The sequence below is a fragment of the Cellvibrio sp. ATLC23 genome, assembly GCF_057196725.1.
Genome location: NZ_JBXUOS010000002.1, coordinates 288,358 through 519,043 on the forward strand (window position 1 = coordinate 288,358; position 230,686 = coordinate 519,043).

The following is a 230,686-nucleotide window of genomic DNA, read 5'->3' on the forward strand; positions in this document are numbered from 1 at the left end:
ACTTAAACATTGTCGTCGTTACTGCGCTTTCGAAATTGCGCTGCTTTATAACGATTGCCGCATAAAGCCATGCTGCACCAACGCCGCCTATGCGCTTTTGTACGGTCATAAAACCACAAGACACAGTCAGGGTGCTCACATTGTTTAACCAGATCAAAGTTGCCCTCCACCAACAACTGCGCAACCGCCTCAGCAACCTCACCCAACAAAGATGCCGTGGCAGTACAACTTGAGGTGCGGGTCAATACCCACTTTTCCTCACTGTCGCGCACCAAATGAGGTGCACTTTGGTAAGCGTGTAGATATTTATTCAAACCACTAATATCAAGCTCCCCTCCTTTCTTCCGTTGAGTTATCAGTTGATGCGCCAGAGCGCGCAATGCCTGCGCTTGGGATTGCAAATCAGCAGGCGCGATATTGCACTGCAGATCATTAGTACAACGCCTAAGCCATTCCAAAACCTGATTATTACTATTCCAGAAGTCAACTTCCCTGCCATCAACCCGCGCTTCAGTATTCAACATATCCAGCGCCAGATGATCGCCCACTAAAGGCGCAGCAATAAAGTTGTCATCATCGTGCTTGCCAATATCCAACATAAAATAACCCCTAAAAAATACGTTGACAGGTTACCAAACATCAATCAAGCTAACAACAAGTAACCGCTTAATACAGACTTTAAAGGTTACCATGAGATTGCCATCAGACCTCACCTACGGAGCTACCATGAACATTAAAGTCCTATTTATCGCAGTGTTTGTTCTCTTTTGCACCCTGCCTGCCACTGCTGGGGCACCTACACAAGTCCGCTATCACTCGCTTGAAGTTCAAGGCGTTAAGGTTTTTTACCGCGAGGCCGGTTCGCGGGAAGCACCAACAGTTTTACTGCTACACGGGTTTGGCACCTCCTCCTATATGTTTCGCGATTTGATGCCGCAACTAGCACAGCAATATCACGTAATAGCCCCTGACTTGCCCGGCTTCGGCCAGACTGACGTTCTACCTGGAGTTAAATTCAATTACACATTCGATAATCTTGCTCGAGTCATGGACGCGTTTACTCAAGCAAAAAAAATGGATCGCTACGCCCTATATGTATTTGATTACGGTGCTCCCGTTGGCTGGCGCCTCGCGGTAAAAAGCCCACAGAAAATTACCGCTATCATTAGTCAGAATGGCAATGCTTACGAGGAAGGATTAAGTGCAGGTTGGGCGGATATGCGCAAAGCATGGGCGGAACCAACGCCTGCAAACCGTGAAGCTCTGCGTAAATTTAATACAGCAGAGATGATTAAGTGGCAATACATTGAAGGCGTCAAAGATACTTCAGTGATTGCTCCGGAAAGTTACCAATTAGCTTATGCGGCGATCGAGCGCATCGGCGTGGAAGTGCAAATAGACTTGTTGCAAGACTACGGTCAGAACATTAAACAATATACACAGCTGCATAAATTCTTTCGCAAACACCAACCACCTTTATTAGCGATATGGGGGGAAAACGATCCATTCTTTATACCCGCAGGCGCAAACGCATTCAAACGTGACAATTCAAAAGCGGAAGTGCATTTTCTCAATACCGGTCACTTCGCAATAGAAACCCACGGCAAGGAAATTGCGACAGAAATACTGGCGTTTTTAAGCCGTAGTATCAAACCTTAAAAAATTCCCGGCGAGCCTAGAGAACATCAGCTCAGGCTCGCGTATTCCTATCTTGTTTCAACATCAATAACAGCATGACCATCACTAAAGGCACTTATGCCTTTATCCTCATCTCAGGTACAAATAGCCCAGCAATAAACCACGCTGTTACAAAAACCCAAAACCATTTCGTCGTAAACTTAATTTGCTCTTCGGTTGTTTCATGAAAATATCCAAACCAATTCCAGGCAGAATTCCATCGTTCCAATACACACGCGCCGCCCCAACTAACAACCCATTTGGTATAAATACTCAAACCAAAATAAATCAGCACCCATAAGCCGGTAGACAAATAAAGTGACTCAGGCACGGCGGACTTCCCCTTTAATTAATTATTAAGAGTGCAGTGTTTGTAGGATAAACTTCGCTAAGCAACCTGCAGTCACCGACTTTCGCAATTAAGTAGTCCTCCTTATCCCATCAACTTGCACAACTGTTTTCGCCTCAGAGCGCTCAATCATTTTTACCAGTGCCGATTGAATGGTTTCATCTTCACGCGCGTCGAGCTTACTGGCGAATCGTTCCAGCTGAACCTCCGCCCCCTCCTCCAGCAAAAACTCCACTAACACTTCATCGGCATGAGCGGCGGTTTTACCCGAGTAACTTATGGAAATTTGGGGATAGCCCTGAAAACCCATTTTGGCGCGCTTGGCGATACGTTTTTTTGATTTATCCAAATTCATAGAAAGTCTCGGCAATAAAGTACGAACGGACGGGTGATACACCCTATAACCACCCTCCAAACAAGTACGGGGTATCGCCAGCTTAGCGGATTTGCTGTTAGAGAAGGAAGTTTTTGCAAGCGGTAAGGTATAGGAGTAGAGACCGTCGACTAGGGTGGGTACATAGCTAACCTAATATTCCCTTACGAATCCAATTACTCTGGTTTTTTATACTTCGGCATTGCGATTGGAATCACGGCTTCCTTTTTAAGCTTTTTCTTAAACGGATTATCTGGATCATTGATGCTTATGTCATCCGTCATATCACCGCCCTCCATACGACATTTGGGACCGTTTCCACGCTCATTCGCATGTTGGTAATCTTGTTGAGTAATCGAAGTCATCATCAAGCCTCTCTTTTAAAGACGGGTCTGCAGTCTATAAAACAGGCCTGATGTATTCCGTTAGCTACCGAACAATGAAATAACTTTAGAACTGGGTAGCGTAAGTTTTTAAGTGGCTCCACGCACATATTTCCTCGGGGTTTTATGCTACAAACACCCATGTCTTGCACGCGCTAGGATCTTCCCACTGTATTCAATACGAACCTGTTACCCGCCACTCCATAGAGAATCCAATAAATGAAAATCGCTATTATCGTTTTATTATGCTTATGCGTCTTGCCTTATGTGTTCGCTGTGATATCGCATTACTATCGAAAACAGCAATTAGGTAAATTTGACAATCAATACCCGCGCGAACAAATCACTCACTTACAAGGGGCCGGCGCTCGCGCAGTGGCGGCTCAACAAAATTCGTGGGAGGCGCTTGCAATATACAGCGCAGCGTTATTGGCCGTAGTTGCATCAGGGCTGGACGTTAAATATTTGGCAGAAGCCGCCATTGTTGTGCTTATTGGTCGCTTACTACACGGATTTTTTTATCTTACCAATTTAGATAAGCTACGCTCACTGGCATTTCTGGTTGCCATAACACCGTGTTTTTATTTGTTTTACGTTGTGCTGGTAGTTTTTTAGAAATAAGGATTTATTTTAGCGTGATACCCTCAAAAGTTGCGCGATTATATTTTCGCAAGGACGACCGGGCGGCTTTATCCACTAATGCAAACACGCGATCCAGATCATCTTTTAAATTCTTTGGCTTGTGCCCCGCCAATTTAATGATCTGGCAGTTGCATTGATCTAACACCATAAAAAATTGCTGATAGAGACTCGCATTATTTAAACGCTTACCACTGTTCGCACAATAATCCTGCTGTTCTAACTTATTACGCCTCGCCAACAGCCCTACAATATTTTGTGAATCGGTATAAATTACAAACTGCACGGCAGTTTCTGAATGTAACAGTAAGACATCATTAATAGCCCACAACAAGGTCTGTAATTCCAGCGTTGTGGATGACGTATTGTCAAACCGCTTGACGGCCACCTTTGCGTTTAAGTCGTTAAGAGACAACCCGGTTTCGTCAACCGCAAGATAAGCCCCAAAACCGATGCGCGTTTTTGTATCCACGCTGCCGTCGATAAATAATTTTAAGTTAAACACTTAACAACGCTTTAAAATTTTCCCGATAGCGGCGCGAGAGTGTAAGTTTTATTTGATTGTGCAAGGTTACTTCATAGTCGCCGGTATCCAACGCCTGTATTTCCTGAATCTGTTCCAGGTTAACAATGGTGGAGCGATGAATGCGGGTGAAATTATCTGGCAATAGTTTTTCCATGGTGATGCGCATAGGGTAGACACTGCCTTTGATATGCAAATTCGCGTAATTGCCCGCCGCTTCGATCCATTCAATATCGCTGGTCTGAATTAAGAATTCCCGCCCCAATTTTTTAATCAGTAAGCGCTCGGGCGGAGCATCCGGCTCTGTCACCAACACCACCGCATTGAGAAAAAACCAGCTCACCAGCAGCGCCACACTCCACAAGCGCTGACAGCATTAAAAGTGTGGGTCAGTCATAAAATTTAGTCACAGCGGGCTGTCCGCATATGTTTGTGTAATCTCACTTAAATCAATTAAACGAATACCAATCGTGTCAATCCTGTTTGTGGGGGAAGTTTAAAAGTTGCACAATAAAAATTCTCTAAGCCGAAGCAAGGAATATAAGGCTACGAACAATCGCTTATGCGATGTAACGCACTGAATCGCCATGGCGACATTGTTATAAAAATTGTTTAGACATTGCAGAGAGGTCACCATGCAAAACAGTCAAGAGATTCGCGAATTAGCTTATTACCTTTGGATTTCAGAAGGAAAACCTGACGGACAAGCCAACAAACATTGGCAGATGGCCATTAAATTAGCAGCGGAACAAAGACGTGGCAGGGCTGAAGACAAAACCTCAACAGACCCCTCTGAGGCGAAGGGTCTATACGAACCTGCGCAACCCGATCAAACCTAGCGATTACACGCGCTCCTTATTTATGAGATTCAGTAGAAGCGTTACATCTAATGGCTTCACAAAATAATGGTCGATACCTGCCGCGTGTGCCGCTTTACGGTCACTCGCTTGTCCGTAACCTGATACTGCGATAAGTTCAGGCGCCCTTTCGCCCAACAGATTGCGAATACGTCCAGCTAACTCATAACCATCCATTCCAGGTAGGCCAATATCGAGTACTACTGTATCAAAAGACACAGCCGCTAATTCTCGCAGGGCGTCGCGCGGGTCATAAACTACCTCAGTCTCATATCCCATAACCTGAAGGTATACCGCCAAAGTATTTGCCGCATCTTTATTGTCGTCGACCACCAGGATTTTTCGCGTTCTTTGCTGACTTTCAACAGGTATTATTTCACCAACCTGATTAATTGTTTCAGGTGTCGTGAGAAGTGGTAACCGCACGATGAACTCAGCTCCATTCCCCGCGCCACCACTGCGAGCAACTACCGTCCCGTTATGGAGCGTAATTAAGGTTTTTACGATTGCCAGACCTAGACCGAGACCGCCTTGACTTCGGTCAGCAGAGCGCGTTCCTTGTACAAACAAATCGAAAGCACTAACGATCAAATTCGGTTCCATTCCTATACCGTTATCGCGCACTCGTATTTCGATCTCGCTTGCAACGCACCTCACTGTCAGCTCAATCAAACCTTGCTCGGGGGTAAATTTACAGGCGTTAGCAAGGAGATTGACTACGACCTGAACAAGCCGCTCTTCATCGCCCTCCACTCGCGCAGTTTCATCTTCAAACTGTACGATTAACCGCTGTTTTTTCATCTCAACCTGCGGGCGGATTTGCTCCAGGGCGGTACTAATGACGTGTTTAAACGCAAACGGTTTTTTGTCCACACGAATGTGACCCCGGGTTACGCGGGATGCATCCAGTAAATCATCGACTAGACCCGTCATATGATTTACTTGGCGAGTAATTATTTCGCTGGTCTTTCTAATCCGTTCGGGTGACAGCGGTAAATTAAGTAAATCGGCCGCCGATTTAATCGGCGCGAGAGGATTGCGCAGCTCATGCGCAAGCATGGCAAGGAAATCGTCTTTGCGCCGATCGGCTTCTTTCAGCGCGGCCAGAAAATTAGCATTTTCAATGGCGATTGCCGCACGCTGTCCTATGTCGATCGCGAGCGACACATCGCGCGGCCCATAAATTCGCCCGCTCTCGGCTGAAATAAATGTGAGCACGCCTAAGGTTTTACCTCTTACCGATAATGGCACGCCTATGTACGAACGTAAGCCCAGTTCTCTGATGCTGTTTAAGTGATCTAAATCTTTGATAGTCTTTTGCAGCAGGGCGTCATCAATTTCAGCCACCAACTCCGGTTGCCCTGAACGCACAATTTGCCAAAGCCCGAGCGGGGCGGATTTATCGGGCGGAAACTTTTCATGAAGTTGATGAGCCAATTGCACTTTCGTCGGCTCAACGTGACTTACTGCCACTCGTTTTAACTCACCTTCTTGATCCAAGAGGTCTACAGTGCACCAATCGGCAAAGCTTGGCACCGCAAGCTGGGCGACTTTTGCGAGGGTTTTTTCATAATCTATTACATCCGCAAACTCGGCACTGGCTTCGGCAATAAATTGCAACTTTTGCTCATTGAGCTTGCGTTCAGTAATGTCGAGACAAACCCCCGCGATGAGCACCGGCGTTCCCTCCTGATCGAGTATTTTTTCACGCCGACTTTCAATCCAACGCAAGCTCCCATCCGGCCAGAAAATTCGATACTCTATCGTCAAAAAAGCATTATGTGTGAGTAAATCCGAGCGTGCTGTGTCTAGCCGGGGGACATCATCGGGATGCACAAAGCGTAAATACTCACTTGCTTTCGTAATCCCATCACCCTCAGGCAAGCCGTGGATCGCTGCCATACCAGGCCACCAGTGAACCACGTCGGTAGTGAGATCCCACTGCCAAGCACCCATTCCGCCAGCACTTAACGCGAGTTGGAAGCGCTTTTCAGTGGCGTGCTGCACTATATCCCGCTGATGACGCACCTCAGTGACATCCCGCCCAACAGCATAGAGAAGGTCATTCTCTGCGACGAGCGTCCAGCAAATCCACCGATAGCATCCATTTTTATGCCGGGTGTTTATTTCGACGTTATCGAGCTGCTTCTTAGCGGCCAAGTCAGACAAAATTTGAAGCGCCTCTGGGATTTGGTCTGGATGACAAATATCGAGGAACGGAAACGACAAAGCCTCTTGCGCGGTCCACCCCAGAGTTTTAGTAAATGCTGGATTTACCGCGACCAAATAACCCGAAAATGATGCAACGGCCAATATATCGTGAGAGATAGCCCAAATCCGGTCACGCTCAGAAACACTGGATGCGACCTTTTTCCGCAGTTGCTGATTGAGGTCCTGAAGCGAGAACTGCGCATTCTTTTGCTCCGTGATATCAACCGTCGACCCCACCAGACACACTGATTGCCCAGAGCTATCGCGCTCAATGTAGGAAGATGTCCGCAACCACCGCACCGAATGATCGGGCCGAACAATTCGAAACTCGTCGGACAATGTTTCGTCGCTGACGAGCGAACGATTAATTTTTTCAAACACCCGGCTACGGTCGTCGGCATGAACAAGACTACCAAAATCCTCCACCGTGCCGCCAAACTCACCAGGCGCAAGACCATGCAGTTCGTAGACTTGCTTGGACCAAGTGACTTTGTTATTGAGAATATCCCACTCCCAGATCCCTATTTTTCCCGCTGCTGTAGCAAAACGCAGACGTTGTTCGCTGTCCTTAAGCGCCGACTGCGCCAGTCGCTCGCGATGAAGTAAACGGGCATTAACAACAATAGGGGCAGCCAGTGCTGCAATCTCCATCGCCAGACTCAGATGCCCTCGATCATGCTTGCGTCCTGAATCTGCCATAAACAGCGTGAGCGAGCCCAACAACTCATTGCCAAAACGCAATGGCACACTGAGCATGGAACTAAACGCCAAGCCACGGGGGGCGTTAAAGGCGGCCTCATACCAAGCATCATCAGTGTTGTCATGTAACACCGGTTCGCCCGTGGACAAGGCGCACAGATTGATATCGTTACGTTCATTGCGCTGCCACTGGGTTGATTGCAAGAGTGTTTCAAGTTCTGGATTTTGATGCGCGCGGGCAGTGCGCCGCACTCCTTCATCCACAATGACATCAAAAAAACCGAAATCGGAAAGGTGGGGCTGGCAAACGGCGATGGTATTGGCGAGTGCTTGATCCAATTCGAGGGAAGACGCGAGAACCCTTGCCGCTTGGCGGAATAGTTCGTAGTGTTCCGCTATTGCAGAGCTAGTTAAACCATCTTGCGAATCTGCTCGCGTCTTGTCGATGATTGGAGAGTCTGGCATCGCGCTTGAATTACCTGCAGTGAGTGTGAAATAAGCTGACCATAAAAGGTTATGCAAAAAACAAGAAAACTTTCAAATAAACATCAGATGCTGACTGCAAAATGATCATGACCTTGCTCCCGCTTTAACTTCCGCCAGCGCGGTGAATAACAGCTGACTGTTAACCGGTTTTACAAAATGCTGTGTGAAACCAGCCGCGATGGATAACTGCTGATCTTGCGGTTGCGCGTATCCGGTTAGTGCGAAACACGGCTTAGCCGCAATATCAGGGCGCCTATGCAAGGCTTTGATCAGATCGTATCCATTCATATCGGGCAAGCCAATATCGAGGATAAAAGCATCGATCTGCTCGCTCTCGACGATGGTCAATGCATCACCGGCCGTGTGAGCGGTCCACACTTTGTGCCCGATGAGCTCCAGTAACATGGACAAGGACTCAGCGGCATCTACATTATCATCTACTAATAAAATGGTTAATTGGGCATCGCCCCTACCGGCGCCCGTTAACGCAGGGGGTTGTTTTACTTCGGCAGCCACTCGAGGGAGCGATACCACGAATGAACTACCCTTACCGTGGCCCGCGCTAAATGCTTTAACCTCACCCCTATGCAAAGTAACAATAGCCTTGACCAACGCCAGACCAATTCCCAACCCTCCTTGAGCGCGATCAAGGCGCTGTGCGCCTTGAGTAAACAGATCAAAAACCTGCGGTAATAAGGCAGAGTCCATGCCATGACCGTTATCAGAAACTACAATACTGGCATGGGTGCTATCTGCGTCTATAGACAACTGTAAATCGCCATGGGGGGGCGTGTACTTGGCGGCGTTGGTCAGCAAATTAGCAACTACTTGGACTAGCCTGATCCGATCGCCTTCTACCCAGAGCGGCTGCGCATCCATCTGGATAGTCAGATTGTGACATTTGGCATCTATCATCGGCCGCACTTGTTCAACCGCGGTAGTCATTATCGTTTTGATATCCAAGCGTTCAGTTTCGAGCTGGATCAACCCCCGAGTGACGCGCGACACATCCATCAAATCATCAATCAGACGGGTGAAATGCGCAATTTGGCGCGAAAGGATTTCCCCCACTTGGCGTACACGCTGAGGGTCATCGCCCGCCTGACACAGAATACCTGCGGCCGCACTCACAGGCGCAAGAGGGTTGCGAAGTTCGTGCGCCAACATGGCAAGAAACTCGTCTTTGGAGCGACTTAAGCGCTCCGCTTCAGCCCGCGCTGATCGCTCGCTTGATAACAATAACTGCCGCTCTTCAGCTGCCTTTTGTGCTAAATCGTAGAGCCTCGCATTGTCGATGACCATCGCAGCTTGGGCAGCCAAGCCGACCACTAAACGTTCGCTTCGGGCGGTAAAAACGGCCGCTTCTGGATGACCAAAAAATAGCCCGCCTATTACCTCACCAGAGCGCGAGATGACCGGTGCAGCGAGATAACTTTTGACCGGAAGATGACCTTGCGGCATTCCGTAATGAGGTGCCATCTTCCCGTAACGAGGATCTTGGGTAATGTCGTCGCTACGTAATGCTGCTTGTCCCAGAAATGTCGGTTTAAATACGTCGGTCGCACGCGGGTGCCCAAATCTTTCAAAAGCGGAGCGTGGTGCGCCCGATAGCGCGTAAAGCAAAAGGCTATCCCCCTGCTCGTTTTTCGAGTTGTAAAAAAATGCCCCAAATTCCGCCCCTGTCAGCGCTCGCCCCGAATCAGTGACTATCTGGAGTAGGCTGTCGAGCTCCAAAGTGGAGGCAAGAGATTGCCACGAATTGTTGAATAGCTCGAGAATTCGGGTTTCATCCTGTAATGCTTCTTCCGTTTGCTTGCGCTCCGAAATATCCAATACTACCGCCAGAACAGAATCGGGAAACTCACGCTCAATCTTATGAACCAAACTAACGGTGGCGCTTACCCATATAGGTGATCCATCTGGCTTGAGATAACGTTTTTCGATCTCAAATGGCTGCCCATCCACGAGCAGCTGGTTAAAAGCGACTTCACTTGCATTGAGGTCATCCGCAAAGGTCAGATCATGGATATCTTTGCCCAGCAGTTCCTCACGGGAGCGCCCTAATATTTCACAAAAGCGATCGTTAATACGAATCAAACGCCCTTGCAGATCACGCTCTGCGATACCAGCCGCCGTCTGATCAAACAGCGAAATTAAATGTTGCTGGCTTAACCGTAGTGCAACTTCCGCCTGCTTCTGTTTAGTAATATCGCGAAAAAATACGGCCAGGTTTTTATTTGGTAAAGGATTGACTCTTATTTCCAGCCAACTTTCGTGCGGTTCTCCAGGATTAAGATTTAATTCAATCAATGCCGCTTCGCGTTTATCGAAAGCCTGCTGATAAACACGGCTGACTCTAGTTTTAGCATCAGCACCCCATAACTCTTCATCGCTTTTTCCAATCACATCAACAGGCGGGCGACCCAGAATACGTAGGCCTTCTGCGTTAACTTTGGCAACCCGCCCGTTCGCTCCGACCAACATAAATCCCTCACCCATTTGATTGAGGATTTGATTGCTCCAGTCGCGTTCAACCTGTAACCGCTGTTGCGCAATCGCATTCTCCATCGCCACCCAGGCGCGATTCACAACGTCTTTCGCGGCTTGAACCTCTTGCTGCGTCCAAGAGTAAGCGTGCGGTTTAATCGCATTGATATTAAAAAGTAAGTGACCATTTTTGAGGATGGGAACCATTAGGATAGATCGAATATTCAACGCCTGAAATGGCGCTGTAAATTCCTGCGTGCGCGGATCTGTTAACAGATCCTTGCAAACAAATTCCTGCCCGCTTCGTAAAATAGGTAGTAATGAAGGACTAAAATCATCGATTCTTCCAGACAGCGGGAGGGGTGGCATACTTGGCGCAAACCAACCACTTTTGGTATGAAACACACCAGCGACATCATCGATCTCGGCATACCAACAACCTGCTGCGCCTAAATGCTCGGCCAACATTGCAACCGCATTATTTATAATGTCATCGGGAACCGTCAGAGGGTGGAGCCGATCCGCCAACTTCAACTGAAACTCACGCAAGCGCTGGTCACGTACACCTTTCGTTGTTTCCACTACAGTGCAATACAATCCCGCAATGGTGCCTTTATCATCATAAAGAGGCGAATAAGAAAAAGTAAACCAAGCGTTTTCAGGCTGCCCACTGCGCTCCACTGTGAGCGGTAAATCCTCAAAATAGCTGCCTTGACCCGCAAGTGCAGAGTCGACAATAGGGCTGATATCAGGCCATATTTCACTCCACACATCCTGAAACTTTGCTCCCAACGCTCTGGGATGTTTACTGCCTAGCATCTCTGCATAAGCATCGTTGTAAAGAAAACCGAGGTCAGACCCCCAAGCAATAAACATGGGAAATTTGGAATTAAGAATTAAACTAACGACAGCTTGCAGCGACAATGGCCAACGATTGGGATCATCAAATACTGAACAGGACCAATTCTGCGCGCGCAGTAGCGCACCTACATTGCTACTCTCTGGAAACAAAAGATTTAAATCCACGAATTATCCCTTCCAAAACAGGCATAAGGCAAAAGGAGCGGCTCGTATATTGAGCACGCATGGCTCGTATTATTGAATGCGACTTTTAGTGATTTTTTACGCTTAAATCGCCTTAACTAACACCCAAACTTTTTAATCGACAAGCTTATACATGCAGGGTCGTAACGGCAATAAAATGATCGGACACTTTGGTCACCCGAGACAATTTAGTGCTTTAAGACACATTGTGTGGTGATTTACAAAGCTGTTAGGATCTCGAAGAAGTAAACAGCTAGCAAAACAATTAAAGGATAGAAATTGTTAGGCTGTAAATAGCTAACTCAGTTTATGTATAAATCAAATCGAACAAAAAAATCTCACTTTTTAAAGAACGACGATTTATGTTCTAACACTTTTATATATTTTGTACGCGACGGTGCAGGAGTTTTAATCTAAATCACTCGCATTGTGACGCTCATGCAGTTGCAATGCCTCGTCCCCCCAAGCGCGATTCACGCGCTGGCCGCGTTTTACTGCCGGGCGCTCGCTGATTTCTTGGCTCCAACGCAAAACGTGCGAATAGGAAGTAACATCCAAAAATTCTGCCGCTTCATACAACTTGCCCAACACTAACGCGCCGTACCAGGAAAAATTCGCCATATCGGCAATGGTGTATTCATCACCGCAAAGATAGCGATGCTCTGCCAAGTGGCGATCCAATACATCCAATTGTCGTTTTACTTCCATCGCATAGCGATTAATGGGGTATTCTAATTTTTCGGGGGCGTAAGTATAAAAGTGCCCAAAGCCGCCGCCTAAAAACGGAGCGCTGCCAATTTGCCAAAATAACCAGCAGAGACATTCCGCTTTCGCTGCAGCATCCCGTGGTAAAAAAGCAGAAAACTTTTCCGCGAGATATAACAAAATTGCGCCCGACTCGAATACTCGTGTAGGCGGTGTGGTGGAAGTATCTAACAAGGCGGGGATTTTAGAGTTCGGGTTTAGCGCAACAAAGCCGCTACCAAATTGATCGCCTTTACCAATTTCTATTAACCATGCATCGTATTCCGCACCGGTTATGCCCAACGCTAAAAGCTCCTCCAACAGTATGGTAACTTTCACTCCATTCGGTGTAGCGAGCGAATAGAGCTGTAACGGATGCTTACCCACAGCTAGCGCCTTTTCATGGGTTGCACCTGCGATGGGGCGATTAGTGCTGGCGAAAGCACCACCATTATCTTTGTCCCAGGTCCAGACTTTAGGAGGCGTATAGGATTGTTTGCTGCTCATAGGGTTTTTATCTCCGTATTAGTAAATATCGCGACCGTTTACGCGCTCTAGTACAAATTAGTTCAGCGCAATATAGCACTATAAAATACTGGCTATCAGCAGAATTATTTGGCCAATAAGTTCAATTCATCGCGCGCGAGCTGCACACCTTCTTGCGCCGCCTCCTCCAGCAATTTTAACCCGCGTGCCTTGTCTTGCTTTACATCACCGGAGCCGTAATACAAATTAAATCCATAAGTAAATTTTGAATGCGAATGCCCTTGTGCGATGGCGCGCTCAAAATAATCGCTTGAGCTTTTGGAATTGTTATCGGCAAAATCGCCATACAGATAAATCACTCCCAAGCGATAAGACGCCTCTGCAACACCACCCTCAGACGCACTTTCCAACAACTTCATACTGCGAACCTCAAACTCATCATCTGTTTCACCGCTACTTTCAAGGCTAAAACTGGAATACAGAAATTGTGCGTAGGCATCGTTTTGTTCTAGATAAGGTGACAGCAATTCATACAACGCCTCAACCTCACCATTTTCCAAAAGGTCTTCGGCTTGTTGTTTTATTTCGTTTTCCATATTGATTCACTTATAAATGTTTTATTGATTGATTCGTAGCTCGTATGGAGCCTAGCGAAATACGGGAGTTTTTAGATTTTGGTTCTGTATTAATTGAATCGCTTCGTGTGCCTTAAAAAAACCGCATTTCGTTAGACTCCATGCGGGCTACTTGCTATGCGATCTCAGGCGTAACCTCAAATCCAATATCTTTTAGACTTAAATTTATTAAATTTATACCTGCCTCCGCCGCACTTACTTTTATCTTTTTCCACCGTTCACTGCCAGTACTAACTTCCGTATTTGTCACAACAACTAAGTTGAATATTGGTTTTTTACCCGTAATTGAGCAATACGAATTAACTTGCTCACTAGAATTTCGTACGAAGTGATTCATAAGCATAAAGAGGTGATCAGGGTTTCGGATCCATTTAACCTCAAAAATTATATCTTCGTTATCTCGCCCATTTGTAACAACTCCATCGAACTCGACTGACTCATTGCCCTTTCTGAAACGTACGCCCCTTTCAATAAGAGCGTATTCCTTAGACAAATAACTAAGAGCTCGATCCTCCACCTCAAAGGACAGCTTCATTCTTGACGCACTCGAAAGACCCGGTAGCGTTGACAGGTCGACTTTTGCAACTGTAAAGCCTTCCGCTTCTACTGGTTGCTCTGACCTGTATTCCTCCTCTATTGCCTCTTCAGCTTTCCGGCGAATATTCTCAGCCGTACTGAGAGCCTCTTTCTTATATTTGAAGTAATTTTCATCTTTTCTTATTATTGCTGCTAAGTTCTGCAAAAATTCCAACTCAGTAACTGCTGTTGCAACTATAAAAATAGCAGCAAAATACGTAGCCCAATGAGAAGAAAAAAAGGACAGCGAAGCCACAAGCATAATCGAGAACAATTTAGTGGCGTGATTTCTTTGCTTTTCCCAAAATGTAATGAACAAACATATAATTGACGCAAAAAGCGCAACAGTACCGATAAGGCTTATATAACTATCTGGTGGCACGATATATTCCATTTTTTCGCCTAACGATTTATTTAACAGCAAAAGCCGTAACTATTAAAATAGCCATCAAAAAAATCTTCAATGGGTGACAATTTGTTGTGATTCACAAGCTTCGTCTACGCAACCCTCCCCAACCTGTGTTGCAATTTTCGGCGGCGGTGCTTGCCCTTCTATTGAATCTATATTTGCATCAAAGCATGCCCATGTGGGGGCGCTTTTTGTCCAGATATTTATGGTGGGAGAAACCGACGAGGGTTCATCCAAGGTGCCGATGCGCACGCCAGTGTATTGCGGCCTTGCGGATGAATTGGCGAATAAGTGCGAACCGCAGGTTGGGCAAAAACGGCGGCGAACTTGGTTGCCGCTTTCGGCAACGCTGGTGAATTCACTCAGTTCGCCATTAATGGTGAGTGAATCGGCATTCACTATTGCGTTCACCGTGCCGTTGGAGGCGATATGTTGGCAGTCTTTACACCAGCAGACGCGTGCCGCAATAGGTTCGCCAGAAAAGTGATAGCTCACTGCACCGCAAAGACATCTCCCACTGCGCTCAGTCATATAGTCCTCCGCCTTTTTTCATCAGAATAGTAAAGCGCAATTAAAAAACTATTGCACCTAATTGCGCCAATCGGAATTACTGGATATTACACAATTAACGCTTACGCGTAGCCTGCCCTTCAAAATCTTTATGCAATTGCTCAAGCGTGCAAAATATTCCAACACCTGCCTGATGAGGAATATTGGCGTTGGTAAATGTTGTCTGCCAGTTTTTTAATGCATCCAAGGTTTGATCGATATAGTCATTGGGCTTCAAGAATTTATAGTCACTACATAATTCGTTGATTATTTTTCGAGTGGGCTTGCCGTGACCACTGAAAGCAGTGCTGTGTTCGCCGCGCGCTTGGGAAAATGTAATGTCGTAAGCGGGGGCGAAAACCCAGTGGGCTGACCCACCTTTTTGTACCGGCTCATTACAGAGGAATGCGAAATTTTTTGTGTGGTCATCAAAATTATGCGAGAGCGCATTAAAGATCATAAGGCGCGCCATTTTTTCTACTTCGGCTGCGCTTTTTGTTAACACAAACGTTAGTTTTAGCAGGTCGCTGTAATCCATGGTCGGCGCTCTGAAATCAGCGTACATGAGCGCAGCCACGGTCATCATGTGCCGTTTCTTATCGCCTTCGCGGTCAAAACGTTTGGTCGCAAAAAAACGTTCGGCCTGCCCATTAGGCATAGACTGTTTGAGCAGAATGGATTCCGCCATTTGAACACCTGCCGCGCGCGCCATTTGCGCGTAAGCATATTCAATGGCTCCCGTTTCAATTGGCTCATCAGTTGCTCTGAATTTAATTATCCAGTGATCGTGACCTGCAGGAATATCACCAAATGCGGAAATGGCTTCTTGTTTATCCAATGAAAGCGCAATTACCGCTTTTGGTCGCGCACCACCCGGTGAGCCACCCGCAATGCGTAATTGTTTTAACACCTCCTTAGTTTCACCGGTATAAACCTGCTGCGATGCCGTAAATAATTCGGCAATACTGAGCGCACCACTTAACTCCGAGTGTTCGGCTTTGGGGTGATAGTCAAACGCACCCATGCCGCGATCACCTATGTAGGCCAAACGATCCAACATGGTTGCAGTGCGCGCGGTGCCGTCACCAAATGTTGCGTTAAAAAAACGATCCATTAGCAATAACCCCCAACCATCAGGCAGCGAATCCGCAAAAGGGCCGTGCAAGCCGTTGAAGGTTTGCAGGTTCGCGGCAAGCTGGGGTTTATCGTCAAATTTCATGGTGATAGGCGATAAATTAAAACCCTGTGCAAGCCAGGTTTTGTCGTAGACAAAATAAATACCCTTGCCATCAACTTTATACAATTCGCCTACTATTGCTCCAGCAATTGATACCACCAGATTTTCCGTCGGTTTAAATTTTTGTCGCTTTCCTTGTGTTGTCATTTTGTCCCTCTCTTGCGCCTGGCATTTTTTAATTCAGCAATTGAGCTTGGTCGTTCTGGTTTAAAAAGTGCGGAAATAGGAGCGAGCTGGTCGAGCGCAGCGGCAAGCAGAATCAGAGACTCCAAGGTAATTGAACCACTCACTTCAAAGCGCTTGATGGAGGATTCAGAAACGCCCGACAGCTCTGCCAGCGTCTTGCGCGACAAGTTCCTGGCCAGCCGCAACTGCCTAGCATTTTGCCCCAGGGAGCGTGCAAGCTCAGCAGGTGAATAAAGCATATGCGTTAGAGACACGATACTATCCCAGCGATATCAATTGGTCATATTTGACCAACTATAGCACATAATATCAAATAATTGGTCTTTTATGACCAATAAAAAATCCCCCGCTAACGCCAGTTAACGGGGGATTTTCGGGCTTATGCGGGTGCGCCGCTTGTTACTTCGCCAAGGCTTCCAGCGCTTTTTTGGTTTCTGCATTCACGCTGTGGTTCAGATTCATCACAATTTCCGCCAGTTGTTTTTCCGCTTCGGTTGTGGGTTCTGCTTCACTGACGATTTTCAACTCGGCAATATCATCGGCCTTGGCATTATGTGCAACGTTGTGAATGGCCTCAGCAATTGCACGAGAGGCAGTGCTATTGCTCTCATCTTTACTGATCGCTGCAAGTGTTGTTTTCTGCTCGGCAGAGGGGTAGTGATTCAATTCGGTAAGAATTTTTGCCATAGAGGCAATCGCGTTGGATTCGGCAAACGACAGTGGGGCGATGACTAATAACGTAAATAGCGCGATAACAGCGGATAAGGTAGAGGTTTTGCGTTTCATCTTTATTAGCTCCTGTGTTGTTATGTTTGGAAAAGCATGATTAAAAGCTAGAATATAAGCACGGCGCCGATTATGACACGGCCTGAATGAACTTATATGTGATGTGAGCCGCTGTACAGAACAGAATTTCGTTTTTTGTAAGCTGGGCCGCCATGCCTAACAAATTTATTCAATAATCAAAAATCCCCGCCAGCACTTCTGGTAGGGAAATTAATTAACGACCATTACACATTCAAAAGACGAAAAACAATAACTCAATTATTTTTTTCTGGCGTAGCGTCTACAGCGGAAGCAGTTTGATTTACGGGAGAATCAAGACCATTACCATTAAGTTCTTTTAGTGCTTCCTGGCTGCTGTTGATTATCGTTTGAATATGTTCTTTTTCTTCTGCTGTCGCATTTTCAAGATCTGTTTTGGCAGTTTGTATTTTATGTTGCAGCTTTTGCTTTTGTTTTTCCAATCGCTCAGCTTTTTCGGCTTTATCAAACACTAAGGTTTCAGCTGGAATTCGGCTGCTCACTAGCTGCTGCCCCTTGCCTAATGGAATCATTTTAGAATCTTCTGCAATAGGGCGCTGATTCATAATGATGGGCGACATAATTTCTATACCGTCACCGTGCAGTGAATCCAAAATATTGCAACGCAACATGGAGCGCGCAGTCAATAAACTTTTAACATCCGACAACATGCCACTCACTTTATAGGTGATGGCATAGTTGCCCAACTCCAAGACTTGTACAAAAGGGTCTTCAAGTTCGCTGTGCTTGGCAGCGGCGAGCAGTAAAGACTCCACACGCGTGTGATGGATATCGTAACCCAAAGACAAAGTGGTCGAGACAATACAGCCAGAGCTACGCGTAACTGAGATAGGATTAGTAATTAAAAAGGTATTGGGTAATGCAACCAGCTCACGATTTTCAGTTTGTATTTCTGTATCTAACAAACCGCGTTCAACAACACGCCCGAAAAAATCGCCCACTTCAATAAAATCACCGGTGCGAAACGGTTTGGTTACGCGCAACATAGTGCCCGCCATGATGTTGATAAAAATCGTGCTGGACGAAAATGCAAGCACACCCGAAATAACCAAACCGATCAACGCAATAACTTGATTGCGTGAACTTTCACTGACCGGCAATGCCAATGCTATCGCTATTATTCCCGCAAGAGTAAGCCCCAGCATCATCAGCTGGCGCGGAAAGAGTCGCTCATTGCCCAGTTCTTGATGCCGCTTGATGAGTAGCAAATGCGCAAGCCAAAGCGTTACACCAACAACCAGCGTAGCGCCAATCAACGGTGCAAATGTGTTAACAGCTTCAACCATAGAATTGACGAGTGACATGTTTAATCCTTGTTATAGCGAATAACCACCGATAGCGACTAATCTCTGAATACAGCAGTAATGTGCAAGAGTTTGTACTTGATTGCAAAGCCTGCGGATCAATATAGCCTATATCAACAACCCCTTATCACGTTGAATACTATTTCTAACCCAAAAAAAATCCCCCACAATTGTGAACGGAGGGGGATTTTTTAGCGATACGCGAGTTAGCGCTTGTGGTGAATTTTTACGGAGCCAATGCTTCCAGCGCTTTTTTAGTTTCTGCACTCACGCTGTGATTCAGAGTCATGACAATTTCGGCCAGCTGCTTTTCCGCATCTGTTGCAGATTCAGCTGCAGCGATAGTTTTCAACACCGCGACATCATCCGCCTTGGGCGAATGCTCCACATTGTGGATTGCCTGAGCAATGGCGCGAGTGGCTTCGCTGTTGGCTTCGTCTTTACTAATCGCTGCCAAGGCTGCTTTATGGTCGGCAGAAGGATAGTGATTCAGTTCGTTAAGAATTTTTGCCATGGTGGCAATCGCGTTGGATTCTGCAAACGACAGTGGGGAAATAACCAGCAGCATAAACAACGCGATAGCACTGGCCGATAAGGTAAAGGTTTTATTTTTCATCTTTTCTGACTCCTATGTAGTTATGTTTGGAAGACTTGCCTTTACAACGGCACGGATTATGACACGGCTAACATAAACTAGTTCGTGATACGAGCCGCTGTTCGGGGTATTAGAAGTAACGGGCAATTTAGGCCAATCCCTCTCCGCCGATGCAAGCATATTGGTCATGACATTCCAGCACACGGGCAACGTCTGGATGAGTTGCATCACTTCCTAAAACTGCAATCTCTTTAACCGTGCGATAAGTTTTTGCGACCACTTCATAATCTGCTAACCATTCGGAAAAACCGTCTAGCTCATATTGTTCATGGCGAGGGAATCTGAATAAAGGCCGATCCACACCGATACGCCATGGCTTAGGTGTTAAGCGAGCGCGATAGCAGGACTGTACTTTGCACAGAGTGACATAAAGAGGATCAACACCCAGCGACGTAAACAGTGAATTCACTGCCGCATAATCCTGCTCAAATATACGATTAACAATAACAACACGCAGCCCCGCAAAGGTTTCATAGACTTTGATGGTGTAGTGGGGATTTTGCTTTTGAAACTGTTCGATATTCGCAAGGTGATAAGCTTTATCTTTTTTTGGCTTGCCAAACAATTGAAGCAACTTTGAGAAGAAAGTTTCTGCGGTTACATCTATATCTCCAAAGAAAACAGAAGGTGCATTGAGAACAATCGCACCATAATTATTTCGGGTAAGAACACCTAACAAACGGCCATCTGCAGCTTTAATTTCATCAAGTACTTCTTCGCGGATATAACCATTCCAATATTCATATTCGCGCAGTGCATCGAACCCACGGCTAACAAGCTGCGCAAGTTTAGCGGCTCTTTCCATCGCGTTAACGCCTGCTTGCTGCTGGCTTTCATTGGACGCACCCCATGTAGATAAAGTGCTAGTACCAAATATTTTTTCGTCCGCAGGCACAGATGCTTCCGACCAATATTTTGCGAATTTCATGAACATGCTCCTAACAATAATTATTCTATTTATGAAAGATTAACTGTTCGTTGAAACACGAAAAACGTCGCCCGAGGTAATCGTGACCTGCGCAGAGCTGTGTAATTGCATCAGATTATCCAATATCAATTCTCGCAGCTGTGCGCTCACTACAGTGAAACCTAGTTTCTTCGCTACCGCCGACGGGATTTCGTCTTTTTTCCCTCCCAGATTTTCGATAAGCACCTGTTTGATGGCTTGTTGGAGCTCTTGCGGAGGTAAATATTCCGGTTTGCGTAAGTTGGCGGACGATATATCAGATCTATCGCGGACACGAACACTTCTATCGGGTATATCCAGAAATTCGCCACTGGCAATTATTGCGCCGTCACTTAGCGATATTTTCCTGGCTTCCTCTAACACATCACGAATTCGATTTCCCGCACGTTGAAGCCCCCACAGGCTTCTAATTCGCGTCACGACTTCGTCACTGCGTATTGGACCCTCAATTTCAACTACTCTTCGAACGATATTGGCTAACTGTGTTAAAGGAACCTCATGCAATTCCATTTGCTTGGGAACGGCAAAATCAGCTTCCTGATATTTGTTGGCCTCGTTTTGTAGTGTCGTGAGATCGATGATGGAATGGTTTTCACGGTCAACAATATTGACCTGAACCTTACCGGCATCTTTTTGAATATCTCTTTCCTGACGAGCAGTTAACTCCACTTTTGCTGCTTCAAGTGCACTAAGAATTTTTTTGATTTCTTTTGCCGGTTGTCGAAACCAATCCGTACTCCAAACGCGATGCAGTATCCAACCGTGATCCTCAAGAACTGACTGGCGCAGACGATCCCTATCACGGGCAGATCGCGATGAATGATAACTCGCACCGTCACATTCAATGCCTAACAAATAACGCCCAGAGTTTTCCTGGTCTAAAACGGCCAGATCAATAAAGAACCCTGCAATCCCAATTTGCGGATGAACCGTTACTCCAGCAGCTTCAAGCGCTCTTTTGACTTCCTCTTCGAAAGGCGAATCCATTTCACGAGTTTCACGACTCGCTAAAGATAACCTGCCAGTTTCTGCGTAACTCAGAAAAACCTTTAACGCAGCAACACCTTTTCCTTTGCCTCTATCGAGATCAATATCCTCAGCTTTTATTGAAGAGAATACTTCACACCGCAACTTCGCCCGCGAAATGAGTACGTTTAATCGGCGCTCACCACCATCCATGCTGACGGGGCCAAACTTCATCGGCAAATATCCAGACGAGTTTCGTGCATAGGCTACCGAAATAAAAATAACATCCCGCTCATCGCCCTGCACATTTTCCAGATTTTTTATAAAGAATGGTTCATTAGGGTGATCATTAAAATAGGGTTCCACCTCTAAATGTTGCCTTCGAAGTAATTCTAGCTCGTCTTGAATCGCTATTTTTTGCTGCAGCGAGAATGCAGCAACACCTAAACTTTGATGCGGATTATTTTTAGCATGCTCGATGATTTTGCTCGCAATCACTTTTGCTTCTTCTCGATTAACGCGTGTTCCGCCAGTATCAAACACACCATTTTGAACGTAGTTGAACTTTAAGCCCATGCCGGCTGCCGCCGTGTACGGGCTTGGAACAATAAATAATTCGCTTTTGTAGAACTGTTGATTGGAGACTGCAATTAACGATTGATGGCGACTGCGGTAATGCCACCGCAACATCATTTGCGGCATACCTCTCGCCATACAAAGACTCAGAATGCTTTCAACATCACCGGCGCCCGCCACGAAAGATTCATCATCATCTTCCGACGTTTCAACTTCCGTGGTCATACGAGAAAAGAATCGCGTTGGTGGCAGCTGCCGATCATCACCCACTACAACAATTTGCTTACATCGTGCTACCGCACCCAAGGCATCAATGGGTTCGATCTGACTGGCCTCATCAATCACAAGAATGTCAAATTCAATACAACCCGGTTCTAAAAATTGCGCCACTGATAGCGGGCTCATCATAAACACGGGCTTGATAGATTGAATTGCCTCTCCTGCTAATTTGAAAAGTTTTCGCAAAGGCATATGGCCGCGCTTGCGCGCAATTTCCCCGTTTAAAATGCCCATTGGTCCGATACCACCAAGGGTTCTCGGGATTTGATCAAAATGCTTGAGCGCAGTTTCAGCACGCGCAAGTTCGATGCGCTGCTTATCAAGCGCTCTAAACCGCTCTACTTTATTCGTGTGCTGATCACCGTCAAACGTAGCTATCTCCGGCAGGTTTTGACTCAGGCCTTTTAACAGACGCTCATAGTAGGCACGTTCAAAATAGGCAATCATTTGTTCAAGAGGAATGGTACTTTTTTCCGTTTGCGCGATGAGTTCACTCAAGCCTAATTCCCTAGCCTGGTTTCGTATTGCTTGATATTGCATCCAATCGAATAAACGCTCCTGCTCGTCAAGCCAGGATGCTAATCGCGATTGCAATTCCAGAAGCGCCACCGAGTTAGCGGTATCAACGCCGAATGCTTCAGTGAGATCAAGTTTGTAGTCCGCAACCAAGGAGCCAAATAACTGCTGGAACAATATCAATTGTTGCGCGACGACCACGCCCTGTTGTGCGCATTTCGCTGGCTCAGGCAAACTCGAATACAGCGTTCGAAAACTTTCGGATAGACCATTACCATCTTGACCTTTCATCCAGCGAAGAACGTTTGCCAGTTTGGGCCAATCACTTGTCTCGCCACTCCAAAGCGAACCGAATGCCGAACGCCCAAGGTTCTGTTTTTCAGCAAGCGATTTACGGAGTTGCTGGGACTCCATCAAGCTGTCCACTAACGCCAATCGCTCTTGCTTTGATCTTGGCAGCGCGTCTTTACTGAGCGATTTGATTGTTGCTAATGCCTTTCTATAATCGCCCATAAGGAAGCGGAATAGTGAATCACCATTTGCAGCTATTTGTCGCCGAGCTGAGTCCAGATCCTCTTTCCACGCTGATTCAACGAATAATGATTGAAGTCGCCCGTAACTCGATTGAAATTTAGTTCCCGTTTCTATTAATTGCTCAAGCTCCCTTATGCCATTATTCCAAATAGCATTAGCAACAGCGACACGGTCAAGCGAAGGGGCGGAGCCAATCAATTTACTGGTATGAATATGCTCTTCAATTTCTGCCGCTGTTTGTGCAGATGCGAACCCCAATACCTGGGACAACACTGCGCTCGCGGCAAGTAAGTCGTCCAAGTGTTTTTGTACTGCGGGAATTTTTTCCAGCAGATGATCAGCATCAAGCTTCAGTAACGCCGTGTGGCCACAACCGCGCCAGGGATGAGTAACTGCGGCACCGACTTTCTGCGCCTTTTGCTGGTAATCATTTAAAAGCGTTTTGCGCTGCCGAAAGTCTTCAAAACTCCATACCTCTGGTTTTTCAAGTAGTGTGGGCAAGCCCGTCAGACGGGTATTCTGCAGACGAACCAACTGTCCAATGACATTAAACGGCGTAATACCGGTCGGTTTAACACGGGCGTGAAGAATCGCAACGTGACGATTTAATTCATCGCGCGTTTTGCCAAGCTCCTGAATTAATTCTTCGCGACGTTCAATTTTCGGGCGACCAAGATCGCGCGCTGCTTTCAGTTCATCCAGTACACGACGTTTATTGGTTCGGTTACTGTGCAGCTCAATACACGCTGGCCCCAAACCAATTGCATTTAGTCGGCGATACACCACTTCAAGTGCGGCCATCTTTTCAGATACAAAAAGTACTTTTTTCCCATCCGCTACAGCAGCGGCAATCACATTCGTAATGGTTTGTGATTTACCGGTGCCGGGCGGCCCTTGAATAACCAGGTTTTCACCTTTGCGCACTGCCTCTATCGCCAGAGACTGTGAGCTATCTGCATCAACAACATGGCGCTGTTCCGCTACGGGAATAATCTTGTCTACATGAACGCCATCAGGAAAAATTGCATCCTTCGCCGGAAAGCCCTCTTGTAGCGTCGCCAAAATAAGTGGTTGTTGATCTATGCGCTTATCGGAAGGCCAGGTCTCTGGATCCAGATCGCGGTACATCAGAAATTTTGCAAAGCTGAAAAATCCGAGGACCATTGCATTGGGTTGTACTGACCAGCTTTCTTGAGAGGTTATGGATTTAGCGACTTCGTCTAAATACAGTACCGGGTCAAAGTCATCCCCCGCTTTAAATTCTGGAAGAAGCAGCCCGAAGTCCGCCTTTAATTTTGCGGCGAGCGATAAATTTTCAGAAGCATCATCTTGCAACCAAATCAATTGAAATCGTTCAGCCGCACTTTTACGCTCAAGTGCTACAGGTACTAGTATCAGTGGAGCTGAACGCTCTTTATCGGGAACATTGCGGTCAAACCATTTCAGTTGGCCCAAGCCAAGATACAAAATATTAACGCCCTGCTCTTCGATAAACGTTCGCGCATCAAAATACATCTCCAATAAACGATGCTGGAGTTTATCGGAGGCGAGCTTGGTTTGGAGCTTGGTATCTTTATGCCGGGAAGCAAGGCCACTCTCGTCTACCTCATCATCCGGTTGCGGCAGCGACACTCCACTCTCGTCATCTGGAGCCACTTCATTGGGGTCTTGTTCCACTATGCGCCCCGGCAAAAAGGTCATGTGCTTACCCTCAAGGACCAGTCTTTTATAGACCTCAGAGGTTAGCTCGTCATGGATATTCAAGATCTTACCGGTCGCTCGCGTAGGTAAGCTGAGAAGGCGGTTTCGGGTGGATAGATCAAGCAGTGACTGGCGACTTTTTTCCAACTTGACTGCAACAGACTCGGCCATTCGGATTCCCTTTGATTCGCTATTTTAGATTTGCCCGATATTAACAACTATATGAACTAAATCAAATTTCATAAGATTACTTTGCAACAACCTAAAATGAAGGGAATCAATTTTGCTCTAGATGCAAAAATCCCCCGCCAGTTGTGTGAACTGACGGGGGATTTTTGCATTTAGAGCAAAGGGCTACAACGGAGGCTTAATACACATCCCGCAAATAACGTTTATCCATATTTAATTTGCGGATGTAGTTTACGGTTTCGGCTTCGTCGAATTTTCCGTAGTGCTGGATGATATCGCGCAATGCTTGGTCTACGTCTTTGGCCATGCGGCTCGCGTCGCCGCAGACGCAGAAGTAGGCGCCCTGCTCTAACCAATCCCACAATTCTGCGCCGCGTTCACGCATGCGATCTTGCACGTAGATTTTTTGTGTTTGATCGCGTGAGAAAGCGAGACTCAATTCATTGAGCACACCGTCTTTTTGAAATTGCTGAAGTTCATCTTGATAATAAAAATCGCTCGCCGCGTGTTGCTCGCCGAAGAACAACCAGTTTTTACCCTGATCGCCACGCGCCTGGCGCTCTTGTAAAAAGCCGCGGAAAGGTGCAACGCCGGTGCCTGGGCCAACCATAATTAAGGGTGTATCGCCTTTTTCCGGTACGTGGAAATGTTTGCTCGGCTGCACAAAAATAGGAACCTCCACGCCTTCAGCGCGATCGGCCAAGAAGGTAGATGCCACCCCCTTGCGGATTTTTTTGCTATCGCGGAAACGGGAGTAGCGCACCGCAGATACAGTGAGATCAATGCGATTGGGTTGCGCTTTACTGCTGGAGGCGATGGAGTACAAACGCGGTTGTAATCGTTTTAGCAGCGGAATTAATTCATCGATACTGGCGCGAATCGGGAATTCTTGCAGTATGTCTACCAACTGGCGACCGTAAAGCCATTCTTGCAATTCAGCTTTCTGTTCGGCATCGAGCAGTTTTTGTAAATCTTTGCTGTTACTGCGCTGCGCAATAAAATTTAGCGCTTCCAAACTGGGGCGGCAAATTTCATAATTTTCCAGCAGCGCTTGGTGCAAGGGTTTTTCATGAGTATCCACCACTACCGGTGCAGCCGAATTTAAATTCAGTGATTGCTCTAATTCAAATACATACTCAGGGCAATTTTTTGGCCAGATGCCAAGTGCATCGCCCGCTTCATAGCTGATGCCGGAATCGCCCAAATCAAAACCGAATTGACGCACATCTTTACTGGAACCTTCCGCATTTAAGCGCTGGTTGATAATCAAACGCGAAGCGTAAGGATTGGCTTTGCCATAAGCAGCAGATGCAGACGAATTGGTGGAAGTCACAGTCATGGTAGATGGCTGGTTCGCAGCAGCGGCGTTGTTCGTCGAGTTTAAAGGAGCTAATTGCTCACTGAGCTTAGCAAACCATTGCGCCGCTGGCGATTCAAAATCTGTATCGCAATCCACGCGTTCCACTAAGGCTTTAGCACCCAACGCTTGCAAACGGGCAAATAATTTTTTGCCATGACCGCAGAACTGATCGTAATTGGAATCACCCAATGCCAGAAGCGCAAATTGCAAATCGTTTAAGGCGGGCGCTGCATCGCTATTTAGTTGACTCCAGAAATCGCCGCCGCTGTCGGGTGCATCGCCATCGCCAAAGGTGCTGGTAACAAATACAGCGAGTTTATTGGCCGCTAATTTTTCTAGTGAATAATCATTCATGCATTTAACATTCACCGCCCAGCCCTGCGCCGATAATTGTTGCGCAAAATTTTCGGCCAGAGTTTCCGCATTGCCCGTTTGTGATGCCCAGAGCAACAACAATTCGGGTTTTGCTTGCGCGGCGGCGGCACTCACCCCCATTGCCCCAACACCTATGGGCAGCACCCTGCTAAACATACCGGCGAGCAAACCATTTACCCAGGTGCGATACTGAGGGTTAATCGGTGCATCGGCAGGTAGTGCCGGCACTGCAGAAATTAATTTTGCTGAGGCTTGCAAGCCGCTGATATAACCGCCCAGATAAGTGCGCTCGGCCTCGGAAAAATTCGGCGCTATTGCCTCTACTACACCGATTTTTTCGGCGAAGGTTTTAATCAAGGTCATGCTGGTTTCCTCACCTATGGGCGCATAGGCCATAGGGATTTCGTAATCGTAATCATGGCTATCGGAATGCTCAGCAGATTCAGACTCCTCTACAAAGACTTCGACACGCTTAAGCGCAACTGCAGCGATTTTTAATTCTGGCTGCTGGGAAATCGCATCAATTTTATCGCTGGTGACTGCATTGATGCAGAGGTTATCGCCATAGATATCGTTCCAGTGAATCGGCGCAAAACAACAACCGGGTTGCACGCGGTCAGTCACCACTGCAGGCAAAATGGCGTAGCCACGACGCGAGCGAATTTCCACCTTGTCTTTATTGTTGATGCCCAACTCAGCGGCATCTTGCGGATGAATCTCTACAAACGTGCCGGGGTTTAATTTATTGAGCGTGGCAATTTTTCCGGTTTTGGTGAGCGTGTGCCATTGATGCTGAACGCGGCCAGTATTGAGAACCATGGGAAATTCGGCGCTGGGCATTTCCGCCGGATCTACATGGGGGCGGGGGTGAAATGTTGCTTTGCCGGAATCGGTCGCAAATTGCAGTTGCGGCTTGCTGCCATCTTCCTCAATTTTTAACGGCTGATGAATGCCGTTATTTAAATAACGGATTGGATTGCGATTGGAGTTTTCATCGGCGCAGGGCCACTGCAAAGGATCAACGCGCAAACGCTCATAACTAACGCCGCGCAGATCGTAACCGGTTTTGGGGTTGTAGCTTTGTTTGATTTCATCAAACACGTCGGCAGCAGAAGTAAAATTAAATCCTTCACTAAAACCCATCTCCCGCGCTACACGGGCAATAATTTCCCAATCGGCCATGGCCTCACCGGGCGGCTGCACCGCTTCTTGCATGAGGGTGATATTGCGCTCGGAGTTGATCATCACGCCTTCGGCTTCCGCCCACAACGCGCCAGGCAATAAAATATCGGCGTACCGATTTGTTTCGGTATCGAGGAAGGCATCCTGCGCTATAACCAATTCTGCTTTTTGCAAACCGTCAATCACGATGCTGCGATTGGGCACTGAGGCCACCGGGTTAGTGCAAATAATCCAGCAGGCTTTGATATCACCCGCCACCATGCGCTCGAACATATCGACTGTGCCTTTGCCGAGTTTGGTGCTAATACTGCCCTGCTCAAGGCCCCACATCTGCTCGATAAATTCGCGATCTTTTTCCACCAACAAACTGCGCTGACCGGGCAAACCCGGCCCCATATAACCCATCTCGCGCCCGCCCATGGCATTGGGTTGGCCGGTGAGCGAAAAAGGGCCGCTGCCGAGGCGACAAATTTTTCCCGTCGCCAAATGCAGGTTACAAATCGCGTTGGTATTCCAGGTGCCGTGGGTGCTTTGATTTAAACCCATAGTCCAGCAAGTCATAAACTCGGGGGCATTGCCGATCATCTCGGCCGTGTTAATTAATGACTCGATGGAGAGGCCGGTAATCGCGCTGACTTTTTCTGGCGTGTAGTCCGCCAAAAATTCGGGAAAACTTTCCCAGCCTTGGGTGTGCTGGGCGATAAAATCGGCATCGGTTTTGCCATTTTTATGGAGCAAAAATAACAGGCCGTTTAAAAAGGCGAGATCGGTGCCGGGTTTAATCGGCAAATAAAGATCGGCTTTATCGGCCGTGGTAGTGCGGCGCGGATCAACCACGATTAACTTGGCACCGGCTTTGACGCGATCCATCATGCGCAAATACAAAATCGGGTGGCAGTCGGCCATGTTGGCGCCTATCACCAAAAACAGATCGCTGTGGTCAAAATCCTGATAGGAACCGGGTGGCGCATCGGAGCCGAGCGAGAGCTTGTAACCCGCGCCCGCGCTCGCCATACACAGGCGCGAGTTGGATTCGATATTGTTGGTGCGAATAAAGCCTTTGGCGAGTTTGTTGGCGAGGTATTGGGATTCGATCGACATCTGCCCGGATACGTAAAAACTGATCGCCTCTGGGCCGTGTTGGTCGAGAATATCGCGCAAGCGTTGGGCGGTGGTGCTGATCGCCTGCGCCATAGGGGTTTTCACCGGGTCACGGCGGCGCTCACCGCGCACAAAGGCGGATTCCATGCGACCGGAGTTAGTGAGCGCTTGGGCGCTGGTCTGGCCTTTGGTGCACAGGCGGCCAAAATTGGACGGATGGTTTTTATCGCCAGTGACTTTAACGACCTTGGTGCCGTCGGTTTCCAGCACCATACCGCAGCCCACACCGCAGTATGGGCACACGGAACGCACGGACTTTTTCACAGCAGAATCAGACATAAGCTAGCAACTCCTCATTGGGAGGGGTTTAGCAAGCGTTATGCCAGTGGCTAAGCAGATTAGCCAATTTCGCACAAGATGTTGATTTTATTAGAGTATTTTAATTTCAAATCGCTAAAAACTATTTCCCAACAGACCGTATTAATCCCCTGCTCATTTTTTTGCCTCATCTAAATGCAATTTTCGATTGATCGGGCACAATTTTGTTTTTTATTGGTGCACCAAGAGCAGCGAGCTGTCGCCATCATCCTCCACCAATCGAATCCCAATGCACCAAAAAAACTCATTCTCACGTTTTAAATTGACCCACCAATTGCTGTAATTCCGCCCCTACGGTAGCCAGCTCATCACCCGATTGATGGGAGCGCTCGGCGTAACGACCCGCAGATTCAGTGGCATCGGCGATTGCATGTATGCTTTGGTTGATCGACTCAATCACCTGGGTTTGCTCCTCGGCAGCAGTGGCGATTTGTAAGCCGCGCTGACTGATAGTGCTGACCTGCTGGTCAATAGCACCAAGCGCCTCCGAGGTGGCACTGACCATTTGCACCGAGACATCACCTTTAACCAAACTGCGCTTGATCGACTCGCTTGCGCCAGCGGTACTGGCTTGTAGGCGCCGGATCATCTCTTGGATCTCTTCGGTTGAGGCTTGTGTACGCGCTGCCAATGCTCTGACTTCATCGGCCACTACTGCAAATCCGCGCCCCTGTTCGCCCGCACGGGCAGCTTCTATCGAAGCATTGAGCGCGAGCAAATTAGTCTGCTCGGCAATACCGCGAATAGTATCGGACACCGCACCAATGCCATTTACGTCCTCCTGCAATTTCTGCAAACCTTCGGTATTAAGCCTCACCTCTGATGACAGCACTTGAATATTATCGATGGACTTGGCAGACGTGGATTGCGCATCTTTTGTGGTAGATTCGGCAAGATTAGCGGCCGCGGCGGCGTCTTGGGTGCTACGCGCGACTTCAACTGCGGAAGCTGCCATTTCGTTCATTGCGCTGGCAACTTGCAGAGTTTGCTCGCGCTGCTGCTCGAGGGTTTGATAGGTTTCATGGGTATCTTGAGACACCTGTTGGCTAATAGTGGCGACCTGCAAGGTGAGCTGTTGAATACGCTGGATCATGCCATGAATGGAATCCACAAAACGGTTAAAGGCAGCGATTACTGCACCGATTTCGTCATCGCTGGTACGCTGTAGGCGGCGGGTTAAATCGCCACCGCCACGGGCTATATCTTCCAAGCTAAGCAATAATCCATTGAGTGGTGCCAGTGTTTTATTGGCGATGTAGACCGCTACCAACGCCATCAACCCCAACAGAATCAGAGCGGCGGCAAATACCCAGAGCAAGGTTGCGCGGATGTGTTTATCTGCCAGCGCTCGCGCTGAATTCACCGCATCGTCAATGTTATCTATGTAAAAACCGGTGCCTAACATCAGGTTCCATTTATCAAACCAGATGGCGTAACTGAGCTTTGGGTAGGCTATATCGCCCTGCCCCAAACGGGGAAAATGGTAGGTGACCAAACCGCCCCCTGCTTGCCCCTGCTTAACTAGCTCATTGATGAGAAAAACACCGTTAACATCTTTATAGTCGCGGAAACTATCGCCGATACGCGCGCCATCACTGCCAGAAAACACCCGCACTGAACCACCATCGTAACCAAAGAAGTAGCCATCTTTGCCGTACCTCAGCTGCTTCAGTAGCGCGATGGCCTGTTCTTTTTCAGGGGAATCGCCTGTAGGTGCTGCATCGTACAGTGCTTTGATAAGAGAACTGGCAATATCCAATGAATTGCGCAATTCGGTTTTGTGCGCGCTGAGCAACGCGTCGCGCAATATACCCATATCTTTATCGACAACATCCTGCATGCGAGCACTGACCAAGGTTAGCAACACCACCAAAATCGCGATGCCGGGCACTAAACCGAGCAAGATCAGTTTGTACTTCATCGATACAGAACCCATAAGCGGCTCTCCTGTCAGTCTTTATTGTGATTTGTGCAATAGGCATATATAACATATTGTTATTTTGACCAATTGTAACCACTACCAATAGAAGAGCCAGTTATTCAGACGAAAAGATCTAAAATCGTCTATATTCAAATACATAGTTATAACCAGCAACTCGTTGACGGCGTGCGCATGACCCCAGATCCGGAAATCAGACTACTACTTAAAAAGCTTAACGTGCCGACTGAGGGGCTGGCGCAGTTGAGTTTTTGCGGTGGCAATAAACTCGCGCAGGTCAAACTCTGGTTGCAAAGCTTGCCGTTGACTCAAGCCCAGCAAGTCAGCGCCCAGCTTTATACCGCCGTGCATGAGCTCAGCCGTTTGCGCACCAGCAGCGACAACCGGCTCGCCATTCTGGAGCTGCTGCGCGCACCGGTTCATCAAACCCTGAGCGGCCTTGCACTCAAATACTTAAATCAACCCTTGATCCTGCCCGAAGCTGCACTTAAAACCGCGACCGTTGCCCAGGCGATTCAAAAGCACTTTCTGAACAGCTATCTCGCCGTGGTAAAGGAGATTTGCACTCCCCACGCCACCAAGACGCCTCCTGAGCAACAAGCGCTGACCATTCATCGCTCACTGACTGCATTGAGCCTGTTATTGCTGCGCGCTTATCAGCTCTACCTGCCGGTCTCCAGCCAAGTGTGGACCGAAATACATGCACTCTATCAATTAGCCTGCGCGCTGGAGCTGGAACACCTGCCGGTGGAGGACAAATTCCCCCATCAACACGGGATGAGAACAGCTCACCATGTGTATCTGCGCATACTTCTATTGGCGACCGCGCGCCCCAATCAATTGCGTCAGGATGAGATCGAAAGTACCTATAACGTATTGGAACTGTTGGCACCCAGCGCTGAATTAAGCCCATACAACCCCGGCGGAAAAGAAAACCTGTTTGTGGTGTTAACCGATAGCAATCGCCCGCCGTTTTATAAATCCCACTGGCGCCCGGCCAGCAACCCCGGTATTGAGCCGCCGCTGGAGATTCGTACCAGCCCACTGGTGAGCAGACTGCAAGAGTTGCAAAGCAGTGGCAACGAAGGCGTAGATGCCAGCGTCAGCCAACGCAATCAACTCAACTTATCGGCAGCCTTGACCAAACACTTGGCACAAGCCTGGAGCCATTTGGCGCTGCGCAGCTTTGAGCGGCAGGATGTCAACGCCGATATAGAAGTCACTGTCGGCCTCACCAATATTCATTTTCATCTAGCCGATGAGCAGCCGTTTAACCTGTTTTTGAACCAAAGCAATGCCGTTGCCGGCGAACCGGCAAAAGGCGCTATCTACCAAAAGCGCGGCGTGCAACTAAAGGCGACTGAGACCAAAAAAGCCGACGACCCTTGGGGTGATACCTTTGACATTGTGGGCACCGCCTTGGATGGACGCGCGCGCCCCACACTGGAGATTGAAAAGAAAATCAAATCCCAGGAACAGAGCAGCTATCAAGGGCAACATCCGATTTACAAGGTACCGCTGATGGATCGCAGCCCCGGTGGCTATGGGCTGGAATGGCGCAACGAAATCCCGGTTCAAGTGCGCGCTGGCGAGCTGCTCGGCTTGCGTGAATATGGTCGCAATAAATGGTCTATCGGTGTGGTGCGCTGGGCGCATCAGATTAAAGGCGCAACACAACTGGGGATTCAAGTTATCGCTCCCCATGCGATTCCGGTGGGCTTAGCCGCGATTCATAAAACCGGTGGCTTTGCTGAATATTTACGCGCCCTACAAATCCCCGAGTTGCGCGCAATCAATCAACCGCCCAGCATGATTACCAATGCGATTTCATTCCATGAGTACAGCAAAGCCCGGCTTTACACCCAAAGCCAGGCCGGGGTGAGTAATGAGGGAGATAAATCCATTCAGCTAACCCAGCGGTTATTTGCCACCGGTGCTTTTAGCCAATTCGGTTTTCGCGAACTGGTTACCGTCAAAACCGAAGCAAAAAACAACAAAGATGATTTTGACTCAGTGTGGGAATAAATCGCCCAGCCCTTCACTCTACAGCTGAGAACTAGACCACAAAAGCCTCGACCAGATCGCATAAATCGCATGACAAGTTGAGTGCCCAACTGAATTCAGTAATATAGGCCGACAAGGATTTTTAAAGACACCTTCCTGCACCAAGGCAAGCGGTTAGCGACACAAGGTAGAGTTTTCGGACTTATCGGCAACCAGTGCACTGCAAATACAGAAACTAAAAGCCCAAGGTTCGATAGAACAAGTATTCAAACGAACTCGTGCGCTAGAAAACGCGCTATAGTCAAAAACGAGCGAAGCCCTGACCATCGCCTGACTACCATAGAAGACATATGACGACTACCGATACTATCCGACTCCTGATTTTGAATAATCAACGCTCCGAAGCCGAGCGCTTGATCAGCATGCTGCACGCCTCCGGCCACCCTTGCCGCGCGCAACATGTCGAGAGTGAAGAAGCTCTCGTTAAACTGTTGCAGGAGCAGAGCTGGGATTTATTGATTGGCCATTACGACACCAGCTCCCCCACCCCACAGACAGCGATCAAACAAATTCGCCGACTCAATAAAGATGTGCCGGTTATCCTGCTCTACGATGTGGACGGAGAAAATAGCCCGTTTGCCGTAATTGAAGGGCTACGCATGGGCGCAACCGATGTGGTTGACCTGGATAACGACCAGCATTTATTGCTCGTGATAGACCGCGAACTGGGCAACCGCGAACAGCGTCAGGCGCGCCGTAATACTGACCGCCGCTTTCGCGAAGCCGAGCGCCGCAGCCAACAATTACTCGACAGCTCGCGCGATGCTATCGCTTTTATTCAGGATGGCCTCTATCTCTACGCCAATGAATCCTTTGCGGAACTGTTTGGCTATCAAGACAAAGACGATATAGAAGCCATGCCGATTATGGATATGGTGGCCGACAAAGATCAGGCGCGTTTGAAGAACTTCCTGAAAGATTTCACCTTCAAAGGTGATGAGGCCGAATCCAGTACTCTCGGTTTTGCCGGTATCACCAAAGACGACAAAGAAACCCATATAGATTTGGAAGTATCACTGGTCACTTACGACGAAGAGCCCTGCATCCAATTCCTTGCCCGCGCCTCGATGAATTCGGCCAACAATGCCAATAACGAGGAGCTGGAAGCCCAGCTTAAACAAATTAAATGGCAGGACTTAGTTACCGGCACCTACAACCGTCAATACCTGCTCAATCAGCTCGACCACATCATCGACACTGTGGATGAAAAACAGTACTACTGCCTCTTTTATATTGAGTTGGATAACTTTAGCGGGCGCGTAAAAGATACCTTCGGCGTTGCCGGTGCCGATCTGGCGCTGATTGATATAGCCACCCTACTGCGCGCCAAAGCCAATACCAGCGACACCATTGCGCGCTTGGGCGATTCTACCTTTGCCATTATTTCACCCAATGTGAAAGCCGATGCGGCGGTCAACCGCGCCACACAGCTGTGCAAAGATTTGGAAGGTCATATTATCGAGATAGATCACAAAACCCTGCAGATCACCTGCAGCATTGGTATCTCGCTAATCAATGAAACCACCACCAGCACCAACACTGTCATTGAACAGGCGCGTACCGCGATGCTCAAGGTACATACGGAGAATGGCAACAACGCCATGCTGTTTGAACCTGAAACACCTAAGATAGATCTTAAAATTGACGTTGCCGCAGCCATTCAACAAGCATTGGATAATGACCGTTTCCGGCTATTGTTCCAGCCGATTATCAGCCTGCGTGGTTCCGATGAGGAATACTACGAAGTCTATTTGCGCATGATCGATGATCAGGGCAACGAGATTTCACCCAATCTCTTTTTGGAGGCGGCATCAAATATGAGTGCCTGTACCAAAATTGACCGCTGGGTAATTTTGGAATCTATCAAGATGCTGTCGCAACATCGCGCCAAGGGCAATAAAACCAAGCTAATTGTTAATATTGGGCGCCAATCCCTGTGCGATGAATCGCTCATCCCTTGGCTTGCCGTTGCTTTCAAAGCCGCCAAACTGAGCTCCGACTCGATTGTGTTCCAAGCACAGGAAATCGATGTCACCAATCATTTAAATGCCGCCAAACATTTTTCCGAGGGGCTGGAAAAGCTCAAAACCAGCTTTGCCATCAGTAACTTTGGCTGCTCATTGAACCCATTCAACACACTTGCACATGTGCCAGTTACCATGATCAAGGTCGATGGCTCTTTCACTACCGATATTCAAAATAACAATGAAAGCCCGGAGACACTGATTCAGCTAATCGAAAAGCTAAATGGCGAAAGCAAGATCACGCTGGTGCCCTTTGTAGAAAATGCGAGCGTACTTTCCACTCTCTGGCAAGCAGGTGCCCACTATATTCAAGGGCACTATTTACAAGAGCCAAGCCAGGGAATGACGTACGACTTTAATATGGAAAGCTAGTCCAGAGGTGCGAAAACCTTCCGCACCTGGTACGGATTTCCCTCCAGCCAGGTGCACAAGTTCGATTTTCAGACGCATGAGCACTAGTTTCGTGCATAGGTCACAAAAAGTCTTGCCCCGGTTTTTTTATGCTTACTTTTTCCCTTTAAAACCAATAACATAAATACAAACATCACTACAAAATAAGATGTTATCAACCACGCTTAGCCTCTAAATGAAAGTCGATTTATCAATAAATATAAGATAAAAACGAATAATGCCACGCTGAGATGGCAGCTAAATCTACCTCCGAGAACTCGCCAAACCCGATCTATTTGCATCGAGAGCATTGCCTATTCCGATATGGCTACGGTCACCTCATGCATTCAGGATCACCTCCAATAACACGCTTGAGTAACGGGCTTTTTGTGTCTGGGCTTAATTAACAATAATGCCCGATGCATAGGTATATCTGGTGCTTTGCCGCCCGTTAAAAAGCCGCCGAGCAATCGGTATTCATCTTTGAGGAAGAACTATGCGTCGCTTTAACGCCTCCGCGACAGCTCCTCGCCCAGCAGGTGCGCTGACCCGCTCCCTCTGTGCGCTTGGACTGTCACTCGCTCTCTCCGCAGTGTCGCTCCAGACCCACGCCGCCTGCCAATATCAGGTAACCGGTCAATGGGGCACAGGCTTCACCGCCACAGTCAAAGTCACCAATGAAGGTACCGCTGCCGTCAGCAGTTGGAACCTGAACTGGCAGTATGCAGGCGACAACCGCATCACCGGCGGCTATGACGCCGTATTCAGTGGCACCAATCCCTATACTGTTAAAAACGCCAGCTGGAATGGCACACTGCAACCCGGCCAAAGCCTGACCTTTGGTTTTCAAGGGACAAAAGGGGCAACAGCCGCAGAAGTTCCGGCTCTGACCGGCAACCTGTGTGGTGCAACAACCTCATCGGCCAGCTCGACTGTCACGTCGGCCAGTAGCTCTTCGCGCTCCAGCAACTCAAGTTCGCTAGTGCCAAGCAGCAGCTCAGCGCCTAGCTCCGTATCTTCGTCTTCATCCTCCAGTGCTCCGGCACCCTGGACATTAAACACTACTGACTCTTACCTCAACTTCGCCACCATTAAAAATACCCACACGCTGGAAGCACATCACTTCACCACCATCAGTGGCGATATCAACAGCGCCGGAGTGGCGACCTTGACTATCGACCTGAACAGCGTCAACACCGGAGTTGCACTGCGCGATCAACGTATGCGCGACCTGCTGTTTGAAACAACCAGCTACCCCAGCGCGATTGTCACCGTCGCCGTGCCTGCCAACCTGATCAGCAGCCTTGCTGTTGGCCAAAGCGCAGCAACCGATATTTCGGCCAGCCTCAATCTGCATGGTGTAACTGGAGCCATCACCACCAAAGTGTCAGTACAGAAGCTGTCTGTCTCCCGCGTGCTCGTGCAAAGCATCGCACCAGTGCTCATTAAAGCTGGCGATTACTCGCTCACCAATGGTGTTGAAGCCCTCCGCGCGGCAGTGGGAATTGCCTCGATTAGTGTCGCCGTTCCGGTGGACTTTGCGCTCGTCTTTGACGCCCGTTAATTGGATGAAGCATAGAGAGAAACTATTATGAAAAAATTATTGCAACTGTCGCTGCTGTCCACCGGGATCGCCTTCGGGCTTATCGCCCCGGGCACTGCTCTGGCGCAAGGCGCCTGTAGTGTAAATTTCCAAACTGAAAACAACTGGGGTGCAGGCGCCCAGTACAAAGTCACCCTCACCAATACCAGCGCCGCCAAAACCAGCTGGGAACTCTGCTGGACCTATGCAGGGAACGACACCGTATCCCAGCTCTGGGAGGGTTCTTACACCCAAACCGGTAAAAATGTGTGTGTGAAAAATGTCGGCTACAACGGCAGCTTAGCCACTAACGGCAGCGTGGTATTTGGCTTGATCGCCAACAACCCCGGCACCGTGCCCACTGAGTTCACCCTGAACGGTGCAGCATGCAGCGGCACAACCACCAGTGCTAGCAGTAGTAGCACCAGCAGTGTAACCACCACCGCCAGTAGTAAAAGTAGCAGTAGTGCACCTGCGGTAGCTGCCCGTTGGCTACTCGATGGCACTGCCTCAACACTGCACTTTGTTACTGTGAAGAAGAGCACTGCCGGGGTGGAAACGCCGGAGAACATGACCTTTACCCAACTGCAAGGCACGGTCGCAACCAGTGGTCAGGCAACACTGAGCATTCCACTGGCTAGCATCAGCACGGGCGTGGATATCCGCAATACACGCATGCAGAGCCTATTGTTTGAGTCCGGCTTTTTGCCCAGCCTGCACTTCACCACTCAACTCGATTTGGCCGCGATTGATGCCATGGCCGTTGGTAGCACCAGCGTGCAGAGCTTGACCGGCAACCTGGTGTTGCACGCGATAGTCAAGCCAGTGTCATTTGATGCACTGATCGTAAAACACGCCAACAACCGCATTAGTTTCTCGCCGCGCAAACCTATCGCAATCAACTCTACTGATTTCGATATGAATGCCGGTGTAGAAGCCCTGCGCGCAGTGGCGGGTTTGTCTACCATCAGCGAGAGAGTCCCGGTCTACTTCAAGATGTTCCTGACCCGCGACAACCCGACCAATACACCGGCCATCGCCCTTGCCTCTGCACCTAATGCAGCACTTGGCCTGAGCGGAAGCATGAGTAACACCACCGGTGTAGCCAGCCTTAATTGGGTCGATGCGAGCAGCAACGAAAGCGGCTTTTTGGTACGCCGTAAAGGCGCCGATGGCCGCTGGGCAACTGCAACCGGCACCCCGGCAAACACCGTCAGCTACCTCGACAACCTGACCGCAGCAGGCAGCTATGACTACAAAGTTATCAGCTATACCGACAGCGTTCCGGCTGCTGCTACCGCTCCGATTAGCTTGACGTTTGAACCCACCGCCGGCTCATCAGCTAGCAGTGCTTCCAGTACCTCGACCACCTCAGTTAGCTCCTCCAGCAAAAGTGCTTCATCGCTTAGCTCGGGCAGCTCTAGCAGCGTTGGCCCAGGCAACTCAGCACGCGGTGAAGTGGTGTGGAGAGAACAGTGTGCTGGTTGTCACGGCACCCGCATGACGGTGAGCCTCACTAAATACCCCGAGAACTCCACCGCCTTGCAAACCTACATCGCCGGCAACATGCCAGCGAGCAACCCAAGCGCTTGTGTTGGCCAATGTGCCGCCGATGCAGCAGCCTTGATTACTGCGTGGACCAAGTCGCCAAGCGGCCAGCCAATGAATGATGCCAACGCATTTGCCTGTACCAGCACGACTGCCCAACCGGGCAAACGCACCTTGCGTTTGTTAACCCGCGCGGAATACCAGCGCTCGGTTGGCGATTTAGTAGGCTATACCGATGATGTAATTTCACGCCTGCCAGACGATGCAATCTCCGGTGCATTCCAGAACAACAACGATTTGTTTGTCGATGCTGGCCGTTACTCAAACTATGTTGCGACTGCCGAACGTATCGCTGAGTCAGTTTCCACCCGCTGGAATTCGGTACTGGCCTGTACACCTTCAACCGCTTGTGCGGATAAGTTGGTAAGTGATTTGGCGCCACGTATTTTCCGTCGCCCATTGACCAGTGCCGAACAAACCAGCTACCAAGCGCTAGCGCGCGGCACCACTGGTGGCCGCACCGTAACCGAAGGTATGACAGTGGCATTGGCGACCATGTTGTCAGCCCCCCAATACTTGTATCGCTCGGAAGTGGGTGACTTAACCAGCGGCACCACCTACAAGTTGAATGGCTACGAGATGGCGACCTATCTGAGTTATACCTTCACCGGTACTACTCCGAATGCGACCCTGATGACAGCAGCGGCCAACGGCAATTTGAATACGGTTGCCGGTGTACGCCAACAGGCCGCTACGCTATTGAATTCAGCCACAACCAAAGTATTGCTGGGTCAACTGGTGAACCGTTGGTTGGGTACCGAGACTCTGGCTACTCAAGGCAAAGTAGGCGTGGCTAATTTTGCAACCTTGGCGGGTGACATGCAGAACGAGCTGAGTAAAAACTTCTCTGCCGCAATGCTGGAATCCAATTCTACCTTTACCACCCTGTATAACCCCACGTTCACCCATGTGAATCAACGTTTGGCAAACCACTATGGCCTGGCGTACAGCGGTACGGCTGATGCCGATGGCTTTGTGCGCGTCAACACCAGTGACCGTGGCGGTATCTTAACCTCGGGTGCCTTTATGTCGCGTTATGCGCGTGATAACGATGCCAATTTGATTACTCGTGCGGTCGCGGTACGGCGCAAGATGATGTGTCAGGATATCCCTGAGCCACCAGCTGGTACCTCATTGGATCGCGATGCGTTAGGTGAAGCACACGCGGCGTTCTTGGCTGCGCCCACCACCACTGAACGTATGGCGGTGGCGAAGATTACCGAAAATCAACCCTGCTCTAACTGTCACCTGGAAATCATCAACCCCTTGGGTGGCGGGATGGAGAACTTCGACGCAACCGGCCGTGTTCGCACTACCGATTTGCGCGGCAACCCAATTAATGCGCAAGCGACTTTCTTCTCGCCCTACCAAAAATTGCAATTCGCCAACGACCCAAACCGCGTGATTTATTCACCTGAAATCACCTTTAACGGCGCCAAAGACCTGGCTCGAATAATGGTTGAGCAGCCACTGGTATCCCAGCAGGCGAAAACCTGTTTGGCGACTCAGCTGGTCAGTTTCAGCAGCGGTGTAGCGACTACCTTCCTGATCGACCGGGACGCGACTCGTGAAGTGCCCTACAACATGTCGCTCGCAGAGCGCAGTGCCTATCGCTGCAATATCGAGAAGCTGACCAATGTGCTGAACACTAGCGGTCCACGCGCGATGTTGCAGGAAATACCGGCGTTGGATTCTGTGATCTACCGGCAGGAGTGGGCGCGCTAAGGCGCGCTCCATTCTCCCAGTTAACGAATTGGAGTCAAAAAAATGAGATCTAAAGATTGTTTTGATCAAGAGCGCCGGAACTTCCTGCGTGTTGTACAACGCTCGGGTATCGCCATGGGCACGATTCAAGCGTCCAGCTTGCTTGCCGGTGTGATGATGGCGCGGGTAGCAGAAGCGCAATCCGGAACCGCCACCAAACACGTTGCGGTGTTTATGCCCGGCGGCTGCACCCCGGCCAAATGGGTTCCAACAGGCGCCAGCTTACCCATCCAATCTGCGCCGCTGCAGAGCCATTATTCTGCTGGTCGGGTTGCCTTAATCTCCAACGCCACCATGTTCCAGGGCGGCCATGGAGTGATGTTTTGTCGCTTCAATGAAGCGAATCCTTGGGGTAAACAGAGTATCGACGTCAACCTCGGCAAAGTATTGAGTGCTAACTCAAGCTCACCGGTTAAATGGTTAAACCTGGGTACACATGCGGGATCTGAGCTGTCGCGCGACAGCTCTGGCATTCCAACGATCACCAGCCCGGCAGCCGCATTGGATATTTTGTTTGCGGGTGGCGGTGGCGGCACTGGTACTGGCACTGTTCCGCCGCGCAAATCATTGGTCGATTACCATGCGACCGCGATCAATGATTTGAAAACTAAATTAGGCCTGCACGAGTTACAAAAACTGGATAGCCACTTAAACGCGATTAGAGAGTTAGAGTCCAAGATCGTTACTACCGGTGGCAACACCGGTTCTTGTCCACGTCCGCCGGAGAAAGCCGCCACTGGATTTGATGCAACGTCTAGGATCATGAGCGAAATCGCCGTGCTGGCACTGAAATGTAACCTGACCTCATCGGTATCTCTAGCGTTTGGTAATGACGATCACAACCACGTACTCGATGGTGCAATGATTGTTGATACCACCGGCGCTCATCGCCCACGTCCGTCACATGACTCGCATCACAACCAAGGCAACCCAAGCTACCGCGGTTACTACGATAATGATGTGGCTTATCAGATGTCGCTGACTGCGCAGTTGCTCGATAAGTTGCAGGCAGAGAATCTACTCACCTCCACCATTGTTACTCAGGTATCGGATATGGGTAACGTAGATGCGCACAGTGGCAGCAACTGTCCAATGCTAGTGGCGGGTGCTGGAGTTAAAGGCGGCAAAGTCGTTAATGCCGGTGGCGCTGGTCAAACGGCACTGTTCCAAACCGTTGGTTTAGCGCTGCAAGCAAATCAGGGCGCAAATGGAAGTTTGTACCGCAGCTGGGGCTCACAAACTATTGCAGGAATATTCTAGTAGCTGGAGTTAAGCGCATAAAAAAACCCGGCGCAAGCCGGGTTTTCCTCGCGCTATACGATGCTGCACAGAAAAACAAAAAACCAAAAAAATTCGTCTTTAAAAAAAGGTTTCTATTATGAAAACTTTAATCGTCTACGCTCATTTACTTGCCGCTTGTGTTGCTATCGGTATTTTGCTGATACAGGATTTAGCCTTGGCTAAAACGCGCGGAAAGGCACTTCCGGCAGCGGCGATCAAAGACCTGACAAAATCAGCCAGTATCATGTTTATTGCATTGATCACGCTGTGGATTAGCGGCCTCTCATTAGTGCTGATCGGCTATTTAGATAACCCGGCACAGTATTTAATGAATGAAAAACTCTGGGCCAAATTTACCGTGGTGGCGGTCTTAACACTGAATGGCATTGCACTGCATTATTTCAGTTTCCCGCGCGTTACTTGCGCACGCGGATTTTTGTCCGTGTCGGGAATTGAACAAATATTGGTAGTCTTAACCGGTGCAGTCTCATCTGTTTCCTGGCTGTTCGCCTGCTATCTCGGCATTGCGCGCCCATGGAATTACACCGTGGATTACAGTTACATCATGTTCATCTACAGCGGTTTGCTTATCTGCGCCATTATCGTCGCCGGAGAAGCCCTGCGCTCCATGCGCCGCGACGACCCTCCCCTACTTACCGAACAGGCGTCATTAAATCGCCCGCAAAAATGTGAGTAATTATTATTAATAATCGGCAAGGAAATAATGCTGAATAGAAAATGAACTTTTAAGCGAACACTGGCGGGGTTCGCTTTTTTTATTGTTTCGACGAACGAATAGCAGGTACGGGTGACGGGCGCCCCAAATAATATCCCTGCATAGAGACGATCCCTAACTTAAATAACTTTTCAAACTGCGCTGCGGATTCGACCCCTTCCACAACTACTTTCAAACCCATTTTCTGTGCAATTAACATTGCGCTTTCGATAATCACCAAACCTTGTTTGTCGAGCTGCGCAGTAAACGAGCGATCGATTTTAATTCCTGTAACCGGAAATTCATGCAGGCGCGAAAGCGATGAATAGCCAGTACCAAAGTCATCAATATAAACCTCAACGCCAAAACTGCGCAGCTGTGTTACCGTCACCAAGGTCGTATCTAAATGCGCTTCACCAAATAAACTCTCAGTCACCTCCAAAATCAATGCATCCGGTGGGAACGCGGTCTCCTGCAAGATACTGATTACACGCGCCGAAAAATTTTGCGCAAGCAACTGCTTAATAGAGACATTGATCGCCAACTTAATCGCGGAGTCTTGCTGGCGCCACTCACGCGCCTTACTGCAGGATTGATATAAAACCCAATCACCTAGCGCGACAATACGATCCGTCTCTTCCGCCAAATAGATAAATTCACATGGGTCTATCACCCCCAAGGAGGGATGATGCCAGCGCGACAACACCTCCAAGGTTTCAACCTCATTAGTGAGCGCATTAACGATGGGTTGATAAGCAAGTGTTAATTCATTTTGTTTAATGGCGTCAGATAAAGCGCGACCAAGATCAAAACGCCGTTTCTGGGTCTCAGCATAAATATCGTTATAAATGAGACTATTTCCGCGACCACTGCGTTTCACTTCTGCAACCGTTAAATCGGCTGCATGAATAATATCTTGAAAATTTATCGCATCGGTCGGGAAGTACGCCATGCCAACACTCAGGCCAACACCCAGTGATTCATCGCGAATACAAAGCGGGGCGATCGCAGCATCTATAAGCTGTCTTGCCAGTGTTTCAGCACGCTCACGCGTATTATCGGCCTGCGCAGTAACCAGTAAAAATTCATCGCCTCCCCAACGCGCGAGAATAGCATCATCAGGACAAACCTCGTTAAAACGATAGGCAATCATACGCAGCACCTGATCGCCAACCTCATGCCCTAAAGCGTCATTAATTTGTTTAAATCGATCTAAATCCAGAAATAAAATGGCGGCTTCTTGTGGGTTATCGGCATGCAGTTTTTTCTCCATCCAATCAATTAACCCAAGCCGATTAGGTAAGCCGGTCAGTGCATCATTGTGTGCAATGCGCTCAAGCGCACTGGTTCGCTGTTGAACACGCAACTCAAGCTCTGCATTTAAATGTTGCAAATTATTAATCAGTTGTTTGTTTTCCATTTGCAGCGTCAAGCTTTTTAACAACACATAATGATTATTTCGGTGACTGATAATCATTGCGACCCAAAAAACCAACCCCAGCACAGAGAACACCCAGTGTTCGCTAGCCACCCAATAAATAATCACCGAGGTAAATAACAACAAGATTGTGATGTAAATTCGGCCCGCATATTTCAACGGCGCGGTGATACCTGTAGCGCCACCGGCCAATGCAGAGATAATGACTATGACAGTAAATTTTGCCTCTGAGGTGGCCAATTGAAAGGTGATAAAAACCATTGCCACCCATATCAAAGCGGCAGAGTGAAGCCCCAAAGTATAAAGCAGCACCCAGTTGCCCACCCTAGCCTGGTCGGGATTCTCTTTTGCACAATAGCGCTGAAAGAAAAACCAGCACAGCAATCGCAACCCGCTTAGCACAAACACCAATGCCAACCAAACCGGAAGATAGCTAACACCATCGGCATATAATAAAAATGCCACTCCGAGTGTAGCGGCAATATTTACACCCAGCATGGCGGGAAGATTTTGGTAGGCCAAAGCCGCAAGCTGCATCTCGATCAATGTATGCTGATCGGTAGCACGGCGATTAGGAAACGCTTGAGCTTTCTGTGTGAACATTATGGGGTTCTAAGCACGTGAAACACCCGTAAAGGCATGTAGTAATAGAAGACGGCTGTTTTAAGCTTAGCGCAGTTTTTGTCTATCGCGCGCTAATTAAGGTTAGCGCGCAGGGAGAAAATCAAACGATATAGAGATGGGGCGCATTCGCCCCTATCAAAAGCAGGAGTAACGGGCAAAAAACTTATAACAAATTATCCCTTTCCCTAAAGCCCAACAAATACAAAATCGCATCCAAACCCAAGTTGGAAATATTGTGTTCCGCCGAGGCTTTTACTAACGGTTTTGCACGGAAGGCGACGCCGAGGCCGGCGACGCTGAGCATGGGTAAATCATTGGCGCCATCGCCGACGGCGATGACTTGCTCCAGCGCAATGCCCTCTTGTTTGGCGAGCATAGCAAGCAGTTCAGCTTTGCGTTGGCCATCAACAACAATGCCTTTTACTTCGCCGGTGACTTTGCCATCGACAATATCCAATTCGTTGGCGTAGACGTAATCTATGCCGAGTTTGCTTTGCAAGTAGCGGCCAAAATAATTAAATCCGCCGGATAAAATTGCGGTTTTGTAGCCAAGTTTTTTGAGCGAAGAAATTAATTTTTCTGCGCCTTCGGTAATACGCAATTGATCGGCGATACCGGCGAGCACCGATTCATCCAAACCTTTCAGCAGTGCCATGCGGCGCGCGAAACTTTGCTTGAAATCCAATTCGCCGCGCATCGCGGCTTCGGTAATTTCAGATACTTGTTCACCCACACCAGCGGCTTTGGCCAGTTCGTCGATCACTTCAGCTTCAATCAGGGTTGAATCCATATCGAAACAGACCAAACGGCGATTGCGGCGATAAACCGTGTCGCGCTGGAATGCGACATCGATATTCAACCGCGCCGATAGCTCCATAAAATCGGCGCGCAGTGCGGTTAAATCAGCGGGCGAACCGCGCATGGAAAATTCCACGCAAGCGCTGCCCTGATTTGTATCGCTAATCGCTAAATCCGCAAGTGGCACACGGCCAGATAAACGGCTGACGGTGTCAATATTTAAACCGTGCTGGGAGGTAACCCCGGTCAATTCGGCAATCATCGCCGCATCAATCTGGCGCGCAATCAAGGTCACTATGTGGCGAGTTTTGCCCTGCTGCTCAGCCCAATGCTCGTAGCTGTCGGGGGCGATGGTTTGAAAGCGCACCTGAATACCAAATGGCTCGGTGGCTTGCTGGATTTGGTCGAGCAAGCGGGTGCGCACATCATCTGCAACACGCAGTTCAACCAGAATGCCTAGCGCAAGGGTATCGTGAATCACCGCTTGGCCTATATCCAACACGCGGGCGCCGTAGCGGGCTAGAACATTGGTGATGGCATGAGTGACACCGGGCTGATCCTGACCCGACGCGTTGATCAATAAAAGTTCGTTCACAGAGCCTCTCTAACTGTTCTATCGGCTCTAGGGGGGAGCCAGGTGTGCCGCCCAGCGATAAGTAACACCTGGTGGTGTAAGCTGGAGCGATTGCGCAAAGCGCGCATTCTAACCCAAGTCGCCAACGCACGCTAAGTCAAAGCAAGTCATCACGACGTGTCCGCCACCCCAACATCGGTGTGCCATGGCACCGACTTAGCAGGCGCAAGCAACTTAGGCTAGAATGCAATTCCACACGACACTCACGCTTATGCTCATACCGACGAGCGCTTGCGCGCTTACTTGGGCGCAGAATTAAGAGTGCCGTAACACTGACCCTGGCAGGAACTGGGGTTAAACTATGAACGCAACACCCAGAGCACGGACTTAACCACACAATGGCATTAATCAATACCTATCGCAGTTACCCACAACTCAGCCTTTGCAGCCTGCTACTGATCGCACTCGGCGCTTTTGGCGCTTGGGCATATATCAACAACAGCGAACACAACCAGCGCGAGCAAATCGGCCACTACGGGCAAGTGCTCGCCAACAGCGCGGCGCGCCAAGCAGTGAACGCGACCCTGCAGCAAGATCTGGTCAGCCTGCAGGCGATCCTATTGGAAGTCGGCCAATACCCCAATGTGATTGGTGCGACCATCCACAATGTAGAAAATAAATTGTTGGTGCAGAGCGGTTTTAAACCGAATCAGGAAATTACCGGGCGCCGCTACAGTTTTTCTGCGCCTATCGCGCTGCACAATAATGTCGCGGGTTATTTGGAGGTCACGCTCGATGTTCCGCTTCACTCCGAGCGCGACTATCGCTTTTTTATGCTGTGGATGGCGGCGATATTTTGCTCCCTGCTGGTGATTTGGTGGTCGATCCAGCGCCAGTGGTGGTCGCAGTTAAAAGATAAGTTGCCAACCGCGGGTGAGATAGTCACTGCCGTGGTAGAAAAAATGCCGACCATTGAAGATGTGCCCGAGCCCGAGCCGGAATTGCCCAAACAAGTGTCGGTCCGGTTGAGTTTAGATATCGTGAATATGAGCAAACTCTACCAACAATTAAACAGCGAAAGTTTTGCCAATGTGTTGCGCCGTTTTGAAAAACAATTGCAGGGCGTGTTGAATTTATACAGCGGTGAACGGCAAATGTTATCGGGCGAAACTTTGATTATCGATTTCACCGGCGAAGCGTTTTACGAATGCAGCTTTCGCGCCGTCTGCGCTGCACAATTGTTAAATAGCCTGACCAGCCAAAGCCCCAGCCCGCGTTTGCATTTAGCAGCGGCGGTACATGAATTATCGGCACCGGTGAGTTCGAATAAATCGCTGCTGAAAGATTTTGTGGTGCAACACAACAATCATTTAAAACCCGATAAAGGCGAAATTTTAATTAGCCAACGTTTGATAGACCACGAGCTGCAGGCGCATTTGGATATAGTGAGCGATAGCGGCAAGCTAGTGGGATTAAAAGCTCCTTACGCGGCCCTACTGGCAAAACAAGAAGAACAATTGGTGGGTGCAACGACGACCTAATCGCGTGCGATGCGGATTGCAGTGTTCTATCCAGGACTCGCCGTAAACCCATCCATGGGGGCTCATCTGCGACATCCCTGTCGCAGACGGTCCTGGATAGAACACCGCAATCCACCGACAAGATTTCCGCAATATCGCACAAACCCGCTGTCACACACCTGCAACAATTCCATCACATAACCGTCACGCAGCCGTCATAACCTTGCAGCATCGCCCATCGCAAAGTTGTGACTACTATGCTCAATATCGAACAGTCCATCAGCACTAAATTCCCCGGTTTTACCCAACAGTCGCCCATGGTGCGCAACTCCACGCTCAGTATTTTGCGCAAGCTGACCCATGAAAAAGAAATTAATGCCTTTTTGCGCGAGCATGAAGGCAATCGCGGCATTGATTTTATCGACCGGATTTTTGAGTACTTCAATTTTAGTTACAGTATCTCCCAGCGCGAGCGCAACAATATCCCCGCACAAGGGCGCGTGATTATTATCGCCAATCACCCGATTGGTTCGCTCGATGGGTTAGCACTGCTGCGTTTAGTCAGCGAAGTGCGCAAGGATGTGAAAATTATCGCCAACGATATGCTGATGGCATTTGAGCCGCTGCACGATTTACTGCTGCCGCTGGATAATATGACCCGCGCCGCTTACAAACAGAGTTACAAAAATATTTTGCAGGCGCTCAATAACGAAGAGGCAATTATTATTTTTCCGGCGGGTGAAGTATCCCGCGCTAGCCCCACGGGGATTAAAGATGGAAAATGGCAAGCGGGCTTTTTGCACTTTGCGCGCAAAACCAAATCACCTCTGTTACCCATTTTTGTCTCCGCCAAAAACTCCATGCTGTTTTACAGCGCCTCAATGATTTTTAAACCGCTGGCGACTGCCCTGCTCGCCCATGAAATGTTTAACAAGCGCTCGGCAGAAATAAAATTCCGCGTGGGTGAAGTGATTCCCCACCACGCACTGGAATCCGATCAGCTCGCCGACAAAGCCCTAATCAAACGCCTGAAAAAACACGTTTACAAAATCGGCAAAGGTATTTCCTCTAAGAAAAAAAGCGCGCCGGTATTTGTCACCGAAAAAACCATCGCCCACCCAGAAGATCGCGCCGCACTGAAAAAAGAATTTAAAACCGCACAATTAATTGGCAGCACCCGCGACAACCACAAAATATTTCTGTGCGATTACGATCAACACCCCGTAGTGCTGCGCGAAATTGGCCGCTTGCGCGAGCAGACGTTTCGCTTGGTGGGCGAAGGTACCGGCAGCAGACGCGATCTGGACAAGTACGATCACTACTACCGCCACCTGGTATTGTGGGATGAAGAAAAACTCTGCATAGCAGGTGCCTATCGTTTAGGTGAAGCGCACAAGTTGATGAAGAAAAAAGGCGCAAAATCACTCTACACCGCTGAACTGTTTGAATTTAATCCATCGCTTACACCCTACCTCGAACAAGGTTTGGAATTAGGCCGCAGTTTTGTCCACCCGGATTACTGGGGCAAAGCCAGTTTGGATTATCTATGGCAGGGTTTGGGCGCTTATTTATCGCACCACCCACAAGTGCGTTTTGTCTTTGGCCCAGTGAGCATGAGCGCGCATTATCCCAAAGCATTGCGGGATCTATTGGTGTTCTATTACGAGCGCTACTACTCAGTCAAAAATGCCAACGATGAAAATCTCGCCGAGGGCAATCACCCTCACGAGATTGAAGAAGATGTGTTGATCGATTTGCAACATCGCTTTGCAAAATTAAACAGTGAACAAGGCTTTGAATTGCTGCAGGAAGAATTCAAAAAGCACGACTGTAAAATTCCTGTGTTGTTTAAACAATACGCCAGCCTCTACGAAGAAGGCGGCTACCATTTGCTCGCGTTCAGTGTGGACTCGGAATTCGGCAATTGTGTAGATGGTTTATTTATGGGCGATTTAACCTGCATGAAAGCCGCAAAACGCGCGCGTTATTTGTCAGCGCCGGTTAAATTGGAGCCTGCAACAATGCCAAAATCATTGGCTTGAAACCAATAACGAACATCGTTTTCGTTAGAGAAATCAGGCAAATAATTATTGGGAATGACCAGCAGACGCTTGGACGAAGAACCCTCGAGAGGAAAAGCGTCTCTGGTATGCTCATGCTGTTTCATATAGGCAAGCAACTCACCATCATCGATCATTTTTTCCAACCCTTCCTGCAGCCATTGCGCCAAGGCTTTATTATCTTTATGTACAAAAAAATAAGCGGCAAATGGGTAGTGCAATATTAATGGTTTATACACCATAAGTGCTGGGTAACTCGCCACGCGCTTGGCCATCTCCACTTGCGCTTCATGAAAGCCGCGCGGAAAATAGTCGCAGCGGCCAGCTACCACTTGTTTAAATAAACTTTCATAATTAATGCTGGTAACCAAGGGCAATTTAGCGTCACGAAAAATTCCCACATCCACCCAATGCGCATCTTGACAGGCGGTTAAGTGCGATAAATCGGCCAGCGTCTTCACTGCGTCAAAATCTGCAGCACTATCTTTACGAATAATAAATTGTCGATAACCTACCAAGCCTCGCTCTAGCGGGATGGGTACAACCAATAAATCGCGCGCTCGCGCCTTACTGCCACCCAGCCAAAAAATATCAATAGTACGATTAAGCCTCAGCTCATGGACACGGCGCTCAGTAGACATGGGAATGGTCGCTAAAACTTGAGGGACCACACGCCCCTTCGCGGCTTTCCGCAGGGCTTTTTCCATCAATCCGGTGAAGTACGAGTATGCAGTATCATCTGCAGAGCGAGCCTGGGGAACACGTATCGTGGGTACTTCTTGTGCATAGGGCACAACCGGGGCAAACATTAACAACAGACTACAAATAGGTACAACCCAACACTTCATAAACTATCACCTGAATAAGCAGCAATTCTGGAACGAGCTATTTCAACCCTATTGTTATTATCAGCAAATGTCCAACAATCTATCCTGCCTAGAGACCTGAATTAAAAAAACCTGTGCAGCATAGTAGAGTTGCAATCACCCCAAAAGTATAGGTTAATCCGCTTCATTACCCTGAAACCTTTAGCCAGCGCTTTTATCCCGCGCGTCACTTTAAAAATATCGAGTTTTCTATGCATATTCATATTCTCGGCATCTGCGGCACCTTTATGGGTAGCCTCGCCCAACTCGCCAAACAACTCGGCCACCGCGTCACCGGCAGCGATGCCAACGTGTATCCGCCCATGAGCACCCAGCTTGAGCAAGCGGGCATCGAATTAATTCAGGGCTTTGACCCAGCACATTTACAAGCACCGCATATGCAAACCCCGCCAGATTTAGTGATCATCGGCAATGCGATGAGCCGCGGTAATCCGAGCGTGGAATATGTGCTCGACCAGGGCATCCCCTATACCTCCGGCCCGCAGTGGCTGCGCGATCATGTCTTGCAAGGCAAATGGGTTTTAGCGGTTGCGGGCACTCACGGCAAAACCACAACCTCGTCGATGCTGGCGTGGATTTTGGAATACGCGGGCATGGAACCGGGTTATTTGATTGGCGGAGTAACCAAAAATTTTCCCACCTCTGCCCGCTTGGGCGGCACACCATTTTTTGTAGTGGAAGCCGATGAATATGACAGCGCCTTTTTTGACAAGCGCTCCAAATTTGTTCACTACAATGCGCGCACGGTGATTTTAAATAATCTCGAATTTGATCACGCCGATATCTTCCCCGACCTCGCCGCAATCCAAAAACAATTTCATCATTTGGTGCGCACTGTTCCCAACAACGGCGTATTAATTTCACCCGTAAATGACAAAGCCATGGCCGAAGTTATCCAACAAGGCTGCTGGACACCACAACAACAATTTGCGGTGATTAATACTGAAAACCCCACGCACGAAAACACTGCGGAGTGGCAAGCCAAGTTATTAGCTGCCGATGGTTCATCATTTGCGGTATTACATAACGGCGTAGAAGTTGCGCAAGTGAATTGGGCGCAAACTGGCATTCACAGTGTCAACAATGGCCTGGCAGCGATTATCGCCGCACGCCATGTTGGTGTAACACCCGAGCACGGCGCAAAAGCGCTGGAGCAATTTGCCGGGGTAAAGCGCCGCATGGAATTATTGGCCGATGTACATAGCGTAAAAGTCTACGACGACTTCGCCCACCACCCCACCGCCATCAAAACCACCCTCGCCGGTTTACGCGCAAAAGTCGGCAGCGAAAAAATTATCGCCATCATCGAACCCCGCTCCAACACCATGCGCATGGGCGTACACAAAAACGCCCTCAACCAAAGCGTCACCGATGCCGACGACGTTCTCTGGTATCAACCCGCCAATGTCGATTGGGCAATGGATGAAGTCGTCAATAAATCCCCCGTCCCCGCAAAACTCCTGCGCGATTTGGATGAATTAATTCACTGCGCAATTTCATTGAGCGAAACCAATACGCATATTGTGATTATGAGTAATGGTGGGTTTGGTGGGGTGCATCAGAGGTTGATTGAGCAATTAAAGAAGCATGCTCTCTAATTAAATTACAACCGTAGGGTGGGTGGAGCGTGAGCGATACCCGCCGTATCCCACCACAAAACATACCAAATCTTATCCACATTAATCATTAAAGATTAATAAAAAAATAAAACACAGGAAGTTACCGCACATATCCGAGAAGATGAAAAAAAGTTATTGACCTACCCCTCCAGCAAGACGAATACTAATTTCAAATTAATATTCATCACGCAACCTTTTTGGAGGTTTGTAATGCCAAAAACAAATCACAATTTAATTATTAACTCATTAAGTAAAGGAGCAATACGAAAACTTAACATGAATATTTCTTATTCAATCAGAGATTCCCAAATAAAGAAAATTGGTTTGCAGGTAGATGGCTATCCAGGTGCATCACAAACCGATTTTTTTGTGATCACACAAATTCTTTTGAAGGAATTTCCTGAATTTAACTTGTCAATCCTAGAACCTCAATATATCCCTCTGTACGACCTATCTAAGAAGAAAATAAGTAATACTGATATAGCTAAAAAATATGAAATATCGAACATTACATATAACATAGGCGGTGTTGAATGCACTATTCAAACATGAGCAATAGCACCACGGAAGAACCAACCTTCAATAACGAAGAGCTGCGCGCAAAAGTAAAATTAGCCGACCCAATGGTCAGAGAATATATTTTGGCTCTTCAGAAAGAAAACGTTCGAATACAAAAGCTTCGCGCCACGGAAGATGCAAAAAACAAATCAGAGAAAAACAGCTTGAAAGAAGTAATAGCAATCCGTGAAAGTGAATTAAAAGAACGCCCAGTAATTACTGTTGTTATTGACAGTAGATAGCAAATCAATCATCTAAAGTCTTTTGATGATTGATATTATGCCAAAAGAAATTATTGACTTAGCGATGCAGGGTCAGCGTATTGGCAATTATGTGGTTGGTGATTGCAAAACCAAGTTTAGCTAATCTCTGGTGAATATGTTGATGGGTTTTAAAGATAGATTTCCACAAAATAGGGCGCAGCAAGCAGCGCCCCTACGGGTGCAATGTTATTTGTAGGGGCGCCGCTTGCTGCGCCCTTATCATTAAAACCACCCTTTCCCTTCAAATCATCGCCATCCCCCTATATCATTAACGCTTCTGCAAAATCTCGGTCAATACCCAAAAACAGTGCCAAAGAGCCTGTCTTATTACTTGTTTTCCATTTTTAGAGAGAGCTTTTGCCATGAAAATTGCATTAATGAACGAATTCAGCCAAGCCGGTAAAAACGCGATTGTGTTGCAGCAACTACAAGAAGTCGCTGCTGAGCAAAAACACAGTGTATTTAACGTGGGCATGAGTGATGACAATGACCACACCCTGACTTACATTCACTTGGGTGTTATGGCCAGCCTGCTACTCAACTCCAAAGCCGTGGATTTTGTAGTGAGCGGTTGCGGTACTGGCCAAGGGGCGATGATGTCGCTCAACGCGCACCCGGGCGTATTCTGCGGTTACTGCATTGAGCCGACCGACGCCTACTTGTTTGCACAAGTGAACAATGGCAACGCATTGGCACTGCCATTTGCTAAAGGTTTTGGTTGGGGTGCTGAATTAAATATTCGCACCATTTTTGAAAAAGCGTTTACCGGTGTACGCGGCCAAGGTTATCCCGCTGAGCGCCGTGAATCGCAAGTGCGCAATGCAGGCATTCTTACCAATGTAAAAATCGCAACTGCAAAAAATTATTTAGATGGATTGCGCACAATTGATCCAGAGATTGTAAAAACTGCGGTAACTGGCGAACGCTTTCAAGCGTGTTTCTTTGAACATTGCCAAGACGACAGCATCCGTGCATTTGTTAAAGACGTATTAGGTAAATAAATTTCTACCAACCCTAATGCCGACCAGTTAAGCAGTATATATTCACTAAAACGTCATCCCCGCTTGCGGGGATCCATAGGTTTTAAGATCTAAAACTGGACTCCCGCTTGCGGGAGTGACGACGAGTGACTTACCGCAACCCTGTTTGGTTTCACGCCCCATTTCAAAAGGGCTAGAAAGATTTAAAAAAACCAGGGGATTAACTTTTGCTGTTATCTGAACAGGAGCGCACCAAATGACTCAATTAAAACCAAGCTCAGTCACTCTCGCTATTACCGGCGCTTCCGGTGCGCAATACGGGCTGCGGTTATTGCAGTGTTTATTAGCGGCGGATTGCAAAGTATTTTTGATGATCTCTAGCGCTGCCGAAGTGGTTATTCGCACTGAAACCGATTTAGATTTGCCGCGCGATTTAGAAGAGCAGCAAGCGATGCTGTGCGAACTTTACGGAGCAGACGAAGAACAACTGCAATTACTCGCCAAAGACGATTGGTTTGCCGCAGTCGCATCGGGCTCCAGTTCACCCAGCTCGATGGTAATTTGCCCTGCAAGCGGCGGCACGCTGTCTGCCATCGCCCACGGTGCCAGTAATAATTTAATCGAGCGCGCAGCCGATGTTGCGTTAAAAGAGCGCCGCAAATTAATTGTTGTGCCGCGCGAAACACCCTACTCCGAAATCCATCTGGAAAATATGCTCAAGCTCACCCAAATGGGTGTAGTGGTATTACCCGCAAGCCCCGGCTTTTATATGCAGCCACAAACCGTTGAAGAGTTGATCGATTTTATTGTCGCACGCATTTTGGATCAGCTGGGCGTACCGCAAGATTTAATGCCGCGCTGGGGTGAAGATTAATAAGATGATTAATTTACCAAAAACAGTTCGCATAGTAGAAGTTGGCCCGCGCGATGGTTTGCAAAACGAAAAGCAACCTATTCCAACTGCAGCTAAAATCCAACTAATTGAAAATCTCGTCGATGCCGGATTGACCTACATCGAAGCGGGCAGTTTTGTGAATCCCAAATGGGTGCCGCAAATGGCCGATAGCGGCGAAGTATTTTCTGGCATCACTCGCACACCCGGTGTTACCTACGCCGCACTCACACCTAACCTGCAAGGTTATGAACGCGCCATCGCCGTAAATGCCAATGAAGTGGCAATTTTTGCGGCAGCCTCTGAAGCCTTTAGCCAAAAAAATATCAACTGCTCTATTAGCGAAAGTATTCAACGTTTTGAAAGTTTGATTGATACAGCGAAGACTCAAAATATTCCTGTACGCGGTTATATTTCCTGCGTAGTCGGCTGTCCCTATTCCGGCGCGGTAGATGCCAATACAGTAGCCAGTATCGCCAAAGAATTACTCGCTATGGGCTGCTACGAAATTTCACTCGGCGATACTATCGGCGTTGGCACCGCAGGCCATGTTAAAAAATTAATTGAAACTGTCGCACGCGATGTGCCCATTGAAAAAATTGCCGCTCATATGCACGACACCTATGGTCAGGCACTTGCGAATATTTATGCTGCATTGGAAATGGGTGTGAGCGTAATCGATTCATCCGTCGCAGGTTTAGGCGGCTGCCCTTACGCCGCAGGCGCAACCGGCAATGTCGCTACTGAAGATTTAGTCTATTTATTAAATGGTTTGGGTATTGAGCATGGAGTGAATTTAGAAAAATTAATTCATGCGGGCAACACCATCAGCGCCGTTTTAAATAAACCCAGCAATTCAAAAGTCGCAAGGGCGATGAGTAAATAATACCCCCTCCAAACCTCCCCCTTATCAGGGGGGAGGAGCTACTAATTCCCTCCCTTTTTAAGCGGGGCGCGCAGTTGGGAGGGTTAGGGTGTGGTTAACAATCTGAGGTCAATATGAACAACGAAATCGAACAAGAAATCAATTTACAAACCGCACAAATCCACTGGCACGAACTGCAGCGTTTTTTCGCCAGCGGCAATGCAATCGCCGTTGATCCCAGTTTGGATTTAACCCACGTAGCCACACAAATCGTCGCCGACAACGCCCACCTAATTAAAGCATGGATGGATACCGGCTTGGTTGATGCAGTAAAAGATACCCAAGCCCAACAATGGTATGAAGACGATACACTTGTGTGGGCAGTAGTGATAAAACCCTGGGTGTTGGTGCAGGCCATTACTGAAAAAGAAAACTAAGCCTCCTAATATTCACCAAACTAAAAACCCAACTAACAATTTCTTACCTGATCGCTTCTCAAGGAAACCATTATGAATCTCACCGCTAGCGGCGTTGCATTGCGCTTTTTGTTCGCACTTTTATTGGTACTGCTCAGCTATAACCCCAGCGGTTACTCTTACTTTCACTGGGTACATGACAGTTTTAACCACATCACCCCCTATTTGGTCATTGCAGGAATTGTGTTGATTATCGGCTGGGGGATTTATATTAAAGCCACACTAAATTCACTTGGTTTTATCGGCATAATCGCGCTGGCTGCACTTTTTGGCTGCCTTGTGTGGCTATTTATTTACTGGGGATTTTTAAGCGTTAGCGATATTTCTGCCATGGCTTGGGTGATTGAGGTTTTGCTCGCCGCTATGCTTGCTGTGGGTATGTGCTGGTCGCACTTTGTTCGCCGCATGAGCGGACAAGTGGACGTAGATGAAATCGAAGATAATTAATTTAGCCGCGGGATTAACAAGCACTTTATTAATCCCGCATTGCCAATTATCCTGACTTATTGCGCGAGTGAACGATACTCGTTGCGCAACTCGCGCCACAATTCAAGCGCAACCACCAGCGCCACGGTAAGCACAAGGCTATAGACCAGCATCACATAGGCAAACGGCACAGTGTTATTCCATGGCCGCGCAATGCCGAGATAACAGGCGTACAACCAGGATACCAATGAGACTACTGCAGTTATCACCACCAGCAATTGCCCCTTACCACTTGCCCCCACAAATCCCTTAGGTGATGCCAACACCGGAAAGCTGTAGTAATGCAGGAACAAACCATTGAGCGTAAGTATGCTCACCACGGCAAATTTGGCCCAGAGTTTTTGATTCATCAAATAACCGGGAACATCTATATATCCAATCGTCACTATCGCCAACCCCGACACCCATAACACCACCAATGCAAGTGTTGCGAGATGAGTGTTACGTTGGAGATTCGCGATAGAGTCTGCATCCATTGGGCGCCCACGCCATTTGGCCAATGCAATATCTTGCAGCAGGATGACACCTATAGCGAGACAAGCAGCAATTAGATGGGTATAGACCAGAAGTGTTTTTAGCATTGTCAGGTTCCTCTATTGTTATTGTTGAACGGAACCATTATTAAATGAACCTTGCCCTTCTTTTTTGATTTAGCGCAAATACTTTCTTTAAATAATCCAGCAACAGAGAGAAAAAGCCGATTAGGGCACACAACAGGGGTAGCCGTTCATTAGGCTAACCCTGATTCTCGCGGCTATTTAATTTTATCGCTGACCTCCATCAGCTTTTTACGCATTGCGTCATCAACTTCATGAGGCTTAATGCGGCTAATAATATTGCGCAGCACCCGAATTTCATTTTGATCAATCACACCATCCTTCTCGGCAATCGCCAATATTTTACCTAGCTCATAGGCATCCAATTTTCCATCGTTGGAAAAACATTGAATCGATTGAAAAGACATCTCAAGATAATCACGTGCTTCGGTCATACATTACTCCTTGGTTTTACTAATAAAAAATCAATCCGGGGAAATTACTAAAAATTGTTTAATCAGATCTTTATTCGGCTGTTGATAAAGCCACGTTTTAAATTCATGCGCTTTAGTAAAGCTCTCTTCGCCTAGCAGTTTTTCATAGCGTTCATTAAGGGCTATTTCCTGCCGCTGCTTGCGAATATTGCGTTGCCATGCATCGGTAAATATTTTGGGAAGCTTGCCATGAAGATCCAGAGTTTTAAGCAGTTGCCATTCACCTTTATCCAACCATGCCTCATCACAAGCGCCACACAAATCCAACTTGTGGCTAGTGGAAGCACCAATTTGGTATTTGGTCATCAAACGACTGCATTTAGGACAGGAATGCACAGATTCCACTTCTGCTATTTCATCAGCATTGGCGGCAACATCTGTTGTGATGGTATGGCGATCAGCCCAAAAGCGGTAATTCATTAACGACAACAAGGCGCCCTGACATTGCGGACAAACAGCCGCAATCAAACCCGGCTCCAATTCATCAGGTTCTAGATGTTGCGTTTTGCATTGAGTACATTGCATTAATTTCTCCTTGGTTTCACATTCTTAACGATCAAATTGATTCCACAAACTTTCAAATTCAGCCAAATACGCCGCCACTAACGTTGACTCATCGGTCACCAGAATATTTTCCTGATTATAAACAGTTGCAGAGCGTGTCCAGTTGAAGCTGCCATTGACCAAAATACGTTTATCAACAATGGCAAACTTGTGGTGCATATGGTTTTCAGTATTATCCATACGCACTTCAATATCTTGATCAATCAGTTTAAAAATATCACTACCCTGATCATGAGCCTTGTCATTATCAGTAATCAGGCGCACTTGAATCCCACGTCTGTGGGCAGCAGTAATGGCATCACTTAAGCGATCATCGGAAATAGTAAAGACGCTGATATCGAGAGTTTCGCGCGCAGCGACTAATAAATCCAATAGCTGACGGCGACAATCTTCACCGGGACTAAAATGTGCTTCTGTAATAGATGCGGATTGGGTTTGGCGAAAATTGTCGATAACCTTGCTGATTTTTTCCAGCCAAAGCAAAGAGGCAACTGCATTGTCACCACCGAATCGCGCTGGCTCGCGGGCCAGCGCAAACGCTTTATTGCGCACGAAAGCAACATCATCATGCGCAAGCTTGGGTAATATCTCACGCAGCTCCAGCGCTTCTGACTGACTGAGTTTAAAATCTTCCAGTGTCGCCAGCAGCCAGCTTTCCAATTCAGGTTGACGCATAGTTGCAGCCTTAAAATTTATACTAGTTCCACTTACATTTTATTTTTATACAGTTTTGCCTGAAAAAAAGCACAAACTACACCGGCGATAGCACCAAATAAATGCGACTCAAAGGATATACGCGGATCATTCGGTAAAACACCAAACAACATACCGCCGTATAAAAACACCACCAATAGCGCGATGAGAATATTAATAAATTTCCGGTCATACCAGGCGGTAGCAATACACAGGCTCCAAAGCCCAAAGATCCAACCGCTTGCACCTATATGCAACGCACTGCGTGCAAACAACCAAACCAGCACGCCGGTAAGCGCAATAATAAAAATGCTGCTCCACAAATAGCGTTTTAATGAATGAACAAACAGTAAACCACTGAAAATAATTAAGCCAACCAAATTATTCAGCAAGTGGCCAAGATTGCCGTGCAAGAAAGGCGCAGCCAAAATACCCCACAAAGAATCCGGCTGCCGTGGATATATACCGTATTGATACAACATTCCATTGGTAGACAGATTAACAATATGCACCCCAACCATCAGGGCACATATCGCGATCAACCATTTTATCTTTCGTGCGAGCATCAATAATTACTGCGGAGCATCGGGCTTTGCCACATCCGTTTTAGGTACGGCGGGCTTTGCCTTTTTGGAAAACAGTTCGGCTTCCAGTTGTTTTAACTGCAGTGATACCTGCTCGATTTTTTCGTGATTGCGCAAATCTATATCCAACTTTTTATCCATATTGCGCACCAAAGGCACTAGAGAAGTTTCGAGAGTATCGGCAAGTACACGCAACACTTTATCCAACCCGGGGAGCGGTTGGTTAATCACCTCCACTTTCGGTGCAACAGGCGCAAGTGAACGCTCCAGCTTATTGACCGATGCGGTAACTGCATCAATCAGTTCACGATTAGCCGCGCCACTATCGGCAGCCGGTTTGCTGTTTGCGGCCAGCGTCAATTTATTAATGCCTTCAACCATATCCGCAAGCTGCACCACTACTTTTGCGCCGGTGTCGGCGGAATCGCCACCCATGGCTTTGTTGCGCAGGAAATCTTTCTTGATTTGCTCCCAGCGTGTTTTTTGTTCGTCTGTCATATTACCGCGTAGCTCCGCCAACTTGAGCAAATTGCTCTCTGCGCCGGTGGTAAGCATCTGCGCTTCGCCTAAATAATGGTCGGCGATCATTTGCATTAATTCCGCATCATTCATTACCGACGACACTTTTTCCGCCATCTTATTCATGTTGCGATAACTGCCTTGCAATTTGAAGGATGGCTCTAAGCGGTATTTATCGTCTTGCGCCGCGGAGGCTATATATTGCTGATTAATTTTTAATACCACTTGCTGAATCGCAAATAGTTTTTTCATTACCCCAACAATTTCACTAATTTCCGCACCTGAGTATTGATGACTTAAATCGGTGGTCGCGACTTCTTCACCTTTGGCCATAGCCACAAATTTGTACACATCCTGCATGTCGCGCAGTGCAAGTGGTGCCAACACTGAGTTTGAAGTCAGCGCATTTTCGATATAACTCAGGGCAAACTGTTCTTCCATGCCGCCGAGAATATCGCCGAGGTTATAAATATCGGCGCGGTTGGCAAGCATATCCGGAACCTTAAACGCTTCACCTGATTCGGTATAAGGGTTACCGGCCATACACACGCAGAATTTTTTGCCGCGCATATCGTAGGTTTTGGTTTTGCCTTGCCATACACCTTCAATGCGACGTGTACCGTCACACAGGGAAATAAATTTTTGCAAAAATTCGGCGTTGGTATGTTGAATATCGTCGAGATACAGCATGACGTTATTGCCCATTTCCAAGGCGAGATTGAGTTTGATCAACTCCTGTTTAGCGGTGGCGTTGGGCGCTTGCTCCGGGTCAAGCGAAAGCACATCGTGACCGAGTGATGGGCAGTTGATTTTCATAAAAATCAAACCCAAACGATTCGCCACATATTCCATCAGGGTGGTTTTACCGTAACCCGGTGGCGAGATCATCATCAACATACCCATTAAATCGGTACGTTTAGTAGCGCCAAGGGAACCCATTTGTTTGGCAAGGTTATCGCCAATCAACGGCAGATAGGATTCATTGATCAAACGGTTGCGCACAAAAGAGCTTAATGGCTTTGCTTTAAATTCATTCAAGCGCAAACTGTATCGCTCTTGCTCAACAATTTGTTGGCGAACCTGCAAGTAACGTTGATATTGCGGCACTACTACATGGCGATGATGCGCAAGGCGCAACACAAAGGAATCTAACGAAAATGCGAGCGTGCGATTTTGAATTAACGGATGATCGCCCATTAACCCCTGAACCCGCAGCTCAACTTCCACTTCGGTAAAACGGCGATCCAGACGCTGATCGGTTTTTAATAATGCGACAGCTTCGGGAATATAACGCGCGAGCATATCCAATTGCTTATCTTTAACCAGTGCCTGTAACCAAGCGCTGGTTAAATTCCAACGTTCAGCTGGCCAGCCTTGCATTTTATTGGCGACGTCCTGGTAGTGACGCAAGGTTTCATCATCGAGCGATTGTTTAAACGCTTCCACCAACTGCACAGCGTATTTACTGGTAATAAATTCCAAGCGCTCGCGTGCCAATTCTTCCACCAAATATTCTGCCGCGCGCCGCACCTCCAAATCGCTCACGGCGATGGGGTGGCGCTGAATAAATTCAGCGAAGGTCTCTACCACTTCTTCCACCAGCATTTGCAATGCATCCATACTCGCAAATAACCGCTGCATATGTTTTGCAGATACGGCGCGATCTTTCCAGGTTTCGAAGGAAAGTGAAGAACCTTGGGATTTGGATTTTAGAGCGAACTCTTTTAGATTTGCCCAAAACACTTGCGCCAATGCACGGGAGAGCGGATCAAACTTTAATAGATCGGCGCGATCCAATGCGGGTATTAACTCTTTTAGAATGAATACCGCATCCTGATCATGAATCCCTTTTTGATAGGCTTCTTTGTAGCGCGGCGCGGCAAACTCGCGCACGATTTTGCCGAGTTTTTCATCGTCCACTAACGCTTCACGCAACACATCAGGTGATAGGCCCGCCGTGTGATGTTCGGCTGCATCTAAAATTAACGCAGCGAGATATTCGGCGCGATAGACATTCGCCGTTTCCGACTCTTGCGCCATGCTCCAATAATCTTTTAATTGCAGCAATTCGGTATTATTGACTGCGGCGTAATAATTAGTGCCAGTGAGATGGAAATTTAATTCGCCTTCGCGGGGGATAATAGTTAAATCAAGCTCTTGCGTATTCACGCTGAATTTATGGCGTGGGCCGAGCTTGATTACATTACCGCCCTCTTCAAATATATCGGTTTTATCGCGCAGCGCCCGCAGCGCTTGGCCGCGAATTGCTTTAAAGCGCGCATCTATATCATCGGCTTTTACTGCACTATCCAGCGCCTTTAATTGCGCGAGTAAATCGCCAATTTTCAGCACCAGCGCATCAGATGCAAAATAAGTATTTAATTCTTCTGCCGTGGTTATGCTCAGCGAACGCTTTTCAATACTGGTGAGAATACGCGCTGCCGCATCGGTAATGCTTTGCGCTTTTTTCTGCCGCTCATCTAACAGGCGTTGTTTATGCTCCTGAAAGCTTTCATAAATTTCTTCGCGCTTGGCCATAATATCCGCGAGAAATTGATCGTACTCACTGAACTGCCCTTCCAACTCCTCCAAACGCACCAGCGATTTAGACAGTTGCTCATCGCACTTTTCAGGTGTAGTGGAAAGCCCCAAGGCATGGGAAATACTCTGTGAAAACAATTTAAACTGCGCACCAAATTGCGCGACTGCTTCTGCCGAGCCAAAATTCTTTTGTTTGTGTTTAGCGTTAGCACGGCTTTGGTTGAGCTTGGCGTACACTTCGGAGATGGCATCCACTATACGCGTGCGCAGTGTCGCGTCATCCACCTTAAGTGTGCCCATTAATTCAGAAAGCAAATCCAGACCGGTCGCGGTTTTTTCGATCACTTCAATAATCGGTGTAATCGCGGCATTGGTTTCCGTGTTTTCGACCTGCGTATTTAGTTCATCCAACTTGGTCAAATAGGGCGTGAGCGCTTTTTCATCGGCAAGATAAACAACCGTTGCTTCGCTAAGCTTTTCGTTGGCATCAAGCAACTGCTGATCGAGCAGTGCAATGCGCGCTTGATCTATATAGCGCAGCTCTTTAATTGTGGCCAGATGGCCGCGCTGTTTGCGCACACGGCTGAGCGCATCCACATAGTCTTCTGCCGACTCCCAATTTTCGGGGCGCAGCGATTGCAAAATCAGCTCTTGTTCTTGCTCGGCATCTGCCATTGCTTTGGCAGATTGCTGGCGAATGGATTCTACTTTTTCAAATTCATCGATTACCAATTCAGCAGTCGTGGATATTTCTTTTAATACCGCCGCGATCGCTTGGGTTTCGTTTTCATTTAACCAATAGTAAGTATCAAATACTTTTTTGGCCGACAGGCTCAGCTCTTCGTATAAACGCACACTGACCGATTGATTGTTAATTACGCGGCTAATACTGTAAAAATCCGAAATGCCACGCACTAACTCATTGTTGCCAATACGCCCGTAAAAGTTTTGTCGCGCGGGTGCTTTGCTCGCAAATTCGGCACTCACATACGGCGTTTCCCACATTTGCATAGGGTGTACACGAGTGGGTTCCGACTCGGCAGAAAAAATAACAATCTCACCATTGTCGGCCAATGCATAACCATTGCCGTAAATGGGGTTTTGTAATTTTTTTTCGATAAGATTGTAGGCCAGCAGGGAAATGACGCCGTCTTGTGGCTCGTAAAATACATAGAGCACATCCTCACCATTGGGTGAGCGAATCATGCGCTTAAAGCGGAAGGCGCTGTTATCTTCCTCGAAGGTTTTATATTCACCAGTATTTAAATAATAGCCGCCGGGAAAAATAATGCCGTGGTTTTCCGGCAACTGCACGCAAGATTGGCCAATGGTATCGATGCGCAATACACTTTGGGTCAGTGCATTAAAAATCAAATGGCGCCATTGCTCTTCGCGATAGGGGCGAATTCGCAGCAATACCAGATTGCCAACAGCGGCGTAAAATACACTGGCATCATCAAGGGATTGGGTTTTATCTTCTACTGCTTCGCGGTAAATTCCCAAACCATCTTCAGTATTATTTTCAACTTTAATGGTTAGATCGCCGCCAACGGTTTCAACAAAGACTTTATCCAGAATATTTAAATGGGGATGACGACCGTGTACCGCGTCCTCGCGGGTTGCGGCAATCCACTCAAAATCAAATGCGGGGGGTAATTGAATATCGCGCTCGCCGCGATTGTCGATATATTTTATGGACTTGCCGTCGGGAGATATGAACCAGCGAAATACACGCAGATCATCGAGGCGCTCGCCAATCTGAAAACCAGCCAATAATTTTCCATTGTTAACGGTCAGCTCTACCAACCGGGTATCTTTGTAATAGCGATACAACTCATCAAAATCATTGACGAAACTTTGCTCTGCGAGAAAGGTATCCGCAAATGCAACTGGCTCCAGCTCCACACCTGACTCGGTGTTTTTTTTGGCAAACAGTGAAAATACATCTTCAACTTTGGTTTCTTTTTTCAGGCCGATAAAGACGTTGTAACCAAACAACAAATGCTCGCCAACCTGAACTATATCGCGCGGCACACAATTGTTTTCGGTACGCACCCGCACGCGGGCGATAACATTCATCGCCGAGCTGCCAAACTCTGCCAAGCGTGCTTCATTTAATGCACGCACTTGCGTATTCAGAGTTTGCCCCTGATCTAACAACCGCTTACGAATAATTTCGTAAGCGCCGCCTTCAGCAACGGCGTTATCGACAATATGTTCAGCAGTTTGAGCGGTTTCGCTGGTTTGCGACATGGATTAATCCTTTTTATTGAACATCAACACACACCCATTTAATCCCCTCCCAGCCTCCCCCTCTTCGAGGGGGAGGGGTTAGACTTTAAGGAGTTAATTACCCAACGACTTCCACTTCTTCTGCTTTTTCTTTTACCGGTGCTGCTGCGGGTGCTTTATTAACAAATCTATCCAGCACTGCCTGAATCACACCGCTTTTGGTTGCAAGGCCATCGATAGCTTTACCAATCGACAAGGACTTGGCGAAGTTATCGAAGAATTGCGCTTCGCCGCCGACAATATCGATATGGGCTTTTTGCAAAGCAATCGCCAAAATTTCTGCATTTTCTTTCGCGATCTCTTTACCTGCCGCAATTCCAGCGAGCGTTTCTTTCAGTGCAGTTTCCAAACTCATACGGAACTCTTCATGCTCACGCGCTTTATCGCTCATGGCATTCATTGCATCGAACTTCTCGACCAAGCCGTCTGCTTCAGCTTTAAATTGCTCGCGCGTTACTTCTGCACCGGCAATACCAATTTCTTTTTTCGCACCGGCTTCTGATGTACCTTTAGTGGCGATAACTTCTGCCTCTGCCGAACCTTTAGCCGTAATGACTTCTGCCTCTGCTTTACCAGCATCTGCCTGCGCTGCACCTTTCGCGCGAATTACGCTAGCTTCCGCAAAACCTTCTTTCTCCAAGGCACCCGCTTTTGCTTCTTGCACTTTGGCATCGGCAAGGCCAGGCGCAGCGCGCTCCGCTTGAATGCCTTCGGCCATTTTCTTCATGGCTTCGGCTTCTTTCGACGATGCTTCCAGTTTTGCTTGCGCCAAGGTCATAATTTCTGAAGCCTTGTGTTTCGCCGATAACTCTTCTGCCTCAGCCGCTTTAACTTGTTTCACTTTAATTTCTTCAGCAGTCGCTTCAGCAGCCAATACTTGTACTTGCTTTTTTCGATCCGCATCGGAAACTTCGCGCACTTCTTTGATGCGTTCCTCTTCGATGGCAACAGTTTTATCCACCACCACACGCTCGCGAATCACATTAGCGATTTCTTTTTTCTGCACTTCAATCGCTTTTTCTGCCTCAATGGTTTGCAGCTCTACTTCACGCTTACGCGATACAATCTCCAGCTCCCGGGCGCGAGTTACCTTTTCTTCTTCAATGGCGACTGCGCGCAAACGGTTTTGCGCAGCCACATCGATTTCGCGCTGTTGGTTTTCGGTTTGCACAGCGAGATCCTGTGCTACCTGAATCGCAGTCTGCTCATACTTGCGGCGCTCTTCTTGCTGTACCTTTTTGGTTTCAGCCTCTTCGCGCGCCTGAATGGTTGCAATCTCACGCTTTTGGCGTGCTTCTGCATCCGCCTGCTGGCGCTCAAGTGCCAACATAGCTTCAGTAGTTTCTACATTCTTCTTTTTGATCGCCAATTCTTCGTCGCGCTCTAAAATATTGGTACGGATATTTTGCGCAGCCGTTAATTCGGTAATCTTTTTGATACCTTCAGCATCGAGAATATTGCTTGGATCAAGTGACGATTTTGATGTTTGCTCGATATAGTCAATCGCCACATCTTCCAGCACATAACCGTTGAGATCATCACCAATTACCTGAATGATCTTCTCGCGGAACTCCAAACGGTTTTCAAACAACTGAATAAATTCAATTTGTTTGCCGACGGTTTTTAACGCTTCGGAGAATTTTGCCGCAAACAAAAGCTCAACCGCATCTTTATCTGACGCGCGCTCAGCACCAATCGCTTTGGCTACACGCAACACATCTTGCGGGGTTTCATTTACACGCAAATAAAAGGCAACGGTGATATCCGCACGCAGATTATCTTTACAGATCAAACCATCGCGACCGCGACGATCTACCTCCAAGGTAATGAGGGAGATATTCATCAATTCTTTTTTGTGAATGATTGGCCAGACTAAAGCGCCGGTGAAATGCACTTTTGGCGTTGAAGTTGTATCGTTCACAATCAGCGCCGTACCTTGTGCCACTTTGTAGTAGAAGGCATTGAAAATTCCCGCAACCCCCAGCATAAACAAAAAGAACAGTCCTACCCCCCAAACTATCGGCATAATCATCGCGACTTCAAACATTATCTTACTCCTTTTGCCTTATTAAATTTTTAGCCTATTGACTAGATTTACCCAGAAACTCATCTTCTGAAATGACACGGTAAACATGTTGCTCTGGTAAATATTCCAGCAATACAACCTTGTCACCTCGCACAAACGTTTTCTCACCTAAGGTTCGTACTTTCACTATTAACCCAGCTCCACCATCATCAAAATTTGCTTCACCACTGGCAGCATCGACTTTTGATGAGCGAACAACTGCAACCTGACCTAATATCTTTTTCTCAACATGCTGATCAATTTTTGCAAAAAATTTACGGATTGGTTTGATGAGCTGCGCGGTGATCAATACCCCAATATAGAGAGAACAGACAATAACCGGTAGACCAACGAGATAACGTAACCAACCATACCCGAACAGAGCCAGAAAAAAATAGCTCAAATAATAACTAACTAGCCAACCAAAAATGGTTAAAAAGGTAATTATGATTGTAATCGGAACTCCATTTAATCCGAGTTTCAATAGAAATCCTGCAAAGGTTTCGGCAAAACCTTGCTCCCCTTGCGCATTCGCACTCAAATGACCATCCATATCTGGCAAATCTATATCCAACACCTCAATATCCACTAAACCTAGAGCAGCGCTTAACCAATACAACGCCACTACTCCTAAAAAGATAGTGAAAAACACCGTCGGGAAGCTGACTATTGTTAATAGAAAATCATTCATCCTTTATCGCCCGAACTGAGGTTAGTAGGTAAAACCCCGAGTTTACTCAGGGGCTTTTTTGTTTTTGATGCGCGCCAAAATATCATCTGCCGATGAGCCGTTAGTGCCAATACCAGCAGCTTCGAGTTTTGATTTTAGCGATTCATCACCCGTGGTTTGTGCCATTTCACCGGCAGCTTTGATTTGTGCATCTTTTAACGCTTGACGCTCTTTAATACGCTCTAAAGATTCCATTGCGGTGCGCATTTTTGAATCGGAACCGCTGTGGCGTTCAGCTACTGCCACCTGCGCTTTAAGCACATTTTCAGTTGCTTTAACCGTGTCCACCTGCTGTTTCAAGCGTTTAATATTTTTTTCGGCAACATTGATCGCGGTGCGCAACTTATCGACACTCTGTGCAAAATTTTGTGCCGACTCTTGCTCCATCGCCAAACTATTTTCGAACCCGGCAATATGTTCAGCTACTTCATGGGCAAGTTTTTCATCACCTTTTTCAAGTGCTTTTACAACATAGCCTTCATGCTCTTCAATCGACTTCTGCAGTTGTTTGCACTTTTCTTCGGCCAATTTTTGGCGCGCCATAATTTCGGCAAGGCTGTCTTTGGAGCGCTTTAATTCTTCGCCCGCATCGCGCACTTCTTGATCCAAAATGCGCAGCGCCTGACTATCCACCACTGCTTCACCCGCTTCATTTACACCACCGCGCAAGGCAGTAATCATTTTTGCCCAGATATTCATAGTGATTCACCTTTGTTGGTTGCGGAGCTGTTACTGCAGCATCCGTTAGCTAATTAAAAATTCACTGTAGGCTTCAGTCGCCTGAATAACATTTGATGCGAGCATTTCAATTTCCAGCATCACATCTTGCAAGCTCGATGCAGAACTCAGCGCACCAAACATGTGGTAACAATCATCGCCATCCATTTTGTCGAGACTGATATTGGAGAGCGGGAAATATTTGTGCGTGCGCAATACCGTCTCGTTAAACAGCGCGGGATTATTTACCTCGGCCACCGACCACAACATCGCCTCAACCACAATTTGCTCGCCCGACACGGTCAGAAAGAGCGGCAAATCGCCATACTCGTACATGACTATATGCAAAGCGGGTGACACACCATCGATCAACTCCAAATCGGCGCGCTTGGCGGCAAACATATCTGCCTTGGCCAGTGCGTCGTAGAGACTTGTGGTGGCCCAACGGTTAACTACATCTGTCATTCGACTTTCTCCTTTAGCTGGCAATAACCCACTGGTAACAACCTGTTTTGCAGACACGCGCAACTCTAATTCAAGAAGTGCAAGGCGCCGCGCATTCTCCGGGAGAATCCAGACCTCTTTTTTAACCAGGCCCTGCTCCCGCAAACGATTGCGATATTCACGCTGATAATGTGCTGATGATTTCTTTTCCATGAGCCAACATTAATTTATTACATGTAATAAATCAAATATTACATGTAATAAATTAATGAATGGAGAAATTAAGGTAAGCAACTGATTAATATAGACTTTTCATCAAGAAAGATAAAAAAAGGAGGCAAAAGGCACAAGAAACCGGAAAATCAGATATCACTAATGAGGAAATAATCTAAGCAGCAAATAGAAACAGCCTCTTCGCCCGGACCCTAGCCAGATGCAGAGGCGCCATAGCCATACTACTTAGCGGCGGTCATATCCCGCTCCAGACCACTGGGTCCGGCAGGCTTTTGGGTTTTCCATACCCAGATTAACCCGCGCGCATAGCCATCGCCCTTGACACTGGTGTGATCGAGCCCTTCCATTGAGTAATTCAATAAATCCAAGCCTTGAAATTGGCGCCCAGCCAGTTGTTTTTGGAATTGAATAATAGGGTCGCGGAAGGCGGGAAATTCAGTAGTGCCATAGGAGATAAACATACGTCCATTTAAGGTTTTATGTTTTTTAGCGTAAGCCTTATCTAACTTAATCAATGCTTGTTTATCCCACTCCACCGCTGGGCTCAGGGCGATAAAACCGGCAAAGAAGTCCGGTGCCTGATAAGCAGCTGTAATAGTAAATAATCCTCCCAAAGAATTACCGGCGATCACACGGTCAGCTTTCTTGCCGCGATATTGGGTTTCAATTAATGGTGCAACTTCATGCTGAATAAAATTTAAAAATAAATTTGCCTTGCCCGATTTTTCATCCATCGCAGTGAAGGTGTAATCAATCCGCCGCTCTTTGCCGTAATCTGCAGATGAGGGATAAGACAACCCCACCATAATAAATTCCGGCACCAGATTGTCGTACTGCAGGTTGCCGTATGTCGACACCAGCAAAGGCGTATCCCAGTAAGCATCAAGATAATAAAGCACAGGGTATTTTTTATCGGGATTGGTTTTGTAGCTGGAGGGATAAACCACCACCAATTCGTGATCACGCCCGGTGATTTTTGAATGGATGGGGATAATTTCGGTATTGCTTAGCACAAACTGTTTATTGGTTTGCTGGGCAACCGCAGAAGCCGCCACCCCCAACAAAACAACAAGTGCAAGAAAATAGTTTTTGTACATGTACACCTCTTTGTTAAATTTATCGTTCGATGGTGTGCTTGACCTGTTTTATTACCCCAACTCTTCGATCAGGGTTTATTGTGCATTTCCCATGTTTCCAACTTTTTCTTTTCACTTTTACGCAATAAAACATAGGTTGCGCCGAGCCAGCCGTGACGCTTTTGCGCTGAATGAAAAGCCATGACTTCATTTAGCTGGGGCAACCAATGGGCGATGCAACTTTTTAGCTGCGCCGGTTGCGCGCGCCCTTCGCCTTTGCCGTGGGTAATCAAGGCACAGCGAATATCATGGGTCATACAATCTTTAATGAACTGAAATACAGCTGTGCGCGCCTGTTCGACCGTCATATTGTGTAAATCGAGACGCGCATCGATTTGGTATTTTCCCATGCGCAAACTGCGGTAGACCCCGTGCTGCACACCATCGCGCTTAAACTCGATTACTGCGAGCGGATCCAGCGGCTCAACATATTCACCAGAGAGAAAGTTTTTATCTTTCTCCAATTCCGCTGTTGCGGCTTTACGGCGAGTTTCCACACTGGTTTTATCTTTATGCGGCGAAGCGAGGACGACTTTTTCTTCGACCTTAATGGGTTTTACATCCTTCATCTGCTGAAGGAATAAATCGGCGTCGGTATTTTTCTCAGTCATAACAAAGGCGTAAAGCTAGTATCGGGGGTCGAATTGTGCAGGATTTGGCAGCTAACTGGTAGCCCGAAATTCTCCCCCCCGAACACTTTATAAACGGGTATTGCTCACAAATGCAATTTGGAAACCATCTGGCGACCAGCTGGGCACATTGATAGTACCCTGCCCACCGTATACATAGGCGATGATCTCCGGCTCACCTCCCTCCGCTGGCATTTCGCGCAGATAGACATGACGATAGAAAGGATGATCGCCTGGATCAATATCATCCATATAACTTAGAAAAACAATTTTTTTGCCGTCAGGTGAAATGTGCGGAAACCAATTGTTGTGATTATCAAATGTGAGCTGCTGCTGATTGCTGCCATCAGCATGCATGCGCCACAGCTGCATCATGCCAGTGCGATTGGAATTGAAGTAGATATATTTTCCATCGGGGCTGTATTCCGAACCATCATCCAGCGTGGCCGTATCCGTTAATTGTGTTTCTTTGCCGGTTTCAATATCGACACGATAAATATCGTATTTACCTTTGCGCTCACCGGTGAATATGAGCGATTTATCATCGGGTGAAAAACCGTGTAAATAGGAATGCCCAACACCTTTGGCAGTAATCCGTGTCGGGTTTTTGGAGCCGGTTATTGGCAAGGTATAAATTGTCGAGTGATTGTTTTCCTCAGCAACATGGTGACTAATACCGATCAACTTGCCACTCCAGGAGAGCACATGATCATTGTTATTGTTGCTGGCGAAACCCGATTCCAGCACTGAACTTTTGTCGCGCTTTATATCAAAATTAAACAATAATCCTTTGGAGTTATAGATCAGCGTCTTACCATCCAGCGTCCAATTGGGTGCCTGAATTGAATCGGGCGAGCGATACACAATGCGCCGATTTTTAGTTTTCATATCCATAATTTCCAGATTACTGCCGATGTAATCTTTATAGGGCTGAAAATCTTTTGCCGCAGGAAGAATAATTCTTACATTAGAGAAAACTGCCGTTTCCACTGCATCTGGGTTGTGCGCACACAAGCTCAGCCCAGCATAAATTTTTTCACCGAGTTTAATATGCGATACAGAGGTCACCTGAAACGGCTGCCCCATTTTTGCCGCACTCATGATGTAAGTATCGCCTCGACGCTCTAACTGAATCACATCGGGAGCTTTTATTGCCATCGGATACTCTTCCGTCTCACCGCCAGCCTGAGCACGAAATTGCAAAGAAGTTAGACCATCACCGTGCACTGTTGCATGCACATTGGGCGAGCCAGTATCAAGGCTCGTGCGCAAATTCCAACCGACTTTTCGATGCGGATCAACCCCGGCCCCCTCAAACGCAACATGGGCGCGAAGAATAAAATCACCCGTCAATTGGGTGTAGGCGTAATGCAGCTCATCTTCGCCCAACCACATATTTTTTCCTGAACCGCTGATGCGATATTGCTGCAAGGCCGAATCATAAAGCGCAGAGCCTTTATGTTTGACCGCACCTATATCACGGCTAGCGGAAAATTGGCCGATGGATTCTGCATGGGCAAACAAAGGAGGCAAAAAGCCGAGCAGAACAATCACCCATCGTTTAGCTATTCTTATCATCACTATCCCCTCAGTGGAAAATATTCGCCTTTTGGCTTGTAGATACTGCTCCACTTTGCCATCACAAGAGAAAGCTTTTACCGATTTTTACCTAAAAGTATCTTTTTTGTTGATGGGAATTTCATGAACTTAATAGCGCGCTTACTGATAAAAAACCACAAAAAAAAGGATGCAATTTCTTGCATCCTTTTAGAGGAGTATCTGCTGCCTTTACAACAGCATGGGATTATTTATTCACGCGTCTATTTGTTCGCGCGATTCTCAATCAACTCATTTACCACCGCTGGATCTGCGAGCGTTGAGGTATCGCCCAGTGAGTCCAGTTCGTTAGCCGCAATTTTGCGCAAGATACGACGCATAATTTTGCCTGAGCGAGTTTTTGGCAAACCGGGCGCCCACTGGATAGCATCGGGGCGTGCGATTGCGCCAATTTCTTTAACTACTAATGCCAGTAATTCTTTTTTCAATTCATCGCTGGGTTGTTCACCGGCCATCAGGGTGACATAAGCGTAGATACCCTGACCCTTGATGTCGTGCGGATAGCCAACCACGGCGGCTTCGGCGACCTTATCGTGCAGCACCAATGCGCTTTCAACTTCCGCAGTGCCCATACGATGACCGGATACGTTGATTACATCGTCAACGCGGCCGGTAATCCAGTAGTAGCCATCGGCATCGCGACGGGCTCCATCGCCGGTGAAGTAGTAGCCCGGATAGGTGCTGTAGTAGGTGTCGATACAGCGCTGATGATCGCCGTAAACGGTGCGAATCTGACTTGGCCATGCGGCTTTAATGCAGAGGTTGCCCTCGCCTGCACCCAGCACTTCTTTGCCTTCTGCATCCAGCAATACTGGCTGCACACCAAAAAAAGGAACTGTGGCCGAGCCGGGTTTGAGGTCAATCGCGCCGGGCAATGGGGTGAGCATGTGGGCGCCGGTTTCGGTTTGCCACCAGGTATCCATAATCGGGCAGCGGCTGCCGCCGACTATGCGGTAATACCACTCCCAGGCTTCCGGGTTGATGGGTTCGCCCACGCTACCGAGAATTTTCAAACTGGCGCGCGAGGTTTTGCTGACGTAATCGTTACCGGCACCCATCAAGGCACGGATGGCGGTGGGTGCGGTATAGAAGCTGTTTACACCGTGTTTGTCGATCACTTGCCAGCAGCGCGAAGCATCGGGATAAGTCGGCACACCTTCAAACATCAAGGTAGTCGCGCCGTTAGTAAGCGGACCGTAAACGATATAGCTGTGACCAGTTACCCAGCCCACATCGGCGGTGCACCAGTAGATATCACCTTCTTGATAATCAAAAACGTATTTGTGGGTCATCGCCGCTTGCAGCAAATAACCACCCGTGGTGTGCAATACACCCTTAGGTTTGCCGGTCGAGCCGGAGGTGTAGAGGATAAACAGCGGATCTTCGGAATCCATCACTTCCGGTTCGCACTCACTGGTCTGACGCTCAACCAGATCTTCGTACCAGAAATCGCGTTTTTCATCCCAAGCGACATCGCCACCAGTGCGCTTAACAACCAAACAGGTGTGTACACCGGGGCATTGCGCCAAGGCGATATCAGCATTTTTTTTCAGCGCAACACGTTTTCCGCCGCGCAAACCTTCATCTGCGGTAATCAGCACCCGACATTCAGCATCCTGAATACGGTCTTTTAAGGCTTCCGGCGAAAAACCGCCAAAGACAATTGAATGAACCGCGCCAATACGAGTACAGGCGAGCATTGCATAGGCCGCCTCGGGAATCATCGGCATATAGATACAAACACGATCGCCTTTTTTCACCCCGCGCTCGCGCAATGCATTGGCGAGACGACAAACTTGATCATGCAATTCTTGATAAGTTATAGACAAGTCTTCGGCAGGATCATCGCCTTCCCAGATGATGGCAGTTTGATTAGCGCGAGCCGGTAAATGACGGTCAATACAGTTAACACTGACGTTCAGTTTACCGCCGACAAACCAACTCACTTCACCTTTGCGCAAATCACTTTTAGTCACTTCCGACCAAGGCTGCTGCCAAGTCAGGAAGCTGTTTGCCTGTTCTGCCCAAAAGGTATCGGGCGCGTTAATCGATTGGTCGTACATTTCCTTATAGCGCGCCAGATTGATCGCCGCGTTGGATTTGAAACTCTCGGGAACTGGATACAGGTGTACTTCTGACATGGTTTTATCTCACTGCCGTTATCTTGTTATTAATCGAGAAAATGACGCTGGATGAACCAAATGCCACCAGACGTCACGCCATTAAGGTGCTGATAAGCTTAGCAGTTATAGCCCGCCCAGCTCAATGACAACGTTGTCCAATTTTTTAATTTATTTACCCCTCCAAACCTTAGGCCTAAGGCCAAATACTTAAACCTAAACAATCGACCACTTTTTAATATTATTAATAGCAAATAACAATAAGGCAGAAGGGGCGAGAAAGTATTATCTATATAACCAGCAAAAAAGAATGCTTTATGTGCCACTAAAAGTGAAACGCCTCACCTTGCTCCTGCATCAACATGGCACTAACCCTTTAGTGAGAGCGCCACTAGGATTAGACCGCTGAAGCGTTAGACCTGCCCGACAGGGACTTAATAACAACCAATCAACCGGAAGCCCGCAGCCTGACCCATCAGCATTAATCATCCTGGCCTAGGCCAAAAACAGCTCATATAACAACTCTAAATGAGGCAACTCACTATGTTTTCATTACCCAAGAACCGTCTTGGCAGAAACTTCTGTCGATGGATTATCGCCACCACAAGCTTGGTTGCAGCCAATAGCTTTGGTGCCACCCAGTGCCAAAACCCCACCCCCATTTGGGCCGATGAATTCAACGGCAATGCCGTAGATACCAGCAAATGGGAATTCCAAAACGGCGACGGCTGTAGTTACGGTATCTGTGGCTGGGGCAACAATGAGCTTCAGTCCTACCAAAGTGCCAATGCCACCGTTGCTAACGGTGTACTCACCATCCAAGCCAAAAAACAACGGGTGGGCTCCAAAGCCTACACCTCCGCGCGCCTGAGAACCTTAAATATGCCCAATGGCGGCCAGTGGAAAAACGGCCGCTTTGAAGCTCGCATCAAGCTCCCCAAAGGCTCAGGTATGTGGCCCGCGTTCTGGATGCTGCCAGCCAACACCAGTGTCGGCTGGCCCATGAGCGGTGAGATCGACATTATGGAGGCAACCGGTCAGGCCGATATGTTCGCCTTCGGCACCCTGCACTACGGTGAAGCCTGGCCCAACAACCAATGGACCAGCGGCCGCATCCTCAAGCAGCCAGACGCCTGGTCCGATGCTTTTCACACCTATGCCATCGAGTGGGAACCCAATGTCATACGCTGGTACGTGAATGACGTGCTCTACTCCACCAAAACCCCCGCCGACCTGGGCAACCCAAGCTGGTGGACCTTTGAAAACTACCAGTACTATATGATTTTAAACCTTGCGGTAGGTGGAAATCTGGGCGGCTGGCTGGATGAAAGCATGTTGCCCCAAACCATGCAGGTGGACTATGTGCGGGTATACAACTATGGCAAGCCTAATCTCTCGGGCAAGCATCTAGTCGAAGCCAACAGCTCTGCGACCTATACGGTGATCGACGAGGCGGGTACCGGCAGCAGCTACTCATGGACTACACCAACCGGTCAAACCTCTTCCTCTAAATCCATCACCGTTAATTGGGGCACTCAAAGCGGCCCGGTGAATGTCACCGTCACCAACAGTTGCGGCTCCTATAACCTGAAATTGGATGTTTACGTAGCGCCCACTATGAGCCAGTCGCAGATTCATGATGACTATCAGCTCAATCGCAACCTGACGTACACCGAATGGACAGGTGTGTACAACCAAGCGGCGAGCAACCCAGCCCCAAATACCGTCAATAACTCAAGCGTAGTGGGAAGCTATGTTAGAAACAGCAGCTCGCAGTGGGACGTTATAGCCGCCACCACCACCCAGATTACCAATGCGGGTGACTTTGTGAATGGCACTAAAGCGTTTTATATGGATGTGTACACTGCAGCTCCAGTGGGCACTGAACTGCTGGTACAACTGGAAAGCAGTACCGCCACTGCCTCCAACTACCCCACTGGCAGACACTCCAAATATATTGCCCACACTACAGTGCGCAATGCCTGGCAGCGCCTGAAGTTTACCTTGGAAGATCGTCTCGATGGCGCCACCTCAAATACCGCGGTGAGCAAAGTCGTGCTGTTAATCGCCCCTAACACCTTTACCGGCGACACCTATTTCATTGATAACTTCAGCACCTATGCCGCTGGCAGCCCACCGCCTCCGCCACCACCTGCAGCCACTAGCATGAAGGTAGCTTCAATTGTGACCGGCACTGCATCAGCCTCCAAGGGCGCCAAGTTTGGTACCGCAACGGTTACTGTGCTCGACAATAACGGTAACCCTGTTGCCAACGCCAGTGTAACCGGCAATTTCAGCGGCTCCATTAACCAAAATGGCGCCTCAGCCGTTACTGGAGCAGATGGCAAAGCCAGCCTGCAAACCACCAGCTCTGCGAGCGGTTCGGTAACGGTTAGCTTCTGCGTCAGCGCATTGAGCCATGCCAGCTTGAGCCACAACAGCGCTGCCAGCACTGGGCTTTGCCAATAACAGCCCCCTGTCCGGCCTAGGGCAGATCCCCCACCGGACACAGTCCAACAAAAAGCCCGCGTTATTAACAACGCGGGCTTTTTCGTAACATTTGTCCCGTCCTGAAATTTATTCGCTGTAACCATTCGGATTTTGCGATTGCCAGCGCCAGGCATCTTGCATCATGCGTGCAAGATCGTATTTCGCTGTCCAATCCAATTCGTTTTTCGCTTTAACTGGGTCGGCATAACAGCTGGCGATATCACCGGCACGACGCGGTACAATTTTGTACGGCACCGGGCGACCACTCGCCGCTTCGAACGCTTTAATCATCTGCAATACCGAATAACCGCAACCTGTACCCAGATTGTAAGCGCGGCAGCCAGTACCGGATTGGTCCAATCCCTTGAGCGCCGCAACATGGCCGTGAGCCAAATCCACTACATGGATGTAATCGCGCACACCGGTGCCATCGATAGTGTCGTAATCATCGCCAAACACACTTAACTCTTTGAGTTTGCCAATCGCCACTTGCGCCACATAGGGCAACAAGTTATTGGGGATTCCAGCGGGATCTTCGCCGATCAAGCCGCTTTCGTGCGCGCCCACCGGATTGAAGTAGCGCAGCAGCGAAATATTCCACTGGCTGTTGGGTGCCTCGGCGATATCGGTCAGGATTTCTTCAACGATAAGCTTGCTGCGGCCATAGGGATTAGTGGCAGAAGTGGCAAAACTTTCATCGATAGGCACAGAAACCGGGTCGCCATACACCGTGGCTGACGAGCTGAAGATCAGCTTCCAAACTTTAAACTCTTCCATCACTTCAGTGAGCGACAAGGTGCCCGCAACGTTGTAGCGGTAATATTTCATCGGGATCTGGTTGGATTCGCCCACTGCTTTCAAACCGGCAAAATGCATCACCGCAGCAAATGAATGCGCAGCAAACACGGTGCGCATAGCGTCTTTATCGTTGATATCCACTTCATAAAACACCGGCTCAACACCGGTAATTTGCGCTACACGCTTGAGCGATTCAGCGCTGCTATTGCACAGATTGTCGACCACTACCGGCAAAAAACCGCTATTGATCAATTCAACACAGACATGGCTACCGATAAAACCGGCGCCGCCAGTAACAAGAATGGGGGAACGTGACATGCAAGATTCCTTATAGAGATGTAAGCCGTTGCGCGCGCATTGAACCAGAGTTCAGGCGGCAGTATAAGGGCTGAAGAAGAATCTTTTATTAAATCATATAATTATTATTTAAATAAGATACGAATAGCAAAAAGGCAAGCCGAAGCTTGCCTTTTGGATGAACGGTTTTAGTTAACTAAAACTTATTCGATTGGCAGAGCGAAGCCCACTACAAATTTGGCTTCGTCGTTGTAAGAACCATCGACATCATCTACCACTTTACCAACAGTAAAGCTCAACTTGTCGTTATAGGCATAGGTCAAATCAACGTGCGACAGATCATCTTCATGAACACCATACTTGATGGTGAAATCACCGAAAGTACCAGCCAAGGTCATGTAGTTGTAGTCTTCAAGATCTTCCAAACCTTCGTAATAAGTAAAGGCAATTGGACCGTAACCAATCATGGCAACTACTTCAACCAAGTCACCAGGAGATACCTCTACGCTTGGATAAGCGTAAGACCAAACACTGATGTCATATTTGAAGTCGCCGGCTTCACCACCGTAACCAACATACAGATCATACTCTTGGCCATTAGCAGCATCACCTGAAGCAGCCCAAATACCAGCGTAAGCACCACCGCCGCTCACATTAATATCGCCCCAAACTTGCGGATCGCCAGCACCCAGATCCAAACCACGCCAGTAGTACATATTGGCCGCACCAACAGCTGCAGAAACTTCAGCGTGTGCCGCTGGCACAGTAAAACCAGCCATAGCAGACAAAGCGATAGCACCAGCGATTAATTTTTGTTTCATCTTCATGAGTTCTTCCTCTTAATGGTCTTTACTAGTTAGTTTTGAGGCAGCTATTGATAATTCCCACTAGCTTGACCAGGTTATTGCAGATACCACGCCAATTTTATTTTTTACTTTAAAATCATAATGTTACAAATTGAATACAAGATTGCATACTCAAAACAAAATAACCTCAAGCACAAGCATGGTGCACAAAAACCCAGCGCGCCACCCCGGCGCGCACCAAAACAACTCATTTAAAACGAATCACATACTCTTTAATTTTTTGCAGCTCCTCCCGCGCACTGGCTCCCCCCTCTACGAGCGGAGGCTCAGCCAATTTACGCAGTAACCAAGCATTTAACGATGCTATCGCTGCACGAACCGACCATGGCAGATAAAGCAACAACGCAACCAGCACAATTGCCACACCAACCAAGGTATGTGACGACAAATTCTCATCTGCTAATGCCTTGCCAATCACAATCGCCAATACTGGTGTCATCAAGGTGATGAGCGACACAACACTCGCCGATAAGCGCTGCAGAATATAAAAAAACAACGCGGCACCCACCAGTGAACCCACAATCGATAAATACAGAATCGATGCGCCTGACTTCACCGAAACCTGTTGCGGTAAAGTCCCATCCATTAACCACCAGCTCAACAACAGTCCCGGCAATGAAAAGAGCAGTGCACCACTGGCCTGCTGAAATGCATCAACACTCACCGCCTCTTGTTGGGTTAGTTTTTTTACCCAAACACTGCTGAAACTAAACAAAACGCACGAAAGTAAAACACTGGCGATGCCATAAACCGAACGGGTATCAAATTGTAATTGGTGATAGAAAATAACCACCAACCCAACCAATGCCAGAATCAAAGCCAATACTTTTTTCAGTGTGAAAGGATTTTGTTTTAACAACAACAAGGTCATCAAACCGGTGACAAAAGGGGTCAGCGCAAATATCACCGCCACCAACCCAGAGGGAATAAATTGCACGCCCCAATACACCACCGGCATGTTGGGAAAAATGCCGATAGAAGCGGCAAAATAAATGTGCCGATGCTGCCAATAAGTGGCGAGGGATTTTCGCAACAGTCCGTGAATCAATAGCGCAATCGACAAGGCAATTGCCATACGCGCCACAGCGGCCGCAATAAAACTCAGACTATCGCTACTCCATTGAATAGCGAGCGGGGTAGTAGCCCAAATCAGCACTACTGAAAAATACGCAAATAACACAGCCACGGCATAACTCCTTATTGCCCATTGAGCAACTGACGAGAGAATGACCGCAGCGATAAATCAGCAAAACTGCCAATAAAAACTCAGCAAGCTACCAATAACAACCTAGCAAGCTTGGAGTAAAAACTGAAACCAAAAAACAAAAAGGCCGCAGTTTTTATGCTGCGGCCTTTGTTTATAACGATTATTCAACTAATCAACAAATTCCGCCCAACAACGCGCACAGACCACAAACCAAATCATTGGTCGTAGTGCGCGTGCGATATGCTTGGCGGTATAAATTGGATACATAATTAATTGATCTAAGGTTATGAAGATTTGTAAAACTGGAGCGAGATTAATTTAATTTCTGTTCAGCCACAAGACATATTTGCATTTTTTTTATGCAACTGATTCACCTATACTCTCAATCTTATTTTTAATGACTAAACGAAATGAAAACATACCTGGTTGGCGGAGCTGTCCGCGATAAATTATTAGGCCGCAATGTCACCGAAAAAGATTGGGTGGTAGTAGGCAGCAGCCCCGAGCAAATGCTCACCCAAGGCTTCACTCCAGTCGGTAAAGATTTTCCGGTATTCCTGCATCCGCAGACCAAAGAGGAATATGCCCTCGCCCGTACCGAGCGCAAAACAGGTAAAGGTTACGGCGGATTCAGTTTTTATTGTGGCGAAGAGGTGACACTGGAGGATGACCTTATCCGCCGCGACCTCACCATCAATGCCATGGCGGAAGATGAAAATGGCAATATCATCGACCCGTACAACGGCCAACAGGATCTAGCCGATAGACTGTTGCGCCATGTATCCCCCGCCTTCGCCGAAGACCCGGTGCGCATTTTGCGCATTGCGCGTTTTGCCGCGCGTTATCACACCCTGGGTTTTCGCGTTGCCAATGAAACCATCGCGCTCATGCAAACTATGGTCGCCAAAGGTGAAGTAGATCATTTGGTGGCGGAGCGCGTATGGAAGGAGACTGAGCGCGCACTGGGCGAGCCTCATCCGGAAATTTTTATTGAAGTGCTGCGCGCAAGCCATGCTTTGACGCGTTTATTTCCCGAAATCGATGCACTGTTTGGTGTGCCGCAAACTGCAATTCATCACCCTGAAATTGATACCGGCATTCACACCCTGATGAGCCTGCAGCAAGCAGGTAAACTATCGCCGAGCACCTGTGTGCGCTTTGCTACACTTCTACATGATCTAGGCAAGGCAACAACACCACAAGATGAGTGGCCAAGGCATATCGCCCATGAAGATCGCAGCTTGCCGCTGGTGAAAAAACTGTGCGAACGCATCGCAGCGCCAAAAGACTATAAAGACCTCGCCTTGATGGTGGCGCAATGGCATACCCACTGCCATCGCGCATTGGAATTAAAACCGGCAACCATATTAAAAGTGTTGCAATCCAATGATGCGTTTCGCCGGCCAGAACGTTTTGAACAATTTTTGCTGTGTTGTGAAGCAGACGCACGTGGCCGCACTGGCTTTGAACAACGAGAATACCCGCAGGCAGATTTTTTCCGTGCAGCATTGGTGGCAGCTCAGGCGGTTGATATACCCGCTATTCAGCAATGCGGTTTTAGCGGCAAAGAATTTGGGGATGAGGTTAATCGCCAGCGATTGCAAAATCTGCTTCAATTAAAAAATAATCGGTCAATCCCACCATCTGCGTAATTCTGTTTACCCACGAATTACGCAGCAGTAATACAGAGGTGAGCACATGCCAACAACAACTAAAGTGGCCCTGGTAACCGGTGCAGCCAAACGTATAGGCGCCGAAATTGCACGCCAACTACACCAAGAAAATTTTAATTTGGTGATTCATTACCACCATTCAGAAAAAGCGGCGCAAGCGCTGGTGGATGAGCTAAATGACCTGAGAGAAAAATCTGCCATTTGTATTGCGGCAGACCTCAATGATTTGGTGCAGATAGATAATCTTGCGGCACAGGCAGAGCAGCACTGGCAGCGATTTGATTTATTAGTTAACAATGCTTCCAGTTTTTATCCCACGCCTATTGGCGAAACCAGTGACGATGATTGGAATCAGCTCATTAATTCCAATCTCAAGGCTCCTTTTTTTCTCGCGCAGGCACTGGCGCCCGTCTTAAAAAAATATCACGGCTGCATCATCAATATCGCCGACATTTATGCTGACAAACCACTCAAAAAACACAGTGTTTATTCCATCGCTAAGGCGGGCAACGTCATGCTCACCAAAACACTCGCGCAGGAACTGGCGCCAGATGTACGCGTTAACGGCATAGCACCTGGTGCTATTCTCTGGCCAGACGATGATCATAAAAAACCGGAAGATCGGTTGTCCGACGAAAACAAAGAAAAAATGCTCGCCAAAATTCCACTGCAACAACGTGGACACGAACTGGACATTACACGCGCAATTTTATTTTTAGCGAAAGATGCACCTTACATCACCGGCCAAATACTCACGGTCGATGGTGGCCGCACACTTACTATTTAGCCTACAGAGCAGCTTAATACATGATAAGAACACAATTACTGACCGAGGCAGGCAAACTAATTACTGGCGGAGAAGAGCTAGTACCGCGCTGGCGCGAGGATCAAAGCGGATTTATCTGGATAGATTTAGTCGGTGAAGAAGCACCAACAGAAAAAGCGTTTCTGTTATCGATGAATTGCCACCCTCTCGCCGTTGAAGATGTGCAGCGCTTTCGGCACCCACCAAAAACCGAAACCTTTGATGATTACACCCTCATTCTCTATCGCGGAATCACCGAATTCAACAAAGACCTCACCATTCAGCAAATGACCATTGCGCTGTTTATCGGTGAACGCTGCCTAATTAGCTGTCATCCACGCCACTCAATGGGGATTAATCATTATTGGGATAACACCCAAGCAGAAAACTTATTAGTGAGCCCCGGATTGCTCGCCTCTCGCATTATGAAATTCTCAGTGGGGCGCTATCTTGAAGCCATTCTTGCGTTTGAGCCATCGCTCAATGAATTGGAAGATGCAATGCAGGAAAAGCCGAACGACGAAGTGATGCGCGAATTGATCAGCTACCAATCGCGTCTGCGCAAGCTCAAGCGCATTTGCAGTTATCACGAAAAACTGATGACCAACTTATTGAAAGAAATTCCACAACGATTGATGGATAAAGACGGCGATATAGAGCACGCACTGCAAGATTTATTCGAGCGCTGCGAACGCCTGCATGGCTTGTGCACTATGTACTATGAAATTTGCGGCGATTTAATAAATGGTTACTTGTCGATTAGTTCACACCAACTGAACAACACCATGAAAGTATTAACCGTGATTACCGCGATTTTTGTTCCACTAACCTTTATTGCAGGTATTTACGGCATGAACTTCGTAAACATGCCGGAATTACAGGCGCCCAATGGATATTTCTATGCTCTAGGCTCAATGCTAATCATTGCCGCAGGCTGTGGCATTGTGGCTTACAAAAAGTGGTGGTAAAAATTATCCTGCAGACGAAATAAGTTTTCCCTGCCACTCAAAATCAATCGCCCACAAGGATTGTGAAGCCTGATCATAGCTTGCCCATAACTCTTGATAAGTCACTTGTAACTGCGGGTGTTTAATCTGCGCTGCGATTTCTGCCAAAGGTAAAAGTACAAAAGCATTCTGGGTGATTTCTGCGCGCGGCAATTCCACTCCTGCGTCAACACCCACAAAATCACCGTAAGTTAAAATATCTATATCCAAGGTACGCGGGCTGAATTTGGGGCCGCTTCGCTTGCGGCCATTATCATCTTCAATACGTTTTAAGGTTTCCGATAACTCAGCAATGGATAAATTTGTATTCGCACCAACCACCAGATTAAAAAAATGACTACCCGCAAAACCGACGGATTCACTTTCATAAACTGACGACACTTGCAGCTCACCAAACAATTCAGCGAGTGCATCTAACGCCGCCGCAATATTTTTGTGGCGTTCCACATTGCTGCCAAGGCTTAAATAGATTGCCGTCATTCGGGCAGTGCTCCCGGTTTTTGGCCGCGCTCAATTAACAAACCTACATCGCGCGCGCCGCGAATTGCACCCGGTTTACTTAAACGCAAACGCAACCAGGGCACATTAAATTCTGTGCGAATCATTTGTGCAATTTCTTCTGCTAATGTTTCCACCAATAGCGCATTGCGATTTTCAACATAGGCAATCAAGCGCTTGGAGACCGCTTTGTAATTCAAAGCAAATTGAATATCGTCTGTTGCGGCGGCTTGGCGAATATCGCTCGCCATTTCCAAATCGATACTCACGTTTTGGCGCACTTCGCGCTCCCAGTCGTAAATGCCGATAATCGTATCGATACGCAAATCGCGAATGTAAACAATATCCATAGAAAACTTCTTGTTAAAGTGAAGAGAGTGTATTGAGCGGCCAGCGCGCTTTTACATTAATTGCCAAACCTTCGTGCTGGCCAGCAAGCAAGCGCTGACAACCGGCGTAGGCGATCATGGCGCCGTTGTCGGTACAAAATTCATGGCGGGCGTAAAATACTTTTGCGCCGATTTTAGCGAGGCTCACATCCAAATCTGCGCGCAATTTTTTATTGGCAGAAACACCACCGGCAATCACCAATGTTTTCATGCCGGTTTGTTCGAGCGCGCGTTTGCATTTGATCACCAACGTATCCACTACTGCCGCTTGAAATGCATTGGCGATATCGGCGCAGGTTTGATCGTCGGGCAAACCATTGGCTTGTTTGTTGGCATTAACGGTGGTGAGTGTGGCGGTTTTTAATCCACTAAAGCTGAAATCCAAACCGGGGCGATCTACCATCGGGCGCGGAAATTTAAAGCGTCCTTCATTGCCTTGTTCGGCAAGTTTGGCGATCTGCGGGCCGCCGGGATAATCCAGATCGAGCATTTTGGCCGCTTTATCGAATGCCTCACCCGCTGCATCATCAATCGATTCGCCCAGCAATTCGTATTCGCCAATCGCATCCACTTTTACCAATTGGGTATGGCCACCGGAGACCAACAGGGCGACAAACGGAAAGTCAGGAGGATTATCTTCCAACATGGGTGCCAGCAAATGGCCTTCCATATGATGTACGCCGATGGCGGGAACACCCCAGGAATAGGCCAGTGCACGCCCCATAGAAGCGCCCACCATCAGCGCACCAATAAGACCGGGACCAGAGGTATAAGCGATACCGTCTATATCTTCAGCGGTGGAATCACTCGCCGCCATCACTTCATTAATTAGCGGCAACAGTTTGCGCACATGATCACGCGAGGCCAGCTCCGGCACCACACCGCCATATTCCGCATGCAGCGCAATTTGGGTATAGAGCACATGAGCCAGCAGGCCGCGCTCGCTGTCATAAACCGCCACGCCAGTTTCATCGCACGATGTTTCCAAACCCAAGATTCGCATAACCCAACCTCTTGTCACCCGCCTGCTAAGCGGTGATCGACTCACATAAGGGCGGCTATGATAAAGGCTGACCAAGCGAAAACCCAGCACTCTCGTCTGCTCAAGGTTGCGGCTGCCATAAGAAGTGTATAGAATCCGCACCCCTCGGATACTTCACTGTGTTTACACACTGGCGTCTATCCACAAGACATCATTTATTAGCTCTCTTTATTACAGGTAACAGCATGCCTTCAGTAAAACTTAAAGAAAACGAACCCTTTGACGTAGCTTTGCGTCGTTTCAAGCGCGCTTGTGAAAAAGCGGGCATTTTGGCTGACGTTCGCGCTCGCGAATGCTACGAGAAGCCAACTACCGTTCGTAAGCGTGATGCCGCTGCCGCTGTTAAGCGTCATGCTAAAAAGGTACAACGCGAATCTAAAAAGTTTACTCGTCTGTACTAAGTTACCCGCTGCCGCGCTTGCCCGGGCAGCTTGTAAGTAGTTTGACCGGTTCCGCTCGTTAGCCTGTTTGCATCTGTCATCTAACGAGTTGTGCGTTCCACTCCTGTACCCTAATTGATTACTCAATAACCGGTGAATCATGAGTCAACCAACGCTAAAAGACCGCATAAATGATGCCTTAAAGACCGCGATGCGCGCTAAAGAAAAAGAGCGCGTCGCGGTTTTGCGTCTTGTGATGTCTGAATTCAAAAAAATCGAAGTAGATGAGCGCATCATCGTTGATGACGCCCGCGCTTTAGCCGTGCTCGATAAAATGGTCAAACAGCGTCGCGACTCTGAAACCCAGTATCGCAATGCCAATCGCCCGGAACTCGCCGAGCAAGAAGCTTACGAAATCAGCGAAATTCAAGCTTATCTCCCCGCTCAGCTCACCGCTGCCGAGCTGGATACGCTAGTCGCCAAAGCCTTGGCTGATGCAGGTGTAACCGAAGCGCGCGACATGGGCAAAGCCATGGCGCTACTCAAGCCGCAAGTACAAGGCCGCGCGGATATGGGCGACGTGAGCAAGCTTCTCAAGGCCAAGTTGAGCAACTAAATCGTCAACTGCTAGTCTCTAGCTATCTCCTCAGGCGACGATCACATGGCCGGCCTTATCCCGCAAAGTTTTATCGATGACATGCTCGACCGCCTCGACATAGTCGATGTGGTCGATAGTCGCGTTAAATTGCGCAAAACCGGCAAAAACTACAGCGCCTGCTGCCCGTTTCACGACGAAAAAACCCCCTCTTTTACTGTAAGCCCGGAAAAACAGTTTTATTACTGCTTTGGTTGTGGCGCGAGCGGCAATGCACTGGGTTTTGTCATGGATTACGAGCGCCTCAGCTTTCCCGAGGCCGTTGAATCACTCGCTCGACTGACCGGTTTGGAAGTCCCGCGCGAAGTGCAGACCGAAGCACAAGAAAAGCGCGAGCAGGAAAAACGCAGTATTTACACCCTGCTGGAAAAAGCCGATGACTTTTACCAACAGCAATTGCGCCACCACCCCAGCAAACATCTGGCGGTCAATTATTTAAAAAATCGCGGTCTGGATGGCAAAACCGCCAAAACCTATGGAGTCGGTTTTGCACCGCCCGGCTGGGATAACCTGCTCAAAGCCCTCGCCAGCAACGATGAAGACAAACATCTGCTGATCGAAGGCGGCATGTTGATTCATCAAGAGCAGGAAAAGAAACTCTACGACCGCTTCCGCCATCGGATTATGTTTCCTATCCGCGATACGCGGGGGCGGGTAATCGGCTTTGGCGGACGAGTATTGGGCGACGACAAACCCAAATACCTCAACTCACCCGAAACACCGGTATTCCACAAAGGTCAGGAGCTCTACGGCCTTTATGAAGCGCGCCTCGCCTATCGCGAATTGCCGCGCCTACTGGTAGTTGAAGGCTATATGGATGTGGTCAGTCTGGCGCAATTTGGTATCGGCTACGGTGTTGCCACGTTAGGCACCGCCTGTGGCCCCGACCATCTCGACCGCGCCTTCAAATACACTAGCGAAGTGGTGTTTTGTTTTGACGGCGACAAAGCCGGGCGCAGCGCCGCCCACCGCGCACTGGAAGCATCGCTCGACACAATGAGCGATGGCCGCACAGTGAAATTCCTGTTCCTGCCCGAAGGTGAAGACCCAGACACCCTGGTGCGCCAGATAGGCCCGGACAAATTCGAGCGCATGATCGAACTCGCCGTACCCTTTGAAGATTATTTGTTTGATGCGGTCGCCGAAGGTTTAAATATCCGCACCATGGAGGGCCGCGCCACCTTTAGCAAACGCGCCGCACCACTGTTAGATCGCCTGCCCAAAGGTGTATTTCGCGAATTGATGTTTGAAAGCTTGGCCACTCGCACCGGATTAAATCGCAATATCCTGCAGGAATTAATTCAAGAGCAGCAAAGCAAAGGCGAAATACAGCCGCTTTTTGTAACACCGCCAGCACCAACAAAAACAGAAGAAACCGTACCCAAAGTGGCGTTACCGAAAGCGGCTCCACCGAAAAATAATGAGCCGGAATGGGATCACCCACCGCTCGCAATCTACGAAGAATACGGCGATTTTCCTCAACAATTGCCACCTGCGGACTACCAGGAGTTTTACGAAGAACCGCGCACACAACGCCAAGCCCTCAAGCAGCCCTATCAAGCGGGATTACAAGCGCGCGCCGCAAGTAAATATTTGATGCCGCCTGTGCGCAAGGCGCTAGCGCTGCTACTCACTTATCCCGTACTGGCGAGCCTTGAAGCCAATCACGACGAGTGGCTAGCAGATGAAACCGATGCCGATTGCCTGATGCTCGGGCGCCTACTCAAAGTGCTACATGAGCGGCCACATTACAATTTGTCACATTTGATTGGTTACTGGCGCGGAGTTTACGGCGCTGATAATACTGAGCGATTAGCCGCTGTTGCCGGTCACGATTTGCTACAAGCGGCCAACGCCTTAAGCCAAAACCGGCAAGACAAACCGGCTAAGGCCGACTACGACACCCAAGCCGCATTTAGCGATGCCATGAGCAAATTGCGCCAACAACAAAAACAAAAAAAAGTAGCCGAATCCTTGGCAAAATTAAAAAATGCCGACTTAACTCAACTCACCAAAGAAGAGCGCGACAAACTGGTGCGCGCAGCATTAGCAATAAAAGCAGAACCATAATCATCAAAGCTGGTCAGAATCTGCACGATTAATTCAAAACAGCTTGAAGATTTTTGCGTCACCCACCAATCGCCTAGAATCCACCCAAGCAAGTGGAGTATAATTACGGGCTTTGCATTTCACTCATCAGGTTTTAAATAGGGTTTCGAATGTCTGAAGACGTCCAACAGCAACAGTCCCGTATTAAAGAACTGATCGCCCGCGGTAAAGAACAAGGTTATTTAACCTATGCCGAGGTAAACGATCACCTGCCGGAGGACATCTCTGATCCGGATCAGGTCGAAGACATCATTCAGATGATCAACGACATGGGTATTCGCGTCTATGAAACAGCCCCCGACGCCGACACCCTGTTAATGACTGACGGCGACTCTGCCGCTGATGAAATCGCCGCCGCTGAAGCCGCCGCCGCTCTGGTTGCCGTGGAAACGGAAACCGGTCGCACTACCGACCCAGTGCGCATGTACATGCGTGAAATGGGCACGGTTGAACTGCTGACTCGCGAGGGCGAAATTGTTATCGCCAAGCGCATCGAAGAAGGTGTGCGTGAACTGATGCACGCCGTTGCTTACTGGCCAGGTGCGGTTCAGCAAATTCTCGATGAATACTCACTGGTCGCCAAAGAAGAACGTCGCCTTGCCGACGTAATTATCGGCTGGCTCGACCCCGTTGAAGATGTTCCCGCCTCTCTCGCTGAAGTTGAAGAGATTCCTGTCGCAACCGCTGCTGGTGCAAAACCTGCCGCCGATGACGACGAAGAAGAAGCGAGCACAGACGATGAAGAAGAAGCCGTTTCCGGGGTAGACCCGGAAGAAGCGCGCATTCGCTTTGAAGAGCTGCAAAAACAGCAAGACAAAGTGAACAAGACACTCGCGAAATACGGTTATGGAAGCAAGCAAGCTGAAAAAGAATTGTCAGCTCTGGGCGACCTGTTCAAATTCTTCAAATTGCCAGCCAAGCAATTCGACCCAATCTACAGCAAAGCGCGCGAGATGCTCGACAATGTGCGCAAGCAAGAGCGCTACATTATGGAACTGTGTACACGCAGAGCCCAGATGCAACGCAAAACCTTTATCAAAGAATTCCCTGGCAATGAAACCAACGATGCTTGGCTGCCTGAATTTTTGAAAGGCAAAGTTGATCACGCCGAAAAACTCGAACGGGTAATGCCCGATGTGCAAACAGCACAACAACAGCTTGCACAAATCGAAGCAGAAAGCGGTTTAAGTCTTGCCAGCATCAAAGATATTAATCGCCGCATGTCGATTGGCGAAGCGCGCGCCCGCCGTGCGAAAAAAGAAATGGTTGAAGCCAACTTGCGTCTGGTTATTTCCATCGCAAAAAAATACACCAACCGCGGTTTGCAATTCCTCGATTTGATTCAAGAAGGCAACATCGGCCTGATGAAAGCAGTGGATAAATTTGAATACCGTCGCGGTTACAAATTTTCTACTTACGCCACTTGGTGGATTCGTCAGGCAATTACTCGCTCGATTGCAGACCAAGCACGCACCATTCGTATTCCAGTGCACATGATTGAAACCATCAACAAGCTCAATCGTGTATCGCGCCAAATGCTGCAAGAAATGGGGCGCGAACCAACCCCAGAAGAGCTCGGCGAGCGCATGGAAATGCCGGAAGATAAGGTTCGCAAAGTATTAAAAATTGCCAAAGAACCTATCTCCATGGAAACCCCCATTGGCGACGATGAAGATTCACATCTGGGTGACTTTATCGAAGACACCACCATTATTTCACCGGTGGAGTCAGCAACAATGGAAGGCCTGATGGAAGCGACACGCGAAGTACTGGCTGGCCTAACCGCACGCGAAGCCAAAGTATTGCGTATGCGTTTTGGTATCGACATGCACACCGACCACACCCTGGAAGAAGTGGGCAAACAGTTTGACGTAACGCGTGAGCGTATCCGTCAGATCGAAGCCAAAGCGTTGCGCAAATTGCGCCACCCTTCACGCTCAGATCACCTGCGCAGCTTCCTTGATGAGTAATACACTGCTCATTAATTATCCGGTCGCCAGATAAAACAAAACCCGCTCATGAGCGGGTTTTGTTTTTTAGCTAACACAATAAGTTCACAACTATAGCCACATGCAAAACTTGTCTCTATAATGCCACCTCGCTGTCGCAAGGCAGATTAAGCAATTCCTTTTGGGGCCTATAGCTCAGTTGGTTAGAGCATCCGACTCATAATCGGCAGGTCGCTGGTTCAAGTCCAGCTGGGCCCACCATCTTTATAATCGCACACTCTTTGCACCCATTCTGCTAGAAAGTAAATTGCAAATTTACGCTGGCGAAATCGACATCCATATTAATATCATTTGGTTGCAAGACGTTTATTTCATCGCGTGAAATTTCGAAATTAAAACGCTCGTACTCTACCCGCAAATCCAAATGCTCAGCTAAACGAAATTTAGCACCAAGACCCCAGAAGGTTTCATCGCCATCATGATCGCTGCTTGAGATAAATTCAGAGGTATCGATATTGGTTCCTGCATCCCACCACATTTGGCCACCTTTCGCGTAAAGTGAAAAGCTTTTGGAAATTGGCACCGATAAAATTAAATCCAAGGCTTTACCTTTAAAGTCGATATCCAAGGCTTCATTGCCTGACTCATCGAAATCAATGTAAGCCGCTTCAATGCCGATATATTCGTTTATCTGAAACACAGCAAATGCTTTTTTAGCAGCTTCGTCTTCATCGAAATCACCGTCTTTTAATTTAGTGAGGCCATAGCCGCCACCAATAGAAAACTCAGGCTGAAACTGCCAACCATTACCACGATCTGAATAATCGCTTTGTGCAACAGCAGCAGTCGACACAACACCCATACACATAACAGCTAATAATTTTTTCATAGTTGACTCCTTACGGTTAAAAGACGAAGCCAGAATAGAAATAAAAATTACCTTGTTCTGTGCGTTAGCGCTCTCAAAAATATTTACTCCCTCCAACTAGATAAAAATAAATTCGCTTATTTTATTTGAAAAACCTCACGAAGATTAATCACGATAAATTTTGCTTAAGCGTTACTCAGCGTACAGATTCACATCCGCTATAGGCAGAGCATTTCATCATTCGACTAGCACTTAGGAGAAATACGATGACAAACTTTGATCAGCATGCAATGCAAGACCCCCGCACTCAATATCCAAAATCAGGCGGACAGATAGATGAGCGCCAACCAGAGCCGGGGCTTGATGAAATATTGGGCCCACGAGCCGATCACGGAGAAGAAAGCTATTGCGGCGCAAATCGTTTAGTGGGAAGGAAGGCATTAATTACGGGAGGGGACTCCGGCATTGGACGCGCGATTGCAATTGCATTTGCCCGAGAGGGGGCCGATGTAGTTATCAACTATCTTCCTAGCGAAGAAGTCGATGGGCAAAAAACCTTGGCATTGATTAAACAGGCAAATCAAAAAGCGATTGCTATTCCAGGCGACATTACCAATGAGGATTTCTGCAAAACTTTAGTAACACAAGCTGCAGATGAATTAGGATCAATTGATATCTTAGTTAATAACGCAGGTAAACAACAGTTTGTTGCCGAGTTGGAAGATATAACGACCGAACAGTTTACCCAAACCTTTGCAACTAATGTATTTGCGATGTTTTGGATCACCAAAGCAGCAGTTCCACACATGCCTCCCGGCGCTAGCATTATTAACACCACCTCCATTCAATCTTATCAACCTTCAGCAGGTTTATTGGATTACGCATCCACGAAAGGCGCGATCACCGCATTCACCAAAAGTCTGGCAAAAATGCTGATTAAAAAGGGCATTCGTGTGAATGCTGTTGCGCCTGGCCCAGTCTGGACACCGCTGCAACAAAGTGGCGGTCAGCCAGAAGAAAAGCTTCAACATTTTGGCGACAACGTTCCATTAGGGCGCGCAGGCCAGCCTGCAGAAGTCGCACCGGCGTTTGTATTTCTTGCTTCGCAAGAATCCAGCTACATCACGGCGGAGGTTATTGGAGTGACTGGCGGTAAACATCTGCCTTAACTAACCAACTTCTCGCTTGTGCATCAAACAAAACATTTTTTTATTTCACGTTGAAGGATATCGATATGAACAAGCCACCAAAAAAATCGCCAAAAAAACCAAACGCAGATGCGCAAAATTATGCAGGAGCAGGCTCAATTATGAGCACAGTTTCTGGCCCATCAGGCGCAGAGCCGCCTGTCAGTTTGGGCCCTACCGATCCGACCAAAGACCGCCTGCTCGATAAAACTGTCGACATGCAAAAAGTGTCACAAAAAATGATCACCAACGAAAACAAACCCTATGAGTATGGCGATGCCGCACGGGAACCCCGAGCTGGCGTCACCATTAAGCCAGCTTCACCTGCGACCGCAGGAAGCACCGCATCAGAAATAATGGACTCTGCAAAATCTGGACACATTCCTGCACCCGGCTCGAACCCAACCACTGATTCTTTGGATCGAGTCAGGGTGGATAGTAGCGACCAACCGCTGACGACAAACCAAGGCGTGCCCATTGCCGATAATCAGCACTCATTAAAGATAGGCCTGCGCGGCCCGACTGCATTAGAAGATTTTATTCTGCGCGAAAAAATCACTCACTTTGATCATGAACGTATTCCTGAGCGAGTTGTACATGCACGTGGTTCTGCGGCGCACGGTTATTTTGAAGCCTATCGCGCACTCACTGAATTCACTGCAGCGGCGCCGTTTAGCGAGAAAGGGAAACGAACACCTGTATTCGCGCGATTTTCAACTGTCGCCGGGGAGCGAGGCTCGGCCGATACCGTGCGCGACGTGCGCGGTTTTGCCGTGAAGTTTTATACCGAGCAAGGAAATTGGGATCTAGTGGGCAATAACATCCCGGTATTTTTTATTCAGGATGCGATGAAGTTTCCTGACTTGGTGCACGCGGTGAAAACAGAGCCTCATCATGGTATGCCGCAGGCATCTAGCGCACACGACACTTATTGGGATTTTGTGTCGCTTATGCCGGAGTCGGCACACATGCTGTTATGGCAGATGTCTGACCGCGCGATTCCTCGTAGCTATCGCACCATGCAAGGTTTCGGCGTACACACGTTCCGCTTGGTAAATGCCGAAGGCCAATCCGTATTCTGTAAATTCCACTGGACCCCATTGGCCGGCACTCATTCCCTGGTGTGGGATGAAGCCGCCAAAATTATTGGGGCTGATCCTGACTTTCATCGCCGCGACTTATGGGAAGCGATTGAGTCAGGCAACTTCCCTGAGTACGAATTAGGCCTGCAAATTTTTCCCGAAGAGATGGCGAAAAACTTCCCGTTTGATGTACTCGACCCAACCAAACTAGTGCCGGAAGAATTGGTTCCGGTTACGCCGGTTGGAAAAATGGTGCTGAACCGCAACCCGGATAATTTTTTTGCGGAAACAGAACAAGTCGCCTTTTGTACGGCGCATGTAGTGCCGGGCATCGATTTTTCCAACGACCCTTTATTGCAAGGTCGAATCCACTCTTATGTAGACACTCAAATCAGCCGTTTGGGCGGTGCTAATTTCCATGAAATTCCGATCAACTCACCGATCACACCGGTGCACAACAACCAGCGCGACGGCATGCATCGTCAAACGATCAACCGTGGACGAGTGAACTATGAACCCAACTCGCTTGCGGGCGGATGCCCGTTTCAAGCGGGCATGGCTGGCTATAAAAGTTATCCCGAACGAATTGCAGAAGATAAGGTGCGCGGTAATCCTGAATTATTTTCCGATCATTACTCACAGGCGCGATTATTTTGGCAAAGCCAATCACCCGACGAGCAGCGCCATATTATCAATGCTTTCAGTTTCGAATTAACACGAGTACAAACACCGGCGATCCGCACCCGTATCGTTTCATTATTGGTAAATGTAGACGAGACACTAGCCTCTGCAGTAGCAAATAATTTAGGGATTGATGTACCGCCCGCTATGCCACTCGCATCAGACTTGCCACTGCCGGATTACCCGCCCTCGCCTGCGCTTTCTTTATTGTCCCGCCCTGGCACGACCGGAATTAGCACGCGTAAGGTAGCGATTCTAATTAGCGATGGTGTTAATGAGCGCGCATTAAAAACGATTTACGGGGATCTGTTAGCAGAAGGTGCTGTACCGAGGTTGGTCGGTTCGCGCTTGGGGAAACTTACCGGTGCAAATGGCAGAACAGTGGATATCGAAATAACACTGGATGCAGGCCCTGCCGTGTTGTACGACGGCATGGTGGTCATCCAGGCGGGGGCAGACATGATTCAAAACGCGAACGCACTGGATTTTGTGAGGCTGCAATATCGTCATTGCAAGCCGATTCTCTCCATCGCCAGCGACGCGCTATTAAGCGAGGCAGGAATTCCAGCCACATTGCCCGATGGCAGTGTCGACCCGGCACTAATAGTGGACAAAGAAGAATGCCAAACATCGTCATTGGAGCAATTTAAAAAAGCGCTAGAAGGGCATCGTTCATTTGCACGAGAAACACCTATGCCCCGGGCATAGCGGATTTCGCTAAATAGTTAGCGGCCTATGTGCGATCAGAAACAGTCAGCAAAAGTGTGCGCCCTTATGCTGGCGTGACCATGACTAATTAGGAGATAAAAAATGGAAACACAATTTACCTCAACTCCCGCCAATCCCTATGGGAATAGCGTTTACATAAATCGTTCGGCGCACGACAGTGCAGTTTCTTGGTGTGCCGTGTTCGCTGGTGCGCTGGGCTCGGCCTCACTATCACTCATCCTGTTATTTCTCGGCACCGGCCTGGGCTTTACCATGGTGTCACCCTGGGCAAATGAGGGTGTTAGTGGTACTACATTCGGCGTTTCTAGCATCGTGGCCATCACCTTAATATCATTGATTGCTTCGGCAATGGGTGGTTATCTTGCCGGGCGCCTGCGCGCACGCTGGCTCAACACTCCGGTAGACGAAGTACATTTCCGCGATACCGCTCATGGATTTTTATCCTGGTCATTAGCAACGATTGCGACTGCAACTTTGTTGACTAATGTTGTCGGCAGCATTGTCACAGGAGGTGTTAAAGCGGGCGCCGCAGTTGCGGGAGGGATTGCGAGCACAGGTAATGCCGCAATGATTGCGAACAGCGATTCTGACGCTGCAACATCCGAAAGTGACAATGAAGTCGCCATGTCTTATTTAATTGACACCTTATTGCGCGGGCGCGCCGCATCTAACATCTCACCAATGAGCCAAGGTACAACTACTCTGCCTCAGGATCCGGCATTAGCAGCTGCAGATAGCGCAACAGAAACTCCAGCCGACGCCAACCCAATGCAACAACCTCGTACTCATCAGCGCTTAGATTCTCAATATGACGAACAAACCAAACGTGAATTGGTTGGTATTTTTATGCATGCAACGGTGACCGGGAGAATGCCGCAAGGCGATATAACCTACGCGGGTCAGTTGATCGCAGAAGATACAGGGATAACTCAACAAGCCGCGGAACAGCGCGTCACTGACGCTTTTGCAAACTTACAGAACCAATTGGAAGAAACGGAAACAGCCGTGCGGGAAGCAGCAGAAAAAGCCCGCAAAGCTACTGCTTACACATCGTTATGGTTATTTATCTCCCTGCTGTGCGGTGCATTCGTGGCGAGCTTAATGGCTGTGTACGGCGGCCGCCAACGCGATCTTTAATTAACAACACTCTTTTCAGGAGAAATTAAAATGCGCTCAATTTTACTGTATTTTCTCGGCATACCTATCCCTATCATTATTCTAATAGCAATTTTACTGTGACAAAAAATCGCCCGGAGCATTTCACTTTGGGCGATTTTTTTACACTTCATTTTTATCAACCAGTACGTCCCTGCCACCAAAAATCCGCGCGCACCAGTAAACAATTATTTACTGGCGACGGCCGCATAAGAAAGCAAAAAAACGCCTCCCTCGCACTCAAAACTGAATACGAAAAAAATTACTTTCAAATCGATTTTATCGAAACAAAGATGTATATGGTTACATAGACAATATGCATATGGTTAATTTGACAATAATCAACTTTAGTTGTATACAAGTACGCTTCGGAATCACCGCGCCAATTACATAACAATCACAAGCAGTATGGCGCCCGGAAAGAACGCCTGTTCGCAACGATCAGGGTAAGCCTTCCAACACCCTCCTCCTATATCGGTGGTATTGGTTGCGAGGGGTATCGGAGTATTAATAATGAAACTAATGACTATCGGCAAAGGTGTCGCTTCGGCACTGACTTGCGCTGCCGCTTTATATGCAACAAGTGCTAGCGCGCAAACCTTAACTTCCAATTCAACCGGCACTAATAACGGTTTTTATTACACTTTCTGGAAAGACTCTGGCAGTGCCTCTATGGGGCTACAAGCTGGCGGACGTTACACATCCCAGTGGACCAATAACACCAACAACTGGGTCGGCGGTAAAGGCTGGAACCCCGGCAACAGCACGCGCACCATCAATTACTCAGGCAATTACGGTGTTACTAGTAGCCAAAATTCTTATTTGGCGCTCTATGGTTGGACGCGCAGCCCACTGATTGAGTATTACGTGATCGAGAGTTACGGCTCTTATAACCCGGCTTCCTGCTCTGGCGGCTCTGACATGGGCAGCTTCCAAAGCGATGGCGCGACTTACAACGTGCGCCGCTGTCAGCGGGTACAACAGCCATCTATCGATGGCACCCAGACGTTTTATCAATACTTCAGTGTGCGCAATCCGAAAAAAGGTTTTGGCAATATTTCAGGTACCATCACCTTTGCCAATCATGTCGCGTTTTGGGCGAGCAAGGGCTTGAATCTCGGTGCACATAATTATCAAGTAATGGCGACTGAAGGCTATCAGAGCACCGGTAGTTCAGACATCACAGTGAGCGAAGGCGCAAGCGGCGGCGGCACAAGCAGCACGCCAGCGGCTAGCAGCAGCCCTAGTTCTAGCTCCAGCTCTGCAGCAACGACGGGTAGCGGTGTAGTGGTCCGTGCGCGCGGCGTCGCAGGTGGTGAGCACATCAATTTGCGCATCGGTGGCGCGACCGTAGCCAGCTGGAATCTGACCACCAGCTTTCAGGATTTAAACTATACCGGCACTGCGTCGGGCGATATTCAAGTAGAGTTTGATAATGATGGCGGCAGCCGCGACGTAGTGGTGGATTACATTCGCGTCAATGGCGAAACCCGTCAGGCAGAAGATATGGAATACAACACTGCTTATTACGCCAATGGTTCTTGCGGCGGTGGCGGTAACTCCGAGTTGATGCACTGCAACGGTGTGATAGGGTTTGGTTATACCTATGACTGCTTTAGCGGCAATTGCTCCGGCGGCAGTACAGGTGGCGGCAATACCGGCGGCTCAACTAGCAGTTCAGGTGGCAACAATGCCAACTGCTCTGGTTATGTCGGCATCACCTTTGACGACGGTCCTGGCGCCAACTCCACCACTCTGGTGAACTTGCTTAAGCAAAACAACCTGACGCCGGTGACCTGGTTTGTGCAAGGTAATTATGTAGCCTCCAACGCCAACCTGATCCCAACATTGTTGAGCGTGGGCGAAATCCAAAGCCACAGTTATACCCATCCGCACCTGATTAACCTGAGCTATCAGCAAATCTACGATGAACTGAATCGCACCAATCAGGCAATTCAAAATGCGGGAGCGGCCAAGCCTACTATTTTCCGCCCACCTTATGGCGAGACCAATGCTAATGTAAATCAAGCGGCACAAAACCTCGGTTTACGGGTTGTGACCTGGAATGTAGATTCACAAGACTGGAACGGCGCCAGCGCAGCGGCAATCGCCAATGCTGCCAACCAACTGCAAAACGGCCAAGTGATACTGATGCACGATGCCAACTACAACAATACCAACGCAGCGATTCCACAGATTGCGGCGAACCTGCGTGCAAAAGGCTTGTGCCCGGGCCGCATTGACCCGGCTACTGGCCGCGCAGTTGCACCCTCTGGCGGATCGAACAACAGCACACCTGCCGTTTCCAGTAGTAGCCGCAGCAGCACTCCTGTAACGCCCAGCAGTAGCAGCCGCAGCAGTGTTAGCACCGGCAGCAATTGCCAATGCAACTGGTGGGGCACGCTCTACCCCACTTGCACCAATACCGCGAGTGGCTGGGGTTGGGAAAATAACCGCAGCTGTATTACTACCAGCACCTGTAATAGCCAGGGTCCTGGCGGTGGCGGACAAGTATGTAACTAAGGCAACCCGGAAGTGGCTCAATCTGAGCCGCTATCGGTAACACAAATAGGGGAAGCGGGTAATGCGCTTCCCCTTTTTTGATTACCAAAGTACACAAGCTAAATAACCGATTATTAGCACTCTCAAGTTATATAGTTTATTTGACAATATGCTTATAGTTTTATTGACAATAAACTAGCTCAATTGTATACATATATACGTCGGGAACCGGGTGGTTTTAACAATAACAGCAAGCCTGTTTGGTGCTCGATTACACCTGTCTGCAACAGGCAGGATCAACCTTCGACGGTCCCTCCTCCTCTATAGGCGGTATTGGTTGAGAGGCTATTTACGAGAATCTAATAATGAAATTAACTGGCAAAAAAATCCTGACCACGCTTATTGGTGCTGCAGCTCTGTGTGTAACCGCGGTTAATGCACAAACCTTAAGCTCCAATTCAACCGGTACCAACAACGGCTTTTACTACACCTTTTGGAAAGATTCAGGCAGCGCCTCTATGACCTTACAGTCGGGCGGTCGCTACACCTCGCAATGGACTAGCAACACCAACAACTGGGTGGGCGGCAAAGGGTGGAACCCGGGCACTAGTTCACGGGTAGTTAGTTATTCAGGTAACTACGGTGTTTCCAGCTCACAAAACTCCTATTTGGCATTTTATGGCTGGACCAGAAGCCCGTTGATCGAGTATTACATCATCGAAAGTTATGGTTCATACAACCCTGCATCGTGCTCTGGCGGCACTGACTACGGCAGTTTCACCAGCGATGGTGCGACTTATAACGTGCGTCGCTGCCTGCGCACCCAACAACCATCGATTGATGGCACCCAAACCTTCTATCAATACTTCAGTGTGCGTAATCCGAAGAAAGGTTTTGGTAACATTTCAGGCACCATCACCTTTGCCAATCACGCCAACTTTTGGGCCAGCAAGGGCTTGAATCTGGGCAACCACGATTATCAAGTTCTGGCGACCGAAGGCTATCAAAGCACCGGTAGTTCAGATATCACCGTTAGCGCGGGCACCTCAGGTGGTGGTAGCTCAAGCTCGGCACCATCGGGCGGCAGCAAAACCATCGTAGTGCGTGCCAGAGGAGTTGCCGGTGGTGAAAGCATCACACTCAAAGTAAACAACACCGCGGTACAAACCTGGACGCTCTCTACCACTATGACCAACTACACCGCGACCACCTCTTTGTCTGGCGGCAGTCTGGTGGAATACACCAACGACTCTGGCAACCGCGACGTACAAATTGATTACATCAGTGTTAACGGCAGCGTGCGCCAATCGGAAGCGCAAAGCTACAACACCGGTGTGTATCAAAACGGTGCCTGTGGTGGCGGAAACGGGATGAGTGAGTGGCTCCACTGCAACGGCGCCATAGGTTACGGTAATCTGTAAACCACTATTTGCCCGGCTCATAAATATGAAGGCGTAACCAATAAAGGGGCAGATTATCTGCCCCTTTTTTATCACTCTAAAAATAATAAAAGTAAATTTAACGAGGGATACAGCAATGGCGACAAGCCCCAACTTCACCCGACACTTTTTATTACCTGCCTTTATCGGCGCAGGACTCACTTACGGCGCATTCATCTTGAACGATGATGATACCCTCCAACGCGAGCAGATTAGCTCTCTGGAAAACCGGATTGTGGATCTGGAATTGTTGCTCGCTCAAAAAGAAGACGCATTACAGGATGCGCGCTTCTTTGCCGCAGGCACAGTTAATTCATTCGGGCAACCGGAGTTCGATGCCAGCGCCACCGAACACTCTTCGAGCGAGAAACAAACCGCACCTGAGCTTGCCGTTAACAAACCAGCATTGCGCGAGACAGAACCGGACAGCCAACAACTGCTCAGAGATTTAGGCACCCTGTCGGATCGCGACCCGCGTTCGTTTTCCGAAAAAGCCAATGCGCTGCTCGCGGGGAATGCGAACAAAGACGGCATCGCCATTGTCAGTAAAAGTGTGTTTGATCTGGCGGAGAATCGCGAAATTCTGCCGGATTACGAATTGGAATCCCTCTACCAAAACCAATCCAACCCGGATTTGAAACGGGTTATCGCCCAGGTGATGTCCACCCGCGGTGATAACCGTTTGCTGGAAAAACAAATCGCCAAAAGCCAAGCTAACCTGAGCAGCGATGACCCCACCCTGCGCCAACAAGCGCTAGTTGAGCTGGGCAAAACACGCTACGCCAGCGCCGCTAATGCGATTGCACCGCTGCTGCAAGATAACAACACCAGTGTCAAATTAGATGCGCTGCTTGCTTTGAAGGCTACCGGCAACCAAAACCATGTGCGGCAAGTGGAGGCGCTGATCGATCACCCCGACCCGGCCGTGAGTTGGCTGGCAAAAGAGGTGGCCAACAGCTTACAAAACCTGAGCGATAAAGCGCGCACCCAACTGGCCAACGCCGATATTGTCGCCGAATTGCCGGTAATAGCCGCGCCATAGCCCAAGACTGAAACCTAATAAAAACACCTATTTACCAATAAAAACATGGCGTCTATTTCTTTTTTCCCAACCAAAAAATACGTAGAAAATCGCTAAAAACTAGAGCTTATTAGTCAAAAAAGCGGGGAAAAGTGAGAGCTAATCAACATTAGTTGCTAGAAAGACAATAGACATATGGTTAATAAGACCATTATATATATGGTTTGTTTGACAATAAGATAATAACGCAATAAAAAAGCTACTATCGGATTGCCAGGCCGGTTTTTAAATTCGTGATTCACAAGAACAAGCATGCTGTATGGCATCCGATTAACGCCTGTTCGCATTGAACAGGGAAATCCCCAAACGGCCCACATCCTCTATGGCGGTATTGGTTGGTTGGCTTTTCCTGGAGTCTAATAATGAAACACTTAATCAACACCAAGTCGGTATTTTCTTCATTTATCTGCGCTGCTGCACTCTGTACATCGGCGGTGAGCGCGCAAACCCTCACCTCCAACTCAACAGGTACTAACAACGGGTTTTACTACACCTTTTGGAAGGATTCAGGTAACGCGTCTATGACATTGCATTCTGGCGGTCGTTACGCATCCCAGTGGAACAGCGGCACCAATAACTGGGTGGGCGGTAAGGGCTGGAACCCGGGTTCCAGTTCGCGCGTAATCAGCTATTCGGGTTATTACGGTGTGAGTAACAGCCAAAATTCCTATTTGGCACTCTATGGCTGGACTCGCAGTCCGTTAATTGAATACTACGTGATTGAAAGTTACGGTTCTTATAACCCCGCCAGTTGCTCTGGTGGTACTGACTACGGCAGCTTTCAAAGCGATGGTGCAACCTATAATGTGCGTCGCTGCCAACGCGTTAACCAACCCTCAATCGATGGCAACCAAACTTTCTATCAATACTTCAGCGTGCGCAATCCCAAAAAAGGGTTTGGCAATATCTCCGGCACCATCACCTTTGCCAACCACGCTAACTTCTGGGCCAGCAAGGGCTTGAATCTGGGGAACCATAACTACCAGGTTTTGGCGACTGAAGGTTACCAAAGCAACGGCAGCTCAGATATCACCGTAAGTCAGGGCAGTGGCGGTGGCGGTGGCAGCTCAAGCTCGGCACCCTCTGGAGGTAGTAAAACCATCGTTGTACGCGCCAGAGGCACCACCGGTCAGGAGCAAATTCGCCTGAAAGTGAACAACACCACAGTGCAAACCTGGACGCTCTCTACCGGTATGAACAACTACACAGCAACAACCAGTTTGTCGGGCGGCTCGCTGGTAGAATTCTTCAATGATTCCGGTAACCGCGATGTGCAAGTGGATTACATCAGCGTAAACGGCAGTGTGCGCCAATCAGAAGCACAAACCTACAATACCGGCGTTTACCAAAACGGTGCTTGTGGTGGTGGCAATGGCGGCAGTGAATGGCTGCATTGCAACGGTGCAATTGGTTACGGCAATCTTTAAGCGCGCCTAACCACTCACTGATGGGATGCAACAACAAGGGGCGGGAGTTCCCGCCCCTTTTTTAATCGATCAACACACAATAATAATGCGAGACAAACGATGAGTATCCCCCGCTATACCAACAAACATATTTTACTGGCGGCATGTATCGGCGCGGCATTGAGCTATGGCGTGCTGTGCATTCTGTTAAATGACACTGCGCAACGCGAACAGATTGCTGCGCTTGAACATAAAATCCACACCTTGGAGTTAGCGCAGCAACCAACGCAAGCTCAAAACGTTACGACGGCAAACCCGGCGCGGGATATAGAACAGTTGCGCAAAAATTTAAGCACCCGCTTTATTGGTGATCCGCGCACCTTAGGAGAAAAGTTGCGCGACTTTGTGGCAGAAAACCCCGATCCGCAATCGCTTGCCATCGCCTGCAAAGTGGTTGCAGATTTGGCTGAAAACTCCGCTGCGCTGGGTAATCAAGAATTGAATTTTCTTTACCAGAATTTAACAAGCAGAGAATTAAAACGAGTAGTCGCGCAAGCCTTATCGCTACGCGGCGACAATAGCCTGATAGATACGTACATCAGCGAAACGCAACCCGCGTTGAAGAGTGGCAACCCCGCCGAGCGCCGCAAAGCGCTAACTGAACTGGCAAAAACCCACTATGCCGATGCGGCAAATGCGATTATTCCCTTGCTAAAAGATGAGGATGTGAGCGTAAAACTGGATGCCCTGCTCGCGTTGCGCGCCACCGGAAATGAGAGCCATATTCCCGCGCTGGAAAATTTACTGAGCCACCCCGATGAGTCGGTTGGTTGGCTAGCGAATGATGCAAAAAATAGTTTGGAACTGCTGAGCAGTAAGGCGCGCACAAAAATAACCAGCGCCGATATGATCGCGGAATTACCACCTATAGCCACACCTTAAAACGCGCGCTAATTATCGGTTAAAAACCCTTAATTTTTTATCACCCAATAAAAACCCCGCACTAATGGAAATCAATACGGGGGTTTTCTAAATCAGGCGATAACAGCGCAAAGCATTACATGGTGTAAACGCCCTGACTGCGCAAATAATCTTCGTAGTTACCGTGGAAATCGATCAAACCCGTTGGTTGCATATCGATAATGCGGGTCGCCAGTGAGGATACAAATTCGCGGTCATGGCTAACAAAAATCAAGGTGCCGGGGTAATTTTCCAGCGCGAGGTTTAAGGCTTCAATCGATTCCATATCCAAGTGGTTGGTGGGTTCATCCATCAACAACACGTTGGGGTTGATAAGGCTGAGCTTGCCAAACAGCATGCGGCCTTTTTCGCCACCGGATAACACTTTGACGTTTTTCTTTACGTCATCGTTTGAAAAAAGCATGCGACCCAATGCGCTGCGCACTAACTGCTCATCGCCTTTGGTCCACTGTTTCATCCAATCAAACACTATCGCGTTATCGGCAAAGTCGGCGGCGTGGTCTTGCGCGAAATAACCTATTTCAGCCTGTTCAGCCCATTTCACCGTGCCCGCGTCTGGCTGTAAATCACCGTACAAGCAGCGCAACAATGTGGTTTTACCCGCACCGTTAGGGCCGATAATGGCAATACGTTCACCCGCTTCTACTTGCATACTCAAATCGGTAAACAGTGGGCGATCATAGGCCTTGCTTACACCCTCTAATGTCACGGCTTGGCGATGCAATTTTTTGTTTTGCGTGAAGCGAATATAAGGGCTAACACGGCTTGACGGTTTGATGTCATCCAACTGGATCTTATCGATTTGTTTGGCGCGCGAGGTTGCCTGTTTTGCTTTAGACGCATTTGCAGAGAAGCGGCTCACAAAGGTTTGCAGCTCGGCGATTTGCGCTTTCTTCTTTGCGTTTTCGTTCAATAGTTTTTCGCGTGCCTGCTCCGACGCCATCATGTAATCGTCGTAGTTGCCGGGATATACACGTAGCTCGCCGTAGTCCAGATCCGCCATGTGGGTACACACAGAATTCAAAAAGTGGCGGTCATGCGAGATGATAATAATGGTGCTGTTGCGCTGGGTGAGCATGCCTTCCAACCAGCGAATAGTGTTGATGTCGAGGTTGTTGGTCGGTTCGTCGAGCAGCAATACATCTGGATCGGCAAACAGCGCTTGCGCGAGCAATACGCGCAATTTCCAGCCCGGCGCAACCGCGCTCATAGGGCCAAAGTGTTGTTCGATAGGAATATCCAAGCCGAGTAATAATTCGCCCGCGCGGGATTCGGCGGTGTAGCCATCCATCTCGGCAAAGGCCACTTCCAGTTCCGCCACACGCATGCCGTCGTCTTCGCTCATGTCGGGCAAGGCATAAATACGGTCGCGCTCGGCTTTTACTGCCCAGAGTTCGGTGTGACCCATAATCACCGTATCCACCACCGAAAACTCTTCGTAGGCGAATTGATCCTGCTTCAACTTACCCAAACGAACGTTGGGTTCCAGCATGACCTGACCAGCAGAGGGTTCAAGATCGCCACCGAGAATTTTCATAAAGGTGGACTTGCCGCAGCCGTTGGCGCCGATCAAGCCGTAGCGATTGCTGTTGTTGAACTTGACCGAAACGTTTTCAAAAAGCGGTTTGGCACCAAATTGCATGGTGATATTAGCGGTGGAAATCACGGGTAATTTTCTCTGCGACAGTGCGACTAAAAAGGAATAAATAAGGATAAACGGCTAAAAAAGGCGCGCATTTTAGCCTAATTAGATGATTTAAGGGATTTTAATTGCTCAGAAAAAAACCCGCGAGTGCGGGTTTTAAGGATTAATTTGTGTTCAATGCCATTAAGGTACTTTAAAAACCACCTTTACGGATCCATCCACCGCTGCCGCATTAACATAACCAATCATATTAGGATTGGCCGCAATCAACGCTTTAACAGCCGCATCATCACCTGCATCTTTCGGTGGGGTGCCCTTGCCAGTGAACACCAACTGCGACCAATAAGCTTTGTATTGGCTGGCATTTTTCTTACACACCGATTCGTTGAATTTTTCGCGAGGTGCTGCACCTTCATTTTGATTTACCGGAACAGCTTGAGAACCATCAGGGAAGCTTTTGCTTTTCCCTAAATAAATGCGCGCTATATCATCTTCGGTCAGCGAACTAAATGTTGTAGAAGGGTGAACAATCACAGCGACTTCAGCCCAGGAAAAACCACCAACTCCTATAGCTAAAAGAGCTACCCATAAGCGAATTGTTTTTTTCATGATGGCAGCTCCTAAAACACGGTTTGCAAAGCGACAGAAAAAACTTTCTGATCGCCAGCATTTTTGTTGTCAACGTCATCCACCTGAAATTTGAGCGCTGTACCGGATGCAACATCCCAACGCACCCCGAGTGACAACACCTCGCGTTCAGTGACTTGTGATGCTGCAATAGCATCAAGAGTGCCGATCAGCACATTGGTGCTGCCAAATACCGGCATCGCTTGATTTGCTGGAATACCTGCGGCGGGGTCAGCTGCTTCATCTTTCGCTTGCGAGCCGGTTATATGGAACAACCAGCTTCCTGCACGCACACCTGCCATCACGAATTGGCGAATATTTTTAGAAAACACTGCATCGCCCGGATCAAATTCAACATACTCTGCCGCGGCGACAAAGCGCCCGGTATCGATATTGATACCAAGCTCGGTAAAGACCGCATCTTCCTCTTCCACCAACAAACTCTCGGCGTTATTGGGGTAACCCAATGCAGCCAGAGTCGTTGCAAAGCTACCGATAGTCATAGTGGAACTAATCGCGATTGGACTGACATCAACCGACAAATCCGCCTGGTGATACGCAGCCCGTAGGGTCCACCAATCTTTACCAAGGGTACCCGCAATGCCCACTTGATTGCGTGTCTTCGCTTCAGATTGCACTCCGTCCAATGTCAACTGATCATCAAAGCTACCAAAGTAAACTTGAATTGAGGTATCAAACATGCCCAATGTTTGGGTCGCGTAAAGATCGATACCATCGACATTATTAAATGGCAGGTAATACACTTCGCTAGGCGGCGATATCCATCCATAGGCATAACCTACATCGAGAAAATCAGAATACATATAAAACGGTGTGCGCAAGCGCCCGGCGCGGACTTTAATGGTGTCAGATGCCTGCCAAGTTAAATAAGCCCACTCCGCATTAACCTCATAATCATTTTCGCTTCTGGCGATCAACTGAGCAGTTGCCGAGAGTTTTTCGTTAACTTTTCCAGAGATTTGCAAACCTAAAAGATTCTTATCGAAGGTAAGATCCTCTTCGCTATAATCGTTGTAGGCGGGGCTATTTTCATCATCGACAAAACCACCGCCAACCGATAAAAAACCAGATAAATTAAGATCGCCTGCTTGCGCCAAAGGCGCTGCCAGACAGAGCGAAATTGCCAATGCAAGACTGTGCTTTTTACGATGTGAGCTAATTTTTTTCATTTACTATGTCTCTCCTAATGTTTAGCACTGCCTGTGCCTGAACTCCCTGAAAAATCAAACGCGAAATTGACTTGCCACTTTGCGTAACTCTTGACTGATGTGACCAATATCCTGACTAATTTCATTCAATTCATTAGTGCTAGTGGTGACCTGTTGGGTACTTTGATAGATGCCATTCACATGCTCTGACACATGAGAAAATGTAACGGTTTGCTCGTGCGTTGCTGCAGCAATGCGCTCATTAATACTGCTAATAGTTTCGACATTATTTAAAATAGAATTCAGCACTTCGCCCGATGCCATAGTGGCTTCCACACCGCGATTGGCGCGTTCCACACTACCCTGCATTGCGGTGACAGCGTTCGCCGAGACCTGCCGCAATTCACTGATCACTTTATGAATTTCCTCAGTCGCCTGACGCGTGCGCACCGCAAGCCCACGCACCTCGTCGGCCACTACCGCAAAGCCACGCCCATGCTCACCCGCGCGGGCAGCTTCAATTGCAGCATTAAGCGCGAGTAAATTCGTTTGCTCGGCAACATTTTGAATTGTGTTAAGCAGCTGCCCAACATCGGATGAGAACTCTTCAAAGCGATTAACAACACCTGCCGCACTGCGCACCTCCTCCGCCAAGGTACTAATAGTAGAGACATTCGTCGCCAAGGTTTCTTTGCCGCGCGCCGCCGCACTGCTCGCGTCCTGCGCCTGATGCGATGCATTATTGGCAAACTCGGAAATTTCATTAACCGTTTTCATTAGGTCTTCAATGGAAGTGCGCATATTTGAAATGGCAATTGCCTGCTCATTAATACGTTCTTTATTGCTAGCGCTGGAGTTAGTTAAACGTGCAGCCACCTGCGAAAGTCCGCCCACATCCTGACTAACATGCGCGAAAGAACCGTGCAACTTTGCAACAAAAGCATTGAAATATTTCACCAGATAGAGAATTTCATCATTTCCGGCATAATTAATTCGTTTGGTTAAATCACCTTCGCCGGAAGACATCTCTTTTAGTGATGCAGTAACTTCATTAATACTCGAGGTAATTGATCGGCTCGTCACCACACTGATGACCAAGAGTGCGATTACTACGCATACGGCAATCATCAACGCTATTCTGGTCGCATTTTTTGAGGCTGAAATTGTTTCGCTAATAGATTCATTAAAGTGTTTGGCTGTTTCACTTTTCATGCTCGATAAAGATTTTCTCAACGCCGTTAATCGGTCGGCATTAGCGCCGGCTTCCGCGCCCACTTTTTCAAAGTCGACCGTGCCCGCAATAAAACTTTTTGCGATGCGCACAGCAGTGGTATACCAATCTTGTAATTGCGTATCTATGTCTTTAACTTGTACCGACAAGTCGCCACTTAATGCGGATAACTTTTGCAGATTGCCGCGAATCTCCTGATAGTGTTTATCTGCATCCGCCAAGGCTTGCTCATCACCTGTTGTCACTGAGCTATTGATCTGTTGCTCCATTAATAACAGCGAGCCAAGGTTAATTGTTGTTAACTCCAAAGTAGGATAGATGCGCTGCTCAACTTCAGCCAAGCGCCCACTGTTGGCGCGCTCAACTCCGAGCGAATAACCCTGACTAATCACAAACCCCAAAAGGGCAATAGCCACTAACAACATTAATTTTTTTGCGATGGTCAAGCGAAACATTGGCCGAGCCTCAGATGGAGGGGATCTGTTCTTTACGCCCCATATTGGGTCGCTTGCACAGATAAAAATGAATTATCAACATGCACTTTAATAGTCATTTGGGTATAGCAGCCGCTCAATGAATCCGCAAACTTCATAGGGCTTTTTACGCCATTGAAGCCTAGGTATAATTGCCAATTTACTTTGTCAGAAGTTAAAAAAAATCGTTTAATTACTTTGGGTAATTAAACGATTTTCAGACAAAGAATGTTAACGCCACGGCTTTAGATATGGACATTTACACTCATCAGAAAAAAGATCTTTGCTTGAAGATCAATAACAGCGGTACCGCTAACATAGCAAAAACGGCTGCGGCTCCCAGTGACATTAAACTCGCCATGTCCATCGTAAGCATCCAAGCGTAAACCGGTTGGATAATATCGCGCAAAGAAAACTGGCTCATCACCAAGAGTGCAATCACCGTAACCGGCACTACCACAATCGATATTTCCAGCCAGCGACTAAGACGCCGAGGTTCCGGTAGGCCAGCCATTACCTTCGCACTAAAATCACCGTCATGCAGATAATGACTAGAGCCTTGCAGTTGCTGCCGTAAAAAATCATCGAAATTTGTATCGTTCATAACACGACCTCGCTTGAACACTTTTTCACTGAGGTAGAGCATCCTGCCAGGATGCCAAAAGAATTTGCAGTTTTTGTTTGCCGCGCGCGATGTGTGTTTTCACAGTGCCGAGCGGAATGCCCATAATGGTTGCCGCCTCTTCGTGGGAGAAACCATCTTCATAGCATAGTCGAATCGCCAACTGCTGCCCTGCACTCAGGGTTTGCATCGCCGCTTCTACATCTTTTTGCGCATGATATTGTTTTACGCTGCACTGCTCAGCTTCAATCTCTTCATTTTCATCCAGCTCGCACCACTCAACTTTTTTCGCACGCCAGCGATTGGCGGCGATGTTAAAGGCGATGCGATACAGCCAAGTGGAGAACTTCGCCTCTGCACGAAACGCACCCAGCGCGGCATAGGCCTTCATAAAAGCTTCCTGCGCCAGATCGTCCGCGAGGTGGGTATCACCATTGCACAGGCGCCTAGCCCAAATGCGCAACGGCGACTGGTAGCGCAAGACCAGCTGCGCAAACGCGTGCTGATCCTTGCGGTTAACCACCCGCGCAATCAATTCCTGATCGGAAAGGGACATGCGGATTAGTCCTGCTGTCCAGCCTGTTCAGTCACCTTGGGTCGGTTCAGATGCCAGATAAGCACTTGCGATGCACCCAGTGCAATCCAGATAAATCCAGCGGAACCTATATCGAATCCCACCATAATGCTGAGAAACACCAGCCAGCCAGTGCCGAGGAAGATATTGCGAATCCCTTTGTCGCGACTGCCTACCGGCTCATCATTTTTAGGTTCATCGCCACGCAGTAACTCGACCGGAATATCGCGCCCGGCGGCGAGTAGCTTGTCGATATTCATATTGATGTCTTGCTGGCGACGACGCTTGGCGCCAAAGAAAAACACCAGAATCAAGATCAGTAAAACGATGGGGCCGCCAAAAATAAAGACTATGGCAAATAGAGGAATCAGCAGCGCCGGATGAAAACCGCCGCTGTTCTCATGGTCACCACCAAACGCTTTATTCAGGTTCTTCTCCCAATCGTGCTCCCAGTTGTTGTGGCTCTGCCAATCATCAGCCGCGGGAGCCGGAGGGGCTTGCTCTGCAGTCGGAGCAGTGGGCTGATTGGGTGATGAAGGGGCAGCTGCGGCAGAAGCAGCATGGGGTGCATCCAGAGGTACAGGCGTACCTTCCAGTTCTGCTGCGTAAACAACCGGAGCTGCGCACAGCAGTGCGATGCCAAAGGCGCCTAACAACTGGCGCGACAAAGTAAACGATAAGGTCATGGGAAAAGCCTCTCAGGAAAAATCCGGGCAGGATTAGATCAATATTGCCCCCAACTCTCAACTAAGACACAGTCTAGAGAGCTTCGGATTCACCTGAGTAGTTTATTTTTGCGGTGTATGAAACTTGGCCGTCACATCCTTTGCACCTCATCGTCACTCCCGCTTGCGGGAGTCCAGCTTTGGTTTTTTTAAAACCTATGGATCCCGCAGCGGGGATGACGACTCCCCAATAATGATTCATTGAAGGAGTGACAGTCTTTCCGGGTCAACTCATCAGTTCACTAATCTCTGCCAAAGGGATTTGATGGGGTTTCTGTCCTGATGACAATCAACAGAGTCCAGTGGACGAAACTCATCGCGCAGCGGCAGCCAGACAGCACCGGCACAGGTTTCCGCGCTGAGCTTACCGGTCGCAGTGTCGAGCCAATCGAAACTTACTCCAACAGGAGGCACCTGCTCCAAGCTGCGCGTTGGGACTTGCTTCATAAAATCGGCCCAGACTTGCAATGCCCCCCCCGCACCACTCAAAGGTGTTGCACTGTTGTCATCGCGCCCCAGCCACACAACGGCCAAATGCTCGCCGCTAAATCCGGCAAACCAACTGTCACGTTGATCGTTGGTAGTACCGGTTTTGCCCGCCAGATCGATATGCGATGGAATCTGGTGGTAGGCACTGCGCCCAGTGCCTTCGCGCAGTGTGCGTTGCAAGGCGTATTGCAACTGAAAAGTGGATTCAATGGAGAACCGCTGCTCCAGCTCGAGCGGATAGCGTTTTAGCGGTTTACCATCGGCCGCGAGCACTTCGCGAATTGCATGGATGGGTGTGTATACACCTTCGGCAGCAATGGTGTGATACAGGCCGGCAACTTCCAGCGGCGACATATCCACCGAGCCCAATAACATTGCAGGCAATTTCGGCACATCGCCTGTATAACCAGCGCGCTGGATGGTTTTAGCAACACGATCCAAACCGATCGTCATCCCCAAACGCGCGGTGGATTGGTTGTAGGAATAGGCTAGGCCTTTATAGAGCGGGATATCACCGTGATCTTTTTTGTCGGCATTTTGCGGCGCCCACCATTTGCCACCGGATTTATAACTCACCGGCGCGTCGCTAATGATGGTGCCGAGATTATATTGCTGGGGTATTTCCAGCGCCGTTAAATACACAAAGGGTTTAATCAGCGAACCAATGGGACGCTTGGCATCCAGCGCGCGATTAAAACCGGAATAGCGCGGGTTCTTATCGCCGAGCAGCGCCAGAATTTCCCCACCACCTACCGAGGTGACTACCATTCCGCCCTGCACATCTTTCGTTCTAAATTGTTTTTCCAACTGCTCCACGCGCAACTTCATCGACTTCTCCGCCTGACGCTGCACCATGGGCGACAGGGTGGTGAAGATGCGTAGCCCTTCGCTGCGCAAATCACTCTCTTTGTAATCCTGTTTTAATTGGCGCTTCACTAAGTCCATAAAGGCAGGATAAGTGGTGGTGCGCGCTTCACCTTTCGTCACAATCCCCAGCGGCGCGGCTTGCGCTACTTTCAATTGCTGCTCGGTAATCAACCCCTCGTTGTGCATTACTGCCAGCACCACGTTGCGCCGATTTTTTGCGCGCTCAGGGTTGCGCCAAGGGTTGTAATAAGACGCGCCTTTTACCAGACCCACCAACAGCGCGAGCTCATGGGTTTTTAATTCGCGCAATGGCTGGCGGAAATAATGTTGTGCCGCCAGTGCAAAGCCGTGAATTTCACGGTCGCCACTCTGGCCTAAAAAAATCTCGTTGATGTAAGTTTCTAAAATTTCCGACTTGCTGTAATGCACCTCCAGCAACATCGCCATAATCGCTTCAGGAATTTTGCGGCGCAGCACACTGCGCTCATTGGTGAGATAAAAGTTTTTCACCAATTGTTGCGTGATCGTGCTGCCACCTTGTAAGCCACCCTCACTGCGCGTCGCATTGAGCCAAGCCGCACGCATAATCGCCAAGGGTGATACGCCGTGGTGATCGAGAAAGTTTTTGTCTTCTACTGCCAACAGGGTTTCACCCAGCAGTGGCGGTAAATCACTGAGCCGCACCAGCAGGCGATCTTCTTTATCGGCCGGATAAAAACCGCCAATCTCCTCTGGCTCCATACGCACCAGTGGTAAATCGGCACCGGCCAAATCAATCAAACCCTGCACGCGGTCATGGTTAACACGCAGCATAAATTTACGCGCAACTTCTTTTTTATCCCAAAAGTCAAAACCGCGGCTGTGAATGTGATACACCACTTCATGTGAGCCTGCGCTGACTTTTTTCAACACTTGTCCGGGTGTGTTGGCATTATTTTCAAAGCGATAGCCGAGTGCGCGCAACTCCTGCTCAAACAGTGCCGGAGTCAGGGATTGCCCCTGATACAACTCCAGTGGCCGCGCATAAACTCGCGCGGGCAGCGCCCACTTTTTGCCTTCAAATTTTTCCCGCACCACCGAATCCAGATACAACGTCCAGATTCCCACCAATGCCACCATCAACAACAAGCCATAAAATATCCACAAGCGCGCCAGCGCCCAGCCACGACGGGGAGCAGAACCGGAGGTTTTAGTGCGACGGTTAGTAGGGCGGCGTTTAGTCATAAGCGGTCTTTAGTAGGGTTAAAACAAATAAAAGGAATGCATTAGGTGCAAAAAATTCGGGTGGCAGTTTAACCGCCACGCCTGACGAATGCGAAACAAAATAAAAGTACTTGGGTGCGAAAAACACGCTTCCGCTTTATCGTGCACCATGAATTTTGCATAATGCGGCACAATCCTGAAATCGATCACTTCATCCACAAGGTCACATCCATGAACAAGCAATACCATATTTACGGCATAGGCGCGGCGCTGGTCGATACTGAAATCACCCTGACCGATGCCGATCTCACCACCATGGCAGTGACCAAAGGAGTCATGACACTGGTTGATGAAGCGCGCCAGAACGCACTGATCGACTATTTGCAAGATCACTTGGTTGCATCACATCGCGCCAGCGGTGGCTCGGCGGCCAACAGTATTATCGCCGCCGGTTATTTTGGTTCACCCAATTTTTTTTCCTGCAAAGTTGCCAATGATGAAAACGGTGAGTTTTATTTAAACGATATTCACGCTGCCGGAGTCGCCACCCCTGCGCATATCACCCCACCCGCGGGCATCACCGGCAAATGTTTGGTGATGATTACACCTGACGCTGAACGCACCATGAATACCTTTCTCGGCATCAGCGAAACCTTGTCGGTCAATGAATTAGATGTGGCTGCAATTGCGCAGTCCCATTACGTCTACGTCGAAGGTTATTTAGTCACCTCGCCCACTGGCCGCGCTGCGGCAATTGAATTGCGCCAACAAGCAGAAGCGAACAACACCAAAACGGCGCTGAGCTTATCTGACCCAGCGATGGTGCAATTTTTTCGCAATGGCTTAGTGGAAATGATTGGCACAGGTGTGGATTTGATTTTCTGCAATCGCGATGAAGCAATCGGCTTCACCCAAACCAAAACTATTGAAGCTGCAAGCGAAGCATTAAAACAATACTGCAAGCAATTTGCGATTACCTGCGGCAGCGAAGGCGCACTGGTATTTGACGGTGAACAACTCATTAACGTCGCCGCACCTGCTGTGAAAGCGGTAGACACCAACGGTGCGGGCGATATGTTTGCCGGTGCATTTTTGTATGCGATCAATAACGGCAAAGATTTTAAAACAGCCGCCGAATTCGCCAACCGCGCCGCCGCAAAAGTCGTGAGCCAATTTGGCCCACGCTTAAAAGCGGAGCAACACGCAGAATTAAAAGCAGGATTTTTTAACTAAAAGCAGTTAAAACGCAGGATGGGTGGAGCCTAAACGATACCCATCACGCGTTACTTGGGGCCGAATAATAACCACAAAATAAAGCCCAGAAATGGCAAGAGCAATAACACCACCACCCAAATAACTTTGGTACCTGTACCCGCTTTACTTTGCACTGTTTTGATAATTGCGTAGATCACACAAATCAGCAGTAACAGACCAAAAAAACCACCCACTTCAACATTCATATCAAACTCCTGTTATTGGATTTTACAATTGCCGATACTGCTACAAGCCAATGGATGTAGCTTGCGCTTCACCCATCGCCGAAAATTAATGTTTAATCTTATTGGCAGAACTTACTTTCTGCATCAACAAATCTGTGTAAGCAATACCAATGGCCGACGCGATAAAGGTCATGTGAATAATGGTTTGCCACATGACACCCGCTTCAGTGAACTTAGCGCCGGGCATACCGATATTGCCCGCTTCAATAAAAGTTTTTAACAAATGAATTGAAGATATTCCGATAATCGCCATGGCCAGCTTTACTTTGAGCACTGTAGCATTTACGTGGCTCAACCATTCCGGCTGATCTGGATGTCCCTGCAAGCGCAAGCGCGATACAAAGGTTTCATAACCACCCACAATCACCATGACCAGCAAGTTGGAAATCATCACTACATCAATCAAACCCAACACGATTAACATAATTTGTTGTTCGCCTAGCGATGCCACACCAGTCACCAGATGGAACAGCTCTATCATGAACAAGAACACATAGGCACATTGGGCAACTATCAACCCTAAGTACAAGGGCAGCTGCAACCAACGCGAGCCAAAAATTATCGTAGGGAACAAACCGGTTTTGTATACTGGAGGGACATCGTTCATGCTTACACCTTTTATTCGGAGAGATTTTGTTTGCGCCAATATAAAGACGCGATGGTAAAAAACAAGCCCTTTACACAGCCTTACGCTTTATTCAGACACACGTTGGCTACATACCGGGCAGTTGTGATCTTTGGGTAATTTTAATTCGCGCCATTGGCTGTGGCGTGCATCCAGCAACAGCAAACGCCCAGCGAGATTGGAGCCAAAACCGCAAATCAATTTAATGGCTTCCAGCGCCTGCATGGAACCGATAATGCCAACCAAAGGCGCTAAGACACCATTTGCGGCGCAGGTTAGATCGTCGTTATCTTCTTCATATAAACAGCGATAACAGGGGCTGGTTTCAGTGCGCGAATCAAACACCGCAATTTGCCCTTCCAAACGAATCGCCGCACCGGATACCAGCGGTACTTTTGCGGCAACACAGGCGGCATTAATCGCAAAGCGGGTTTGAAAATTATCACTGCAATCAACCACAACACTGGCTTGTTTTACGTGCTCGGCAAGCTCATCGGCGGCCAATAATCTGTCGATGCACGCAACCATCACTTCAGGATTTAATTCGCACACACTCTGTGCGGCCGAAGCTGCTTTGTTTACCCCGATGCGCGCATTGGTGTGCACAATTTGCCGCTGCAAATTGCTGAGATCTACCGCATCAAAATCCACCAGAGTGAGATGACCGACACCCGCCGCCGCCAAATACATAGCGACCGGTGAACCCAATCCGCCGAGGCCGATAATTAATACCCGCGCCGCCAATAATTTTTCCTGCCCATCCAAATCCACATCGGGCAGCATGATTTGGCGCGAGTAACGCAGTAGTTGTTCGTCGTTCACACTGGCTCCCCTTTTCTACCCAAGGTCACGCGCTCATTGCCACCTAAATCGCGGCGGGTTTCAACCTGCACAAAACCGCGCGCCGTTAATAAACCGCGCACTGCAACTGCTTGATCGTAACCGTGCTCTAATAACAGCCAACCTTGTGCGCACAAATAATCCCAACTTTGCTGAATAATACATTCGATATCAGCCAAACCATGGTTATCCGCAATCAATGCCGAGCGCGGTTCAAAGCGCACATCGCCCTGTTCCAAGTGTGGATCTTGCGGGTCGATATAAGGTGGATTGCTGACGATAACATCAAATTGTTGCGCGCCGGTTGCATCTCCTTGTAACGCCGGTGCAGTAAACCAATCGCTCTGCAGTATTTGCACCTGATCAAATTGCAATTCGCGGCGATTGGTTTCGGCAAGCGCAACCGCGTCTGCTGATTTATCCACCCCCACTAATTGCCAGTGCGGTTTTTCACTCGCCAGCGCCAACACAATCGCACCTGTGCCCGTACCCAAATCGAGGCAGCGGCGGATTTGTTGGGCGGGATCATCACTGAATAATTGCAACACAGTTTCCACTAGCAGCTCGGTATCCGGGCGCGGAATTAAGGTGGAATTATTAACGGCGAGGGGCAGCGACCAAAACTCGCGCTGCCCGAGAATATGCGCAATCGGCTCGCCGGCTTTTCGCCGCGAAAAAAATTGTAAAAATTGCTCCGCCTGTTCTGGCGTTAATATTTTGTCTGGCCAGGTAAAAAGATAGGTGCGATTTTTTTGCAGGATATGGCAGAGCAGCAACTCAATATCCAACCGCGCAGAATCGCTAATGGATTCGAGTTCGCTTGCAAGTTGCAGACATTGTGCAATGGAGGTTGTGTTCATGTATTCCCGTAGGGTGGGTGGAGCGCAAGCGATACCCGCCGCCCCGATTAAATTGCGATGGGTATCGCTTAGGCTCCACCCATCCTACGAAAAAAAATCAATCCGCAATCGCCGCCAATTGATCCGCTTGGTATTCATGGGCAAGTGGATCGACAACCGGATTTAAATCGCCTTGCATAATCGCATCCAGCGAATACAAGGTTAGGTTGATACGGTGATCGGTCACGCGGCCTTGCGGGTAGTTGTAAGTGCGAATTCGCTCGGAGCGATCGCCTGAACCCACCAAACTTCGGCGCTCATCTGACATGGTTTTGTGCGCGGCATCTTCCTGCGCCTGTTTTAATTTAGTGGCGAGCAAACTCATCGCGCGGGCGCGGTTTTTGTGTTGCGAGCGCTCATCCTGGCATTCAATTACTAAACCGGTGGGAATGTGCACAATACGAATCGCCGAATCGGTTTTGTTAACGTGCTGACCACCCGCACCCGATGCGCGAAACGTATCGATACGCAAATCAGCTTTGTTGATATTGATCTCTTCCATTTCATCCGCTTCCGGCATTACTGCCACAGTGCAAGCAGAAGTGTGGATACGGCCCTGGGATTCAGTTTCCGGTACACGCTGAACCCGGTGCGCGCCCGATTCAAATTTTAATTTTGAATAAACACCTTGGCCGCTCACCAACGAAATAATTTCTTTAAAGCCGCCGTGTTCACCTTCGTTTTGGCTCAAGACTTCTACACGCCAACCTTGATTTTCAGCGTAGCGCGAATACATGCGGAATAAATCACCGGAGAAAATCGCCGCTTCATCGCCACCGGTACCGGCGCGAATTTCGAGGTAACAGTTTTTCTCGTCATTAGGATCTTTTGGCAGCAAGAGTTTTTGCAATTCCAACTGCATGGGCTCAAGTTGCGCAGTGCAATCTTTCAGCTCTTCTTCGGCCATTTCTTTCATATCGGCGTCGCCATCCACCAGCAGGTGTTTGGCCTCTTCGATATTGGCGAGCAGGTTCAAATAGTTTTGATAGCCCTGCACCACAGGCTCTAATTCGGCGTACTCTTTGGAGAGATCGCGAAATTTATTTTGATTGTTGATGATGTCGGCTTCCGACAGCATTGCGCTCACTTCTTCATAGCGCTCTTTCAGGCGATCCAGTTTTTCTAAGATTGATGCTTTCATTATGACTCACTTGCATCACTGCTAAGTTCAGCAGCAGGGTTAACAGATTCTTGCGCTGTGTTTAAGGCTTCAGCGTTAAGCGATAAATCAAATAGCTCTTGTGCAACTTGAATAACATGGTGGCGCGAACTGGCACTCGCCTCTTTTAAAACCGTAGTGGGCGAATGAATCAATTTATTGGTGAGATTGCGTGCAAATAGTTGCAACACTTGCTCGGGGTTTGCACCTGTGTGCAAGCTGCGCAGCGCCTTTTCCAACTCTGCATCACGCAGTTGCTCCGCCTTATGGCGATAGGCTTTTACTGTTTCGACCGCGTTAAGCGCGCGCTGCTGGCGCAAAAACAATTCCACGCCCTGAGTAATAATTTCTTCCGCCTGATCGGCCGCTGCAACGCGGGATTTTTTGTTTTCATCAATCACCGCGTGCAAGTCATCCACGGTGTAGAGATACACATCATCCAACTCGCCCACCTGCTCTTCGATATCGCGCGGCACGGCTATATCGAGCATAAACATGGGTTTGTGTTTGCGCTTTTTCAGCGCCGATTCCACCGCGCCTTTGCCGAGCAGCGGTAATTGACTAGCGGTGGAGGAAATCACCAAATCAGCGCGATGCAATTGTTCGGGAATATCGGCGAGTAAAATCGCCTCGCCATTAAATTCGCGCGCAAGCCGCTGGGCGCGATCAAGCGTGCGGTTGGCGACAATAATATGTTTGATGCCCTGCTCTACCAAATGGCGCGCGACCAGTTCAATGGTCTCACCTGCACCAATCAGAAGCGCGGTATCTTCTTTTAAGTTAGAGAAAATTTGCTGCGCAAGGCTGACCGCCGCATAGGCAACTGAAACCGGGTTCTCGCCGATCGCCGTCTCGGTGCGCACACGCTTGGCGATATGAAAAACCTGCTGAAACGTAGCATGCAATTCTGCCCCTAAAGTGCCCGCCTCCTTGGCAAATGCAAAGGCTGATTTCATTTGGCCTAAAATTTGCGGTTCACCCAGTACCAGCGAATCGAGTCCGCCCGCTACTTTCATCATATGGCGCACGGCTTCGTGATCCTGATAGCAGTAGTAGCTGTTGGCCAAATCTGCCGCATTAATCGCGGTGTGATCAACCAACCACTGCTGAATCGCCGTCGCATCGCTTTCGCTCGCCGCATAAATTTCGGTGCGATTGCAGGTGGAGAGTATGGCCACTTCGCTCAAACCCGCGTGGGCACAGGCTTCCTGCATAGCACAGTGCAAATTCTCCGGCGCGAACGCAACCCGCTCGCGCAGGGCAAGTGGGGCGGTAGTATGGTTGATGCCAAAGGCTAACAGGGTCATGTGTCGGACTAATTGTTTTAGAGGGAGCGTATGCCGAAGGGCGGTATTGTCCGGTCACAGAGGGAGCGTGACAAGAGGCAAGTACCTAATCCTGCAATAAAGGGGTGCTATTAAGCCGATTCATCGCCCTGAACATCACCCTCTATACTCAACCATAGATACAATTTGGAGCCGCCCTATGCGAAAACCGTCCCACCCAACCATAATTGACATCGAAGCCTCAGGCTTTGGTTCGCGCAGTTACCCGATTGAAATCGGTGTGGTCAAAACCAATGGTGAGCGCTACTGCGCATTAATCGCTCCGCAACCTGAATGGGATCACTGGAGCGACAGCGCCCAGGCCATTCACGGGATTACCCGCAAACTCATCGAAAATCGCGGCAGATCGCCGAGAGAAATCTGCGCCGAACTGAACGAATTCCTCGGCGAGATAACCGCTTACAGCGACGCTTGGGCGCACGACAGCCCCTGGCTCAATCGCTTGTTTTTTGCCGCACGAATGAACCCGAGCTTTCACCTAAGCCCAATCGAACTCATTTCCACCGAGGCGCAATTGCTACTGTGGGACAAAACCAAACAAAAGCTGGAAAGGCACCTCGACATCCAGCGCCACCGCGCCAGTGGTGATGCTTACCTGATTCAACAAACCTTTATTGAAACCCGCCGCCTTATCGATACCCGCCCAGCACTGGCGCACCGCACCGGGCTTTAACCAGCATGCATCCACATGGGTGATGACGGGATCTTTTCACAGCATTACCAAAACGCCCTTTTTATCATTCAACTTCGCGTTTATGATGTCTGGCCGCGCAATCTGGTTTGCGTCCATTCATCCGCTCCACTACCGGTCACGCATGATCAAACACCGCCCTATTATCCTGTCGAGCATGACCCTTTACTGGGTGCTAAGTGGTTGCAGCTTGCAGTCAGCCCGCACGGTTGCGGCCCCCGAACCCCAGCCGAAAATACTAATTCAGACACCAACCAGACCTTTTCCTACCGAAACACTTTATTCATTACTTGCCGCGGAAATCGCCGGTAGCCGCGCGCAATATGATGTCGCCCTAAGCAATTATGTGCAGCAGGCGCGCGAAACCCGCGACCCGCAGATTGCCGAGCGCGCCACCATGATTGCGCGCTATCTGGGTGACAACCCCGCGGCACTGGAAATGGCGCGCATCTGGGTTCAAGCCGCGCCCTACGATAAAGACGCCTTGGCCAATACCTCTATGGCCTATATGCAAACCGGCCAACTGCGCGAGGCATTTGAGTATTCGCGCCGCTTGCTGGATGAAGGTGGGGAGCCGCTTTTCCAAAATATTGCCGCCAACGCAGCCAGTCTCGGGGAGGCGGAGCGAACCGCACTGCTCAATGATTTTGTGACCCAACGGCAAAGCCATCCAGAAGATGAGCAGCTTATGGTGGGCACAGGAATACTGCTGCAACAGCAGGGCAAATACGACGAAGCTATGTATCTCGTCCAGCAGACACTCAAAATACACCCGCGCAGTATTCCGGCCGCCATCCTTGAGGCCAACTTGCTGCATCAGATGAAACGCGATCAGGAAGCGATTGCCAAAATGGCCGATCTGCTGGAGTTCTACCCTGACAACACCAGCCTACGCCAACAGTACGCCCGCATCCTGACCCATTACGATATGGCGCTGGCGCAGGAGCAATTTACAATCCTCACCCAACAGCTGCCCGACAATGGCGACCTGCTCCTGTCACTCGGGATAATTGCACTGGAACGCAAAGATCTGGAAACCGCACACAAGTCATTTGAATCGCTGCTGGATCGCGACCTGCATATTTCCACTGCGCATTATTATTTAGGGCGCATGGCTGAGGCGCAGCACGATCTACCAGAGGCCATCATTCACTACTTGCAGGTGGAAAGCGGCAATGATTTTCTGCCGGCGACCATCAGCCTGCTGGATATCTTCGTGCGCCAGCAAGATTTTCTCAGCGCCCAGCAACACATGAATCGCCTGCGCCTGCGCTTCCCCGAGCAGGGCGAAGTGCTCTACGTACTGCACGGTCAAACCCTGATAAAGCACAATCATCTGCCCCAAGCCGATAGTGTGTTTAGCGAGGGGCTCGCCAATTTTGCCACCAGCACCCGCTTGCTGTTTGCCCGCGCCATGCTCAATCACCAGCGCGACCGCATCGCCGCCGCCGAGCGCGACCTGCGCCAGATATTAAAACAGCAACCCGACAATGCCGCCGCACTCAATTCGCTGGGCTATATATTGGCAGACCGCACCCAGCGTTTTGCCGAAGCGCGCAGCCTGCTGGAAAAAGCCATGCAACTGCAGCCAAACGACCCAGCCATTCTCGACTCAATGGGCTGGCTGCACTACCGCACCGGCAAATACGCAGAGGCACTGCCCCTGCTACGCAAGGCTTATGCCGCTGGCCCCAACGCCGAAATCAGCGCTCACCTGGGTGAAATTTTGTGGCAATTGGGTAACAAAGCGGAGGCGCGCCAAGTCTGGCAAGACGGCATAAAACACGCCCCCAATGATCCAGTCATTCAAGAAACACTCAATCGCCTCAAGGCCGATTTATGATGCAACGCAGCCTACTGTTACTTTTATCACTGCTATTCATTAGCGGCTGCGTCCATCGCGGCTCACTGACACCGCCAGAGGATGTGATTGAGCATCAGCGTCAACTGCAAGCAATTAACGACTGGCAACTGAGCGGCAAATTGGGCATCCGCACCGCAGACGACAGCGGTAGCGCGAGCGTGAAATGGGTGCAACAACTCGCCCATTACCAGATCAACCTCAGCGGCCCGCTCGGACAAAAAAGCATGATTATCACCGGCACGCCGGAAAAGGTGCGCCTTGAACAAAGCGGCGAACCGGCGCGAGAAGCCAAAACCGCCGAGGCCTTAATCAAAAAAACGGCTGGCTGGACCCTACCGGTCGCCCAGCTTGCCTATTGGGTACGCGGCGTGCCTGCGCCCAAATTGCGCATCACTCATCTGCAACAGAACGAAAGCGGCCTGATCGCCCAATTGATTCAAGGCGGCTGGAGTATTAATTACAGCAACTACCGCGATTACACCTTCAATGGCGTTATTTTGCCGTTGCCTGGAAAAATCACCGCTGAATATGAGGATGTACGTTTAATACTGGTGATTCGCACTTGGCACCTGGGCGCACAGGATTAACGCCAATGACTAGCCTGACCTTGCTCTCTCCCGCCAAACTCAATTTGTTTTTGCACATCACCGGCCGCCGTCCGGACGGCTACCACAACCTGCAGACCCTTTTTCAATTGCTGGATTACGGCGATACCCTCACCTTTACTACCCGCAGCGATAGTCAAATCACGCTTGCGCCGGAATTACCCGGTGTCGGTTTTGAGCAAAATCTGATTATCAAAGCAGTGCGCGCACTGGAAGCCTACAAACCCGCCACGGCAGGTGTCGATATCCAACTGCAAAAACGCCTGCCGATGGGAGGTGGCATAGGGGGCGGCAGCAGCAATGCCGCAACAACTCTGGTCGCTCTCAACCATTTATGGGGCTGTGGCCTGAGCAGAAATCAACTGCAAACGATCGGATTGCAACTCGGCGCCGACGTGCCCGTGTTTATAAACGCCCAAACCGCTTGGGCAGAAGGTGTTGGGGAGGCATTGGAAGCTATCAAAATGCCGCCAAAATGGTTTTTGGTTATACAACCTGATTGCCATGTATCCACTGCTGAAATTTTTTCTAACAAAAATTTGACAAGAGATACTTCGGCCATTAAAGTGGCGGCCTTCCTTGAGCGGGGCGGTAAAAATGACTGCGAAGCCTTGGTGAGAAAGCTCTATCCGCAAGTCGATAACGCACTCATCTGGTTACAGAAATTTGATCGCAACGCACGAATGACGGGAACCGGAGCCTGCGTATTTGCAAGCTTTGAGTCGGTAGAAGAAGCACGTGATGTGCAGGCAAAATTGCCCAACAATCTACCCGGTTTTGTAGCACAAGGTGTAAACCAATCACCGCTCTACAACTTCCTTCCGTCAGACTAATCAAGAACTGTGTTTTAAACACAATAGGGGCGTCGCCAAGTGGTAAGGCAGCGGGTTTTGATCCCGCCATTCGTAGGTTCGAGTCCTTCCGCCCCTGCCATCTATTTTTAAGTCATTGTTTCAGGTGTGTTCACCATTTAATTCGCACCACTAACACGAACCCTAAACGATGACCATTCTGATTAATTCCCTTTTGATACTGCTGAATCTGCGCTCTAGCCCGAAATTTCCTAGGGTAAAAAACACTGCTTTGCGCAGACAGACAATATCGGCTCTGGCTTTTTACCACCTGCAATCACCCCAGCCATCACCAAAAGGTATCTGACGTGACTGACTTAATGGTCTTTACCGGCAACGCAAATCCGGATCTCGCACAAAAAATTGTGGATCACCTGGGTATGCCACTCGGCAATGTTTCTGTTTCGCAATTTTCTGATGGCGAAATCGCCGTAGAACTGCACGACAACGTGCGCGGTCGCGATGTGTTTGTAGTGCAGCCCACCTGCGCCCCCACCAATGACAATCTGATGGAATTAATTGTCATGGTCGATGCACTGCGTCGCGCGTCTGCCGGTCGCATCACAGCGGTAGTGCCCTACTTCGGTTACGCCCGTCAGGATCGCCGCGTGCGCTCTGCTCGTGTGCCGATCACCGCAAAAGTAGTGGCCGATATGATGGTCGGTGTTGGTGTTGACCGTGTACTCACTGTCGATTTACACGCCGAGCAGATTCAAGGCTTCTTTGATGTGCCAGTGGATAACGTCTACGGTTCGCCAGTATTGCTGGAAGACATTGAACAACAAAAATTTGAAGACCTGATTGTGGTATCACCCGACATAGGCGGCGTAGTGCGCGCCCGTGCGGTAGCCAAACAATTGGGTATAGATCTGGCGATTATCGATAAACGCCGCCCGCGCGCTAACGTTGCGGAAGTGATGCACATTATCGGTGAGGTGGAAGGCCGCACCTGCCTGCTGGTGGATGACATTATCGATACCGCTGGCACCCTGTGCAGCGCCGCCAAAGCCCTTAAAGCCCAAGGCGCGAAAAAAGTGATCGCCTACTGTACCCACCCGGTGTTATCGGGCAAGGCGATAGAAAATCTGAATAATTCCGAGCTGGATCAGTTGGTTGTCGCCGACTCTATCCCGCTCAGCGAAGCGGCAAAAAATTGCTCGCGCATTCGCAGCCTGACCCTATCAAGAATGCTCGCCGAAGCTATGCGTCGCCTGAGCAATGAAGAATCCCTGAGTGCAATGTTCCGCTAGCCGGAACATTACACTCGGTAAACTGCCACTGCGCATTCCGCACAGTGGTCACTGAAACCCATCAGGTTCTGGTCGCGGATCTGAATGGAAAATTGAGGACGATAAAATGTCTGAAGACTTTAAATTAGATGCAACAGCCCGTAACGATTTAGGGAAAGGTGCGAGCCGCCGCCTACGTCGTTTGGCAGCTCAAGTTCCTGCTGTAATTTACGGCGGCACTGTAGCACCAACTAGCGTTTCTGTTTCTGCCAATGAGCTGATGAAGCACTTGGAACACGAAGCATTCTACTCGCACATCATCAGCTTGAATGTTGACGGCACTGCTCAGGACGTAATCCTGAAAGATGTACAACGTCACCCATCCAAGCCAGTGGTATTGCACTTGGACTTCTTGCGCGTTGATAGATCAACCAAAATTAGCACTCACGTACCTTTGCACTTCATCAATGAAGCAACATCAAAAGGCGTGAAAATCCAAGGCGGTAAAGTAGTTCACAACCTGACCCAATTGGACGTAATCTGCTTGCCACAACATTTGCCAGAATTCATCGAAGTAGATGTAGGCAATATGGAAGTGGGCAACATCCTGCACATTACCGACCTGAAATTGCCTGGCGGCGTTGTTTCTGCTGACCTGCAAAAAGGTGATGATCACAACCTGGCTGTTGTTACTATTCAAAAGCCAAAAGGTGCCACAGAAGAAACTACCGAAGAAGCATAATTGCCTCTTTCCGGTTGCAAAAAGGGCTGACTCTTCGGAGTCGGCCTTTTTTTTGGGCGCACATTTCATCGCGGCATTTGATAGGTACAATGCGCACCATTGCAAAAAGTATGAGCGAGAACGAGCTATGGCCAATACCGAGATTCAATTGATTGTAGGGCTGGGCAATCCCGGCAGCGAATACGAGCGCACGCGCCACAACGCCGGGCAGGATTTTGTCGCAGACTTCGCCCGCTCACTGGGTGCCTCACTCGCCCCCGACAACAAATATTTCGGCCTGACTGCGCGAGTCAATTATCAAGGCCGCGACCTGCGCCTGCTGGTGCCCACCACTTATATGAATCGCAGCGGCCAGTCGGTCGGCGCTATGGCCAACTTTTTTAAGATCGAACCTGCCGCTATTTTGGTCGCCCACGATGAACTGGATCTCGCCCCCGGTATCGCCCGTTTTAAGCAGGGTGGCGGCCACGGCGGCCACAATGGCCTGCGCGATATCATCGCCGCATTCGGCAACAATCCCAACTTCCCGCGCCTGCGTTTAGGTATTGGTCACCCAGGTGTCGCGGCGATGGTCGCCAACTTTGTACTAAAGCGCGCGCCCAGTAGCGAGCAGGAACTGATTGATGATGCCATCGCCCGTTCAATCAAATGCATGCCCGATGCCCTTAAAGGCGACTGGAATACGGCGATGAAAAACCTGCACACAGATCCCAAAAAGTAAGCTTCGCTCAGAAACAGCGCAAACTTCGTCTAAAGGGCGCTGAGCATGTATAATCGCGCCCTCTCGATTTTCACCTCTTATTTTTCATACTTCTCATAGCGGAATAGCATCATGGGTTTCAATTGCGGCATCGTCGGCCTGCCCAACGTCGGCAAATCAACACTGTTCAACGCCCTGACCAACGCGGGCATCAGCGCCGAAAACTTCCCCTTCTGCACCATTGAACCCAACGCCGGCATCGTGACCGTACCCGATCCGCGTCAGGACAAACTCGCTGAAATCGTTAAACCCGAGCGTGTTATAGCCACGACTATGGAATTTATCGACATCGCCGGTATCGTTGCCGGTGCCTCGCGCGGTGAAGGTCTGGGCAACAAGTTTCTCGCCAACATCCGCGAGACCGACGCCATCGCCCACGTAGTGCGCTGCTTTGATGACGACAACGTAATTCACGTGGCCAACGGCGTTAACCCCGCCGCCGATATTGAAGTCATCAACACCGAACTGGCCCTGGCCGATTTGGAAGCGGTAGACAAAGCCATCAACCGCTACGCCAAATCCGCCAAAGGCGGCGACAAACACGCCATGGCTATCAAAGCGCTTTTGGAAAAAATCCAACCACATTTGGATCAAGCCAAACCCCTGCGGTCTTTCCCGCTCGACAAAGAAGAAAAAGCACTGCTGAAAGAGATCAACCTGCTCACGCTCAAACCGACCATGTACATCGCCAACGTGGCGGAAGATGGCTTTGAAAATAATCCACACCTGGATGTAGTGCGCAAAATTGCCGAAGAAGAAAACTCGATCGTCGTACCGATTTGCAACAAGTTAGAAGCCGACATCGCCGAACTCGAAGGCGATGACAAAAAAGAATTTCTCGATGAAATGGGCATGGAAGAACCCGGCCTGAACCGCGTCATTCGCGCCGGTTACCAACTGCTCGGCCTGCAAACCTATTTCACCGCTGGTGTAAAAGAAGTGCGCGCCTGGACCATTCCCGTTGGCGCCACTGCACCGCAAGCGGCAGGTGTAATCCACACCGACTTTGAAAAAGGTTTTATCCGCGCGGAAACTATTTCTTACGAAGACTTTGTGCAATACAACGGCGAACAAGGCGCGAAAAACGCCGGCAAGTCACGCAAAGAAGGGAAAGAGTACATAGTGAAAGATGGCGATGTAATGCACTTCTTGTTTAATGTGTAACAATCAAACCAAATAGAGCCAGATAATTACTATTGGCTTTGCGGCTTCAAAAAATACGGCGGCTTTGTAAAAAGCCGCCGTATTTTTTGGCCTGATTAGATTATATTGCTCAGCTTTTTATTATTGTTTTTCGCAATGCGCTGCAGCGTCTGCGCACTCGTGGGGAACTAACATATCTAACGTGATCTCACCAAAGCGCCGCTCAAACAGCAGCTCCGCTTGCATCATGACGTCAGATACTGCGGCATTTACATTTTTTTCCACCTTGCAATCGGGGTGAACCGCTCGGCTGCCGAAGGCAAATAAACCCGGGCGACCAAGCGCAACATAAACATCCAATAAACTAATTTGCTCCAAGGCCCGATCCAGCACCCAACCGCCACCATGCCCCTTGCCCGAGCGCACGTAACCCGCCTCTCGCAGGCCAGCCATAGTCCGCCTAAACACCGCCGGATTAGTCCGCATACTCTTCGCCAACGCTTCCGATGTCAGCGGCTTATCCACCCGCCCCATATGCAGCAGCACATGCACCACATCGGACAGACGCGTGTCTTTGTTCATGATTATCCTCGAACCGGATTGTTTGTATCTTCAAATGATGCATGATAGCGTTATGCACCATCAATTGATACATAAGTGGAGGAAACACAATGAGCAGCAATAAAAGTCACCTGTCGCATTATCTCGATGGCCCACCGCGACAAGTACCGGGGTTTCACGATCTGCATAAAATGACGCAGCAACTTCTTGCCGAACGAGTGCCAAATAACGCCCATATACTAGTGCTGGGCGCAGGGGGAGGCCTAGAGCTAGAATTTCTCGCGCAAGCACAACCAGGCTGGAGATTTGCTGGCGTTGACCCCTCCGCCGAGATGCTCGAATTAGCAAAGCACACAACAGAACCTTACCGCGATAGAATTCAATTTTATCAAGGCTATATCGATAGCGCCCCACACCTGGAATTTGATGGTGCCATATCGCTACTGACATTTCATTTCATCGCGCAACATCAACGGCTTGAGACACTCACACAGCTTCAACTGCGTTTAAAACCCAACGCACCGCTTATCCTCGCGCACATCAGTTTTCCGCAATCTGAATCTGAGCGACAGTTATGGATTAATCGCCATCTCACCTATGCAGGTGTCTCCAGTGAAAATAGAGCGCAATCGCAAAACGCTATGCTAAACCAATTGTCCATTCTCCCTCCTGCGACTGAAGAACAAATGCTTAAAGACGCAGGCTTTTCCGATATCGATTTATTTTATGCAGGGTTAAGTTTCAAAGGCTGGGTTGCTTATGGGTGTTAATCAATATGTTAATAATGACAACCAAAAAATATCAGTAAGCGGGGGTGCGCCTCGCGTAGCAAGCCGCCGGGTTTTGCCACGCGGCCAAAGGAAGAAATCAGCATTTATTCCCAAGATAAGGTCAGAGTAATCACCGTTGGCCGCATAGAGTAGTTAGCCAAAAAATAATTAAAATCGGGCAACTGCTTAGTTTCTAATTTAGTAGGAACTGATTTCCGCATAGCATTTTATACTTTTAATGGTTTCGCAGCTTGTATGGAGGCTAGCGGAATACAGGAGATTGAGAGTAATTAATTTGCTAAACCGATAAGCCGATTTTCGTGAACTTTAATTTAGGCAGCATTCTTTTCTGTGGTTCGCTATAAACTTCCCCAACTTTCAATGCGCCTTTCTTTAAATAAAACCCTTCAGCATCCGGGTCAGATATGATGTAGAAGCTAGATATTTCCAACGCACTGCATTCAAAAAGGATTTGCTCAAACACCAAATTACCAAAACCCTTGCCAATGGCTTTTGGCAATAACCACAGGTGATCAAGCTCATTGCTATCGCCTTTCACTATGGCGAAAAAACCAATCAACTCTTCATCGTTCAAAATCAGTTTGACTGTATTGCGAGCAATATACTCTTCATCAAATTTTAAATTTGATCTCCATTCCTCAAGTTGCTCTTGAGAATAACCCCAAAAGCCCTTCGATTCGATTAACGTATCCCGAAGAAGTTCGGCATGTTTTACCTCGGCATCTATAAAATGGAGCACTTGATTACACCTAAAAGTTTATTCTACGGGACGCATGGGAGATGGCAGTGCGCAATTACAGGAAATTACAACTTGGTAGACGCAACGATTCTTTCGTAAAAAGGGCTGCTAAATATAGCAGCCCGTTGGGTGAAAGCTATTGTTGTACTGATTTAATTACTTCGCGTATTTCACTGAGCAACCGTAAGGCGCAGTACTTGGGTTTGGCACTTTTTTACCTGCTGCAACTGCAGCCAAAGCTTCTTTTACATAGGGAACTGCTTTGGCAATATCGGCTGGGTTAGTGGTTTTAATGCTGTCAATGCCACCTTTGTACACCAAAGTGCCTTCAGCATTAATCACAAACATATGGGGTGTGGTTTTGGCGTTGTAGAGTTTACCTATACTGCCGTCTTCATCGAGAATGGTATTCGATGGTACTGCGCCGCGTTTTTCATTCAGTTTTATCGCAGTCACACCATCCACATTGCCCTGCTCACCAGGTGCCGATGAAATGACTTGCAACCAAATTACACCATCAGCCGTAGCTTCTTTTTGCAGCGCGGGAATATTACCACTTTGGTCGTAATGTTTTTTTACGTAGGGGCAATCGTGATTGGTCCATTCCAGCACCACGGTTTGGCCTTTTAAATCGGCCAGATTAATAGTTGTACCATCGGCCGCTGTGCCGGAAAAAGTTGGCGCGGGTTTGTTGATAACCGGCTCTGCCATTGCAAAAGAACTGGCAAAGGCAAGTGCAAAACTAGCGGCGGCAATTTTTAACAATGACATAAAAAACTCCTTCAGGTTGTTGGTAAAAAATAAACGGTCGGTTAAAAATTAATGCAACAAAAAGTTTAAGGTGACGATGCACTGACGGCCGAGATCACCATATCTGGCGTGAGAATTTGGGGCAGCTCTGCCGGTTTGTCTGGCTGACCTGCTGGATAAAACACATAGAGCGGCACACCACTGCGATTAAATTTTTGTAGAAATTGCGTGATCGCCGGATCGCGATTAGTCCAATCCCCTTTTAAATACACAATGCCCTGCTGCACAAAGGTCTCTTTTACACGGGCATCACTCAGCGCGACACGTTCATTCACCAAACAACTAATACACCAGGAGGCGGTGAAATTTAAAAATACCGGTTTGCTCTCGGCCAATAGTTCTGCCAAACGCGCCTCGCTATAGGGCTCCCAATTTTGCGCGGCCGTTTTTTCAATTTGTGCTGCGCTAGCTCCACTGGTTCGAATAGCTACATTGGTTTGAATAGCACCACTGGCATTTACACTGAAATAACTCACACCCAATACAAAGGTAATTAATGCGATGGCCAATATGGTTCCCGCTCGGCGCGCAGCGGTGCTCGCAACTAAAGTGGTGTTATACAACCAGGCGGCAAAGGCGATTAATAACATACCGCCGAGCGCAATCACTATGGCATTTACACCCGCCTGCTGCACCAATACCCACACCAACCAAATCGCCGCGGCATACATGGGAAAGGCAAGGACTTGTTTGGCGCGCTCCATCCACATACCGGGGCGCGGCAAACGGCGCTGTAAACCGGGCCAGCAGCTGAGCAATAAATAGGGCAACGCCAAACCCAAACCCAGGCTTAAAAATATCGCCAATAATTTTGCGGCAGGTTGCACTAACGCGTAACCCAATGCCGCCGCCATAAAGGGTGCGGTGCAAGGCGTGGCGACAATGGTGGCGAGCACGCCGGTAAAAAAGCTGCCGCTGTAACCGGGCTTTTCGGTGAGCGATGAACCCACACCAGCCACTGAACCACCAATATAAAAAACGCCAGATAAACTTAAACCCACCGCAAACATTAAATAGGCCACCGCCAATACAAACAGCGGCGATTGAAATTGAAAACCCCAACCGATTTGTGCGCCGCCCGCTTTTAATAAAATTAACAGCAGCGCCAAGAGCGCAAAACTCGCCAACACACCAAGCGTATAAACCACACCTTGCAAACGAACCTGCGCCGCCGTTTGATTGGCGTGGCTGACCAGCGATAACGCTTTAATCGATAACACCGGAAATACGCAGGGCATAAGGTTCAAAATAATGCCGCCGATTAGCGCAAGCACTAAGGCGCTGACAAATCCAATCGTACTGCTGTTGTTATCACTCGCACTCAGCTGCGCCGCAGGTTTTACTTCAGCATTTATTTCAAAACCGCGCGCGATGCTTTGTGTAGCATCCTCACCCGAGGGTTCGCTAATCACTAATATACCGGTTATTGCATCGCCGATATTGACCGGCGCCTCACCGGTTTTAATTTTTAATTCAATACCATCGGCAACTACCTTGCTGAGCTGCGCCTCGCTCTGCTGAATGCGCCCCCAGTCATAGGGATAAAACCAAATGTCTTTTACCTGCGCGCGCTGCGCTTCACTCAAGGGAATGTGCAGGGTTAATTCGCCTTGGGCAGTGTCTGGGTCAATCGCCGTTTGGCTGGCGCGAATGTCCCAGGGGCTGGCAACGGGCAGACGCGCGAGTGCTTGCGCGATACGGGCATCGCCCTCGCCCATGCTTTGGCCCGCTGCAACAATCGGCAAACTCAGCGCCAGCTCGACTTGCTGGGGAATACATTCAGTCTCACACACCAACCAATCGACTAAAGCTTGCGCGGTAAAAATCTCACCGGGTTGTGCATCATCTGGAATCTGTATTTTGGTGAGCAGGGTGACATCCCGCTCATAGGCGTAGTTGGTAATCGGCCCCATAGAAAAGCGGCTCGGCGCGGGCCAGATAATCTCACTCGCGCTGGCGCCCTCGGGCAGGGTCCAGCTGATGCTGGTGGCGCTGCCGGAATCGCCGGGGTTCACCCAGTAGGTGTGCCAGTGGGGAATAATCTGCTGGTTAACGCCGAGATAAATCTCAGCGCCCGGCTGCACCGCTTGCACCGAGGCAATCAGCTGGGCCTGCACTTGCGGTGTGGCGGCGCGATCAGACACCCCCTCAACAGACAATGCCCGCGCATTAAATACCAACAACAACCCCAACAGTGCACCCAGCGCGACAAGCCAACGCGCACCGTAAGAACAACTCCGGGGTTTTCTGCACAACCAAGTAATCATGTATCACCGCGAAAAAAGTGTGAAAGCTGAAAACGCAAGCCACTGAATGACCCATAACATAACGCTAAAGTTGCAGCAGCCTTAACCACTTTACCTTTCTTAAATAACAATGACTCTTAATTAGGGTTTTGGCATATCGGCAGGCGGATATCCAAGGGCGGTAACCCCCCCCTGCGTATGACTTAAGCACAATCGATATCAAAAATAATTTCGTTATAAGGTAAGAAATATTCAGTATTTCCGCCGCAATCAGATTGCCCCTAAGATGCGCCCAACTCACCACCCGGCGACTATCACAACGGAAATAAAAAATGAAAATTCGCAATCTGGATTTATCCGATACACCAATCAATGAGGAGCATCAGCGCCTCGGTATTCCACCAATCGAAGTCATTCCCCTCCACCCAATTATTCGCTCCGCGATTTGGTTTACTGCCTTCACCCTGATCGGCTTAGTGGTGTTGGGAATCTCCAAAGTATTTGGCAATAGCTGGTCCGACGGCGTTAACACCATTGAACTCACCCTCAACGATTCCATGTTTTGGAGCGCACTGCTGGTAGGTTTAATTGCGCAGGCAATCGACGGCGCACTGGGCATGGCTTACGGCATTACCTCGACTAGCTTTTTATTGGCGACCGGCGCATCACCCGCACTGGCGACCGCATCGGTACATATGGCGGAAGTATTTACCACCGGCGTATCGGGGATCTCTCACGCAAAATTTGGCAACGTCGATAAAAAATTATTTTTGCGTCTATTAGTGCCCGGCATTATTGGTGGATTGATTGGCGCACTTGTGGTGACACAAATTGACGGTAAAACGCTGAAGCCGTTCATCACGGTGTATTTATTGCTGATGGGCATTTATGTGTTGAGCAAAGCGTTTCGCAAACACATAGCTGCGCGCAAAGGCGAACCCAAACACGTGGCGAAATTGGCACTGATGGGCGGCTTTGTCGATACCTCGGGCGGTGGCGGCTGGGGGCCAGTGGTGACCACTACGCTCGTCGGCACCGGACACGACCCGCGCACTACGATTGGCTCGGTGAATTTTGCGGAGTTTTTTCTCACTCTGGCCAGCGCTGCATCGCTATTTATTTTGGTAGATGAAACCATCTGGCACATAGTGGCAGGCTTGGTAATCGGCGGATTGTTTGCCGCACCGTTTGCCGCCTATGCGTGCAAAAAGTTTTCGACCAGAACCTTGCTGATATTGGTCGGCGTACTGATTAGCGCAATCTCGGTGTTCAATCTCTATAAAGCATTGATTGCTTGACAAGAGCTGTGCCCTGCCAGTGGAGGCAATTATCTTGCCTCCACTTTTTATTTACGCAGGCCAAATTGGCAACTCGGTAGCTTCATCATATTCCGGGAAAATAACCACATTAAATACTTCGCTATCAAAAACCCACGCCATGATTTGCAATTCATCGGCGTAGTAGCTTTTCCCATCTTTTTTAAAATCTTCATCCAAACTGAATGAAGGAAATATTGCTTCAAGTTCAGCTTCCGTAATACCGATAATGGGTTTTGAATCGAGCAGCGCCGAATCCGCCATTACCGTTATCGAACTCAAGCGATAACTGTCCTCTGCCTGAAACGACAACTCCAAGCCACTCTCAAACTCCCAGATGTCTTCTTCCTCGATTTTTTCAATATTCGCGGGCGCACCTAACAGGGCTTGCACCTGCTGTTGGTTCATCCCCAACTTAATATTGTCTACACCTACTTTTGGCAAAATATTCATATAAACCTCGGAAACATTAACATCAGCGATAAGCACCTAAACTACAGGCCACGAGTATGGACGAGTTGGTATCCAAACGGGAAAAATTCGCGCATCCGGCGTTAGCGATGACGCAACACAAAACCACCACGTAAATGGCTCAACTAAACACCCGCTCCGCCCACACGCCCAAACCTGCGGCTACGCTGCCAAAGTGGTCGCCATCAACAATCGCAATTTCATCGCCGAATAATTCGCGAATCACTTTGCGGATCAGTGGCGATTTGGCGCTGCCGCCGGTGATGTAAACCACTTGCGGTTGCGCGCTAGCTTGTTGAGTTGCTTCGCTGATCAGTGCGGCGATTTTTTGCAGCAGCTGCTCACTGACCTCGGCGTAATCGTCTGCGCTGCATTCAGGCGCTAAATTTTTTTCGATAAAATTCAGCGGAAAACGGTGTTGTGGTTGTGCTGAGAGCGCTATTTTGCCCAGCTCCGCTTCGCGCACCACGGCAAAATTGTGTTTGTGTTCGCGCATGGCAATAAATCGATTGAGCAATTCCGGCTCAAAGGTTTCGCGGGTCAATCGCTCCAACAGCAATTTGGTTTTGAGATCATAAAATTCCGTTTGCGCGCCTATATCGTTAATTGCCATGGCATTTACAAATGGCATTAATGGCATCGGCAGACCGGTTTTTAATGGCGATAACATGCCGAAGTGCGGCATCAGAATTTTTTGCGCGAGTTGGATATCAAAATCATTGCCACCGACCCGCTCACCGGTATGACCGAGAAAATCCTGGGTGCGGTCGAGCTGTTGAATATGGTTTGGCCCCATCAATACCATGGAGCAGTCAGTTGTACCGCCGCCCACATCCACCACTAACACGGTTTTGTTTTCCGTCAGGCGTGTTTCAAAATCAAATCCGGCGGCGAGTGGTTCAAACAAAAATTCTATATGGGTGAAACCAATGCGTTTGCCCGCTGCCGCCAAAATCGCTTGCGCCTGCTGGTTGCTCTCTTGTGCATTAATACCCTGAAAGTTAACCGGGCGGCCAATCACGACTTGGGTAATACTCTGTTGCAAATGCTGTTCGGCGCGCTGTTTAACGTTGAGCATCATCGCCGCCACTACATCTTCAAAAAAATCTACCGACTGCTGGCGCAAACCGCTTGCACCTAAAAAGGACTTGGGCGATTTAATAAAATAGCCTTCGCTCGGTGCGCTGATGTAATGCTCGATGGCTTCGCTGCCAAAAAAAATGCCATCGCGCACCTGATCCAAATCGTGTTCGATTTTTCCCGCGCGCGCCTGCCCGAGCAACGCCGAGCGGCTGCGTGCGTAATCCATCTTTGCTTCGCCATCCGGCGCTTGCTGCGCAAGATGCTCAGCAATGAGCTCAGCGATAAACCCGCGCTCTAACGCATAGAGTGTAGAGGGAACAAAAGTATTCTCACCGTAGAGTGGAATTAAACGTGCGCCAGCCTCAGTCAAATAAGACATGGCGCAGTTAGACGTACCGTAATCAAAGCCAACAAACATAAACACATTCCAACAACAGCGTTAAAAAAACTTTCTCAATTTATTCGGCGGATAAATAACGGCGTTCAAGATGGGTTTTAAAATAACGCGCATTCAGTGGCTCGCCAGTGGCGGCGATCATCAAGTCATCGGTCGCGAGCAAACTGCCTTTTGACCAGATATTATTTTTCAACCACTGAAACAATTCACTTAAATTACCCGCCGCAATTTTTTCGCGCAGCTGGGGAACTGCGCGCTCCACTGCCGAAAATTCTTGCGCGGCATACATAGCGCCCAGGGTGTAGGAGGGAAAATAACCAAACGAACCGCCCGCCCAGTGAATATCCTGCATGCAACCATTGCGATAATTGCCCTCAGTCGACAACCCCAGATAGGCCTGCATTTTTTCATTCCAGAGCGCGGGAATATCATCCACTTCAATGTCGCCTTCAATTAATGCACGTTCAATTTCATAGCGCAAAATAACATGGGCAGGATAAGTCAGTTCGTCGGCATCGACACGAATAAAATCGCGCTTCATGCGGGTATTCAACGCGTAGAGATTAGCCTGGCTAAATGCGGCATCCTGCTCACGCCCCAATAATTTCGCCGCCAGCGGTGCAAGCAATTGGGTGAATTCCGGTGAGCGCGCCAATTGCATTTCAAAAAATAAACTTTGCGATTCATGTACACCCATTGAGCGCGCTTCACCCACCGGTAAACCCGCCCAGGACTGCGGCAAATTTTGCTCATAGCGCGCGTGACCGGTTTCGTGGATCACACCAAACAGCGCTTTCATAAAATCGCTTTCATCGTAACGGGTGGTGATACGCACATCGCTGGGCACACCACCGCAAAACGGATGTGCGCTCACATCCAAACGGCCATGGGTAAAATCAAAACCGAGCAATTGCATCGCCGCCAAACCCAATTCTTTTTGCTGCGCAATGGCGAACGGTCCCTGTGGCATAACGATGGCTTTGCGCGCTTGAATATCGGCCGCACGCTGAATAAATTCCGTCAACCAGGTTTTGACTTCGCCGAACAACACATCTAATTTTTCACAATTCATGCCCGGCTCATACATATCGAGCAACGCATCGTAGTGGCTCAATACTGTACCCGCCGCGCGAATACTCGCTTCTTCGCGGGCAAGTTCAACTACCTTAGCGAGATTGGTTTTAAAACCCTGCCAATCGTTATTCTTGCGCTGCTCGCGCCACGCATGCTCGCAAGTCGAATTCGCCAGCGATTGCGCCATCACTAATGCTTCTGGCAACTGATTCGCCTGTTGCCAGCGGCGCTTAATCGCCGCGAGGCTTGCAGTTTGTTGTGCATCGAGCGTTTCGGTTTCTGCTGCGGCAATCCAATCGGTCAATTGCGGTGCGGTAGTGAGCTGATGAATCAACACCGACAATTCCGCCATAGCCGCACCGCGCGCATCATTGCCACCATCGGGCATCACCGCCGCTTGATCCCAGGAGCAGATGGCATCGAGGTGATTAAAATGCGAAATTTTTACAAAGTGCTGCTGCAGTTGTTGATATGCCATGATTTAACCTCTAAAGCCTGAGGAGCTGCAAAGAGCAGGATATTTGCATCTCGATGCGCGAACTAATTGCCGAGTGGCGCATCCGCCACTACACTCATTGCGCTAAAAAACATAATTGTAACCCTATAGTTACCACAGCATCTCGCTACCCAACAAAGGAAGTTTGACTATGGATCATATTTACCCGGCCAATCCTGCCAATGTTCCCGCCAACCTCACCAGCCCCAGCAGCTCCCACAAACGTCAGGCAGCACTCGCCGCGTTGGGATTATTGGGTTTTATCCTGTTTTACCTGTCTATTACCGGTTGGTTTGGCTGGTCCGCATATCACCTGATTGAAACCCAATTGGCCAGCAATAAATCCAATATTTTTATCTGGGTGCTGGCGCTCAGTTCGGGCTTTTTAGCCATCTTTATGATTAAAGCGCTACTGTTTGTAAAAAAAGGCAGCATGGCCGAAGATTATGAAGTCACCGCTAGCAGCGAGCCGCAACTCATCGCTTTTTTAAATCGCTTGGCCGATGAAACCGGCGCGCCGCGACCGCACCGGGTATTTTTATCGCCGCGCGTTAATGCCTGTGTATTTTACGATTTGTCGCTACTCAATTTTATTTTTCCGTCCAAAAAGAATTTGGAAGTTGGTTTGCCGCTGGTCAATGCGCTCACCATCAGCGAGCTTAAAGCGGTGCTCGCCCATGAATTTGGCCATTTTGCCCAGCGCTCTATGGCACTCGGTAATTGGGTTTATGTTGCGCAACAAATTGCCGCGCATATTATTGCGCGCCGCGATGCACTGGATAAATTTTTGCGCTTTTTATCCAATATCGATATCCGCATCGCCTGGATTGGTTGGGCCTTGCGCTTAATTGTCTGGTCACTGCGCGCCACTATGGAAACATTTTTTAATCTGGTATTGCTCGCCCAGCGTGCACTGTCGCGCGAGATGGAATTTCAAGCAGATTTAGTGGCTGTTTCCGTTACCGGTAGCGATGCGCTAATCCATGCGCTGCATAAACTGCAAGCGGCAGATGAAGCATGGGACAGTGCGCAAGGTTTTCTGAATGATCAGGTGAATCAAGGCATCGCCAGCAAAGATGTGTTTGCGATTCAAACCCGCGTAATGCAACACACCGCCAAAATTCTTAACGACCCACTCTATGGCAAGGTAGCCCATGTTCCGCAGCAGCAACCAGAGCAGCATCGCGTATTTACTGCCGATATTGCCCAGCCACCGCGCATGTGGGCAACGCACCCTTACAATCATGAGCGTGAGCAAAACGCAAAAAAAATCTATGTGGCCGGTGTGTTGGATGATCGCAGCAGCTGGATTATTTTTGACAACGCCACGGCCCTTAAAGAAACCTTTACCCAGCGCCTGCTCGAACGGTTTAAATTAGAGTTTAGATCCGATGACGAAATTTTCGCCGAGCTGGATAAACGCTATAGCCACGAATATTTAAATGGTCGCTATCGCGGTGCTTATCTCGGCCGTTCGTTTGTGCGCTCATCGCAAAAACATCATCAACTGTACGATATAAAGATCGATTCAGTGCAGAGCGCGCTCAGCTCGCTTTATCCAGAAGCCCTTATTGCAAAATTGGATAGCCTGCGCATGCTGGAAAAAGAGCGCAATTTATTGATCGCATTGCGCGATGGTTTTTACACCCCACCAGATGGTGTGATTCGTTTTCGCGGCAAAGAAGTTAAAAAGCGCGAACTGCCCGCGCTCATTGAAACACTCACCGATGAGTGCTCCGCTGCGCACCAAGAAGTTCTTAAGCACGATATGGAATGCCGCACGGCGCACATGTTGGCCGCGCGCAAATTAGGTAAAGGCTGGGACAAATATTTGAACGGTTTACTCGCGCTACTACATTATGCCGATCACCAGCATGCCAATATTGTCGATAGCCGCGCACTGATGAACAACACCTATGCCGTGGTGACTGCCGACCGCAACGTGAGCAAACGCGAACTGGATCGTTTAGTCAAAGCCGGGCATGAAGTTTTCAGCGCACTCTACGCTGTATACCAAGGCGCTCAGCAAGTGAATTTACCGCCTGCGGTGTGTGAAAAATTGGAGATTGAAAATTGGAGTGCAGCGCTGGGCGAATTTACCTTTGTACCACCCACCCGCGACAACATGGGCGATTGGCTTAACGCGGTCGACAGCTGGATTAATTCAGCGCTGGGTTGGTTAGGTGCACTGCGCCAAATCAGCCTTGCCCATTTACTGCAAACTGAAACGCGCGTAGCAGTGTGGGTTAACAAAGGCGAGGCAACAGAAGACGCGCCAGCCGCTGCCGCGGTTCCATCCGAGTATCCAACACTGACACCCGGTGAAGAGCGCGAATTACAAAAACGGCTCGACCTGTGGGACAAGTTTCAAACCGCCGACGGTTTTGGCGCAGCCATGTTTCGATTGTTGATTGCGGGCAGTATTATCGGTGGCGCTTTATTTATGACCGCCGCACCACAACTCGGCTTTTTGTTTTAAAAACATTTAGTCGCTTGATAAAAAATGCCGCAACATGTGCGGCATTTTTTATTGCAACAAATAACGAATTAAAAAATCAGCGCAATTTATTTTTAGATAATTTATTTCACTACCGATGCAAACACATCAAAATAAGTGGGGAAGGTTTTCGCGGTACATTTCGGGTCATTAATTCGCACTGGCACGCCGCCAAAAGTCGCGAGCGAAAAACACATCGCCATGCGGTGATCGTCGTAGGTATCAATCGCGGCGTTGGGAATTAATTCTTTCACCGGTGTAATACGCAACCAATCTTCACCCTCTTCCACAATCGCGCCGAGTTTGCGCAACTCAGTCGCCATGGCCGAAATACGATCGGTTTCTTTCACCCGCCAGCTGGCGATATTGGTCAAGCGCGAGGGGCCATCGCAAAACAGCGCAACAACGGCGAGGGTCATGGCGGCATCGGGAATGTGATTAAAATCGCGATCAAAGGCTTTCAGCGGCAGCGATGGCGCCGAGGCTTCAATCCAATTTTCGCCTTTGGTAATGGTCACACCAATCGCTTCGAGTGCATCGGCAAATGCCACATCACCCTGAATACTGTTAGCACCCACACCTTGCACACGCAGCGGGCCACCACCGAGCGCACCGGCAGCAAGGAAGTACGAGGCAGACGACGCATCACCTTCTACATACACAGTAGCGGGGCTGGTGTAACCCGTCGCGGCCGGAACAGTAAAACGCTCCCAACCATCGCGCTGCACGTCTACACCGAACTGCGCCATCAACTTGAGGGTGATCTCAATATAAGGCTTGGAAATTAATTCGCTCACCAATTCGATTTGAGTTTCTTTGCCGGTCATGGGCAAAGCCATGAGCAAGGCAGTGAGGAACTGGCTGGAGACATCACCACGAATTTTAATAGTTCCCTCTCCTGCCAAGGGGAGGGTTAGGGTGGGGTCAACAGCTTTGGCGGGTTTGATCAACAAAGGCGGAAAACCCTCTTCGCCCAAGTAAGTAATATCCGCGCCGATTTGACGCAGCGCATCGACCAAATCGCCAATCGGGCGCTCATGCATACGCGCAACACCGTGCAGCTTATAAGTGCCGCCACTCAAGGCCAGCGCTGCGGTCAATGGGCGAAACGCGGTACCGGCATTACCCAGAAACAAATCTGCCTCTTTGTTAGGAAAGCTACCGCCAGTGCCAACCACGCGATAATCGTTTTCATCGGTCTTGGTCAGGCTCACACCCAGCGCTGCCAAAGCTTCCAGCATGCGGTCAGTATCGTCCGACTTCAGCAAATCGCGAATTTCCGTCTCACCTGACGCCAGCGCCGCCAGCAGCAGGGTACGGTTAGAGATACTTTTGGAACCGGGCAACTGCACAGTGCCCTGGGCGCGGGTAATGGGAGCGAGATCAAGAAATTCCATCGTGAACCTATCTATCGTAAGGCCCGGCAGGCAAGCTATCGTAAGGCTTGGCAAGCAAGCGATTCTTCAACGAGGGCAAGCTCTAGGCCTCCCCTACCCACACAAAAGGCATAAAAAAAGCCAACTTGGTCTCCCAAGCTGGCTTTTTCATATATATGGTAGCTAGAGGCGGACTTGAACCGCCGACCCCAGCATTATGAGTGCTGTGCTCTAACCAGCTGAGCTATCTAGCCATATTTGTGAGGCGCGCATTTTGGCGATAAGGCAACTGACTGTCAACCCCCAAATTATCACTCAGCGAATAACCAACACCGGAACCTTACTGTTGGCAAGCACTTTTTGCGTTTCGCTACCAATAAATAATTGGGTGATACCTTTTCTGCCGTGTGATGCCATAAAAATAACATCGCAATTAAAATCTTTGGCGGCAGCAATAATCTCTTCATAGGGATGAAAAGAAACCTTAGTTACCGATTGGTAATTGACCTGACTTTTTTTGGCCTCCTCCTCTGCCGCCTGCACAAACGCCTGTGCTTGCTTAAACGAGCTTTCATCGTACAAGCTTTGAAGATTTTCATCATAGGCAACAGAAGGCATTAATCCGCCGCCCAATGGAACTATATATTCATAGGGCACGGCTACTGATACAAAAACCAATTTTGCATCGGTAGCTCTCGCAAACTCCAATGCATAGGCAAGAGACTTCTGCGACAGCTCAGAACCATCTGTAGGTACCAAAATATTTTTAAACATAATGTGCCTCCTCGTACTAGGGTCATAAACTTGTGACATCTCTTACGCAAGAATTATCCATTGCAATACATGATGCCGAATTGATTAAAATCAACCAGAAGGCAACCAAACAAAATATTTTTATCTAAAATGACGATCTAAACAAAACAGTCGTCAGCACCTATTTAGATCCACAATCAAAACAGCAAGCCCCTATCTGGCACCTAAAAACTCGAAATTTAGACATTAATTAGTTTATATAAAGAAACGACATGTACAGCGCACTTTAAAGAGTTAAAGAGTATTGGAAAGCAACATGGCCATGCAACAATGGGGCTACACTTTAAGCAATGCATTTTTTTGATTCCATTCCCAATATGTTTGTTGATATTTATTTTTACAACGCACACAAATTTTATTAACAGAAAAATCTCTATTGCGCGACATCACCATATTCAATAAATAACACTAACACCACGCACATGGATAATTTATTGAATATTTCCTATTTATTAAAAGTGAATGCCACTCATAAGCACCCCCCAGATCTTTATAAAATTTTTTCAAAAACTACGGAGAGTTACTATGGCCAATACAATCGGATCACACACACAGGCATCAAATAAACCTAAAAATTTCACCCATAAGTTTACCTTGCCCAGCCTGCTCGGCTTAATGCTGCCTTTACCACTTTCGATAAGTACCGCTGTGGTGCAAGCGCAAGAGACGCCGCAAGCAAACGCTGTAGAAGAAATGATGGTGGTAGGTACACGTACAAAAGGCCGTACAGCGGAAGACCTTCCTGTACCAGTTGATGTTCTCGATACGGAGGCATTATCCAAAACCGGGCAGACAGAAGTGGGGCGCATGATTCAAAGCTTGGCGCCTTCGTTTAACTTCCCTTCATCCACCATTAGCGATGGCACTGACGCGCTGCGCCCTGCAACCCTGCGTGGACTCGGGCCAGATCAAACCTTAGTGCTAATCAATGGCAAGCGACGCCACCAAGCGTCGTTAATTCATATCAATACCTCCGTTGGACGCGGCACCGCGGGCGTGGATATGAATGCAATTCCAGCGGCATCCATTAAACGCATTGAGGTATTACGCGATGGCGCCGCCGCTCAATACGGTTCCGATGCAATTGCAGGTGTTATTAATATCGTCCTTAAAGATGCGAATGACGGCGGCAATATCAGCAGCTCCCATGGAGAATATAGCGAAGGTGATGGCGAAACAATTAACATCGATCTAAATAGCGGCTTTGGCCTAGGCGATTCGGGCTATGCCAATCTGACGTTGAATTATCGCGACCGAGCAAGAAGTAATCGTGCAGGATTGCAGGGCGATTGTGTCTATGGCGGCTGCAGTGACAGCGATGGCAATGGGATTGCAGAAGTTGGCGATCCGCGTGAAATTACGTTTGATCGCGGCCAATTTCGTATCGGTGACGCCGATTCAGAACAACTCGCACTGGTACTCAACGGCGCTATGGATATAGGTGCAGGCGAAGCCTACGGGTTTGTCACCTATTCAACTCGCGAGAGCCAATCGGGTGCATTTTTTCGCAACCCTAGCTCTGGCTATTCCGCTGCCTTGAGCGATGGCGACAATGTAATTCCCGACGGTTTTATCCCACTGATTAATTCACAAATCGATGATCTCTCTGCCAACCTGGGTTACCGCATTGAATTCAACAGCGGCTGGCAAATGGATGTGTCCTACACCAACGGTGTCAATGAAATCGACTACAACACCAGCAACTCGGTTAACTATTCCTATGTAAATTATTTGCGATATGGGCAGGGCTTAGCGGATGCAGAAATACGCGCTACTGTCCCGCGCTCGGCAGATGCCTATGGCCTGGAGTTAGGGCTGCAAACATTTAATCTCGATTTTAATAACACGTTTGGCGATTTATCGCTCGCAACAGGTTTTGAATATCGCATTGATAATTACAAAATTATCCCCGGGGAAGAATATGCCTATACCGATTACGATACGGATTTAAATAACGGCGGCGCAGCCCTCTACCCTAGAAATGCCGATGGCGGTATTCAAGGATTCCCCGGTATAGCACCGGGCTCCAGCGTCGATGAAAGTCGTACAGTGGTTTCTGCATTCGTCGATACAGACTATCAATTAACTGAGAGTTTGCTGGTGAGTGCAGCGCTTCGCTTTGATGACTACGAAGACTTCGGCAACACCACCAACTTTAAACTCGGCGCAAACTGGGAAGTAAATGATGTAATGCGCCTGCGCTCGGCGATAAGCACAGGTTTTCGCGCACCTTCAATGCAACAACTTTATTTTAATAACATAGGCACTCAGTTTGTTGCCAACCCCGCCAATCCGTCTGGCCCGCAAATAGCCGTGCAAGTAGGCACCTTCCGCAACGACAGCCAATTGGCAAAAGCCATTGGCATTCCACAGTTGAAAGAAGAAGAATCGGATAACTACAGCGCCGGTATTGTATTAACACCTGCCGACCGCTTAACCATCACCTTTGACTACTACGCAATTGATATCGACGATCGCATCGTTATCAGTAATCGTTTAAGCGCGGCCAATGATCCCAGCGGCACTTTAGGCAATGCTCTCGCCACTGTCGGTGCAGGCGCAGGCCAGTTCTTTTTGAACGGTGCCAATACCGAAACCCGCGGCTTTGATTTGGTAGTGAACTATAGCGGCATAGATTTTTTTGGTGGCGATTTGGATTTAACGCTGGCGGGCAACAAAACCAAAACAGAAGTGGTTGATGTGTTTACCTCACAAGCAGGCTCACTCGCGCAACTGAATGCAAACGTCGTATTCAGCTCGCAGGATATTTCGATAATTGAAGAGTGGCAGCCCGAGGATAGAATCAGCCTGAGCGGTTATTATTTACTGGAAAACTGGCGTGTTAACCTCTCCTTTAATCGCTACGGCGAATACACGGTGGAAGATGGCGGACGTCAGACCTACGGAGCTAAATTACTCACCGACCTCAATATTGAGTATGCATTTGACAGCGGTTTAAGCCTCAGCGTTGGTGGCAATAATATTTTTGATGAATATCCCGACAAAAATAAAATCGGGCAAAGCCGTGGTGGCAAATTAGAGGAATCAGTTGGCGGCAACATGGTAATTGATAGCCCCGGTGTATTTACCTACTCGCGCCGTTCAGCACCCTTTGGTTTTAACGGCGCTTATTGGTATGCGAAGGTTGCCTACACCTTTTAATCAAAGCATTCTATTAACTATCTACCCAACAGCAAAAAGGCCAAGCATTTATTGCCTGGCCTTTTTCGCTGTCAGAAATATTTAACCCAAAACCTGAATGCCAGACTTGCAAGAATCCGACTGAAAAGCGGTTAAAAAATAACTCTCTTGCTTTAGGGTAGAGTGCTTACCACTCTCTCACCCCATCGCTACTTCATCAAATACGCAACGCGCGTTTTATTGATAATCGCGATCACGCCTTTACTGCACAAGTCTTTCACCACCATATCCACCTCATCATCGCTCAAGGTTTTTTGAAACAGCGCATTGATAGTGCTGGAGAGAGTTTTTACTGTGTTGGGTTTGCCTTCCATTTGGGCGAGGCGGGCTTTTACTACGCTGGTGCGTTCGGGCAGGGTTTTTATGCTCGATTTTTGCAAGATGGAAATTTCACCAATGCTGCCGGAGCGGGAGGCGAGAATATTGCGGTCATTCAGGTGTTCGATGAGCGGATCAAAACCGGCATCTTTGGAGACTATGTGGAAGTACGCATCCGGCTCTATCGCCACTCGCTCACCTATGTAGTAGGCGATGTGGAAGTCGAGGGCGTTTTTACCATTGCCAGTCAAGACAATGTATTCAACACGGCTACCCAAAGGTTGCAGTGAGCGGGCGAGCTGGGTATTTACTTTTGATTGGTTGGCACCGAGAAACAATAAGATATAAAAATTGCCTTTTTCCAATCCGGCGATGGACTCGGGTTGGACGTTTTCGTAGTCGATAAAAATATAATTTTTACGCACAGTGGGTCTCCGTCGTCAGCCATAGTTTTATGTATAGCATTAATCCGGAAAACGGGCGAGCAGGAATAACCTGCTACTGCAAAGACAGCTGCTATTTAGTCGAAGCAGATTTACGCGAGAGGAAAAACACAATCAAACCAATTATCAGCAGCAAAACTCCCAGCGGTTGCAACGCGCTGGAGCTATCCTCCACCACTAACCAACCCTGAATAGCGGGTGATTTCGCAGCCAGCGCTTCATTTTTGTCATTGCATTGGGTATCTGCGGGGCATGTCATTAGCTGAACATTTACGACATCCTTGTCGGGATTTCCTCCTTGCGCCAATGTCACATCCTGGTGAGTGTCCGCGTGTTGGATAGCGCCAGAAGGTGCTTGTCCCGCATCCATGGGGATAGCGGCAGCTTGGGCGGCTATTGAAAAAGAAAGTAGCGCGAGGAAGATAAGTGAGTGGTTGAGCATTCGCGCAACTCCTTTTTGCTGATGATATAAACGCCGGACTTGGTCCATTTACACGGGTGACGAGCTTAAAAAGTAACGGGGCGCCACAACACTCAGTCTCTCCTTGGCTTGCGAACCCTTGGCTCCGCTCGCTGATCCTTGCTAACGCCCTGCTACAGTGGATAAGTTACGGAATTTAAGAGGAGGGGTCTGTGCGCTATTGCACGATTGATTTGTGATTTATTCACGATGGGGAGGATGCGGTGGGGCGGAAAGAAAAAACCAGCGGGGTTAGCGCTGGTTTTTATAAAAATTTTCGTTAGTGCTCTCTTTTAACAATCATTGGAGGATCTAGCTCTCTACCATTCACAGTTATTGCGTAATCAAACCTTAAAAATTTATTCTTCCTATATTCTTCAAAAAACTCCGTCTTTTCAAGAATATCCTTAGGGATCACAACTGTAACTACACCATTTACTGATTCATATTTTATTTTCCTGTTGGGAGATTTTTTATCCTTAAATGTAATCAAAAATCTATCGGGACCAGCAAAAATCACTTTTTGCCCAGGCAGTAAAACGACCTCCTTTACTGTCTCCAGCGGAAAACCAGTTTTATCCACTGCAATCCCCACAATAGCCGTAGTTGTTCCTGGCAAAGCATAACTCGAAAGCAACCTCTGATCCTTATTGCCAGCAGAAGCGCAGCCACTTATAACTCCAAAAATCACAATCGTAATCACAACTTTTAAACAGTTCATTAAAGCCTCCTAATAAATTTAAATTTCACTTCTATTCAACAAACAAATGCTTGAATCTCTCTTCCTTTAATACGGAAAAATCAGGGTCGCTGAATAGTAATTCACTAGGATATTCAGACTCAAGCAATTTTATTACATACTCAGACACTCTATCATCATCACCTTCGCCCACGGCGATTCTTAGATGAGTGTAATTAGAATCTAAACTATTTAGATCGAGAGAATCTGAAATTTTCATTTTTTCCTTTGCAGCATTTATATCACCTAGCACCAAATACGCGCGAGCCATATGTTGATATGGAGCTGCCACATTTGGATTTAAGGCTATTTCTTTACCCGCATAATAAATAGCATCTTGAAAGTATTTTTTTGCTGATTCTTTTTTTTCAGATATGAATTTATATGCCTCACCAAGATACGTCATCCACTGATAATTTCGAGGCTCCAAATCTAAGGCTTTTTTATAAAGCTCCGCAGCTTTATAAAAATTATATGACGAGTAATACATATTGCCAGTATTTGCAAAAATTGCACTATTTGGCTCAAGTATAGATGCCCTTTCAAAGTATTCTGCTGCAGATGAATAATCACCCTTATAATAATAATTTACACCAATATTATTCAATACAAATGAATTATCAGGAACCAACCGTAGTAACGAATAGTAATTTTTTATCGCTTCCTCATAACGAGAGTTTTTTGTCAGAAAATATCCGTACCCACCATATACGATCCAGTTTTTTGGGGATATTTTTATATTTTCATTATGGATATATTCTGCTTTTTCTTTATTGCCGAGCATGTCATATGCTGTTGCGATAGCAATCAAGGTTAATGGATTGTCCCTGTCTATGGCACGAGCCATCTCTAAATATTCTATCGATTTTTCATACTTACCTGTATCTCTATATATAATACCTATTGACCTATATGTATGAACTGATTTCTCGTCTAAAGAGATAGCACGCAAACAATTTTCTTCAGCATAGTTTAACCATACAGCAGAGCTTGTTATATCATATTTTTTCCAATATGAATTACACAATCCAGTGCTAGCAAGAGCAAATTTTTCATCATGAATTAACGCAGTATTAAAATATTTAATGGCCTCATCAACACTTTCATGAGACGCAGGGCGCTCAAGATAATCCATCCCCCTCAAATAATAATCATACGCCGTAACATCCCCCGTTAACCGCAACGGCGCTGGCCTAAAATTCTGCAAATCAAACTCATCCGCTAAATATCGCGCAATCTCCCCCACCAAGCGGTCTTGCAGAATAAAAATATCCTGATAAGTCCCATCCAGTTTTCCGCCCGCAATCTGCACATTATCTTTACGGCGAAATAAGCGGTAGGCGATACGCAGGTTATCGCCGAGTTTTTGCACGCTACCTTCAAGCCTAATCGGTGCATGAATTCCTTCTTTAGCATCAACAATATACACATCGCGCATATCCGCTAATTGCGAGCGCACAGCGGAAGTGATACCAGCGGAGAAATAGTCTGCGCCGGCTTTTTCATTCATTAAATTTTGGAAGTCGGCAATTTCTACATAATTAGCTGCGTAACCCGGCACTAACCAGCGCGGAATAAAATAAAAACCGGCGATGATAAGTGCGAACAAACAAGCGGTTAATGGGTAGCGATAGGCGTGGATTTTTTTATTGAGGCCGCGTAGAAAATAATAAAGGTGATCGCGCCAGCCGATGCCCGAGGGTTTGATTAAATAGACGCGAATTTTGTGTTCGATATTTTTTAAAGCCTGCACACCCAAACGTTTTGCGGGGGATGACAGAGAAAAGCGGACGTCGTCGTATACGGTTTGCGATAGGCAAATACCGTCGGCTACGGCGAGCGGTTCAAGACGTGCGGCGATATTAACGCTATCACCAAAGACCGCACCATCGCGCAGCATAACTTCGCCTTTGTGCAAACCGATGCGCGTTTGCAGCGGCGGCAGTTTTTTATCGCGCACTTCGTTAAAGGCTTGCAGATGTTGCTGGATGGCAATGGCGGCAGCGGTTGCACTCGCGGCGGAATTAAAGCGCGCAAAAATCGCATCGCCAATAAATTCAACCAGCTGACCGTTTTGCGCTTCAATATGGGAAAGCAAAATTTGGCGATAGTCGCCCAACATTTCAATCGCCATAGCCTCATTGCGCCCCATAAGGCGCGAGTAGCCGACTATGTCGGTGAACATAAGTGTCTGTTCACAATGTTGATTATGTTCGGCGACCATAAGCAGTCGGCTCTCCGTGCGATAGCGATAGATGGTGAAATCAGAAATGATGATCCTTGCCACAAACACCAGGCAGAAGTACCAAGGGGGAAATATTGTGCGTTTTGCCACAAATAAACAACCAATCAATGGTCGCAAGTTCGCAACGTGAGAAAATTCGCAGGTTTTTGCTGATTTCGATGCCAAAATTAGCCCTGTCACACCTCAGGGGTTATGATGACAGCCACGCCAATTACCCAACAAGAAGCCGATGCCATGTTAGAGAACGTTCGCCTCTTCGCCGATGTGCCCGCTGAATACCGTGCGCAATTGGAAAAGCTCAGCATTCCGCGCCGCTTTCCTAAAAATACTGTGTTGGTTACCGAGGGCGATGAATCCACTCATCTTTATATTATTCGCAAAGGAACGGCGAGCGCATTTTTGACCAATGAAGAGGGCCGCCAAGTGAATTTAAATTACATGCAAGAAGGCGAATATTTTGGTGAGCTTTCATTGCTGGATGGCCAACCGCGCTCGGCATCGGTAATGACCGTGACCGATTGTGAAATGATTTTGGTTCCACGCGCCGGTGTGCTTGAACTGTTAAGTAAATACCCGGAATTTGCGATGGTGTTGATTACCGAACTCACGCGCCGCGTGCGCGATTTAACGGATAGCGTAAAAGATATGGCCTTGCTGGATGTATACGGACGAGTGAGCAATGCGCTGGAAAAATTAGCGGATCATGAAAAACGTATCCACAACCCTAAAGTGACCCATCAGGATATTGCCAACATGGTCGGCTCATCACGCGAGATGGTGAGCCGGATTATGAAACAATTGTTGATTGGCGAATATATCGAACAATGCCCCGGCTATATTGAAATCAAGAAACAATTGCCGCGTTATTGGTAATTAGCTAAACGCACCTTTAGTTAAAAGCTCCTACCTGCACCAACCATGCCTTCAATTGCTGCAGCGACATAGCCCCCGAAACTCGCTCAACCTCTTTGCCACCTTTAAATAAAATCAGCGTAGGAATACTGCGAATTCCCCAGCTTTGCGCTATGGATGGAACAGCTTCAGTATTTAATTTGGCGCAGCGCAAATAGGGTTCAGATTGAGCGGCCAACTGCTCAAATACCGGCGCAAAACTTTGGCAGGGGCCACACCAGGGCGCCCAACAATCGACTAAAACGGGAATATCATTTTTCTCGATGGTGTTGGCGACATTGCCGGAATTCAACTCCACCGGCTTGCCCACAAACAGCGACTGCTTGCATTTACCACAACTGGGATTGTCGGTTAAGCGCTCGCTCGGCAGACGATTAGTAGCGAAACAGTGGGGGCAATTGATTTGAGTGGCACTCATAGTAATTCCAGTCAGATAGGTGAAAAATGTCAATTTAATATGGGCGCTCGGCGCGAGAATTCAAACTATGTGAGGCATGAGCTCCACATTACCAATAGAAAAAAGCCCACAGCTGCAAAGGGGGCAGTAGTGGGCAAAAGGGTAACCAAGGAGTTAAACCATTACAACCTATTGCGGTGTTGCTACTTGCCGTGCAACTACAGACTGCTCGGCAAACTCCCAACCGCCGCCGAGGGTCTTATATACGGCGATTAAGTTCAACAGCACCTGCATATCACTTTGCGCCAATTGGGCGCTCACAGTTAATTGCGAGCGCTCGGCATCTAACACGGTTAAAAAATCGCTACTGCCTACTTCAAATTTCTTGCGCGCAAAAAATGCCGCTTGGTTACTCGCACTTAATGCACGCTGCAAACCGGTGCGCCGCTCTTCTTCACGAGAAAAATTTTGCAAAGCATTATCGGTTTCTTCTAACGCCACTAATACCTGCTGCTCAAACTCGGCGATGCGCGCCTGAGTGCGTGCATCTGCCGCATGGATTTGTGCATCGATCCGACCGATATTAAATGCAGCCCATTGAATGCGCGGTGAGAATGAAAAGGTATCTGTATCGCTATTGCCAAGGCGCGTCCAATCACTGGACAAATAACCCAAGCCACCCACAAAAGTTACACTCGGATACAAATCTGCAACGCGAATATTGTATTCCGCCACTGCACCTGCAAGCGCTTGTTCAGCGCGGCGAATATCCGGACGGCGCTTTAATAAATCTGTCGGATTGCCCACCGCAAATGATGCGGGAATTTCCGGCAGGGATTTCACTTGCGTCAACGCAGTTTTTAATTCTGCAGTCGGTTTACCGGTTAATACACCAATACGATTCAACGCCACATTTACTTGCGCATGCAATGTGGGAATGCTGGCACGGGTTAATTCCAACTGCGATTCTGCGCGCGCCACATCGAATTGATCGCCCCGACCTACCTCTTCAAAACGCTGTGTAAGCTGCAAGGTTTCTTGCTGATTGAGTACATTGCGCAAAGCGACATCCAACAAATATTGATTGCCACGTAAACTGATGTAAGCGCTGGCCACCTCAGCCGCTATACTCACTTGCGCTGCTTGCAAATCTGCTGCGCGCGCCGCAAGTTGTGCCTTGGATAATTTCACGCCATTGCGCACGCGACCAAAAATATCCAACTCCCAACTTGCGTCAAACCCCGCTTGATAAGTTTCGCTGATGCGCGAACCTGCAGTGCCAACTAAATCACCACTTTGTTTGTGCCGTGTTCCGCTCGCACCGGCTTCAACGGTGGGATAGCGACTCAATTTGCTGTCGCGCAGCAGTGCACGCGATTCCGCAAGAGATGCTTGCGCTATGCGAATCGAATGATTTTGTTGCAGGGAATCTGCAATTAATTGGTTTAAATCTTCGTCATTAAGTTGCAACCACCAAGCTGCTACCGGCTGCTGTTCATTCATATTCCCCTGCAGTTCAAATGCCGCAGGTACTGCTGGCACATTGGCCAGCTCGCGCGAATGCTCTACCGATTTAAAGCTGCTGCACGCACTAATGACCAATGGCAACAACGCCAGACCGAACAGTTTTATAAATTGTTGCTGCCTCATACCTGCACCTCTTTATGACCACTTGCGTTAAGACCATCCACTTTACGATCAGCAATACCATGTTCTATTTCATCCACAGCCACTTTTTCTGCTCGCGCTCCGCTGTCAACGAAATAATTGCGTTTACCTTCTAGCTTACGTAACAACACATAAAACATTGGTGTGAAGAACAAGCCAAAGAAAGTGACACCTAACATGCCAGAGAAAACCGCGATACCCATGACACTACGCATTTCCGAACCCGCACCGGTGGAGAACACCATAGGCAATACCCCCATAATAAACGCGAAAGATGTCATCAATATCGGGCGCAAACGCATACGGCTGGCAGTGATCGCCGCTTGATAAGTTGCCATACCCCGCATTTCCAATTCGCGCGCAAACTCCACTATCAAAATCGCGTTTTTACTAGCGAGACCAGCGAGTACAAACAAGCTTATTTGGGTGAAAATATTGTTGTCGCCATTGGTAATCCACACACCAAAGAGCGCCGATAAAATCGACAGGGGTACTATCGTCACCACTACCAAAGGCAAGACCAAACTTTCGTACTGTGCAGCGAGCACTAGAAATACCAACAGCAAACACAGGGGCAAAATATAAGCAGCAGTATTACCGGCTAACACTTCCTGATAAGTTAAATCTGTCCACTCATACACTATGCCTGAAGGTAAAACCTCTGCCAGAATTTCAGCGATGGCATCCTGCGCTTGACCACTGGAATAGCCGGGCGCGGCATTGCCGTTTATATCCGCTGCCAAATAACCGTTGTAATGCGCGGCACTTTCAGGGCCGTAGCTTTCTTCCATGGTTAATACCGAACCGAGTGGTACCATGTCACCCATTGCATTGCGCACTTTTAAATTGAGCGCATCTGCAGGTGTGTTGCGATATTCCGCATCCGCTTGTGCAATCACTTGATAAGTACGACCGAATTGATTGAAATCATTGACGTACAGCGAACCCAAATAGATTTGCATAGTGTCAAAAATATCTTTCACATTCAGGCCCAGTTGTTTGGCTTTGGTGCGATCTACATCGGCATACAATTGCGGCACGTTAATTTTGTAGTTGGAAAACACACTGGCTAACTCCGGGCGTTGCATCGCCTTTTGCTGCACCAACCCCACCACTTCCGCCAATTTTTCATAACCCAAACCGGCACGGTCTTCAATTTGCAATTTGAAACCACCTGTAGTGCCCAAACCGCGTACCGGCGGTGGAGGGAAAATTGCAATAAATGCCTCTTCAATTCCGGAAAATTTCATTTGCAATTTACGGGCGATGGCACCAGCAGATAAATCATCGTCAGTACGCTGATCAAAATCTTTTAGCGGAAAAAATACAATGCCCGCGCTGGAGCTATTAGTGAAACCATTAATACTCAAACCTGGAAATTGCACTGCATTTTCCACACCGGATTCTGCCAAACCAATTTCACCCATTTCACGAATAACTTTTTCGGTACGCGCCAAGGTCGCACCATCGGGCAATTGCGCAAACGCAATCAAGTATTGCTTATCTTGCGCGGGCACAAAGCCTTTGGGAATAATATTGAAGCCCACTGCTGCAATACCAAGCAGGATCGCGTAAACACCTACGGCCGCCATTTTGCGCCCCAGAATTTTACCCACACGGGTTGAGTAGTTGCCGGAAGCACGAGTAAAGCTGCGATTAAACCACGCAAAAAATCGACCAAACAATTTATCCATAATGCGCGTTAAACGGTCTTTGGGCGCATCGTGGCTTTTCAACAACAAGGCGGCAAGCGCAGGGCTTAAGGTTAATGAGTTGATCGCGGAAATTACGGTTGAAATTGCAATAGTCAACGCAAACTGCTTATAGAATTGCCCAGTCAAACCACTCACAAATGCGATAGGTACAAACACCGCAATCAACGTGAGCGATATAGCAATAATCGGCCCGCTGACTTCTTGCATTGCTTTGTAAGTTGCCGCCAGCGGTGTTAGACCCTCTTCAATATTTCGCTCAACGTTTTCCACCACCACAATTGCATCATCAACTACTATCCCGATCGCCAAAACCAAGCCAAACAAAGACAAAGTGTTGATAGAAAAACCAAATGCCCACATAAGCGCGAAGGTGCCAATGATCGAAACTGGAACAGCTAATAAAGGAATGATCGATGCACGCCAGGTTTGCAAAAATAGAATCACCACCACCACAACCAAGGCCAAGGCTTCGAGCAGGGTTTTGATTACCGCTTTGATTGAACTTTTTACAAAAATAGTTGGATCGTATACCACTTGATAGTCTACACCCTCAGGAAAGCGCTCTTTTAATTGCGCCATAGTCGTGCGCACGCCATCTGAAATTTGGATCGCATTAGCGCCAGGGGATTGAAAAATAGGAATGGCTACTGCAGGCTGGCTATCGAGCATAGAATTGAGCGCAAATTCCGATGCACCCATCTCCACCCGCGCCACATCTTTTAGACGAGTAATCTCGCCATTACTACCGGCGCGAATAATAATTTCGCCAAACTCTTCCGGGTTATCTAACCGCCCCTTAGCATTAATAGGCAACTGCACATCAACCAAATCGGTTACCGGCGCACCGCCGATAATACCGGCAGCCACTTGAACATTTTGTTCGCGAATAGCGTTCACTACATCAGTGGCGGTGAGATTTTTCTCGGCAATTTTTTCCGGATTTAACCAAATGCGCATAGCATAATCGCCTGAACCAAATAGTCGCACCATGCCTACACCAGGCACCTTGGCGAGCTCATCTTTAATATTCATTAAGGCGTAGTTGCGCAAATACAGTTCGTCGTAACTTTTATCCGGCGAAATCAAATGCACCACCATTGTTAAATCAGGCGAGCTTTTTACTACCGTCACACCGCGCTGACGAGTCACTTCAGGCAAACGTGGCAGGGCTTGTGAAATACGGTTTTGCACCATTTGCTGCGCAAGGTCAGCATCGGTGCCAATTTTAAACGTAACGGTTAAAGTCATGCGACCATCGGTTGTAGCTTGAGAAAACATGTACAACATATTTTCCGTTCCAGCCAACTGCTCCTCCAAGGGGGTGGCAACAGTTTCTGCTATCACCTTGGGGTTTGCACCGGGATAGGAAGCATTAACAACCACCGAAGGTGGCGACACCTCAGGATATTCAGAGATGGGCAATTGAAACATGGCAATAGCGCCAGCGATAAAAATCAGCAGCGAAATCACACCGGCAAAAATTGGGCGATCCACAAAAAATTTGGAAATGTTCATGATGTACCTGCCAAGGTTTTGTTGAGGCGAGGTTGGAGAGCGTCAATAAAAATTACCGACGCCGCTCAATTCTCTAAAAACTAAAGGGATTTAATTAGTGGAGAGACGCTACTTTGGTTGCATCATCTACTTGGGTCACACTGGGGCTCACCACCGTTTTAGGTCGCACATGAGACAAGCCATTGACAATCACTTTATCGCCCGCCGCAATACCGGACTGCACAACTCGCAAACCATTGTAGTGCTCACCCAAGGTAATTTCGTGATAATTAGCGGTGTTGTTTTCATCCACCACCAACACATACTTTTTACTTTGATTAGTTCCAATGGCTCGCTCGGGCACCAATAACGCATGCACTTTTTCTGCCGACCCCAAGCGCACATTAGCGAACATTCCCGCAGTTAACGCACCATCTTTATTATCAAAAATAGCGCGGGCGCGAATGGTGCCACTGTTAGTATCCAACTGATTATCAAAGGCGGAAATGTGGCCGCTGTAAGTGACGCTAGTATCGCTGGCGAGCGTTAAATCCACCGGCATATCTTGCGTATTTTTGGTGTTGCGTACGAACTGGATATAAGTCGCCTCGTCCACATTAAATTCAGCATAAAGTTTGTCGCTTGCCACAATTTGCGTCAGCAGCGGCGCATTTGCGCCCGCCTCTACGACATTACCTGCGGTCAACTCGGCGCGACCGACACGGCCGCTAATGGGTGCACTGATGTGGGCATATTCCAAACTCAGTTTGGCCTGACTCAGCACAGCTTGCGCTTGTTTTACTTCGGCCTGCGCAACCTGATGAGCACTAAACGCTGCGTCATACACACTTTGAGAAACCAACTTTGCTGCAATTAATTGCTGCGCGCGACTCAGCTCATCTTGTGCCAAGGTTGCGCGCGATTTTGCGGTAGCCAATTGCGCTTGGGCGCTCTGCAGCGATGCCTGGTGCGGGCGCGGATCAATCACGAACAAAGACTGACCCTTTTTTACCTGCTGGCCTTCAGTAAACAGCACTTGCTGGATGGTGCCACTCACTAAGGGTTTGATCGCTGCGCTTTCGACTGGTGTTAAACGGCCAGAAAAACTAGCCCAGGAGCGAATCGCCTGCGGCTCCACCACCACTACATCCACCGCTGGAGCGGGCGGTACGGCAGCAGGCGTTGCAGCGTCAACGCGGGTAACATAATAAAAACCAACAATACCCACCAGTATGGCGGCAGCCGTATATTGGTAAATTTTGCGGGAAGAAGCAATTACGTTAGCACTAGTCATGGGTATCTCCTAATAATCGTTAACCAATAAATGACTATTTTGAACTCCTTGGAGGGGTCTAAATTGGCATTTGCAAAAATAATACATACCGGTTGGTATGTAGGTCAAGACTAATTTTATTTTGAGCTCTGCAGCAGCCTTGTTTAAAGCCGCTCAAATCACGGTAAATCTCAGTAAAATCAAATACTTTGGCCAATCGTAAAATTTTGTTACAGTGACGAATTGCCACCGGAATACTCTAAAAGGTGACAATTAGTTATTTGAAAACCATACCGTCCGGTATCATAATAACCACAAACTTTGTATGAGAACCCGCGTCATGAGCCCCACAGATACCCGCACACTGCTATTGGAAACCGCGCTGAACCTGATTTGGAACAGCAATTACAATTCCGTGGGCGTTAATGAAATTTGTAAACAAGCGGGTGTTACCAAAGGCAGTTTTTATCACCACTTTGAATCCAAAGCGGAATTGTTTTGTGAGGCAACCTGTCATTACTGGGAGGAGATTCGGCAAGAGCTGGATTGCATTTTTTCGCCCATTAACAGCCCGTTAGAGCAGCTGGAAAATTGGCTGCAGTTTATTTACATCAACAAAGTGGGTGACGATAAAGACAATGTACCCGGCTGCGCATTTTTCACCGCAGGAATGCAGACGGGCTGTGGTGAACACAGCATTACCGACACCTTACAACTGATGACCGAGCGCGGAGCCAAATACAATCAGGCACTGGTAAACAGTTTGCTCAACGGCCATTATTTAACGGACGTAAAAGATCCCGAGCAATTAGCGCGCCTCATGCAACAATATGTGCAAGGCGCGATTATGCACGCGCGCGTCACGCGCAATATCAGTAATATTAAAAGAGATTTACCAGAAGGGATTTACCGCATTCTCGGTTTAAAACCGGAGTTTTGGTACAGCGCAAAACCGACTTGGCCGAACACTAATAATTTATAATTTTTTAGAAATGCGCCGACTTCAACTGGCTCGGCGCCTAAGGTGAGCTGAAAACCACGCGAGATATGAAAACTACGCGCGGTTTGGCTGCGCTGAAAAATGTCGCTCGCTACTATTGAGCTCCTTTTGCAACGCAAAATATAACCACAACTGCCACACACCCCAGAATAGTTCTACGGCAATAAAGACACTTAAAATGGCAGACGTTTTCCACACCACTACGTAAAGCAACATGAGTGTGGCGTAGTAAACCCGCAACAAACCATCGCACAAACCAAACACCGGCAACTTTTTCACTATACGCAGTGTTGACCACATAATCGCAAACGCGCCAAATAAATTGGCAAATAATAAATGCAACGGGTCAAACGCGGGATAGCCGCCGGTAAACTCCAGCGCTTGATGTATGCCTTGGAGATTCACCCCCAAATGCCATGCGGCAATCACTGGAAACGCAAAAATGCCAACGGCAATATAATCGTAAATCGCACTGGCGACCTGCACTCTCTCAAGCTTTTTAGCGGAACTCATCATCATTTCTCCTTAAAGACACAAAAAAATAGTTTAAAAAACGGCATATCATTTATTACAAAAATCTAGGCAAACGATTTAACCCTGAGTAATGGCTGCAATTCACGCAGCATAATTTTGGGTAATTGCGGTGAGTCAAACAGAAAAAAATGCCCGCCCGTAATACAGTGGGAAACACAAGAGGCGGAGGTGTATTGCCACCACTCTAGAACCCGCGCGGCGGGGGCGACGGCATCTTGCGCACCGGAAATAGTCATTACCGGGCAACTCAGCAGTGTATTTACCGATTTTACTGACTGGGTATAAGCCTCACAGAAGAGTAAATCTTTTTTTATGCGCGGCAAATTTTCTTGCAATTGCGTAAGCGGAATATTTTGCAACCACGAATCTGAATGGGTCAGCACCTGCAGGATTTCAGCATCAGACATTGCACTCCACGGGTGGCGATGCAAATGCGGAGGGCTGCAAGCCGCTGCACAAAACAACGCCGGTTGTGCCAAGCCCAATTGTTTGAACTGATGCAAGAGTTCATAGGCAATTAACGCACCCATACTGTAGCCAAAAAAAACAAAGGGTTTATCCAGCGCGGAACCACACGCGCGAACCAAGGCGCGCACCATTTCCGCCATAGTCGCGGGCATATTTTCAGTGCGCCGGTTGCCGCGCCCGGGCAATTGCACTCTGACTAACTCGCAACTGTCGGGTAACCACTGCGGCCAACGATAAAAAGCAGATATATCGCCACCGGCAAATGGAAAGACAAATAGCCGCAAGGATGCATTGGGGCGCGCGCCCAAACCAATCAGCCATTCCTGTCGATCCAGATCATTGTCGCGTGGAGTTCTGGCTGCAGCACCTACCCATGGATAAGCTGCCGCATTCATACACAAGCCACCACATGGGATTCATCGGCCCCCAGCGCAGCCCTGCCCTCTGCTGAGCGCATCCAATCGCGGGTTAATTCCATGCCCTGTTCAAACGAAATCCAACTTTCGAAGCCCAGCTCTTGTTGCACGCGGGTGATATCAAAACCCTGATCTTTACTGAGTAAACTGACTGCGTGGCGGGTGAGTAATGGGCGCGATTTAATGCCCAGTAGGCCGTACACAGCTTCCATACAATAACCAACACCGTAGGCAAGTGGTGCGGGAATATTGGAGCAGCGCCAACTGCCATCGACAAAACATTTGCCCAACTCATCAACAAAATCTTTCCAACTGTGATTACCGGTATCGCGGATGTTATAGCTCTTGCTCACGGCGATGGGAGACTCTGCGGCAATCATCATGATACGCGCTAAATTTTCTACATAAATTAAACCGGCGCGCGTATGGCCACCACTCATTAATACCATGTCTTTTTTCAGCATCAACTTGCCGATTTCTGCCACCCACTCCATCGAGCGCGGCCCATAAACAGATGCGGGCCGAAATACGGTGACGGGTAGATTGCGAGTTTTTACCGCGTTCCAAATTTCTTGTTCGCCTTCCACTTTGCTGCGATTGTAGGGCAAACCAATATTGTGGATACCATAGTCTTCACTGCAAGCAACTTTGGGATAACCGTAAACGTCTGAGGTGCTCAAATGCACCAGACGATTTGCACCGGAGGCTTCCAGCGCATCGAGAATATTTTTTACCCCGGCGATATTGGCATCAAAAAATTTCTGGCTCGCCGCCCAATCCGATGACAAACCAGCACAATTGAAGATGGTTTTTACACCTTTGGCAGCGGCGACAACAGCGGATTTATCTTCCAAGCTGCCGTAAATTATATCGATGGGCAACCCCGCAAGCATTTCACATTTTTTTCCAGGGCGGACCAAGACGCGCACCGACTTTCCCGCTTGCAACAGGCAATGCAATAAATGATTGCCAATAAAACCCGTTGCGCCAGTTACCAGTGCATCAATTTTAAAATCGTTACTCGACATAAACATTTCCTTTTGAATTGCAAATCAGAGTTCCACATAGCGCGCAGCGATTTAAGCCGCGCGCTTGCGAGTATTTAAGCGCGAGCGGCTTCCAGTTGAGCTTCCTGATCTTTTTCATTCAATTCAGACATGGCCTGCGCGAGGCTTTGCAAAGCAAACTCCAATTCTTCATGAGTGTGATCAATATTCACAAAAAAGCGCAGACGGCATTTGTCTTTTTCCACAGCAGGGTAGCCAATCGGCATCACATTGATTTGTTTGGCGCGCAGCATATCCGACAGAATCATTGCCTTTTCCCAAGAGCCGACAATGATCGGAATAACGGGTGAATCAAAGGATGGGCCAGTGTTAAAACCCAGTGCTTTGGCGCGTTGCAAAAACCATCTGAATTTTTCTTGCAGCGCATGCACACGCTCGGGATGTTTACGCAACACGCGAATAGATTGAAGCGCTGCTGCTGCATTTGCTGGGGTGATACCCGTGCTGAAAATTAACAGCGGCGTGGTGTACTTGAGGAAGCGGATAAAATTTTTGCTCGATGCGATATAACCACCGCAACTGCCAAGACCTTTACTCAGGGTGCCCATCCAGATATCAACATCGCGACGATCCACACCAAAATGATCGCCTGCGCCAGCACCGGTTTTACCCAGTACACCGATGGAGTGAGCTTCATCAATCATCAACATACACTGATGTTTTTTCTTGATGGCAATAAATTCCGGTAACGAGCCTATATCGCCGTCCTGACTGTAAACGCCCTCGATAATAATTAATACGCGGCGATAATTATTGCGCACTTGCGCAAGCACGCGATCCAACTCTTCCCAATTGTCGTGCGAGAAGGAGCGGCGTTTGGCGCCGGATAAAATCGCACCGCGAATCGCACAGTCGTGAATATATTGATCGTGAATAATTAAATCTTCCGGCCCCATAACATGGCCGATCACCGCGACGCTGGTGCCGTGACCACTGGCAAAAACCACGGCAGCTTCAGTGCCGAGGTAACTCGCAATTTCTGCTTCTAACTCCTGATGCAGGGGAGTTTCGCCAAACAATAAAGGGGTTGCCGATGGCGAGGTGCCGTAGGTGTCTATCGCCTCTTTGGCGGCGGCAATCACCTCGGGGTGATTGGACAGCGACAAATAATTAAATGAGGCAAAGTTAAGAAATGATTTGCCGTCTAGCGTTGCATGGCCGCTATTAAAACCCTCGTGGATACGGCCGTAGGGGTTCGCCCCTACCGCGTTAATTAAATCCAGGCGCGCCATCAGTGCGCGGTAGGCTTCAGATTGTTCGAAATCTGTTTCTGGAACAATGGTACTGAGCGGCTCGGCCGCTGCTGGCGCGACAACCGGCAGTGATACTGCGGGCGCACTGCTAGGGTGAATGCCAAGCGCGGCACACACCAAATCCAACAGGTTTTGTACTGACGGATCTTCGCCCAGCTGGGTGCGGTCGACTTGCGCCAGCGGTGGCCAGCTCGCCAACATCACTTTATCCAGCTCGGTACGCATTAGCGAATCCAAACCCAGTGTGGTGTTGAGGCGATCATTGAGGCTGATATCCGCCGGGCGGCAGCCAGCGATTCGCGCCAAAAATTGCATCACCTGTTGCTGTATATCGTTGCGCTCGGCGACCAGGGCGCGGCCAGCGGGTACCGGGTTGAGTGGCGCCGCTAATCCAGTAAGCGCGGGCAGCGCGCTCGCTTGACCTGTCGCTGGCTCACTTGCAGCATGACTGGCAGAGCCAGCGGTGGCGAGTTTTTCCCAGATTGCATTTTGCGTGCGAAATAACGCCAAGGTCGATTCCATCAGGTCTGCGCCAGTAGCACTGGCGACCGAGGTAGATGCTGCCAACGACGATTGATGGTTGGCAAGCTGCTCATTGGCATCGAGCCAATGGCTGGTACGTGAGAATGGATAAGTAGGCATAGCAACATGTTTCCTTTGTGTGTGGTGATGAAATTGCTCCCAGTCAACCTGACCGCCGAGCGTCCAATAACGAGCAAGTGATTCGAGCAATACCTGAGCGTCAGATTTTGCTTCCAACAACGATGGCAAGTAGACCGCCTCGCACTGGCTGACCGCCGCTTGCAAACGACAGAAGTTCAACAAACTACGCCCCGGGCCGATTTCGATAAACGTCCCGGCACCTTCTGCCAGGGCAGTTTGCACTGAGTCCTGAAAATCAACCGGCAGGAATAGGTGGCGCGCAAAATGATCGGCTGCAGGCGCTTGGGTCAGCAGCTCGCCCCCCAGATTGGTGATGCAGGGTATTTTTGGCGCTGCCAGCGCAATGGTTTCCGCCAAGGCGCGCAATGGCTCACCGGCGGCGGCGATTAACGGCGAATGGAAGGCATTGGACACCCGCAGCGTCCGGGTTTCAAAGCCCGGATGGGGTGCCGCCGCAAACTCAAGCAAGGCTTGATGGTACCCAGCTACCACTTTATTTTCGGGGGAGTTGTTGGCCGCGATCCACAGGGACCCCTTAAAGGGCTTTAGCGCCTGCTCTAACTGAGATAAATCGCCGAGGCAGGCGAGCATTCCGCCCAGTTGCGGTTGCTCAGCCATAGCCTTGGCCCGCGCCAGCACCAGACGCAAGCCATCCTCCAGCGAAAACACTCCGGCGATATGCATGGCCGCATATTCACCAACACTATGGCCGAGTAGTAGTTGCGGCGTAACGCCCCAGCTCATCCACAAACGCGCCAAAGCCACTTGCAGTGAATAGAGCAAAGGCTGCTGGATACGGGTGTCCTGTAATTGTTGCGGGGTAGGGTTTTTACCTAACAAATCGCGCAAGGAGAGACTCAGCGCTGGTGCGATCAACTGGTCACACTGATCAATCACCGCCGCAAAAACCGGCTCGCGCGCCAAGAGCGTTGGTGCCATGGCCACATACTGGGAACCCTGCCCAGAAAAACAAAACGCTCGCGCGCCCAATGATTGGGGCGCAAGCGGTGCAAGTGCCGCTTGTTCGCGCGCCAACGCATGCAGTAACTCAGTGCGATTTTTACCGACCAACGCGGCGCGCAGGGGGAAACTGGCACGCCCGGTGGCTGCGGTATAACAAATATCGCCCAGCGCCTGTTCGGGATGAGCCTGTAAATGACGCTGTAAATTGGCCAACTGCTGCTCCAGCGAGTACTGCTCGCGCGCAGACAGCGGCAATAAATGCCAATCATCATCAGGCGCTTGCTGCCGCTGGACGGGTGGCGCGGACGACAGCAGCACATGGGCGAGTGTGCCGCCAAACCCAAACGAACTGACGCCCGCAACCCGGGACTCGCCTGATTGCCAAGGGCGCGCACCACTGGCCACTGCAAGGCCCGAATTCGTCCAATCCATTGCGCGGTTGGGCGTTTGAAAATGCAAGTGTGCAGGGATAAGGTCGCGCTCCACCGCCAGTGCCGCCTTGATCAGCCCCGCGATGCCCGCCGCCGATTCGAGATGACCTATATTGGTTTTAACCGAGCCAATCAGACAGGGCGAATCAGCGCGGCCCGCGCCATAAATGTCTGCCAGTACGCGGGTTTCAATGGGGTCGCCCAGCGGTGTACCGGTGCCGTGCGCCTCGACATACCCCACTTGCTCGGGGGCGAACCCACTCATGCGCAGTGCCCGTTGAATAACCGCCGACTGAGCTTGGGGGTTGGGCGCCGTGAGGCCATTGCTGCGGCCATCGTGAGACACCGCCGAGCCATTGATCGCCGCGATAATTGGGTTGCCTGCACGCTGTGCATCCGACAAGCGCTGCAACACAATCAAGCCGCAGCCCTCGCCGCGCACATAGCCGTCGGCGGCATCGTCAAAGGTGCTGCAGCGGCCGCGCGGCGAGAGCATTTGCGCCTCAGTAAAGGCGATATTCAAATCGGGTTTGACCATCAAGTTGACGCCGCCGGCCAAGGCTAAATTACTCTCGCCCCGGCGCAGACTTTCGCACGCCAGATGCACGCTGACCAGCGAACCGGAGCAGGCTGTGTCTACCGCCATACTGGGGCCACGCAGGTCGAGCAAGTAAGAGATGCGATTCGCGGCGACCGATCCGGCACTGCCGGTACAGGCGTGGATATCCAATTGCTCGCGCTGCGGTAATTGCAGCGACCAGTATTCCTGATTACTGATTGCCACAAACACGCCAGTTTCGGTGCCCGCGAGTGAGCGCGGATTGATACCGCCATGCTCAAGCGCCTCCCAAGAGACTTCCAATAGCAGCCGCTGTTGTGGATCCATGCGCTGCACTTCGCGCGGTGAGAGACCAAAAAAAGCGGGCTCAAAACCGTCGATTTGATCGATAAACCCACCCCATTCACTGACCTGAGCGCCACTTTTGGTATTGCCGACCGGTATCCCGTCCCAGCGCCCCGGCGGGACGAGCGAGACAGCATCGCGCCCATCCACAAGCAGTTTCCAAAAGGCTTCGACATCGGCTGCCTGAGGGAAACGACAGCCTATCCCTACAATCGCGATGGGTTCATCAGCCGGTGCAGTAGGGCCGACCGCTGGGCTGGCAATTGCAGCCGGGCGATGGGTTTTATCTTGTAAATTGAGCAGATGGGCGGCTGCCGCACGCAGGGTGGGAGCGTCCCACACCAGGGTTTCCGGAATTTTGATCTGCAGCAGCTGGGCGAGTGCCTGTGCCAAATCCACACTACCCGCTGAGTCCAGCCCAAGACTGGCAAAGGGCGTATCAAGGTCAATCAATTGCGCGGGCAGATCCAAACGCGCGGCCAGATAGCCCACCAACCATTGCTGCAACTCCGCTTCACTCATCAGCGCCCGTGAAACTGGGCCTGAGATGGCAGCCGGTTGCTCAAGAGGGACCGCATCCCTGCTCGCCCCCGTCGCCAGCGCCTGCAATTGTGCCAAGGTAGGCTCCATCAACAGCGCCCCCACAGACAGGCGTATGGCTGCCTGCTGCTCCAGCGTCTCTACCAAATTTACCAGCGCTGCATAATCCACCCCCAACTCCGGCAGATTGTCATGCGTGTGCGTAGCGGCGAAAGTGGTGGTGCAATAGTCGGCAAACCAGGTGGCTATATCGTCGCTTTTGGGCTGCGACGGCAGCTGGGTCTCGCTCGGTAAAACACTGGCAAACAAGGGCTTTAACCCCAGCGCCAGAAATTGCGCGCGCGCCGCGTGGCGCTGCAACTTGCCACTGGAGGTTTGCGGAATAGCGCCGGAGCGGACCACCAAAATCGCGTGCGGGGTCAGCTCCAGCGGCTCTTCCGCTAATAGTTTGCGCGCAGCTGCAACCAGCCTGGCTGCGCTGGTGAGACTGGTGTCCGTCGCCTCCATCACCAGCACCAATTCTTCTCGCCCCTGCACCTGAATACCGAAGGCAACGGCTTTACCGCGCACTGCGCTGTATGCCCCCTGGGCAATCAGTTCGATGTCGTTGGGGTAAAGGTTGCGGCCGCGCAGCACAATCACATCTTTTATCCGACCGGTGATATGCAATTCGCCTTCAGCATCGACAAAGCCCAAATCACCCGTGCGCAGATAGGTCTTATTCTGCTCACCCTCAATAGCGGCGTAAAAAGTCGCCATGCTTTGTTCCGGGCGCTTCCAATAACCCAGCGCCACACTGGGGGAGTTCACCCAAATTTCGCCCACTGCCCCAGCGCCACAAGGCTTACAGGTGTCGGGGTCAACTATCGCAACCTCTGTTGCATCAACCGGAAAACCACAGGCGACACTTTCAATCGCACTAGCAGATGAGTCGTTCAGCTCACTAACCTTGCGCATTTCTAACGCGCGCGGGTTCAAGCGCAAGCGACGCGCAGGCTCGGTGGCGCAAGCGCTAGTCACCTGCAAGGTCGCCTCCGCCAAACCGTAACAGGGGCGGAAGATTTCGGGGCGAAAACCGGCCGGTGCAAAATGCTGGGCGAAGGCATCCAGCGTCGCCGCTCGCACTGGTTCGGCGCCGGAGAACGCATGTTGCCAGCGGGATAAATCCAGCTCGGCCACCTGCTCCGGGGGGATTTTATTAACGCAGTGGTCATAACCAAAATTAGGTGCAACGCTTACCGCCGCACCGGTTCGAGCGATGGTCTGCAACCACAGCGCCGGGTAGCGCAGGAAGGTGGTGGGCGCCATAAAGTAGCCCCAGCCCGCACCGTACACCACTTGGATAATGGTGCCGATTAGGCCCATATCGTGGTAGGGCGGCAGCCAGGAGACAAAGGTTGCCTGCCCGCCAAGAGTCTGCAAAATCGCCCTGGAGTTGTGCAGTATATTGGCGTGGCTGACCATCACCCCTTTGGGCGTTGAGGTAGAGCCAGAGGTGTATTGCAAGAAGGCCACATCATTGGGCGCCAGATTCGGCTGCTGCCAGCGATCGCCCAAAGATTCATCCACCGCCGCGACATCCAACCAGATTAACTGGGCGAACACCTCCGAACGCTCGGCTAATTGCCCAGCAATGCCGAGCAGATCCGCTTGCGCAAGGGCGATCACCGGTTTGCAATCGCTCAGGATCGCCTCCAGCCGCGGCAGGGTTTTCTCCAGCCGACCAATCACTGGCGGGTAGGCGGGCACCGCAATGGCGCCCGCCATGACACAGGCCCAGTAGGCCACCATATAGTTCAAACCCGGTGGGCATAACAAGATCACCGGCTCACCAGCGGCATTGCGCGCCTGCAACGCTGCCGCCAATGCTTTGACCCGCTGCCCCAGTTGGGCATAGGTCAGGGTTTGGATCGGTTTATGCTCAGCCTCAATAAAGTGGTACACCGGCTGGTCGCCGCCCGCAGCGACACGCTGCAGGAATAGCTCGATGAGATTAGCGGCTGCGGGCAAATCCGCAGTAGCGTCTATAGTCGCCATGATTAAACTCCTTTTTTACCAAACGGTTTGTTACTGAAAAGACCGTTTGGTTTGCCGTCGCTATTGCGATCCCACACCGAACGGCGCGCCTCCGCTTGCCCCGGCTGTGGTGGATAACAAGTAAAAGTCGCACGGGCGCCCGGCTTGCGTAGCAGGTCTCCCAGGGTTAACAACTTTCTCGTATCACTGAGCAGGCGCGATGCCAAGGGGCGATGAGTGTTAATCGCGGTGACTAGATAACCATTGTCATCCGTCCAGCCCCCCAGATCGCAGTGGCCAGCGTCGGCAGCAGCAAGCATCGCGGTAAACTGGGCAGGTAACGGCTGAGCCCCTTTGAGCGTGGCTTGCTGGCCAACCATGGGTTTGAGATTGGTATCAAATACCAGCATAAAGGCTTCGGCCGCCTCGCGCTCTTGCAATCCCGATGGATAGCACACACCTTTTTTATCGCCAAATTCCAAAGTCGAACCCAGTTGGAAGCACAGCGGCATCAGTTCTGCAGAGGGCACATCCGGGCAGAAGAGTGAAGCGGCGACCGCCTCAACAATGGGTGCTGCATGGGTGTCAGTAATCGGCTTTTGCGACATAAAGGCATCTAAGGCACCGGCAGCGATCGCCTGCCAACGCAAATCAGATTGCACTGCAGGGCTCGACAATACGGCCATCACAATTTGACCTGCCGCCGCTTTATCCCCTGCAATAGCCGCACCGGCCGCCTGCATCATTTGGCCGCGATCGGCTGAGAGTGCATCAAAGAAGCTATCGCGCCCCTGCACCATAGAGGTCAAACAAGCCTGAGGATCAGCGGGTAAAAAGGCATCAAACGCATCGGGATTGCCGCGCACATCATTGCCGCCCAAGAATCCGGCGGGGCGACGCAAAAAGTCGAGCAATCCGGCAAAGCGGTGCACTGTGTCGGCCGAGCCATCGTGGGAGAAGCCATAACCACGCACCGAGGGCCCGACTATGGGTGTGTGGCGATCAAAGAATCCGCCCGCGCGCATGCCAAATATCGACTGGCCCACAAACATTTCCGCCTCGTGCGGCTGGCCAAATTTACCCACCCGCGAGTAGAGGTTACGCAAGTGCGGCACCTTGAATACCTGCGGAATATTGGAGAAGGCATACTCGCCACTGGTACCAAAGAAACCGGGGAAATCAACACCAAATGCTTTATTGGCATCCGGGTCGAGCACATGGCAGCCCTGACATGTGGTCAAGCTATCGGCGATGCGCAAGGGGCAACTTTGCGGGGTTTTATCGAGGCTGCAACCGCGCAACAAATTTTGCTCTTGTCCTGCCACCAATTGCGCATCCAGCAGCGGTTTACGGCTGACATTGGCATCGCCAAACCATTCGATTAAGGCGCCACGAATCTGCCCGGGGTCGCGCAACTTGGCTGCCTTTTCCGCCGGTACTGTCGCAAGGTTTAACTGCCCCAGCAGACCGGGCAGCAAGCTGATACCCAACTCCTGTTCAGCGGCTTTCACTGCATCCACCCAGGCCACTAGACCAGCGGATTGCACTGGGTGGTTTACACCTGCCAGCAACTCCTGAATACGGTCCAACTGGGCAGCAGAATAGACTTGCGCGGCATAGTTATAACTCGCCTGATTGCCCGCAACGGCCAAGCTCGACAGCGCTTGACGAGACAGTGTGGCCACCTGTTGCGCCAGCGGTTTGAGCTCGTCGAGATGAGTCTGCAATTCAGCGATCCGCGCCTGCTGCGCAGGGTCGTTCACACTGGCGAGCTGAACATTGCCAAGCGCGCTGGCAAATGCCTGCACATGGGTGAGCCGCTCCATGACAAAGCGCAGCGGGTTGCCAAAACACTCACACTCGCGGGTGGCGGCATCGATCTGCACTATCTCACCATTGGTACCCACACATTCGCGACGGGCAAACTGTTCGTCAGTCATCGACACACAGCCAAAAAAGGCGGCGCGACCAGCTGCTTCATCATCGGTCAGCGTATCGTTGAGACGACGCAAGGGATTGGGTGGGTAGCTGATCTGCATAAGGTAGCTGGCCAGATCGTCCATTTTGTTGGCCTGCAGTACTTGGTCACTGCCGGTGAGGTCGCGCACCGCTTCATCAAACTCGCGAATAGAGCTCTCTTCATCCAGCGTGCCTATGTCCGGTTGTTGTCCCATCAGGTTTTGCACATTGCGCACCCGATCACCGCGCCAATGCAGGGCGCCATGGTTGGCCAAACCGCGCAACGGTTGGGTCAACATTGGCCCTTTGACGGCGCGAAAATCTGGGTTAACCACGGCATGGAAAGGGCTGGTTTCCGCTGGATCAACCGCCAGATCCTCCACATGTCCTACCGCCGGCGGCGATACAAAGGGACCGGGGTTATTAATGGATTGCAGATCGGGATTGCCCAGATCCCACGCCAGACTGTCGTTATTAGAGAATACGTGGCAGCTGGCGCAGGCTTGATCACCATTGACCGACATGGCTTTTGCATCGTAGAGCAGCGCACGGCCGCGCGTGATACTCATCGGCTCGGGGTTGTGCATGGCATAACGGGCGATGATCTGGGGGCTGGGCTGACGGTTATTAATAACTATCAATTCATTGGTAAAACGCGCCAGCACATACAAGCGCTGCCGTTTATGATCCAGGCTGATACCCACTGGCCCGGCCGCAAGCGTCTGTCCGGCAAAGCTTTTTTGGCCCAATTCGAGTGTTTTAATCTGCTGATTCAAGGTGCCCGGAGCAGCGCTATCCAACGCGGCGGTAGATACATAAGCCAGCTTATCAGAGCCCAGCGCAGCAAAAAATAACTGCTGGTCAGGCGCAAAATGCTGGCCGGATTTATGCGCGCTGACCGCAACTGCCACTGGAAACGCCAGTGACGACGCCTTGGCCGAGGCGTTAGGTAACAGCCCCAAGTGATCATTGAGCGGTTTAATAGCGACCTGTTCATTATCCAGCACCGAGATTCGGCTCTGGGTCATATTGCCGCGCACAGTCGTGCCGGAAAAATGGCCAAAACCCTCAAAGCGGCTGAGGTTGTTGGCGTCCTGATTGACCACATAGACCTTGCCCGTAGCCGGATGGGTTGCCATGCCGTAGAGCACAGTGCCCACACCGGCAAAACTCTTGCTGACACTGACTTGGGCACCTGTTACATCCAGCGCAAATACGTCGGTATCGGGCAGGGTTAGTTTGATCCAGTCATTCCACTCCATCGCCGGGCTGGCAATGCCATTGAGCGCCGGGTCTGAATCTAACCAACAACCACCGATGCGCGCGCTAAACGCATTGCCACACTGCTCGGGCGATGCGTAAAACTTCGCCATCATGCTAATCACCGGCTGGATTTCACCCTGCGCATTGGTGCAAGAACACTCCTGATCGACGACGCCGGACTGCTGATGTTTAAACGCGAGAATATTATGCTGATCGTCAGTTTGTGCGCAGACTTGCAACTCGTGGCGGCGCTTGCGCTCGATGCGCGGATCGGGAAAACAGCGCCCTTTGCCAATCACGGCGGGTGAACCGCCATGCATTTTTACCCCAGCACGCGTCACCATTAATTCACCGGTTGCGCTGGCGACAACATCACCCGCTTGCATCAAATGCTGCAAATGTTCGATGGCCGCGCCGCGCGATGTTTCTGCGGCAACAACTGTAGTTTGATTGCCGGTGTGAAAACCCGCCGCGAATACCTGAGTGTGATAACCCTTAGCATTGGCAGCGCCGAGGGTGAGCGCGCGCGGAGTATCGGTGAACAGGTTAACTACTTGCACCTTGGCGGTATCGCGCGGATCAAACACCGCCACATCAGCCAAGCCCGTGGGGCGATCTTTTGCCGCATTTTCAACGCTGGAGCGAATCAGATCCTGCCAGTTGCGGGTGCCTTTTTCGGGGTGCGTTTGACCGCGGTGCGCCATAGCGACCAATACGCGCTTACCCATCGGCGTATTGGCCACCACAATATCCCGCGGTTCATCGCCTACCGGAATGGTGTCTACCAAACTGGCGGAGCATTTTTTTAAATTGATATCCAACACACTGATGCTATCGGACAAGTGGTTAACAACCCACAGCTGCGCGTACTGCTTGGTATCGGTAACAACGCCTATCGCCACCGGACGCATACCGACTTTGACCGAAGCACAATGCTTAAGCCCTTTTTTGGTCGGCTTGAATAATTCCAGATAGTCATCAGGCACATTTAACGCGGCGACATAACCGCTATTTTCCAGTGCCGCCACCGGGCGCACAGGGTCTTCTTCAAACAGCGTGTAGTTGCGGTCTGCCCAGGCAGATGTAATGAAAAAAAACTGTGAAACCAAAGCGCAGCACAACCACTTGCCGGTACGCCATAGGTGATTCCCCGAAGGGAACTGAAAGGTCGATTCCTTCATCGCCTATACTCCTTTGCAATGCAAAAAATATGAGTGAGATATAACCCTAGGGTTACGCCATTGCGGCTTCTTGTGCGGCGGTTGTAGTGCCCAGCTGATCCGTCAGCTGCTGCGCCAATTCATCCACCAGTACACTGAGACTTTCACAACCTAGTAACCATTCGTAATCAATGCTGATTTCCGTTTGCGCTTCGAGATATTCGCAAAACTCCACCATTTCGATTGAGTCCAGCCCCAGCAGTGACATATCGCGCACCATGTCTTCATCACTGAACTGGCGATTGATATTTTTTTTGCCCCACTGCATTACTAACGCATAAAGCGCGTCTCTATCGACCTGTTTCATATAGTCACCATTTCATTTGTGCAGTTAATAAATCCTTCGTCTGCGCGCCAACAGGCAAGCAGTTTTAGTTCATTCTGTTGAAATTGTTGTTTACACATTTGTCGACGAATTTTGCCGCTGGACGTCATCGGAATAGTGGAAGGTGATACCAGCGCAACCGCATGAACATTGATTGACAACTGTCGATTCACACCGATACGAATCCGCTCGATGATTGCTTGGGCATCCAACTTGCGTGAACTGGAACGCTCAACTTCATGGACCAGCACCAACTTTTCACGGTCATCGTGAACTATGCTAAAGGCGGCGCAGCGACCGGGCTTTAATTCAAGGCTGGTCGCTTCGCTACAGGCTTCAATATCCTGCGGATAAATATTGCGCCCGTTAAAGATCAATAAATCTTTTGTGCGCCCCGTGATAAACAACTCAGTGCCCGTCGAAAATCCCAAATCCCCGGTATTTAAATAACGCGGATCGCTGCCGGGTAATTGATTGGCGAATGCTGAAACACTCGCCGCTTCATTACCCCAGTAACCGCTGGCGTTACAGGGGGTGCTAACCCAAATTTCACCCACACACATCGGCGGCAATTCGCAGCGCGTTAGCGGGTCAACAATCACTACCGACTGTTCGTACAATGGAATACCCGACGACACCAAGCGCAAGGCATTGGGGTGATGATCGTCAACCGCAACAATCCGGTTACTTTCATAGGCCACGCGATCCACATTTAAATAAAATGGGGGTTTATCGCACTCGGCACCACTGATAATGAGTGTTGATTCAGCCGCGCCGTAGCAAGGGAATAACGCCGTGTCGGTTAAACCATAGGGCGCATAGGTTTTTTGAAAAAGCTCAAGCGTCTGTGCGCGAATCGGTTCAGCGCCATTAAATGCAATTTTCCAAGAGCTGAGATCCAAACCTTCTTTATCTGCATCCTTAATTTTTTCTGCACAGAGTTGATAAGAAAAATTGGGGCCGCCGCTGACCCGCGCCTTGTACTTTGCAATCGCGCGCAACCAGCGCACCGGCTTTTGTAAAAAAGCGCTGGGCGCCATAAATACAAACGGCTGCCCGATATAAATCGATTGCAATAAATTGCCGATCAAACCCATATCGTGAAAAAGCGGCAACCAAGACATAAACACACAATCGCCGTAATTGCGCAGCCCGTGATAAATCAACTTTTGATTTTCAATTAAATTCGAATGGGAGAGCATGACCCCTTTCGGCATACCGGTAGAACCAGAGGTGTATTGCAAAAATGCAATTGTTTCTGCGGGAACTTGATTAAATGTCACCGTCTGGGCGGCACCAGCTTCGAGTAATACTTCATAGCTACAAAAATTTAACCCGACCGGGCTGTAACCATCTTCAATTTGATCGAGCAATCGCTCTTTTATCTTACCCAAGGTAACCGTCATTTTTGCTGCGCAATTTTTTTGCACATTTTCGATGCGCACCCACTCGCTTATTCGGCGACTCGGAATCGGCATGGGCACTGCAATCACACCAGCGCGCATACAACCGAAAAATGCCACTACAAATTCATAGGAGGATTGAAATAACAAAATGACACGATCACCCGGATCCATCTGCTTTAGCAGTCCAGCGGCGAAAGCGTTGGATTGCGCCGCAAGATCGGCATAGGTCATTGGGGTCTCTTCACGCTCACCATCGGCAAGAAAAATCAACGCGGTCGCATCAGGTTTTATGCGCACCTGTAAATCCAACGATTCAAGAATGGTATTTGCTCGGGTCACATCGTTAGGCGATGTAAATGAAATAGCACTAGGCTGCAGCTGTTGCATATGGGATTTCCCTCCAAATTAAGCTGAATTCCACAAAACTAAATTAATATCTGTAATCACTCACTGAAGTGACATTACGAAAGGCCACAGTTAAACATTACACCGCCATATCTTCCGCGATCACCTTTGGGTAAAGATTTTCAAATTTAGCAATAAGCAAATCGCGTGCACGTTCACTGGGAAAATCTATAATTTTCATCCGGATTTCTGCAGTACACACAATTCGCTCACCACAGCGGACAGTTGCAGCGCTCAACGTAAAACCATGCTCGGATTTATGTTTTTCAATTTTGCAAACAAGCCTTTCGCCCGGCGCAACAAAATTAGAAAATTTGCAATGCGCGACTTTGGCAAGCACAGCCATTTTGGTAAAGCTTGTGCTAGCCATTGTTAAATGGCCAGCAGACTGCGCAATAAATTCGATTAGGTAGATTCCCGGAAGCACCGGAAAATCAGGGAAGTGATGCTCGAAAATACTGGAATAGCGGGGGATTTTAGTGCCGGTGACAATTACACCTTCGCTCGGCGAAATAGTGTAAATTTCATCCGGAATACAAAAAGTATCTAGATTCACGATCCGTCTCCAATCCTTTAAGTTAACAGAGTTTCCTATTGCCAAATTACAGCGATTGCTGCGCCCATCTAGGCTAGGTCGCATCCTACATAGTCAAAATTTGAATAACAACACCTAGCTCAACTTAATAAGCGGCCTTATGTGTCAGAATGTTTTTTCAAATGCCAAACGTGAAAAAATCACAGCACCAGTGTTAAAAAATAACCAGTAGCAATGTAAAATTTTTATAATTGTCTAACATTATTTTTACGCATTTTTAAACCGCGAAAAACATAACACGCTAAAAAATTGTAATTTGTTAAAAAATGTGCAGAATAAAATAACAGTGAAAAAATCAGCCGAGAAAAGTGCTCATGCTACATTTCGCCGCGCAATTAAGAAAAAATAATCACTTATTCATCACACATCAACACAATTAAATCCGCGCCAACAGATTACAATTTAACCCGCAAGCCCATTCGAGTTAACCCCGCACCTATTCCCATAATCACGCACGCAAAACCCAGGCTCCACAAAATCCCCAGCAAACCCGCATCAAACATGTCCGGGCGAAGTTTGAACCCCAAGCTCCCGCACAGCGATAACACCATGTACGGCAATATGTACACCAGCAATGGATTGGCTGCTGATGGTTCAAAGAATCTTGTCCAGGCGCGGTGTTGTTTTACATCGACCAACCAATACACCACACCGAAAATCAAACAACAAAAAAATACGCTGAACAATGCCCAACTCGGCGTTGCCCAAATTTTAGAGATTGGTGAAACCTGCCAACTAGCAAATGCGAGCAACGCAATCGCACTGGTAAATATCAGATAGTTCTTCAATTTACTCGCCGCAAAATTCGGCAAATAAAATAATTGCGAGAGAATTACACCGGCCAACACAATCGCTGCATGAGTGTGATTGCCATTGGCACTAGCCAGTGTTTGAAATACCGGCATAGATGCCAATGCAGTTTTATTCAATGCAAAAAAGAATCCGATCAATGCCAGTACAGCAAATGCGAGCGTAAAAAACTGCACCGCTGGCGAAGCAAACTGGCGAGTAATAAGAAACAAGGTAGCTGCAATTAAATAGGCCCAACCAATCAAACCGAGAATACCCCACCACTGGGTGGTCATACCGGTATTGTTCGGGCCTTTATACATCCACCAGAGCATTACCAAACCCGCAATGCCCAGCAGTTTTGCGCCCAGGTTAATTGCAGGCAAAAGTGTTTTGGGATAATTCGACCAAATCAGTAATACATAAATAAACATCAACAGCGTCCACAGCGAGATAGAAATTCCCATCGCCGCTGCGTCATAACCGGATTCGGTATTTACCATAAATACACCGATTACAATCAAACCAAAACTGCGCAGCGCAATGTGTTTGAAAGTTTCCAGCGCTGAATCGCCTTTATTGACGCGCGCCTGAATCGCAAACGGAATCGACATGCCGACAATAAATAAAAACGCGGGGAAGACTAGATCGACAAACGTCATGCCGTCCACATTCGCGGGTAAGTGTTTCATCCACCGGGGCACATTAGCGATACCCGCCAACTCGTTGACAAAAACCATAATGAAAATAATGATGCCGCGAAAGACATCTATAGATAAAACGCGGCTTGCAAGCGCAGAAGGATTGTTCATCGTATATGCCTGTGTTGGTATTATTGATTTGGGCAGTAGTGGGTCAAATTATTATTAAAAGTCGCTGCGTGATTGCTCACAAAAAGCACCATACCTGAGCCAAGCGCAGCCCTGCAATCAAAACTGACAACGTTGCCTTAGGTTTTACAATTCTCAACACGGATTAACTCATCATGGCAAATTAGCGCCAATAAAAAAGCCCGCGACATGCGCGGGCTTTAGCGAGGAGCAATCACACTGTATTAATCGTGGTGGTGACCACCTACGCCGTGAGCATGGCCGTGCGCCAACTCATCTTCCGTTGCGTCACGCACCTCCATTACTTCTAATTCGAAGTCGAGATTTTTACCGGCGAGCGGATGGTTGCTGTCGATATCAACATTGAATTTACCGACTTTTAATACCACTGCATCCCAGGGGCCGTGCTGGGTATTTACCGCGACCTTCATGCCGGGTTTGATTTTGTTTTTCAACTTTTCATGGTTGTGTAAATGTTTAATTGGAATACGCTGTACCGCGCCTTCCTGACGCACACCATAACCCTGTTCAGGGGTAATACTGATGGAAACTTTGTCGCCCGCTTGCTTACCGTCCAACGCCTCTTCTAATGCCGCCAACAAACCATTGTGGCCGTGAAGGTACAGAGTGGGTTCGGTTTCGTAGGATGACTCCAGCAGCTCGCCGCCGGTTTCGTTCAGACGGTAGTGAAAGCTGACGACTTTATCGGCAGTGATTTGCATAGCAACTCCAAATTGGGGATCGTTTCAATAGAAAGGTTTTTTGAGGGCGCGAATTGTCGCTGATTTATCGATGTGGCGCAAAGCACAGATTGCAAATCTCTTAGCGCTGCGGCATAGACACCAATCGGCGTATGATAGCCGCCCCCTACTATCGCTATTCAATATTATGTCTACACCGCTTACACCATTACACACGCCCAGGTTTGAAACTGCTCGCCCTCTGCGCGCGGGCGAAGTGCATATCTGGTGTTTGGACATCAATCAGTTCACCACAGCGCATTTTGCCGATGCAGTGCAGATCATGAACCCGAACGAGCGAGAGCGCGCACAAAAGTTTGTGCGCGGCAAAGAGAGTTATATCGCCAGCCGTTGGTTGCTGCGCAAGGTGCTGGCACGCTATACCGGTGTCGCGCCTGAGGCGATAGAGTTTTTACGCAGCGAGAAAGGCAAACCTTACTTACCGCAGCGCGATATTCACTTTAGCCTCAGCCACAGCGGTCACTGGGTGCTGCTCGCGGTGAGTAACGTCGAGCTTATCGGGGTGGATATAGAAGCAGTAAGCAGCACACGGGATTTAACCGGCATCGCCGAAAGTTATTATCACCCGCACGAATTTGCCCACCTGCAAACCCTGACGGGCAGCGCGCAAAGCGATTATTTTTATCGCCTCTGGACCCTCAAAGAAGCCTTCTTTAAAGCAATAGGCACAGGGATTTCGGCGGGGCTGGAGAAGATAGCCTTTGAACTTTCAGACGATAGGATTCATGCGCAAATTGCAGCAGAACTGAACCAAGACCGCGATGAATGGCAGTTTCACCAGTGGACGCCGGGGGCACAGAATTACGCCGCACTCGCCAGCAAAAGCCAACAGCCGCTGACGCCAAGCTGGTTTGATGTGCTTTCCGTGCCAGCTTTTCCTTGACTCGCTCGCCCCCACTGCTAGCATGGCGACCTGAAAATTTACCAAGCCAATACCTGACCCAGCCCGCCAACTCCAGATAAAAAGAAACTACCATGTTGCCATTTCATCAGGCCGTTAAAGACGACTTCAGCGCAGTTAACCAACTCATCATCGACAAGCTCCACTCGGATGTCGGTCTGGTTGAAAATATTGGCCACTATCTGGTCGAAGCGGGCGGCAAACGTCTGCGTCCACTGCTGGTATTGCTCACCGCCAACGCACTGGGCTATCAGGGTAAGGATCATTTATCGCTCGCGGCGATTATCGAATTTATCCACACCGCCACTTTATTACATGACGATGTAGTGGATATGTCCAACCTGCGTCGTGGCCGCCCCACCGCCAACGCCCAATGGGGCAATGCGCCGAGTGTATTGGTCGGCGACTTCCTTTACTCCCGCGCGTTTCAGATGATGGTGGCAATTGGCAGCATGGATGTGATGGCAATCCTGAGCGATACCACCAATATCATCGCCGAAGGTGAAGTACAGCAGCTGGTGAACGCTAAAGACCCGAACGTAAATGAAGAAAACTACTTCCGCGTGATCGATAAAAAAACCGCGATCCTGTTTGCCGCTGCCTGTGAAGTGGCGGCGGTGCAATGCGGTGCCACCCCCATCCAGCGCGAAGCCCTGCGCTTATATGGTCGCCATGTCGGTGTCGCTTTTCAGTTAGTGGATGATGCCTTGGACTACACCGGCGATGCCGCTACCCTCGGCAAAAATGTCGGCGATGATTTGGCCGAAGGCAAGCCTACTCTGCCGCTGATTCACGCGATGCGCACCGGCACACCGGAGCAAGCCGAGACTATCGCCAACGCGATTCGCACTGGCGATGCGAGCCTGCTACCGGCGGTATTGGAAATCGTCCAAGCTACCGGCGGCATGGCCTATACTTTGGACTCGGCGCGGCAGCAAGTGCAGCAAGCGTTGGCACAATTGCAACATTTACCCGATAACACTTACACCACTGCAATGAAACAATTAGCCGAGTTTTCACTGGCGCGCAGCTTTTAATCGCCACCATCTATACCAGAGCACCTGCGCCATCCAACTGGACAACTGAGCCACAGCGGTTAGAATGGCGCACTTTTGCGCGGGCCATGCCTGCACTCAACGATCACTAGCAGAGTATATTCGATGACTACCTTTGAACCCCAAAGCTCCTACAGCCGAGAAGAGTTGATCAAATGCGGCAACGGCCACTTGTTTGGCCCAGGCAATGCGCAGCTGCCCATTAACAATATGCTTATGCTAGATCGTATCGCTCACATTAGTCAGACCGGCGGTGAATTCGGCAAAGGCGAAATAGTGGCCGAGTTGGACATTAACCCAGACCTGTGGTTTTTTAACTGCCATTTCGCTGGCGATCCAGTAATGCCGGGCTGCTTAGGTTTAGATGCTATGTGGCAATTGGTTGGCTTTTTCCTTGGCTGGAAAGGCAACCCCGGTCGCGGCCGCGCACTCGGCTGTGGCGAAGTTAAGTTCACTGGCGAGATTCTTCCCACCGCCAAAAAGATCACCTATCACATCAACTTAAAGCGTGTAATCGAGCGCAAGTTGATTATGGGTATTGCCGATGGTCGCGTTTCCTGCGATGGCAAAGATATTTATTTCGCGTCAGATTTACGTGTTGGATTATTCCAAAAAAACGATAGCGTTTAAGTATCCACAATAATGATAACGGGTGAGCACCTGACTGCTTATGGCATAATGCTCACCCTTTTAACCGCATAAAACAGCCATTAGTGCTGTTCAGGTTTAGCTAAAAACAAAAGAGGTAGCCTATGAAACGCGTTGTTGTTACCGGTATGGGAATTGTGTCCTGCCTGGGCAATGATAAAAATACCGTGCTGGATGCATTGCGCGCTGGCCGTTCCGGTATCAAATTTCAGGAAACCTACAAAGAGATGGGCTTCCGTAGCCATGTTGCAGGCTCTATTGATATCAATCTGTCAGAGTTAATCGACCGCAAAGTATTGCGCTTTATGGGCGATGCAGCAGCCTATGCCTACATCTCTATGCAACAGGCGATTACCGACGCAGGCCTGAGCGAAGAGCAAGTTTCCAACGAGCGCACCGGCATCATCATGGGCTCCGGTGGCGCATCTTCGATGAACTTGGTAGAAGCGGCCGACATCCTGCGGGAAAAAGGCCTTAAGCGTGTTGGCCCCTACCGTGTCACCCAAACCATGGGCAGCACCACCTCAGCCTGTTTGGCGACACCGTTCAAAATCAAAGGCGTTAACTATTCAATCTCTTCTGCTTGTGCGACCAGCGCTCACTGTATTGGCGTAGCGCTAGAGCAAATCCAACTCGGCAAACAAGACATAGTCTTTGCCGGCGGCGGCGAAGAAGAGCATTGGACCCTGACTGCCCTGTTTGATGCCATGGGCGCACTGTCGACCAAATACAACGAAACCCCCGGACAAGCTTCACGCGCCTACGACGCCAATCGCGATGGCTTTGTAATTGCAGGTGGCGGTGGCTGTTTAGTAATTGAAGAATACGAACACGCCAAAGCACGCGGCGCGAAAATTTACGCCGAGATCGTCGGCTACGGCGCCACCTCTGACGGCTACGACATGGTTGCTCCGTCCGGTGAAGGTGCCACCCGCTGCATGAAACAAGCGCTGGCAACCGTGGATGGCGAGATCGACTACATCAACTCTCACGGCACCTCTACGCCAGTGGGTGATTTAGCCGAACTCAAAGCGATCAAAGCGACCTTTGGCGATAAAATTCCGGCGATCAGCTCCACCAAATCCCTCACCGGCCACAGCCTTGGCGCAACCGGTGTACAAGAGGCGATTTACAGCTTGCTGATGCTGGAAAACGACTTTATCTGCGCCTCGGCCAATATCGAAACCCTTGACCCGGAAGCGGAAGGCATGCCGATTGTGCTCAAGCGTCAAGACGGCGTGAAACTGAACCGTGTGATGTCTAACAGCTTCGGTTTTGGCGGCACTAACGCGACATTAGTTTTTCAACGCGTTTAATACCCAGCCGTAAAAACAAAAACCGCGAGCCGCACCAGCGCCTCGCGGTTTTTTATTGTTCAACCATTAACACCTGGCTCGACAGACGCCCAACCAACCTGTACATTATTGCGTACATATACATCGAGGTATCTATGGACGCCATCACCTACACCACTGCCCGCGCCAACCTTGCCAGCACTATGAACAAGGTATGCGAAGACCACGAACCACTTATCATCACCCGCAACGGCCAACAATCCGTGGTGATGATCTCGCTCGATGATTACAAAGCCATGGAAGAAACCGCCTACCTGCTCAAAAGCCCTAAAAACGCGCAACGGCTGATGGCAGCAATCGCCCAACTTGAAGACGCTAAAGGCACGGAACGGGCATTACTGGAATGAAACTGATTTTTTCAGAGCAAGCCTGGGATGACTACCTGTTCTGGCAAAAGAGTGACCGCAAAATACTGGAGCGGATTAATACCCTGATCAGGGAAATTCAGCGCCAACCCTTCTCCGGCATCGGCAAACCCGAGCCACTCAAACATGCACTGGCAGGTTATTGGTCTCGCCGCATCAACGACGAACATCGCTTAATTTACAAAATGAGCGACAGCGGATTATTGATCGCGCAATTGCGCTATCACTATTAACAAAGCGCTACTGTTCAGCGTTCATCTGCTCACGGTTATGTAGCCACTGCTTTACCAGCGGCAATAAACTGGGGCGCCAGGAGCGGGCTTGAATGCCGAAGTAATCGCGCGCGCGGCGGCAGCCGAGGATGGCGCTAAGCGGCTGATCGGTGGGTTCGTTATCATCTAGCGTAATACTGGGTTCGGCAGTAAGCAGTTGTTGTTGAATCAACAACTGAAGCAGCTGCTCGGCGAATTCGTCCTCGGTACAGGCGTCGCTGCTGCAGTAATGCATCACGCCCCAGTTGTCCGCCCCGCAGTGAATTTGTTTGCTCATAGCCACAACAACGCGCGCCACATCGGACAGCGCAGTGGGGGCACCGCGCAAATGGCGATTGACCGCAACCGACGCGCCCGCCAGAAATGCACTGAGTAATCGCGCGAGCAAATTATCGCCATAGGCACCAATCACCCAACTCAGGCGCAGAATGATGTGCTTGGGCAACCCGGCAATCGCCTGCTCCGCCTCCGCAAAGGCGCGGCCAGCTTCATTGAGCGGCGCAATTGCGTCTTTTTCACTATGGGTAACTTTGCCATCACAGCCAAACACGAAGTAGCTAGACAAGTGAATAAGTGGGATCTCCTGTGTGGCACAGACTTGCGCCAGCAGGCGCGCAGTACTCACCAAGGAGGCTTGGTCATCGCGATAAAAAGCTTCCTCCCAGCCGCGACAATTAATAATCAAATCCGGTTGGTGTTTGTGCAGATAGGCCTGCAAGCTCTGCGCATCTGCCCAATCCAATTCGGTCGCGGCAGGCGTCAACAGCTTGAACGACTCACGCTCCAGCTCATGCTCGAGCGCCCTGCCCAACGGAGAAATTACATCGGTTAACAATAACTTGAATGACATTGCGATCAACATACCCGTAAAATTTTATGCATATTAGCAGCAGCACCCGCTGCAAGGGTAATTCACGCGCGAAAGACTTATACTGCGCGCCCATTTTGAATTAACACCTGCGCCATTGTCGGAACCTCCCTATTCATGAGCCAAAGCCCACTTCCCATTCATCTTGATCTGGCGATTATCGGCGGCGGCGTGGCCGGACTTTGGCTGGCCAATCGCGCCCAGCTTGCCGGGTTCAGTATCTCCCTGTTTGAAGCCAAAGCGCTCGGCAGCGAGCAAACCCTTGCCTCCCAAGGCATGATCCACGGTGGCATGAAATACACCCTCGCGGGTGCACTCACCGGCGCCTCCGAAGCTATAGCAGAAATGCCCAAACACTGGCGCGCCTGCCTGTGCGGTGAAGGCGATGTGGATTTACGCCATACCCGCATCCTCAGCGACCACTTTTTTATGTGGTCGGGCGATGATTTGGGCAGCAAGCTCACCGGCTTTCTCGCCAGCAAAATTACCCGCGGCCGGGTTGAGCCAGTCCATCAGGATCGCCGCCCGCCGCTGCTGCGCCATAAAGATTTCACCGGCAGCCTGTATCGGCTGGAAGACATAGTGATCGATGCCCCCAGCCTCGTCGCCAATCTCGCGCTCAATGTAAAAAGCCACTGCTTCCAGATTGATTGGTCACAAGCCAAGCTGCACAAAAACGCCGAGGGGAAAGTCAACCTGCGAATTGATACACCGGAGCAGCCGCTTGAGATTCATGCCCAGCGTTTTGTGTTTACCGCCGGCAAGGGCAATGCCGAATTACTGCAGCAACTAGGACTGGCAAGCCCGGCGATGCAATTGCGTCCACTGCAGCAGGTGATGGTAAAACACTACCATCCGTTTGATTTTTACGGCCACTGCCTCGGCCACGAGACCACTCCGCGCCTGACCATTTCCAGCCACCGCCTGCCCGATGGCGCGCAGGTCTGGTATCTGGGTGGCAGCTTGGCTGAAAAAGGTGCAGGCATGGCGCCCGACGATCTTATCGAACAAGCCAAACAGGAATTAGGTGAACTGATCCCATGGGTGAACCTCGAAGGCGCAGAATGGGCCACTTTGCCAATTTCCCGCGCCGAGTCATTGCAGCCCGGCTTGATACGCCCCGACAATGCTTTTATCGCCCCCGCCGAAGGTGCAAGCAACCTGCTGGTCGGCTGGCCGACCAAGTTGACTCTGGCGCCCAACCTCGCCAATCAAGCACTCGATTTACTGGGCGATGCCGGTATAACGCCATCGCACAACGGCGTTCATTTGCACCAGTATCTGCCTTATGCCGAGCTGGCCAAAACCCCGTGGGAACTCGCATTCCCCCCAGCGATGAGCGCTGAAGAAAAACTGGCGCTGCGTTTTCGGGAGCCAGATGAGGAGGACAACTAACAATGATGCCGCGTAAACGCCTTGGCCGTACCGATATAGAGGTGAGCACCTTTGGTTTGGGCACGGTGAAATTTGGCCGCACCCAAGGCCTGAAATACCCCCAGAGTTTTACCCTGCCCAGCGATGAACAGCTGCGAGAATTGCTCAACTGTACCCGCGACATGGGGGTCAACTTTGTCGATACCGCCCCCTCTTACGGCTATAGCGAAGAGCGCTTGGGCGATTTGCTGCGCAAAGAGCGCAAAGACTGGGTCATCTCCACCAAAGTCGGTGAAGAGTTTGAAGCCGATAAATTTTCCGACGAAGGCCGCTCCTACTTCGACTTCAGCCCCAAACACACTCGCATGAGCGTAGAGCGCTCGCTGCGCCGCTTGCGCACCGACTATCTCGATCTGGTGATGATTCACTCAGACGGCAATGATCTGGACATACTGCTCAACAGCGGCGCACTGCAAACCTTACAACAGCTCAAACAGGAAGGCTGGATTCGCGCACTGGGCATCTCCAGTAAAACGGTGGAAGGCGGGCTGCTCGCCGCCGAAGTCTGCGACGCTGTGATGCTGATGTACCACGCGGATTACACCGATGAAGAGGCGGTGATCGCAAAATCTGCGCAACAAGGTGCGGCAGTTCTACTAAAAAAGGTTCTCGCAAGCGGCCATATCTGCCATGATGCGCCTCCCGTTCACGCTGCCGCAAAAGATGCCGAGCAGCGCGAAAACCGTAACCAAGACCCCATCCAGAGCGCATTGGATTTTGCCTACGCTCACCCTGGGGTCACCAGTGCCATTATCGGCACCGTCAATGTCCAACATCTGCGCGCCAATCTAATAAAAGCACTGCGCGCACAAAATTTGGCGTAAGATTCTACAGAGTAAACATATGAGTAATTGGTTAGACGCCGTGAATTGGAACAGCGATGGTTTGGTTCCCGCTATTGCACAGGATGCCAACACCGGTCGCATTTTGATGATGGCTTGGATGAATCGCGAATCGCTCCAGCTTTCAGCCGAGCGCGGTGAGGCAGTCTATTGGTCGCGCTCGCGCAATCAACTCTGGCACAAGGGTGAAACCTCCGGCCATATCCAGAAGCTGCATGAGATTCGTCTCGACTGCGATGAAGATGTCATAGTCCTGCAAGTTGAACAACTGGGCGGCATCGCCTGTCACACGGGTAGAGAATCCTGTTTTTACCGGGTGTTGAAAGATGGCGAATGGCAGACTGTCGAACCCGTATTAAAAGATCCAGCCGACATCTACCGCTAGGATTATCACCCGTTATCAGTAAAAGAGCTGTTCATGAGTAACGATATACTGCAACAACTGACTGAAATTCTCGAAGCGCGCAAAAATAATGCGGGTGCGGAGACATCTTACGTTGCCAGCCTGCATCAAAAAGGGCTGAATAAGATTTTGGAAAAGGTCGGTGAGGAATGCACCGAAACGATTTTGGCCGCGAAGGACGCTCAAGCCAGTGGCGATAATTCCGAGCTGATCTACGAAACTGCTGATTTATGGTTTCACAGTCTGGTAATGTTATCGCATCTCGGCACCGATGCCGACGCAGTATTAAAGGAGCTGGCGCGTCGCTTTAACGTCTCGGGTCACGACGAAAAAGCAGCGCGTACTCAGGAATAATAATCAAACTTACTTATCTTTTTGCGAGGAAATCATTATGGGTCTCAGTGGCATTAGCATTTGGCAACTCCTTATCGTTCTGGCGATTGTGGTTATGCTGTTCGGCACCAAGCGCTTACGTACCTTGGGTGGCGATTTGGGCAGTATGATTAAAGGCTTCAAAAACTCGATGAGCGGCGATGAAGCCAAAAAAGAAGAAGAGGAAGCGCAGAAAATTATCGATCAAAAAAGCACTAGCGCCACACCTGCCGGCGATAAAGTTGACCAAAAAAACACTAAGGTTTAAGCCGTGTTCGACATTGGTTTTACTGAATTACTGGTCTGTTTAATTGTTGCACTGGTTGTTATAGGCCCGGAGCAATTGCCCGGTACTGTACGCACAGTCGGCCTATGGATTGGCCGATTGAAACGCAGCCTGCGCGATACCCGCCAAGAGATTGAGCGGCAAATCGGCGCAGATGATATTCGCCGCCAGCTGCACAACGAAGAAGTGATGCAAAACCTGGAAGAAGCTCGCCTGCGGATTGAAAAAACCATGCGCGAAGCGGAAGCCGAGGCGGCAGCGACTATCGATCAAACGCCAGCCCCCAGCGCTAAAGACTATGGCCCGCCGGAAGAACTACCCGATCACGCTCACACCGCTGATTCAATAGCGCCGCCAACCTCCGCTACCACCGCGGCAAGCGAGGAGCCAACAGCGAGTTCAACCGCTCAACCCCAGTCAGGTACAGGCCACTAGCACCTCATGAACCAGTCACCCCAGGATAAAGAGCAGCCGCTGGTACAGCATCTGATCGAGTTGCGCACCCGTCTGCTGCATATTGTGTATTTTTTGCTAGCCGTTTTCGTTTGCCTATTTCCCTTTGCGACCGACATCTACGGCATCGTCTCCGCGCCACTGCAGGCGGTGCTGCCCGCCGGCACCCACATGATCGCAACCGATGTGATCTCGCCGTTTTTAACACCGCTCAAGCTCACGTTTTATCTGGCCATGTTTTTGGCGGTGCCCTTTATTTTGTTTCAGATTTGGTCGTTCATCGCGCCCGGATTGTATAAACATGAACAGCAACTAGCCGCGCCGCTGCTGATTTCCAGCGTGCTGTTGTTTTTTGCCGGTATGGCGTTCGCGTACTTTCTAGTGCTGCCCATGTTATTTAATTTCACTATGGGAATTGAGCTGGAAGGTGTTAGCACTATGACCGACATCACCAAGTACTTGGACTTGGTGCTGCATATGTTTTTTGCCTTTGGTTTTGCCTTTGAAATTCCGGTTGCCACTGTGTTATTGATCCACGCCGGTGTCGTCACTCCTGAAGGGCTGGCAGAAAAACGCCGTTATATTGTTGTTGGATGCTTTTTCGTAGGCATGCTGCTCACCCCTCCAGACATATTCTCGCAAGCCATGCTCGCCGTTCCTATGTGGATGTTGTTTGAAGCAGGTTTATTTTTTGGCCGCATGCTTAAGCGCCGGAGTGAAGAGCGCGAAGAAACAGAAGAGCAAGACGAGCGCGAAGCTAGCGGCGACGAGATCGAAAAAACCACCGAAAAATAATCCTATTGCCATAAAAAAACGGCCTGCCCTTGCATGAGAGTAGGCCGTTTTTTATCAAGGCCAACTAGACACTATTGGCAAAAGCCTCCTGTAATACTGCCTTGTTCTCGGCAAATTTCTGCCAGCCCATCTCATGGAAATAGAATGCCACCGTATTAATGGCCGGCTCCACCAGAGCCATAGTGCCACCAATAACCACACTACCCGTCAAGGCGTAGCCGACGGAAAAGGCAACGCTAAAGTGAACTGCTGCAAATGTTGCGGTCTTTGCCATGATGAGATCCTTGCTTGCTAATGGAGGGCTGATTCACTTGTCTTCAGCCGATGAGTCCATACTACGCAAGCGATAATCATTACCAAAGAAAATTAACTACATAAACCTAATAGCTAACAGCTATTTCCACTGACTAAAAGGCGCAAGCGAGAGGCTGGAATTAAAATAGCGCGAATCGTCAGTTACCTCCTCTCCGATCCATTCAGGTCGTGGAAATTCGGAATCTTCCGCAGGCAGCTCAATCTCCGCTACCACCAAGCCCAGATTTTCCCCCAAAAACTCATCGACTTCCCAAATAAAACCTTCATGAAGAATCTTGCGCCGGTTTTTCTCAATCAGCGGCTGCTCACACAGCGTCAATAACTCGCGTGCATCCCACAGGGGAATAGGATATTCAAACTCGGCGCGGCGCGCACCGACAGACTCCCCCTTAATCGTCAAGAAAGCCTCTTCACCCGCTATGCGTACCCGCACCGTGCGCCACTTGTCGCGATTCAAATACCCCTGCGAATAAAACACCGCAGGGGCAGTGCGCCATGTATCACCCACCACCAAAAATTTACGCTCGATTTCTACTGCCATTGTTATTCACCGCGAGTAATTCGTTTAACTACAAACAAGATTCCGAGGGCAACAATGAATAGCGCTGGTATAGATCCACCACCACTCGATTTTTGCCCGCCGGATGCAATAACAGAACTGGTCGAATTCAATGACGATGCGCTTGATGACGCAGTTGCCGAAGAGCTACTGGATGATGAACTCTGCATCACCGGTTCATCGGGCTTATCAGCGATATTAATGACAACCAAACTGGGCGATGCCAACATCAACCCATTGCGCGGATTAAACAGTCGCACAAAAAAAGTCTCAGTAAATTCATTGTCTGCACCGTCGGCTGCAATCGGGATTTCAATTATTTTTTCACTGCTATCGCCATCACCCCAGCTCACGCTGCCTGCGCTCATTGTAAAATCTGCAGCGTCAGCATTGCCGGTTTGCGTTTCAAAAAACACTTCTACCGCACCTACATTTCCGCCGGTGCGCATTAGCGACAAACGCACTACATCACCTTCTTTCACGGTGCGCTGTGCGCCGGAAAATTTCACACTGCCCTGCGCACCTGCAGTGTTATCGCGAATCACATACAAGCCGCTGTTGATATCGCTCACTACAATATTACCGCTCGGCAAAAACGGATAGGTACCCCAGGCGCCATTAAACGAAGCGGAATTAGCCAGCGGATAAGTGTCAAAAAAACCGGCCTCTACCGGTTTACGCGGATCAGAAATATCCAGCACCACCAAGCCGCGCTCATAATTAGAGATGTAATAGCGATTGCCGCGAGTATAACCATTGTGATCAATTGCAGCGGTGGGGCCGATATATTCACCGGCCAACTCCGGCGCGCGCAAATTATTAATTGCAAAAAAACGCACGCGCGTATTTAAGCTATAACGCTGTTCATCCAATTCATCGTGCACGGTGATAAATTGCCGATCCTCCGTCCACCAACCGGAATGCACATAGGAAACATATTGATAAGTGCTGCGCGCCAAATTAAACGGCTTGGAGTTATCGGTTTTATCCCACAACAAAATTTCATCTTCGTTGTAATCCAGCAACAAATCGCAATCATTATTTTTATCGGCGCACTGCTCGCGGCGCGCATCGCCAATCCACAGCGATGACACATCATGGCTATAAAAATTGCGCGAATTGGCTGCGTTTTTATAAACCGAAACCGGACTAATGGGATTAGCCAGCGAGTAAGTATTAAATGCACCGCCCTGTTTATCGCTGCCTGCTACATGCAGGTAGGGTGTACGACCAGTAAGTGCAACACCAGTCAAATAATCCACATTGCTGATATAAATATTGTGCGCACTGGTGTCGGTTTTTTCACTCGATAGCTGCACTACTTTTTCAGGCAACTGCGTCAAATCCAGAATCATTGTGCCGACTGAGGCCGCATCCGCCGTGACATAGGCATAGCTCATCCAGCGGCGCCGGTTTTGATCAAAATATTGATAGGTTTTTAGATCGCGCCAAATCGTATTTTGGCTGGCAATAAAATTGACGATGCGGGGATTCAGTGGATCAGTCACCTCCACCACACTCACGCCATTAGTCAACCCCACCAGCGCGTATTCGCGTTGGTCGTTCAAGTCAAAGTGACCCCAAATATCATTGCCGCGCGAATTACCATTACCCAGTGTGGCGAGTGGCACATGCGCGAGCAGATCTAATTTATTGCAACTAAACTCGCCCGCTTTGCCGGCAACACAAGGCATCGCAACTTGCGCTTGCGCCATCGCATCCACTTGTGTTTGTTTGGCATTGAGATACTGCTGCTGTTCGCGATTAAGCCCTTTAGTGTCAGCAATAACGGTAAAGCCTTTTTCTGCAAGTCCAGCACTAAACTCCGGCGGTACACCGACCAAAATGGTATTGCCCGTTTGTGCTGTCGGTTTGTAGCTACCTTTTTGATAACCCGCAGTGACAGGTACCGCGCTACCTGCAAGATAAAAAATAGAGTCAACATCAGTAATATCGTAACGGCCTTCCGCCACTAAAATTTTGTCGCCCTTACCCGCTTGTTTTGCCGCATAGGCGATGGTATTACAGGGCGCAGCTTTCTGATCGCAACGCCCCTCGTCTACCCCATCCACGGCAACATAACGCTCCTTATCATGCTCGGCATGAGCAAACACCTGCACTGGGGAATGCACTAATGCAAATAGAAATAAAAACCTGTATTTACCGAGAGAATTAATCACAGCGCTACCTTGCAGAGGAATGGAAAACTTAGCCTAGCCCATGACAGGTTGCAACTCAAGCCGATAAGACTGCCTTTACTGGCACGTCAAAATTTATTTATTTTTCGCTTCAATCCACTGCCCCATATACTGAGTACTTTTATGCGAGTGATGGCGTAGCATTTGGCCGATAAAATTGTTATTGCGCTCATGCTCGCGCTGTTCGGCAAGTTGAGTTAAACGTGCTTGCAAAACAACACTATAATCAGCGCGATAAAAATAATCGCGCAAAATACTAAAACCCTGATGCTGTTTTTGTTGCCATAGAATTTCATCTTGATAATGCGCAACCGCCGTCGCGGCAAATGCTTCTGCCGTGTTTTCAACCGCCCCGCCCCAAGGCAATTCACCACTCATCGATTCAGCGCCAATCGCGGTGGTAATGCTCGGAGTGCCGCAGCGCATAGCATCCATTAACTTGCCTTTAATGCCGGCACCAAAACGCAGCGGCGCGAGACAAACACGCGCCGATTGCATAACCGCTTGCGCATCGACCGCCCAACCCTTGATATGAAAACCTTCTTTGGCATTGTGCAACTGGGTCGCTTTAGGCGGCAGATAGGCACCGTAAATATGTAACTCCGCTTGTGGCAGCTGTGCGCGGATCATCGGCCATAATTGATGTTTTAACCAGAGCACTGAATCCCAATTGGGTTCATGGCGAAAGTTGCCAATAGCAATAAAATGTTGCCGCGCCAAAAACTCAGGTAACGCAGTCGAATCTATTTTAGGTTGCGATAAAAACGGGCAGTAAAACAATAATTGTGCAGGCACTGAAAAATAACGCTGCAACAATTCGATTTCATACTCTGAAATCATTAAAGACAAGTCGCAGCGAAAAATAGCCGCTATTTCGCGCACCGCCATATCACCGGCACACATCTGCTGATAAAGCAGCGCGCTATCGGCAGCGATTGGGGCAATCGATTGTTTTTCTTTTTCGTTCGCGCACGCTTTCTGCGCTGATTTTAATAACTGCTGGCGCGCATGGCGCAGGCTGTGCAAATCCTCCGTATCCAGAATACGCAATGCACTCGGGCACACCTGCTCTACCCGCCAACCGAATTGTTCCTCGGTAAAAAAGCGATCGAACAACACTGCATCCGGTTGCAGATCCGCAATGAATGCATCAAAACTACTGCAATTGAGTGCAATGGATTTTTCCGCAACGCCGATGCTCGCCAGATCAAACCTATGCTCAGACAAAGCCGCTGCCGAGGCAAATGTTACCGCGCAGCCGCGCGCCAAAAATACCTGTATCAATTCCAACATGCGGCTACCGGCTGCCGAGGAATTGGGCTCAGGCCAGACATATCCAATCACCAATACCTGTTTCATGGCTGCGCCTGCAAATAACGCACAACACCAAAACCGGCAGCGCGGCCAGACGCAAAACAACCCGTCAGCAAATAGCCGCCGGTAGGTGCATCCCAATCGAGCATTTCGCCAGCGCAAAATACACCGGGCATTTTTATAAGCATAAAAGCCGAATCCAAGTCTTTGGCGGTAACACCACCGGCGCTACTAATCGCTTCGTCGATAGGCCGAGTGGCAGTTAAGGTGAGCGACAGTTTCTTAATCGCCAGCGCTAGCAGGTCTGTATTTTCAAAGGTTTGTTTGCTGGTGAGTTCACGCAACAGGGCCAACTTTGCTGGGGAGAGATTTAATTGTTTGCGTAAAAAATTACTGAGCGAATTTTTCTCGCGCGGTTTATTTAACCGTTGCACAATTTTTTCCAGCGGCAGATCCGGCAGCAGATCGATATTCAATAATGCCGAACCATTTTGTGTTAACTGTTCGCGCAAATATTTTGATAAAGCATAAATACCTGTTCCCTCGATACCATAAGCGCTAATAATCGCTTCCGATAAAATACTGCGCGGCATGCCCTGTAAGTCAGTACAACTTAATCCCACTCCGTGCAGCGGCGCACCCGCATGTTGGCTGCGCAACAGTTCACTCCAGCTCACATCAAAGCCGCAATTGCTCGGCACCAATTCCTGCACCTGCACATCGCGCTCCCGCAACAGCGGCACCCATGCGCCGTCGGAACCCAAACGCTGCCAACTGGCGCCGCCCAAGGCTAAGAGCACCGCATCTGTCGTGATTCTTTTGGTGGTGTTATTACCGTGTTCCTGCGCGGAAAAAATTAATTCTTTATTGTTTTCAAAGCCCAACCAGCGGTGGCGCGGATAAATTTTCACCCCTAACTCACGTAGACGATGCAACCAAGCACGCAGCAGCGGCGCCGCTTTCATATCCGCCGGAAATACGCGCCCCGAAGTGCCCACAAAAGTTTCAACACCCAAACCATGCACCCAGCTGCGCAACGCATCAGCATCAAATTGTTTGAGGGTATTAATGAAATGTGAATTGGCAGAATAGCGCGCGCGAAAATCTTCAGCGGGTTCTGCATGGGTGATATTCATTCCCCCCACACCAGCCAATAAAAATTTTCGCCCAACCGATGGCATGGCATCGTAAACAGCGACCTGATGTCCCGCAGCGGCAATTACCTCTGCCGCCATTAAACCCGCAGGGCCACCGCCAATGATCGCAACGGTTCTTGCAGGGGGAAGATCAAAAATATCGAATTGTTTCAAAATAAAAACGCCAGTGAGAAATTAGTTTCTGCACCGGCGTGTTTAATAAAATTAGCACAGCGAGAGCGTGATGGATTCCGACTCTCTCTCTGAGACCGTTGCCCGCAGGGATGCGGGCAATGAGCCTCCACGGATGGATTCACGGCGAGTCTCAGAGAGAGTGTCGGTGTCCATCATGCGGGAAAAGTAAACGAATCATTGGCTAACACTGGCCTCAAACGACGATGCAGGCAGACCGGCGCTATTATACAGATTTGCCCCCGCAGGGTTATCCGCCCATGCGTAGCGCACCCACTTAGGCTCGGCGACAGCATCAGCCCACACTACTATCTTGCCGCCCTTCACCTCCGCCTTAGCCCACACAAACTTCTTATCCGCCCCCGCGATGGCAATATGCTTTAACTCACCACCACGAGTTTCCAAACCTTTACCCACATCCGCAAACAGCAATTCCACCTTGCTGCCCTTGGCTTTAACTTTTTTCAGAGAAGGCCCAGAAGCAAGCAGCGATTTTTTACCATAAGCCAGTTTCAACGCTCCCAGTGCCAAACGCTCACCCACCGTTTGTTTATCCAGCGGGTGAATATCGTTCCACTCACCGGCATCAATTGCCACTGCCATCGCGGTATTTTTTACTGCGAGTGTTTTGCGTTGCGCCTCACGCAATTCTGCCCAACCACTTTCACCTGGCTCACTAACAGCGGGGAGGAAATTGGCCAATTGTGCATACACAAAAGGAAGATCTTTTTGTTGGAACTGTTTGCGCCAATCGTTAATTAAATCCGTCATTAATTGTTGATATTCCGCTGCGCGGCTTACATTGGATTCACCCTGATACCAAATCACACCTTTGATTTTCAGCGGCAACGCAGGTGCCAGTTTCGCGTTAAACAATGATGATGGAAGATAATGTAAGGTAGTACCCGGTTGCATCGATCCCGCTGTAGCAGCGATTTTATATTGCCACTCGCCGCGCAATGAAACCTCTTCATCACCCGAGTAAGCCGCACCAAATTTACTTTCACCCAACATGAGGGCGTAGCGTTTATCTTTTACAAAACCGGCATTGGCCGAATAACTGGTTACACGAATGGCGATGCTGTTTTTACCGGCTTTTAACAGCCCCGCAGGCACAGCATAAATACGCGGCGGATATTGATAACCCGTTTGACCTACTGCCTGCCCGTTCACGAATACTTGGTCGCCATCCACAATACAACCCAACCACAACACCGCTTTTTTGGCTGCTTGCGCTTGCGTCAACTCAATCGTTTTACGCACCCAGAATGCGCCGTTGGTGAAATCAATGCCCTGCTCTTTTAAAAAGCCCGGCACCTGCAAGGTCTTCCACTCGCTGGTATCGAGTTTTTCTTGCGACCAATTATTTTTCAAACCAAGATCGGCTGCACCCAAATCGCCATACCATTTGTCACTATTGGCTTTATCTTTGGCGATAGTCGCCTGCACATGGGCATCGTCTTTAAACGGTTGCAGCTTTTTTAAATACTCGGGATATTGTTGCAGTACCGATTCACTCACCCAAGCCTCAGCCGGTGAACCGCCGACAGGAATTGTAATAATACCTACCGGCACTTTATTTTCTGCCAATAGTTTTTGCGCAAAGAAAAATCCTACAGCAGAAAAACCTTCCAGATTTTCCGGCGTCGCGGCTTTCCAATTGCCTTGTGTGTAATCGCTCAACGGCCCTTTAAACGCATAAGCAACAGGCACATTAAATTCCCGGATATTGGGCTGCTGCGTAGTTTCAATCAGCCCCGGATATTGGTGTCTCACCCGACGTAAAGGCAATTCCATATTCGACTGACCCGATGCGACCCACAAATCACCCAGCAAAATATTGCTGCGTTTTAACTGATTCTTCTCGCCCGTCACCACTAACTCGAAAGGGCCACCGGCTTTGCGCGCGGGAAACGTCACTTGCCATTTTCCATCAACGGCCTGGGTCGATTTCTCCTTACCCGCAAAACTCACCGTCACCTTCTCCCCTTCAGCCGCCCAACCCCAAATCGTTAAAGGTTTATCGCGCTGGAGAATTGCACCGTCATTCAACAGGCGCGGCAGGCTAACATCAGCAAAGGCATTGGAAACAGAGAGTAAAGAAAGGCAAATCAGCAGCAACAGCTGCGAATAAATAGCTCGTGAATTTCTCATAAGTAGTAGCTTTTATGGTTATAGGTGGATTTAAGGCGAAAACCAATATACTTGTATACCAGATAAACCCTAGCCAACTTGGCATTGAAAAGCAACTTGATAAGACGTACGCAATGGCGTACGCTTTATCTGTTCATTTCAGGAGCAATCTCATGTCCAGTTTCACCGTCAGCGAAGCTCGCTCAAACCTTTACCGCCTTATTGATGAAGCGGCAGACAGTCATCAACCCGTTCTCATTACCGGCAAACGTAACAATGCCATTCTAATCTCGGAAGAAGACTGGACTGCGATTCAAGAAACGCTATATCTTCTTTCCGTGCCTGGAATGCGCGAATCCATTCGTGAATCCATGGCAGAACCTATCGATAAATGTGCCAAGGAGTTGGACTGGTGAGTTGGGAAATTATTTTTAGCAAACACGCTCAAAAAGATGCTCAAAAATTAGCGGCAGCAGGCTTAAAGGACAAAGCTATTGCATTGCTGGACATTCTCAAATCCAATCCTTTCCAAAATCCCCCACCCTATGAAAAGTTGATTGGCGATTTGAGCGGCGCATACTCGCGTCGCATTAATATTCAGCACCGCCTGGTGTATCAGGTCATAGATGAACTGCAAACAGTGAAAGTACTGCGGATGTGGACGCACTACGAATAATGTCGCGTAATTCACCCCGGAATAAAAATTAGTGATAATCTACTCCTGCTCAAACATTGACCGTAGGGCGCGCCACGCGCAGTAACCCGCCGCCTCAGCAGTAGGCGCCAAGGAGTAGTAATCATGCGTAGACCCATCCTGTTGCTGATCATCATGGCAATTGCCTTCTCCCAAAGCGAAATCACCTCCCCCGATATGATCAAGGGCATGCTATTCCCTCTGCTATTTTCCGCCGCATTGTTGATATTGCTTATCTGGCTGGTACGTCGATTCCACAGTAACCGCAGAGGTGATGGGGGATCGGATGATTTCGGTGGTGGCTTTTTTGGTGGTGGTAAGAATAGTGATGCTGATTCAGGGGATGGCGGAGGAGGGGGCGATTAATACATTTAAATACGGCAATCCTTTCCAAGTAATCTGTTGTAATTCCAGCTGGCGCTAAACTCTGCGATAGTCTTTAATTGGCCCAAGCCCCTAAAACACATCATCAGGGCGCCGGTCGAAAATTTTAAATCAAAATTCATGCTTTACTTAGACGGCGGCAATTAATCAGAAGAAAGTATCCTAACCCATAGCAATTTAATTAATAACTATTTATCAAGGAGCAATTTATGGCAGACGAAAAACATCCTTACATGGGCAGTAAGGGGCCAATTATTCAACTTTTCAATCACCTCCGTAAATCTTTTCCCGCAACGCTCGACGCCACCACACTTAAGAAGTTAGCAATAGGACCGAATAACGAGGGGGTCTTACTTAATGTTTTGCGATTTGTTGGGATAATAGATGAAAACGGCAAAAAAACAGCTTCAGCTACAAAAATATTTACTCTACATGACGACCACGCTTTTCAAAAAGCTTTATCAGAACCTGTCAAAGCGAGCTACTCCGAACTTTTTGATTTGCATGGTGACAACTCCTGGAACCTAGATACAAATGCACTAATAACTTTTTTCAGGCAGCATGACCAAACGAGCGCCATTACAGGAAAGCGACAAGCTGTCACATTTGAAGCTTTAGCATCTCTTTGTGGACATAATGAAATGCCTGAAATAAAAGGGAAAACAAAACCCAAGACTGAAGTAAAACTCAAACCATTAAAATCAGATAAACCTACTAAAATAATCGATATTGGAGAAAAGGAAAAAAATTCTGTATCTATAAAGAACCCGCCAGGTGCGAAGGAAAACAATGTTGGTCTTACAGTGCGCATCGAAGTTAATCTGCCCTCAGATGGAGAGCAAGAAACATATGACAGAATTTTTAAGAGTATTAGAGAGAACTTGCTGAATGGCTAATCATATTGACATCTTTGAATCGATTGCGCGAAAAGCATATATATTTACTGCACGCTCAACCTCTGATATCGCAGACCAGCATCCTTTCGAACGTCACAACATTCATGAAAACCTTTCCAACCTTGTGCGACCTCTTTTTGATAACGGTCATTACTCACATGCGACCTTTGACGCATATAAATATATTGACAAGGAAGTTGCGCGCCTATCATCAAAATCAACAACTGGTTACAAACTAATGATGGACGCATTCAACGAGCAAAATCCACTTATCAAGTTAAACCCAATGGCATCAATGTCCGAAATGGATGAGCAAATAGGTTTTAAATTTCTTTTCGCTGGTGGAATGTCAGGAATTAGAAATCCTCGCGGGCACGAGTATGATGTAAAAGATGATATTGAAACTTGCATAAGTCATTTGAGCCTCGGCTCAATGCTCCTTAGAAAGCTACAAGAAGCAGGGTATGGGCTATCAACGCCCATTAAAAAATCAAAGTTATAATAAGTACAACCAGATTAGAGTTCGTAAAATGACTCCCAAAGCCCCCAAAACAATGGCGACCCAAAAGTCGCCTGTTTTTTTACCGCGATTTACTTTACTCCATCTTAAAAAACGTAGCCCGATAATGCTGCAATTCCGCAATCGAATCCTTAATATCATCCAACGCTAAATGCGCGCCGGATTTTTTCACACCGGCGATTACATCCGGTCTCCAGCGGCGCGCTAATTCTTTTACGGTGCTTACGTCTAAATTGCGGTAGTGGAAATAGTCTTCCAGTTTGGGCATGCCGCGCACTAAGAAGCGGCGGTCCTGGCAGATGGAATTGCCGCTGATGGGGGATTTGCCTTTGGGAACCCATTGCTCCAAAAACTTAATCGTTTCTGCTTCCGCTTGTTCAATGCTGATTTTGCTCTCGCGCACGCGCTGGGTGAGGCCGGATTTACCGTGTTGGTTGGTGTTCCATTCATCCATATTTAACATGATGCTGTCAGGCTGATGAATGGCGAATACGGGGCCTTCGGCGAGGATATTGAGGTCGGCATCGGTGACTATGGTGGCGATTTCGATAATCACGTCGGTATCCGGGTTGAGGCCGGTCATTTCCAGATCGATCCAGATTAGGTTGTTTTCATTTAGCATGGGTTTTTCCTCGGCAACATGGGTTTTTACTGCGTAAATAGGGCACAATTGCGCGCAGCTTAATGTAATTATCCAGTCTAGCCAAACCGACTCATCCAACCACCCTATCGCAGGTTAAAGCACCCACGCATGTCTAAACGCAAACTCACCCGCCGCCAGCAATGGCGTATTGAAAAAGTTCAAGAAGAGCGCACCGCGCGTGTCGCCAAGCGCGACAAACAAGCCGATGCACAAATGAATGAGAGCGATTTAGGGCCGGAGCAATTGGGGTTGATCATCACCCACTACGGCACGCAGGTGGTGGTAGAGGCGACTGAAGGCGAGTTGGCAGGGCAACACCAGCGCTGCCACTTCCGCAGCAACCTGGGTTCACTGGTGACGGGCGATAGAGTGGTCTGGCGCACCGGCAACCCGATGGGCGTGGTAGTGGCGGTGATGCCACGCGAATCCGCTCTGCAGCGGCCCGACCCGCACGGCGATATGAAAACCGTAGCTGCCAATATCGATCGCATTATGATTGTGGTCGCCCCCTACCCTGAACCCCATGCAAATTTGATTGACCGCTATCTGGTCGCCGCTAATGCCATCGATATAGAGCCGGTATTGGTGATCAACAAAACCGACCGTATTGATGATAGTACGCGCGAGAAAGTTACCTATCTGGAAACCACTTATCGCAAGCTGGGTTACACGGTATTGATGGTATCGACCAAAACTGAAACCGGGCTGGATGAATTGCGCGAATATCTTGCGCATTACACCAGTGTGTTTGTGGGGCAGTCAGGCGTGGGGAAATCCTCGCTGGTGAACGCGCTGCTGCCGGAATCGAACTTGCGTGTGGGCGGTCTGTCTGAACGCCAACAGGGCACCCACACCACGACCAGTGCCACACTTTTACACTTCCCCGGTGGCGGTCATTTGATCGATTCACCCGGCATCCGCGAATTTGGTTTGTGGCACATGGAGGAAGATGAAGTACTGGAAGGATTTATCGAGTTCAAACCGTTTATTGGCCACTGTAAATTTCGCGATTGCTCGCACCGCCACGAACCCGGCTGTGCAATTTTAAAAGCGCTGGAAGATGGCACGGTCAGTGCAACACGCATGGACTCCTACAGATATATTTTGCGTACGCTCAACGAGAATTAAAGTCACCCCACCCCAACCCTCCCCTTAAAAAAGGGAGGGAGTTAAAGCTCCTCCCCCTGCCAAGGGGGAGGCTGGGAGGGGGTTAAAATTACAGCTTCCAAAGGAATAAAAAAATGGCACTACCTTTTGTCATCGAGCCAACACAGCTCGCCGCACTTTTAGCGCAGCCAACGAGCAAGTTATTGATTCTTGATATGTGCGCCGAGCAGACGTATCTGCAAGGCCACATCGATGGCGCCGTTCATGTGCCGCCACATAAAATCCTTAGCGGCCAACCGCCAGTGCCGGGCAAGATTGCATCGGCCGACATACTCAATCGGGTTTTTTCGTTTTTGGGTTTAACCCCCGATACCCATGTGGTGGTGTATGACGATGAAGGTGGTGGCTGGGCGGGACGCATGATCTGGACGCTCGATGCCATCGGCCACAAACACTATTCTTATTTGAATGGCGGCTTGCATGCTTGGCTAGCATCCGGCCAATCACTGACAAAAGAAATTCCAGTGCTCACCCCAAGTCAGGTGAATGTAAAAATAGATCCGCGGGTCGTGATTGAAGTAACCGATATTCTCGGCGAATTGGATCGCGGCGATTTTGTAGTGTGGGATGCACGCAGCCCAGCAGAATTTACTGGCGAGCGCATCACCGCGCAAAAAAATGGCCACATTCCCGGCGCGATTAATTGTGAGTGGACCAACTTAATGGATCGCGATAACGCCCTGCGCATCCGCACCGATGCGCGCGAATATTTAGCCGCACTTGGTTTAACTGCCGATAAAAGAATTGTCACTCACTGCCAAAGCCATCACCGCTCCGGTTTTACCTATTTAGTGGGCAAAGCCTTGGGTTTTAATATTCGCGGCTATCACGGCTCATGGGCCGAATGGGGCAATCACCCGACTACGCCGGTGGAAAAATAACAACTCAATTCCAACACAAATTTTTTGCAAAAAAATGCCCGCAGTGCGGGCATTTTTTTGGCTCGGCGCTCGTCAATTAACGCTGACGGCTGCGAACCAAACCCAGACCAAGCAAACCAAAACCGATCAACAATAACCCCGCAGGCTCGGGCACATTGACGACTGGCGGAGTAATGCCATAAACGGTTTGCAAATTACCGGAAATGCCTGCGCCTAAAAAGCGCACGCCATCCAAATTCAAACCATCACCTAATTGCATGTAGGCATCCGGCGCAATGTAAGTGCCCTGCATGGTTCCTGCAGCAACATTCACATGTCCTGCATTTAAAACACCGTGCATATTAAACAACACATTTTTTGCAGCGACACCGTCAAGCAAAATGGCAGCGCCGCCGCCCAACATAAAACCGAAATAATCTACGTTGACGATGAATACATCATTCGCAGTTCCTTTCAATGTCAGACTGCTCCCAGCCGTTAAATTCAGACCAACAATATCAAACACCGATACATCGCCCTGGCGCTCAAAGGTTTGAGTGCTATTGATGTAGCCCCTGTTCACACCACCCAATGCCTTGGCGGTTTGCGATGCATTTTTTACATCGCTATAGAGTGCATCCCAAAATGCAGCACCTTCAACACCGGCAGCACCTTCGATACTAGCGCCGGGGTTTTGGGTCAGAGAACCAAAATCCGCATCGCCATGAATCACCGAGCCATGAGCCATATTGAGGGTATTGCGCACCCCTACATTGCCAAAAATTTCCGCCTCGGAGCCCAGCTCCAGGTTTCCATACATCGGCTGACCATGCCAAACACTGGTGCCAGTCGCGAGCAAGGTGTAATCGCCTGCATTACCCAAATCCACAGGCAGTGCAAACACAGCGCTAGAGGCCAACGAAAATGCCATTGCGACTGATTTGAGAAATGGTTTAATCACATGAATACCTTTGGTTGATTGTCAGGTCTCATGCCGTATTTATAGTATTTGTGTGTAAGAGATATTGTTTTAATAAGTAGTGGCCATTACGGCAGATGACATTTAGGCAATTTTTACACCACTTTAGGAAGATCGAAGCAAAACAGTGACTTGCATCACATCGCGGCGAACAGCGCCGCAAACAATGTAAAAATAGTCGACAACGTTGTCAGGCACAGAGTGACTGAGCTATTTATCCACCGCAAACTTCAGTACCACACTCAACCCACCCAGCTCAGCAGACTCAGTGAGAATCAGCTCAGCTCCATGCCACTGCGCGATACGCGCCACAATCGCTAAGCCCAACCCATGACCGCGCCCTTGATGATGACTGCCCTCGCTGCGGTAGAACGGCGCGAGCACTTTTTCACGCTCAGCGATTGGAATTCCGGTACCGTTGTCGGCCACATTTAACTGCAACTGACCACTCAGCCACTGCAGGCTGAGCTGCACACGCCCACCACCATAGCGCAATGCGTTTTGCAGCAGGTTATGCAACAACATAGCGAGGTATTCTGGATCACACTGCGCAGATACATTTAATGCGGATGAAGAGATTGCCAACTCTACCTGCTCGCAATAGAAATCATCGTGCAGCTGCGTTATAAACTCTGCCAGCTGAATGGGCCGCGCCGTAAATGAAATGGTCGCTTGCTCAAGACGTGCATAATTCAACAACGCCTCCACTAGCGACTCCATCGCCATAAGATCGCGATTTAAATGGGCGAGATTTTGTTGCTGCTCTGGGGTTAGGTTCGCTTCTTCCAATACATCCAAACCAAAACGCAAGCGCGCGAGCGGCGTGCGCAGATCGTGGGACAAACCGCGCGATAATAATTTATTGTCGGCGATCAGCTGCTCAATGCGCTGCGCCATGCGATTAAAATCCTGCTCGATAGTTTGGATATAGGAATGCTTATCTGCGGCGATGCGCACCTGCAAATCACCAGCACCAAATGCCTGAGCTGATTTGCGCAGCAAAGCGAGGCGACGCAATAAGGGGTACAGCCAAATTAACACCATGGCAATGACGCCACCGTAAAATAACAAGGTCAGCAACCAGCGCAGTGCGCCGTTATTTTCCTGACGCAATTCATTCGGTAGCGCAAAGGATAAAACCTGTTGTTGCTGTTTGAGATAAAAATGCAGGGTGAGCTGATCGCCCGACTCGAGTAGTAGCGGCTCGCCAGTTTCAAAATGAGTTTTAACACCTTCCGGCAGAGGGAAGTCGCTGTAGTCGGAGAGCTGCGGATGTAACCGCGAGTCAGTCAACCATTGCTGGGTTGGCACACCCGCATCAAGCAACTGCGCCAATTCACGCCCGACATTTTTATAGGCGCTAACGGTGGGGTCTTCTTCATCGGCAAATTGTGCACTGTACCAGCGATCGATCCCCCAACCGAGGCCAACCACGGCGGTGAGCACTACCAAGAGCAGCGACAGGGTTAAACGCTGCACAATTATTCCCACGCCTCGGGCGAAAACAAATAGCCTTTGGCCCAGATGGTTTTAATGCGAAAAGGTTGCTCGGTGTTATCAAATAATTTTTTTCGCAAGCGCGATATACGGATATCAATCGAGCGATCAAAACCATCGTATTCAATGCCGCGCAATTGTGTTACCAATGCCTCGCGACGAATCACTTGCCCAGCCTGACTCGCCAATAACCAGAGCACATCAAATTCATTGGCAGTGACAGGAATCATCTGGTTGCGATAAAAGACACTTTTGGCATCGCGCAGGATTTTTAATTGGCCAAATTGCAATTCACCCTCTTGCGCAGTAGCACTCGCCGGTTCAATGTGCTCCCGCCGCAGCAGGGCTTTAATTCGTGCTAACAAGACTCGCGGGCGCACCGGCTTGGTTAAATAATCATTGGCGCCCAGTTCCAGCCCGAGAATTTCATCGGCCTCTTCACCGCAGGCGGTGAGCATTAAAATTGGCCCGGAATAAAAAGCGCGCAATTCGCGACACAGATCAAAACCATTTTTGTAAGGCAGCATTACATCCAGAATAATTAATTCCGGCGGCTGTTGCTTTACCGCAGCCAACACTTGATCACCGCGATCAATATGGTGCAGCTGATAATTATGGCCGCGCAGATATTGCAATATCCACTCCGCCAAAGAGGCGTCATCTTCTACCAATAAAATGCTGGCGGGTGTTTCTGTATTCATCATTAAAAAAGTCGCCAATGAGTTTTACGCCGGGTATTTGCCTTGTACACCCAAGCCACTTCCAGTGTAGCCGTAGCCAGGATTTTGTTGCCTTGCACATTAACCAGCTGCAAGTCTAGCGATGCATCACTGGCAAACTCATATTGAAATTGCCCTGCTGCAACATCTTGCCAGCAGTGAATGGGCGTTTCGGCAAACTGCTGATAAAGGCAATAATGCCCCGCTTGCGGAGCGCGCCAGAATAATTGCACGCTCTGATAACACATCTGTCCCTGGTGCAAAGCCACGCAGCGCTGAGGTTTTAATTGCAGCTGTGCGGCCGCGCTAGCAGCTTCATCCGCTACTGCGGCATGTGTTATACCCAAGACAATACTTGCACTTATCAAGTGCCGTACATATTTGCATAGGCATCTGATGTTCTGCCAAGCGTGGGTTATACAATTTTCCATTTGCAGCGCCACCACTAAAACACGTAACTAATAGCAGTGGCGATCATTTCGCCGTGGTCATCTAGAATAAGCGGGCTTTTAGTTGCAACTGATGCCAGCTCGATGCGCCGGATAAAACCGCGAAATACCCACTTCTCGCTGATCGGATAGGTCGCACCAAACTCCGCAACATAGGCCATACCCGCAGGTGCGCTGTACTCAGGAAATACTTCAGACGCTTCATCGGCAGCGATAGAAAAATAATAATCGGTAATTTCTTGTGAGCGATAAGTAGCGCCAACTATGCCGTGAAAATTCCAGTTGCGATATTGCCAGTGACGCGCGAGTTTCAACGAATAGAGTTCACCGTAATGCGTGCGGCTAATATCGGTAAGCGCGTGCAATTGCACAATATAATTGCCGAGGTAAGCTGTGGCGCGCGGGCCTGACATAAAATCACCGCGACGGGTTTTTAGGCCGCGATAATCATTCGTTTCATCGCCACTCATTTCATCGTGTTCGGCGAGTGCCACCCAATCGAGCGCCCAATTGCCGCTGGTATAATCATGGGTACCATTGTAAAAGTTGTAACCCATAGTGAATTGTTCGAGGCTCTGCGAAAACAATTCCACAAACCAGCCGTTATATTGGTAGCGTGCACTAATATCGATAAAGCCTTCATTGTGCACCTCGCCTTTTTTATTACCCTCCGGCCAACCCACCACGGGATTGGTATAACTGGCAAAACCGAGCCCCACTTCTACATAACCGCCATTACCCGTATCTGGCCCCGAGGCACCTTTGCGTACATCGCTGGAGAGATCTCCTGCAACACAATTAAATGCAAGGCCTACTACCAGCGACATGCCGCAGATAACAAACGTGCGCAATCTCATCCACATAAACATTTATAACCTGTGCAGTAAAAAGTGTGATTTAAAAAACCAGCGACATACCCAGTGCAGGAATAATGCCCATACCGACTTGATCTTCCAATTTGAAATCTTGCGCCGAGTGAGTGCGTTTGTAATCCAGTTTACGATCAGTAACATTGCGGCGATTGAGGGCGTTGAGAATATCAATATTGTAAGTGCCTGAATAACCCCAAAGTGTCATTTCGCGCTTAAAGCGCAGATCCAGACGCGCATAAACCGGTAAATTTTCTGAATAGGGCTCGCCATACACCGGCAGAATACGATCTTCAAACCAAGGGTTGGGTTGAATGCCAACTATCGGCGTTATCGCGCGGCCAGATTGTGCGGTCAGGCGCGTGCCCACGGTCCACAAATCGTTTATTTGATAATTCATTACCCAATTCACTACCAGCGGCGTATCCAAATAATAATCGCGTTCCATATCGGTGAGTTTATTGGTGCGGGTACTGCGCGATGCACTGATCGCAAGCCAGCCGTACCAGCGATCGGTTAAACCTTTATTGATAAATAAATCCACCCCATAGGCCTCACCTTCAACATTGTTGGTGTAGAAGGGTTGGTTAGTATCATTCACATCACTAGCAAGCGGCAAACCATCCATGGTTTTGTAATAGGTCGTTATCGACCAACTCCATTCATCAGCCAATTCCTGTTTAATACCCAGCGTGTAGTGATTGGAGGTGGGCGATTGCAATTCGGTATTGCCAATTTGTGGAAAGGTTTTATCGATATCCGGCAGGCGATTGTAGCTGCCCGCAGAAGAACTTAACGTCCAGTTGTCGATAAACTCCCAGGCGATTGCAACACGCGGATGGGTAAAGGTTTCTTCGGTGAAATCGTTGTAGTGGGTTTGCACCCCCAGATCTACCGCCAGCGCATCGGTAATTGCCCAGTGATCATTCACATAGGCAGAATGCTCTTTAATTGTCACTTTATCTTCCGCGACAATTAATTCGCCGCGGCGCAATTCGCAATCGGGATCAAATTCAGTACATAAATAATTGATAAACCGCGCATCGTAACTGTATTCAGTATTATGGCTTTCTGCCCCCATTGAAATACTGTGGGAGTTGCCCAGCATCAGCGAAAAATTCGCTACCGCATAGACATCTTCAGTAGTGAAATCAAAAAAATATTTTTCCCCTCCCCAAAAGGTATCGTCATTTTTTTGGTAGTGCCCCATTTGCATATCAAGCTCACTGCCCTCCCCTGCAGCAAATTGCCAACGCAAATTTTGGTTGTGATACGTATTTTGAATTTTGGCATCCCCGGCAAAATCCGGCTCTTCCATAACCTCGGTAGAAAATTCAGTAAATTCAGCTGCCGCCAAGTCACTGGCACCATTGGCGCTCAAAGTGAGCTTGTGGTCATCACCTAAACGGTATTGGTATTTAAACTGGTAATCCGTATCTTCCGGTGCATCTTGCACTTTAATGCCGTCTTCTTTTTCGGCGGCATCACTATCAAAAAAATAATGCAGCAGACTGGCGCGACCAGACAAATAAAAGGCGGAATCTTCCGTTACATCGCCTTCAACAAATATGCCGGCGCGCAGAATCGAAAGATCAACTTTGGTATGAATATCCTGCGTTTTGGGGTCGCGCAATTTGATATCAAAAATCCCGCCGATGGCATTGCTATAGCGCGGACCAAACCCGGCGGAAAATAAGTCAAAATCCTGAATGATATTTTCATTAAAAATCGACGTAGAAAAAGTATGGAAAACATAGGCTGCCGGCGCACCGTCGACCAAGTAGCGATTGTCGCTCGGCGATGAGCCGCGCACCGCTGGCGCACCGCCGCCATCGCCTTCACTAATCACACCCGGCAAACTGAAAACTGCCATTAGCGGATCGCCCAGCGAACCTGGCACATCAATAATTTTTTGGGCATTTTCAGTAATCACCGAATAATCGCTTTTGCGCCCTTGTACTACCATTTCTTCCACGCCAGCGTCATTCGCGGGTGGCGGGACGGGGCTTGTTGTATCACTGGCTATAGCCGGAGCAGCTAAGAGCGAGAGGACTAATCCGGGAACAATAATAGGGGATGTGCGCATGGCAGTTTCCTTTTGGCTAGGGCAATCGCTGCGGTTACAGCAGCATAATTAAGAGCGCACAGCCTAGCGATGATCGACAAGATTGGGTGTAACAGAGCGCATGCGTCTGTATCAATCTGTAACCGCTGGCATCTCCCCCCCTATCCGCCTACAATTCCCTCCTTTGTTTTGACTTGGCTGTTACGGCCTGAGAGCTATGAGTTCATCCCTGATTCCCGAGCGCCCACTGCTGATTTCCCCTTCTCTCGCTGCGACTATCGGGCTGGAAGAGGCCTGTATGTTGTCGATTTTGGGGGATTTGGCGACTTATTTGCCGCTGGTTCCAGCCAATGGCCGCCAGTGGTTAGATGTGGACGCGAGTTGGATAAACCGTTTAATGCCGTTTTGGACAGATCAGGATGTCCAGCGCATTAGCCGCAACTTGAAGGATAAAGGCATTATTCTGCTTGCCTCCGCACCTTACACCGAGAGCCAACGCCTGACGCTGGCATTTGATGAGGCCGATACCCAGCCGTTCACACCGCCGCCCGCATTAAGCCCTATTGCTGCCCCCGCTCCTGCGATCCATGCCGGAGCGACTCTAATATCGCCCAACTGGCAGCCAGATCAGGAATTGTTGCGCCAGATTGCGCAATACAATATCCCGCTTGATTTTGTGCGTTTGCAAGTGCCCGAGTTTGTGACTTACTGGCGCGAGCGCGGCGAAGCAAATCACTCTTGGGGCGCGAAATTTTTAAAGGATTTATTGCACAAATGGCGCAGCCACGAGACGCAAGTAGCGCGGCAAAAACGCGAAGAAAGTGAGCGACAAGTGCGCGATCGCGATACCGAGTTTTTAAATCGCGACTTGGAAACCGCCATGCACAGCCAGTGGCGGCCAAGCAAAGATGCGCTTGAAGTGCTGGTGAAACACGCAAGCATCAGCCTCGCGTTTGTAGAGGATTCTATTCCGGAATTTGTGGTCTATTGGCAAGAGCGCGGCGATGTGGGACGCACCTGGAACAGCAAGTTTATCCAGCATGTTAAACGCCAGTGGAATCGCTACAACTCGGCGCTTGAGCACGACACCGAACCCAAACGTATTCCCGACAATTGGCAGCCAAGTAAAGATGTGTACGATGTACTCAAACTCGCCAATATCGATTTAAAATTTGCCCAGCAGCAAGTCGCAGAATTTGTTTTGTACTGGCGCGACAGCAATCAATTGCTTGCCAGCTGGAACACCAAATTTTTGCAGCACGTAAAATTTCACTGGGCCAAACAGCACGCATTAACAACCGTCAACTCGCAGCAGGTTAATACCCATGCAGGACAGCAACTCCCTCATTCAGCAGGTCGCACAAGAGATAGCAGCCTCGCGCAACAACTCAACGACCGCAGCTGGGCAAACTGAGCAGCAGCGCAACGAACAAGAGCGCCCGGCGCCCGGCGATGGCCACATAGATGCGATCAATCAAGTGTTTGCGCTGTTTCGCATTAATTATCACAACCAGTATTACGCCGCGTTTAAAGACAATGAACTGCTTAATCAAGCGCGCCGCCTCTGGTTAAATTCACTCGCGCAATTTGCGCCGGAAACTATTTTGCGCGGTGCGCGCAAGGTGATTGAAGAATCGGAATACTTGCCCACGCTTAACCGCATGATTCGCGCTTGCCAAGGTGAGCCGGATAAATTCGGTTTGGTGGATGCTCACCAGGCTTATGTCGAAGCTTGCCGCGCGCCCAGCCCGAAAGCGGCTTATGCCTGGAGCCATCCGGCGGTGTATCACGCTGGTTGTGCAAGCGATTGGTATTTTCTAACCAGCAATGCCGAGAAAGTCGCCTTTCCAATTTTTGAGCGGCACTATTTGAAACTCTGCGAGCGCGTAATGAACGGCGCGGAATTGCCCGCACCGAACATACCCGCATTGCCCGAAACGATAGAAACACCGCTGAGCAAAGAAGAAAACGCCAAACGTATGGAAGAGTTACGCAAACAACTCGATTTGTAATTCACTTTTTAATTTTTTGGACCAACCTTTTTTATGAATAAAAACGCATCACAATGGCTACTGGGTTTATTACTGGTCGCTTTCCCAATTGCCACGCTGGCATTAGTGCTCACCCTTGCTAGTCTGCCCAGCAACTATTTTTTCGCGGATGCAGAGCGCATTGGCGATGATTTATCGAGCAACACACTGCTGCCCGACTTCTCCGCCATTGAGCAAACACCCGAGCGCAAAGCACAATTTCTCGATATGTTGCGCCCATTAATTGATGAAAAAAATGCAAACCTATTAAAGTCCCGCGAGCGATTAATCAAAATAAAAACCGAATGGGATGAATCGCAACAAATTACCGGCGTAAATGCGCGCAACCTGAAGAAACTGCGCGAAAAATTTCATGTGACTTACGAAACCTATCCTGATGATGCACGGGCAATCGACATCTTGTTACTGCGAGTAGACGTTATTCCGCCTGCCATGGTAATGGCGCAAGCAGCCATAGAATCCGGCTGGGGCACCTCGCGCTTTGCCGAGGAGGCGCACAACTTATTTGGCCATTGGTGCTATAACGAGGGCTGCGGCATAGTACCTAACAAGCGCCCGGCCGGTGCCAGACACGAAGTTAAGAAATTTAACAATGTTGAAGAATCTATTACGGCATACTTCAACAATATCAATACCCATAATGCCTATCGCCCCTGGCGGCAGTTGCGCGCACAATTGCGCGATACACCGCAACAATTTACCGGCAGCGCGATGGTGGCCGAACTGGGCAAATATTCCGGGCGCGGCAGTATGTATATTCATGAATTGCGTACCCTTATTCGCAGTAACAATCTGGAATAATCCACAGCCAGACAATTCACCATGGCTACACCACCACACAGCAAGGATTTCTTATGTGTAAACGATTGGCAATCATCATCAGCGCATTGGGCAGCATCACCAGCCTGAGTGCACAAGCAGAGCTGCCGGTAGCATTTCATGTGTCCGGGCATGCTGCTTACACCAAGGTTAAAGCAGCTGGCGAAAACTTTTCGCCCTCGCTGTTTCAGTTTAAAGCGGATATTGAAGTTACCGATGGTTTACTGGACGGTATCGGCTTGCAAGGACTAGTTGCAGTGCCTATGAGCGATGCAACCGAAAATGGTTTGACCTTGGAAATCAAACAACAGAGCGCCGCCTACATCACACTTACTAATCCAGATACACAACCAGAAGATTTAAAAGTCAGTATTTTGCTAGGTTATGCTTCAACTGAAATCGAAACCCAGCTTCCCGCTCTCGGCGAAGTGGGCAGCAATAAAGATACTTTTTCTGATTTCAGTTATGGCATCTCAGTGCAAGACCCAATCATAGAAGGTAAACCTTATTATTGGACCCTCGACTTAATTCGCTATTACAAAGATGACAATTTAAGCGTTGATGGCATCAGCCTGGGAGTAACTTATGCGTTCTAAAGGATTACAACTTTTATCGGCACTCGCATTAGGTGCCAGTGCATTCACACTGATCAGCTGCGGCGGCGGTGATGGCGACAGTGCACGTGTTGCGCAAACCGTTGATGCGAGTAAAAACGGGATCACAGCTATTAAGCTTGCAGACACCAGCAGCAGTGTTCATATCCAAGGCAGCCGCCAATTTAATTTAATTGGCACAGATGTAAATGGCAAAGAAATAAACCTCAACAACAAAGCTAGCTGGACCCTAAGCGATCCCAACTTGGGCAGCATTAAAAATGGCCTGTTCAAAGCGGCGGGTAAAAAAGCTCCTCTGCAACTTGTTGTCAGCTATGCGGGCATGAGTAGATCATTGGATATAGCCTTGACCGATGCCAATCTCACCGGCATTACCGTCAAACATCCAACCGCATCTGTCGATGTATGCAAAGACACACAATTCACTGCAGACACAGTATTTAGCGATGGAGAGAGTTATGACTATCCATTGACCTGGAAAATCACCAGCAGCAATCCAGTCAATATTGCGAGCTTTGCGGACACTAACGTTCCCTCACTCAGCACAAGCAAAAATGGAGTTATTAAAGTTGTTGCTTCAGGTTTAGACAACGACAAAAAAATAGTTCCATCACCGGAATTTGAGTTCAATATTCTCAGCAATCTCACAAAACTGTCATTGAGTTCCAATAAAAGTTTGGAAATGCGCCAGGGGCAAACGGCAACTGTCACTGCAACTGGCGAATATAAAGATGGCTCAAGTGTCAACATCACTAAAAATGTCTCCTTGACCAGCAGCAATACCAGCGCACTCACCGTTAATAAAACAACCGGGGTTATTACTGCTGCCGCTGGCACAATTAGCGGCACCGACGTCAACCTCACCGCCAATTGCGACGGTACGACTGAAACTCTCATCATTAAAGTATTAAAGCCCGAGCTGTTAAAAATGGAGATCGTTAGCAAAGACAGCACTAGTTCAACTGAAGCGATTTCTGTTTCTGTCGGCGGCAACGTAGAACCACGAATCAAAGTTTCCTATCCAACCAGCACTGGAATAGACCCAGAAATTTACTCAGGCACCAATGCCCTATGGGAAATTACCAGCACACCAACAGGGTATGATTCAAGTAAAGTCACTTTGGAACCAAAGACAGGTAAGGTGACCATCAGTAGTTCGATGATTATCAATAACCCTATGATCGTTACACTATCGGCCAAGCTTTTGGATAGTGACAACAAAGTCATGATTGGCAGTGACGGCAGCGAACTGAAAGACACCATTCAATTGACAATCAACAGATAAACAAAAGGCGCTCCCAATGTGTGGGAGCGCCTTGTAAAAAGAATTAAAATTTTAATCCCCGTATGTCCACTCACCTTTTCTATCGGTAACCAACCACTGTTGGGTATACCAATAAAACCTCCCTTTTTCTCCGGCATAAGCGGTGCAGTTATAGCGTGTTCGTCCAGGGTTTAGCGGCTGATTGGCATGCGCCCATAATTTATTATCAATCACTTCCGTGGTAATCGCGCCCTGACCAGTAGCAAAACAATTTATTTTTTTCAGCAGTGCTGCATTATCAAGCTCCAACACCAGCCAAGGTATATTACCGGCTTTTACTATCAGATTTTTTTGCCCGGTGTTTTTATCGCGATAAAAGCTAACACTTTTTGTCGGCAATGGTTTGGTATTGACCTTCATTATGAAGTCGTCGAGTTCGGTAAAACTGCCACCAAAGGGAAAGCGCGGTACAGATTGCAAATCACCTTTTTCATAGAGCGCGCCAGATTGTTGACCGAAGGCGATATAACCTAACTTCTTGGCAATCTGCTGCACCTCCGCATCGTACTCACCAAAGGGATAGGCCATAATCATCGGCGCGGTACCGATTTCCTGTTCAATTTTTGTTTGCGCTTGATTAATTTCGGTTGCAATTCGCACTCGCCACTGCACAACTGATTCATCTTTTTTACGCCGTGGCAGATGGTTGTGTTGAGTGGTGTGATTGGCAATAGTGACGCCGTGTTTTGCCATTTCACGCAACTGATCCCAACTGACAAACAGTTTTGATGTGCCGATGGAATCTGTGTTTACAAAAAAGGTGAAAGGCCAGCCGCGTTTTTTTAAGCGCGGAAATGCCGATTCGTAAACCGATGCGTATGAGTCATCAAAAGTAATTGCTACCGTTTTATCCGGCAGCGGCTCCCCTTTGCGCAACCTGTCCGTGAGTTCCAGCAGCGGCACCACCTTAAAATCATTCTGCGCCAAATAATCCATCTGCGCTTCAAAGTGTGCAGGACTAATGCTGGTTGATTTTGGTGTGCTGTTGCTAACGTGGTGATACAAGATCACTACAGCAGCCTGTGCCGAGGAGGCAAAAACAATACTCAGTAGCAGAGCAAAAAAATTAATAAATGAAGCCGCAACACGCGCCTTTCTCATTTTTTACCTCGGGATATTAATACTGCGCACGAATCTCAAACGGGAATTCAGCCGTTTGCTGCTTGCGCGCGATACTGAATTCTATCGTCGCCGGATGCTGCTTGATAGGTAACTCTACTTGGTTTACCCCCTGGTTACTGCGCAACTCAGCAGCTTGGCTAATCAGAGTGCCGTTTTGATCCAACGCACTAATCGCCATCAGCTCGGGAAAAATACCGTGAATATCAAACAGCAAACGCCCAGCTTCCCAGCGCGCCAATTTGAATGAAGACTCAGCGCCATTCCATTGCATACCGAATTGAAATGGCAGTTGGATTGCAACCGGGTCAGCCGCCGCGAGGAATACCAATTTTCCCCAGAAGGCAATCACATCGCTCACCCCCAAGTCCTGCCCACGCAAATCCAATTGGCCGCGCAACCACGGCTGCGCCGGGTCGGTTTGATATTGTCCATCTCCCCAAGTGCCGCCTTGGTACTCAAGTGCAATAGGCGCTTGAAAAGTCACCGGATGAATATTGCCGGCCGAGTCTTCCACCTCGGTAATAAAAAATCGCGCCGCACTCAGTTGCCGCGTAAGTGCGTGCTGATTGCGCAAATAAATATCGGCCATCAACGACAATTGTTGTGCCTGAATACTCATTTGATTGACAGCAATTAATGCTGGGCCGGCCACAATAGTTTGTTGCGGTGCTTGATAGGGGTATTGAATATCCGCTGGCGGCGAGTCCGCTTTAAGCGCGGCCAAACCCGCCACTGTCAATAATTCGGGAACAGGTTTTGCGACAGCGAAATCCTGCTCCAAGGGTTGAATGCGGCCAAAACTAAAAGGATAGGTTTGCGGTTCCAATTGGCTCGCCACAATCACTTCTGCGGCAGCAATAGTGCCTTGCACTTGAATGCTGGTGGTATTACCTGCAGCAAATAAATTCACGCCGCGCATCGCATTAACCGATTCCAATGGTTTGCCTTCTGCATTCAAAGCATTTACCTGCAAGAGCGCAGGGCTATTGCCAGAGTATTGAAAATACAAACGGCTGGCGCCTGCTGACAAAAAGCGCAACTCCAACCCGTGTGAATTAATAACTTTACCAGCCAAAGGAGCATCTACTTTTATGCGCTCAATACTAACCGGCAAGTTATAACTCAGCTCGCCTTTAATCGCGCCAATATTGGAAAGATTTATATTGCTGGGCAACAGAATTTTTTTTGTGCCGCGAATACCAAGATACGAAAGTGGTTGCCCCTGATCGAGTGCAGTGCCTTCGTAAATCATGTTGACATCAACCGCTCGACGCGCGCCCGATGTATCACAGCCACTTGTGGCTAATAGAGATTGATCCTGATGATCGACAATATCGGTAATACGCAATTGCACATCACCCGCGTCCTTGCCTAAATTGGGCAAATTAAAAGCGTTGGCATCCAGCGTAATTACCACACCTTTCGCCGTCGCCTCAATACTGCTAATCGTCACACCAAAAGGCCCCGCAATAGTTTGTGCGGCTAATGCAGGATTCAAATGGGCATTGGCTGAAAAATCTGGCAACTGTGCTGAAGTCAAATTGGTGAACTGCCGTGGCGTGTTATCAATCTGCTCTGCAGTGGCTGGACCAGTGCTTTCGCTCATAGCAAAGGTTCGCGCGAGCAAGGAATTAGCCCAGAGTTGCAATTGCGCTTCCAACTGTTCATCAAACATCACTGAGGCTGCTAACTGCTGATCGCTTTTGGTAATTTTCATTCGCTCATAAATCGGCAGAGTTTCAGGCCAATCTTGCGCGATAGTATTTTTTACCTCAGCCAATAGTGGCGCGACATTTTTTTCGGCAGTATTAATAAAGTCTTGATTGGCACCTACCAGCACCGCATTAAACTCCAATACTGGCGGCAGTACGCGCGGTGCAACACCGAGATAAATACCTTTTACCGGTGCAGAATCCAGCGATAATTTACCCAGCGCAATTGCGGTAGAAGCATCGGAAAACTGAGCGGGGTTTAGCAGGGCTACACTCAGCATTTGATTGGCGCTAATACGCTGCCAATCCGACAAATCTTTTTCCGCTGAGGCTGCTGCATCCATACGACCGCGAAAGGCAGCCACTCGCTCTGGTGCTCCTAAGATAATTCGGTCGGAATCAATTACCGCCATCATGACCGGATTTTTTGCACAGGTATTTTCATCCACCGACGAAAATACTATTTGCTGCGGAGACTCTTCATCTATCACATAATTTTGTGTTAGCCAGGCGCGAATCTTTTTGGCATCAAATTGCCCCGTCAACACCCAGAGCGGTTGGTTTTGATTATTAGCGCGATAGGCAGACACCCACACCTGATCCAATTGCTGCGCAATATTGATTCCGGATTGTTCCATTCTTTTCCAGAAATTATCGTCAGGAGCGGGCAGATTATGCAGCCCCTCTGCAGACTGCAGTACACCCGGCAGTTGCTGCAAACGCAACACATCGACATGGGCCAAAACAAATAGAGATTCAGTCGCCAGCGCATTTACAATTTGCTCTGACTTTGCCGTAACAGTTACCGGCTGCCAGAGCGGGCGCTTTAACCACAAAATAATGGATGCGGTTACCGCTATCGCCAACAAAATTGCCAACATGCCCCAAACAAAAGTGGATTTGTGGAAATCCACATCTGTATGTGCATCATCAACCTCTACTGCGCGATCTTCCTGGGCAGCTGGATTTGATGTTGGTTCTTGTGCTGATTTAATTTCAGCATCGACATCTGCAGTCGCTTCAGTTTCTATAGCCTGTTTAACGTTTATTTCTTTTTTAACTTCAGCTTCTTTTTTAACTTCAGCTTCTTTTTTAACTTCAGCTTCTTTTTTAACTTCAGCTTCTTTTTTAACTTCAGCTTCTTTTTTAACTTCAGCTTCTTTTTTAGCTTCAGCTTCTGCTTCTGCTTCTGCTTCTGCTTCTGCTTCTGCTTCTGCTTCTGCTTCTGCTTCTGCTTCTGCTTCTGCTTCTGCTTCTACAGTGTTGTTTAGCTGAACACTTACTTTTACTTCATTTTTTGACTCTGCCTTAACTTCTACTGCAGGTTCGGATTCGGGCTCAGATTCGATTTCTTTTTCGGCGGGGACATACACCTCCGATGCAACTGGCGCCTCTGGCTCTGCATCAACATAAGCCGTGGTTTCAAGCTCATCGCGTGCCGAAGTTGCTTCCGATACTGCCGGCTCAGATTCAGATTCAGATTCAGATTCAATTTGATTTTGCGGCTGCGCATTTTTATCGGCGTCCGCTTCTGCTATATGAGTAGTTATGTCGTCGGGCGATTCCACTGGCTCGCGCACAATAATTTTTTTAACCAGCAGTTGGCGCGGCGGTTCATCTTCATCGTCCAGCTCTTCATCCAGACTATGCAGTTCCAACTCCAGCTCAATTTGGTCGGCAATATTATCGACATCGGGCGCGGTTATACTTACCGCATCCAGATACACACCCGCCTCCAAAAATGCCGCACGCCACTGCTCAACCTCGGCGGGGCTTTCCAGCACCTTAATTACGCTGGGACGTTGGGAGAGAAATAACAAACGAATTGTTTTTGGTTTTAATTGGAGCAACTGCGCCAAATTGCCCACAACTTGATCCGCATCAAATCCTGCAACAAATTGGTTTTTATAGATAAGCTTGTACACAAAAACTCCTTCAGTTTTCAGAGTTATGCTGTGATCTTATTCGTTTATTACAGACACAGTCTTTCTGAAAGCACTAAAAAAGGAAACGCTTTGCAGCGCAACGAACATAAACAATGATAGCTCCGCGCAAGTTGTTGCGAAGCTCATTGCGGAATAAATTACAGAGGCAAACTAGAACTTAGTCTTCTTGCAAAAAGCGTAGCCCCACGCCGGCGGGTTCAACACGCACCACTTCCAGTTGCAATATAGGGGCGTCGTCCATCAGCCCCTGCACCTGACCAGTAAGGCGCGTTCCAATTGGCGGGATTTGCTCTGGCTCAAGCACAACAAAAACACCACCATCAGAAATGTCACGGGTTTTTACCAACAACTCGCCCACGGAATCATGGGCAATTTTAATCCGGCAAGCAAAGGTAGTGCGCACATGCCGACGTTTGTCTTTCGAGTTCATGAAAGCTCCTGAATTATTGTTGTTGTACCGCTATGTTTTATTACTGCCGCAGATTGCTTAAAAAATAAAGGCGGAATAACCGCCCCTACTTTATCGTCACTTATCGGTCACTTCAGCCTTATCGACCTTTTGGAAACCGCGCGGAAGCTTGTTGCCGCGCCGACCGCGTTCACCCTTGTAATGCTCCAGATCAGACAATTTCAAGGTAATGTGACGTTTACCTGAATGCAGCGTCAGGCATTGACCCGGATTGATGACATTAACCGAAACCACAAACTCTTCGCGCGTTGCCGCTCGCGCCGAGGGTATATTCATAATCTTATTCCCTTTACCACGCGCCAGCTCGGGCAACTCGGTCACCGGGAACACTAATAAACGGCCATCATTACTGACCGCAGCGAGCAATGCCTGTTCGGGATTATCAAGTAATTGCGGCGGCAAAACCAGCGCTGCATCAGGTAAAGTTAACAAGGCTTTACCGGCTTTATTTTTACTGGTGAGATCTTCAAGACGAGCGATAAAACCATAGCCCGCATCGGACGCCAGCAATACCCGCTGCTGATCGGCCCCCATTAACGCTCCTTCAAAGGTCGCACCATTGGGAGGGCTGATTCGCCCACTCAACGGCTCACCCTGACCGCGCGCTGACGGCAGGTTGTGTGCAGGCAGAGAATAGCTACGGCCGGTTGAGTCGATCAGGATCACCTGCTGATTGCTCTTGCCGCGCAATGCAAACTTAAAGCTGTCGCCGGCTTTATAACTTAAACCAGCTGGATCTATCTCGTGCCCCTTCGCGGCGCGAATCCAACCCTTATCCGAAATTACCACTGTAACTGGATCAACACTCAACAATTCAGTTTCAGTCAGAGCTTGAGCTTCAGCGCGCGCCACGATTGGCGAGCGGCGATCATCGCCAAAGGCCTCAGCAATTTGGATCAACTCTTTGCGCACCAGATTTTTTAATTTGACTGCCGATTCAAGAATTTTTTGCAAACCGTCGCGCTCTTTTTCCAACGCGGTTTTCTCTTCCAGAATTTTCATCTCTTCCAAACGCGCCAACTGACGCAATTTGGTTTCGAGAATATATTCAGCTTGCATTTCAATTAAATTGAAACGTTCCATCAACACTGGTTTGGGGTTATCTTCTTCGCGAATAATGCGAATTACTTCGTCCACATTGAGGAACACCACCATCAATGCCGCCAAACGCAGTAAGCGCTCTTCTACTTTTTCCAAACGGTATTGCAATCGGCGACGGGTAGTAACGGTTCTAAAGCTCAACCATTCAGTCAAAATTTTGCCGAGCGATTTCACCGCCGGGCGGCCATCGATTCCAATCATGTTCATATTGACACGATAGGTGCGTTCAAGCTCGGTGGTAGCAAATAGATGCTGCATCACCTGCTCAACATCAACACGATTTGAGCGCGGAATAATAACTAATCGCGTAGGATTTTCATGATCCGATTCATCGCGCAAGTCGGCAACCATAGGCAATTTTTTTGCTTGCATTTGCGCGGCAATTTGCTCGAGAATTTTTGCACCACTGACCTGATGCGGTAGTGCGGTGATAATCACATCGCCCGATTCTTCATCTTTTTGCCAGACCGCACGCATGCGCACACTGCCGCGCCCGGTCTCGTACATTTTAATAAGGTCTTCACGCGGCGAAATAATTTCCGCCTCGGTGGGCATATCCGGCCCTTGAATAAACTCGCATAACTCTGTCACGGTGGCCTGTGGATTATCGAGCAGATGCACACAAGCATTCACGACTTCACGCAAATTGTGTGGGGGAATATCGGTCGCCATACCTACCGCGATACCGGTAGTGCCGTTCAGCAATACGTTGGGCACACGTGCGGGCAATACGATAGGTTCTTCCAGCGTGCCGTCAAAATTCGGCTGCCAATCAACCGTGCCCTGCCCCAACTCTTCCAGCAAAACTTCACTGTATTTGGTGAGACGCGATTCGGTATAACGCATCGCCGCAAAGGATTTTGGATCGTCGGGTGAACCCCAGTTGCCCTGGCCATCAACCAGCGTATAGCGATAGGAAAATGGCTGCGCCATCAACACCATGGCTTCATAGGATGCGGAGTCGCCGTGCGGGTGAAATTTACCAATCACATCGCCCACGGTACGCGCGGATTTTTTATATTTGGCACTGGCTTTTAAACCCAACTCACTCATCGCATACACTATGCGGCGCTGAACCGGTTTAAGACCATCACCAATGTGTGGCAAAGCGCGATCGAGGATCACATACATGGAATAATCGAGATAGGCTTTCTCGGTGTAGTCTTTGAGCGCGATACGCTCATCGGCCTCGGGCAGGGTTATTTCGTCACTCATTGAATATCCTGAAAATACAAAATTCAGCTTGCTCGATTGATGAATACTAAGAAATTATAGCGCTAATGTGGCTTAACGCTTTTTGGCAGTCAGTGGAATTGAGCCTTGCTCATTGATACGCAGAGCGGGCAACCAAGCACTAAAATCCAGTTTGGCAGAAAAAGAGTAATTTACATTTTCTTTCACCCCATTGCGACCAAAGTGTTCTAGCAGTCGCACCAACTGCAATACATTTGCAGTAACAACGACTTTTACCGGCGTCTCTTGATAAGCAGTCAGCGCGGGCAACTGATCACTGACACCGCTGAGCACTTCGAAGTTTTCTATGCCGATGGTGTAGGACATGCCACGCAGACTGAGATCGCGATCATTTGGGTTAGCGATCAATAAACTGATTTCAATCGGCTGGCTAAACCCCTGCGCCGGTAATAATTGTGCCCCCACAACTTTTACTGTGGGCTGCTCCATTTTTGGCTGCAAACTTGAACAGCTTGCCAAGACTAAACTGCAGGTTATTAAAAAAAATTTGATCACTGTTTTGATATTTATTACAGCAATCATTGTTACGATTCGACGCATTATTTTTTTTGTAGCGGCAATAATTTTCACTTCAATCCCCTTCCCAACAAAAATGTGAATACCAGCACTTGCACATTAACCTCAATGTGATCTAATCCGCGCTCTTTTTACTGGATATTCGTCTTTAGCTTCGTACCGATGGGCCAGTAAAATAAGACTAGACATTATCATTCCGGGAAAATAGCAGCGAGCTTCTGCTGGCATCACCCGACCATTGACGGTCAGCTTATAAGTATTATTCACGTTTAACTGACTAAAACCCTATGCCCAACTCACCGTGTAAAACATTGATTAATCCGGATGAGCTATTCGGCAGTCGCGATCTTCGCCTACAAGATCGGCGCGATAGCCAGTATCTGCAATTAGTGCATTTATGTACGGGCTTTAATTTTTCGGTATTGCAATTACAGCGCAAAATTTTTAGCCATCTCAGTCGCAAGATGGTGCCGGGTACTCTGGAGTTTGTATTAGCGACGCACGATGAAACGAATAATTATTGGTACAGTATGACACCTGGCTTGGCCAGCCTAACAATGCTTAACGATTACGTTAAACATTATGAGGTCGATATTTTGCACATGCATTTGTTTGGCGAAGATGATGACGACTACAATCAATTTACCGACAATGGTTTTTATTAGTCGAGTCTATTCACCCATCTCTGCTTCAAATTCTTCGAGCAAATCGAGCGGTTCCAGCTCTTCGCCCTCCAGCGCGTCATTCCAATTAATGCCCACCAACAGCACATCTTCATGCAGACCAGGTAACCAATCTTCAAGAAATTCCACCAGCTCCACCGCCACTGGTTTGTAGTCTTTCCAGTCATCCTGACAATGCGCTTGAGCAAAACTTTCCTGCGACCAAAACGGCATTACATCAACATCGTCATGCGCCTCTGACCCACTCAGCGCCCAACCGTCGGGACCTTCCAAGCCCCAGACACAACCTAACTCCATAGCTTCTACGATAAAACGATCCAGATTTTCTGCAGGGTCGTCGCTCAGCGGATCGATTGTGATTATGTCGTTCATGTTAAAACCTTTTGGAGTTTATAAACTGAGACTTGCGCCTTCGGACTTGAGCCAGGCACGATCTGCCTTGAAGGTTGGGCAGACGCTGGCGACCAACGCCCAAAAATCCGCACTGTGATTGTGGTGACGCAGGTGGCTGACTTCGTGGGCGACAAGATAATCGACTATGGCCTCTGGGGCTAGCAGTATCTGCCAGTTGTACTGGATCGCGCCGCGGCTGGTGCAGTGCCCCCACTTGGAGCGAGTTGCCTTGATGCTCACCTGGGTGCACACCAAACCCATCACCTGAGCCAAGCGCCTGGTTTTATCGGTGAGAATGCACAATGCCTGCTGTTGATACCAGCGGCTGAGCAGCTGGCGAATTTGTGTTTCTTCATCCACCCGCACGCGCGACGATAAAATCAGATGCAGCTGCTGATCGATACGCGCAATCGCTGCTCGCGCGCCGCGCCCAAGCACCAGTGTTAATGCTTCACCCATAAATGGAACCTGACCGCCCTGCACATAACGACGCGGCTCAGGCTGGAGCGCTAAAGCCTGCTGTTGCTCGGCAATCTTAGCCTTTACCCAGACCGCTTTTTCCTGCAAAAAACCCATCAGTACCGATTGCGCAACCCCCATGGGTGCGCGCACCACCACCTGGGCTTTGCGGATTTCAATACTAATACTGCGCCGCTTGGGTGAGCGGGCGATACTGAATTCAAAACCCAAGTCTGTAGGGGCAGGCGTCGATCTTTTTAAGCTGAACCACTCAGTCATTGTTATGCCTGAGCGCAAAAAAGAAGAAATGGACATTAAGAAAAGGCAAGAGTAGACACCTTGTATTGATCGAGGTGACAAAGATAACACAGGTTGATGCCGGCAAACTCAGTAGAAGCCGAGCGTGTGATCCTTGCGCGCAACATAAACGGAGGTTATCCCAAGCTCCATCCGGCGGGTAATCGCCGCTTCGGCTTTTAATTCACCGGCACGAAAGCTGGCGAGACCATCATAAAACATGGCAGTAAAAAAATCGGCGTCAGCATCGCGCGGGGTGAACACCTCTATGCGGCACATGCTGGCATGGCAGCTGATACTATTGATACTGACTCGCTGTAACCCCTGATGTCGGGCGAACATGTCGCGCAGCGACTGCTCGTATGCGCTGGCCCACTCAACATCCACAGGCTCACGTTCAAAGATTGCTGTAGCACGCTGGTAAACACTGTTCTCCACTTGCTGTACAGCCGCACGCGCAGCTTCTGGATCAAGCCTCACCTCTGAGCTTACTTTTGGTTCAAGTGGCTCCGTCGGCGTTTGTGTAAAGACGACCTGGGGAGATTTAATGTCAACCCTGACATTGACCGCTTTTGGGTGAAAGTTTGCAGATTGCTCATGCCCTGTTAAATGACTATTTATACGGTCATCCTTACCTGGTGCTGGCGCATCCGCAAACTGTAGATAAAGTGCCAACAACAGTATTGGTGCCACCAATAGAGTAGTCCACAGAGGCAAAGCGTTGTTTGTATCTGGTCGATTCACGCACCACCTCAAATAATTTGCGCGCAACTGACCCCGACAGGAATCGCACCATTCCTGTCGGGTAATGCAGTGTTATGTTATGCGATTAACGGCAGGTAACTACCGGCGTTTCTACACTATTACCATTGGTATTACCCTGAAAGCCAAATTCAGCCGTCTGCCCGGTAATCAAAGTGCCATTCCAACTGAGATTAGTCGCCGAGTATGGATTGCTTCCGGTAAGCGTCGCATTCCAGGAACTGGTAATACGGTTGCTACCGGTATATTGCCAACTCGCGGTCCAGCCAGTCTTGGTTGCGCTAGCCGTATTGGTTACGCGAATCACACCGGTAAAACCGCTGCCCCATGAGTTAGTAACTACATAGGTACAACTCAAGCCCGCAGTAGTACCTGCACTGCTGGATGCCCTGCTGGAAGCGGGTGTAGAGCTGGGTGCAACACTTGAACGACTGGATGAAGCGGGGGCGATACTCGAGCGACTTGATGAGGCTGGCGCAATGCTCGATCTACTCGATGATGTTGCAGGGACTGAGCTGGCGCCACCGCCGCCGATTTGCACATCGATACACCCGTGAAAGCGCTCATAGGTTGGCGGCTCGCGCCCCCATTCGGCGTATATCACATGGCGACCCGTGCGCGCCGGTACAGTACAGGTGGTGTGAATATGTGCTGTGGCTTTTTCCGCACGTACGTTGGGATAGGCGCCGGGATTGTCGTCGTTGTAGGGCAAATCACAGAAAGGTTGATCTTCAAAATCCGCCCACGTTAGCTCTCGCCCTACTTGATAAGTAAAGCCCGGCTTGGTAATCCAGTAGCGAAAATCGGACGTGTCATCAAAGTGCGGGCCATTGCTAATATCCCACGAGAACACTTGCCGCCCCGAACTGATGTTATTGACCGGCCAATTAATGGCATTGTCCCACGGGGTTTTACCGCCCTGCCATGTTTCACTGTCAAAACCACATACGTGCTTGGTTGATGGCCCCAACACTTTACGCCCCTGATGATGATTCAACACGCTCATATAGGAGTAGCCGCCGTTAAAGTCATTCGCAAATGCATCGCCACAAACAGGATACCTGGCGGTTCCATTGGCGACCTCATCGGGCTTGGTGACCTTGCCGCAGAAGTAATTGCGCGCACCGGGACTATCGACAAAACCATGCCCGAAACTCAATGCAGACAAGGCCATTATCACAGCGCTCAACCCACTCGTCGTCATAAAATTATTTTTCATTATTAACATCCTCACTTAACCGGATTTAGACACGACTCCCTGCTTCGGGAATCACCGTCGCCATCGGATTTACCTGTATTGCGGTGCAACTATTTAGCGAAAGAATAATCCATGCGCCACACAGGCAAACCAAAAGGCGATGCACAATCAGTAGTCCAGCGAGTGCTTATGAACAGCAAAATCATAGGAGAGAGCACGGTCGATCTTATTATTATGCGATTCACCACAAATACATCCTAATTTCCTGAGTGGCGAGCAGATGGACAACCGAACCCAAGATAATCCGCCCATGCGACAGCGCTGTCAAACCATTGGAAAACTGAGGCGACAAAGAAAGATTAAATTGTTGGTGAATACAAAATGAAAGAATGTTTAGGCGCCAACCAGCCAAGCTCGACTTTGGTGCATGAGCGCTGGCCGTCGCCAAAGATGCTACAGATCGGAAACGCTAGCTGTTTCAACACGGCCATCTAGCAATATTTTTAATTGCAGTACTTTTGTCTGTGATGGATTTTCCACCCTTACCAAATAATAGCCCCGTCCGTTTTCGACAATCTGCGCGGCGCCTACTGGCAAATCGCGCCAACTCTGTTCCAGCTGTGGTAAACCCAAGGCTGGCTGGGCGGCGAAACTGGCATCCCGCGCGGCGGCCAACGCAATCTCTACCGCCTTTTTCATCGTCACCGGCATATGATCATGCCCTTCGTGCGCATTAGCCATCGACAGAAACAACAACGTCAGGAGCGGGCTAAAGACTTGCAGTATCTTACGCATAAGAACCTCACTGTTATTCATTATTTGCTAAACTGCGGCACTCTCTTTTTTTTCAGGCAGTGCGCTGCCTATGCAGGAATTATAAAAATACATGAATGACAAACTTTTCATCCGCTTGCAACATTTGATTCCCCAACACGGCCTTTCGCGCGCCGCTGGCTGGTTGGCCAGCACAGAAAACTCGCTGATAAAAAATACCTTTATCAAGTGGTTTGTCAAACGCTACAAGGTGGATATGAGTCTAGCTGCGGAAGAAAACCCGCTTGCCTATTCCTGTTTCAATGATTTTTTTACTCGCGCATTAAAAGCCGATGCTCGTCCAATCGATAACAATGCCGATGCAATTGTCTGCCCGGCCGATGGCGCCATCAGTCAAGCAGGTAAGATTGTCGATGGTCGCATCTTTCAAGCAAAAGGTCAGAGCTACACAGCTTTGGAATTGCTCGGCGGCGATGAAGCTCTCGCTGCCGAATTTGCCGATGGCAATTTTGCTACCGTGTATTTATCACCACGAGATTACCACCGCGTACATATGCCCTACGGCGGAAAATTGCGCGCGATGGTGAGCATTCCCGGTGAATTATTTTCGGTCAATACAGTAACCGCAGAGAATGTACCGCGCTTGTTTTCCCGCAATGAACGCGCGGTCGCCATTTTTGATACCGATATCGGCCCCATGGCCGTTGTGCTAGTAGGCGCAATGATTGTCGCTGGTATTGAAACCGTATGGGACGGTCAAATCGCGCCGTTTGCAAGCCGCGAAATCGCCACTTCGCTTTACCCCTACCAAAATATTACTCTCAACAAAGGCGATGAAATGGGGCGATTTAAATTAGGCTCAACGGCGGTGGTGTTATTTGCGAAAAATAAAATACAGTGGGACGAGCAATTCAAAGCCGCAAGCCCAACCAAAATGGGCGAGCGCATGGGCAAAATAATTCAGTAGATCTACACCAACGATACACTAAACAAAAAGGCCAATCGCATGATTGGCCTTTTTGTTTTTATTGCAAGGTGCTACTCATTGTTGATCGCCGGGATAATCTTTGCGCAGCTCTACGGGTTTATCCTGATGTTTGCGCAACTTAATATTAATCATCTCTACCCCGAGTGAAAACGCCATCGCAAAGTAGATGTAACCCTTGGGCACATGCACATCAAACCCTTCAACCAGGAGAGTTAGACCAACAATCACCAAGAATGACAAGGCGAGAATTTTAAGAGTGGGATGGGCGTCGACAAAATCGCCAATTGACTTGGCAGCAAACAGCATCACACCCACCGCAATGATAATCGCAATTGCCATAATCTCTACCTGATCAACCAAGCCTACAGCAGTGATAACTGAGTCGAGCGAAAAAACAATATCCAGTACTGCTATTTGCACTAGCACAATCATCAAACCATGAGTGGCAATATTGCGCTCCGTTTCAACGGCACCTTCAAGACTATTGTGAATTTCGTGCGTCGCTTTGGCGATTAGAAACAAGCCACCGCCAATTAAAATAATGTCGCGCCCGGAAATTTCTTCTCCCAGTACACTAAATAACGGATCAACCAACCCCATAATCCACGCCAGCGAGAAGAGCAACGCCAAGCGCGTAATCATTGCCAAACCCAAACCCACATTGCGCGCGAACTTGCGCTGGGCATCCGGTAGACGACCAACCAGAATCGAAATGAAAATAATATTGTCGATTCCCAATACAATTTCCAACGCTGTGAGTGTTGCCAATGCAACCCAGGCTTCCGGACTTGCCAACCATTCAAACATCATTAACTCCAGTGATAGTTGCTACGAATAAAACGCCCATTAAAAAACCGCAGACAATTCTGCCTGCGGTTTTCAAAAAAACACCTTAACGCTAAGATCAGCTACGTGTTGTTAGCCGACTCAGAAGCGCCATCAAACCTTTCTTTTCATTCTTCATTAAATAATGATCGCGAATACTGGCGATATCCACATCGTAACTGCCGGGTTCAAGATCCCGTGCAATCTCAATTTTTTCAATTTCATAACGCGTTTTTTTACCGGAATCGAGCAGCTCTTGTTTGCGTTTGTCATCTTCCGACAAATCTAGCAGCAAATATTCACCTAGCGGCTGCTTATATGCATCCAGTACAACAATGACTCGCGGCTTTAGCCGACGCTCAAAATTTTGCTCAACAACAACGGCCACTTCACCCGTGCTTAACTCGACCAATGTGCCAGTAGGATAAAGCCCAATGGCGCGAATAAACTCCACTACCAGTTCTTCTTGAAATTGAATATTGCGCAATTCGTAGAGCTTGGCCACAGCTTTGGAGGGCGCAATGGGGTGACGCGAACCACGCGGGTTAGTAACAAAATCGTAATAGGTGACTATGCCTGCAATCTTGCCCAGCAAGGGAATTTTATCGCCCGACAAGCCCTGTGGAAAACCGCTACCATTCAATCGCTCACAGTGGGTTTTCACCACGCTAATCACTCGCGGCTCGACTCCCGGCGTCTTACGCAGAATTTCACAGCCGAGTTCAATAAACGTTTCGTAGAGATGCTCTTCTTCTGTGCTTCGCTCCATTTTAGAAAGCAAAGCTACATCTAACATGACCTTTCCTACATCTTTTAACAAAACGCCCATCGCCAATACATCCAAATCGCGCTTGGGCAGGCCAATGTGGCGACCAAATAAAATCGCCCATACGGATGAACGCACGGCATGGCTATAGGTGTATTCGTCTTTTTCCTGCACCCGCGACAACCAAGTGAAGGCATCAGGATTGCGCAGTACGCTGTCTACCATTTCGCTGGCAACACGTTTGGTTTCACCCAAAGATAGGGAGTCAAATTGATTTTTTTCGAGCTGCTCCATCACCTCTTCCACTGCGCCGTAAACTTTTTGATGCAATTGCCGCGCTTTTTTCACCTCGCGCTGCAAGGGCTCAACTTCGCGATAAAGTCCGCGCTGAATTTTAAGTGGCGCTACAGTTTCGTTAAAAGAGCTCGCTCGCTCGCGAATAGGAGCCTTTTTGCCAGAGGGGGCAAGGGTTTTCAGATTGGCTGCGATCGGACCGCGACCTTTTTCAATATCGATAAAAACGTAGTTACAGAGAGCCTTGAGCTGATTAACTTCACCCAGATCACGCAAATAAAACCCCTGTAGGGGAAAAGGGGTTTGTGACCAAGGGCGATCCAGCCCCGACACAAACATGCCTATGGTTAACTCATTAACGTCAACTTTGACTTGCTTGATTCCCACGCCTATTCCCCACAGCACCTTCAGGTGCGCATTATCAGCCTTATTTAGTTCGGGACTTCGATAAACACTCCTGAGTTGCACAGCGGCTCTCACAAATCTCATCCGTCTGCGCAACCTGACTCAGGCTCTAAATTATCCTAAAAAACCTTAATAGTGCGTGGAGTGTAATCAAGAAAGGCGCGCCATGCCATAGCCGGTAGATTAAAGGCGCAATCTCTAGTCTGCAAGGCAATAACTATGGATGATACTGCGCAGACAACTCATGAACTGCATCAATAAACGCACCGGCATGAGCGGGATCAACCTCTGGCGTAATGCCGTGCCCCAGATTAAACACATGACCAGAGCCATTACCGTAAGCGGCCAAAATACTGCCCACTTCAGCGCGAATACGCTCGGGCGAGGCATACAAAATTGTCGGATCCATATTGCCTTGTAGCGCAACGTGCTTGCCAACGCGCGCGCGCGCAGCAGCTATATCCGTGGTCCAATCCAGGCCTAATGCCGTTGCACCAGTAGCCGCCATAGATTCCAACCACTGGCCACCACCTTTGGTAAACAGAATCACAGGCACTTGGCGCCCCTCATGCTCGCGAATCAAACCGCTGACAATTTTCTGCATGTACTTGAGTGAAAACTCTTGGTAGGCAGCATGGGACAAAGCGCCGCCCCAGGTATCAAAAATCTGTACCGCTTGCGCGCCGGCAGTAATTTGCGCATTGAGATAAACGGTCACTGAGTCAGCCAATACATCCAATAAGCGATGCATCACCTGCGGCTGGTTGTAGAGCATTTCTTTGGCGCGGCGAAAATCGCGGCTGGAGCCACCTTCGATCATGTAGGTCGCCAGCGTCCAAGGGCTACCCGAGAAGCCAATCAAGGGCACGCGGCCATTAAGCTCGCGGCGAATGGTTTTGACTGCGTTAACTACGTAGGGTAGGTCCTGCTCCGGGTTAATCACTTTAAGCGCATTCACATCGGCTTCTGTGCGTACGGCTTTTTTAAACTTGGGTCCTTCGCCGGTCTCAAAATAGAGACCTAAACCCATGGCGTCGGGGATTGTGAGAATATCGGAGAAGAGAATTGCCGCATCCAGACCGGGATAGCGATCCAGCGGCTGCAGAGTCACCTCACAAGCCGCGTCGGGATTAGTGCAGAGCCCCATAAAATCGCCCGCTTTAGCGCGGCTGGCGCGATATTCTGGCAAGTAGCGGCCAGCTTGGCGCATCATCCAGACTGGCGTTACATCAACAGGTTGCTTCAGCAATGCACGCAGAAAACGGTCGTTTTTGAGCTCTGTCATTCTCTTATCCTCAGGCCATTAGCCTTGCTTGTGTTATGGATAAAACAAACCCCGCAAAGGCGGGGTTGTAGGGGCGCCGCTTGCTGCACCCAAAATCACCAAAAGATCAGGGCGCGGCAAGCAGCGCCCCTACGGGATTAAACCTGTAGATAATCCAAAATACCATCAGCGGCTTCACGACCTTCCCAAATAGCGGTAACCACCAGATCAGAACCGCGCACCATATCGCCACCGGCAAACACTTTCGGATTGCTGGTCTGGAACTTGTACTGCTGCTTCTCAGGCGCGATCACACCACCCCAATCATTGGTTTTAACACCGTTTGTTTCGAACCAAGGCTGTGGACTTGGGCGGAAACCAAAAGCGATCAAGACCACGTCGGCAGGCAAAATTTCTTCTGAACCGGGAACCACCACCGGGCTGCGACGACCATTAGCATCTGGCTCACCCATTTTGGTAGTGACTACTTTAACGCCCTCTACCTTACCATTACCAACCACTTCAACTGGCTGACGGTTGTAGAGAAATTGCACGCCTTCTTCTTTGGCATTGGCAACTTCGCGCTTGGAACCGGGCATGTTTTCTTCGTCGCGACGGTAAGCACAACTTACGCTCAACGCGCCCTGACGAATAGAAGTGCGGTTACAGTCCATGGCGGTATCACCACCACCGAGCACCACAACTTTTTTGCCTTTTACGCTAATGAAATCTTCCGGGCTCTTTTCAAAGCCGAGATTGCGGTTCACGTTGGCAACCAAAAATGGCAATGCATCGTAAACACCGGGCAGGTCTTCACCGGGGAAGCCGCCTTTCATATAGGTGTAAGTCCCCATACCCATGAATACTGCATCGTAATCGCGCAGCAATTCTTCCATGGTGATGTCTTTGCCCACTTCGGTATTCAAACGGAATTCGATACCCATTTCGGTAAAGATTTCGCGGCGACGGCTCATCACTGATTTTTCCAGCTTGAACTCGGGAATACCAAAAGTCAGCAAGCCACCGATTTCAGGGTACTTGTCGAACACCACTGGTTTAACGCCGTTGCGCACCAGTACGTCGGCACAGCCAATACCTGCAGGGCCAGCGCCGATAATAGCGACTTTTTTATCAGTCCAAACCACTTTGGACATATCCGGCTTCCAGCCCATAGCGAAAGCGGTATCGGTAATGTACTTCTCGGCGTTGCCGATAGTCACCGCACCAAAACCGTCATTCAGGGTACAGGCGCCTTCACACAGACGATCCTGCGGGCAGACACGGCCGCACACTTCGGGCAGGGAGTTAGTCTGATGACTCAACTCCGCCGCTTCAAAAATATTGCCTTCAGAGATCAGCTTCAACCAGTTGGGGATGAAGTTGTGCACCGGGCACTTCCACTCACAATAGGGGTTACCACATTCCAGACAGCGATGTGCCTGCCCCTCTACCTCTTCTTTGGCAAAGGGTTGGTAGATCTCCACAAAGTTGCGTCTGCGGGTTTCTATATCTTTCTTGGTGGGGTCTTGACGACCCACATCGAGAAACTGAAAGTCATTGTTTAAACGTGCTGACATAATCTTGACCTCACTCGTCACCAAGAGTTATTCGCCGCGCTGGCGGAAACTAACCAACAAACTGCCCAAAGACGCTGCTTTAGGTTTAACCAGCCAGAACTTACCGATGTAGTCATCGAAGTTGTCCAGCAGGTGTTGGCCCCAGGCACTTTCAGTCT

The 230,686-nt window shown here is 49.0% G+C and carries 190 protein-coding genes, 3 tRNA genes and 1 pseudogene (1 of these 194 cut by a window edge); 79 read left to right on the forward strand and 115 right to left on the reverse strand.

Annotated elements, in window-relative coordinates:
* Positions 1–2 precede the first annotated feature (2 nt).
* Positions 3–599, reverse strand: a complete 597-nt coding sequence (locus AC2CG4_RS04255; protein WP_484485090.1) for a CGNR zinc finger domain-containing protein — start codon at positions 597–599, stop codon at positions 3–5.
* 127 nt (positions 600–726) lie between these two features.
* Here AC2CG4_RS04255 and AC2CG4_RS04260 point away from each other — a divergent pair, with 127 nt between their 5' ends.
* A complete protein-coding gene (locus tag AC2CG4_RS04260; protein WP_484485091.1) occupies positions 727–1,659 on the forward strand; it encodes an alpha/beta fold hydrolase in 933 nt (310 codons plus the stop codon).
* 437 nt (positions 1,660–2,096) lie between these two features.
* On the opposite strand, the gene AC2CG4_RS04265 is transcribed toward AC2CG4_RS04260, so the two are convergent.
* Together AC2CG4_RS04265 and AC2CG4_RS04270 are read right to left on the reverse strand one after the other, a co-directional pair.
* On the reverse strand, positions 2,097–2,381 hold the full coding sequence (locus tag AC2CG4_RS04265; protein WP_484485092.1) for a hypothetical protein: 285 nt from the start codon (positions 2,379–2,381) through the stop codon (positions 2,097–2,099).
* Between the two features lie 194 nt (positions 2,382–2,575).
* Positions 2,576–2,767: a hypothetical protein gene (locus tag AC2CG4_RS04270; RefSeq protein ID WP_484485093.1), complete on the reverse strand. Its 192-nt coding sequence runs from the start codon at positions 2,765–2,767 to the stop codon at positions 2,576–2,578.
* A 234-nt stretch (positions 2,768–3,001) separates the two neighbouring features.
* Here AC2CG4_RS04270 and AC2CG4_RS04275 point away from each other — a divergent pair, with 234 nt between their 5' ends.
* The gene (locus AC2CG4_RS04275; protein ID WP_484485094.1) at positions 3,002–3,397 is read left to right on the forward strand and encodes an MAPEG family protein; all 396 of its coding nucleotides are present in this window, start codon (positions 3,002–3,004) and stop codon (positions 3,395–3,397) included.
* Between the two features lie 10 nt (positions 3,398–3,407).
* Here the strand turns inward: AC2CG4_RS04275 and AC2CG4_RS04280 are convergent, their stop codons facing one another.
* Positions 3,408–3,926, reverse strand: coding sequence for an RNase H family protein (locus AC2CG4_RS04280; RefSeq protein ID WP_484485095.1), 519 nt, complete (start codon positions 3,924–3,926; stop codon positions 3,408–3,410).
* Positions 3,919–4,287, reverse strand: coding sequence for a LytTR family DNA-binding domain-containing protein (locus tag AC2CG4_RS04285; protein WP_484485096.1), 369 nt, complete (start codon positions 4,285–4,287; stop codon positions 3,919–3,921). The genes AC2CG4_RS04280 and AC2CG4_RS04285 overlap by 8 nt, the downstream gene beginning before the upstream one ends.
* A gap of 292 nt (positions 4,288–4,579) precedes the next feature.
* On the opposite strand from AC2CG4_RS04285, the gene AC2CG4_RS04290 reads away from it, so the two are divergent.
* Positions 4,580–4,783, forward strand: coding sequence for a DUF2934 domain-containing protein (locus tag AC2CG4_RS04290; protein WP_484485097.1), 204 nt, complete (start codon positions 4,580–4,582; stop codon positions 4,781–4,783).
* Between the two features lie 3 nt (positions 4,784–4,786).
* Here AC2CG4_RS04290 and AC2CG4_RS04295 read toward each other — a convergent pair whose 3' ends face one another.
* The 15 genes from AC2CG4_RS04295 to AC2CG4_RS04365 form a co-directional block, all read right to left on the reverse strand.
* Positions 4,787–8,176, reverse strand: a complete 3,390-nt coding sequence (locus AC2CG4_RS04295) for a PAS domain-containing protein (protein WP_484485098.1) — start codon at positions 8,174–8,176, stop codon at positions 4,787–4,789.
* Between the two features lie 105 nt (positions 8,177–8,281).
* Positions 8,282–11,710 (reverse strand): PAS domain S-box protein, encoded by a 3,429-nt coding sequence (locus AC2CG4_RS04300; protein ID WP_484485099.1) that lies wholly within the window; start codon positions 11,708–11,710, stop codon positions 8,282–8,284.
* Positions 11,711–12,136: 426 nt separating this feature from the next.
* Entirely contained in the window at positions 12,137–12,979 is an 843-nt protein-coding gene (gene yghU, locus AC2CG4_RS04305; protein WP_484485100.1) for a glutathione-dependent disulfide-bond oxidoreductase, read from the reverse strand.
* A gap of 104 nt (positions 12,980–13,083) precedes the next feature.
* Positions 13,084–13,554: a tetratricopeptide repeat protein gene (locus AC2CG4_RS04310; protein WP_484485101.1), complete on the reverse strand. Its 471-nt coding sequence runs from the start codon at positions 13,552–13,554 to the stop codon at positions 13,084–13,086.
* A 154-nt stretch (positions 13,555–13,708) separates the two neighbouring features.
* On the reverse strand, positions 13,709–14,563 hold the full coding sequence (locus AC2CG4_RS04315; protein ID WP_484485102.1) for a hypothetical protein: 855 nt from the start codon (positions 14,561–14,563) through the stop codon (positions 13,709–13,711).
* A gap of 66 nt (positions 14,564–14,629) precedes the next feature.
* Positions 14,630–15,109, reverse strand: coding sequence for a GFA family protein (locus tag AC2CG4_RS04320; protein WP_484485103.1), 480 nt, complete (start codon positions 15,107–15,109; stop codon positions 14,630–14,632).
* A 94-nt stretch (positions 15,110–15,203) separates the two neighbouring features.
* Entirely contained in the window at positions 15,204–16,511 is a 1,308-nt protein-coding gene (locus AC2CG4_RS04325) for a type II toxin-antitoxin system HipA family toxin (RefSeq protein WP_484485104.1), read from the reverse strand.
* Positions 16,508–16,804, reverse strand: a complete 297-nt coding sequence (locus tag AC2CG4_RS04330; protein ID WP_484485105.1) for a helix-turn-helix domain-containing protein — start codon at positions 16,802–16,804, stop codon at positions 16,508–16,510. Before AC2CG4_RS04330 ends, AC2CG4_RS04325 begins: the two co-directional genes overlap by 4 nt.
* 145 nt (positions 16,805–16,949) lie before the next feature.
* Positions 16,950–17,336 (reverse strand): hypothetical protein, encoded by a 387-nt coding sequence (locus AC2CG4_RS04335; protein WP_484485106.1) that lies wholly within the window; start codon positions 17,334–17,336, stop codon positions 16,950–16,952.
* Between the two features lie 254 nt (positions 17,337–17,590).
* Entirely contained in the window at positions 17,591–18,679 is a 1,089-nt protein-coding gene (locus AC2CG4_RS04340) for a mechanosensitive ion channel family protein (protein WP_484485107.1), read from the reverse strand.
* A gap of 226 nt (positions 18,680–18,905) precedes the next feature.
* A complete protein-coding gene (locus tag AC2CG4_RS04345) occupies positions 18,906–19,295 on the reverse strand; it encodes a hypothetical protein (protein ID WP_484485108.1) in 390 nt (129 codons plus the stop codon).
* A 127-nt stretch (positions 19,296–19,422) separates the two neighbouring features.
* Positions 19,423–20,262 (reverse strand): hypothetical protein, encoded by an 840-nt coding sequence (locus tag AC2CG4_RS04350; protein WP_484485109.1) that lies wholly within the window; start codon positions 20,260–20,262, stop codon positions 19,423–19,425.
* A 39-nt stretch (positions 20,263–20,301) separates the two neighbouring features.
* A complete protein-coding gene (locus AC2CG4_RS04355; RefSeq protein ID WP_484485110.1) occupies positions 20,302–25,044 on the reverse strand; it encodes a DUF3320 domain-containing protein in 4,743 nt (1,580 codons plus the stop codon).
* A gap of 196 nt (positions 25,045–25,240) precedes the next feature.
* Positions 25,241–29,419 carry a bifunctional nitrate reductase/sulfite reductase flavoprotein subunit alpha gene (locus AC2CG4_RS04360; protein WP_484485111.1) on the reverse strand — a complete coding sequence of 1,393 codons (4,179 nt, stop codon included), beginning with the start codon at positions 29,417–29,419 and terminating at the stop codon, positions 25,241–25,243.
* Positions 29,420–29,708: 289 nt separating this feature from the next.
* Complete coding sequence (locus tag AC2CG4_RS04365) at positions 29,709–31,394, reverse strand: methyl-accepting chemotaxis protein (protein WP_484485112.1); 1,686 nt, start codon at positions 31,392–31,394, stop codon at positions 29,709–29,711.
* A gap of 177 nt (positions 31,395–31,571) precedes the next feature.
* On the opposite strand from AC2CG4_RS04365, the gene AC2CG4_RS04370 reads away from it, so the two are divergent.
* The 6 genes from AC2CG4_RS04370 (at position 31,572) to AC2CG4_RS04395 (ending at position 42,807) form a co-directional block, all read left to right on the forward strand.
* Positions 31,572–33,422, forward strand: coding sequence for a hypothetical protein (locus AC2CG4_RS04370; RefSeq protein WP_484485113.1), 1,851 nt, complete (start codon positions 31,572–31,574; stop codon positions 33,420–33,422).
* A gap of 329 nt (positions 33,423–33,751) precedes the next feature.
* On the forward strand, positions 33,752–35,857 hold the full coding sequence (locus AC2CG4_RS04375; protein WP_484485114.1) for an EAL domain-containing protein: 2,106 nt from the start codon (positions 33,752–33,754) through the stop codon (positions 35,855–35,857).
* A 514-nt stretch (positions 35,858–36,371) separates the two neighbouring features.
* Positions 36,372–37,439: a cellulose binding domain-containing protein gene (locus AC2CG4_RS04380; protein WP_484485115.1), complete on the forward strand. Its 1,068-nt coding sequence runs from the start codon at positions 36,372–36,374 to the stop codon at positions 37,437–37,439.
* Between the two features lie 27 nt (positions 37,440–37,466).
* A complete protein-coding gene (locus tag AC2CG4_RS04385) occupies positions 37,467–40,790 on the forward strand; it encodes a DUF1592 domain-containing protein (RefSeq protein ID WP_484485116.1) in 3,324 nt (1,107 codons plus the stop codon).
* Positions 40,791–40,832: 42 nt separating this feature from the next.
* The gene (locus AC2CG4_RS04390) at positions 40,833–42,089 is read left to right on the forward strand and encodes a DUF1552 domain-containing protein (RefSeq protein ID WP_484485117.1); all 1,257 of its coding nucleotides are present in this window, start codon (positions 40,833–40,835) and stop codon (positions 42,087–42,089) included.
* A gap of 118 nt (positions 42,090–42,207) precedes the next feature.
* Complete coding sequence (locus AC2CG4_RS04395; RefSeq protein ID WP_484485118.1) at positions 42,208–42,807, forward strand: DUF2214 domain-containing protein; 600 nt, start codon at positions 42,208–42,210, stop codon at positions 42,805–42,807.
* A 79-nt stretch (positions 42,808–42,886) separates the two neighbouring features.
* Here AC2CG4_RS04395 and AC2CG4_RS04400 read toward each other — a convergent pair whose 3' ends face one another.
* Positions 42,887–44,866 (reverse strand): putative bifunctional diguanylate cyclase/phosphodiesterase, encoded by a 1,980-nt coding sequence (locus AC2CG4_RS04400; protein WP_484485119.1) that lies wholly within the window; start codon positions 44,864–44,866, stop codon positions 42,887–42,889.
* Between the two features lie 184 nt (positions 44,867–45,050).
* On the reverse strand, positions 45,051–46,280 hold the full coding sequence (gene serB, locus AC2CG4_RS04405) for a phosphoserine phosphatase SerB (RefSeq protein ID WP_484485120.1): 1,230 nt from the start codon (positions 46,278–46,280) through the stop codon (positions 45,051–45,053).
* Between the two features lie 377 nt (positions 46,281–46,657).
* Here serB and AC2CG4_RS04410 point away from each other — a divergent pair, with 377 nt between their 5' ends.
* Both AC2CG4_RS04410 and olsF read left to right on the forward strand, forming a co-directional pair.
* Positions 46,658–47,800, forward strand: coding sequence for a hypothetical protein (locus AC2CG4_RS04410; protein ID WP_484485121.1), 1,143 nt, complete (start codon positions 46,658–46,660; stop codon positions 47,798–47,800).
* Between the two features lie 236 nt (positions 47,801–48,036).
* Positions 48,037–49,821: a bifunctional ornithine lipid synthase OlsF gene (gene olsF / locus AC2CG4_RS04415; protein WP_484485122.1), complete on the forward strand. Its 1,785-nt coding sequence runs from the start codon at positions 48,037–48,039 to the stop codon at positions 49,819–49,821.
* On the opposite strand, the gene AC2CG4_RS04420 is transcribed toward olsF, so the two are convergent.
* A complete protein-coding gene (locus AC2CG4_RS04420) occupies positions 49,764–50,687 on the reverse strand; it encodes a hypothetical protein (RefSeq protein ID WP_484485123.1) in 924 nt (307 codons plus the stop codon). The genes olsF and AC2CG4_RS04420 overlap by 58 nt on opposite strands.
* 230 nt (positions 50,688–50,917) lie before the next feature.
* On the opposite strand from AC2CG4_RS04420, the gene mpl reads away from it, so the two are divergent.
* From mpl to AC2CG4_RS04460, 8 genes are all read left to right on the forward strand, one after another.
* Positions 50,918–52,324, forward strand: coding sequence for a UDP-N-acetylmuramate:L-alanyl-gamma-D-glutamyl-meso-diaminopimelate ligase (gene mpl / locus AC2CG4_RS04425; protein ID WP_484485124.1), 1,407 nt, complete (start codon positions 50,918–50,920; stop codon positions 52,322–52,324).
* A 231-nt stretch (positions 52,325–52,555) separates the two neighbouring features.
* Entirely contained in the window at positions 52,556–52,897 is a 342-nt protein-coding gene (locus AC2CG4_RS04430; RefSeq protein ID WP_484485125.1) for a hypothetical protein, read from the forward strand.
* Entirely contained in the window at positions 52,879–53,145 is a 267-nt protein-coding gene (locus tag AC2CG4_RS04435) for a hypothetical protein (protein ID WP_484485126.1), read from the forward strand. The genes AC2CG4_RS04430 and AC2CG4_RS04435 overlap by 19 nt, the downstream gene beginning before the upstream one ends.
* Before the next feature lie 383 nt (positions 53,146–53,528).
* On the forward strand, positions 53,529–54,167 hold the full coding sequence (locus AC2CG4_RS04440) for an RpiB/LacA/LacB family sugar-phosphate isomerase (protein WP_484485127.1): 639 nt from the start codon (positions 53,529–53,531) through the stop codon (positions 54,165–54,167).
* Between the two features lie 235 nt (positions 54,168–54,402).
* A complete protein-coding gene (locus AC2CG4_RS04445; protein ID WP_484485128.1) occupies positions 54,403–55,020 on the forward strand; it encodes a flavin prenyltransferase UbiX in 618 nt (205 codons plus the stop codon).
* Positions 55,021–55,027: 7 nt separating this feature from the next.
* Positions 55,028–55,924 (forward strand): hydroxymethylglutaryl-CoA lyase, encoded by an 897-nt coding sequence (locus AC2CG4_RS04450; RefSeq protein ID WP_484485308.1) that lies wholly within the window; start codon positions 55,028–55,030, stop codon positions 55,922–55,924.
* Positions 55,925–56,037: 113 nt separating this feature from the next.
* On the forward strand, positions 56,038–56,340 hold the full coding sequence (locus tag AC2CG4_RS04455; RefSeq protein ID WP_484485129.1) for a DUF2288 domain-containing protein: 303 nt from the start codon (positions 56,038–56,040) through the stop codon (positions 56,338–56,340).
* Positions 56,341–56,412: 72 nt separating this feature from the next.
* On the forward strand, positions 56,413–56,826 hold the full coding sequence (locus AC2CG4_RS04460; protein WP_484485130.1) for a DUF6524 family protein: 414 nt from the start codon (positions 56,413–56,415) through the stop codon (positions 56,824–56,826).
* Positions 56,827–56,882: 56 nt separating this feature from the next.
* Here the strand turns inward: AC2CG4_RS04460 and AC2CG4_RS04465 are convergent, their stop codons facing one another.
* The 14 genes from AC2CG4_RS04465 to acs form a co-directional block, all read right to left on the reverse strand.
* On the reverse strand, positions 56,883–57,446 hold the full coding sequence (locus AC2CG4_RS04465) for a DUF2214 domain-containing protein (RefSeq protein WP_484485131.1): 564 nt from the start codon (positions 57,444–57,446) through the stop codon (positions 56,883–56,885).
* 173 nt (positions 57,447–57,619) lie between these two features.
* Positions 57,620–57,856, reverse strand: a complete 237-nt coding sequence (locus AC2CG4_RS04470; RefSeq protein WP_484485132.1) for a hypothetical protein — start codon at positions 57,854–57,856, stop codon at positions 57,620–57,622.
* A gap of 30 nt (positions 57,857–57,886) precedes the next feature.
* Positions 57,887–58,420 (reverse strand): TFIIB-type zinc ribbon-containing protein, encoded by a 534-nt coding sequence (locus AC2CG4_RS04475; protein WP_484485133.1) that lies wholly within the window; start codon positions 58,418–58,420, stop codon positions 57,887–57,889.
* Between the two features lie 24 nt (positions 58,421–58,444).
* A complete protein-coding gene (locus AC2CG4_RS04480) occupies positions 58,445–59,134 on the reverse strand; it encodes a phospholipase D-like domain-containing protein (RefSeq protein ID WP_484485134.1) in 690 nt (229 codons plus the stop codon).
* Positions 59,135–59,166: 32 nt separating this feature from the next.
* Entirely contained in the window at positions 59,167–59,673 is a 507-nt protein-coding gene (locus AC2CG4_RS04485) for a rhomboid family intramembrane serine protease (protein WP_484485309.1), read from the reverse strand.
* Between the two features lie 51 nt (positions 59,674–59,724).
* Positions 59,725–65,049, reverse strand: a complete 5,325-nt coding sequence (locus AC2CG4_RS04490; RefSeq protein ID WP_484485135.1) for a DNA repair ATPase — start codon at positions 65,047–65,049, stop codon at positions 59,725–59,727.
* Between the two features lie 97 nt (positions 65,050–65,146).
* Entirely contained in the window at positions 65,147–67,135 is a 1,989-nt protein-coding gene (locus AC2CG4_RS04495; protein WP_484485136.1) for a hypothetical protein, read from the reverse strand.
* 34 nt (positions 67,136–67,169) lie between these two features.
* Positions 67,170–67,844, reverse strand: a complete 675-nt coding sequence (locus AC2CG4_RS04500; RefSeq protein WP_484485137.1) for a DUF1449 domain-containing protein — start codon at positions 67,842–67,844, stop codon at positions 67,170–67,172.
* A 42-nt stretch (positions 67,845–67,886) separates the two neighbouring features.
* Positions 67,887–68,582, reverse strand: a complete 696-nt coding sequence (locus AC2CG4_RS04505; protein WP_484485138.1) for a PspA/IM30 family protein — start codon at positions 68,580–68,582, stop codon at positions 67,887–67,889.
* A gap of 45 nt (positions 68,583–68,627) precedes the next feature.
* Positions 68,628–69,257: a YjfI family protein gene (locus AC2CG4_RS04510; RefSeq protein ID WP_484485139.1), complete on the reverse strand. Its 630-nt coding sequence runs from the start codon at positions 69,255–69,257 to the stop codon at positions 68,628–68,630.
* A 242-nt stretch (positions 69,258–69,499) separates the two neighbouring features.
* Positions 69,500–70,375 carry an alpha/beta hydrolase gene (locus AC2CG4_RS04515; protein ID WP_484485140.1) on the reverse strand — a complete coding sequence of 292 codons (876 nt, stop codon included), beginning with the start codon at positions 70,373–70,375 and terminating at the stop codon, positions 69,500–69,502.
* A 68-nt stretch (positions 70,376–70,443) separates the two neighbouring features.
* Positions 70,444–71,025, reverse strand: coding sequence for a DNA endonuclease SmrA (smrA, locus tag AC2CG4_RS04520; protein ID WP_062062465.1), 582 nt, complete (start codon positions 71,023–71,025; stop codon positions 70,444–70,446).
* 87 nt (positions 71,026–71,112) lie between these two features.
* Positions 71,113–72,621, reverse strand: coding sequence for a TolB family protein (locus AC2CG4_RS04525; RefSeq protein ID WP_484485141.1), 1,509 nt, complete (start codon positions 72,619–72,621; stop codon positions 71,113–71,115).
* A 242-nt stretch (positions 72,622–72,863) separates the two neighbouring features.
* Entirely contained in the window at positions 72,864–74,801 is a 1,938-nt protein-coding gene (gene acs, locus AC2CG4_RS04530; RefSeq protein WP_484485142.1) for an acetate--CoA ligase, read from the reverse strand.
* Between the two features lie 522 nt (positions 74,802–75,323).
* Between acs and AC2CG4_RS04535 the strand changes: the two genes are divergently transcribed.
* On the forward strand, positions 75,324–77,249 hold the full coding sequence (locus tag AC2CG4_RS04535) for a family 16 glycosylhydrolase (RefSeq protein WP_484485143.1): 1,926 nt from the start codon (positions 75,324–75,326) through the stop codon (positions 77,247–77,249).
* A gap of 108 nt (positions 77,250–77,357) precedes the next feature.
* Here the strand turns inward: AC2CG4_RS04535 and galE are convergent, their stop codons facing one another.
* The 3 genes from galE to AC2CG4_RS04550 form a co-directional block, all read right to left on the reverse strand.
* Complete coding sequence (gene galE / locus AC2CG4_RS04540) at positions 77,358–78,386, reverse strand: UDP-glucose 4-epimerase GalE (RefSeq protein ID WP_484485144.1); 1,029 nt, start codon at positions 78,384–78,386, stop codon at positions 77,358–77,360.
* Positions 78,387–78,568: 182 nt separating this feature from the next.
* On the reverse strand, positions 78,569–79,192 hold the full coding sequence (locus AC2CG4_RS04545) for a TorF family putative porin (RefSeq protein WP_484485145.1): 624 nt from the start codon (positions 79,190–79,192) through the stop codon (positions 78,569–78,571).
* Positions 79,193–79,418: 226 nt separating this feature from the next.
* Entirely contained in the window at positions 79,419–80,417 is a 999-nt protein-coding gene (locus AC2CG4_RS04550; protein ID WP_484485146.1) for a DMT family transporter, read from the reverse strand.
* A 431-nt stretch (positions 80,418–80,848) separates the two neighbouring features.
* Here AC2CG4_RS04550 and AC2CG4_RS04555 point away from each other — a divergent pair, with 431 nt between their 5' ends.
* Genes AC2CG4_RS04555 through AC2CG4_RS04565 form a run of 3 tightly spaced genes read left to right on the forward strand, consistent with a single transcriptional unit; the run spans position 80,849 to position 83,884 of the window.
* Positions 80,849–82,090 (forward strand): multifunctional CCA addition/repair protein, encoded by a 1,242-nt coding sequence (locus AC2CG4_RS04555; protein ID WP_484485147.1) that lies wholly within the window; start codon positions 80,849–80,851, stop codon positions 82,088–82,090.
* Between the two features lie 46 nt (positions 82,091–82,136).
* On the forward strand, positions 82,137–82,898 hold the full coding sequence (locus tag AC2CG4_RS04560; RefSeq protein ID WP_484485148.1) for a pteridine reductase: 762 nt from the start codon (positions 82,137–82,139) through the stop codon (positions 82,896–82,898).
* Positions 82,899–82,918: 20 nt separating this feature from the next.
* Positions 82,919–83,884, forward strand: a complete 966-nt coding sequence (locus tag AC2CG4_RS04565) for a magnesium transporter CorA family protein (RefSeq protein WP_484485149.1) — start codon at positions 82,919–82,921, stop codon at positions 83,882–83,884.
* A gap of 3 nt (positions 83,885–83,887) precedes the next feature.
* Here AC2CG4_RS04565 and folK read toward each other — a convergent pair whose 3' ends face one another.
* From folK to tsaD, 3 genes are read right to left on the reverse strand one after another with little or no spacing between them, the layout of a single operon-like run.
* Positions 83,888–84,403, reverse strand: a complete 516-nt coding sequence (gene folK, locus AC2CG4_RS04570) for a 2-amino-4-hydroxy-6-hydroxymethyldihydropteridine diphosphokinase (RefSeq protein ID WP_484485150.1) — start codon at positions 84,401–84,403, stop codon at positions 83,888–83,890.
* On the reverse strand, positions 84,400–84,771 hold the full coding sequence (folB, locus tag AC2CG4_RS04575) for a dihydroneopterin aldolase (RefSeq protein WP_484485151.1): 372 nt from the start codon (positions 84,769–84,771) through the stop codon (positions 84,400–84,402). The genes folK and folB overlap by 4 nt, the downstream gene beginning before the upstream one ends.
* Before the next feature lie 13 nt (positions 84,772–84,784).
* On the reverse strand, positions 84,785–85,813 hold the full coding sequence (gene tsaD / locus AC2CG4_RS04580) for a tRNA (adenosine(37)-N6)-threonylcarbamoyltransferase complex transferase subunit TsaD (protein WP_484485152.1): 1,029 nt from the start codon (positions 85,811–85,813) through the stop codon (positions 84,785–84,787).
* Between the two features lie 224 nt (positions 85,814–86,037).
* Between tsaD and rpsU the strand changes: the two genes are divergently transcribed.
* The 5 genes from rpsU (at position 86,038) to AC2CG4_RS04605 (ending at position 91,206) form a co-directional block, all read left to right on the forward strand.
* Positions 86,038–86,253: a 30S ribosomal protein S21 gene (gene rpsU, locus AC2CG4_RS04585; protein ID WP_084618192.1), complete on the forward strand. Its 216-nt coding sequence runs from the start codon at positions 86,038–86,040 to the stop codon at positions 86,251–86,253.
* Positions 86,254–86,392: 139 nt separating this feature from the next.
* Positions 86,393–86,848: a GatB/YqeY domain-containing protein gene (locus AC2CG4_RS04590; RefSeq protein ID WP_484485153.1), complete on the forward strand. Its 456-nt coding sequence runs from the start codon at positions 86,393–86,395 to the stop codon at positions 86,846–86,848.
* A gap of 45 nt (positions 86,849–86,893) precedes the next feature.
* Positions 86,894–88,957 (forward strand): DNA primase, encoded by a 2,064-nt coding sequence (dnaG, locus tag AC2CG4_RS04595; protein ID WP_484485154.1) that lies wholly within the window; start codon positions 86,894–86,896, stop codon positions 88,955–88,957.
* A 149-nt stretch (positions 88,958–89,106) separates the two neighbouring features.
* Positions 89,107–90,966: an RNA polymerase sigma factor RpoD gene (gene rpoD, locus AC2CG4_RS04600; RefSeq protein ID WP_484485155.1), complete on the forward strand. Its 1,860-nt coding sequence runs from the start codon at positions 89,107–89,109 to the stop codon at positions 90,964–90,966.
* Between the two features lie 163 nt (positions 90,967–91,129).
* Positions 91,130–91,206, forward strand: a tRNA-Ile gene (locus AC2CG4_RS04605).
* Positions 91,207–91,240: 34 nt separating this feature from the next.
* Here the strand turns inward: AC2CG4_RS04605 and AC2CG4_RS04610 are convergent.
* Positions 91,241–91,834, reverse strand: a complete 594-nt coding sequence (locus AC2CG4_RS04610) for an outer membrane beta-barrel protein (protein ID WP_484485156.1) — start codon at positions 91,832–91,834, stop codon at positions 91,241–91,243.
* 245 nt (positions 91,835–92,079) lie between these two features.
* Between AC2CG4_RS04610 and AC2CG4_RS04615 the strand changes: the two genes are divergently transcribed.
* From AC2CG4_RS04615 to AC2CG4_RS04650, 8 genes are all read left to right on the forward strand, one after another.
* Positions 92,080–92,982, forward strand: a complete 903-nt coding sequence (locus tag AC2CG4_RS04615) for a glucose 1-dehydrogenase (protein WP_484485157.1) — start codon at positions 92,080–92,082, stop codon at positions 92,980–92,982.
* 65 nt (positions 92,983–93,047) lie between these two features.
* Positions 93,048–95,471, forward strand: coding sequence for a catalase (locus AC2CG4_RS04620; protein ID WP_484485158.1), 2,424 nt, complete (start codon positions 93,048–93,050; stop codon positions 95,469–95,471).
* Between the two features lie 102 nt (positions 95,472–95,573).
* On the forward strand, positions 95,574–96,629 hold the full coding sequence (locus AC2CG4_RS04625; RefSeq protein ID WP_484485159.1) for a hypothetical protein: 1,056 nt from the start codon (positions 95,574–95,576) through the stop codon (positions 96,627–96,629).
* A gap of 531 nt (positions 96,630–97,160) precedes the next feature.
* Positions 97,161–99,170 carry a glycoside hydrolase family 11 protein gene (locus AC2CG4_RS04630; RefSeq protein WP_484485160.1) on the forward strand — a complete coding sequence of 670 codons (2,010 nt, stop codon included), beginning with the start codon at positions 97,161–97,163 and terminating at the stop codon, positions 99,168–99,170.
* 344 nt (positions 99,171–99,514) lie between these two features.
* A complete protein-coding gene (locus AC2CG4_RS04635; RefSeq protein ID WP_484485161.1) occupies positions 99,515–100,570 on the forward strand; it encodes a glycoside hydrolase family 11 protein in 1,056 nt (351 codons plus the stop codon).
* 115 nt (positions 100,571–100,685) lie between these two features.
* The gene (locus tag AC2CG4_RS04640) at positions 100,686–101,630 is read left to right on the forward strand and encodes a HEAT repeat domain-containing protein (RefSeq protein WP_484485162.1); all 945 of its coding nucleotides are present in this window, start codon (positions 100,686–100,688) and stop codon (positions 101,628–101,630) included.
* Between the two features lie 401 nt (positions 101,631–102,031).
* Complete coding sequence (locus tag AC2CG4_RS04645; protein WP_484485163.1) at positions 102,032–103,096, forward strand: glycoside hydrolase family 11 protein; 1,065 nt, start codon at positions 102,032–102,034, stop codon at positions 103,094–103,096.
* A gap of 99 nt (positions 103,097–103,195) precedes the next feature.
* Positions 103,196–104,017, forward strand: coding sequence for a HEAT repeat domain-containing protein (locus tag AC2CG4_RS04650; protein ID WP_484485164.1), 822 nt, complete (start codon positions 103,196–103,198; stop codon positions 104,015–104,017).
* A 115-nt stretch (positions 104,018–104,132) separates the two neighbouring features.
* Here AC2CG4_RS04650 and AC2CG4_RS04655 read toward each other — a convergent pair whose 3' ends face one another.
* The 8 genes from AC2CG4_RS04655 to mrcB all read right to left on the reverse strand — a co-directional run bounded on the left by AC2CG4_RS04655 (position 104,133) and on the right by mrcB (position 113,702).
* Positions 104,133–105,722, reverse strand: a complete 1,590-nt coding sequence (locus AC2CG4_RS04655; RefSeq protein ID WP_484485165.1) for an ABC-F family ATPase — start codon at positions 105,720–105,722, stop codon at positions 104,133–104,135.
* Positions 105,723–105,884: 162 nt separating this feature from the next.
* Positions 105,885–106,310 (reverse strand): type 2 periplasmic-binding domain-containing protein, encoded by a 426-nt coding sequence (locus tag AC2CG4_RS04660; RefSeq protein WP_484485166.1) that lies wholly within the window; start codon positions 106,308–106,310, stop codon positions 105,885–105,887.
* An 11-nt stretch (positions 106,311–106,321) separates the two neighbouring features.
* Complete coding sequence (locus AC2CG4_RS04665) at positions 106,322–107,518, reverse strand: porin family protein (protein ID WP_484485167.1); 1,197 nt, start codon at positions 107,516–107,518, stop codon at positions 106,322–106,324.
* Between the two features lie 54 nt (positions 107,519–107,572).
* On the reverse strand, positions 107,573–109,183 hold the full coding sequence (locus AC2CG4_RS04670) for a methyl-accepting chemotaxis protein (protein WP_484485168.1): 1,611 nt from the start codon (positions 109,181–109,183) through the stop codon (positions 107,573–107,575).
* Positions 109,184–109,469: 286 nt separating this feature from the next.
* Positions 109,470–109,805 (reverse strand): hypothetical protein, encoded by a 336-nt coding sequence (locus AC2CG4_RS04675; RefSeq protein WP_484485169.1) that lies wholly within the window; start codon positions 109,803–109,805, stop codon positions 109,470–109,472.
* 25 nt (positions 109,806–109,830) lie between these two features.
* Complete coding sequence (locus tag AC2CG4_RS04680; protein WP_484485170.1) at positions 109,831–110,379, reverse strand: RNA polymerase sigma factor; 549 nt, start codon at positions 110,377–110,379, stop codon at positions 109,831–109,833.
* Between the two features lie 5 nt (positions 110,380–110,384).
* Positions 110,385–111,083 carry a DUF6249 domain-containing protein gene (locus tag AC2CG4_RS04685; protein ID WP_484485171.1) on the reverse strand — a complete coding sequence of 233 codons (699 nt, stop codon included), beginning with the start codon at positions 111,081–111,083 and terminating at the stop codon, positions 110,385–110,387.
* A 273-nt stretch (positions 111,084–111,356) separates the two neighbouring features.
* The gene (mrcB, locus tag AC2CG4_RS04690) at positions 111,357–113,702 is read right to left on the reverse strand and encodes a penicillin-binding protein 1B (protein ID WP_484485172.1); all 2,346 of its coding nucleotides are present in this window, start codon (positions 113,700–113,702) and stop codon (positions 111,357–111,359) included.
* 210 nt (positions 113,703–113,912) lie between these two features.
* Between mrcB and AC2CG4_RS04695 the strand changes: the two genes are divergently transcribed.
* Positions 113,913–114,914, forward strand: a complete 1,002-nt coding sequence (locus AC2CG4_RS04695; RefSeq protein WP_484485173.1) for an adenosine kinase — start codon at positions 113,913–113,915, stop codon at positions 114,912–114,914.
* Between the two features lie 50 nt (positions 114,915–114,964).
* Here AC2CG4_RS04695 and AC2CG4_RS04700 read toward each other — a convergent pair whose 3' ends face one another.
* The 6 genes from AC2CG4_RS04700 to hemA all read right to left on the reverse strand — a co-directional run bounded on the left by AC2CG4_RS04700 (position 114,965) and on the right by hemA (position 120,010).
* Positions 114,965–115,141 carry a PLDc N-terminal domain-containing protein gene (locus AC2CG4_RS04700; RefSeq protein ID WP_084618348.1) on the reverse strand — a complete coding sequence of 59 codons (177 nt, stop codon included), beginning with the start codon at positions 115,139–115,141 and terminating at the stop codon, positions 114,965–114,967.
* A gap of 85 nt (positions 115,142–115,226) precedes the next feature.
* On the reverse strand, positions 115,227–115,787 hold the full coding sequence (locus AC2CG4_RS04705; protein WP_484485174.1) for a TIGR00645 family protein: 561 nt from the start codon (positions 115,785–115,787) through the stop codon (positions 115,227–115,229).
* 87 nt (positions 115,788–115,874) lie between these two features.
* Positions 115,875–116,627 (reverse strand): HesA/MoeB/ThiF family protein, encoded by a 753-nt coding sequence (locus tag AC2CG4_RS04710; RefSeq protein WP_484485175.1) that lies wholly within the window; start codon positions 116,625–116,627, stop codon positions 115,875–115,877.
* Entirely contained in the window at positions 116,624–117,505 is an 882-nt protein-coding gene (gene prmC, locus AC2CG4_RS04715) for a peptide chain release factor N(5)-glutamine methyltransferase (protein ID WP_484485176.1), read from the reverse strand. The genes AC2CG4_RS04710 and prmC overlap by 4 nt, the downstream gene beginning before the upstream one ends.
* Before the next feature lie 97 nt (positions 117,506–117,602).
* On the reverse strand, positions 117,603–118,685 hold the full coding sequence (gene prfA, locus AC2CG4_RS04720) for a peptide chain release factor 1 (RefSeq protein ID WP_484485177.1): 1,083 nt from the start codon (positions 118,683–118,685) through the stop codon (positions 117,603–117,605).
* Positions 118,685–120,010 carry a glutamyl-tRNA reductase gene (gene hemA / locus AC2CG4_RS04725; RefSeq protein ID WP_484485178.1) on the reverse strand — a complete coding sequence of 442 codons (1,326 nt, stop codon included), beginning with the start codon at positions 120,008–120,010 and terminating at the stop codon, positions 118,685–118,687. Before hemA ends, prfA begins: the two co-directional genes overlap by 1 nt.
* Before the next feature lie 178 nt (positions 120,011–120,188).
* Between hemA and AC2CG4_RS04730 the strand changes: the two genes are divergently transcribed.
* The 9 genes from AC2CG4_RS04730 (at position 120,189) to ychF (ending at position 127,955) form a co-directional block, all read left to right on the forward strand.
* Positions 120,189–120,722: a 3'-5' exonuclease gene (locus AC2CG4_RS04730; protein ID WP_484485179.1), complete on the forward strand. Its 534-nt coding sequence runs from the start codon at positions 120,189–120,191 to the stop codon at positions 120,720–120,722.
* A 142-nt stretch (positions 120,723–120,864) separates the two neighbouring features.
* Positions 120,865–122,583, forward strand: a complete 1,719-nt coding sequence (locus AC2CG4_RS04735; RefSeq protein WP_484485180.1) for a tetratricopeptide repeat protein — start codon at positions 120,865–120,867, stop codon at positions 122,581–122,583.
* Complete coding sequence (lolB, locus tag AC2CG4_RS04740) at positions 122,580–123,191, forward strand: lipoprotein insertase outer membrane protein LolB (RefSeq protein WP_484485181.1); 612 nt, start codon at positions 122,580–122,582, stop codon at positions 123,189–123,191. The genes AC2CG4_RS04735 and lolB overlap by 4 nt, the downstream gene beginning before the upstream one ends.
* A 5-nt stretch (positions 123,192–123,196) precedes the next feature.
* Complete coding sequence (gene ispE / locus AC2CG4_RS04745; protein ID WP_484485182.1) at positions 123,197–124,042, forward strand: 4-(cytidine 5'-diphospho)-2-C-methyl-D-erythritol kinase; 846 nt, start codon at positions 123,197–123,199, stop codon at positions 124,040–124,042.
* A gap of 25 nt (positions 124,043–124,067) precedes the next feature.
* A tRNA-Gln gene (locus AC2CG4_RS04750) sits at positions 124,068–124,142 on the forward strand.
* Between the two features lie 238 nt (positions 124,143–124,380).
* Positions 124,381–125,310 (forward strand): ribose-phosphate pyrophosphokinase, encoded by a 930-nt coding sequence (locus tag AC2CG4_RS04755; protein WP_062063983.1) that lies wholly within the window; start codon positions 124,381–124,383, stop codon positions 125,308–125,310.
* Between the two features lie 106 nt (positions 125,311–125,416).
* Positions 125,417–126,031, forward strand: a complete 615-nt coding sequence (locus AC2CG4_RS04760; RefSeq protein WP_484485183.1) for a 50S ribosomal protein L25/general stress protein Ctc — start codon at positions 125,417–125,419, stop codon at positions 126,029–126,031.
* 127 nt (positions 126,032–126,158) lie between these two features.
* Complete coding sequence (pth, locus tag AC2CG4_RS04765; protein WP_484485184.1) at positions 126,159–126,752, forward strand: aminoacyl-tRNA hydrolase; 594 nt, start codon at positions 126,159–126,161, stop codon at positions 126,750–126,752.
* Between the two features lie 111 nt (positions 126,753–126,863).
* The gene (ychF, locus tag AC2CG4_RS04770) at positions 126,864–127,955 is read left to right on the forward strand and encodes a redox-regulated ATPase YchF (protein WP_484485185.1); all 1,092 of its coding nucleotides are present in this window, start codon (positions 126,864–126,866) and stop codon (positions 127,953–127,955) included.
* 120 nt (positions 127,956–128,075) lie between these two features.
* Here ychF and AC2CG4_RS04775 read toward each other — a convergent pair whose 3' ends face one another.
* Positions 128,076–128,516, reverse strand: a complete 441-nt coding sequence (locus AC2CG4_RS04775) for an Rrf2 family transcriptional regulator (RefSeq protein WP_484485186.1) — start codon at positions 128,514–128,516, stop codon at positions 128,076–128,078.
* 89 nt (positions 128,517–128,605) lie between these two features.
* Between AC2CG4_RS04775 and AC2CG4_RS04780 the strand changes: the two genes are divergently transcribed.
* Positions 128,606–129,265 (forward strand): class I SAM-dependent methyltransferase, encoded by a 660-nt coding sequence (locus AC2CG4_RS04780; protein ID WP_484485187.1) that lies wholly within the window; start codon positions 128,606–128,608, stop codon positions 129,263–129,265.
* 298 nt (positions 129,266–129,563) lie between these two features.
* Here the strand turns inward: AC2CG4_RS04780 and AC2CG4_RS04785 are convergent, their stop codons facing one another.
* From AC2CG4_RS04785 to AC2CG4_RS04795, 3 genes are all read right to left on the reverse strand, one after another.
* Positions 129,564–130,025: a GNAT family N-acetyltransferase gene (locus AC2CG4_RS04785; protein ID WP_484485188.1), complete on the reverse strand. Its 462-nt coding sequence runs from the start codon at positions 130,023–130,025 to the stop codon at positions 129,564–129,566.
* Between the two features lie 156 nt (positions 130,026–130,181).
* A complete protein-coding gene (locus tag AC2CG4_RS04790; RefSeq protein ID WP_484485189.1) occupies positions 130,182–130,796 on the reverse strand; it encodes a redoxin domain-containing protein in 615 nt (204 codons plus the stop codon).
* Between the two features lie 65 nt (positions 130,797–130,861).
* Entirely contained in the window at positions 130,862–133,102 is a 2,241-nt protein-coding gene (locus AC2CG4_RS04795; protein ID WP_484485190.1) for a protein-disulfide reductase DsbD family protein, read from the reverse strand.
* Between the two features lie 311 nt (positions 133,103–133,413).
* On the opposite strand from AC2CG4_RS04795, the gene AC2CG4_RS04800 reads away from it, so the two are divergent.
* Positions 133,414–134,379: a sulfite exporter TauE/SafE family protein gene (locus AC2CG4_RS04800; protein ID WP_484485191.1), complete on the forward strand. Its 966-nt coding sequence runs from the start codon at positions 133,414–133,416 to the stop codon at positions 134,377–134,379.
* 51 nt (positions 134,380–134,430) lie between these two features.
* Here the strand turns inward: AC2CG4_RS04800 and AC2CG4_RS04805 are convergent, their stop codons facing one another.
* The 3 genes from AC2CG4_RS04805 to AC2CG4_RS04815 all read right to left on the reverse strand — a co-directional run bounded on the left by AC2CG4_RS04805 (position 134,431) and on the right by AC2CG4_RS04815 (position 137,900).
* Complete coding sequence (locus AC2CG4_RS04805) at positions 134,431–134,850, reverse strand: hypothetical protein (protein WP_484485192.1); 420 nt, start codon at positions 134,848–134,850, stop codon at positions 134,431–134,433.
* A gap of 139 nt (positions 134,851–134,989) precedes the next feature.
* The gene (gene yegD, locus AC2CG4_RS04810; protein WP_484485193.1) at positions 134,990–136,369 is read right to left on the reverse strand and encodes a molecular chaperone; all 1,380 of its coding nucleotides are present in this window, start codon (positions 136,367–136,369) and stop codon (positions 134,990–134,992) included.
* Positions 136,370–136,409: 40 nt separating this feature from the next.
* Positions 136,410–137,900 carry a carboxypeptidase M32 gene (locus tag AC2CG4_RS04815; protein WP_484485194.1) on the reverse strand — a complete coding sequence of 497 codons (1,491 nt, stop codon included), beginning with the start codon at positions 137,898–137,900 and terminating at the stop codon, positions 136,410–136,412.
* Positions 137,901–138,069: 169 nt separating this feature from the next.
* Between AC2CG4_RS04815 and AC2CG4_RS04820 the strand changes: the two genes are divergently transcribed.
* Positions 138,070–140,397, forward strand: coding sequence for a M48 family metallopeptidase (locus AC2CG4_RS04820; RefSeq protein ID WP_484485195.1), 2,328 nt, complete (start codon positions 138,070–138,072; stop codon positions 140,395–140,397).
* Between the two features lie 101 nt (positions 140,398–140,498).
* Here AC2CG4_RS04820 and aroA read toward each other — a convergent pair whose 3' ends face one another.
* From aroA to AC2CG4_RS04835, 3 genes are all read right to left on the reverse strand, one after another.
* A complete protein-coding gene (gene aroA / locus AC2CG4_RS04825; protein ID WP_484485196.1) occupies positions 140,499–141,812 on the reverse strand; it encodes a 3-phosphoshikimate 1-carboxyvinyltransferase in 1,314 nt (437 codons plus the stop codon).
* 156 nt (positions 141,813–141,968) lie between these two features.
* Positions 141,969–142,045 (reverse strand) — tRNA-Met (locus AC2CG4_RS04830).
* A gap of 61 nt (positions 142,046–142,106) precedes the next feature.
* On the reverse strand, positions 142,107–142,565 hold the full coding sequence (locus tag AC2CG4_RS04835) for a universal stress protein (RefSeq protein WP_484485197.1): 459 nt from the start codon (positions 142,563–142,565) through the stop codon (positions 142,107–142,109).
* A gap of 564 nt (positions 142,566–143,129) precedes the next feature.
* On the opposite strand from AC2CG4_RS04835, the gene AC2CG4_RS04840 reads away from it, so the two are divergent.
* Positions 143,130–145,766 (forward strand): TonB-dependent receptor plug domain-containing protein, encoded by a 2,637-nt coding sequence (locus tag AC2CG4_RS04840; protein ID WP_484485198.1) that lies wholly within the window; start codon positions 143,130–143,132, stop codon positions 145,764–145,766.
* A 188-nt stretch (positions 145,767–145,954) separates the two neighbouring features.
* Here AC2CG4_RS04840 and AC2CG4_RS04845 read toward each other — a convergent pair whose 3' ends face one another.
* The 4 genes from AC2CG4_RS04845 to AC2CG4_RS04860 form a co-directional block, all read right to left on the reverse strand.
* Positions 145,955–146,548, reverse strand: a complete 594-nt coding sequence (locus AC2CG4_RS04845; RefSeq protein ID WP_484485199.1) for a PIN domain-containing protein — start codon at positions 146,546–146,548, stop codon at positions 145,955–145,957.
* Positions 146,549–146,639: 91 nt separating this feature from the next.
* Positions 146,640–147,008, reverse strand: coding sequence for a hypothetical protein (locus AC2CG4_RS04850; protein ID WP_484485200.1), 369 nt, complete (start codon positions 147,006–147,008; stop codon positions 146,640–146,642).
* A 298-nt stretch (positions 147,009–147,306) separates the two neighbouring features.
* Complete coding sequence (locus AC2CG4_RS04855; RefSeq protein ID WP_484485201.1) at positions 147,307–147,747, reverse strand: hypothetical protein; 441 nt, start codon at positions 147,745–147,747, stop codon at positions 147,307–147,309.
* 31 nt (positions 147,748–147,778) lie between these two features.
* Positions 147,779–150,175 carry a tetratricopeptide repeat protein gene (locus tag AC2CG4_RS04860; RefSeq protein ID WP_484485202.1) on the reverse strand — a complete coding sequence of 799 codons (2,397 nt, stop codon included), beginning with the start codon at positions 150,173–150,175 and terminating at the stop codon, positions 147,779–147,781.
* A 30-nt stretch (positions 150,176–150,205) separates the two neighbouring features.
* On the opposite strand from AC2CG4_RS04860, the gene AC2CG4_RS04865 reads away from it, so the two are divergent.
* A complete protein-coding gene (locus AC2CG4_RS04865; RefSeq protein WP_484485203.1) occupies positions 150,206–150,883 on the forward strand; it encodes a Crp/Fnr family transcriptional regulator in 678 nt (225 codons plus the stop codon).
* Positions 150,884–150,899: 16 nt separating this feature from the next.
* On the opposite strand, the gene trxC is transcribed toward AC2CG4_RS04865, so the two are convergent.
* The 4 genes and pseudogenes from trxC to AC2CG4_RS04885 form a co-directional block, all read right to left on the reverse strand.
* On the reverse strand, positions 150,900–151,340 hold the full coding sequence (gene trxC, locus AC2CG4_RS04870) for a thioredoxin TrxC (protein WP_484485204.1): 441 nt from the start codon (positions 151,338–151,340) through the stop codon (positions 150,900–150,902).
* 168 nt (positions 151,341–151,508) lie between these two features.
* On the reverse strand, positions 151,509–152,969 hold the full coding sequence (locus tag AC2CG4_RS04875) for an efflux transporter outer membrane subunit (protein WP_484485205.1): 1,461 nt from the start codon (positions 152,967–152,969) through the stop codon (positions 151,509–151,511).
* Between the two features lie 119 nt (positions 152,970–153,088).
* Positions 153,089–156,217 (reverse strand): annotated as a pseudogene (locus AC2CG4_RS04880) (efflux RND transporter permease subunit); the annotation flags it as partial.
* 94 nt (positions 156,218–156,311) lie between these two features.
* On the reverse strand, positions 156,312–157,490 hold the full coding sequence (locus AC2CG4_RS04885) for an efflux RND transporter periplasmic adaptor subunit (protein WP_484485206.1): 1,179 nt from the start codon (positions 157,488–157,490) through the stop codon (positions 156,312–156,314).
* A gap of 319 nt (positions 157,491–157,809) precedes the next feature.
* On the opposite strand from AC2CG4_RS04885, the gene AC2CG4_RS04890 reads away from it, so the two are divergent.
* Positions 157,810–158,451, forward strand: a complete 642-nt coding sequence (locus AC2CG4_RS04890; RefSeq protein WP_484485207.1) for a TetR/AcrR family transcriptional regulator — start codon at positions 157,810–157,812, stop codon at positions 158,449–158,451.
* Positions 158,452–158,523: 72 nt separating this feature from the next.
* On the opposite strand, the gene AC2CG4_RS04895 is transcribed toward AC2CG4_RS04890, so the two are convergent.
* The 10 genes from AC2CG4_RS04895 to AC2CG4_RS04940 all read right to left on the reverse strand — a co-directional run bounded on the left by AC2CG4_RS04895 (position 158,524) and on the right by AC2CG4_RS04940 (position 177,238).
* Positions 158,524–158,985, reverse strand: coding sequence for a hypothetical protein (locus AC2CG4_RS04895; RefSeq protein ID WP_484485208.1), 462 nt, complete (start codon positions 158,983–158,985; stop codon positions 158,524–158,526).
* 62 nt (positions 158,986–159,047) lie between these two features.
* Positions 159,048–159,866 carry a thioesterase II family protein gene (locus AC2CG4_RS04900; RefSeq protein WP_484485209.1) on the reverse strand — a complete coding sequence of 273 codons (819 nt, stop codon included), beginning with the start codon at positions 159,864–159,866 and terminating at the stop codon, positions 159,048–159,050.
* A complete protein-coding gene (locus tag AC2CG4_RS04905; RefSeq protein ID WP_484485210.1) occupies positions 159,863–160,915 on the reverse strand; it encodes an NAD-dependent epimerase/dehydratase family protein in 1,053 nt (350 codons plus the stop codon). Before AC2CG4_RS04905 ends, AC2CG4_RS04900 begins: the two co-directional genes overlap by 4 nt.
* Before the next feature lie 74 nt (positions 160,916–160,989).
* A complete protein-coding gene (locus AC2CG4_RS04910) occupies positions 160,990–167,745 on the reverse strand; it encodes an aminotransferase class I/II-fold pyridoxal phosphate-dependent enzyme (protein WP_484485211.1) in 6,756 nt (2,251 codons plus the stop codon).
* A gap of 2 nt (positions 167,746–167,747) precedes the next feature.
* Complete coding sequence (locus AC2CG4_RS04915; protein ID WP_484485212.1) at positions 167,748–172,127, reverse strand: hypothetical protein; 4,380 nt, start codon at positions 172,125–172,127, stop codon at positions 167,748–167,750.
* A 52-nt stretch (positions 172,128–172,179) separates the two neighbouring features.
* Complete coding sequence (locus AC2CG4_RS04920; protein WP_484485213.1) at positions 172,180–172,473, reverse strand: phosphopantetheine-binding protein; 294 nt, start codon at positions 172,471–172,473, stop codon at positions 172,180–172,182.
* Positions 172,470–174,284 carry a fatty acyl-AMP ligase gene (locus AC2CG4_RS04925; RefSeq protein WP_484485214.1) on the reverse strand — a complete coding sequence of 605 codons (1,815 nt, stop codon included), beginning with the start codon at positions 174,282–174,284 and terminating at the stop codon, positions 172,470–172,472. The genes AC2CG4_RS04920 and AC2CG4_RS04925 overlap by 4 nt, the downstream gene beginning before the upstream one ends.
* A 97-nt stretch (positions 174,285–174,381) precedes the next feature.
* Positions 174,382–174,903 (reverse strand): 3-hydroxyacyl-ACP dehydratase FabZ family protein, encoded by a 522-nt coding sequence (locus AC2CG4_RS04930; protein ID WP_484485215.1) that lies wholly within the window; start codon positions 174,901–174,903, stop codon positions 174,382–174,384.
* Positions 174,904–175,292: 389 nt separating this feature from the next.
* On the reverse strand, positions 175,293–176,498 hold the full coding sequence (locus AC2CG4_RS04935; protein WP_484485216.1) for a DUF5009 domain-containing protein: 1,206 nt from the start codon (positions 176,496–176,498) through the stop codon (positions 175,293–175,295).
* Between the two features lie 242 nt (positions 176,499–176,740).
* Positions 176,741–177,238 carry an FKBP-type peptidyl-prolyl cis-trans isomerase gene (locus AC2CG4_RS04940; RefSeq protein WP_484485217.1) on the reverse strand — a complete coding sequence of 166 codons (498 nt, stop codon included), beginning with the start codon at positions 177,236–177,238 and terminating at the stop codon, positions 176,741–176,743.
* Between the two features lie 166 nt (positions 177,239–177,404).
* On the opposite strand from AC2CG4_RS04940, the gene AC2CG4_RS04945 reads away from it, so the two are divergent.
* The 6 genes from AC2CG4_RS04945 (at position 177,405) to AC2CG4_RS04970 (ending at position 181,834) form a co-directional block, all read left to right on the forward strand.
* Positions 177,405–178,160 (forward strand): 4'-phosphopantetheinyl transferase family protein, encoded by a 756-nt coding sequence (locus AC2CG4_RS04945; RefSeq protein WP_484485218.1) that lies wholly within the window; start codon positions 177,405–177,407, stop codon positions 178,158–178,160.
* A 92-nt stretch (positions 178,161–178,252) separates the two neighbouring features.
* The gene (locus AC2CG4_RS04950; RefSeq protein ID WP_484485219.1) at positions 178,253–179,215 is read left to right on the forward strand and encodes a polyprenyl synthetase family protein; all 963 of its coding nucleotides are present in this window, start codon (positions 178,253–178,255) and stop codon (positions 179,213–179,215) included.
* A 123-nt stretch (positions 179,216–179,338) separates the two neighbouring features.
* Positions 179,339–179,863, forward strand: a complete 525-nt coding sequence (gene fabA / locus AC2CG4_RS04955) for a 3-hydroxyacyl-[acyl-carrier-protein] dehydratase FabA (RefSeq protein WP_062063869.1) — start codon at positions 179,339–179,341, stop codon at positions 179,861–179,863.
* A gap of 122 nt (positions 179,864–179,985) precedes the next feature.
* A complete protein-coding gene (gene fabB, locus AC2CG4_RS04960) occupies positions 179,986–181,197 on the forward strand; it encodes a beta-ketoacyl-ACP synthase I (RefSeq protein ID WP_062063867.1) in 1,212 nt (403 codons plus the stop codon).
* 134 nt (positions 181,198–181,331) lie between these two features.
* Positions 181,332–181,583 (forward strand): type II toxin-antitoxin system Phd/YefM family antitoxin, encoded by a 252-nt coding sequence (locus AC2CG4_RS04965; protein ID WP_484485220.1) that lies wholly within the window; start codon positions 181,332–181,334, stop codon positions 181,581–181,583.
* Entirely contained in the window at positions 181,580–181,834 is a 255-nt protein-coding gene (locus tag AC2CG4_RS04970) for a Txe/YoeB family addiction module toxin (protein WP_062063863.1), read from the forward strand. The genes AC2CG4_RS04965 and AC2CG4_RS04970 overlap by 4 nt, the downstream gene beginning before the upstream one ends.
* 7 nt (positions 181,835–181,841) lie before the next feature.
* Here the strand turns inward: AC2CG4_RS04970 and AC2CG4_RS04975 are convergent, their stop codons facing one another.
* On the reverse strand, positions 181,842–182,723 hold the full coding sequence (locus tag AC2CG4_RS04975) for an SDR family oxidoreductase (RefSeq protein ID WP_484485221.1): 882 nt from the start codon (positions 182,721–182,723) through the stop codon (positions 181,842–181,844).
* Positions 182,724–182,858: 135 nt separating this feature from the next.
* Between AC2CG4_RS04975 and AC2CG4_RS04980 the strand changes: the two genes are divergently transcribed.
* From AC2CG4_RS04980 to tatC, 7 genes are read left to right on the forward strand one after another with little or no spacing between them, the layout of a single operon-like run.
* Complete coding sequence (locus AC2CG4_RS04980) at positions 182,859–184,136, forward strand: NAD(P)/FAD-dependent oxidoreductase (RefSeq protein ID WP_484485222.1); 1,278 nt, start codon at positions 182,859–182,861, stop codon at positions 184,134–184,136.
* A gap of 2 nt (positions 184,137–184,138) precedes the next feature.
* Positions 184,139–184,999 (forward strand): aldo/keto reductase, encoded by an 861-nt coding sequence (locus AC2CG4_RS04985; protein WP_484485223.1) that lies wholly within the window; start codon positions 184,139–184,141, stop codon positions 184,997–184,999.
* Between the two features lie 19 nt (positions 185,000–185,018).
* Positions 185,019–185,402, forward strand: a complete 384-nt coding sequence (gene hisI / locus AC2CG4_RS04990; RefSeq protein ID WP_062063855.1) for a phosphoribosyl-AMP cyclohydrolase — start codon at positions 185,019–185,021, stop codon at positions 185,400–185,402.
* A gap of 33 nt (positions 185,403–185,435) precedes the next feature.
* The gene (locus AC2CG4_RS04995) at positions 185,436–185,774 is read left to right on the forward strand and encodes a phosphoribosyl-ATP diphosphatase (RefSeq protein ID WP_484485224.1); all 339 of its coding nucleotides are present in this window, start codon (positions 185,436–185,438) and stop codon (positions 185,772–185,774) included.
* A 37-nt stretch (positions 185,775–185,811) separates the two neighbouring features.
* Positions 185,812–186,060: a twin-arginine translocase TatA/TatE family subunit gene (tatA, locus tag AC2CG4_RS05000; RefSeq protein WP_484485225.1), complete on the forward strand. Its 249-nt coding sequence runs from the start codon at positions 185,812–185,814 to the stop codon at positions 186,058–186,060.
* Positions 186,061–186,063: 3 nt separating this feature from the next.
* A complete protein-coding gene (tatB, locus tag AC2CG4_RS05005) occupies positions 186,064–186,513 on the forward strand; it encodes a Sec-independent protein translocase protein TatB (protein ID WP_484485226.1) in 450 nt (149 codons plus the stop codon).
* Positions 186,514–186,519: 6 nt separating this feature from the next.
* Positions 186,520–187,326: a twin-arginine translocase subunit TatC gene (tatC, locus tag AC2CG4_RS05010; RefSeq protein ID WP_484485227.1), complete on the forward strand. Its 807-nt coding sequence runs from the start codon at positions 186,520–186,522 to the stop codon at positions 187,324–187,326.
* Positions 187,327–187,390: 64 nt separating this feature from the next.
* Here tatC and AC2CG4_RS05015 read toward each other — a convergent pair whose 3' ends face one another.
* The 6 genes from AC2CG4_RS05015 to AC2CG4_RS05040 all read right to left on the reverse strand — a co-directional run bounded on the left by AC2CG4_RS05015 (position 187,391) and on the right by AC2CG4_RS05040 (position 195,194).
* Positions 187,391–187,600: a DUF2061 domain-containing protein gene (locus AC2CG4_RS05015; RefSeq protein ID WP_062063847.1), complete on the reverse strand. Its 210-nt coding sequence runs from the start codon at positions 187,598–187,600 to the stop codon at positions 187,391–187,393.
* Between the two features lie 120 nt (positions 187,601–187,720).
* On the reverse strand, positions 187,721–188,182 hold the full coding sequence (locus AC2CG4_RS05020; RefSeq protein WP_484485228.1) for a CYTH domain-containing protein: 462 nt from the start codon (positions 188,180–188,182) through the stop codon (positions 187,721–187,723).
* A 2-nt stretch (positions 188,183–188,184) separates the two neighbouring features.
* Complete coding sequence (locus tag AC2CG4_RS05025; RefSeq protein ID WP_484485229.1) at positions 188,185–190,380, reverse strand: choice-of-anchor B family protein; 2,196 nt, start codon at positions 190,378–190,380, stop codon at positions 188,185–188,187.
* A gap of 93 nt (positions 190,381–190,473) precedes the next feature.
* Positions 190,474–191,757: a glycosyltransferase gene (locus tag AC2CG4_RS05030; protein WP_484485230.1), complete on the reverse strand. Its 1,284-nt coding sequence runs from the start codon at positions 191,755–191,757 to the stop codon at positions 190,474–190,476.
* A complete protein-coding gene (locus tag AC2CG4_RS05035) occupies positions 191,754–193,022 on the reverse strand; it encodes a TIGR03862 family flavoprotein (RefSeq protein ID WP_484485231.1) in 1,269 nt (422 codons plus the stop codon). The genes AC2CG4_RS05030 and AC2CG4_RS05035 overlap by 4 nt, the downstream gene beginning before the upstream one ends.
* A gap of 195 nt (positions 193,023–193,217) precedes the next feature.
* Positions 193,218–195,194 carry a sialate O-acetylesterase gene (locus AC2CG4_RS05040; RefSeq protein WP_484485232.1) on the reverse strand — a complete coding sequence of 659 codons (1,977 nt, stop codon included), beginning with the start codon at positions 195,192–195,194 and terminating at the stop codon, positions 193,218–193,220.
* A gap of 152 nt (positions 195,195–195,346) precedes the next feature.
* Between AC2CG4_RS05040 and AC2CG4_RS05045 the strand changes: the two genes are divergently transcribed.
* The 5 genes from AC2CG4_RS05045 (at position 195,347) to AC2CG4_RS05065 (ending at position 197,649) form a co-directional block, all read left to right on the forward strand.
* On the forward strand, positions 195,347–195,589 hold the full coding sequence (locus AC2CG4_RS05045; RefSeq protein ID WP_062063970.1) for a type II toxin-antitoxin system Phd/YefM family antitoxin: 243 nt from the start codon (positions 195,347–195,349) through the stop codon (positions 195,587–195,589).
* Positions 195,586–195,849 carry a Txe/YoeB family addiction module toxin gene (locus AC2CG4_RS05050; RefSeq protein WP_062063838.1) on the forward strand — a complete coding sequence of 88 codons (264 nt, stop codon included), beginning with the start codon at positions 195,586–195,588 and terminating at the stop codon, positions 195,847–195,849. Before AC2CG4_RS05045 ends, AC2CG4_RS05050 begins: the two co-directional genes overlap by 4 nt.
* Positions 195,850–195,972: 123 nt before the next feature.
* Positions 195,973–196,233 carry a hypothetical protein gene (locus tag AC2CG4_RS05055; RefSeq protein ID WP_484485233.1) on the forward strand — a complete coding sequence of 87 codons (261 nt, stop codon included), beginning with the start codon at positions 195,973–195,975 and terminating at the stop codon, positions 196,231–196,233.
* A 227-nt stretch (positions 196,234–196,460) separates the two neighbouring features.
* Positions 196,461–197,147, forward strand: a complete 687-nt coding sequence (locus AC2CG4_RS05060; RefSeq protein ID WP_484485234.1) for a DUF5343 domain-containing protein — start codon at positions 196,461–196,463, stop codon at positions 197,145–197,147.
* Positions 197,140–197,649, forward strand: a complete 510-nt coding sequence (locus AC2CG4_RS05065) for a TIGR02391 family protein (protein WP_484485235.1) — start codon at positions 197,140–197,142, stop codon at positions 197,647–197,649. Before AC2CG4_RS05060 ends, AC2CG4_RS05065 begins: the two co-directional genes overlap by 8 nt.
* 94 nt (positions 197,650–197,743) lie before the next feature.
* On the opposite strand, the gene orn is transcribed toward AC2CG4_RS05065, so the two are convergent.
* Entirely contained in the window at positions 197,744–198,289 is a 546-nt protein-coding gene (gene orn, locus AC2CG4_RS05070) for an oligoribonuclease (protein ID WP_151054276.1), read from the reverse strand.
* Positions 198,290–198,418: 129 nt separating this feature from the next.
* On the opposite strand from orn, the gene rsgA reads away from it, so the two are divergent.
* The gene (rsgA, locus tag AC2CG4_RS05075) at positions 198,419–199,438 is read left to right on the forward strand and encodes a small ribosomal subunit biogenesis GTPase RsgA (protein WP_484485236.1); all 1,020 of its coding nucleotides are present in this window, start codon (positions 198,419–198,421) and stop codon (positions 199,436–199,438) included.
* Positions 199,439–199,551: 113 nt separating this feature from the next.
* The gene (locus AC2CG4_RS05080; protein ID WP_484485237.1) at positions 199,552–200,358 is read left to right on the forward strand and encodes a sulfurtransferase; all 807 of its coding nucleotides are present in this window, start codon (positions 199,552–199,554) and stop codon (positions 200,356–200,358) included.
* Positions 200,359–200,434: 76 nt separating this feature from the next.
* Here AC2CG4_RS05080 and AC2CG4_RS05085 read toward each other — a convergent pair whose 3' ends face one another.
* From AC2CG4_RS05085 to AC2CG4_RS05110, 6 genes are all read right to left on the reverse strand, one after another.
* A complete protein-coding gene (locus AC2CG4_RS05085) occupies positions 200,435–201,298 on the reverse strand; it encodes a PEP-CTERM sorting domain-containing protein (RefSeq protein WP_484485238.1) in 864 nt (287 codons plus the stop codon).
* Between the two features lie 228 nt (positions 201,299–201,526).
* Positions 201,527–202,795, reverse strand: coding sequence for an ATP-binding protein (locus AC2CG4_RS05090; protein ID WP_484485239.1), 1,269 nt, complete (start codon positions 202,793–202,795; stop codon positions 201,527–201,529).
* 2 nt (positions 202,796–202,797) lie between these two features.
* A complete protein-coding gene (locus tag AC2CG4_RS05095) occupies positions 202,798–203,517 on the reverse strand; it encodes a response regulator (protein ID WP_484485240.1) in 720 nt (239 codons plus the stop codon).
* The gene (locus tag AC2CG4_RS05100; RefSeq protein ID WP_484485241.1) at positions 203,517–203,879 is read right to left on the reverse strand and encodes a DUF3019 domain-containing protein; all 363 of its coding nucleotides are present in this window, start codon (positions 203,877–203,879) and stop codon (positions 203,517–203,519) included. Before AC2CG4_RS05100 ends, AC2CG4_RS05095 begins: the two co-directional genes overlap by 1 nt.
* Before the next feature lie 98 nt (positions 203,880–203,977).
* Positions 203,978–204,844, reverse strand: a complete 867-nt coding sequence (locus AC2CG4_RS05105) for a MipA/OmpV family protein (RefSeq protein ID WP_484485242.1) — start codon at positions 204,842–204,844, stop codon at positions 203,978–203,980.
* Between the two features lie 34 nt (positions 204,845–204,878).
* Complete coding sequence (locus AC2CG4_RS05110) at positions 204,879–206,936, reverse strand: TonB-dependent receptor plug domain-containing protein (RefSeq protein ID WP_484485243.1); 2,058 nt, start codon at positions 206,934–206,936, stop codon at positions 204,879–204,881.
* 196 nt (positions 206,937–207,132) lie between these two features.
* Between AC2CG4_RS05110 and AC2CG4_RS05115 the strand changes: the two genes are divergently transcribed.
* The 5 genes from AC2CG4_RS05115 to AC2CG4_RS05135 are packed head-to-tail and all read left to right on the forward strand — an operon-like array spanning position 207,133 to position 211,684.
* Entirely contained in the window at positions 207,133–208,329 is a 1,197-nt protein-coding gene (locus AC2CG4_RS05115; protein WP_484485244.1) for a DnaT-like ssDNA-binding domain-containing protein, read from the forward strand.
* Positions 208,241–208,927, forward strand: a complete 687-nt coding sequence (locus AC2CG4_RS05120) for a replication protein P (RefSeq protein WP_484485245.1) — start codon at positions 208,241–208,243, stop codon at positions 208,925–208,927. Before AC2CG4_RS05115 ends, AC2CG4_RS05120 begins: the two co-directional genes overlap by 89 nt.
* 33 nt (positions 208,928–208,960) lie before the next feature.
* On the forward strand, positions 208,961–209,767 hold the full coding sequence (locus AC2CG4_RS05125) for a glucosaminidase domain-containing protein (RefSeq protein ID WP_484485246.1): 807 nt from the start codon (positions 208,961–208,963) through the stop codon (positions 209,765–209,767).
* Positions 209,768–209,820: 53 nt separating this feature from the next.
* Complete coding sequence (locus AC2CG4_RS05130; protein ID WP_484485247.1) at positions 209,821–210,381, forward strand: hypothetical protein; 561 nt, start codon at positions 209,821–209,823, stop codon at positions 210,379–210,381.
* Complete coding sequence (locus tag AC2CG4_RS05135; protein ID WP_484485248.1) at positions 210,371–211,684, forward strand: hypothetical protein; 1,314 nt, start codon at positions 210,371–210,373, stop codon at positions 211,682–211,684. Before AC2CG4_RS05130 ends, AC2CG4_RS05135 begins: the two co-directional genes overlap by 11 nt.
* A 51-nt stretch (positions 211,685–211,735) precedes the next feature.
* Here AC2CG4_RS05135 and AC2CG4_RS05140 read toward each other — a convergent pair whose 3' ends face one another.
* From AC2CG4_RS05140 to AC2CG4_RS05160, 5 genes are all read right to left on the reverse strand, one after another.
* The gene (locus AC2CG4_RS05140) at positions 211,736–212,824 is read right to left on the reverse strand and encodes a polysaccharide deacetylase family protein (RefSeq protein ID WP_484485249.1); all 1,089 of its coding nucleotides are present in this window, start codon (positions 212,822–212,824) and stop codon (positions 211,736–211,738) included.
* A 16-nt stretch (positions 212,825–212,840) separates the two neighbouring features.
* Entirely contained in the window at positions 212,841–216,482 is a 3,642-nt protein-coding gene (locus AC2CG4_RS05145) for a hypothetical protein (protein WP_484485250.1), read from the reverse strand.
* Positions 216,483–216,660: 178 nt separating this feature from the next.
* Positions 216,661–216,933: a PilZ domain-containing protein gene (locus AC2CG4_RS05150; protein WP_484485251.1), complete on the reverse strand. Its 273-nt coding sequence runs from the start codon at positions 216,931–216,933 to the stop codon at positions 216,661–216,663.
* 96 nt (positions 216,934–217,029) lie between these two features.
* Positions 217,030–219,288, reverse strand: a complete 2,259-nt coding sequence (gene parC / locus AC2CG4_RS05155) for a DNA topoisomerase IV subunit A (protein WP_484485252.1) — start codon at positions 219,286–219,288, stop codon at positions 217,030–217,032.
* Between the two features lie 72 nt (positions 219,289–219,360).
* The gene (locus tag AC2CG4_RS05160; protein ID WP_484485253.1) at positions 219,361–219,756 is read right to left on the reverse strand and encodes an LEA/WHy family protein; all 396 of its coding nucleotides are present in this window, start codon (positions 219,754–219,756) and stop codon (positions 219,361–219,363) included.
* A gap of 374 nt (positions 219,757–220,130) precedes the next feature.
* On the opposite strand from AC2CG4_RS05160, the gene AC2CG4_RS05165 reads away from it, so the two are divergent.
* Positions 220,131–220,508 (forward strand): hypothetical protein, encoded by a 378-nt coding sequence (locus AC2CG4_RS05165; RefSeq protein WP_484485254.1) that lies wholly within the window; start codon positions 220,131–220,133, stop codon positions 220,506–220,508.
* A gap of 6 nt (positions 220,509–220,514) precedes the next feature.
* Here AC2CG4_RS05165 and AC2CG4_RS05170 read toward each other — a convergent pair whose 3' ends face one another.
* The 5 genes from AC2CG4_RS05170 to AC2CG4_RS05190 all read right to left on the reverse strand — a co-directional run bounded on the left by AC2CG4_RS05170 (position 220,515) and on the right by AC2CG4_RS05190 (position 224,430).
* On the reverse strand, positions 220,515–220,898 hold the full coding sequence (locus AC2CG4_RS05170; protein ID WP_484485255.1) for a DUF2750 domain-containing protein: 384 nt from the start codon (positions 220,896–220,898) through the stop codon (positions 220,515–220,517).
* Positions 220,899–220,916: 18 nt separating this feature from the next.
* The gene (locus AC2CG4_RS05175) at positions 220,917–221,657 is read right to left on the reverse strand and encodes a M48 family metallopeptidase (RefSeq protein WP_484485256.1); all 741 of its coding nucleotides are present in this window, start codon (positions 221,655–221,657) and stop codon (positions 220,917–220,919) included.
* A 108-nt stretch (positions 221,658–221,765) separates the two neighbouring features.
* Positions 221,766–222,419 (reverse strand): hypothetical protein, encoded by a 654-nt coding sequence (locus tag AC2CG4_RS05180; protein WP_484485257.1) that lies wholly within the window; start codon positions 222,417–222,419, stop codon positions 221,766–221,768.
* Between the two features lie 85 nt (positions 222,420–222,504).
* Positions 222,505–223,656, reverse strand: coding sequence for a lytic polysaccharide monooxygenase (locus tag AC2CG4_RS05185; RefSeq protein WP_484485258.1), 1,152 nt, complete (start codon positions 223,654–223,656; stop codon positions 222,505–222,507).
* 432 nt (positions 223,657–224,088) lie between these two features.
* Positions 224,089–224,430, reverse strand: a complete 342-nt coding sequence (locus AC2CG4_RS05190; protein WP_484485259.1) for a DUF6488 family protein — start codon at positions 224,428–224,430, stop codon at positions 224,089–224,091.
* A 91-nt stretch (positions 224,431–224,521) separates the two neighbouring features.
* Here AC2CG4_RS05190 and asd point away from each other — a divergent pair, with 91 nt between their 5' ends.
* Positions 224,522–225,376, forward strand: a complete 855-nt coding sequence (asd, locus tag AC2CG4_RS05195; protein WP_484485260.1) for an archaetidylserine decarboxylase — start codon at positions 224,522–224,524, stop codon at positions 225,374–225,376.
* Between the two features lie 75 nt (positions 225,377–225,451).
* On the opposite strand, the gene AC2CG4_RS05200 is transcribed toward asd, so the two are convergent.
* The 5 genes from AC2CG4_RS05200 to gltB all read right to left on the reverse strand — a co-directional run.
* Positions 225,452–226,204: a TerC family protein gene (locus AC2CG4_RS05200; protein ID WP_484485261.1), complete on the reverse strand. Its 753-nt coding sequence runs from the start codon at positions 226,202–226,204 to the stop codon at positions 225,452–225,454.
* Between the two features lie 97 nt (positions 226,205–226,301).
* Positions 226,302–227,669, reverse strand: coding sequence for a cyclic di-GMP phosphodiesterase (locus AC2CG4_RS05205; protein WP_484485262.1), 1,368 nt, complete (start codon positions 227,667–227,669; stop codon positions 226,302–226,304).
* A gap of 235 nt (positions 227,670–227,904) precedes the next feature.
* Positions 227,905–228,972, reverse strand: a complete 1,068-nt coding sequence (hemE, locus tag AC2CG4_RS05210; protein WP_484485263.1) for a uroporphyrinogen decarboxylase — start codon at positions 228,970–228,972, stop codon at positions 227,905–227,907.
* Positions 228,973–229,109: 137 nt separating this feature from the next.
* Positions 229,110–230,528 (reverse strand): FAD-dependent oxidoreductase, encoded by a 1,419-nt coding sequence (locus AC2CG4_RS05215; protein WP_062063766.1) that lies wholly within the window; start codon positions 230,526–230,528, stop codon positions 229,110–229,112.
* 27 nt (positions 230,529–230,555) lie between these two features.
* Positions 230,556–230,686, reverse strand: partial view of a glutamate synthase large subunit gene (gene gltB / locus AC2CG4_RS05220; RefSeq protein WP_484485264.1) — the end only. Its footprint extends 4,321 nt past the window's final position; only the last 131 of its 4,452 coding nucleotides appear in the window; the start codon falls outside the window, past its right edge; its stop codon occupies positions 230,556–230,558.

Bases quoted from the DNA above. Each gene is read 5' to 3' on its own strand.
- AC2CG4_RS04840 (WP_484485198.1), top strand. From the start codon at position 143,130: ATGGCCAATACAATCGGATCACACACACAGGCATCAAATAAACCTAAA.
- AC2CG4_RS04590 (WP_484485153.1), top strand. From the start codon at position 86,393: ATGAGTCAACCAACGCTAAAAGACCGCATAAATGATGCCTTAAAGACC.
- AC2CG4_RS04395 (WP_484485118.1), top strand. From the start codon at position 42,208: ATGAAAACTTTAATCGTCTACGCTCATTTACTTGCCGCTTGTGTTGCT.
- AC2CG4_RS04375 (WP_484485114.1), top strand. From the start codon at position 33,752: ATGACGACTACCGATACTATCCGACTCCTGATTTTGAATAATCAACGC.
- AC2CG4_RS04295 (WP_484485098.1), bottom strand. From the start codon at position 8,176: ATGCCAGACTCTCCAATCATCGACAAGACGCGAGCAGATTCGCAAGAT.
- AC2CG4_RS04270 (WP_484485093.1), bottom strand. From the start codon at position 2,767: ATGATGACTTCGATTACTCAACAAGATTACCAACATGCGAATGAGCGT.
- ychF (WP_484485185.1), top strand. From the start codon at position 126,864: ATGGGTTTCAATTGCGGCATCGTCGGCCTGCCCAACGTCGGCAAATCA.
- prmC (WP_484485176.1), bottom strand. From the start codon at position 117,505: ATGAACACAACCTCCATTGCACAATGTCTGCAACTTGCAAGCGAACTC.
- AC2CG4_RS04850 (WP_484485200.1), bottom strand. From the start codon at position 147,008: ATGCTCAACCACTCACTTATCTTCCTCGCGCTACTTTCTTTTTCAATA.
- AC2CG4_RS04965 (WP_484485220.1), top strand. From the start codon at position 181,332: ATGGACGCCATCACCTACACCACTGCCCGCGCCAACCTTGCCAGCACT.
- AC2CG4_RS04370 (WP_484485113.1), top strand. From the start codon at position 31,572: ATGACCCCAGATCCGGAAATCAGACTACTACTTAAAAAGCTTAACGTG.
- tatA (WP_484485225.1), top strand. From the start codon at position 185,812: ATGGGTCTCAGTGGCATTAGCATTTGGCAACTCCTTATCGTTCTGGCG.
- aroA (WP_484485196.1), bottom strand. From the start codon at position 141,812: ATGGAATTTCTTGATCTCGCTCCCATTACCCGCGCCCAGGGCACTGTG.
- AC2CG4_RS04500 (WP_484485137.1), bottom strand. From the start codon at position 67,844: ATGAATGATTTTCTATTAACAATAGTCAGCTTCCCGACGGTGTTTTTC.
- trxC (WP_484485204.1), bottom strand. From the start codon at position 151,340: ATGAGTGCCACTCAAATCAATTGCCCCCACTGTTTCGCTACTAATCGT.
- AC2CG4_RS04340 (WP_484485107.1), bottom strand. From the start codon at position 18,679: ATGTCACTCGTCAATTCTATGGTTGAAGCTGTTAACACATTTGCACCG.
- AC2CG4_RS04390 (WP_484485117.1), top strand. From the start codon at position 40,833: ATGAGATCTAAAGATTGTTTTGATCAAGAGCGCCGGAACTTCCTGCGT.
- AC2CG4_RS04460 (WP_484485130.1), top strand. From the start codon at position 56,413: ATGAATCTCACCGCTAGCGGCGTTGCATTGCGCTTTTTGTTCGCACTT.
- AC2CG4_RS04650 (WP_484485164.1), top strand. From the start codon at position 103,196: ATGAGTATCCCCCGCTATACCAACAAACATATTTTACTGGCGGCATGT.
- AC2CG4_RS05060 (WP_484485234.1), top strand. From the start codon at position 196,461: ATGGCAGACGAAAAACATCCTTACATGGGCAGTAAGGGGCCAATTATT.
- AC2CG4_RS04630 (WP_484485160.1), top strand. From the start codon at position 97,161: ATGAAACTAATGACTATCGGCAAAGGTGTCGCTTCGGCACTGACTTGC.
- AC2CG4_RS05150 (WP_484485251.1), bottom strand. From the start codon at position 216,933: ATGAACTCGAAAGACAAACGTCGGCATGTGCGCACTACCTTTGCTTGC.
- AC2CG4_RS04555 (WP_484485147.1), top strand. From the start codon at position 80,849: ATGAAAACATACCTGGTTGGCGGAGCTGTCCGCGATAAATTATTAGGC.
- rsgA (WP_484485236.1), top strand. From the start codon at position 198,419: ATGTCTAAACGCAAACTCACCCGCCGCCAGCAATGGCGTATTGAAAAA.
- AC2CG4_RS04875 (WP_484485205.1), bottom strand. From the start codon at position 152,969: ATGAGGCAGCAACAATTTATAAAACTGTTCGGTCTGGCGTTGTTGCCA.
- asd (WP_484485260.1), top strand. From the start codon at position 224,522: ATGAATGACAAACTTTTCATCCGCTTGCAACATTTGATTCCCCAACAC.
- AC2CG4_RS04975 (WP_484485221.1), bottom strand. From the start codon at position 182,723: ATGTCATTCAAGTTATTGTTAACCGATGTAATTTCTCCGTTGGGCAGG.
- AC2CG4_RS04315 (WP_484485102.1), bottom strand. From the start codon at position 14,563: ATGGAATATATCGTGCCACCAGATAGTTATATAAGCCTTATCGGTACT.
- AC2CG4_RS05055 (WP_484485233.1), top strand. From the start codon at position 195,973: ATGCGTAGACCCATCCTGTTGCTGATCATCATGGCAATTGCCTTCTCC.
- AC2CG4_RS04640 (WP_484485162.1), top strand. From the start codon at position 100,686: ATGGCGACAAGCCCCAACTTCACCCGACACTTTTTATTACCTGCCTTT.
- fabB (WP_062063867.1), top strand. From the start codon at position 179,986: ATGAAACGCGTTGTTGTTACCGGTATGGGAATTGTGTCCTGCCTGGGC.
- hisI (WP_062063855.1), top strand. From the start codon at position 185,019: ATGAGTAATTGGTTAGACGCCGTGAATTGGAACAGCGATGGTTTGGTT.
- olsF (WP_484485122.1), top strand. From the start codon at position 48,037: ATGCTCAATATCGAACAGTCCATCAGCACTAAATTCCCCGGTTTTACC.
- AC2CG4_RS04800 (WP_484485191.1), top strand. From the start codon at position 133,414: ATGAAAATTCGCAATCTGGATTTATCCGATACACCAATCAATGAGGAG.
- AC2CG4_RS04345 (WP_484485108.1), bottom strand. From the start codon at position 19,295: ATGAAAAATAAAACCTTTACCTTATCGGCCAGTGCTATCGCGTTGTTT.
- AC2CG4_RS05130 (WP_484485247.1), top strand. From the start codon at position 209,821: ATGTGTAAACGATTGGCAATCATCATCAGCGCATTGGGCAGCATCACC.
- folK (WP_484485150.1), bottom strand. From the start codon at position 84,403: ATGACGGCAATCTATTTAAGCCTTGGCAGCAATGTGGAACGCCACAAA.
- AC2CG4_RS04510 (WP_484485139.1), bottom strand. From the start codon at position 69,257: ATGGAAAAGAAATCATCAGCACATTATCAGCGTGAATATCGCAATCGT.
- AC2CG4_RS05140 (WP_484485249.1), bottom strand. From the start codon at position 212,824: ATGAGAAAGGCGCGTGTTGCGGCTTCATTTATTAATTTTTTTGCTCTG.
- AC2CG4_RS04905 (WP_484485210.1), bottom strand. From the start codon at position 160,915: ATGTCGAGTAACGATTTTAAAATTGATGCACTGGTAACTGGCGCAACG.
- AC2CG4_RS04265 (WP_484485092.1), bottom strand. From the start codon at position 2,381: ATGAATTTGGATAAATCAAAAAAACGTATCGCCAAGCGCGCCAAAATG.
- AC2CG4_RS04535 (WP_484485143.1), top strand. From the start codon at position 75,324: ATGTTTTCATTACCCAAGAACCGTCTTGGCAGAAACTTCTGTCGATGG.
- AC2CG4_RS04385 (WP_484485116.1), top strand. From the start codon at position 37,467: ATGAAAAAATTATTGCAACTGTCGCTGCTGTCCACCGGGATCGCCTTC.
- AC2CG4_RS05160 (WP_484485253.1), bottom strand. From the start codon at position 219,756: ATGGAGCAGCCCACAGTAAAAGTTGTGGGGGCACAATTATTACCGGCG.
- AC2CG4_RS04445 (WP_484485128.1), top strand. From the start codon at position 54,403: ATGACTCAATTAAAACCAAGCTCAGTCACTCTCGCTATTACCGGCGCT.
- AC2CG4_RS04430 (WP_484485125.1), top strand. From the start codon at position 52,556: ATGCCAAAAACAAATCACAATTTAATTATTAACTCATTAAGTAAAGGA.
- AC2CG4_RS04260 (WP_484485091.1), top strand. From the start codon at position 727: ATGAACATTAAAGTCCTATTTATCGCAGTGTTTGTTCTCTTTTGCACC.
- ispE (WP_484485182.1), top strand. From the start codon at position 123,197: ATGACTAGCCTGACCTTGCTCTCTCCCGCCAAACTCAATTTGTTTTTG.
- AC2CG4_RS04410 (WP_484485121.1), top strand. From the start codon at position 46,658: ATGGCATTAATCAATACCTATCGCAGTTACCCACAACTCAGCCTTTGC.
- AC2CG4_RS04670 (WP_484485168.1), bottom strand. From the start codon at position 109,183: ATGTTTCGCTTGACCATCGCAAAAAAATTAATGTTGTTAGTGGCTATT.
- dnaG (WP_484485154.1), top strand. From the start codon at position 86,894: ATGGCCGGCCTTATCCCGCAAAGTTTTATCGATGACATGCTCGACCGC.
- AC2CG4_RS04360 (WP_484485111.1), bottom strand. From the start codon at position 29,419: ATGTCTGATTCTGCTGTGAAAAAGTCCGTGCGTTCCGTGTGCCCATAC.
- AC2CG4_RS04945 (WP_484485218.1), top strand. From the start codon at position 177,405: ATGTCTACACCGCTTACACCATTACACACGCCCAGGTTTGAAACTGCT.
- AC2CG4_RS04435 (WP_484485126.1), top strand. From the start codon at position 52,879: ATGCACTATTCAAACATGAGCAATAGCACCACGGAAGAACCAACCTTC.
- AC2CG4_RS04625 (WP_484485159.1), top strand. From the start codon at position 95,574: ATGGAAACACAATTTACCTCAACTCCCGCCAATCCCTATGGGAATAGC.
- AC2CG4_RS04835 (WP_484485197.1), bottom strand. From the start codon at position 142,565: ATGTTTAAAAATATTTTGGTACCTACAGATGGTTCTGAGCTGTCGCAG.
- AC2CG4_RS04320 (WP_484485103.1), bottom strand. From the start codon at position 15,109: ATGACTGAGCGCAGTGGGAGATGTCTTTGCGGTGCAGTGAGCTATCAC.
- AC2CG4_RS04480 (WP_484485134.1), bottom strand. From the start codon at position 59,134: ATGCGTCAACCTGAATTGGAAAGCTGGCTGCTGGCGACACTGGAAGAT.
- AC2CG4_RS04920 (WP_484485213.1), bottom strand. From the start codon at position 172,473: ATGAAACAGGTCGATAGAGACGCGCTTTATGCGTTAGTAATGCAGTGG.
- AC2CG4_RS05015 (WP_062063847.1), bottom strand. From the start codon at position 187,600: ATGGCAAAGACCGCAACATTTGCAGCAGTTCACTTTAGCGTTGCCTTT.
- AC2CG4_RS04310 (WP_484485101.1), bottom strand. From the start codon at position 13,554: ATGGAAAACGAAATAAAACAACAAGCCGAAGACCTTTTGGAAAATGGT.
- AC2CG4_RS04855 (WP_484485201.1), bottom strand. From the start codon at position 147,747: ATGAACTGTTTAAAAGTTGTGATTACGATTGTGATTTTTGGAGTTATA.
- hemE (WP_484485263.1), bottom strand. From the start codon at position 228,972: ATGACAGAGCTCAAAAACGACCGTTTTCTGCGTGCATTGCTGAAGCAA.
- hemA (WP_484485178.1), bottom strand. From the start codon at position 120,010: ATGACCCTGTTAGCCTTTGGCATCAACCATACTACCGCCCCACTTGCC.
- AC2CG4_RS05110 (WP_484485243.1), bottom strand. From the start codon at position 206,936: ATGCGCACATCCCCTATTATTGTTCCCGGATTAGTCCTCTCGCTCTTA.
- AC2CG4_RS05190 (WP_484485259.1), bottom strand. From the start codon at position 224,430: ATGCGTAAGATACTGCAAGTCTTTAGCCCGCTCCTGACGTTGTTGTTT.
- AC2CG4_RS05040 (WP_484485232.1), bottom strand. From the start codon at position 195,194: ATGAGAAATTCACGAGCTATTTATTCGCAGCTGTTGCTGCTGATTTGC.
- AC2CG4_RS04675 (WP_484485169.1), bottom strand. From the start codon at position 109,805: ATGAACGATACAAATTTCGATGATTTTTTACGGCAGCAACTGCAAGGC.
- AC2CG4_RS05030 (WP_484485230.1), bottom strand. From the start codon at position 191,757: ATGAAACAGGTATTGGTGATTGGATATGTCTGGCCTGAGCCCAATTCC.
- yghU (WP_484485100.1), bottom strand. From the start codon at position 12,979: ATGAGCAGCAAACAATCCTATACGCCTCCTAAAGTCTGGACCTGGGAC.
- AC2CG4_RS05200 (WP_484485261.1), bottom strand. From the start codon at position 226,204: ATGTTTGAATGGTTGGCAAGTCCGGAAGCCTGGGTTGCATTGGCAACA.
- AC2CG4_RS04380 (WP_484485115.1), top strand. From the start codon at position 36,372: ATGCGTCGCTTTAACGCCTCCGCGACAGCTCCTCGCCCAGCAGGTGCG.
- AC2CG4_RS04695 (WP_484485173.1), top strand. From the start codon at position 113,913: ATGAACAAGCAATACCATATTTACGGCATAGGCGCGGCGCTGGTCGAT.
- AC2CG4_RS04735 (WP_484485180.1), top strand. From the start codon at position 120,865: ATGATCAAACACCGCCCTATTATCCTGTCGAGCATGACCCTTTACTGG.
- mrcB (WP_484485172.1), bottom strand. From the start codon at position 113,702: ATGACTAAACGCCGCCCTACTAACCGTCGCACTAAAACCTCCGGTTCT.
- AC2CG4_RS05165 (WP_484485254.1), top strand. From the start codon at position 220,131: ATGCCCAACTCACCGTGTAAAACATTGATTAATCCGGATGAGCTATTC.
- AC2CG4_RS04790 (WP_484485189.1), bottom strand. From the start codon at position 130,796: ATGTCATTGTTAAAAATTGCCGCCGCTAGTTTTGCACTTGCCTTTGCC.
- AC2CG4_RS04485 (WP_484485309.1), bottom strand. From the start codon at position 59,673: ATGGTTGGGGTGCATATTGTTAATCTGTCTACCAATGGAATGTTGTAT.
- parC (WP_484485252.1), bottom strand. From the start codon at position 219,288: ATGAGTGACGAAATAACCCTGCCCGAGGCCGATGAGCGTATCGCGCTC.
- AC2CG4_RS05045 (WP_062063970.1), top strand. From the start codon at position 195,347: ATGTCCAGTTTCACCGTCAGCGAAGCTCGCTCAAACCTTTACCGCCTT.
- AC2CG4_RS04660 (WP_484485166.1), bottom strand. From the start codon at position 106,310: ATGAAAAAAACAATTCGCTTATGGGTAGCTCTTTTAGCTATAGGAGTT.
- AC2CG4_RS04255 (WP_484485090.1), bottom strand. From the start codon at position 599: ATGTTGGATATTGGCAAGCACGATGATGACAACTTTATTGCTGCGCCT.
- AC2CG4_RS04780 (WP_484485187.1), top strand. From the start codon at position 128,606: ATGAGCAGCAATAAAAGTCACCTGTCGCATTATCTCGATGGCCCACCG.
- AC2CG4_RS04910 (WP_484485211.1), bottom strand. From the start codon at position 167,745: ATGGCGACTATAGACGCTACTGCGGATTTGCCCGCAGCCGCTAATCTC.
- AC2CG4_RS04350 (WP_484485109.1), bottom strand. From the start codon at position 20,262: ATGAAATTCGCAAAATATTGGTCGGAAGCATCTGTGCCTGCGGACGAA.
- AC2CG4_RS04890 (WP_484485207.1), top strand. From the start codon at position 157,810: ATGAGCCCCACAGATACCCGCACACTGCTATTGGAAACCGCGCTGAAC.
- prfA (WP_484485177.1), bottom strand. From the start codon at position 118,685: ATGAAAGCATCAATCTTAGAAAAACTGGATCGCCTGAAAGAGCGCTAT.
- AC2CG4_RS04495 (WP_484485136.1), bottom strand. From the start codon at position 67,135: ATGTTTGAAGTCGCGATGATTATGCCGATAGTTTGGGGGGTAGGACTG.
- acs (WP_484485142.1), bottom strand. From the start codon at position 74,801: ATGTCAGAAGTACACCTGTATCCAGTTCCCGAGAGTTTCAAATCCAAC.
- AC2CG4_RS05215 (WP_062063766.1), bottom strand. From the start codon at position 230,528: ATGTCAGCACGTTTAAACAATGACTTTCAGTTTCTCGATGTGGGTCGT.
- AC2CG4_RS04980 (WP_484485222.1), top strand. From the start codon at position 182,859: ATGAGCCAAAGCCCACTTCCCATTCATCTTGATCTGGCGATTATCGGC.
- orn (WP_151054276.1), bottom strand. From the start codon at position 198,289: ATGCTAAATGAAAACAACCTAATCTGGATCGATCTGGAAATGACCGGC.
- AC2CG4_RS04525 (WP_484485141.1), bottom strand. From the start codon at position 72,621: ATGATAAGAATAGCTAAACGATGGGTGATTGTTCTGCTCGGCTTTTTG.
- AC2CG4_RS04515 (WP_484485140.1), bottom strand. From the start codon at position 70,375: ATGTACAAAAACTATTTTCTTGCACTTGTTGTTTTGTTGGGGGTGGCG.
- AC2CG4_RS04490 (WP_484485135.1), bottom strand. From the start codon at position 65,049: ATGTCGCAAACCAGCGAAACCGCTCAAACTGCTGAACATATTGTCGAT.
- yegD (WP_484485193.1), bottom strand. From the start codon at position 136,369: ATGTTTGTTGGCTTTGATTACGGTACGTCTAACTGCGCCATGTCTTAT.
- fabA (WP_062063869.1), top strand. From the start codon at position 179,339: ATGACTACCTTTGAACCCCAAAGCTCCTACAGCCGAGAAGAGTTGATC.
- AC2CG4_RS04950 (WP_484485219.1), top strand. From the start codon at position 178,253: ATGTTGCCATTTCATCAGGCCGTTAAAGACGACTTCAGCGCAGTTAAC.
- AC2CG4_RS04805 (WP_484485192.1), bottom strand. From the start codon at position 134,850: ATGAATATTTTGCCAAAAGTAGGTGTAGACAATATTAAGTTGGGGATG.
- AC2CG4_RS04645 (WP_484485163.1), top strand. From the start codon at position 102,032: ATGAAACACTTAATCAACACCAAGTCGGTATTTTCTTCATTTATCTGC.
- AC2CG4_RS04400 (WP_484485119.1), bottom strand. From the start codon at position 44,866: ATGTTCACACAGAAAGCTCAAGCGTTTCCTAATCGCCGTGCTACCGAT.
- AC2CG4_RS04885 (WP_484485206.1), bottom strand. From the start codon at position 157,490: ATGACTAGTGCTAACGTAATTGCTTCTTCCCGCAAAATTTACCAATAT.
- AC2CG4_RS04290 (WP_484485097.1), top strand. From the start codon at position 4,580: ATGCAAAACAGTCAAGAGATTCGCGAATTAGCTTATTACCTTTGGATT.
- AC2CG4_RS04475 (WP_484485133.1), bottom strand. From the start codon at position 58,420: ATGCAATGTACTCAATGCAAAACGCAACATCTAGAACCTGATGAATTG.
- AC2CG4_RS04620 (WP_484485158.1), top strand. From the start codon at position 93,048: ATGAACAAGCCACCAAAAAAATCGCCAAAAAAACCAAACGCAGATGCG.
- AC2CG4_RS05020 (WP_484485228.1), bottom strand. From the start codon at position 188,182: ATGGCAGTAGAAATCGAGCGTAAATTTTTGGTGGTGGGTGATACATGG.
- AC2CG4_RS04455 (WP_484485129.1), top strand. From the start codon at position 56,038: ATGAACAACGAAATCGAACAAGAAATCAATTTACAAACCGCACAAATC.
- AC2CG4_RS04665 (WP_484485167.1), bottom strand. From the start codon at position 107,518: ATGAAAAAAATTAGCTCACATCGTAAAAAGCACAGTCTTGCATTGGCA.
- AC2CG4_RS04325 (WP_484485104.1), bottom strand. From the start codon at position 16,511: ATGACAACACAAGGAAAGCGACAAAAATTTAAACCGACGGAAAATCTG.
- AC2CG4_RS04940 (WP_484485217.1), bottom strand. From the start codon at position 177,238: ATGCAAATCACTGCCGATAAAGTCGTCAGCTTTCACTACCGTCTGAAC.
- AC2CG4_RS04935 (WP_484485216.1), bottom strand. From the start codon at position 176,498: ATGAACAATCCTTCTGCGCTTGCAAGCCGCGTTTTATCTATAGATGTC.
- AC2CG4_RS05080 (WP_484485237.1), top strand. From the start codon at position 199,552: ATGGCACTACCTTTTGTCATCGAGCCAACACAGCTCGCCGCACTTTTA.
- AC2CG4_RS04760 (WP_484485183.1), top strand. From the start codon at position 125,417: ATGTCTGAAGACTTTAAATTAGATGCAACAGCCCGTAACGATTTAGGG.
- AC2CG4_RS05185 (WP_484485258.1), bottom strand. From the start codon at position 223,656: ATGAAAAATAATTTTATGACGACGAGTGGGTTGAGCGCTGTGATAATG.
- AC2CG4_RS04820 (WP_484485195.1), top strand. From the start codon at position 138,070: ATGGATCATATTTACCCGGCCAATCCTGCCAATGTTCCCGCCAACCTC.
- AC2CG4_RS05170 (WP_484485255.1), bottom strand. From the start codon at position 220,898: ATGAACGACATAATCACAATCGATCCGCTGAGCGACGACCCTGCAGAA.
- galE (WP_484485144.1), bottom strand. From the start codon at position 78,386: ATGTCACGTTCCCCCATTCTTGTTACTGGCGGCGCCGGTTTTATCGGT.
- AC2CG4_RS05120 (WP_484485245.1), top strand. From the start codon at position 208,241: ATGCAGGACAGCAACTCCCTCATTCAGCAGGTCGCACAAGAGATAGCA.
- AC2CG4_RS04995 (WP_484485224.1), top strand. From the start codon at position 185,436: ATGAGTAACGATATACTGCAACAACTGACTGAAATTCTCGAAGCGCGC.
- AC2CG4_RS04635 (WP_484485161.1), top strand. From the start codon at position 99,515: ATGAAATTAACTGGCAAAAAAATCCTGACCACGCTTATTGGTGCTGCA.
- mpl (WP_484485124.1), top strand. From the start codon at position 50,918: ATGCATATTCATATTCTCGGCATCTGCGGCACCTTTATGGGTAGCCTC.
- rpoD (WP_484485155.1), top strand. From the start codon at position 89,107: ATGTCTGAAGACGTCCAACAGCAACAGTCCCGTATTAAAGAACTGATC.
- AC2CG4_RS04900 (WP_484485209.1), bottom strand. From the start codon at position 159,866: ATGAATGCGGCAGCTTATCCATGGGTAGGTGCTGCAGCCAGAACTCCA.
- AC2CG4_RS04545 (WP_484485145.1), bottom strand. From the start codon at position 79,192: ATGAAGATGAAACAAAAATTAATCGCTGGTGCTATCGCTTTGTCTGCT.
- AC2CG4_RS04565 (WP_484485149.1), top strand. From the start codon at position 82,919: ATGATAAGAACACAATTACTGACCGAGGCAGGCAAACTAATTACTGGC.
- AC2CG4_RS04685 (WP_484485171.1), bottom strand. From the start codon at position 111,083: ATGACCTTATCGTTTACTTTGTCGCGCCAGTTGTTAGGCGCCTTTGGC.
- AC2CG4_RS04275 (WP_484485094.1), top strand. From the start codon at position 3,002: ATGAAAATCGCTATTATCGTTTTATTATGCTTATGCGTCTTGCCTTAT.
- AC2CG4_RS04465 (WP_484485131.1), bottom strand. From the start codon at position 57,446: ATGCTAAAAACACTTCTGGTCTATACCCATCTAATTGCTGCTTGTCTC.
- AC2CG4_RS04700 (WP_084618348.1), bottom strand. From the start codon at position 115,141: ATGAATGTTGAAGTGGGTGGTTTTTTTGGTCTGTTACTGCTGATTTGT.
- AC2CG4_RS04615 (WP_484485157.1), top strand. From the start codon at position 92,080: ATGACAAACTTTGATCAGCATGCAATGCAAGACCCCCGCACTCAATAT.
- rpsU (WP_084618192.1), top strand. From the start codon at position 86,038: ATGCCTTCAGTAAAACTTAAAGAAAACGAACCCTTTGACGTAGCTTTG.
- smrA (WP_062062465.1), bottom strand. From the start codon at position 71,025: ATGACTGAGAAAAATACCGACGCCGATTTATTCCTTCAGCAGATGAAG.
- AC2CG4_RS04970 (WP_062063863.1), top strand. From the start codon at position 181,580: ATGAAACTGATTTTTTCAGAGCAAGCCTGGGATGACTACCTGTTCTGG.
- pth (WP_484485184.1), top strand. From the start codon at position 126,159: ATGGCCAATACCGAGATTCAATTGATTGTAGGGCTGGGCAATCCCGGC.
- AC2CG4_RS04680 (WP_484485170.1), bottom strand. From the start codon at position 110,379: ATGTCCCTTTCCGATCAGGAATTGATTGCGCGGGTGGTTAACCGCAAG.
- AC2CG4_RS04365 (WP_484485112.1), bottom strand. From the start codon at position 31,394: ATGGGTTCTGTATCGATGAAGTACAAACTGATCTTGCTCGGTTTAGTG.
- AC2CG4_RS04440 (WP_484485127.1), top strand. From the start codon at position 53,529: ATGAAAATTGCATTAATGAACGAATTCAGCCAAGCCGGTAAAAACGCG.
- tatC (WP_484485227.1), top strand. From the start codon at position 186,520: ATGAACCAGTCACCCCAGGATAAAGAGCAGCCGCTGGTACAGCATCTG.
- AC2CG4_RS04915 (WP_484485212.1), bottom strand. From the start codon at position 172,127: ATGAAGGAATCGACCTTTCAGTTCCCTTCGGGGAATCACCTATGGCGT.
- AC2CG4_RS05105 (WP_484485242.1), bottom strand. From the start codon at position 204,844: ATGTGGATGAGATTGCGCACGTTTGTTATCTGCGGCATGTCGCTGGTA.
- AC2CG4_RS04730 (WP_484485179.1), top strand. From the start codon at position 120,189: ATGCGAAAACCGTCCCACCCAACCATAATTGACATCGAAGCCTCAGGC.
- lolB (WP_484485181.1), top strand. From the start codon at position 122,580: ATGATGCAACGCAGCCTACTGTTACTTTTATCACTGCTATTCATTAGC.
- AC2CG4_RS04610 (WP_484485156.1), bottom strand. From the start codon at position 91,834: ATGAAAAAATTATTAGCTGTTATGTGTATGGGTGTTGTGTCGACTGCT.
- AC2CG4_RS05095 (WP_484485240.1), bottom strand. From the start codon at position 203,517: ATGATGAATACAGAAACACCCGCCAGCATTTTATTGGTAGAAGATGAC.
- AC2CG4_RS04355 (WP_484485110.1), bottom strand. From the start codon at position 25,044: ATGGCCGAGTCTGTTGCAGTCAAGTTGGAAAAAAGTCGCCAGTCACTG.
- AC2CG4_RS04985 (WP_484485223.1), top strand. From the start codon at position 184,139: ATGATGCCGCGTAAACGCCTTGGCCGTACCGATATAGAGGTGAGCACC.
- AC2CG4_RS04470 (WP_484485132.1), bottom strand. From the start codon at position 57,856: ATGACCGAAGCACGTGATTATCTTGAGATGTCTTTTCAATCGATTCAA.
- tsaD (WP_484485152.1), bottom strand. From the start codon at position 85,813: ATGCGAATCTTGGGTTTGGAAACATCGTGCGATGAAACTGGCGTGGCG.
- AC2CG4_RS05125 (WP_484485246.1), top strand. From the start codon at position 208,961: ATGAATAAAAACGCATCACAATGGCTACTGGGTTTATTACTGGTCGCT.
- AC2CG4_RS04705 (WP_484485174.1), bottom strand. From the start codon at position 115,787: ATGAACGATGTCCCTCCAGTATACAAAACCGGTTTGTTCCCTACGATA.
- AC2CG4_RS05135 (WP_484485248.1), top strand. From the start codon at position 210,371: ATGCGTTCTAAAGGATTACAACTTTTATCGGCACTCGCATTAGGTGCC.
- AC2CG4_RS04775 (WP_484485186.1), bottom strand. From the start codon at position 128,516: ATGAACAAAGACACGCGTCTGTCCGATGTGGTGCATGTGCTGCTGCAT.
- AC2CG4_RS04815 (WP_484485194.1), bottom strand. From the start codon at position 137,900: ATGGCATATCAACAACTGCAGCAGCACTTTGTAAAAATTTCGCATTTT.
- AC2CG4_RS04505 (WP_484485138.1), bottom strand. From the start codon at position 68,582: ATGAATATCTGGGCAAAAATGATTACTGCCTTGCGCGGTGGTGTAAAT.
- AC2CG4_RS05175 (WP_484485256.1), bottom strand. From the start codon at position 221,657: ATGACTGAGTGGTTCAGCTTAAAAAGATCGACGCCTGCCCCTACAGAC.
- AC2CG4_RS04925 (WP_484485214.1), bottom strand. From the start codon at position 174,284: ATGCAACAGCTGCAGCCTAGTGCTATTTCATTTACATCGCCTAACGAT.
- folB (WP_484485151.1), bottom strand. From the start codon at position 84,771: ATGGATATTGTTTACATTCGCGATTTGCGTATCGATACGATTATCGGC.
- AC2CG4_RS04420 (WP_484485123.1), bottom strand. From the start codon at position 50,687: ATGAAGTGTTGGGTTGTACCTATTTGTAGTCTGTTGTTAATGTTTGCC.
- AC2CG4_RS05065 (WP_484485235.1), top strand. From the start codon at position 197,140: ATGGCTAATCATATTGACATCTTTGAATCGATTGCGCGAAAAGCATAT.
- AC2CG4_RS04560 (WP_484485148.1), top strand. From the start codon at position 82,137: ATGCCAACAACAACTAAAGTGGCCCTGGTAACCGGTGCAGCCAAACGT.
- AC2CG4_RS04755 (WP_062063983.1), top strand. From the start codon at position 124,381: ATGGTCTTTACCGGCAACGCAAATCCGGATCTCGCACAAAAAATTGTG.
- AC2CG4_RS04795 (WP_484485190.1), bottom strand. From the start codon at position 133,102: ATGATTACTTGGTTGTGCAGAAAACCCCGGAGTTGTTCTTACGGTGCG.
- AC2CG4_RS04335 (WP_484485106.1), bottom strand. From the start codon at position 17,336: ATGAAACGCAAAACCTCTACCTTATCCGCTGTTATCGCGCTATTTACG.
- AC2CG4_RS04895 (WP_484485208.1), bottom strand. From the start codon at position 158,985: ATGATGAGTTCCGCTAAAAAGCTTGAGAGAGTGCAGGTCGCCAGTGCG.
- AC2CG4_RS05115 (WP_484485244.1), top strand. From the start codon at position 207,133: ATGAGTTCATCCCTGATTCCCGAGCGCCCACTGCTGATTTCCCCTTCT.
- AC2CG4_RS04865 (WP_484485203.1), top strand. From the start codon at position 150,206: ATGACAGCCACGCCAATTACCCAACAAGAAGCCGATGCCATGTTAGAG.